Here is a 230,686-nt window from a genome sequence, read left to right on the forward strand (position 1 = left end):
TGGGTGCTTTCGGCCCCCGACGGCGGCGCGGAGCACCTGGTGCCGCTGGGCGTCACACCCGTTCCCATCCCTTAGGCCAAACCGCCAAGAGCGGTACGACGCGTGTTTTCTTCAGCGACACGCAAAAGCCCTGGCGAACCCATAAACGGGGTTCGCCAGGGCTTTCGCGTGTCGAAAAGCGCTAAGCCTTCAGCTTCGGCTTCACATCCCGGTCGTAGATCCCCTGCAGGGTGCTCTTCAGGTCCGTCATGGAGGACTTGACGTCGCCCTGCTGGGTGAGGATCTTCGCGGCAGCCTTGGCCATCTCCTGGTCTGCGCCCGGCAGGAACACCCGGGCGTTGTCCTGGACCTTGGTGACGGCCAGTTGGTCCATGGCCGTCTTGATCTGCGGCGTCTTGGCCAGGACCGCCGTCATGTCGGCAGACTTGCGGGTGGGCATGTAGCCGGTGGCGGCAGAGAACTCCGCGGTGCTCTCCGGCTGCGTGATGAACTTCAGGAACGTACCCGCGGCCAGCTGTTCCTCCTTGGTGATCCCGCTCGGGATGCCCAGGCCGGCGCCGCCGGTGGGGCATACGTTGGACTGCGCCTTCGGGCCGCCCGGCAGGAAGCCTACGCCCACATTGAACTTGGCGGACTTCAGGATTCCCAGCAGCGAGCCGGTGGAGGAAATGGTGGTGGAGGTCAGGCCGGCGGAGAAATCGTCAGCGGCTTCCTTGGAGGAGACGCCAGCCCACTTGTCCTTGTAGATCGAGTCCTGGGCCCACTGCAGCGCCGCCACGGACTCGGTTGAGTCGCACGTGATGTCCCATTCGTTGGACCAGCCGCCGCCCCAGCCCCACAGCATGTTCTGCAGCGTCCACCCCGCATAGCCGGCCAGGGCCGGGTAAATGTAGGCGTACTGGGCGCCGGAGCTCGCCTTCAGCTTGGGTGCCCATTCCCCGAACTCGTCCCAGGTCTTGGGGGCGCGGTCGGGCAGGCCCGCGGCGGCGAAGTGATCCTTGTTGTAGTAGAACAGGGGCGTTGAGCGGCCGTAGGGGAGGGCCCACTGCTTGCCGTCGTATTTGTAGTCGTCCACCAAGGACTTCTGGAAATCGTCCATCTTCATGTCCAGCTGCTTGGTGAGGCTGTCGACGGGGATGATGCTGCCGTTGGTGTAATAGCGGAACCACCAGACGTCGGACAGGACCACGACGCCGGGGAGGCCCGACTTGGCCGCCTGCGCGGTCTGGAATTTCTGGGCGATCTCCTCATAGTTGGCGCCGGCCGTAACCAGGTTGACCGTGATGTCCGGGTTCTGGGCGTGGAATTTGTCAATCAGGCTCTTTTCGACGTCCTGGGACTGGCCAGGGTGGCTGGACCAGAAGTCGATCTTGGCCGCAGGCTTTACCCCGCTGAAGTCGATGTCGGCCGCTTGGGACGTGGCCTGGCCGCCGCCGGTGGTTGAGGGTCCGCCGCATGCTGCCAGGGCGGCCGCGGAGGCGGTAGCCCCTGCCAGGCCCAGGAAATGCCTCCGGTCCAGATGCAATGCCATGAGAGTTCCTTTCGGTTGTTGCCTTGTGGAAGGTGGAAGTTCGACGGCGGCCGGCAGCTTAGCCGGTCACGCTGCCTTGGGTGAGGCCCGCCACGATGTAGCGCTGCAGGGCCGCGAAGATGATCAGGATGGGCACGATGACCAGGACGGCGCCGGCCATGAGCACGCCCCAGCCGGCGGCGTTGCTCTCACTGTTTTGCAACAGCGTCAGGCCCACCGGGAGGGTCATGGTCTCCGGCCGGTCTGTGATGATCAGCGGCCAGATGTAGTCGTTCCATTCGGTCACGATGGTCACCAGTGCCACCGTGGCAATGGAGGGGACCGAGACCGGAACCACGATCTGCCACAGCCGGCGCCAGTGCCCGGCCCCGTCCATTTCCGCCGATTCCAGGATGGAGGCGGGCAGGGTCCGGAAGTGTTGGCGCAGCAGGAAGGTACCGAACGCGGTGCCGAGGCCCGGCAGGATGATGCCCCACAGGGTGTTCTTTCCGCCTATCCCGGCGATCAGGATGAAGTTGGGCAGGATGGAGACCTGCGGCGGCACCATGAGGGCCACCAGGATCAACAGGAAGATGAAGTTCCGGAACGGGAAGCGGACAAAGACCAGCGCGTACGCCGTCAGGATCGCGAGCAGCACCTTGATGGTGGCCCCCGCCAGGGTAACGATGGTGCTGTTCAGGAAGAACTGTCCAAACGGGACGGTGGTCATGGCGGTCCGATAGTTCTCCAGGTTCAGGCTCTCCGGGAGGATCTTCAGGTCCGTGGTGACAATCTCGCCGGAGGACTTGAAGGAGCTGAGGACCATCCAGAGCAGGGGCAGGAACACCACCAGCGTGGCAATGAGCAGCGGCAGGTAGCCGCCAACAATCGTCTGGACAAGGTTTCGGCGCGAAAAGGGACGGTCGGGGCGGAGGGCCGGATCCGGCGTCGACACCGCCGGGGCCGCCGGGTCCGGGTTGACCGGTGATAGGGACGTCACGAGTAGTGCACCTTTCGTTCCACGAAGCGCAGCTGCAGCACGGTGATCACCAGGAGGATGGCAAACAGCACCACGGAAATGGCTGCCGAATAGCCGGCCCGGTTGTACGCCCCGAACGCTTGGAGGTAAGCCTCGTAGATCAGGGTGCTGGTGCCGGTGCCCAGCGGCGTCATGATGCGGATGAGGTCAAAGGCCTGCAACGAGCTGAGCATGGTGGTGATGAGGAGGAAGAACGTGGTGGGGGACAACAGCGGCAGCGAGATGCTCAGGAAACGCCGGAACCCGTTCGCACCGTCGAGGGACGCGGCTTCCATGACGTCTTTCGGCAGGGACTGCAGCCCGGCAAGGTACACCACGGCGCAATAGCCAAGGTTCTTCCAGACGTACACCAGGATCACCATGACCAGCGACAACTGGGGGTCGTTGATCCACTGCGGGCTCTGCTGGCCGATGCCGCGCAGCAGCCAGGCGAGGACGCCGTAGCCGGGGTCAAAGATGAACAGCCACACCAGGCCCACGCCCACGCCGGAGAGCACGTAGGGCGCAAACACGGCGGACCGGGCAAACGTGGTGCCACGGATCTTCCCGTTCAGCGCCACCGCCACCAGCAGGCCCAGCAGCATGGATCCGCCCACCGTCACCACGGTGAACACGGCGGTGGTCCCCAAGACTTTGGGGGCGTCATTGCTGGTGAAGAAGGTGGCGTAGTTGGCGAGGCCCACGACGGTGGCGGTGGGGGAACCCAGCGTCCAGTCCAGCGTGGAGTAATACATGTTGCTGATCAGCGGACGGTAGGTGAAAACGGCGATCAGCACCAGGTTGGGCAGCGCCATGGCAAGGAAAACAAAGAAGTCCCGGCGGTTCCTTGCGGTCCACCGCCGGTGCGGAATCTTCGCTGCGGGTCCTGGCGGCCGCTTGGGCTTGGCGGACGGATGCGGGGCGAGTTGACGGGTCATGCGTGTCTCTCCCGGGTCGGGAGCCTGCTCGTGGCGGGCACTGGCTGAATCTAGGGACTAACTACACCAGACCGTCAGTGGGCTGAAGCCCGCATTTGCCCTTCTCGAAGGACTGTTATCCGAGGCTTCGTCGCCCGTTAACGCTGTGTTGGATGCAGTCTCGCATAAAGTTTGCCCTTGCGGCAGGGGCGCGCCCGCGACGTGCAGAATAGGGGCATGGGAACCATTGCAGACGTCCCGGGCATCCGGGTAGGCCACTACCAGCGGACCGGCGATGGCTGGCTGACCGGAGTCACGGTGGTCCTGCCGCCGCCGGGCACCAAGGGGTCGGTGGACGTCCAGGGCGGCGGCCCCGCCACCCACGAAACGGATGCGCTCGACCCCACCACGCTGGTCAGCACCGTGGATGCGGTGGTCTTGGCCGGTGGCAGCGCCTACGGGCTTGCCGCCGCCGCCGGCGCCCAAGCCTGGTGCGAGGCCAACGGCCGCGGGTTCGCCGTGTCCGGGGGAGTCGTCCCCATCGTTCCGGCAGCCGCGATCTTCGACCTTGGCAGGGGCGGCGACTTCGCTGCACGGCCGACGCCGGACATGGGCTTCGCGGCGGCCGCCGCCGCGTCGGCTCAACCGGAGGGGCACGACGTCGAGCGCGGCAACGTCGGTGCCGGCACCGGAGCCCTCATCGGCAGGGGACAGTTCAAAGGAGGAGTGGGCACAGCCTCCATCACCCTGGATAACGGGGCAGTAGTCGGTGCGCTGGCCATCGTCAACGCACTCGGGCTCCCGTTGGGTGGGCTTGTCGAGAACCGAGCCCTGGATTTTGACAGGCTCAATCACCGGGAGGACCAGCCCGGACGTCCGGCGCCGTTGAACACCACCCTGGTCGTCGTGGCCACCAATGCCGTGCTGGATGCGGCGGAGTGCAAGCGCACGGCATCTGCCTCACACGCCGGGATTGCCCGGGCCCTGAATCCGAGCCACACCCTCGCCGACGGAGATACCGTATTCTGCCTCGCAACCGGCGCCCTGGCGCTGGACCGCACGGACGGAGCCGCCCGGCAAACCAGCCTCATTTCGCTGCAAAGCGCGGCAGCCGACGTCGTCCGCCTGGCCGTCCTGGACGGCGTGGCCAGCGCGGAGGCCGTGACCACTCCTGCGGGTGCGTATGGTGCATACGGCGACCGGATGCGCTAGCATGGCTGGATTTAACTTTCGCCGCCAGATGACGTAGTGTTGTCTCTTGGTTGTCTGGACTGCCGCGCCCTTTTGGGCTTGGAGATGGCAATCGATCCAACAAAAACGTTCGTAGTCATGTCCGGTGCAATCCGGCGGGGCTGCGGCAACAACAGTTAGCGGAGGGTATGGCCAAGAAGGACGGGGTCATTGAGATCGAAGGCGTTGTGACCGAGGCGCTGCCTAACGCGATGTTTCGCGTTGAGCTCACCAACAAGCACATCGTTCTGGCACACATCTCTGGAAAGATGCGTCAGCACTACATCCGGATCCTCCCCGAGGACCGCGTAGTGGTGGAGCTGAGCCCGTACGACCTCACCCGTGGTCGTATCGTCTACCGCTACAAGTAAATTGCTGGGCAGCTGCAGCGCATGCTGACTGCTGCTCCAGCTGACCAACTGTTACACGCAAAGGAACGCCATGAAGGTCAAGCCGAGCGTCAAGCAGATCTGCGAAAAGTGCAAAGTGATCCGCCGTAACGGCCGGGTCATGGTGATCTGCGAGAACCCGCGCCACAAGCAGCGCCAGGGCTAATTTCCTTCCCTGAAGGAAATCCTGGGTTGCTAACCCACGCAAGTAAATAAAGGCAGCACAAGCTGATCTGGAACATTGAGCTCGAAAGAGTCCGGACAGCTAACCCCCGGTCGGAGGCTGGGGCCGTACGGAATGTGCGGGTGTACTGCCTACGACCTCCGGTTTATCAAGGAGTACTGCCACTATGGCTCGTCTCGCTGGCGTAGACATTCCCCGCGAAAAGCGGCTGGAAATTGCGCTTACTTACATCTACGGCGTGGGCAAGACCCGTGCACACGAAACCCTGGCTGCCACGGGCATCAGCGCTGACGTTCGCGTCAAGGACCTGACTGACGCCCAGCTGGTTGAGCTGCGTGACTACATTGAAGGCAACTACAAGGTTGAGGGTGACCTTCGCCGCGAAGTAGCAGCAGATATCCGCCGCAAGGTTGAAATCGGCAGCTACGAAGGCCTGCGCCACCGCAAGGGCCTGCCCGTACGCGGTCAGCGTACGAAGACCAACGCACGTACCCGCAAGGGCCCGAAGCGTACCGTCGCCGGCAAGAAGAAGGCCCGTTAAAATCCCCGCTCGGGATTTACGGACTTTCCCCAATAACTTTCTGTAGGAGAAAAAATGCCCCCGAAGACTCGTGGCGCGGTTCGCAAGCCGCGTAAGAAGGACAAGAAGAATATCGCGCTTGGCCAGGCGCACATCAAGAGCACCTTTAACAACACCATCGTTTCCATCACGGATCCCTCCGGTGCTGTTATTTCCTGGGCTTCCTCTGGCGAGGTTGGCTTCAAGGGCTCGCGCAAGTCCACCCCGTTCGCTGCCCAGATGGCTGCCGAAGCCGCTGCCAAGCGTGCGCAGGAGCACGGCATGCGCAAGGTTGACGTTTTCGTCAAGGGACCGGGTTCCGGGCGCGAAACCGCAATCCGTTCGCTGCAGGCCGCAGGCCTCGAGGTTGGCTCCATCCAGGACGTCACCCCCGCAGCGCACAACGGCTGCCGCCCGCCGAAGCGCCGCCGCGTCTAATTCTTTTCCGCAGCAGGAGCTTGCCCGGACCAGTGATGGCCCGGGCAAGCCCAGCGCGTTAAGTCTTCAGACCGAATTTCCACCACCTGTGTTGCGTCATATAGCGGATGCTCGCCGAAAGGAAACCTAAGTGCTCATTGCACAGCGCCCCACCCTCTCCGAAGAGGTAGTCTCCGAAAACCGTTCGCGGTTCATCATCGAACCGCTGGAACCGGGCTTCGGCTACACCCTCGGAAACTCCCTCCGCCGTACCCTGCTCTCCTCCATCCCCGGTGCTGCCGTAACCAGCATCCGGATCGATGGTGTGCTGCACGAGTTCACCACGGTTCCGGGTGTCAAGGAAGATGTCACCGAGATCATCCTTAACATCAAGAGCCTGTCGGTTTCCTCCGAGCACGACGAGCCTGTCGTGGCTTACCTGCGCAAGCAGGGCCCCGGAGTCGTCACCGCCGCGGACATCGCTCCGCCGGCCGGCGTCGAATTCCACAACCCGGATCTGCACATCGCCACGCTGAACTCGAAGGGCAAGTTCGAACTCGAACTGACCATCGAGCGCGGCCGCGGCTACGTTTCGGCAGCTCAGAACAAGTCCGGCGACGCAGAGATCGGCCGTATCCCGGTCGACTCCATCTACTCGCCGGTCCTGAAGGTTACTTTCCGCGTGGAAGCAACCCGTGTTGAGCAGCGCACCGACTTCGACAAGCTGATTGTCGACGTCGAGACCAAGCAGGCCATCGCCCCGCGCGATGCCGTCGCTTCCGCAGGCACCACCCTGGTGGAACTGTTCGGTCTGGCCCGTGAGCTGAACACCGCAGCTGAAGGTATCGAGATCGGCCCGTCGCCCACCGACGCTGCCCTGGCAGCCGACATGGCACTGCCGATCGAGGATCTGGACCTCACCGTCCGTTCCTACAACTGCCTCAAGCGTGAGGGCATCCACACCGTGGGTGAACTCGTTGCCCGCTCCGAGGCCGACCTGATGGACATCCGCAACTTCGGTGCAAAGTCCATTGACGAGGTCAAGGCAAAGCTGGTTGAACTGGGCCTGTCCCTCAAGGACTCGCCTCCCGGTTTTGACCTCGCAGCACGCGCCGCAGCAATCGAAGAGGACGACGCCGCCTTCGGCGACGACGAACTCTAAACCAGACCTTGGCCGCGGGCAGCACCATGGTGTGCCGCCCACGGCTTCCACATGAGGAGAAACAATTATGCCTACCCCCACTAAGGGTCCGCGCCTCGGAGGCGGCCCGGCTCACGAGCGCCTCATGCTCGCGAACCTGGCAGCATCCCTGTTCGAGCACAAGCGGATCACCACCACGGTGACCAAGGCCAAGCGCCTGAAGCCGTACGCAGAGCGCCTGGTGACCTTCGCCAAGCGTGGCGACCTCGCTTCCCGCCGCCGCGTTCTCGGCCTGATCAGCAACAAGGGCGTCGTCCACGAGCTGTTCACCGACATCGCCCAGGCAGTGGAGAACCGTGACGGCGGCTACACCCGCATCACCAAGATCGGCAACCGCAAGGGCGACAACGCTCCCATGGCTGTCATCGAACTGGTCCTGGAGCCGGTTTCCGCCAAGCAGGGCGTAGTAGCCGAGGCTACCTCTGCCGCCAAGCGCGACGCCGACAAGAAGGAAGCTGCCGCTGCCGCTCCGGCTGCCGAAGAGGCTCCGGCCGCTGAGGAAGCTGCCGCAACCGAAGAAGCACCTGCTGCCGAGGACGCCGCAACCGAAGAGGCTCCGGCCGCTGAGGAAGCTCCGGCTGCCGAGGAGAAGGACGCGAAGTAATTCGCTGACCTGCTTCGCATAGACTTAGGTCTGTGAACCACCAAAAACCCGCGGCCCCCGTCTTAGGGGGCGGCGGGTTTTTGCGTCTCCGGCTCGATCTTTCGTACGACGGCGGTCCCTTCAGCGGGTGGGCGCTGCAGCCGGGCCTGCGGACTGTCCAGGGAGTCCTTGAGGAAGCGATCGAGCTGGTGGTGCGCCGCGCGGTCCGGGTCACCGTGGCCGGCCGCACCGATGCCGGCGTCCACGCCCGCGGCCAGGTGGTCCACCTGGACCTCACTGAAGCTGAATGGCTGGCACTGCCGCGCGGGCACGAACTCGATCCCGCCGTCGCCCTGCTGCGCCGGCTCCGTGGCGCGCTGAACCGTGCCCTGGGCGACCTCCACGGCGCCGTCGAAGTCCATGACATCGCGTTGGCGCCTGTGGGCTTCGACGCCCGCTTCTCGGCCCTCTGGCGGCGCTACAGCTACCGGATCGCGGACGAACCAGCCCTCTGGGACCCGCTGGCACGGTACTTCACGCTGTGGCACAAGAATCCGCTGGATGTTGGCCTGCTCAACCAGGGTGCCTCGCAGCTGCTGGGCCTGCAAAATTTCCTGTCGTTCTGCAAGCCGCGCGAAGGTGCCACCACCATCAGGGAGCTGCAGCGCTTCGAGTTTGCCCGCGGTGACGACGGCGTCATCGTGGCCACCGTGCAGGCCGATGCGTTCTGCCACAACATGGTCCGGGCCTTGGTGGGTTCGGCCCTTTACGTGGGGGAGGGCACCGTGGAACCGGGCTGGCTGCACGAAAGGTTGCTCCTGCAGAAACGGGACGCCAAGTCAGTTTTGGCCGCCCCGCACCCGCTGGTGCTGGAGGAAGTGGCGTACCCGTCCGACGATGATCTGCTGGCCCGCGCGGAACAGACGCGGGCCCTGCGCCAACATTAGAACGACGGCGGTGGGCCCTCGGCCGGCAACGTCACCGTGAAGGTGCTGCCTTGGCCTTCGCCGCTCTGGCACGTGATGGTGCCGCCATGCCGCTCCACGATCATTCGGGTGATGGACAGGCCGAGCCCGGCACCGGGTATGGCTGCCTGACGCGCGGATTCGGCGCGGAAGAATCTGTTGAACACCCTGGCGGCGTCCTCCGCTGACATCCCCATGCCGGTGTCCTTGACGCTGAGTGAGACCCACTGGGCGTCCGCTTCGGCGCTGATGCTCACCGTACCGCCGTCGGGCGAGTATTTGATGGCGTTGGACACCAGGTTGTCCAGTACCTGGCCGATCCGGAGCGGATCAGCGTAGGCCCAGAGCGGCGAGGGGACCTCGGCGGCGAACTCCACGTGGGACCGCTGCGCCGACGCCTGCGCGGAGCCGAGGCTGGTCTCCACCAGGCTGGCGAGGTCGGTCCGTTTCGGGTGGACGTTCATGGTGGTGGACGCCGAGGCCGTCAGGTCAGCCACCAGGTCGATCATCCGCTCCGCGTTGCGCTGCACCACCAGGAGGCGTTTGGCTGCGTGCGGCGGCAGGTCGGCGACGTCGTCGAGCACCAGGTCCACGTTGCCGATGATCGAGTTCAGCGGGTTCTTGAATTCATGCGACACGTTGGACACCAGGTCCTGGTTTGCCGCCAGCGACTCGACCCAGCCCGTAACATCGCTGTACACCACCACGGCGCCGGTGAGCTTGCCGTCTTCGCTTACCAGGGGACGGGCCGCGGTGGAGACTGCCCGCTGTTCCGGGCCCTCGCCCGCCCACACCAGGTAGTCGGCAAATGATTCCCCGGCCATCGCCCGGCTGATGGGCCGCCGGTCCGGTGGAAGCAGGGTCCGCCGGTCCTGGCCGTAGATCAGCTGGTGACCCCGGCCGGGGAATTCGTCGTCGGCGCCTGTGACCCGGCGGAAGTTGCGCTGCCGGCTGTTGGAGACCAGGAAGTGGCCTGAGCGGTCGACGGCGGCTATGCCGACGTCGGTGGCGTCCAGCACCGTTTCCAGCAGCTTCTCCCGTTCCCGGCTTGCGGCCAGCAGCTCACGGAGTTCCCGGTCCTTTTCGGCGAGTTCGCGTTGCTGCAGCCGCAGGTTCACGCTCGCGAAGCGGATGGCCAGGGAAACGGCGAGCATCATGAGGGGGAAGAGGACCACGGTGGTGAGGTCCGAGGCCGTGACGGACGGGAGGTGGGTCACGGTTGGCGGGACCATGATCAGGAAAGGGCCCACAAAGCTAAGCACCAGGCTGGTCCGGGTCAGCATTCCTGAGGCGGACAGCCAGATCACCGGGAAGACCACCAGCACGGCCAGGCCAGGGAGCAGCGGTGCGGCACCGTTGCGAAGGAACCCGATGGCCGCGAAGTCCAGGACCGGGATGAGCAGGTAGGCCCGGTGCGCCAGGCGTTCCCAAGGGACCAGGAAACAGGCAAGGAACAGGATCCCGTGCAACGCAATGCCGGCCAGGTACAGGGTGCTGTGCGTGAGCGAGGGCCAGGCGAAGGGTGTGGCTATGGCAATGATGGCCACAATGACCGTGATGGGGAGTTGGCACAGCGCCACTTGGGCGCGGGTTCCCAGCCTGCGGAAGATGCGGCCGGGTCCCCGGTGGAACAATGGCTCAGCCATGTTTCTGACTCGTACCCCTTTACCTGTGGAAAGCAAAGTGCGAGGGAGGCTTTCTTTACGGCTCCCATACCGGGCAGGTACCCCTTTCCGCCCATATTGCACATGTCTTGTCATAATAATTGACTTTTCAATTTTTAGGGCTGTTGCGGATGTCATCAGCAGGGCTTACTAGTAGCGTATAAATGGTTGGAGCGGGTATGGCATTGGCGCTGGGCCAATGGGGGGCCATCTCCGCCTGGCGCAGGGATAGCAATGGACGATCTTGGTGTAGCTGTGGTCATCGAAGATGACGCCGATGTGCGGAACCTCCTTGAAGGTGTTTTGACCCAGGCGGGCTTTGAAGTGCATACAGCTGATGATGGGCGGTCCGGGGTAGAGGTGGTCCGCAGCAAGCAGGCCAACGTTGTGACTCTCGATATTGGGCTGCCGGACATTGACGGGTTCGAGGTCTTGCGGCGGATCCGGACCTTCAGCAACGCCTACGTGGTGATGCTGACGGGGAGGACTGAGGAACCGGACCTCTTGTCAGCCCTGAACACCGGGGCTGATGACTACATAGCCAAGCCGTTCAGGCCCAGGGAGCTCCGTGCCCGGGTGGCGGCAATGATGCGCAGGCCACGCCAGGAGGTCAACGGGCCGCGCCCGTCACCTGCCGCGTGGGGCCAAGCAGCGGCTCCTGCCGCCGCGCCCGCCGAGTCCGGAATCCTGCAGCACAACGGGCTTCGCCTGAACCACCGGACGCGCACCGTGGAAGTCAGGGGGGAGCCGCTGGGCCTGACGCGCAGCGAATTCGACCTGCTCCATGTGCTGCTGAAAGGTGGCGGCGCCGTGTGTACCAGGGCTGACCTGGTGCGGGCGGTCCGCGGGGAGTTCTACGACCACGACACGTACATCAGCGAAGCGGACGAGCGGGCCGTCGAAGTCCATGTGGGAAACCTGCGGCGCAAGCTCAAGGAGGACCAGCTCGCCCCGCGCTGGCTCCAGACGGTCCGCGGGGTGGGGTACAGGCTTGCGCCGCGCCGGCCCGACGACGCCTGACCGGACCGCTACCCCTGTTCGGGGATGAAGGTTGACTGGAGCTCGGACACCGTCCGCGCGCCGTCGTGGGCAACGCCGGCCATCATGGCCTGACCCTGGACGAAGTCGCCTTGCCGGATCAGGGTCTCGAGGACCTCGGCGAGCTTGGCCAGCCGGATACCGCCCACCATTGCGGAACTGATTTTGAGGCTGATCACCGCGTCCAAGGCTGAGGCCTCGTCCTGGCTGTCCACGGCTGTTCCCAGCCGGGCCAGGCGTGTGTCCCACATGGCGGCGTAATCCCGGGCGAAGCGCCGGGCCAGTCCGGACCCTGCGAGTTCATCGTCGAGTTCATCCAGCACGGATGCATCAATGAGAGGCAAGAGAGCGGCCGCCTCCAGCGAATGGGCCGCACCTGCGGCTGGAATGGGCGGCGGCGCGATCCCGGCCGGCGGCACATCCGCAGCGGGGCTGTTTCCGCTGGAGCCGGGATCGGGATTGTGCATTGTCCAAGGCTACTTCCTGGAAATCCTTCGGTGAGCTGTTTCGGATGATTCTGTGTAAACCTTGAGGCAACCTTGCCGCCATGCTGAGCAACCCTACTGGCCAGTAAACGTGGCGATGGTATTAATGACCGCCGGCCCCAGAATGGCAATAAAGAGCACCGGAAATATAAAGAACAACAAGGGGAAAAGGATCATAACGGGCAGTTTCATGGCCTTTTCCTCGGCCCGCTGGCGCCGTTTGACGCGCATGACCTTGGCCTGGACACGCAGTACCCGGCTGATGGCGATTCCATACGTGTCGGCCTGCACCACGGCCTGCACGAAGCTGCGCAGTTCGGGAATGCTGGTCCGCTCGGCCAGGGCGATGTAGGACTCTCGGCGGCTGCGCCCCACCTGCATGTCCTGAAGGGCGCGCACCAGTTCGTCGGCAAGGGGGCCTTTGCCGTTTTCACCGGCCCGTGCCATGGCGCCTTCGAAGCCCAGCCCGGCTTCCACCGAAATGAGCATCTGGTCCAGGGTGTTGGCAAGTTCCAGCTGGATGGCCTTCTGCCGTTCCGACCCCTTGCTGTACAGCAGGAGGTCCGGGATGAAGTAGCCAAGAACCAGGATGAAGAGGCCGGCAAGCTTCATGATCGGTGAGCTGCCGATCGAGGTCAGGTACAGGCCAACGGCCGCGCCGGCCACGCCAAGTCCGAGCTTGGACCCCAGCACTTTTCCGAGCGGCATGGATGCGGGCCGGCCGGCCAGGGCCAGGAGCCGGTCAAGGAAGGCGACGTAAGCGGGGGGAGTCAGGCGCCTGCCCAACGCCTCGAGGAGTCCCGGCCCTGTTCCGGCGGGGGCGGCGGCCGCGGGCGGTGCGCCGCGCGAGAGCAGTTCGGCGGCGGCGATCCGGCCCTGCTTGTCCACGGTCAGGACGGACCAGGTTAATGCGCCCAGGGGCAGGCAGACCAGCAGGATCGAGAGTACGACGGTCAGGTTCATGGCTTCCTCAGAACTTCAGGTCGATAATCTTGCGCATCCACAGCGCGCCGATGGTCATCAGGACGAACGAGGCACCGATCATCACCCAGCCCAGGGGGTGGGTGAACATTGAATTCATGTAGTTGGGGCTGACGGCCAGCAGCATGGCCACGATGCCGAACGGCATGGCGATGAGGATGTAGGCCGAGAACTTGCCTTCGGCGGCCAGTGCCTTGATGTGGCCCTTGATCTCCGCGCGCTCGCGGATGGTCTCGTTCACCTGGTCCAGCACTTCGGCCAGGTTGCCGCCCACCTCTCGGTTGATCTGGATGGCTTGCGAGATCCACACAAAGTCCTCGTTCTTCATCCGTTCGGCGGTGTCGTTCAGTGCTGCCAAAAGGTCGCGGCCCAGGCTTGTCTCGGTGATCACGCGGCGCATCTCTTCCGAGGTGGGTTTTTGCGATTCCATGGCCGCGGCGTCGATGGCGCGCAGGATGCTGTGTCCGGCGCGGAGGCCGCCGGAAAGCAGTTGCAGGGTATCGCCGAGCTGACCGTCGAACGCAGCCCGGCGCTTTCCGGCCAGGAACCCGAGGACAAGCTTGCCGGCGAACGGTGCCAGGAGCGCAAGGAGCAGCCCTGCCAGGGGGCCGACCGTGACGATGCCCACCAGCATTCCCACGCAGGCTCCGATCCCCACCAGCAGGAAGAACTCCGCCTGGCTCAGCCGCAGCCCCGCGTTCTCCAGTTCCGCCCGGGAGAAGAGTTTCACTTGCCGGCCGGCGAGCAGCCGTTCGAAGGACTTGACCCCCGAGAGGGCCAGGCGGGTCAGGGAGGACGGCGGCTCGGGTTCAAAGGGGCGACGGCGGTCCAGCGGCACCGAGGGGGCGCCCGGCAGGAGGACTGCGACGCCGAGCATGCAGATGGCCGCCAGCAGGATGACGGCTCCAATGCCGATGATCATGAGTGTTGCCCCTGCTTCGCGCCCGGTGACAGCGGACCGGCGAAAACTCCCGGCGAGACATGGATGCCAAGGTCCTCGAACCGGTCGATGAACCGGGGACGGATGCCGGTGGCTACGGGCTTGCCCATGAAGCGGCCCTGGGCGTCCACGCCTGCGGAGTAGTCGAAGACGAACGCGTCCTGGAGGGTGACGATGTCGCCTTCCATCCCCTGGACCTCGGTGACATGGGTAATGCGGCGGGACCCGTCGCGGAGCCTGGAAATCTGCACGATCAGGTTCACCGCGGAGGCGATCTGTTCACGGATGGCGCGCAGCGGAAGGTCCATGCCGGCCATCAGCACCAGGGTTTCGAGGCGGGCAACGGCGTCGCGGGGCGAGTTGGAGTGCACCGTGGACAGGGAACCGTCGTGGCCGGTGTTCATTGCCTGCAGCATGTCCAGCGATTCGCCGCCACGGACCTCGCCCACCACGATCCGGTCCGGACGCATACGGAGCGAGTTGCGGAGGAGCTCACGGATGGTCACCTCGCCCTTGCCTTCGGTATTGGGCGGCCGGCTTTCCAGCCGGACCACGTGGTCCTGCTGGATCTGCAGTTCCACGGCGTCCTCGATGGTGACGATCCGTTCATCGTGCGGCAGGAAGGAGGACAACACGTTCAGGAGGGTGGTTTTGCCCGTACCCGTGCCGCCCGAAACGATGATATTGAGCTTGGCTTTGACGCAAGCGTTGAGCAGCTCGGCCATTTCCGGGGTGAGCGTGCCGAAGTCAATGAGGTTGCGGACCGTCAACGGGGTCTTGGAGAACTTCCGGATGGTCAGCGAGGAGCCGCCCACGGCCAGCGGGGGGATGACGGCGTTGACGCGGGAGCCGTCCTCCAGGCGTGCGTCCACAAGGGGGGAAGACTCGTCGATGCGGCGGCCCACCTTGGATACGATCCGTTCGATGACCTTGCGGAGGTGTTCCTCGGAGCTGAAGCGGGATTCGGTAAGTGTCAGCTTGCCCTTTCGCTCGACGTAGATCTGGTCCATCCGGTTGACCATGATTTCGGTGACGGCGGGGTCGTCCAGCAGTCGCTGAAGGGGGCCGTAGCCCAGCACGTCGTCGGCCACGTCGCGGACCAGGCGGGCGCGTTCCTCCGCGCTGAGCGGAACTTGCTCTGCATCGATGATGCGGGTGAGCTCATCCTTGGCGGTGCTCCGCAGTTCCTGCTCGGTGACGGCGGCGTCGTTGAAGCGCGCTCCCATGCGTTCGAACAGGGCGGTGGCCGCCCTGTCCTTCATGGCTGCGAAGACGTCCACGCCCGGTGCCTTGGGCACAAAGGAAGTGCCGGCGTCGTGCGTTGAATGCACGACGGCGGCATGGGCGGGAAGGCGTTTGTCCGTACCGTCGGCGGCGGCCGGGGCGGGCGCGGGGGCAGGGTGCGGAGGCTCCAGCAGCGCGGTGCCGGCCGGTGCCGGGGGACGGCCCTGGGCCGCGTTGATGCGTTCGGAGAGTTTCATCAGATAACCACCCTTCGGTGAAGCTTCCGCTGGGCCTGCGTGCGCCATGCCGGGTTGAAGCGCTGGACGAGTTGGCGGAGGCTTTTGACGGCCGGGTCCTTCTTGGAGTCCTGGAGGACGGGGATGCCGCGGTTGGTGGACAGTGCCACTGCCCGGGAGCGGGGGACGCTGACGTCCACGGGGGCGCCGATGGTGGATTCGACGTCCCGGACGTTCAGGCCTGCTTTGGCGTCGGCCATGTTCAGGACCACGTGGCGGGATTCGGGCATGATGTCCAGTTGGCGGAGGACTTCCAGGCCGGAACGGAGGCCGCGCAGGCTGGGGATGTCCATGGCGCTGACCCAGACCACGTCAGTGCATTTTTCCATGGCGGCTAGCCCGATTTCCGGCATGCCGGGGGCGGTGTCCAGCACCACGTACTGGAATTCCTGGGCCAGCTGGTCCAGCAGGTGGCTGACTTGGTCCGGGGTGATGTGGTCCGCATCCACCGGGTTGGGCGGGGCGCACAGGGCGTAGATGCCGGCCGGGTGCACGGTGAGGAAGGCCTTGAGGACCAGGGAGTCCTGGGCGGCGGCCGGGGTGACGGCGTCCGTGACGGTGTGTTCGGGGTTGAGGTACAGGCCGGAGGCGACGTCGCCGAACTGCAGGTCAAGGTCCACGATGACCACGCTCATGGGCGCCACCTGGCCCAGGCCGATGGCGATATTGGTGGCCAGGGTGGTTTTGCCGACGCCGCCCTTGGGGGAGAAGACGCCGATGACCAGGCCTTTGCCGCTCCCCGGCTGTTGCGTCTCGGGGCCGCGGTGCCGGGTGGCGAACGACTGGCAGGCGCGTTCCAGCAGCACCCGGATTTCGGCGGCGTCCGCCTGGGGGCTGAGGATGTCACGGATACCCGCCCGCATGGCGTGCAGCAGGCCGGCGGGGTCAACGTCGCTGACCAGGACCAGGCTGAGGCCGGGGAGCTGAACATCGAAAACCTTGGCGAACCGGAGTGCTTCCTCGTACGGGACATCCGGGCCGATGATCAGCACCTCCGGCTGCTCCTGATTGAGGAGCGCGAAGAGTTCCGCCGGGCCGGCCGGAAGGATATCGCTCGCGATGGTCTGGACAGTGCCGCGCAGGCCGTTGACGACGGCGGCGCGCAGCTTCTGGTCGAAGTCGCCGTTGGGGGAGAGGAGGACGAAGCGGCTCACTTGTACACCGTGTCCTTCCTGGCGATGAACCCGCCGTTGTCCTGGGCGTCGAGGGGCTCCTTGGTGAGCCAGAGATCGCCGTTGTTTGAGGAATAGATGATCTTGGTGGCGTCGATGTCGCTGACGGCAACGGTGACCATGAACGACCCCTGCGGGAGGGTGGTGTCCTGCGGGTTGGAGCCGTCCGTGGGCTTTGCGCTTGGTTGCGGGGCACGCTGGACGGCGGTCACCAGGATTTTGCGGAGGGTGAGCTGGGTTGTTGCCTCTCCGGGCTTCGTCTTGTCCGCTCCTGCGCTGAAGCTGAACCCGATCCCGATGTGATCGCCCGCTTCAATCCTGCCGCCCACCACCCGCTTGGCTTCCAGTTCGAAGGTGACTTCCTGCATGCCCGCGGGCACTTTGACGGACCCGCTGGACTTGGCGTCTTGTGGGTCCACGAGCCGCTCGGCGAGGAGTTGCTCGCCCGGGACGAGGTCCACGGCGGCCACCTTGCCGGCTGAATCGTCGAGGTTCTTGAGGGCAGTCTTCGAAACGGCCGTTGCCGGAACCTGCTGCACCGCGACTGACGCCTGCACAATGTCGAAGGAGGAGCCGGCCGGTACCGCCTTGGTCACCACGAGAACCCCGGTGGGATCCATGTCCTTCATGGCGCGGGCATCGGCGCCCTGCGCGTACGTAACGATGAGGACCGCTCCGATGATGGCCAGCACCACTGCTGATACACCGGCCAACATACGTGACTTCACTGACTGCTCCTGTTGCTTCTGGCTAGGGGGTGAGGCGTACGATCGAGGCCCCGTAATTTGGGACGCTTCCCAGCGCGAACGCTTGAGCCAAGGACACGAACTTGACGAAATAGCCGCGGATCGTTTTGTTCTGGATATTGCCGCCGGTGGACCAGTTGTTGCTGGCAAAGTGGTAACCGGTGACGTGGAACGCGGCGAAGCCCTTCACGTAGTACTTGACGGCGGCGCCAGTGCCTGTCGCCAGATCAAAAAGCGGGAGAAGGACGGTCTGATCGTTCATCTGGTTGAAATCGGTAACAGTGCAGGTTGACGGGGCGCTGGCACCCGGGTCACTGTCGAACCAAATCCCTGAGTCGTTCGATTGGCCTGCGGTCATGGTGACCGAACAGCTTGTCCCGGTGGTGGTGATCCAGCCGAATCCGCCCGGAAGTTTGTTATTGCACGCGGGTGTTTGTTGATCCAGTAGCTGAACAATGCCGGTTGATCCGCCGGCAGGGATGTCAAGCTTGCAATAGGCGATTGCCAGAGGCAGGATTGCCGGGCCCTTGGCGGGGGTGCCCCATTGTGCCTTGGAGGTTGCGTTCACTTCGGCCGATGAAATGCCGAGGGCGCGGGCGAAAAACAGCGACACCTGGTTGGGAGTCTTGCCGGCTTCCTGGGCACCCGCCGTGACCGTCACGGACTGGTTAGGCAAATCGACCGATGTTGCCTTCATGTTGGTGAGACCGTCGTTTGCGTTGCCATTGGCAAGGCTCGCGGCCAGGGATGACGTGTTGGAACAATCGGGATCCGATACGTTCTTGGCACATTTCTGGGCGATCGCGAGGGCGGCCGCATCGGCGCCGTTGCGAATCTGGGTTCGTTCTGCGTACATCATGCTGACGTCTACTGCCATGGCCGCGAAGCCGAGGAGCACCACCAGCATGATGGCAACGATTACGCTTACAGCGCCGCGTTCACAGGTGTCTGCTGGTTTTAGCTGAATCAGCCGCCGCACAGCATGGCTCCTTTGGCAGTCATTGTGAACGGGCCTGTAATCCCCGTCAGCGTCGACAGGCTGTAGGTGATGGTTACCGTGGTTTGGGGGCTTGTTCCGGTGGAAATCGTTGACGGACACGGTGTGCCGAATTGAACGGCGCTGTCCTGCAAGCCTGGCTGCAAAGAAACCGCCGTGTTCTTGGCTGTCGTTCGAGCGTTTACTTGAGCAGCAGCCTGGGCAGTAGCCGTTCGATCAGCCATCGCCATAACGCGGGCCGCTTCGCGGGCCGCGGCCGAAAGTTCGGCCTGGGCGTTATAGGCCCGGCTAAATTCCATGACTCCAAGCAGCAAACTGACCAGGACCGGCACCACAATCGCGAACTCGACGGTAGCTGCGCCGCGTTCGGATGCGCAGGACATTGGATGCCTTTCGGTGGACTAAGTATTCTCTGGAAGCTGATGTGGCGGCGCCTCTTGGCAGCCGCCGCCACATCGGCAAAGCGAGAGGCCGGGACCTTGTCTACTTTGAGCAGCTTGCGGCGACGTCGCCCGCACGGGCCGTAAGGGTACCACCCACCATTGAGCACTTGACCTGAGTGAACATGTCCTGAAGCGTGCCACCGAGAAGACCGACGGCGGTGATGATAACGACTGCAATGAGAGCGACCATGATGCCGTACTCAACGGCGGTGGCCCCCTTCTCTTCACTGCGAAGGCGGATCATGAGGTTGGTGTAGAGAGAAAGCATTTTGACTCCTGAGCGAGACGGATTGGCTGGCCCTGCACCAGCACTGAAATGAAGTTAGCCACGGGTTTTGCCGTCTTGACCGGATCTTGCAACATCCTGCGCAAAGACTTTCCCTGTTGCCCGCGTCCTGCGCAAATGCTGGGCTTTTACTCGGATGGCGGTGGGATTTCGGCGGAAACAGGAAAGCAAGAAGGACCCCCTCGGTTCTGGGTGCCGAGGGGGTCCGGACTATGGACGCAGTAGCGCAATGTGGTGCTGTTGAGAAATTAGAAGGCGCTCGCGAAGGTCTTCATGACATTTATGGCCGCCGGGCCGATGATCACGATGAAAAGAACCGGCAGAATGGCGAACATCAACGGGAAGAGCACCTTGACGGGCAGCTTCATGGCTTTTTCTTCTGCCCGCTGCCTGCGCTTTACCCTCATTTGTTTTGCCTGCGTCCTGAGGACCTTTGCGATGGCGATGCCGTAGATGTCAGCCTGAACCACGGAACGGACAAAGGACCTCAAATCGGGTACGTCGGTCCTGGTGGCCAAGGCCTCATAGGCTTCACGCCGGCTTCGGCCAACTTGCATGTCCTGCAGGGTCCGCATGAGTTCAAAGGCCAGGGGCCCTTTTCCGTTTTGCCCTGCCCGCGCCATTGCAGCTTCAAAACCCAAGCCCGCCTCAACCGAAATGAGCATCTGATCCAAGGTGTTGGGCAGTTCCAGCTCGATTGCCTTCTGGCGTTCAGCGCCCCTGCCGTGGACAAGAATGTCAGGCGTGAAATATGCGAGGGCCGCTGCAAGGACTACGAACAGGGCGGCGGACGGTGTCATGTTGTTGCTGATGAACATGATTCCCAAGACCGCTACGAGGAGTGCCAGGGCCGGTTTGGCAATCAGAAGCCGTGGGAGGGGCAGCTGAGCCGGCCGGCCGGCGCGCGCAAGGAGTTTATCCAGCCAAGCAACGTAACCCTTCGGCGTAACCCTCATGCCGAAAGGAACCACCGGTTTGGCATCGGTATGCGCGGAAACGATCGCTCCTGGAACTCCGCTGTCAATAAGGCGGATACCTTTGCCGAGGTTGCTCCGGACCGCCGCGACGCCCCGCCTGTCCACCGCGAGGAAAGACCACGCCAGAAACGAAGTGGGGAACACGATCAGGCCAACAATGAGCCAAGCCATGGTTGTCATTTATTCCTCCTAGAACTTGATCTTGACGACGCGGCTCAGCCAGAACGATCCGACGCCCAGAAGCACAACGGCTACGCCCAGCAGGATCCAACCCAACAGGTTGGTGTACAGCGTTCCGATGTAGGAACTGTTGACCACCGACATGTAAAGGAACATGCCGACCGGCAGTGCGACGAGGATGTAGGCGGACAACTTACCTTCTGCGCTGAGGGCCTTGACCTGGCCTTTGATCTGGCTGCGTTCCCTGATGGTTTCCCCGACCTGGTCAAGGACTTCTGCCAGATCGCCGCCCACTTCGCGGTGGATCTCAATCGCTTGCCCTACCCATTCAAAGTCCTCGCTGCGCAGCCTGTGTGCCGCATCGAGCATTGAGTCCCTTAGGTCCCGGCCGAGCCTGTTTTCGTTCACCAGCCTGGCGAATTCTTCAGAGGTTGGAGCGTCTGCCTCCTTTGCCACGGCATCAACAGATCGGAGCAGGCTGTGTCCGGCCCGCAGGCCACCTGAGAGCATTTGCAGGGTGTCGCCCAGTTGAGACTCAAACTTGGCTCGCCGCCTCGCGGACAACACGTTCAAGGCCACCTTGGCCAGGAGGGGGGTTGCCACAATGAATAGAAGTGCGGGCAGCAAGCCCCCAAGAATGAAGCCAACGAAACCTGCAGTGACGGCGCTGCAGGCTACGAGAAGCAGGAAGTCTGCCTGGCGCATCTTCAGGCCGGCCTGCTCCAACGAAGCCCTGCTGCCGAACCGGGCATTCTTGCTGACGTTCCGTTCCAGGAAGGCCGTAGCTGAATCCGTGGCCCGCGTCAGCAGGGTGGGGCCATTGACCACGCCTGGACGTCGTCGGGAAATGGCTATTTCCCCCCGGGCGCTCTTGAAAGTGACCAGGAAAAGGACGGCCCCCGCAGCGAGGCAGAGGGTAATTCCCAAAGCGAGGAATACCGGGTTCGTAACTGTCACCGGAACCCACCGCCCACCGGAGACGAACCGAAGACAGCGGGGGACAGCGGAATGCCCAGCTCAGCAAAGTGATCCACGAACCGTGGACGCACCCCGGTCGGGACTGGGCGGCCAAGGAACTTTCCGTTTGCGTCCACTCCAGCGCTGTAGTCAAAGACAAAGGCATCCTGAAGAGTGACAATGTCCCCCTCCATACCTTGGACCTCGGTCACGTGGGTGATCCTTCGGGAGCCATCCCGAAGCCTCGAAATGTGAACGATGAGGTTCACTGCCGAAGCAATCTGCTCGCGAATGGCGCGCAGGGGAAGATCCATACCTGCCATGAGGACCAGCGTCTCGAGCCTGGAGATCGCATCCCGGGGTGAGTTCGCGTGGACAGTGGAAATTGAGCCGTCGTGGCCTGTATTCATCGCCTGCAGCATGTCCAGGGATTCCCCGCCACGAACCTCGCCGATCACAATCCTGTCAGGCCGCATGCGCAATGCGTTGCGAACAAGGTCCCTGATGGTGATCTCCCCCTTGCCTTCGATGTTTTGCGGGCGGCTTTCCAGCCGGACTACATGGTCCTGCTGCAGCTGAAGCTCCACCGCATCTTCGATGGTGACAATTCGCTCGTCGGAAGGCAGGAAGGATGACAAGACATTGAGCATCGTCGTCTTACCTGTTCCAGTACCTCCGGACACGATGATGTTCAGTCTGGCGCGGACACAGGCGTGGAGTAGCTCCGCGATTTCCGGAGACATCGACCCCAACGAGATCAAGTTGTTGACGGTCAGTGGCACCTGGCCAAACTTCCGGATCGTCAGGGACGAGCCGCTGACGGCTAAAGGCGGGATGATGGCGTTGACGCGCGAGCCATCGCTAAGGCGGGCATCCACCAGCGGTGAAGATTCGTCAATCCGCCGACCAACCTTTGTCACAATTCGCTCGATGACTTTCCGAAGATGATCCTCATCGTTGAACCGGGAACCGGTGATTCCCAGCTTTCCCTGGCGTTCGACATATATCTTGTCCGGCCCGTTGACCATGATCTCGGTGATCTCGCCGTCCTTGAGGAACTTCTCAAGGGGGCCGAGCCCCAGCACGTCGTCGATGATCTCCTGGACGAGGCGGTTGCGCTCGCTGAGGGTCAGCGGAATGTCTTCCTCTTCGATGATTTTCTTCAGTTCGTCTTTGACGTACTGCTGCAGTTCGGCGTCATCAATGGAAGAGTCCGTGATCCGGCTTCCCATCCGCTCATACAATGCAACGCCGGCGCGTTCCTTGAGAGCGCTGAGGGCTTCATTGGGTTCGTTCGCATAACTGGGCGGAGTGAGTGAGTCGGAAGTCGGTGCGGCGTTTGGGTGCCAAGGACCTGCCGGCGGCGTGCCCGGACCACTGGTTTTAGCTTCATCGATCCCCCGGGCTGCTTCTAACCTTCGTGCCAAAGTCACTGGACTACCGCCCTTCTGTGGAGCTTCTTGTGCTGTTTGTCTTTCCAATCCGGCTTTAGCCGGTCCACTAATTGAGTAAGCCCGCGGGCTGCCCCGTCCCTGCTGCCGTCCTGAAGAAGCGGCACGCCCTTGTTGGTGGAAAAGGGCACAGCGCGGGAACGCGGAAGGACCACGTCCACGGGACAGCCGATAGTGGCCTCAACGTCCTGTACCGTCAGGCCGCTCCTGCGGTCGGCGAAATTGAGGACTACATGGCGGTTTTCCGGGACCAGGCCCAACTCGTCAAGGATCCGAAACCCCGTTCTCAGGCCACGGATGCTCGGGATATCCATGCCGCATACCCACACCGCATCGGTCGCCCGGTCCAAAGTTGCCAAGACGTGCTCTCCCAGGCCTGGAGCGGTATCGACGACAACATACTGGAACTCGCCGGCCAGCTGGGAGATGAGGTGTCCCACCTGGTCTCCACTGATCTGGTCGGCCTGCGCCGGGTTGAGGGGTGCGCAGAGTGCGTAGACTCCTGAGGGATGCAGCGTCAGGTAGGACTTGAGCACCATGCTGTCCTGGACCGCAGCTCCCGTGACGGCATCCGCCAAGGTGCGTTCCGGCTCCAGCATCAGCCCGGAGGCCACGTCACCGAACTGCAGGTCAAGGTCGACAACAACGACGCCGGTTGGAGCGACCTTGCCTAAGCCAACGGCCAAGTTGGTGGTCACCGTCGTTTTCCCTACACCGCCCTTGGGAGACATCACCGCGATGATTCGGGTGCCCGTGGGTGCCTCTGCTACCGACGCACCTAAGCCGCGGCGGCGTCCTGCGGATGCCAGGCTTGCCCTTTCCAGCATGGCCCGGATCTCGTCGACTGCAGCCTCCGGATTGAGCAGGTCACGAATACCGGCGCGCATGGCAGGAAGGGCAACCTCTGATCCACCTTTGGTCACCAGGACAACGCTGATCTCCGGGAACTGCAGATCAAACAGGCTGGCCAGCCGGATAGCGTCGTCGGTGGGAAGCCCCGGTCCAAGAAGAATGACTTCAGCCGGGTCCCCGTTGATCGCCCGAAGAATATCGTCCGGACTCGGCGGGAGGTAGTCGGCCTGAAGCGTTTGCAGCGTGCCGTGAAGCCCGCTGGTGGCTTGCTTGGTTTTCTGGACAAAGGCGTTGTCCGGCGTGATCAAAACGAACCTGCTCATTTGAGCAACTCGGCTTTCTTGATAATGTTCGAAGCACTTTCCGTGGCTGACGCGGGTTCCTTCGTGAGCCACAGCTTTCCGAACTCCGCGGCGAACGCGATCTTCTGGGCATCGACATCATTTCGAGCAAACGTGACCAACAGTTGACCCGTAGGGAGCTGGGTATTTGCTTGCTCGCTGGAGGCGCCCTGGGAGCCGGAGGCCTGCGCCGCAGCCCGTTGAACGCTGGTGACCAGAACCTTGTGGAAGATCTGCTGTGCCGTCCCACCGTCTGCGCTATCACCGGCGAACAAAGCAACGACGCCGACGGTGTCACCGGCTGCGATTCGTCCGCCGACCACCCGCTGGGCATCGAGCTGAACCGAGATTTCCTGCATGCCGGCGGGCACTGGAACAGATCCTGGAGCCGCAAGGCTCGTCGGGTCAACCAGACGGACCCCGAGGAGGGGCTCTCCCGGGACCAGATCGGCAGATGCTACTTTCCCATCCAGCCCATCCAGGCTCTTAAGGGCCCCGTTGGGAACTGACGCAGACGGAAGGGAAGTGAGCTTTACGGCTGACTTGATTTGCTCCAGCGTTGATCCTTGGGGTAACTGCTTTTCAACCACCAGAACATCAATGGGTTGTAGATCGGCTTGGGCTCTGGCTTCAGAACCTTGGACATATGAGACGAGAAGCAACGTGCCTACCACAGCGAGCACGAGCGCAACGATGCCTCCCAGAAGGCGAGTTTTCACTGTTTCCCCTTAGTTGGTTTCTATTTATTGAGCGAGACACTTGTGGTGCCGAAGTTCAATCCGCCTGTTCCACCGACTGAGGTTGAGAATTGAACGAACTGACCGATGATGCAGCGGTCGCTGCCGCCCGAGCAGGCGAGGTTTGCGTTCATGCCGGGATCCGTTGCCTTGTCCAGATATTCGTAAGGTCCCGCGGCGTTCCCGAAATGCCATCCGAAAATCCTGAACGTTGCGTATCCGACGATGTGGAAGGTGCCGGTGTTCCCGCCGCCACTGGCAGTGTCGAAGATCGGAAACTCGACCTTGACCGTTCCGCCTGCGGTGATGGTGTCGATCCAGCCCTGCAAGATGGTCTTACAGGTCTTCGGCGGGTTGTTGCCAGGGTTGCTTGATGCGAAGTTGCCGAGTGATGTCGTGGCAACACATGGGTCGCTGTTTGTATCGTCCAGCCATCCCCAGCCTCCGGGAATTGTGTGGCCGGAGGCATTTGTACAGGATGGCGTTCCCGGCTTCCACGTGATCTTCTGCACGTCGCCACCCGTGGGAGTCGCTGGCCCCAAGTTCCAACAGCTTTGGGAGAAGGCCAAGGGGAATCCGCCGCCACTGCTGGGGAACCCCCAAGTGGCCCTGGCCGAAGCCCTGATGTCAGCGGTTGGAATTCCAATCACGCGGGCGAACTGCAAGGAGAAGTGGTTACTTCCGTCTGGAGTCTGGGACTGAGTCGTGACGTCAACTGTGCCCGCCGTAGCATCGGCAATCGCACTCAAGACGTTGGTGTGGGCATCCAAGGCATTCCCATTGGCGTAGCTCGATGCAGCAGCCACTTGGTCAGAGGCGCATGGTGTTGCAGCCATGGAGCACTGATTGGCGATGGCCAGCGCAGCGGCATCCGCGCCGTTTTGGAGTTGTGCGTGCTCGGAATACATCGTGGCGACATCAACTGCGAACGCCGCCATTCCCATCAGGAAAACCATGATCAGGGCTGTCAATGGTGCGACGACTCCACGCTCGGAGTGTCTTGTCTTCATGCGCCGCACCGCATTACTCCTTTGCCTTGAATGGTAAGGCTGGCCGGCATTCCGGGAATGAGATTGGGAAAGCCGGTCATCCAGGGGGTGGTGTAGCTGACGTTCACGGACACGTCATTTCCGTCGGCGCAACTGCCGGTTCCCGTGTAGACGATCGAGATGTTTGCGTTGGTGAGAGCCACAGACGGAGCCGCTGCCACGCCAGCGGCCTGTGCGTTGGAGGGCGCGTAGCCAGCCTCCGAACAATGAATGGCCGCGTAGCGGGAGGCTTGGCGGGCTGCTTCGCTGAGAGAAACCTGAATATTGAATGCCCGTCCCATCTCTGCGATCCCTAGGACAAGGGTTAGAAAGATTGGTAAAATAAGCGCAAATTCAACTGCCACGGCACCTAAATCGCGTCGTTGGCGGCGCTCGCTTCGTCTGCTGGCACGAGTCTTCGACATAAGACGACCGAATTCTGTGAAGCCGGGAAATATCCCGGGGTTCTTGTTCGAATGAGAGTCATTTCCGCGCGTCCGGCGCCTACTGGCGTCAGCCGGCCTTAACAACCGGGGGCGGATCGGGAGCCCACATCAGGCCCCCGATCCGCCTTGGGCTACGGCAGTTCGTTGCTAACGGTGGTAAACGCCGTGTTGATCTGAGTGCCAAGAGTCGCCACGATGACGATGATGACGGCCGCGATCAGAGCTACGAGCAGACCGTATTCAACGGCAGTGGCGCCTTTTTCGGAGCTGAACCGATCCTTGATGCCAATGATGGACGCCAGGACGTTCACGATAACGGACACTTTTCCCCCTCTGAGTTAGATGTAGCGGTACCGGCTACGGCAGTTCGTTGGAGATTTTGGTAAAGGCGGTGTTGATCTGCGTACCAAGGGTCGCAACGATCACAACAATCACCGCGGCGATAAGCGCCACCAAGAGGCCGTATTCAACTGCCGTGGCACCATTTTCTTCACGGGTGAAGCGATCCTTGACGCCAGCGACGAAAGCCATCATCGAGACCATGAGAGAAGTCATTTTATTTTCCTTAATTCGGTGAAATTGGATTGATTTTTATTTAAACGAATTTCCAGCTGCCCCCATAAATCCTTAGCGGCTGGACTTCGCTAAGAAGAGATTGTCATTTACGCCGATGGGCAACAATGCGTAGTGGTACTCGACTTTTAGGCGGTGCGCTGAAAGGGCGTACTCGAATACTCGGAAAGGTACCTAGGGTGCGATCACCCTGCTCCATCGACTACTTGGATGGGCGCGCTTCAATCCGAGCGCAAGGAGTCGCTCGGCTGCACTTCCTACTACTGGATGAACAGGGCAGTGAGGGCTAGGGCGCCAAGCATGGCGGGGCCGTGTGGCACTTCCTTGGCCATATTCCGGCGTTTTCCAGCGAGGAGGACTGCTGTTGTGATCCCGTTCACGATGAAGCCCAGAAGGCCCCCGTAGAGCAGCTGGCTCCAACCTAAGTACCCCAGGTAAAGGCCGACGGGCGCGGCCAGCTTCACATCGCCCATTCCGATGCCGCCAGGCGAAATCAACGCCAAAATAAGGTAGGCGGCGAACAAAATGACCGCGCCAACGAGAGCTCTGATGAAATCGTCAGCCTGCTGACTAAATATCAGCGGAGCTGCCAACAGGACAATGCCAGCGATTAAAAGAAAAAATACGAGCTGGTTGGGCAATAAATGCAGCGCGATGTCCACCCTTGAAAGTTGAACACCTATCACCGCCAAGAGGATCAGGGCCGGCAGGCCCGGGATATTGCCAAAGCGCAAGACAAAGGCGACGCACGCGGCGCCGGTGACGGCCGCCGTCGTCATCCGAACCCGCGGCGCCGGCAGCGCACCCAGCCGCGGCAGCAGCCGCGCAATCAGGATCTCAGCCGCGGGGGAGAGGAAACACCCCAACAGGCCTATGCCAACGACAAGGAGCCAAGCGGCCGACCCTCCGCCCTCTGCTGATGCCACTGCGCCCCCTGCCTTGATGGGGTTGGCGCATGACGAGCCAACCGTCGCTACCCCATTTTGACCCTGAACCACCTGACGCGCTAATCTAGGTAGTCGTTGTGCGTGTCCTATTCCGATGGTGCGTGCCCGCTTGAGAATCCGGTTGCAGGATAACTACTCAACGTGCACATTCGGAACCTCAGGATGACTGGTTACATGGAGCCCTCACCTCTGTTCCGGTAGCGCGCAGACAGTAGGTGCGCGAGCTAGCGACACCTAAACAAGAACGCCAGAACAAGAACGAGGCAAACACCGTGCGTACGTACACCCCGAAGCCCGGCGATATCAACCGCCAGTGGCACGTCATTGACGCCACCGACGTTGTCCTTGGTCGTCTTGCAAGCCAGACCGCAATCCTGCTGCGCGGCAAGCACAAGGCCACTTTCGCGTCCCACATGGACATGGGCGACTTCGTCATCATCATCAACGCTGAAAAGGTTGCCCTCACCGGCGCCAAGTTGGAGCAGAAGCGCGCATACCGCCACTCCGGCTACCCGGGCGGCCTGACCTCCGTCAACTACGCGGAACTGCTGGAATCCAACCCGGTCCGCGCCGTTGAGAAGGCCATCAAGGGCATGCTCCCCAAGAACTCCCTCGCTGCACAGCAGCTGGGCAAGCTGAAGGTGTACCGCGGTGCTGAGCACCCGCACGCCGCCCAGCAGCCCAAGACTTTCGAAATCACCCAGGTCGCCCAGTAGTCCTGGCCACCAAACAACTTATCTATACAAGGAGAATCGTGGCTCAGAACGAAGAGACCACCGAGGCCGTCGAGGCCGAGGAAAACCTGACCAGCTACACCTCTGAGAGCTCAGCTTCCGAAGCTGCTCCCAAGAAGGAACGCCCGGCCCTAACCGTTGCCGGCGCAGCTGTAGGCCGCCGCAAGGAAGCCGTTGCACGCGTTCGCGTTGTGCCCGGCTCCGGCAAGTGGACCATCAACGGCCGCGAGCTGGCGAACTACTTCCCCAACAAGCTGCACCAGCAGGACGTCAACGAGCCCTTCAAGATCCTTGATCTGGAAGGCGCCTACGACGTCATCGCCCGTATCCACGGTGGCGGGATCTCCGGCCAGGCAGGCGCCCTGCGCCTCGGAATAGCCCGTTCGCTGAACGAGATTGACGTCGAAAACAACCGCCCGACCTTGAAGAAGGCCGGTTACCTGTCCCGCGACGCCCGTGTCATCGAGCGTAAGAAAGCCGGTCTCAAGAAGGCCCGCAAGGCCCAGCAGTACTCCAAGCGCTAAACCCGCTTGTACAGAAGCCCGTCCCGCCCTTTGGCGGGGCGGGCTTTTATGTTTGAGCGCTACTGTTGGGTCAAGTCGTAATAGTCGGCGTTGCCCACCTGATCTTTTGCGAAGTTTGATCTAACCCACTCTACGATGCGTGCGGATTCACCGCGACCTTCCGTAGTTAGTGGCGGCAGGTTTTGAATGACCATTGACGCGACTCTCTTCTCTTCCACGAGACTCTTGAATTGCTCCAATGTCGGATACGGATCGGTTCCATCAAAGCCGCCGAGCGGCATTACGGGGTGGCCCAGGGCGAGCTGGTAGTTGGCCGCCGAAGCTGAGCCGACGATAGCCGTGTACCAAGTCCCGGTTTGCTGGCGGGACGACAGCAGATTGAGCATTTTTGGCTCGGGCATGTCCCCCATAGCAACTGCCACGATGTTCGGTGAAACGTCGGGTCCCAGTCTTGAGCGATTTGGGTCGTCAGACCGTATTCCATTGATTCTCGGGCCCGCTATGACGCCGGCCCCTACATGGGCGCTTAGAATAGTATTTATCGACCAGATGCATGGGCCGGCGAGTAATGTGCAAAATAAAAGGACGTGCTGGAAATTTCTGATTTTCGGAGATTTCGTGGGTACAACTAGCGCTGCTATAGTCGTGGGCCATAAAATGAGAAATGCCTGAGGCGCATTCGGAAAATCGGCGGTGCTTCGTGCCGCGGATACGAAGGCCAGAACCGCTGTTACCGTTAGTGTGGCCGTCAAAATGAAGCGTAATCGCCATTCCTTCCTGCCTATTAGGTAACAAAGGGAGACGGCGGCGAGGACACTCAGCGGTGGCACCGCGGTGAGAGCATAATATGGGTGAACGATTCCCGACATGTACGCCAATACTCCGGTAGAGGTCAGAAACCATAACCCGCAGAAGAGAAGCAGAGCGTTCCGACTCGAATTGCCCCTTTTTGACACGAGCCACACGGCGGCAAGTCCAAGGCCAGCAAAGGCAAGGGGAAGAAACCAGCCAAACTGACCGGAGTATTGTGGTTCCAAGAACCGCTGGTAGCCCGCGGCGAGTTCGTTTACGCGGCCACCTGAGGACAAGGTTCTGCTGGCGTCTTCCCCGGTCAGCCGCTGAAACCCGTTGTATCCTAGAGCCAGTTCGAGTGAACTGTTGATCCTTGAGCCACCGATGAAGGGCCTGGTCGCCGGATCGGCGAGTTGAACCGCCAGAAGCCAAGAGCCCGCGACAACCAACGCTGCTATCCCGGCCAAGGCAAGATGCAAGGTGCGCTTTAGGTAACCTGCGCGGGCGAACGCCAGGTAGGCGGCGATCAGGCCAGGCAGCACAAGTCCGATCTGGAGCTGCTTTGTTAGAAAACCTGCCCCCACCAACATCCCGGCGATGATCAAGTCCAGCACGCGTTGTTCATCGATGGCGCGGAGAGAAAAGAAGCAAACCGAAACCATGATGAGAATGAGTAGTGCATCCGGGTTGTTGTAGCGGAACATCACCGTACTCACCGGCGTCAGTGCCATGAGAATACCCGCCATTAGCCCTGTCTGCGGACTAAAGCGTTTGGAAACCAGCCTGTATAACAGAAATACCGTAAGTACACCCATTAGAGACTGTGGTAGAAGAATGCTCCAGCTACTCAAGCCGAATAATCTTACCGATAGTGCCATCACCCATATACTCATCGGAGGCTTATCAACGGTAATGCTGTTTAGCGGGTCAGAAGACCCATAAAAGAACGCCGTCCAGTCCTGTGCTCCAGACATGACTGCTGCTGAGTAATAAGCATTTCCCCACCCGTTTATATCCAGGCCCCAGCTGTATAGGAGAGCTGCCAGCGCAAGCAGCGACAGCAGTGCGGGCCGTTCCCACGGGGTGCGGCCTGAGGCCAAGATGGTGACGATGCGCGCCCTTGTCAGGAGGGGCTGGAGCCAGGAAGGCGCGAGGCGGTTTCGGATCTGCGTCACAGAGGGCCTCACCTGACAGGGTTCCCAACGGCTAGCAGAGCCCGGCGTGAAAGACTACGCCCGCCCTGGGTGCGGAAAACCCAGAGCCGCAAGAGGACAAACCTCATCAATGTGGCCAGGACATTCGCTGCGGTCAGGACCAAAAGCTCGACGTTCGGCGCCGCATCAGCGTGCAGCGAGTGAAGTACCACCAACGACGAAGACGTAAGGATCCACGCCATGAGAAACACCACGAAGCCTTGGAACTGATGCGTGAACAGTTTCTCCGGCCCGCTGATGCCAAACGTGAAACGCCTATTGGCAGCCGTGTTTCCTACCGCGGTTAGCAGCAGAGCCAGGAAGTTGGCTTCCTGGGACCCGAAGGGCCCCTGCATGATGAGGTATAGCAGCGCGAAGGCCAAGGTGGAAGCCACCCCGACCAAGCCGAACCGGAGGACCTGGCCAAAAAAGCTTGGCCGGCTCAGGGGCACGATGGGCCGGCGTCCAAGCTCCGCGTAAATTGCCTGGACGGGTATGACGCCCCTCACCAGCGATCCAGCGACCCGAACCACGCCCTTCAGGTCGTCCACGGCTGTCTGCCGGATATCCACACTGCTATCCGGATCATCGACCCAGTCGACGGGAATCTCGTGAATGCGAAGCCCCGAACGTTCGGCAATAATCAAAAGCTCCGTATCAAAAAACCAGCAATTGTCCTGAACATGGGGAAGCAGGCGCTTTGCCACGTCGGCTCGAATGGCTTTGAACCCGCACTGGGCGTCGGAAAACCTCACTTGCATGGTGCGGCGCAGCAGGAAATTGTAGGACCTGGAAATGAATTCCCGTTTAGGCCCCCGGCTGACCCGCGAATTTTGTCCTAACCGGGTGCCGATGGAAATATCAGAATGCCCGGACAGCAGCGGAGCCACCAAAGGTGGCAGCGCTGCCAGGTCCGTCGAGAGGTCGACGTCCAGGTAGGCCAAGACTTTAGCGTCGGACGTGGACCAGGCATCCCTTAGCGCGTACCCGCGCCCTTTGACTTCAAGACGCCGATACTCCACGTTTGGAATGTGACCGCTAAGGCGGGCGGCAATCACCGGCGTCCGGTCGGTGCTTGCGTTATCGGCGATGGTGATTTTCCACGTCGACGGCATTTCATTCGTCAGATATTCGGCGAGCCTCGTAATGCTGCGCTCCAGTACCGCTTCTTCGTTGTAGACCGGTACTACAATTTCAAGCGCCAAGCCCCCATAGCTAGGTGTCATGCATGGATCGTAGGGGAGGCCAAATGAGCGTGGCGAGGGTTTTGAGAAAAGACAGGTAGACGGGGATGAAAGCAAGTAGTCCCGGTATCGGGCCCCGTCGGCCGACAGGTACTCAGCAGGTAGAACCGACCGGAAGACGCCATCTACGCAGGTCCCCCACGCCCCATCCTCTACACTTGACCGGTGTCTAGATTATTTGGAACTGATGGTGTCCGGGGGTTGGCCAACGGCTTGCTGACAGCTGAGCTGGCCCTGCAGCTGGCCCAGGCGGCCGCCGTCGTGCTCGGCCATGACCGCAACTCCAACGGCTCCCGCCCGCGCGCGGTGCTGGCACGCGACCCGCGCGCCAGCGGCGAATTCATCGCCGCCGCAGTGGAAGCCGGACTTTCCAGCTCCGGCATCGACGTCTACGACGCCGGTGTGCTGCCCACCCCGGCGGCGGCCTACCTCGTAGCGGACCTCGATGCGGACTTCGGCGTCATGATTTCCGCGTCCCACAACCCGGCGCCGGACAACGGCATCAAATTCTTCGCACGCGGCGGCCAAAAGCTGCCGGACGAAGTCGAAGACGCCATTGAAGCCCAAATGAGCAAGGAGGCCGTCCGGCCCACCGGAGCGGACGTGGGCCGCATCCAGCGCTTCTCCGACGCGGAGGACCGCTACATCGTCCACCTCCTGCGCACGCTGCCGCACCGCCTGGACGGCCTCACGGTGGTCCTGGACTGCGCCAACGGCGCCGCCAGCGGCTGCTCACCCCAGCTTTTCAAGGACGCCGGCGCGCGCCTCATCGTCATCGGCGCCGATCCCGACGGCCTGAACATCAACGACGGCGTCGGCTCCACCCACCTCGGCCCCCTCAAGGATGCCGTGGTCAAGCACGGCGCGGACCTGGGCATCGCCCACGACGGCGACGCCGACCGCTGCCTCGCCGTTGACCACGAAGGCAACGAAGTGGATGGCGACCAGATCATGGCCATCCTCGCGGTGGCGCTCAAGAAGTCCGGGAAACTCAAGGACGACGTCCTGGTGGCCACGGTGATGAGCAACCTGGGACTCAAGCTCGCCCTCCGCGAGGCCGGCATCACCATCATGGAAACGGCAGTGGGGGACCGCTACGTCCTCGAAGGCATGCGCGACGGCGGCTACAACCTCGGCGGCGAACAGTCCGGGCACGTGATCTTCTCCGACTACGCCACCACCGGTGACGGCCTCCTCACCGGCCTGCAGCTCGCCGCACAGGTGGCCCTCACCGGGAAGCCGCTCAAGGAGTTGGCCACCGTGATGACCAAGCTCCCGCAGGTCCTCATCAACGTCAAGGGCGTGGACCGCAGCAAGGTTGGCAGCAACGACGTGCTGGCCCAAGCCGTGGGGGCGGCGGAAGCGGCGCTCGGCGATACCGGCCGTGTCCTCCTCCGGCCTTCCGGCACCGAACCCGTTGTCCGGGTGATGGTCGAGGCCGCCGACGAGGAAACCGCCCAGTCCATCGCCGAGCACCTGGCACAGGTTGTCCGGGCGGAACTCGCCCTGGAACTCGTCGCCGACTAACAGGCAAGACCTACCAAATGTGGCCCGCCTCCCATCAGGGAGGCGGGCCACAAATGCTCTGGCGGCGTTTGGGCGTTACGGGTTCCGGCTCTGGAGGGAATCGCGGATCTCGGTCAGCAGCGCGATCTGCGGATCTTCGGCGGCTTCTTCCTTCACGCCCTGGTTGATGCCCAGCCGGCGGTTGCGGCGCTCGATCATGTGGTTCATGGGCATGACCACCACAAAGTAGATGGCGGCGGCAATCAGAAGGAAGTTGACGATAGCGGTCAGCAGCACCCCGAATTCCATGGCGTTGCCGTTGAAGTCCACCTTGGCGAAGCTGTCAAAGTTCGGGGATCCCACTAGCCCTGCGATAAACGGCATGAGCACCTTGTTCACGAGCGCAGTGACAACCGCGCCGAAGGCAGTACCCATGACAACAGCGACGGCAAGGTCAACGACGTTGCCTTTCATGATGAAATTCTTGAATCCTGTCAGCATAGGCCCCACGCTAGCCCACGGAGGGAGTGCTACGGATAACGCGGCGGTAAATTTTTTGTCGCGAGTCCGGAACTGGAACGAGGAGTTCGACGTTCAGGGATAGCTCGGTGCCGCTTCCAGGCCGAAGTATTCCTCCAGTGTGCCGATGCCGCGCTTGGCCATGTCCGTGGCCGCCTCAACCCCCACGAACCGAAGGTGCCAGGGCTCGTAGTAGTAGCCCGTGATGGGGTGCAGCATCCACGGATACCGAACGACGAAGCCGTGCCGGTAGGCGTTTGCTTTCGCCCAGGTGGCCGCCGGCTGGTCGGCGAAACATGGCTGGAAGCTGCAGGCCCCGCCGCCGTCCCCGATGTCGAAGGCCCATCCGGTCTGGTGCTCCGAGTGGCCGGGCCGCGCACTGGCGGTGTCGGCGTCGGCCTGTCCCCGCGCGGCGACGTACCCGTTGTAGGTGGTCACTTGCGTGCTGTACGAGCGGTAGCCGCTGGCCAGGACCATCGCCACGCCATCCCGCGCCGCAGCCGCGAACATCGCCTCGGCCGCTGCCGCCGTCGTGCTGTTCAGCAGGGCCGCTTCACCCGAGGCGGAAATGGCGACGGCGGGACGCACCAAATCAGCCGGCGCATAGTCCGCGGGCGCCAGCGGCCGGTGCTTGTTGACGATGACCCACTGGCTTGCGGGGTCGTCGAGCGAGAAGTGCCGCGCCAGCGTGGCGGAGGGCGACGGTGTGGGGGACTGTGCTTCCGGAGACTGGCCCACCGTGGCGGCTTCCGCCGTCGGGCCCGCTGATGCCGTGGCGGCGGCAGGGGAGGGGGACGGGGATGGAGCAGCGGACGACGCCGGCTCAGCCGGAGGTGCCGCCGGTGTGCAGGCTGCCAGGACCGTCAGCCCGGCCCCCGCCGCGAGGAAGCGGGCAAAGCTGCGGCGCGTGGCCGGTCCGCATTCGTAGCACACGTGTGCTAGACCTTCCGGAGGAGCATGCGGCGGATGGAATGGTCTGCCTCTTTGGTCAGCACCAGCTGCGCCCGGCCCCTGGTGGGCAGGACGTTTTCCTCCAGGTTGGGCTCATTGATCCGCTTCCAGATGTCCCGCGCGGTGCTCTCGGCTTCCTCATCGGAGAGGGTGGCGTAACGGTGGAAGTAGGACTCCGGCTGCGCGAACGCGGTGCTCCGAAGCTTCCGGAACCGGTCCACGTACCACTCCTCGATGTAGGAGGTCTTGGCGTCGACATAGATGGAGAAGTCGAAGAAGTCACTCAGCGCCAGCCCCTGGCGTCCGTCGTGCCGGGGCCGGGCCGGGGCCAGCACGTTCAGGCCCTCCACGATCAGCACGTCCGGCCGGCGCACCACCACCTCTTTTTCCGGCACGATGTCGTAGGTGACGTGCGAGTACCAGGGGGCCCGCACTTCCTCGGCCCCGCCCTTGATTTCGCTCACGAAGCGCAGGAGCGCCCGGCGGTCGTAGGACTCGGGGAACCCCTTCCGGTCCAGCAGTTGCCGGCGCTTCAGCTCAGCAAGCGGATACAGGAAACCGTCGGTGGTGATCAGTTCAACATTGGGGGTACCGGGCCAGCGGCGCAGCATCTCGCGCAGCACGCGGGCGATGGTGGACTTGCCTACCGCGACGGAACCGGCCACCCCGATCACGAACGGCGTGCGCTGGGTCTGCTCACCCAGGAAGGTGGTGGTGGCTGCATGCAGCTGCCCGGCTGCCTCCACATACAGGTGCAGGAGCCGCGAGAGGGGGAGGTAGACGTCGCGGACTTCGTTCATGTCCAAGGGGTCGCCGAGCCCGCGAAGGCGCAGCACATCCTCTTCATTAAGGGGCTGTTCCATCTGGGCTGCGAGCCGGGACCAGGTATGCCGGTCCAGCTCCACGAACGGCGAGGCACCCTCCCCGTTCGCTTCATTGCGTTGCGAAGTCACGCTAAAGATTCTGCCCCGCGCCCGGCGCATCGCGAAATGGCGCCCCTGCTCAGCGCGGCGGCGCCCGTCACGCAAGCCCTCACGAAAGCCCCGCCGGGCGCTTTCCGGTTTAGAGCAACCGGCACGCTGCCGATAGTCTTGTGCCTATGTGTGGAATCGTGGGTTACGTAGGCCGTTCGACCGACGGTGCAATTAATGGTCACAGCGCGTTGGACGTTGTCCTTGAGGGGCTCCGCCGCCTGGAGTACCGCGGTTATGACTCTGCCGGCGTGGCAGTGGTGTCCGAGGGCGCCATCGAGTCGCGGAAGAAGTCCGGAAAGCTGAGCAACCTGATCGCTGAGCTTGAGGCGCGCCCGCTGCCCGAGACGGTAACCGGGATCGGGCACACCCGCTGGGCGACGCACGGCGGTCCCACGGACCGCAACGCGCACCCGCACCTGGCGGACGGCGGCAAGCTGGCCGTGATCCACAACGGCATCATCGAGAACTTCGCTGAGCTCAAGCTCGAGCTGCTGGAAAAGGGAGTCACCTTCCTCTCCGAAACGGACACCGAGGTGGCCGCTGCACTCCTGGCCGACATTCTCCGGAACAAGCTGGGCGGGGACACCGCGAACGGCGGACTGACCCACGCCATGGAGCTGGCCTGCCAGCGCCTCGAAGGCGCCTTCACCTTGCTGGCCGTGCACGCGGACCAGCCCGACGTCGTCGTGGCCGCCCGCCGCAACTCACCGCTGGTGGTGGGCCTGGGCGACGGCGAGAACTTCCTGGGCTCGGACGTGTCCGGGTTCATCGACTACACCCGCCGAGCCGTGGAGCTGGGCCAGGACCAGATCGTCACCATCACCGCGGACTCGGTGGACATCACCGACTTCTACGGCAACCCGGCCCAGGGCAAGGAATACCACGTTGACTGGGACCCGGCCTCGGCGGAAAAAGGCGGTTTCTCCTCCTTCATGGAGAAAGAGATCAACGACCAGCCCGACGCCGTGGCCCAGACCCTGCTGGGACGCTCGGATATCAAGGGCAAGCTGACCCTGGACGAACTCCGGATCGACCCGGAGCTGCTGAAGCAGGTCAACAAGATCATTGTGCTGGCCTGCGGCACCGCCGCCTATGCGGGGATGGTGGCCAAGTACGCCATCGAGAACTGGTGCCGGATTCCCACCGAGGTGGAACTGGCGCACGAGTTCCGCTACCGCGATCCCATCCTGGACGAGAACACCCTGGTGGTGTCCATCAGCCAGTCCGGCGAGACCATGGACACCCTGATGGCGGTCCGTTACGCCCGCGAACAGGGCGCCAAGACCATCTCCATCTGCAACACCAACGGCTCCACCATCCCGCGTGAATCCGACGCCGTCCTGTACACGCACGCCGGGCCGGAAATCGCCGTCGCCTCCACCAAGGCCTTCCTTGCGCAGATCACTGCCGCCTACCTGCTGGGCTTGTACCTCGCACAGCTGCGCGGCAACATCTTCTCCGGCCAAATCAAGGACGTCCTGGCGGACCTGAACAAGATCCCCGCCAAGATCCAGAAGATCCTGGACAACGCCGGGCCGCTGCGCGAACTGGCCCGCAGCATGGCCAGCGAGAAGTCCGTGCTGTTCCTGGGCCGCCACGTGGGTTACCCGGTGGCCTTGGAAGGCGCGCTGAAGCTCAAGGAGATCGCTTACATCCACGCCGAGGGCTTCGCTGCCGGTGAGCTCAAGCACGGCCCCATCGCCCTGATCGACGAAGGCCAGCCGGTGTTCGTGGTGGTTCCGTCCCCGCGCGGGCGCGACTCGCTGCACGCCAAGGTGGTCTCCAATATCCAGGAAGTCCGTGCCCGCGGCGCCCGCACCCTGGTCATCGCCGAGGAAGGCGACGAAGCCGTCAAGGCCTACGCCGAGTACGTCTTCTACGTACCCGAGACCCCCACCTTGCTCATGCCGCTGCTGACCACGGTTCCGCTGCAGATCTTCGCGGCGGAGCTTGCGGCAGCCAAGGGGTACGACGTAGACCAGCCCCGCAACCTGGCCAAGAGCGTCACTGTCGAGTAGCGGTGACTCCCTAACCGCTGGAAGCCCCGGGCCCACAAGCCAGGGGCTTCCTGCGTTAAGCCACGCAATTGCGCTATCGGCGGACAACGGAAAGAACCCGCGCCAACGGCGCTGCACCCGGGCGTGCGGGGGAGGGTCCCACCGTAGAATGAGCCCATGATCGTTGGCATTGGGGTAGACGTAGTAGACATCGAGCGGTTCGGCCGCCAGCTGGAGCGCACACCCGGGCTGAGGGACCGCTTGTTCGTCCCCGCGGAGCGGGAACTGAACACCCGGTCCCTGGCTGCCCGGTTTGCGGCCAAGGAAGCCGTGGCCAAGGTCCTGGGCGCGCCCGCCGGAATGAACTGGCAGGACTGCTGGATTGGCCTTGACCAGAACGGGCCCACCGTCCAGGTCAAGGGCACCGTCCTGGCGGTCGCCGAGGCCAAGGGCGTCAAGCGCTGGCACCTGTCCATCAGCCACGACGGCGGCATCGCCACCGCAACGGTACTGGCCGAAGGCTGACCCGGCGGCCGCCGCATGATCACCGCCTACACCGGAACCCAGGTCCGCGCAGCCGAAGAACCCCTCCTGGCCGCCGGGCGCGGAGAGGAACTCATGCTCCGCGCAGCGCATGGCCTGGCCACCGGCGTCGTCCATGAGCTTCGTTCACGCGGTGCCCGCCTGTACGGCGCCCGCGTGGTGGTGCTGGCGGGAACGGGCAACAACGGTGGAGACGGGCTCTACGCTGCTGCCTTCCTCGCCGCCCGGGGAATGCGTACGACGGCGGTACTCACCGGGGATGCCGCCCATTCGGGCGGGCTCGACGCGTTCGAACGCTCCGGCGGCCGGGTGAACCGCCTCACCGAAGAGGCATTTCCGGAGCTGGCGGCGGAGGCCGCGCGCGCCGACGTCGTCATAGATGCCGTGCTGGGAACCGGCGCCAAGGGCGGCCTGCGGGGACTCGCTGCAGCCTTCGTCCAGGCCCTTACGGGTGCGCAGACAGCCGGCGGCGCCCACGGCCTGGTGGTGGCCTGCGACCTCCCCAGCGGCGTCGACGCGGACAGCGGAGAGGCCGCCGGCGAGGTTCTCGCGGCCGACCTGACGGTGACGTTCGGGGGAGCGAAGTCCGGGCTGCTGGCCGATCCCGGAGCCGACTATGCCGGCCGCGTCCTGGTGGTACCGATCGGGATTGAAGGGCACTTTCCGCAGCCGTCCCTGCGCAGGCTTGAAGCTGCCGAGATGGCCGGCCTGCTGCCGCACCCGGCCCGACGCGCCCAAAAGTACTCCCGGGGTGTGCTGGGAGTGGTGGCCGGCTCTGATGACTATCCCGGTGCCGCCGTCCTCGCCTGCCGTGGCGCGCTGGCCGCAGGCGCGGGCATGGTCCGGTACCTTGGCCCGCCCTCAGTGGCGCACCTGGTCCGCCAATCCTGCCCCGAGGTTGTGTGCAGCACGGGGAGCGTCGCGGAAAACCGTGTGCAGGCCTGGCTCGTGGGCTCCGGCATGGGCCCGCAGGACCACGACCAACTGGCCCGCGCCCGCGAGGCCGTCACCTCCGGCCTTCCGGTTGTGGCTGACGCCGGTGCTTTGCCGGCCCTTCCTGACACGCTGGCGCCGCACGTGGTGCTGACCCCGCATGCCGGGGAGCTCGCCGCACTGTTCCAGCGGCTCGGTGGCGGCGGAGACCGGGAGACCGTTGAAGCGGGTACCCTCGACGCCGTCCGCCGTGCTGCGGACCGTACCGGTGCCACCGTCCTGCTCAAGGGTGCCACCACGCTGGTGGCCGCACCATCCGGAACGACCTTCAGCCAAGCGGACGGCACCCCCTGGCTGGCCACCGCCGGGAGCGGGGACGTCCTGGCCGGTGTCATCGGCGCGCTGCTCGCCCAGGCGGGGTCCGCCGTCGAACCTTTCCGGCAGCTGGGCCTGGACGACGACGATCGGTGGGCCGCCCTGGCCGCGCTGGGAGCCGCACTCCATGGGCGCGCCGGGACGGCGGCGTCGGAGTCCGCTGCGGGCGGACCCATCACGGCGGCCCGCATCGCGGAGGGTATACCTGAAATTTGGGGTAAAGTCAGCATGCTTAGTAAATATGGAGCCTGGAAACGTAATAGTCACAGCCAACCACTACGGTAGGCATTAGTTCGCACCAGCAGCAGGGGCGTTCCGATGCCCTCTGCTGCTGACCACAAAATGAGGAGCACGATGGAAGTCTGGCCTGGAACTGCCTATCCGCTGGGAGCGACCTTTGATGGCACCGGCACCAATTTCGCCCTGTTCAGCGAGCGGGCCGAGCGGGTCGAACTCTGCCTCCTGGCCGATGACCTGACCGAGACCCGGATCGAACTGACCGAGGTGGACGGCTACGTTTGGCACTGCTACCTGCCGCACATCCAGCCCGGCCAGAAGTACGGCTACCGCGTCCACGGTCCGTACGATCCCGCCAGCGGCAACCGCTTCAACCCGAACAAGCTGCTGATGGATCCCTACGCCAAGGCCATCCAGGGCCAGATCGACTGGGACCCGGCCCTGTTCTCCTACGAGTTCGGCGACCCGGACTCCCGCAACGACGCCGACTCCGCCCCGCACACCATGCACGGCGTGGTCATCAACCCGTTCTTCGAGTGGGACGGCGACCGCCAGCTGCGGATTCCGTACCACCAGTCCGTCATCTACGAAGCCCACGTCAAGGGCCTCACCGAACTCCACCCGGAGATTCCCGAAGAGCAGCGCGGCACCTACGCCGGCGTGGCGCACCCCGCCGTGATTGAGCACCTGAAGAAGCTTGGCGTGACCGCCATCGAGCTCATGCCCGTCCACCAGTTCGTCAATGACGGAACCCTGGTGGAGAAGGGCCTCAACAACTACTGGGGCTACAACACCATCGGGTTCTTCGCCCCGCAGAACACCTACAGCGCCACCGGCGACGTCGGGCACCAGGTCCAGGAGTTCAAGGCCATGGTCCGCGACCTGCACCGGGCCGGCATCGAAGTGATCCTCGACGTCGTCTACAACCACACCGCCGAAGGCAACCACCTGGGCCCCACGCTGTCCTTCAAGGGCATCGACAACCAGGCCTACTACCGCCTGGTGGACAACGACCTCAAGCACTACATGGACTACACCGGCACGGGCAACTCGCTGAACGTCCGCCACCCGCACTCCCTCCAGCTGCTGATGGACTCCCTTCGCTACTGGGTCACCGAAATGCACGTGGACGGCTTCCGCTTTGACCTCGCCTCCACCCTTGCCCGCGAGTTCTACGACGTCGACAAGCTCTCCACATTCTTCGAACTCATCCAGCAGGATCCGATCGTTTCCCAGGTCAAGCTCATCGCCGAGCCGTGGGACGTCGGCCCCGGCGGCTACCAGGTGGGCAACTTCCCGCCGCAATGGACGGAGTGGAACGGCAAGTACCGCGACACGGTCCGTGACTTCTGGCGCGGCGAACCGGCCACCCTGGGCGAATTCGCGTCCCGCCTGACCGGTTCCGCGGACCTCTACGAAAGCTCCGCCCGCCGCCCGGTGGCCTCGATCAACTTCGTCACCGCCCACGACGGCTTCACCATGCGCGACCTCGTCTCCTACAACGAGAAGCACAACGAGGCCAACGGCGAAGGCAACAATGACGGCGAATCGCACAACCGGTCCTGGAACTGCGGCGTCGAAGGCGACACGGACGACGACAAGGTCCTGACCCTGCGCGCCCGCCAGCAGCGGAACTTCATCGCCACCCTGATGCTCTCCCAGGGCGTGCCCATGCTGCTGCATGGCGACGAACTGGGCCGCACGCAGCAGGGCAACAACAACACCTACTGCCAGGACTCCGAGCTCAGCTGGATCCACTGGGAAGCCATGGACCAGCCGCTGGTGGAGTTCACCGCGTTCGTCAACAAGCTCCGGCACGACCACCCCACCTTCCGCCGCAGCCGCTTCTTCGACGGCCGCCCGGTAGTCCGTGGCGAGGGCGAAAAGCTCCCGGACATCGTCTGGCTGAAGACCGACGGCACCGAGATGCGGCCCGAGGACTGGGGCAGCGGCTTCGGCCGGACCATCGGCGTGTTCTACAACGGCGACGGCATCCAGGAGCAGGATTCACGCGGCCGCCGCATCACCGACGACAGCTTCATCATGGCGTTCAACGCCCACGACGACGTCGTGGACTTCTGCCTGCCCTCGGACGAATACTCCCAGTACTGGGAAGTCCTCATCGATACCGCAGCGCAGGCCGAAGCCTACGAACCGCTGAGGGCCGGCGCAACACTGGCACTGGATGCCAAGTCAATGGTGGTACTGCGCGCCTACTCCGGCCCCGAGGCTGAAGTGGATACCTCGGCAGCCGCGTCGCTGGCCTCCATGGCAGAACACGAGGAGGCCCAGGGGGAGATGGTGGAGGCCCAGACCAAGGCAGCGGAGGCGAGCGAGGCCCGGGCAACCGAAGCCACCGAAGCCGCTGACGACAAGGCAACCGAAACGGGTGCCACAAAGGCAACCGGCAAATGAGGACGCCGACTTCCACCTACCGGCTCCAAATCCGGAGCAGCTTCACCCTCTTCGACGCCGCAGCGAAGGTCCCGTACCTGAAGGACCTCGGCGTTGACTGGGTCTACCTGTCTCCCATCCTCACGGCGGAGCAGGGCTCGGACCACGGCTACGACGTAACCGACCCCTCTGCCGTCGATCCCGAGCGGGGCGGCCCCGAAGGCCTCCTGGCCCTCTCCAACGCGGCCCGCGAGCACGGCATGGGCGTCCTGGTGGACATCGTGCCGAACCACGTGGGCGTGGCTTCCCCGCCACAGAACCCGTGGTGGTGGTCGTTGCTGAAGGAAGGCCGCGAGTCCCCGTACGCCGAAGCCTTCGACGTCGACTGGGAACTGGGCGCTGGAAAAGTCCGGCTTCCCATGCTGGGATCGGACGCCGACCTGGACAAGCTTGAGGTCAAGGATGGCGAACTCCGCTACTACGACCATCGGTTTCCGCTGGCCGAGGGCACGTACACCGACGGGGATTCCCCGCAGGACGTCCACGCCCGCCAGCACTACCAACTGATGGACTGGCGCCGCGCCGATGCCGAGCTTAACTACCGGCGCTTCTTCGCGGTGACCACCCTCGCCGGGATCCGGGTCGAGGTACCTTCCGTCTTCGAACAGGCGCATGCCGAGGTTGGCCGCTGGTTCACCGAGGGCCTGGTGGACGGCCTCCGCGTGGACCACCCGGACGGCCTCGCGGATCCCGCCGGCTACCTCCGATGGCTCAAGGACCTCAGCGGCGGAGCGTACGTCCTGGTGGAAAAGATCCTGGAACCGGGTGAAGTCCTGCCCCAGGAGTTCGCCTGCGAGGGCACCACCGGTTACGACGCGCTGGCCGACGTGGACCGGGTCTTCGTGGACCCTGCAGGCCAACAGGCCCTCGACGCCCTGGATTCCAGCCTGCGTGGAACCGCGGAACCGGCGGACTACGCCGCCATGATCCGCGGTACCAAGCGCATGATTGCCGATGGCATCCTGCGATCGGAGGTGCTGCGGCTGGCCCGGCTGGTTCCCGGGTCCCACGGGCTCAGCGTGGACCAGGCAGCCGACGCCATCGCCGAGATCATCGCGTCCTTCCCGGTGTACCGGTCCTACCTGCCGGTAGGCGCCGACGTCCTGAAGGAAGCCTGCGAGTCCGCCGCTGCGCACCGGCCGGACCTGGACGTCGCGGTGGGCACCCTCCTCCCGCTGCTCCTGGACCCTGCCAACCCCATCGCCATCCGGTTCCAGCAGACCTCCGGCATGGTCATGGCCAAGGGCGTGGAGGATACCGCGTTCTACCGCTACACCCGGCTGGGCACCCTGACCGAGGTGGGCGCCGAACCCACCGAATTCGCCGTGGCCCCGGAGGAATTCCACCGGCGGATGCAGCGGCGCCAGCAGGACCTGCCGCTGTCCATGACCACCCTGTCCACCCACGACACCAAACGCAGCGAGGACGCCCGGGCCCGGATCTCGGTCATCGCCGAACTCCCTGAGGAGTGGGCAGAAACGCTGGAGACGCTGCGCGGCCTGGCACCGATCCCGGATGGCCCCTACGAGAACCTGCTGTGGCAGGCAATCGTAGGTGCATGGCCTGCAAGCCGTGAGCGGCTGCAGGGGTACGCGGAAAAGGCGGCCCGGGAGGCGGGCAACTCCACCACGTGGACCGATCCCGACGAGGACTTCGAGTCCAAGGTGAAGGCCGCCGTGGATGCGGTGTTCGACGACGCGAAGGTTGCCAAGGTGGTCGCCGACTTCGTGGCCCGCATCGACGCCTTCTCCGCAGCCAATTCGGTATCGGCCAAACTGGTCCAGCTGACCATGCCGGGTGTGCCGGACGTTTACCAGGGCAGCGAGTTCTGGGAACGGTCACTTACGGACCCGGACAACCGCCGGCCGGTGGACTTTGCCGTCCGGCAGGCGGAGCTGGCAAAGCTCGACGCCGGGCAGTTGCCGGACGCGGGCACGGAAGCCAGCAAGCTCCTTGTCACCTCGCGGGCGTTGCGCCTGCGGCGGGACCAGCCCGAGTTGTTCCAGGGCTACAGCCCCGTGGCCGCCACGGGGGCCGCAGCAGAGCACCTGCTCGCGTTCTCCCGCGGAACCGAGGCCTCCACTGGTGTGCTGGCACTTGCCACCCGGCTCCCCGCCGGGCTGGAAGCCGGCGGCGGCTGGCGGGACACCGCCGTCGACCTTTCCACCGCCATGCGGGACGAACTGACGGGAGCCGGCTACGGACCGGGCCCGGTTGCCGTGGCCGAGCTGCTGGGCACCTACCCGGTGGCCCTGCTGGTCCCCGTGGATGGAGGGAACGAATGACGCTCGTCAACGCTGGCCCCGGGCGGTTTGATGTGTGGGCGCCGGACGCTTCATCGGTGGTCCTGCAGGCCGATGGCCGTGAATACCCCATGCAGAAAATGGAAACGGCTCCCGGCTCCGAGGGATGGTGGACCGCACCTGACGCCCCGGCCGGCGGCGAGGTGGACTACGGCTACCTGCTGGACGGCGACTCCACTCCCGTCCCGGATCCAAGGTCGCGCCGCCTGCCCGCCGGTGTGCACAAACTGTCCCGCACCTACGATCCTGCCGCCTACAAGTGGCAGGACACGGGCTGGCGCGGCAAGGACCTGCAGGGTTCCGTGATCTACGAACTCCACGTGGGCACCTTCACCCCCGAAGGAACCCTGGACGCCGCCGTGGACAAGCTGGACTACCTGGTGGACCTGGGCATCGACTTCGTGGAGCTGCTGCCGGTCAACGGGTTCAACGGAACGCACAACTGGGGCTACGACGGCGTCCAGTGGTACGCGGTGCACGAGGGCTACGGCGGGCCGGCCGCATACCAGCGGTTCGTGGATGCTGCCCATGCCGCCGGGCTCGGCGTCATCCAGGACGTGGTGTACAACCACCTGGGACCCAGCGGCAACTACCTGCCCAAGTTCGGCCCGTACCTGAAGCAGGGCGATGCCAACACGTGGGGCGACGCGGTGAACCTGGACGGGCCCGGCTCGGATGTGGTGCGCGAGTACATCCTGGACAACGCGGCCCTCTGGCTGCGCGACTACCACGTGGACGGCCTCCGCCTCGATGCCGTGCACGCGTTGCGGGATGAGCGGGCAGTCCACATCCTCGAGGAACTGGGCGCTTTGGGCGACGCTGTCTCGGCGGAAACCGGGCTGCCCAAGACCCTCGTAGCCGAATCGGACCTGAACAATCCGCGCCTGATCTACCCCCGGGACGCCAACGGGTACGGCCTCGCCGGCCAGTGGAGCGACGACTTCCACCACGCGGTGCACGTCAATGTCAGCGGCGAAACCACCGGCTACTACTCCGACTTCGAATCCCTGGCCGTGCTGGCCAAGGTGCTCAAAGACGGGTTCCTGCACGACGGCAGCTACTCCAGCTTCCGCGGCCGGCACCACGGACGGCCCATCAACGGCGCGCTGGTGCACCCGGCGGCACTGGTGGTCTGCAACCAGAACCACGACCAGATTGGCAACCGGGCCACGGGGGACAGGCTCTCGCAGTCCCTGTCCTACGGGCAACTGGCCGTGGCTGCGGTGCTCACCCTGACCTCGCCCTTCACGCCCATGCTCTTCATGGGCGAGGAATACGGTGCCACCACGCCGTGGCAGTTCTTCACCTCCCATCCCGAACCGGAGCTTGGAAAAGCCACCGCGGAAGGGCGCATCAGGGAATTCGAGCGCATGGGATGGGATCCCGCCGTCGTGCCCGATCCTCAGGACCCGGAAACCTTCCGCCGGTCCAAGCTGGACTGGGGCGAGGCCACCACGGGCGAGCACGCCCGGTTGCTGGAGCTGTACCGGTCGCTGACGGCGCTTCGCCGCTCCCATCCGGACCTGGCAGGCCTTGGCTTTGACGGCACGCAGGTGGAGTTCGACGACGACGCTGGTTGGCTGCGGTTCCGCCGCGGTTCCGCTGAGGTGCTGGTGAATTTCACGGATGCGAAGGTACGCCTCGACGCTTCGGGGAACGTCCTGCTGGCCACGGATGAAGGAACCGGCCTGGACGGCGGCACCCTGGCCCTGGCTCCGTGGAGCGCGGCCATCCTCGCGTCCTAGGAAGGAGAAGTTACGCCGCGGGCATCCGCGGCGTAACTTTTCTGCTGAGCGCTAACACGCGATGTGCAGCGCGTCACAACTGGCAGGATGGAACCCATGACTTATTCAGCAGCGGACAACCGCTACGAATCCATGCCCTACCGCCGTGTCGGCCGCAGCGGACTCAAACTCCCTGCCATCTCCCTGGGCCTCTGGCACAACTTCGGCGACGACAAGCGCTTTGAAGAGCAGCGCGACATCCTGCGCCGGGCCTTCGACCTCGGCGTGAACCACTTCGACCTCGCCAACAATTACGGGCCCCCGGACGGCTCCGCCGAAACCAACTTCGGCCGCCACCTCAAGGACGACTTCAAGCCCTATCGGGACGAACTGGTGATCTCCACCAAGGCCGGCTATTACATGTGGCCCGGCCCGTATGGCGAGTGGGGATCCCGCAAGTACCTGATCTCCAGCCTCGACCAGTCGCTGCAACGCATGGGCCTTGATTACGTGGACATCTTCTACAGCCACCGGCCCGATCCCGAGACGCCGCTGGAAGAGACCATGGGCGCCCTGGACTACGCCGTCCGGTCCGGCAAGGCACTCTATGCCGGAATCTCCTCCTACACCCCGGAGCAGACGCTGGAGGCGGCCCGGATCCTGAAGGAGATGGGAACGCCGCTGCTCATCCACCAGCCCAGCTACTCCATGCTGAACCGCTGGACCGAGGACGGATCGCCCAACCTGTACGAGGCCCTGGACCAGGTGGGCGCCGGGTCCATCGCATTCTCGCCCCTCGCCCAGGGGATGCTCACCGACCGCTACCTCCATGGCATCCCGGAAGATTCCCGTGCGGCCAAGGCCCGGTTCCTTTCCGAGGACTCCATCACGGAGGAGAAGCTGGACCGGGTCCGCGGGCTGCGGCGCATTGCCGAGGGCCGCGGACAGTCACTGGCCCAAATGGCCATCGCCTGGATCCTGCGGGACCAGCCGAAGGGCTCACCGGTCACCTCTGCCCTGGTGGGCGCCTCCAGCGTCAGCCAACTCGAAGACACGCTCTCCGCCATCAACAACCTCGACTTTTCCGCCGATGAACTCACCGCCATCGACGAGTTCGCAGTGGAGTCCGACATCAACCTCTGGAAGCAGAAGTCGTAACGTCCGTCCTCAACGGACAGCCCTGACGAAGCTTTCTTACGCAGCGGGACCCGGCGCAACAGCGCCGGGTCCCGCTGCGTTGGGTAGTATGAAAGGGCGCCGTGCGGCGCCGTGCCAGCCGGCCTCCGTCGGACTTCCTGCGAAGCTATACCCGGCCGGCTGACGTTTGTTCCCAAAGGAGTTTTGTGTCTTCACATCCGATCCGTGTTGCAATCGTTGGCGTGGGTAACTGCGCCGCTTCGCTGGTACAGGGCGTCCAGTACTACAAGGATGCCGATCCCGCAGAAACCATTCCGGGCCTGATGCACGTTGAGTTTGGCCAGTACCACGTGGGCGACGTTGAATTTGTTGCCGCGTTTGATGTTGACGGCAAGAAGGTCGGCGTTGACCTTTCCGACGCCATCCTGGCCAGCGAGAACAACACCATTAAAATCGCTGACGTTCCGCCCACCGGTGTGACGGTTCAGCGGGGCCACACCCTGGACGGGCTGGGCAAGTACTACCTCGAGACCATCGAGGAATCCACCGAAGAGCCCGTGGACGTGGTCCAGGCGCTCAAGGACGCCAAGGTTGATGTCCTAGTCTGCTACCTGCCCGTGGGTTCGCAGAAGGCGGCAGAGTTCTACGCGCAGGCCGCAATTGACGCCGGCGTGGCCTTCGTCAACGCGCTGCCGGTCTTCATTGCCGGAACCAAGGCGTGGGCCGACAAGTTCACCGCCGCGGGCGTGCCGATCGTGGGGGACGACATCAAGAGCCAGATCGGTGCTACCATCACGCACCGCGTCATGGCCAAGCTGTTCGAGGACCGCGGCGTGACCCTGGACCGGACGTACCAGCTGAACGTCGGCGGGAACATGGACTTCAAGAACATGCTCGAGCGCGATCGGCTCGAGTCGAAGAAGATCTCCAAGACCCAGGCCGTGACCTCGAACGTTGAGGCGGAACTGGCTGCCAAGGACGTGCACATCGGCCCGTCGGACTACGTGCAGTGGCTCGATGACCGCAAGTGGGCGTTCGTGCGCCTGGAGGGCAGGAACTTCGGTGACGCTCCCGTCTCGCTGGAGTACAAGCTCGAGGTCTGGGACTCGCCGAACTCGGCCGGTGTGATCATCGACGCGATCCGTGCGGCGAAGATCGGCCTGGACCGTGGCATCGGCGGCCCGCTGCTGTCGGCGTCGAGCTACTTCATGAAGTCCCCGCCGGAGCAGTTCAACGACGACCTCGCCCGCGAAAAGGTCGAAGCCTTCATCCGCGGCGACCTCGAACGCTAGCCCGCGTTTTTTCGGGTGCCTGCACGCTCCCTCACCCTTACAGGTGGGGGAGCGTTCCTGCTTAACCACGCCCGCTCACCTTCGACAGGTTTCCCCCTAACGCCCGCTCACGTGTGACGTGTTTTCCTGAAACGCCCGCTCACCTTTGACGTGTTTTCCCCTAACGCCCGCTCACTTTTGACAGGTTTTACCCCTAACGCCAGCGCACCTTTGACGTGCTTTCCGCGATTAGCTGAGGGTGCGATCCTCTATCCAGCGGGTTTCACTCGTTGGCGAAGCCCGAGGCGGCCACAGGATTGGCGGCGGAATTCCTTAGGGCATGCCTGATTCTCTTGAGCGCTCCCGCAAAACCGTCCTCCTGATCGGGCTTTACGACGATGATGACGGTCCAGCCGGCTCGTTCGAAGGCCTTGTTCCTGCGGCGATCGATCTGTTGCTGTGGTTCCAAAAGGTGGTGGGCACCGTCGTACTGAATAGCAACTTTGTGCAGACGAAAGCCGAGGTCGGCCGACGGTGAGCGGGGGTCCCCCGGACGAAGTTCAATCTGCAGCTCCGGTTCAGGAAGACCGGCGTCCAGCATGGACAATCGAAGGAATGTCTCAGGCGCAGAGTCCGCCCCTACCCGCATCAGGTCCAATGCTTGCCGGGCGCGGACAACGCCCTGAAGATTTGGATGCCGGCCCACCAAGGCCTGCAATTCCGCGAGTGTTGAGTACGCGCACTCTCTGCCTTCCAGGTCCGGCCGGGGTATCCGGATGAGCTGGTCTCCCGCAGCCACCAAATCGTTCAGTGGGAGTTGCCGGGCCATGTCCAGCCACGTCCTTGCCCTGGTGCTGAGCCAAATCCCTTCAACGCACTCAATCTCGCCCGGCTTCACAATGACCCGATGGCCGTGGATCCCTCTCCTGCGTGCGCAGGGAAGGGCGCTGGGTTTACTGAGGTGCAGCTCGTTGGAGTCCGACAGCCACGGCGGCAGGACGAAACCCCGGAGGCGAGCCGCGGTGACATGGGAAACCCACGCGCCGGGCGTAGCCTCCGAGAGGCTGCGAGCCGCCTCCTCCAGACAGAAATCCCAACCGGCCGGACGGTAGAGCCCGCGGCTTACGTGCTCAACATCTGCGCGCCGTAAGCGGTTGTAGTGCAGCCCCGCTCGTCTGGAACTCTCGATGGTGAACGGCCTGCTGGCCAGATGGGAGGGCAGGGGCGGCTGGGATCGCATACTGCATTCTTATTCAAACAGCCGGGGCCCGTTGGAAGTTATCCACAGGCACTCACTCGGTTTTGGTCAAAAGTGAGCGGGGGTGTGTTGGAGAGGGGTAAGAGGTGAGCGGGGGTTCGTTGGAGAGGGGCAAGAGGTGAGCGGGGGTTTCAGGTGAGGCCCACCGGGTTGCCGTCGGCGTCCACGTCCATGCGGAGCGCAGCGGGGACCGCTGGCAGGCCGGGCATGGTCATCACGGCACCCGTCAACGCAACGATGAAGCCCGCGCCCGTCTTGGGCAGCAAATCCCGGACGTGGATGGTGAAGCCCTTCGGGGCGCCCAGGCGGGAGGCGTCGTCCGTGAAGGAATACTGGGTTTTGGCCATGCACACGGGCAGCCCGCTCCAGCCGTTCCGTTCGATATCGGCCAACCGCTTCAGGGCCGGAACGGAGAAGTCCACCCCGTCTGCCCCGTAGATCTCCTGGGCGATGGTCCGGATTTTGTCCTCCACAGACAATTCCAGCGGGTACAAGTGCCGGAATTTGCCGGGAGCCTCCACCGCCTTCGCCACCAGCGCGGCGAGTTCGTCACCGCCGTCGCCCCCGCCGCCGCGCCCCCACACGTCCGCGACGGCGGCATGCACGCCCTCCGCGTGGCACCAGGCCAGCAGCCAATCCAGTTCGTCCTGCGAATCGGAGGAGAACCTGTTGATGGCCACCACCGGGGTGACGCCGAACTTCTCCACGTTGTGGACGTGCCGTCGCAGGTTCGCCACGCCTGCCTCAAGCGCGGCCAGGTCCGGGCGCGTCAGTGCGTCCTTGGCCACGCCGCCCTGCATTTTGAGCGCCCGCACGGTGGCGACCACTACGACGGCGGACGGGGCCACGCCGCCATACCGGGCTTTAATGTCCATGAACTTCTCTGCCCCCAGGTCGGCACCGAAACCGGCTTCCGTCACCACGAGGTCCGCCAGCCGCCGCGCGGTCTGGGTGGCGATGAGCGAATTGCAGCCATGGGCAATATTGGCGAACGGCCCACCGTGCACCAAAGCGGGAGTCCCCGCGATGGTCTGCACCAGGTTGGGTTTGACCGCCTCCTTCAGGAGCAGGGTCAAGGCACCCTCCACGCCCAGGTCCGCCACCGTCACCGGCGTCCGGTCGTAGGTGTAGCCGAACGTGATCCGGCCCAGCCGCGTCCGCAAATCCGACAGGTCCGTCGCCAGGCAGAAGACGGCCATGATTTCGGACGCCACCGTGATGTCGAACCCGTCCTGCCGCGGCACCCCCTGTGTTGGACCGCCCAGCCCGATGACCACCTCGCGCAGCGACCGGTCGTTCATGTCCAGCACGCGCTTGAAGGTCATCCGGCGCGGATCGATGTTCAAGGCATTGCCCTGGTAGATGTGGTTGTCCACCAACGCCATGAGCGCGTTGTTGGCCGAGGTGATGGCATGGAAGTCGCCGGTGAAGTGCAGGTTGATCTCGTCCATGGGCAGCACCTGCGAGTAACCCCCGCCGGTGGCTCCGCCCTTCATCCCGAGTACGGGTCCCAGGGACGGCTCCCGCAGCGCGATCATCACCTTGTGGCCGGCGCGGGCCAGCGAATCGGCCAGTCCCACCGTGGTGGTGGATTTGCCTTCCCCGGCCGGGGTGGGGGACATGGCGGACACGAGCACCACCTTGCCGTGCGGTGCCGGGGCATCAAGCCTGGCCGGATCGATTTTCGCCTTATACCGCCCGTAGAGTTCCAGGGCGTCGGCGTTGATCCCGGCCGCCGCAGCGATTTCCCCGATGGGCCGGATCCGGGCAGCCCGGGCTATCTCAAGGTCAGAAGGAAGACCAGACATCCTTGTCCTTTCCTGTACCGGCCGGCGCCGGACACCTGCCCCTAAGCTAACAGCACCCGGGCCGGCTCTGAGGGAACAGCCGTCAACGGGAGTGGCCTTCGAAGCAAGGGCGGAGGGTTGTCAGGAGGCTGGCACGGCCGGGGCGAGGCGGTGACCCGAGTAATGGTCGACGGCGGCGTGGTAGCTTTCGAGCGTGATGGCGGCCGTGCGCTGCCAGCCGGAGCTCTGGGCACGGATGGCCGCCGCCCGGCCCAGGTCCTCGCGGGTGGCGGGATCGTCGTACAGGGCTTCGAGGGCATCCGCCCAGTCCGCCGCATGGTGCCCGTCCACCAGGAGCCCGGTCCGGCCGTGGAAGATTGCGCGGGACAGGCCGCCAACCCGGGTGGCCACCACGGGCGTCCCGCAGGCTTGGGCCTCAAGCGCCACCAGCCCGAAGGATTCACTGAAGGAAGGCATCACCACCACGTCCGCCGCGCGGAACCAGGAGGCAAGCTCAGGTGCCTTCACCGGCGGAAGCTGCGTGACGACGTCGTCCATTCCCGCCTCCGCCACCAGGCAGCGGAGGTTGAATTCCTTGTTGCCGCTCAAGGCGCCCAGGATGGTGACCCGAAGGTCGATGTCCGGGCGGCGTTTGCGCAGCAGCGCCGCGGCCTTCACCAGGACCTGGGGACCCTTGAGCCGCTGGATCCGGCCGGCAAACACCAAATGGAAGGTGCCGGGGCCAACACCGTGCTCCGCCCTGGAGCGCGCCCGGAATGCCGGGGTGAACGTGCTCAGGTCCACGCCGGGCGGCGCGATGTCGATCCGGTCGTAGGTGGCACCGTAGTGGGACACGAGTTCGGCGGCCTCGGAACTGGTGTTCGCGATAAGCCTGGCCGCGCCCTCCACGATGCGGTGCTCGCCCAGTTCGCGCCGGCGGGGTTCGGGCTGTTCGCCGGACTCCAGCAGCAGGTTCTTGACCTTGGCCATGGTGTGCATGGTGTGGACCAGCGGCACGTCCCAGAGCCGTGACAGCTCAAGCCCGGCAATCCCGGACACCCAGTAGTGCGAATGGATGACGTCATACCGGCCATGCGGCTGGCGGCGGCGGATCTGCTCGATTTCCGCCACCATGGCGTGCAGCAAGCCCGGCAGCTCCTCCTTGGGGACATTGGTGGGCGGTCCGGCCAGGACGTTGTGGACGCAGACGCCGGGATCCGGGTGTTCGACGGCGGGCTGGTCGGGAGAGGTGGCGCGCGTGAAGATTTCGACCTCAACACCGGCTTCCGCCAGCGCCGAAGCCAGCTCACGGATGTAGACGTTCATTCCGCCGGCATCGCCGGAACCGGGCTGTTCCATGGGGGAGGTGTGGAGGGAGAGCAAAGCGACCCTGCGGATCAGTGCCACGGGACCTCCTTCCGGCCGCCGGCGCGCGTGAGCGGAGCCGGTCGAGTGCACATTCGATAAAACATTACTCCTTCACCCAACGCCCGCCGCCCGCCCAGATCTTCCCCAGCGCCGGAAGCGCCTGCTCGTAACCGTCCAGCAACTGGACGGCCAAGTCGGTCGAAGCCACGAGCGGGTGCCGGGCGAAGGCCTGCACGGCGGCCTCGCGGTTGCCCTCGGCAGCGGCCGTGACGGTGAGCCGTTCGACGTCCTTGACCTGCCGGATCAGTTCGAGCTGCGGTCCGGCGGGCGCTTGCTGGGGCAGGGGGACGGCGCCGGCGGTGGTGACGGTGCAGGGAACCTCGACGACGGCGTCCGCCGGCAGGCCGGGGATGGCGGGTTGGGGAATACCCGGGTCTGCCGGGGCCGGCAGGGGAGCGGGACGTTCCGCGGCCGCTTCGGCGGATTGGCCGGCGGCCGGGAGGACGTTGCGGGTGTTGAGGATCAGCTGCGTGTCCCCGCCGCCGGCGAGGGCGCGCATGGCCGCAAGGGCAACACGCTCATAGCCGCCGCCGGCCAGGTCCTCCTCGTTCCGGCGCTCGCCCGCACCACGGGCTTCGGCCAGGTATCCCTCTTCGCGGGACCGGCGGGCCTCTTCCCACAGCCGGTAGGCGTCCGGGCCGGCCGCGGTAAGCCGGGGATACAGCTCCTGCTGCTGGCTGTGGATGGCCTCGCCGCGGGTCTGCGCCATGGCGTCCATGGCTTGCCGGGCGGCGTCGCGCCGATAGTAGTAGTAAAGGTATTCGTTGGGGAGCATGCCCAGGCTGGCAAGGAATGGCTGCGGGAAGAGCCTGCCTTCTTCGAACGACTGGAGGGCCGGCGCGTTGGCGAGCAGGTCCGGCAGCACGTCCCGGCCGCGGGCTTCAAGCCGGTACAGCCAGCCAAGATGGTTCAGCCCGTAGTAGCCGACGCCGCCCAATCGTCCCTCCGGGAGGGGGACACCGGCGGCCGAAGCAGCCCGCTGCACCAAGCCGGCCGCTGAATCGCAGATTCCGATGACCCGGTGCCCCAGTACCGGGAGCAGCGCCTCCGTGACCATCCCCGCGGGGTTGGTGAAATTGATCAGCCACGCGTCCGGACAATGTTCCCGCATCAGCCGGGCCAGCTCCAGCATGGGGGGAATGGTCCGCAGGGCGTACGAAATCCCGCCGGCTCCTGTAGTTTCCTGGCCGAGCAGGCCCAGGCCCAGCGGCACCTTTTCATCGATGATCCGGCCTGCGGTGCCGCCCGGCCGGATCGCGGCGAACACCATGGAAGTTCCGGCCAGGGCCCCGGCGGGATCGGTGGTGGCGTGCACGGCAGGCCCGGCACCCGCGCCGCCGGGCATGCTGGCCAGGACGGCGGTGACGGCTTTGAGCCGGGCAGGATCGACGTCGTAAAGCACCACCTCGGTGACCAGCCCGGAATAGCGGCCGGATGTCAGTGCCCGGTATATCAGGGGCACGCGAAACCCCCCGCCGCCCGCAATCATAAGCCGCATACCATGCAGTCTAGGACCCGTGCCGGACAGCTTGTCCACAGCGTTCCTTCGCCCCTACCGCAGCATGGCGCCGGGGCGTATTGTGCCGAACATGGACGCGATTCCCGCACGCCCGTTCGATCCCTTGGCCGCCGTCCGTTCACCCGTCGAGCCGGGATTCGATCTGTTGCTGGCCGGGACCGTTTTCCAAGACATTATCTTCACCGGCCTGCCGCACGGACCAGAGCCCGGGACGGAAGTCTGGAGCGATGGCATGGGCAGCTGTCCGGGCGGGGTGGCAAACCAGGCCATCGCCGCCGCCAGGCTGGGCCTGCGGACCGGGCTGGCGGCAGCCTTCGGCGATGACGGGTACGGCGACTTCAACTGGAAGATCCTGTCTAGCCAGGAACACGTGGACCTCAGCCTTTCCCGCCGCGTCCCGGGCTGGCATTCCCCGGTGACGGTATCCCTGTGTGTGGACCAGGACCGCTCAATGGTCACCCACGGGCATTCGGCGCCGGTGACCAACTCCGAGCTGATCGGGGACCCGCCGCGGGCACTGGCCGGCATCGCGGAACTGGGTGTGGAAGTGGAACCGTGGGCGAAAGCGGCCCACGCGGCGGGAGTCCGGCTGTTCGGCGACGTCGGCTGGGATCCCAGCGGGGAGTGGGCGCCGGTGCGCCTCGAGAACCTGCAGCACTTTTACGCCTTCCTGCCCAACCAGCGCGAGGCCATGGCGCTTACCGGCAAGGACAACCCCTGGAGCGCCCTCTACGCGCTGGCGGACCGGGTTCCGGTGGCTGTGGTGACGCTTGGCGCCCAGGGAGCCATGGCGGTTGATTCCCAAACCGGGGAGGAAGAGTGGGTGCCGTCCCTTCCGGTCAAGGCGCATGACCCCACCGGTGCCGGCGACTGCTTCGATGCCGCGTTCATCGTGGGTACCTTGGCTGGCTGGCCGCTGGGGGACCGGCTGCGGTTCGCCAACCTGTGCGCATCGTTGGCGGTGCAGGAGGTGGGCGGATCGCTGGCAGCCCCGGGCTGGGGGGACATCGCGGACTGGTGGAAACGCGCCAACGCCCGCCCCGAACGGCAGACGAGCCAGTGGCTTCGGCGCTTCGGCTTCCTCGCGGAGATCGTCCAGGACGTACCTCTCGCTGCCCAGCGCCGGGCGGCCGCCACCATCGCGCACCTCTCGGACGCCTGAGGCGGCCAGGCCGCCGCCGATTATTCGGCGCGAAGTGCCCGCACTAGAATCACTTAGGTGACTTACCCCGCAACAACCGGTGAATTCAGTGCTGCCTCCGGGCCGGACCCCCGCCACGAACGGTCCGCCGTGATCGACCTGGACGCCATCCGGCACAACGTCCGCCGGCTGGCCGACGCCGCTTCCCCCGCGAAAGTCATGGCCGTGGTCAAGGCCGATGCCTACGGGCACGGCGCCGTTCCCGTGGCCCGTGCGGCCCTGCAGTCGGGCGCGGCCTGGTTGGGGGTGGCCCACATTTCCGAGGCCCTTGCGCTCCGGGCTGCCGGCATCGACGCACCGCTGCTGGCCTGGCTGCACACCACCGACAGCAACTTTGGCGCCGCCGTTGCTGCCGGCGTCGACATTGGCTGCTCGGGGTGGGAACTGGAACGGATCGTTGCCGCGGCCCGCGAACAGGAGCGTCCGGCCCGCGTACACCTCAAGGTGGACACCGGCCTGGGGCGCAACGGTGCCACCCCCGAAGCCTGGGACCGCCTGGTGGGCGAAGCCGTGGAATACCAGGACCAAGGACTGCTGCGCGTGGTGGGAATCTTTTCCCACCTGGCCGTGGCCGATGAGCCGGACCGCCCCGAAACTGATGACCAGTTGGCGGCGTTCCGGGAAGCCCTGGCCATTGCCGAGGACGCAGGCGTTGACCCGGAAGTCCGGCACCTGGCCAACACCCCCGCCACCTTGTCCCGGCCGGATACCCACTTCGATCTGGTGCGGGTGGGCTTGGGAATCTACGGGCTCTCGCCGTTCGAGGGCCAGACGTCCGTGGAACTTGGCCTCCGCCCTGCCATGACGCTGCGCACGCTGGTGTCCCAGTGCAAAGGGGTTCCGGCCGGGCAGGGCGTCTCCTACGGCCTGCACTACCGGACCAGGGAGGCCAGCACCCTGGCGTTGATTCCGCTGGGGTATGCCGACGGTGTCCCGCGCGTCGCCACCGGCGGCCCCGTCCGCGTGGCCGGGAAGACCTACCCGGTGGTGGGTCGGATCGCCATGGACCAGATGGTCATCGACCTTGGGCCGGAGGCCCGGGATTCCAGCCTGCTCGGTGCCGAAGCGGTGCTGTTCGGGGACGGTGCCGACGGCGGTCCCACGGCCGACGACTGGGCACAGGCGGCCGGGACCATCAACTACGAGATCGTCACCCGCATCAGCCCGCGGGTTCCGCGCCGCTTCATCAACGAGGACCAGCCGGCCGTCAGCGGCCCGGGCTTGGCTGGCGTACCCGGCAAAGCGGGGGCGGCATGAGCGGGACAGGACGGCCGGCCGCCAACTGGGAAGTGACGCTGACGGCGACGACGGCGGATCAGACGAAGGCGCTCGGCCGGCGCGTGGCGGAGGTGCTCCAGGCCGGAGACCTGCTGGTCCTCTCCGGTGAGCTTGGCGCCGGAAAGACAACCTTTACCCAGGGCCTGGGGGAGGGGCTGGGTGTCCGCGCAGGCATCATCTCGCCCACCTTCGTCCTGGTCCGCATCCACCCCAACCTGCCGGACGGTCCGCGTCCCGGCGGCCCGGACCTGGTGCACGTGGATGCCTACCGGTTGGGATCCGCGGCGGAGATCGATGACATCGACCTCGAGAACACGATGGACTCGTCGGTGACCGTGGTGGAGTGGGGCCATGACCGGGTGGAGCACCTGAGCGAGAGCCGCCTCGAGATTGACCTGCACCGTGCCATCGGTCTTGGCAGCGCCACGGAAGCCGCCGGTGGCGCGGGCGCCACGGGCGGTGCGTCCGGAACCCTGGACTTTGACGACGACACCGACGAACCGCGAACCATCGTGGTGCGCGGATACGGACCCCGCTGGCGGTCGGCACCGGCGATGGGCGGCTTTGAAGGGGGACTCCCATGCTGATCCTGGCCATTGACACCTCCGCGGTGGCCAGCGCCGCCCTGGTGTCCGACGACGCCCCTGAAAGCGTGCTCGCGAGCTTCGCAACGGCGGACACCCGCAGCCACGCCGAGGTGCTCGCCCCCGGGATCGACGCCATGCTGTCCGAGGCCGGAGTCAACGGCGCGGACATCGATGCCCTGGTGGTGGGCGTCGGCCCCGGACCGTTCACGGGGCTGCGTTCGGGCATTGCCACGGCCCGCACGCTTGCGTTCGTCTGGGGCAAGCCCCTGCATGGAATGATGAGCCTCGACGCCGTGGCCATGGAAGTAGCCGAATCCACCGCTGCCGTTCCGGAATTCCTGGTGGTCACCGATGCCCGGCGCAAGGAGGTCTACTGGGCCCGCTACAGCTTGGCCGATGGCCAGTTGCCCCTGCTCCAGGACGGTCCGCACGTCAGTGCCGCCGCGGCCCTGCCTGACCTGCCTGCGTTTGGTGCCGGCGCCGGGCTGTACGGCGACGTCCTGGACGCCCACCCGGAATTCGCGGCCGAGCAGCCGGACGCGCTGTACCTTGGCCAGTTCGCCCTTGCCAGGCTGGCTTCCGGCGAGGCGCTCTTGGACTCCACCCCCCTGTACCTGCGCGAATCCGACGCCCAGGTCCCCGGACCACGGAAGAGGGCACTGTGAACACCATGCAGGATCCACGGCCGGCGGGAATCACGGTCCGCGACATGACCTTGGAGGATGTTCCCGCCGTCGGACTCCTGGAACACCGGCTCTTCCCGATCGATGCCTGGCCCGTGCAGATGTTCCTGGATGAGCTTTCCCAGCCGGAAACACGCCGCTACCTGGTGGCGGAGGGCAGCGACGGCATCGTGGGCTACGCCGGCCTGATGTGCATCGAGCCGATCGCAGACGTGCAGACTATCGCCGTCGTCCCGGAGTACGAGGGGCGCGGCATCGGCAGCGACCTGCTCACCCGGCTCATCGGGGAGGCCCGGCGGCGGGGCGCCGCCGACGTCCTGCTCGAAGTCCGGGCAGACAACCCGCGGGCCCAGCAGCTGTACCTGCGGTTCGGTTTCGAGCAGATCCATGTCCGTCCCCGCTACTACCGCGACGGCGTGGACGCCCTGATCATGCGGCTCCCCTTGGCCGCTCAAACCGCCGGTGACGACGCAACGGAAGCAGGCAGGCAATGAACCGCACGCAGCCCCTGGTCCTGGGGATCGAATCTTCCTGCGATGAGACGGGGGTGGGGGTGGTCCGCGGCACCACCCTCCTGGCCAATACCGTTTCCTCCTCGATGGACGAGCATGTCCGGTTCGGCGGGGTCATCCCGGAGATTGCCTCCCGTGCACACCTGGACGCCTTCGTTCCCACCCTGGAGCAGGCGCTGGCGGACGCGGGCGTGCACCTGGCCGACGTGGACGCCATCGCCGTGACATCAGGCCCCGGTCTCGCGGGCGCCCTCATGGTGGGAGTCTGCGCCGCCAAGGCGCTCGCCGTCGCCACCGGGAAGCCGCTGTACGCGATCAACCACCTGGTGGCCCACGTTGGGGTCGGCCTCCTGGACGACCGGGCAACCGGCAGGACGCAGGACCTGCCGGCCAACCTGGGCGCCTTGCTGGTGTCCGGCGGCCACACGGAGATCCTCCGCATCAACAGCATCACCAGCGATGTGGAGCTTCTGGGCGCCACCATCGACGACGCCGCCGGTGAGGCGTATGACAAGGTGGCCCGCATCCTGGGCCTGGGCTACCCCGGTGGGCCGGCCATCGACAAGGTGGCCCGCAACGGCAATCCCAAGGCCATCCGCTTCCCCCGCGGACTGAGCCAGCCCAAGTACATGGGCACGGCGGATGAACCGGGCCCGCACCGGTATGACTGGTCCTTCAGCGGCCTGAAGACGGCGGTGGCCCGGTGCGTGGAGCAGTTCGAGGCGCGCGGGGAGGAAATTCCGGTGGCTGACATCGCGGCCGCATTCCAGGAAGCGGTGGTGGATGTGATCTCGTCCAAGGCCGTCCTGGCCTGCCGCGAGCACGGAATCAAGGACGTCCTGCTGGGCGGCGGGGTGGCGGCCAATTCACGCCTGCGGGAGCTGACCGGGCAACGATGCGCCTCCGCCGGTATCCGGCTGCACGTCCCCCCGCTGGACCTCTGCACCGACAACGGCGCCATGGTGGCCGCCCTCGGAGCGCAACTGGTGATGGCCGGCGTGGAACCCAGCGGTATCGGCTTCGGCCCGGATTCGTCGCTGCCCGTCACCTCGGTATCGCTGCCGGCCTGACGGCGGACGGCGCGTCCGTGCCGAAAGTACCCCACTTCGGCAGAAGCAGATCAGGCGGTGGGACCGTTGCGCATCTGCTTGACCAGGTCCAGCACCACGGCCTGCAGGTTCCCGCCGTTTTCGGCTGCCACCCGGCGCTGGCGCTGGTATCCGGCCCCGCGGCGGATGATCTTCTCCACGTCGGCGAGCTCGTCGGAGCAGCGCAGCTTGGCCGCCACGGGCTCCAGCCGGTTCAGCGTCTCCAGCAGGTGGTCCGTGACCAGCTGTTCCTTGCCTGCTGCGTCCAGGATGATGATGGCATCCATGCCGTAGCGGGCGGCGCGCCACTTGTTTTCCTGGACATGCCACGGCGGCATGGTGGGGATGGTGCCGCCGTTGTCCAGGGTGGTGGAGAACTCATCCACCAGGCACTGGGTGAGGGCGGCGATGGCACCCACTTCCTCCAGCGTGGCCAGTCCGTCGCAGATGCGCATTTCGATGGTGCCCAGGGCCGGAACTGGCCGGATGTCCCACCGGATCTCGGAAATGGTGTCGATGACACCGGTGGTGAACATGTCCTGGACGTAGGACTCGTACTCCGCCCAGGATTTGAACTGGAAGGGCAGGCCTGCGGTGGGGAGTTGCTGGAACATCAAGGCCCGCTGGGACGCGTAGCCCGTGTCCTCACCGCCCCAGAAGGGACTGGAGGCAGAGAGCGCCTGGAAATGCGGGAAGTAGTTGACCAGTCCGTCCAGGACGGGCAGCGCCTTGTCCCGGCGGTCCAGCCCTACATGGACGTGGACGCCGTAAATGACCATCTGCCGTCCCCACCACTGGGTCCGGTCGATCAGCTTGGCGTAGCGCGCCTTGTCCGTGACCGGTTGGAGCTGCGGCGGGCTGAACGGGTGGCTGCCCGCGCAAAACAACTCCACGCCCATGGGATCGGTGATTTCGCGGACTGCGGCCACGGACCGGTTGAGGTCCTCCTTGGCTTCGGCGGCCGTCTCGCAGATCCCGGTGACCAGTTCCACGGTATTGAGCAGGAGTTCCTGCTTAATGTGCGGGTGTTCGTCGTCTTCGTTGAGTTCCGGGTGCCGGGAGGACACCCCGCGGAGCACCTGGTTGGCGACGGAAGCGAGCTCGCCCGTCTTGCCGTCCACCAAAGCGAGCTCCCACTCAACACCGAGGGTTGACTGCCTCGATGACGCGAAGTCGATCTTCACACAATTCCTTACTGTCCGGTTTGCCGCTGGCTGGTGCCGCTCACAGGCTGCAGCCGGCAGGCGAACGGATGGTCCAAGTCTAGTCCAGGGGTAGCATCGTACTGATGGCCTCGTTCCCGCTGCGTCACAGTCCCGCCAAATCCTTTCCCCTCATCCTCGCGTTGTCAGCCGTTGCCCTGGGCTCCTGCACCGCCTCGCCCAGCGCCGCGCCGCCGTCGTCCCCGGCACCTGCGCCCAGCGCTTCCGCCGCGGAAAGTACGACGCCGGCGCCCCCTTTGGGGTCCCCATCACCTGATCCGGGTTCCCGGCCCCTGGGGTGGGGCCCCGAGCAGCGGGACCAGGACGCCGCCGCGGCGGCTGTGGCGGCCATGACGCCGGAGGAAAAAGCCGGCCAGGTCCTGCTCCCGTTCTTCAAGGGCAACCAGGTGGAAGCCCACGCGGCGCTCATCCAGCGCCTCCACCTGGCCGGGTCCATCATCATGGGCGACAACGTCCCGCGCGACCCGCAGGGGAACGTGGACGTGGCCGCGATGGGGGCCGTGAACCAGCGGCTGCGTCAGGCCGCCACCGCGGACGGCCGGCCATGGCCCGGGATCATCGGCGTGGACCAGGAAGGCGGCGCAGTGGCCCGCCTGGGCGCCCCGCTCACCGAATGGCCGGTGCCCATGAGCTACGGCGCCGCGGGCAGCGAAGACCTGACCCGCCAGGCCGGCAAGGCGTTGGCCGCCGAGCTGCTGCCGTTGGGGTTCGACCTCGATTTCGCGCCCGACACGGATGTGACCATCGGCCCCAAGGACCCCACCATCGGTGCCCGCTCGATGTCCGCCGATCCGGCAGTGGCGGCAGCGCAGGGCGTGGCGTTCTCCCGGGGCATGCTGGACGCAGGCATCCTCCCCACCGTCAAGCACTTCCCTGGGCACGGCTCGGTGACAACCGATTCCCACCTCAACCTCCCCGTCCAGCCGGCCACCATCGACGAGCTCCGGGGCAGGGACTGGAAACCGTTCCAGGCCGCCGTAGCCGCCGGCTTGCCGGTCGTCATGACCGGGCACATCGCCGTGCCCGCGCTGGAACCCGGCGTGCCGGCGTCGCTCTCCGCGCCAAGCTACGCGGCGCTGCGGAACCTGGGATTCCAGGGCGTAGCGGTGACGGACGCCCTCAACATGGGTGCCGTGGAGAAGCAGTATCCGGCCGGCGCGGCCGCCGTGAAGGCCCTGGCCGCCGGCGCCGACCTGCTGCTGATGCCCGAGGACGTGGAACAGGCGCATGCCGCCATCCTGCAAGCCCTCGCAGCTGGCAGCCTCCCGGCCGCACGGCTCGATGACGCCGCGAGGCGGGTTGCCACCATGATGATGTGGCATGCGCGCACAGCGGCCCCTGCGGGGACCCCCGGTGCGGGTGCTCCGGCCGGCAGCGGCGCAGCCCTGTCAGCCAAGGTCTCGGCATCCGCCGTGACAGTCCTCTCCGGCCCCTGCCACGGACCGCTGGTGCCGGGTTCGGTACGCGTCCAAGGCGGTGGCCCGGGGGACCGCGAACGCTTCGAAGCCGCTGCCGCCCGTGCCGGCCTGGCCGTCGGCTCCGGCCCCGTGGTCAACCTCATCGGCCTCGGCGGCACACCGGGAGCGGGCGACATCGCGGTAGCCCTGGACGCGCCCTGGCCGCTGCAGGACTCCAACGCACCGATCAAGCTGGCGCTCTACGGCCGCAACGACACCGCCTTCGACGCCCTCGCCGCCGTCCTGGCAGGGAAGGCAACGGCGCCCGGAAAGCTGCCTGCCGCCGTCGGGCCCTATCCGGCCGGAACCGGCTGCACTCCGTGACTTGCGAGCGGGAGCGGCGGTGAGCGCGTTTAATGGTCGGGTGCCCATTCTGAATAAAGACATGACCCTCTGCATCTCGCTCTCCGCCCGCCCCAGCAACAACGGGACCCGGTTCCACAACCACCTTTACGGGCAACTGGATCTGAACTGGATCTACAAGGCGTTCGCGCCCACCAACCTTGAACAGGCCATCGCCGGCGTGCGGGGCCTGGGCATCCGGGGCTGCGCCATCTCCATGCCCTACAAGGAAGACGTCATAGCCCTGGTGGACGAGATGGACCCCTCCGCCAAGGCCATCGATTCCGTGAACACGATCGTCAACACGGATGGCCACCTGAAGGCGTACAACACCGACTACACGGCCATTGAGCAGCTCCTGGCCTCCAACGCGGTTCCCACCAGCTACTCCGTGGTGGTGCAGGGATCCGGCGGGATGGCGAAGGCCACGGTGGCGGCCCTGCGGGACGCCGGCTTCGCCAATGTCACGGTCGTGTCCCGGAACGAGGCCTCCGGCCGGGCGCTCGCGGACCAGTACGGCTTCCAGTGGCGGGCAGCGCTCGACGGCGGGACGGCTGACCTCATCATCAACGTCACGCCCATCGGTATGGCAGGCGGGACGGAAGCGGACACCGTGGCGTTCCCGGCGGAGGCAATCGAAGCGGCCCGCCTGGTCTTCGACGTGGTGGCCTTGCCCGCCGAGACGCCGCTGATCCGGGCCGCCCGTGCAGCCGGCAAGCCGGTCATCACCGGTGCCGAGGTGGCCACCATCCAGGCGCTCGAACAGTTTGTCCTGTACACGGGGGTGCGGCCCACGGCGGAGCAGGTGCGGGCCGCCGAGGAGTTCATGCGCGCCCAGTAGCGGACTGGCGGCCCGCCCGGCCGGCCCTAGGGCATGCAGGTCGGGACGGGTTCCACCACGACGGCCACCCGGTCCTCGCCAATCCGGGTCAGGACCAGGGTGGCGGCCTTCTTGCCGGAACCCTTGCCGGCCGCCTTTCCGCCCGGCAGCAGCTGCTTCCGCAGCTCTTCCGGGGTCACGGCGGTGCCCCGCTTCTTGATGTCCAGCACGGTGATGCCCTCCTGCTTCACCCAGGCTTTGAGCGCCTTGACGTTGTAGGGCATGACTTCCAGCACTTTGTAGGCGCGGGCGAACGGCGTGGCCACGAGTTCCGGGGCACAGACGTAGGCGATGTGCTCATCCACCAGGTGGCCGCCGAGTTCCAGCGCGACATCCGCCACCAGGCCGGCCCGGATCACGGCGCCGTCGGGTTCGTACAGGTAGCCCTCCACCGGTCCCACCGGTGCCGTGGGGCCTGCGCCGAAATCGTTGCCGCTGGTCAGCTCGGCCGCACCTTCCTGGCCAAGGACCAGGGCGGCGCGGCGCACCCCCGGCCTGCTGACGGCGTTGAACCACAGGGTTACCTCGGTGACGTCTCCGGCTACCGACACCCACTGGGCTTCGCAGCCGGCGGGCACGGATTCGTGCGGCATGCCGGGCCCCATCTTGACGCCCACCGCCTTTCCTGACGCCGCGAGCGATTCAACGAAGGACAACGGCGGTGAGAACGCCTCCGGGTCCCAGATCCGCTTGGTGCCGGACGTGGACGTGACCCGGCGTGCTGGATCCAGCCACACGCCGTCGACCCCCTCCAACGGCACGGCTGCCGCATCCGCGTGCACCACGGTGGCGTTGGGGAAGGGGATCAGGTTCACCGTGGCGCAGGCCGCCGTGGTCTCGTCCATTTCGACGGCGGTCACATTGAGGTCAAGGGATGCCAGGGCCAGGGAATCGGCGCCCAGGCCACAGCCCAGGTCCGCCACGTGGCTGATCCCGGCGGCGGCGAACCGCTGTGCGTGGCGCGCCGCGACGTTCAGGCGGGTGGCCTGCTCCAGGCCTGCCTGGGTGAAGAGCATCTGGCGGGCGAACTCACCGAACTTCGCCTCGGCCTTGGTGCGCAGGCGTGACTGGGTCAGGACGGCGGAGACCAGCCCGGCAGGATGGCCGGCCTTCCGGAGCGCGGAGTTGAGTTCGAAGGAATCCTCGTCGCGGTAGGGGCCCAGGGAGGCCAGCAGCTCCCAGCCTTCGGGGGTCAGCAGGGGTGCGATCTGGTCCTGGGGAGCGTGAGCCATGGGTTCCAGCCTAGTGGAGGAGCGGATGCCGGGTTGCCGATAGTGTGGACACCATGGATGAAACCGCAGCCCCCGGGGACACCGGCGAACACGAACCCAAGGAACGGGGTCCTGCCCGGTTTGCCCGCCCGGTCCTGATCGCCGCCGCCGTGGTGGCCGTGGTGTGCATCGCGCTCCTGGTGATCATCTTTGTCCTGGACACGTTCAACGCCACCGTCTATTCGGTGGGCGGCAACGACATCTCGGACAACACGCAGGAAGCCCGTGATATCCGCGGACTGTACGACGGCGCGCGGGCAGGGAGCATCTTCTTCCTGGTGGCCGCACTGCTCGCCGCAGCCGCAGCGGCCTGGGTTCTGTTCCGGGGCCGTAAACAGGGTGGCAGCGATGCCGACGGCGGCGAAGACGTGGACTTCGACGATCTGGGCCGCTGAAGCTGCCTGAGGCTCGTTGCGGGTCCCGAAACCGTGCTTAACGGAATACGCCGATGACGAAAAACTGGCACTCGCCTTGACCGAGTGCTAACCCTTACATAGAGTTTCAATTAGCACTCTCCCCCGGAGGGTGCTAACACATGAAGAGCTGCCAGCCAGGCTGCTGCCGGCACCGCGACGACGGTTTGCCAGCCACGGCGGAAAGCTTTCCAGTCCACGAATTTGCTGACGAAAAGGAGAGGTCCGAGTGTCGGTCTCTATTAAGCCTCTTGAGGATCGTATTGTTGTCCGCCCGCTCGAAGCCGAGCAGACCACGGCTTCCGGCCTGGTCATCCCGGACTCCGCACAGGAGAAGCCGCAGGAAGGCGAAGTTGTTGCAGTAGGCCCCGGCCGCTTCGAAGACGGCAACCGCGTTCCTGTCGACGTAGCCGTCGGCGACGTCGTCATCTACTCCAAGTACGGCGGAACCGAAGTCAAGACCGGCGGCACCGAGTACCTCGTGCTGTCCGCCCGCGACGTCCTGGCGATCGTCGTCAAGTAACTCTTTCGGATCCCCGTGCCGCCGGCCACGCTTATGCTGGCCGGCAGTGCGGGGTTTCTGTCTTTGAAAGGACAAAACCATGGCAAAGCAGCTTGCGTTTGACGACGCTGCGCGCCGGGCCCTCGAGGCCGGCATCGATAAGCTCGCCAACACCGTCAAGGTGACGCTCGGCCCCCGCGGCCGCAACGTCGTCCTGGACAAGAAGTGGGGCGCCCCCACCATTACGAACGACGGCGTCACCATCGCCCGCGAAGTCGAACTGGACGACCCCTACGAGAACCTTGGCGCCCAGCTGGCCAAGGAAGTCGCTACCAAGACCAACGACGTTGCCGGTGACGGCACCACCACAGCCACCGTCCTGGCACAGGCCCTGGTCAAGGAAGGCCTGCGCAACGTTGCCGCCGGTGCTGCCCCCGGCCAGATCAAGCGCGGCATCGAGGTCTCGGTTGAAGCCGTCGCCGCCCGCCTGCTGGAGAACGCACGCCCCGTCGAGGGCACCCAGGTTGCCAACGTTGCCGCCATCTCGGCGCAGAGCGACGAAATCGGCGAACTCCTCGCCGAGGCTTTCGGCAAGGTGGGCAAGGATGGCGTCATCACCATCGAAGAGTCCTCCACCACCCAGACCGAACTGGTCCTCACCGAGGGCATGCAGTTCGACAAGGGCTACCTGTCCCCGTACTTCGTCACCGACGCAGAACGCCAGGAAGCTGTCCTCGAGGATGCCCTGATCCTGATCAACCAGGGCAAGATCTCCTCCATCCAGGAATTCCTGCCGCTGCTGGAAAAGGCGCTGCAGAGCTCCAAGCCGCTGTTCATCATCGCCGAGGACGTCGACGGCGAGGCCCTGTCCACGCTGATCGTCAACCGCATCCGCGGCACCCTGAACGTCGTGGCCGTCAAGGCACCGGGCTTCGGTGACCGCCGCAAGGCCATGCTCCAGGACATCGCCACCCTCACCGGCGCACAGGTTGTGTCCCCGGAACTGGGCCTGAGCCTGGACACCGTTGGCCTGGAGGTGCTCGGCACCGCCCGCCGCATCACCGTCACCAAGGACAACACCACCATCGTCGACGGCGCAGGCTCGGCCGAAGACGTTGCGGCCCGCGTCGCGCAGCTGCGCGCCGAGCTCACCCGCACCGACTCCGACTGGGACCGTGAAAAGCTCCAGGAGCGCCTGGCCAAGCTGGCCGGCGGCATCGGCGTCATCAAGGTGGGTGCTGCCACCGAGGTTGAGCTGAAGGAAAAGAAGCACCGCATCGAGGACGCCGTATCCTCCACCCGCGCTGCCCTCGAAGAAGGCATCGTGGCCGGTGGCGGCTCGGCCCTGATCCACGCCCTGAAGGCACTGGATGAGGACCCGTCCGTCAAGGCACTCGAAGGCGACGCTGCCGCTGCCGTGGGCATCGTCCGCCGCGCCCTGGTCCAGCCGCTGCGCTGGATCGCCCAGAACGCCGGCTTCGACGGCTACGTCATCACCTCCAAGGTGGCCGACCTCGAAACCAACAACGGTTTCAACGCCAAGTCCGGCGAGTACGAGGACCTGATCGCTGCCGGTGTCATCGACCCCGTCAAGGTCACCCGTGCTGCCCTCCGCAACGCGGCCTCCATCGCCGCCCTGGTTCTCACCACCGAGACCCTGGTCGTGGAGAAGCCGGCCGAAGAAGACGAGCACGCAGGCCACAGCCACTGACCCTGCCCGTCTTCCCCTGCAGAAAACCGGTCCAGCATCTGCTGGGCCGGTTTTTTGTGCACCCGGGGCCGCGGGTCAGGTTGCGGCCATCTCCGACGTCTCAACCCCGCCCGCCCGTTCGTACACCAGCGAGACCGCCCCTTTCGGGAAGCTGCGTACCGGCTCGGCGAGGCGGTACGACGCCGGGACGGTGCCGGCGTCGAACAGGCGTTTGCCCTGGCCCAGCGTGACCGGGTACAGCCAGAGGTGCAGCCGGTCCAGCACATCAGCAGCCAGCAGCGAGCGGATCAGGACGCCGCTGCCGAACATGTGCACCTGCCCGTACTCGTCCCGGAGGCGTCGTGCAGCCCGTTCATCCGGCAGGACGGTGGTGCCGGCCCAGCCTGGGGTGGACAGGGTGCGCGAGACCACGAACTTTGGTACCCGGTTGAGCGCATCAGCAATGTCCCCTGCCTGGTGCGGCCAGTAGGCCGAAAAGATGTCGTAGGTCCGCCGGCCGAGAAGCAGGGCATCCATGCGGCCAATCTCTGCGGGGATGGCGGCGCCGGCCTCGTCGTCGGACACCGGTGCCTGCCAGCCGCCGAAGGCGAACTCTCCGTGGGTGTCTTCCTCCCGGCCGCCGGGAGCCTGGTAGACGCCGTCGAGTGTGATGAACAGGTTTGCCACGATGAATCCCATGCGTCCAGTGTGGGAGGGGCCTTGGGCGCTGTCCAGAGCAGGGAGCCGGCGCGTGGCAGGATGGTGCCATGCTGCTCCTCGAGCTCGTCAAGACCTCGGACGCCGTGGCGTCCACCCCCTCCCGCCTGGCGAAGGTCGATGCACTGGCGGACCTGCTGCGCCGGCTTGAGCCGGCTGAGATTCCGACGGCGGTGGGCTTGCTGTCGGCGAAGCCCCGGCAGGGCCGTGTTGGCGTCGGGTGGCGCAGCGTGGCGGCTTCGAAGGCCGAACCGGCCCTGGAAGCAAGCCTCACTGTGGCCGACCTCGACGCGGCCCTGGACACGCTGCTCGCCACCGCGGGGGCAGGTTCGGCGGCCAGTCGCGCCGCGACGCTCGGGAACCTGATGCGGGCTGCGACGGCGGGGGAGCAGGCTTTCATCTCCGGCGTCCTGCTCGGTGAGCTGCGCACCGGCGCCCTCGACGGCGTCCTGACCGATGCCGTGGCCCGCGCTGCGGAGAGGCCCGTCGCTGCCGTGCGGCGTGCGGCGATGCTCTCCGGGGATCTTGGCGGGACCGCCCTGCTCGCCATGACCGGGACCGCGGCCGAGCTGGAGGCGGTGGGCCTCCTCGTCGGCCGCCCCGTGCAGCCCATGCTTGCCGCCACGGCCGCCAGCCCCGGCGAAGCCTTGGAGACCACGGGGGAAGCCTCGGTGGAATACAAGCTCGACGGCGCCCGGATCCAGGTCCACCGGTCCGGCGCCGAGGTCAGCATCTACACCCGCAACCTCGCCGATGTCACGCACCGCCTCCCGGAGGTGGTCGAGCTGGTCCGCGGGCTGCCGGTGCAGGATGTGATCCTCGACGGCGAGACCCTGGCCCTCGACGAAGACGGCGGCCCGCGGCCGTTCCAGGAAACCATGGCCCGGTTCGGCGCGGATGCCGTGCGGGAAACGGTGCTGCACCCCTGGTTCTTCGACGTTCTGCACATCGACGGGCGGGACCTGCTGGACGAACCGTTGTCGGTGCGCATCGACGCGTTGGAACGGATTGCCCCGGCCCATCGGATCCCGGGCGAAATCACGGCGGACCCGGAGGTGGCTGAACGGGTGTCCCGCGACGCGTTGGCTGCGGGTCACGAGGGCGTGGTGGTGAAGGCCATCGGGTCCGCCTACGCTGCCGGACGGCGGGGATCCAACTGGGTGAAAGTGAAGCCGGTGCTCACCTACGACCTGGTGGTGCTTGCCTGTGAGTGGGGGTCGGGCCGCAGGACCGGGCTGCTGTCGAACCTGCACCTCGGCGCACTGGACCCGGACGGGGACTTCGGCGAACCAGGCGCGTACGTGATGGTGGGGAAGACCTTCAAGGGGCTCACCGATGAGCTGCTCCGCTGGCAGACGGAGAAATTCCAGGAGCTCGAGGTGCGCCGCACCGCCGGCACCGTGTGGGTTGAACCGGTCACCGTCGTCGAAATCGCCATCGACGGGGTCCAGCAGTCACCGCGCTACCCGGGCGGGATCGCCCTGAGGTTCGCCAGGGTGAAGCGCTACCGGGACGATAAATCCCCGGCCGAAGCCGACACCATCCGGACCCTGCGCGCCTTGCTGCATCCCTAGCGGACCGTATCCCGGGGGCTGCGCAGTTGCCGGGCGATCAGTGGCGGAGGCCGCTCCGTTGGCCCTGCACGCTGTGTGCCGTTGCACCGGGCCGCCGCCGGGCCACCAGCCGGTAGAAGAGAAGGACCGCGACGGCGGCCACGACAATGCCGACGAGGTTCAGCAACAGCTGCAGGGCCGAGCCGGCCGCCTTCGGATATTCACCCAGCACTAAGGCAACGGCAACGTACCCTGCGGCCGGAACCGTGGTCACCGAAATGAACACGCCGATCAGCGCCGCCGAGCGCCGGCCGATGATCGACAGCATGCCCGCGATACCCGCCAGGACGGCAACGATCAGTGAGTAAGGGCCTGGATGGTAGATGAATTCGACGGCCGAACCCGTGTCCAGGGCATCCCGCGGAAAGAGGCCCAAGGGGATGGACAGCCATGCAGTCAATGCCGCCAGCAGCATGGCAACGGGGAACCCGACACCCAGGGCAATGGCAGCACGGCGGCCAAGCTTCCACTGCCGGGTGGCCAGCGAAACGGCGAGGGCCACCAGCGGCCCGAACTCCGGACCCACCGCCATGGCACCCACAATTGCAATGGGCGAATCGGTCACGATGCCGATTCCGGCGAGCTGGGTCGCCAGCACCAGGAAGGCCAGGAAGTTCCACGTGAGTCTGGAGTCCTCGCCGGTTTGGCGCGTGACGTCGTCCCAGATCACCGCGTCCGCGCCGTCCCCGGGCGCGGCATGCTCCGCCCGGTCAGCACTGCTGGAGAGCACGAATTCCGGCGTCGTCATGGCGACGGATCCCACGTCGCGGATCTTCAGGACCTGGAGCTTCTCCAGGAGTTCCTCCACGGATTCCCTGGCGACCTGGACCTCGATGACGTCGCCCGCCGGCACCACGGACGCGCCGGGAACCACCGCCACGCCCGCCGTTCCCACCTGGTCCCGGCAAGTCTTCACCGTCACCGCGGACAATTCTCCGGGCACGCAAATCCGCAATTGGACAATCACGCCGGCTCCCTTCCACACCTCGGCCCAGCTTAGTTCGCGCCGGACCCTGGATTGGCCCTTCCAAACGCCGGTGCGTAGGCTTAATGTTTTGGCTGGCCGGCGGCGTGAGGGGTTTTGGAGTGTCGAAGACAGGAACCCGGACGGCGCCGGAGCCACCGGGACCCGCCCCAGGCCGCGACCGCAAACCGACCTTCCGGCCGGAGGTCCAGGGTTTGCGTGCACTGGCGGTCCTCATGGTTGTGGCCTATCACGTCTGGTTGGGACGCGTGTCCGGCGGGGTGGATGTCTTCCTGCTGATCTCGGCCTTCCTGCTCACGCTCTCCTTCGTCCGCAAAGCAGAGTCCGGCCAGCCCTTCCGGCTGATGGCCCACTGGCTGCACCTCTTCGAGCGCCTGCTGCCGGCCGCCGTCGTGGTGATCCTCGGGGTGCTGGCCGGCACATGGCTGATCCTGCCCCAGGGCCGATGGCCGCAGGTCCTGGACCAAGCCTGGGCCTCGCTGTTGTACAGCCAGAACTGGCTGCTGGCTGACGCCGCGGTGGACTACTACGCCCAGGACCACGCAGGAGCCAGTCCGCTGCAGCACTTCTGGTCGTTGTCCATCCAGGGGCAGGTCTTCATCCTGTGGCCGCTGATCTTCGCCGCAACCGCCGCGCTCCTGCCCGCCGTCCGCCGGATTCCCCTGCTGGGCCGCGCGGCCTACCGGGGCCTGCTGGCCGTGGTTTTTGGCGCGGTGTTCGCCGCGTCGCTGGCCTACTCGATCGACCAGACCGCCACCAACCAGGCCTACGCATACTTCGATACCGGCGCCAGGCTCTGGGAGTTTGCCCTCGGGTCGCTGCTGGCGCTGGCGTTGCCGTACCTTCGGCCCGGCCTCGCACTGAGGGTGGTCCTGGGCTGGATGGGGCTCGCCGGCATGGTCTCCTGCGGATTGCTCCTCACGGTCGACAGGTCCTTTCCGGGCTATGTGGCACTCTGGCCCACGCTGGCTGCCGCTGCCATCATCGTCGCCGGGCAGTCCGGCAGCCGCTTCGGCGTGGACAGGCTCCTGAGCAGCCGCCCGGCCGTCGCCTTGGGCGACAACTCCTACGCCCTCTACCTTTGGCACTGGCCCCTGCTGGTGCTGGCGCTGGCGGCCACGGGGGTGGAGGCGCCGAACCTCAAGCAGGGCCTCGGGATCGTTGCCGCCGCCGTCGTGCTGGCTTTCCTTACCACCCGTTTCGTTGAAAAACCGTTGCGCGACTGGCACTGGCCCAAGCTCCGGGCGTGGCGCACCGCCGTCGTCATAGTTGCCTGCGGTGCGCTGCTGGCCGGTCCCGTCGCCGTCTGGCAGACATCGCTCACCGCGGAGGAAAGCGCGACGGCGGCACAGCCCCGGGAGCTGACGCCGGGTGCGTTGGCGCTCACCCCGGAGAACGAAAACGTGCCGGCTCCCCGGGCAAGGACCATTCCCGGCCCCACTGCCCTGGACAACGACTGGGCCGGAATCGACTCGCCCTGCACAGGTTCGAACGCCACGGACGACCCCATCCTGGAAGGGTGCCGCCAGGAGCTGCCGGAAGAACCGGCCACCAAACGCATCGTGGTGCTGGGGGATTCGCACGCCCAGCAATACCTTGCCGCGCTGGCTCCGGTGGCCGCAGCACGCGGTTGGGAACTGGTGACATTGCTCATGCCGGCATGCCGGTTCGGCGCGGAATCGGAAACCCGCAACGCGGAATGCAATGCCTACAACAGGTCCAGTTCCGCCTACGTCCTGGAACATCGTCCGGATGCTGTCTTCACGGTGGCGTCGCTAACCCATGAGGACGCTCCCTTCGAAACGGAGGTGCCCGGCTACCTTGCAGGAGTCGCTCCGTTCGCCGAGGCGGGAATCGAGATCGTGGGCATCCGGGACAACCCCAGGTTCACCTTCAACATGCCCCAGTGTGCGCAACGCAACGGCGCTGCCGCACCGGCCTGCAACCCGTCACTGGCCGAGTCCCTCGTGGAGCCCTCACCGCTCGAAAACTACCGCGGCAAGGTGCCGGGCCTCCACCTGATGGACATGAGTGACTTCATCTGCGCCCGCGGCGTCTGCCCTGCCGTCGTCGGGAACGTCTACGTCTACAAGGACGACAACCACCTGACCCGGACCTACGTGGAGACCATGATCCCCATGTTCGAGCAACGCCTGCTGGCCGCAACGGGATGGAGCTGAGTGCGGTTGCTCACATTGCGGGCCCGGAATAGGGGGATCGGGCCGGAGGTTCTAATATTTAGTCAACACTTTCTGCCCACGGAACGCCGTATCCCACGGTGGTCCCGCAAGAACGTCTGCACAGGCCAGTTCCGTAATCACGGGCTGGTCATCGGCTGCAACCCCTACCCGTGACCCAGCAACCAAGGTAAGAGGCGCACTCATGACCGAGCCCGAACACAATCCCTTTGGCTTCATTGGCCTGACCTACGACGACGTCCTGCTCCTGCCGGGCCACACCGACGTCATCCCCTCCGAGGCCGATACCTCGTCGCGGATCTCCAAGCGGATCAGCGTGCAGACCCCCCTGCTGTCGGCAGCCATGGACACCGTGACGGAATCCCGGATGGCTATCGCCATGGCCCGCCAGGGTGGCTTGGGCGTGGTGCACCGCAACCTCTCCATCGCCGACCAGGCCGACCAGGTGGACCGGGTCAAGCGGAGTGAATCGGGCATGATCACCAACCCGCTGACCATCCGCCCTGAGGCCACGCTGCGGGAACTGGATGACCTCTGCGCCCACTACCGCGTGTCCGGCCTTCCCGTGGTGGACGAGGACAACCGCCTGCTGGGCATCGTTACCAACCGCGACACCCGCTTCGTGCCGGACTCCGACTTCCCGCTGCGGCTGGTCAGCGACGTCATGACCAAGATGCCCTTGGTCACCGGCCACGTTGGCATCAGCCGCGACGAAGCCTCCCACAAGCTGGCCACCAACAAGATCGAAAAGCTCCCGCTCGTGGACGAGCAGGGCCGGCTCAAGGGCCTGATCACCACCAAGGACTTCACCAAGGCCGAACAGTACCCGCTGGCCACCAAGGACGACGAAGGCCGCCTCCGCGTGGGTGCAGCCATCGGCTTCTTCGGTGACGGCTGGGAGCGCGCCATGACCCTGGTGGACGCCGGGGTGGACGCCCTGTTCGTGGACACCGCCAACGGCCACTCCCAGGGTGTGCTGGACATGATCCGCAGGCTGAAGTCCGATCCTGTTGCCGCGCACGTGGACATCATCGGCGGCCAGGCCGCCACCCGCGAGGGCGCCCAAGCACTGATCGACGCCGGCGCCGACGGCATCAAGGTGGGCGTTGGGCCCGGCTCGATCTGCACCACCCGCGTGGTGGCCGGTGTGGGTGTTCCGCAGATCACCGCCATCTACGAGTCCGCCAAGGCGGCCATCCCGGCCGGCGTTCCGCTGATCGCCGACGGCGGCCTGCAGTACTCCGGCGACATCGGCAAGGCCCTGGTGGCCGGTGCCGACACCGTCATGCTCGGCTCCCTGCTCGCCGGCTGCGACGAGTCTCCGGGCGAGCTGATCTTCGTCAACGGCAAGCAGTTCAAGTCCTACCGCGGCATGGGATCGCTCGGTGCCATGCAGTCGCGCGGCAAGAACACGTCCTACTCCAAGGACCGCTACTTCCAGGCCGACGTGTCCGGCGACGACAAACTGATCCCGGAAGGCATCGAAGGCCGCGTGGCGTACCGGGGCCCGCTGTCCTCGGTGGCCTACCAGCTGGTGGGCGGCCTGCGCCAGACCATGTTCTACACCGGCGCGCCGACCATCCCCGAGCTGAAGGCCCGCGGCAAGTTCGTTCGCATCACCTCCGCCGGGCTCAAGGAATCGCACCCGCACGATATCCAGATGACGGTGGAAGCACCGAACTACGGCTCGCGGTAGGCACACGAGCCAACAAAGGAGGCAGGGTTTCGGCCCTGCCTCCTTCTGTTTTCCGCCGCAGGCCTCGTCGTCCTTGAATGTCAGTGCCTCGTTGGATCATTTGGTTATGGGAATCGGTTCTGATTTGGCGGTGGTGATGGAGGGTGTTTCCGCCTCTGTTGCTGCGCTGTGCGGGCTGGTTCTGGAGGATGCTTCGCTTTGTTCAGACGCCGATGTTGGTGCTGACGTGGACGTGTTGCAGCGGCGGTATGGGCTGCGCCTGGAACGGCTGGAGCTGGTGGCCAGGTTGGAGGCCCAGCTCGCGGCGGTAAAAGCCCAAGACGTGGCGGATACCGTTGACATCCAGCACGCTCTGCTTCCGCCGGACGCCCCGGTGGATGAGCGCACCTATGCGGAGATGTCCGTGGTGGAGGAGATCGCCGGGATCCTCACCATCAGCTCCGCCGCCGCCGGGGCGTTGGTGGAGCAGTCCCGGCGGGTCTGTTCACTGCCACCAGTGTTTGAGGCCCTGGCTGCGGGTGGGGTGTCCTGGCAGCACGCCCGGATCGTCGCCGACGAAACCGAAGGACTGACCCCTGCAGGGGCCGCCGGCCTGGTGGCGCATTTCTTTGACCCCGACGCGCCCAACCCGGCCCGGGGCGCCGCACCCGGTGACCTTGTCCCGTCCCGGTTCCGGGCGAAGGTCCGGGCCTGGCGGGAACGCTACCACCCCGAAACGCTTGAGAAGCGCCACGCCAAGGGGGTGGCGGACCGGCGGATGGACTACGCCCCGGACCGCGACGGCATGGCCTGGCTCTCGTTCTACCTGCCCGGGGACACCGCATGCGCGATCTGGAACCGCAGCACCGCCACCGCCCGCGGCCTCCAAAACCCCGACGAGCCCCGCACCCTCACCCAGCTCCGCGCCGACGTCGCCGCGTCCCTGCTCCTCGGCGCCGGAAACACGACCATCGCGGATGAAGCTGCCAGGGGTACCGGTGCCATCGGCAAGATCCCCACACCCCGGGCCGACGTCCTGGTCACGGTCCCGGTGTTCTCCCTGCTCGGCCTCACCGAGGAACCCGCGGTACTGGACGGGTTCGGGCCGATCCCGGCATCCATGGCGAGGGGACTCGTCGCCGGCGGGGCGGAATCGTTCTACCGGGTCCTGGTCGACCCCCGCGACGGGGCGCCCCTGGAAATCGGCCGCACCCGCTACCGGCTCCCCGAGACCCTCAAGAAATGGATCCGGCTACGGGACGGCAAATGCACCTTCCCCGGCTGCACCAACCACACCCCCGACAACGACACCGACCACCTCACCCCCTGGCACCACGGCGGCACCACCGACGCTCGAAACCTGGCCCAACTCTGCCCGAGGCACCACCGCCTCAAACACGCCCGGCCCTGGACCCCCGACCCGGCCACCCGGAATGAACCACCCGGCTGGACCTCACCCACCGGCAGACACTACACACCCGAACAACACGACCCCCAACCAACCCACTGGCCACCAGGAACCCTGCCGGCCGGAACAATGCCCGTCCAATTCCAGGGTGAACCGGCAGGCATTGAACACATCCCGCCATGGGAACCAGACGACGCCAACCTCATAGACCTCAACGACCTCCCGGAAGGGGACCCCGTCCGGGACGAATTCTTCGCAAGACCGTTCGTGCTGTCGGTCCAGGTCCTGTCTGCCGTCCCTCAGCGGAACGTTCGTCCTGACCGATTAGACCGGTGCCGGCACTAGGCTGATTCCATGTCCCAACCGCGCCATCCGGCGGAACTCACCCCAAAACGCGACCCGCAAAAACGGCTTGCCATCAGGCCTTACGCCCGCGCCGTAGCCCAGGTCCTCAGGGTCAGTTTCCGGGCGTCCCCAGGGGCGGTGATCATGAAGGTGCTCGGCTCGCTGATTTCAGCCGTCCTTCCCCTGGTCACCACTTACTTTGCGTCCCGGACCACCACGGCGTTGGCTGCTGCATATGCGGGTGACGCCGGAGCCGGGCGCCTGGCGATCATCTACGTCGTGGTCACCGCGGCGCTGGGCCTCTTTTGGGGCGCCTTCAGCAGCGTTGACCGCTATATCCAGCAGTTGATGAGCTTCAAGGTGGGCGCCATCGTGGGCGACCAAATGTACGAGCGCTTCCTTGCGCTGGAATTCTGGCGCTACGACGACAAGGAAACGGTAGACCTCTATGACCGTGCCAAGCGGTTCTCGGACTCGTACGCCCGCGTCCTGGACCGGATCGCCGCGATCTTCACGCAGCTGGTCTCGGTCATCCTGGCCATCGGTGCCCTGCTGCTGGTGAGCTGGTGGATCGCCGTTATCGTGCTTGTGGCCATCGTTCCGAGCGTGTACCTGCAGTTCAAGCTCTCCAGGGAGCAGATTGCGCACTGGAACACCCAGGTGGACTCACGCCGCCAGCGCCGAATGATCGAAACCAACCTGCTCCGCCCGCAGCACATCGCAGAGATGCGGCTCTACGGTATCGTCCGCTTCCTCATGGACCTCCGCTCGCGCCTCCGCGACGCGGACGAACGGCGCCGGCTCGATTACCAGCGGCGCTACATCCCCAGGCAACTGGCCGCGGACGCCCTGCAGTACGGCGCCGAGGTGGTCTCGCTGATCTGGGTGGTGGGCCAAGTTATCGCCCGGGCCCAGCCCGTGGGCCAATTCCTCTACGTCCAGCAGATCGTCAGCCGCGCTTTGTCCACCGCCAACAACCTGGTCTCCTCCCTAAGTTCCATTGACGAAGACCTGGCCAACCTGACGGACTACGAGACCTTCATGGGGATGCCCGTTCACGCGGAACACGCACCGCCCCTCTTGGAGGCTCCGCAGGAAGTCGAACTGAAGGACATCCGCTTCACCTACACGGGCAGCGATATCGAGGTGATTCGGGGGGGTCAGCCTCACCATCAGGCGCGGCCAGCACATCGCCATCGTGGGGGAGAACGGCGCCGGAAAGTCGACTCTGATCCGCATCCTCGCCGGCCTCTACCGCCCGGACTCCGGACAGGTGCTGCTCGACGGCGTGGACCTCGCCGCCGTCGACGTCACCTCCTGGCACCGGCACCTTGCAGTCCTCAGCCAGGAGTTCCTGAAGTACGAGTTCGCAACGGCCGCGGAGAACATCTATTTCGGCGACGTCGACAGCCGGCGCGACGACGGCCGCATCCGGCGGGCGGCAGCAGACGCCGAAGCTTTGGAGTTCATCAACAAGCTGCCCAACGGCCTGGACAACCACGTCAGCAACTGGATGGAGGACCCGCGCGGCCGTAAGGGGAGCGGCCTCTCCGGCGGCCAGTGGCAACGGCTGGCCATGGCCAGGAACTTCTACCGGGATGCCTCGTTCATGGTGATGGACGAACCGACGTCCGCCATCGACGCCCTTGCCGAGCACAGGATTTTCACCCGCCTTTTCGCCGACCGCGATAGCACCATCATTGCCATCAGCCACCGGCTGGCCACCATCGAAAAGGCCGACGTCGTCTACATGCTGGAAGACGGCAGGATCGTCGAGCAGGGCACGCACAAAGAACTGGTGGCCCTCCGCGGCAGGTACTTCAGGATGTTCGAATCCCAGTTGACTGTCGATGAACCAACCGGAACCTAGGACTGCACCACGGTGGTGCGGACCCGTGCCACACTCGGCCGGGGCGGGACGCTGCTGAACCCGAACGTCACGGCGGGCCGGATGGGAGCCAGCGTCCCGGCGTCGGAGCCTTCCCAGCTGACGACGGCGGAGGTGACGTGGTGCAGGTCAGTCACCCCGTAGTACTCCGTCCTGCCGCTGCCCGCCGTGCCGTAGGTGCGGGCACCCGGGGCCGCCAAAGCGGCAAGCGGACTGACGGCCGAAAGCCAGCGCGGATCCACCGCAAGGCGCCGCGGCACGGCCCGCAAAGCTGAACCCAGGAAAGTCCTCGCGCCGGTGACGGCCCGGATTGCCAAGGGGCCGGCGTCGACCCGTACTGTCCGATCACCCAGCACGGCGGAGACCTCAACCAAACGCACCTCATCGAACGTGTAGGTGGCCGCAATGAACTCTGCCACATCAGGCCGGGGTGCCAACAGCAGCCGGTGCCCCGAGGGTTGCTGCACCATGACATCGGCGAACGAACCGAAGGGGGAGTCCTGCCAGATGCCCACCACGGCGCGGAGCCCGGATGCAGTGCCAATACCTGAAATATGACCGTCGAAGATCCAGCGCTTATCCATCACAATCCTGCTGACCGGTTGTCAGAGCGGTCCGTAGGCGGCATTGCCATGAGGATCGCGCCAGAGGGCCAAGTCTTCGTCAACTGCCCGGCGTAGCTCGGGGTTGGAATGCACCCGTTCCCGGAACGACTGCCGGGCGCGGCCCATGACTGTTGACGGGACCGCGATGCATGCGACCAGGAGAAACAGGATGAGTACGAAGGCTCCCACGAGTGTTGTTGCCGCACCATTGCCTTTGGCCGTGGCTGAGGGCAGATAGAGGACCATGATCGCGCCCAGCGCTACTGCCAGTACGGACACCATGGCGACGCCACCACGGGCGGATCCGGGGCCACGGCTGATCACTGCCCTGTCGGTGGCGGGCAGCGCGGCCCGGGCGCGCTTCCATCCAAAGAGGCCCGAAAGCATCAGGACGGCTCCCAGCGGGACCAGTACGAGCGCTGCGGCAGGGTTCCCCGACGTGACGGCAAAAAACATGCCCGCGAGAGCCAGGACGGGACCGCCGGCGATTGCGCTGCTCCAGCCGGCGGCCCGGGTACCTTGGCCGTCAGCCAGTTGGCGCAGCCGGGACGGAGCGTTTGGCGGGCTGATCCGAGCCAGTTCCGGAGACAGCCAGTGGTCGAGGGAGTGGACGGGCGCATCTGCGGGAAAGGGATTGTGATGTGTCATGCCGGAAGCAAGCCCAGTCCCTGGCGCAGCTGCTCCTCCAGGCTCAGCGCCGCCGGTGCAGGCTGAGCGTCGTCACCGTTAACGATTACTACGCCGGCCGCACCTTTACGGCCCTGCTCTTGCCGGTCAGCCTGCGGGAGGGATGTCCTTGAATCATCTGGCAGGGACTGCGAGGTCTGCTTCATCATCGGCTGCCAGCGCCGTCAAGACCAGTGGCCATGGTTGGTTCTCCTCGGAAGATGGGCACGGGGAGCGTTCACCGAATCCCCCTGCCCAAGGCTACGCGGTAGTCCGGCAGTTCCTCCATGGGCAGCGCTGCCCCTTTGCATGCAGTCCGGACCCGGCCACCGGAGCTGCTGGGATAACCTAGAGCAGTGACTTATGAGATCGAGATCGGCCGTGGCAAGCGTGGGCGTCGTGCCTACTCCCTGGATGACATAGCAATCGTCCCCAACCGTCGTACCCGCGACCCCAAGGACGTCTCGGTCTCGTGGCAGATCGACGCCTACCAGTTCAGCATGCCCGTGATCGCCGCCCCGATGGACTCGGCCATGTCCCCGCAGACCGCCATCGCCCTCGGCAAGCTCGGCGGCCTGGGCGTCCTCGACCTGGAAGGCCTGTGGACCCGGTACGAGGATCCGCAGTCCGTGCTGGACGAGATCGCTGCCCTTCAGGACGAGGTCAACAGCCCCGCCGTGACGGGCCGGATGCAGGAGCTGTACCTTGCGCCCATCCAGCCGGAACTCATCACGTCCCGCCTCGCCGAGATCCGCGAGGCCGGCGTCACCGTGGCCGGATCGCTCACCCCTCAGCGCACCCAGGAGCACTACAAGACCGTCGTCGCCGCCGGCGTCGACATCTTCGTCATCCGTGGGACCACCGTGTCCGCCGAACATGTCTCCAAGAACCATGAACCGCTGAACCTGAAGCAGTTCATCTACGAACTCGACGTCCCCGTCATCGTGGGCGGGGCGGCCGGCTACACCCCGGCGTTGCACCTGATGCGGACCGGCGCGGCCGGTGTGCTGGTCGGCTTCGGCGGCGGCGCCACCACCACCACGCGGCGCGCCTTGGGCATCCACTCGCCCATGGCGTCAGCCATTTCCGACGTCGCGGCCGCCCGCCGTGACTACATGGACGAGTCCGGCGGCCGGTACGTGCACGTCATCGCCGACGGCGGCATGGGCACCTCGGGTGACATCGTCAAGGCCATTGCCATGGGCGCCGACGCCGTCATGCTGGGCAGCGCCCTGGCGAGGGCAGAGGAGGCGCCGGGCAAGGGCTGGCACTGGGGCCAGGAAGCCCACCACACGGAGCTCCCGCGCGGGGACCGCGCCAACGTGGGCACCGTGGGACCCCTGGAGGAAGTCCTCTTCGGACCCGGCCACCACACCAACGGCACCTCCAACCTCATTGGGGCGCTGCGCCGCTCCATGGCGACCACCGGCTACTCGGACCTGAAGGAATTCCAGCGGGTCGACGTCGTGGTCTCGCCCTACGCGGGGAACTGACCCGATTGGGCGGGGCGGCAGTCACCGCCGCCCTGCCCAAAGCGCGCTCCCAACAAGTAGTGTGGGTTTACTACCGGCACTAGCGGCACTGGAGGCGTTCAATGAAGAGTGTTCCTGCAAACGGCGGAGTTCTCGGCCCGGAAGCCAGGGAAGCATCCATAGCGAGGTTGCGCGCCACCGCGGAACCTGGCCAGGAACTGGACATCCTGATCGTGGGCGGCGGCATCGTCGGCGCTGGAGCCGCTCTGGACGCCGTGACCCGCGGCCTGAGCGTCGGCATCGTCGAGGCAAGCGACTGGGCCGCCGGGACGTCGTCGCGGTCCTCGAAACTCATCCACGGCGGCCTGCGCTACCTGGAAATGCTTGACTTCGCCTTGGTCAAGGAGGCCCTCCAGGAACGCGGACTGCTGCTTTCTGAAATCGCCCCGCACCTGGCCCGGCCGGTGCCCTTCCTCTATCCGCTGACCAAGCCGTTCATCGAACGGCCCTACGTCGGCGCCGGCATTGCGCTGTACGACGTCATGTCGATCTCCAGCGGGCACAGCCGCGGCGTGCCGTTCCACAAGCACCTGAGCAGGCGTGGAACCCTCCGAGCCGCCCCCAGCCTGAAGGATGACGCCTTCGTGGGCTCCATCCGCTACTACGACGGCCAGGTGGACGACGCGAAGTATGTGGCCAACCTCATCCGTACCGCCGCCTACTACGGAGCCCACGCCGTCAACCAGATGGCCGTGGTGGATTTCCTGCGCGAAGGGGAGCGGGTGGTGGGAGCGAAAGTGTCCAACCGCGAGGACGGCACAGAGTTCAAGGTCCGCGCCAGGCAGGTCATCAACGCCACCGGCGTATGGACGGATGAAACCCAGGCCATGGTCACCGACCGGGGCCAGCTCAAGGTCCGCGCCTCCAAGGGCATCCACCTGGTGGTTCCGCGGGACCGGTTCCAGTCAACCGTGGGGCTGATCCTTCGCACGGAGAAGTCTGTCCTGTTCGTGATCCCCTGGGGGCGGCACTGGATCATCGGCACGACCGATACCGACTGGCACCTGGACAAGGCCCACCCGGCCGCGTCCAGCAAGGACATCGACTACATCCTCGAACACGTCAACAAGGTCCTGAAACGGCCATTGACCAGGGAGGACGTTGAAGGGGTCTATGCCGGACTGCGGCCGCTGCTCGCCGGTGAAAACGACTCCACGGCCAAGCTCTCCCGCGAACACGTGGTGGCGCACCCGGTCCCGGGCCTGGTGGTGGTGGCCGGCGGAAAGTGGACCACGTACCGGGTCATGGCCAAGGACGCCGTCGACGAGGCCACCCGCACCATGGACGAAAGGGTTCCGCCCAGCTGCACCGAAACCATCCCGCTTCTCGGTGCCAGCGGCTTCCGGGCCGCCTGGAACCGGAGGAACCGCACCGCAGAGGAATCCGGCGTGCACGTGGCCCGGATTGAGCACCTCCTCAACCGGTACGGATCAATGACGCCCGAGGTCCTGGCCATCATCGAGCAGGACAAGGAGCTGGCCGAACCCATCCCCGGGGCCGATGACTACCTGCAGGCCGAAGCCGTTTACGCCGCCACCCATGAAGGTGCCCGCCACGTGCAGGACGTCCTGACCCGCCGCACGCGGATTTCGATCGAGGCGTGGGACCGGGGCGTGTCTGCTGCCCCCGTTGTCGCTAAACTGATGGGTGACGTTCTTGGCTGGAGTGACGCGCAGCGCGAAAACGAAGTCCGCCACTACATTGCCAGGGTGGAGGCCGAGCGCCTCAGCCAGCAACAGCCGGACGACGAATCCGCGGACGCTGCCCGCCTGGGCGTGGAAGACATCGTGCCCTTGCGCTGAGGGGCCGCTCGCCCCGCACTGCTGACTGAAGGGATACGCCTTGGCGGAACCACTTGACCCGTATGACGCCGAACTCACCACCCCCGAGATGGTGATCCTGGAACTGGAGGCGACGGACAAAACCGACGCCACCAACCAGCTGGCGGCACGGCTCCATGCCGCCGGGCGGATTTCCGACCTTGACGGATTCCTCAAGAACGTCAACGCCCGGGAGCACCAGCTGGCGACCGGCCTGCCGGGCGGGGTTGGGTTGCCGCACGCCCGCAGCGAGTTTGTCTCCCGGACGTCGATCGCCGTCGGAATCACCAAGTATGGCCACGCCCTGGATTTCGGCGCCACGGACGGCCCGGCCACCGTCATCCTGCTGATCGCCACGCCCGCCAGTTCGTTCTCGGACCACCTGGAAGTGCTGGCCACCCTGGCCCGGTCGCTCTCCAAGGAATCCTTCCGCGAATCCCTGCGGCGGGCCTACGACGCAGAAGTCATCGCCGAGCTCATCAATTCCAGCCTGGTGTTCTTCGACCACTAAGCGGCCCGGTCCCTGCTCCGCAACCGAGCGCACAGGCGTTTAGTTGTTCTACAGAAGTACGAAGTACGGTTAAGACGTGTGGAAAACAGCCCTCAAACCCCGATGGATCGCAGGCTTCATCTTCGCGATCGCGCTTTCCGGGGTGTTTGTGCTGCTCAGCCAGTGGCAGTTCGGCCGGTCCACACAGCCCGAAGCGCCGGTTAACCCCGCTACCGAGCAGGTCCAGGCACTCACCAGCACCCTCCAGCCCGGCGAATTCTTCCACGGCAGCGTCTCAGACCAGATGGTCACCGCCCAGGGAACCTACAGTCCCGACAAACAGGTACTGGTCCCCGGCAGGCTCCATGATGGAAGGACCGGCTATTGGGTGGTTTCCGCCTTCGCCGTCAACGGCGCTCCCACCCTGAAAGGTGCGGCAGCATCCGCGCAAACCTGGATTCCGGTGGCGCGCGGCTGGGTGGCGGATCCTGCCGACGCGTCGGCCCCGCCATCGGGCCAAGTGGAACTGACGGGGCGCTTGATTCCTTCTGAAGCGCCGGTTCCCGGGAAGGCCCCCAAAACGGGGGAGGCCTCGGCGGTGTCTGTTGCCGAACTCATCAACTACTGGGGCGTCAGCAGCTACCCGGGATTCGTCTCTGCCACCGCGGAAGTGGTGGGCGGCAAGGATGTCAGCGCCGCGTCCGTGCCTGGCAGCCTGCTTCCGCTGAACATCGGCCCCCAGCCGCCGTCGCAGCAGATCAACTGGCTGAACCTGTTCTACTCCATCGAATGGGTGGTTTTTGCCGGCTTCGCCCTCTTCATCTGGTGGCGGCTGGTCAAGGACGACTACCACCGGGACCTTGAAGAGGCCCTCGATGAAGCCGAGGAATCCGATGAACCGGAACAGCACCAGAACGAACAGCAGCACCCTGATCAGCACCAGCAGAAGGTACAGCCATGATTGATCCGAAACCGGCCACCCCCTCGTCCCAAGCCTCCGGCGCCAAAGCGTCCGGCAAGAAGCGCCGCTTCGGCGGCACCGAAGCGCAGATCCGGTCGGCCCTGAAGTTCTACAAGGTCATGGCCTACCTGACCGGCACCATGCTGCTCCTGCTGTGCGCGGAACTGGTGGCCCGGTACGGCTTCGGGCAGTACCTGTTCGCCGGCGGCACCAGCGCACTCACCGGCCAGCCCTTCGGTTTTGGCTTCGCCGACGCCGAACCGCCGGCGGTGCTGAACGGTGTGAACGTCTCCGTCACCGTCCTGATCGTCCACGGCTGGATGTACGTGGTGTACCTGATCTCCAACTTCCGGCTCTGGTCCCTCATGCGCTGGCCGTTCCTGAAGCTGGTCCTGCTGGCCCTCGGCGGCGTAGTGCCGTTCCTGTCCTTCATCATCGAAAAGAAGTTCCACGCCGAGGTTGAGGCCGAGCTCGCCGCCAACCCGCAGGCGCCCCAGCGCTACTGAGCGTTTCCGCCTTCAAGGACGTCTGCTCCGTCACAGGGAAGCCTCTCAAGGTGCGTCGGTGCAACGGCGCAAAGTAGGCTATTACGGTGACTACTCCCACTGCATCCCAGACTTCCCAGAAGCCGGTGCTGGTTGTTGATTACGGTGCCCAGTACGCGCAGCTCATTGCCCGCCGCGTCCGGGAAGCGAATGTGTATTCGGAAGTGGTTCCGCATACCTACACCACCGAGCAGCTACTGGCCAAGAACCCCGCCGCGATCATCCTCTCCGGCGGCCCCTCCAGCGTCTATGCCGACGGCGCCCCGAGCGTCGGTGCCGACCTCTTCGAAGCGGGCGTCCCCGTCTTCGGCATCTGCTACGGCTTCCAGGCCATGGCCAACGCACTGGGCGGCAAGGTGGACAAGACCGGGCTGCGGGAGTACGGATCCACCGAAACCACCATCCTGGGTGACGGGCGCTCCGTGCTCGAAGGCATGCCGCAGCACCAGAAGACCTGGATGAGCCACGGCGACTCCGTCCACGAGGCGCCCGAAGGCTTCGATGTCCTGGCCACCACCGCCGGCGCGGAAGTCGCGGCCTTCGCCAATGAAGAGAAGTGCCTGTACGGCGTGCAATGGCACCCCGAGGTCAAGCACTCCGCCTACGGCCAGCAGGTCCTGGAGAACTTCCTCTTCAAGGGCGCCAAGCTGGAACCCAACTGGACGACCGGCAACATCCTCGAGGAGCAGGTGGAGCGCATCCGCCAGCAGGTGGGAGACGCCCGGGTCATTTGCGGACTCTCCGGCGGTGTCGATTCTGCCGTGGCCGCCGCCTTGGTGCAGCGGGCAGTGGGCGACCAGCTCACCTGTGTTTTCGTTGACCACGGACTGCTGCGCGAAGGCGAGGCAGAGCAGGTTGAGCGTGACTTTGTCGCCGCTACCGGCGTGAAGCTGTACGTCGCCAACGAACAAGAGCGCTTCCTTTCGGCACTGGCAGGTGTCAGCGATCCGGAAACCAAACGCAAGATCATCGGCCGTGAATTCATCCGCGCTTTCGAAGAAGCGGAACTGGCCATCATCGCCGATGCTGCTGCCCACGGCGAGAAGATCAAATTCCTGGTCCAGGGCACCCTGTACCCGGACGTCGTCGAATCCGGCGGCGGCGAAGGTGCTGCCAACATCAAGAGCCATCACAACGTGGGCGGCCTCCCGGAGGACCTGCAGTTCGAGCTCGTTGAACCGCTGCGTGCCCTGTTCAAGGACGAGGTCCGGGCCGTGGGTGCACAGCTCGGCCTGCCGCAGGAAATCGTCGGCCGCCAGCCCTTCCCCGGCCCCGGCCTGGGTATCCGGATCGTCGGCGATATCACCAAGGAACGGCTGGACCTGCTCCGCAAGGCGGATGCCATCGCACGTGCCGAACTGACCGCCGCCGGCCTGGACGACGAAGTCTGGCAGATGCCCGTTGTGCTGCTCGCCGACGTCCGCAGCGTGGGCGTCATGGGCGACGGACGCACCTACGGCCACCCGATCGTGCTCCGTCCGGTGTCCTCCGAGGATGCCATGACCGCCGACTGGTCGCGCCTGCCCTACGATCTCCTGGCCCGGATCTCCAACCGGATCACCAACGAGGTGGACGGCGTCAACCGGGTGGTGCTTGACGTCACCAGCAAGCCGCCGGGAACCATCGAATGGGAATAGTCCCCTGAGAGGCCGGCCTCCGCCAGCGGAGGCCGGCCTCTGTTTTTCCCGGGAGAATCCCCGCAATTTCCTGTGCTCCAGTGTTGCGGTCGCCAAAGTCCGGCACCGGAGCGGCTACTCTCGAATCTATGCCGGTATGGTCCAGGGCGTCACGTGCAAACGCAGAAAAGAAGGCAGAAGTGTCAGTTGGTCAAGGCCACCCGGAAGGCTCGGAAGAGCTTCGCAAATGGCTGTCCGGGCTTAAACCCTTCACTGGCGCGGACACGATGCTGCGCTTCACCAAGACTCCCGAAGGCTCCATCGACCTCACCTCGGCGCATCCCTCGGGCCTTGCCCAGCTCATGGCAGGGCGCCGCACACGCCTGTCCACGCTGATCCGGGACCGCCAGCAATACGTCGTGGCCGCCAGGGCATCGCGCAACATCAGGTCAAAGATCTTTGAGCTCTCCAACGACCGCGGCATCGACGCCGGGTACCTGTCCGCCGGCACTGTGGTGTGGACGTCCGCCGTCGGGGGCAAACCCCAGCGCGTGTCCGCCCCCGTCATGCTGACCGCCATCTCCCTCACCGTCCGCCCGGGCGAGGACGACTTCGAGCTGCAGCTCACCGAGCAGGCGCACATCAACCCTGCACTGGTACGCCACCTGAAGAACATCCACGGGATCGTCTTCGACGTCAACGCCGTGACCCGCCTCGCCTACAGCACCGCCCGATTCGACCCGCAGCCCGTCCTGGACCGGTTGGCCACGCTGATCCGGCCCATCCATGGCGCGGAAACCCAGCACAACCTGCTCGTTTCGACCTTCGCCGATCTCTCCGGCAACCTGGACGACCCCTGGATCAACGACTCCCACCCCATTGTGTCGGCTCTGGCGACCGCCGCCGGGGGCGAAGTTGTGGACGTCGAAGACCCGGACCCCTCGCGTTTCCCGCACCTGGACAACAGGCATCCCAAGGACGAGCTGTTGCTGCTGGACGCGGACACGGACCAGCAGTATGTGATTGATGCGGCCCGAGCCGGGGACTCCCTCGTTGTCAGCGCCCCGCCGGGTACCGGCCAGACGCAGACCGCGATCAACACCATCGGTGCCCTGGTGGACGCCGGGAAGACGGTGCTGGTGGTTGGTGACCGCCGGGCCAGCCTGAATGAAGTCTCCGGCCAGCTCGAATCCCTGGGACTGGAATCCATCCTGTTCCAGCTTTCCGGGAACGTCACGGCGCAGCAGCTGAAGGGCCAGCTGGTGCGGGCGATCGTCCGCAACGAAAAGTCCTTGGAACCGCAGTTGGGCAATCTGCACACCACCCTGACTGAGCACCGGCACGCGCTCATGGACCACGTGGCGTCGCTGCACAACGTCCGGGACCGGTGGGGCTGCTCGCCCTACCAGGCCATGCAGTCCCTCGCGGAGCTCACCTCGATCCATCCGGCGCCGGCCACCACCGTCCGGTTGAAGCGCAGTGTCCTGGACAGCATCCGCGACCGCGAGGAGCTGGCCGGAAGGCTTCGCCGTGCTGCCGAACTGGGCAGCTTCAGCAAGGCCGCAACCACCAGCCCCTGGCACGGCGCGCGGTTGCTGACCCGGAAGGAAACCGAGGAAGCGCAGGATCTGGTCCGCTCCGTGGCCAAGAGCCTCCCGGTGCTACGCGACCGCATGGACGCCGTCGCCGAGCACGCTGAAATCCGGCTGGGGGAGTCCTTTGCGGAATGGGGCGAGCAGCTCGAGCTGCTGGTTGCCGTCCGCGGCAGCCTGGACAAATTCACGCCGGACATCTTCGATCGGCCCGTGACGGACCTGATTTCCGCCACGGCCCCGTCAGCGTGGCGCCGTGAGCGCGGCATCGAGATGACGTCCATGCAGCGTTCCAGGCTTCGCCGGGTGGCCAAGGAATACGTGCGCCCGGGCGTGCACATCGCCGATCTGCACACATCCCTGGTCCTGGTCCAGGAGCAGCGCGCCCTTTGGGCCGGTTACGCCACCACCCAACGCCACCCAGCGGTGCCGTCCGGCCTGGCCGAAATGATCGCCATGTACCGGTCGCTGGACGGGGAGCTGGAACAGTTGGGCCAGGCGCTCCGGCACACGGAAGCCGGCGGATCCCTCGCCGCTGCGCCCTATGGCCAGCTGATGGAGCGGCTGGAACGCCTCGTGGCGGACACCGACACCCTCAAGACGCTCCCCGAACGCACCCTCCTGATCGAAAACATGCGCGAGCACGGCCTGGGCGAACTCTTGGCAGACCTTGCGGAGCGGGAAGTCCCGGAACGGTCCGTTGCAGCCGAGCTGGAACTGGCTTGGTGGCAGTCCGCCCTTGAGGCCATGATCAGCGGCGATGACTACCTGGCCATGTCCGACGGCGACGCGCTGCGCCAGCTTGAGGCCGAGTACCGGTTGGCGGACAACGCCCACATCGCCAGCGGCGCCGCACGCCTTCGCTGGGACTTGGCGGAACGCTGGCGCGGAGCGATCGCCGAACAGCCGCGCCAGGCGGGCCTGCTGCGCAGCCTGCTCAAGGACGGCCGGGTATCACTGCCGTCCCTGACCGCGCAGGCCCCCGACCTGATCGGCACCCTGGTTCCGGTGTGGTCTGTCAGCCCATACCTGATGACCGGTCTGCTCCCGGCGGAGCAACACTTCGACGCCGTCGTGATCCTGGATGCCGAGGCCACGTCGCTGCAGGCCGTCCTGCCGTCGATCGCCCGTGCGCGCCAGGTGATTGCGTTCGGCGACCCGCGCATCGCTTCGCCCCGGACCTTTACCGTGGGCGTGGAACGCCTCGCCGCCGGTGAGTCCGCCCACCACAGGGTGGAGAGCGCCTTCACGGCTCTCTCTGCGGTGCTTCCGGTCTGGCGGCTGAACGTCGTGTACCGGGCTGTGGACGAGGACCTCGTCCTGCAGCTGAGTAAGAACTTTTACGACGGCGGGCTGCGCCGGCTGCCCGAAGGCCAGTCGGCGACGGGCCTGGACCGGGCGCTGCTGGTGGAGTACCTGCCTGACGGCACCGGCCTGCCCAGCGCCGACCACGAGGGCGTGGAGTCGGTGGTGGCTGAGGTCAACCGGGTGGTCGAGCTCGTGTTCGAGCACGCCCGCCTGCGTCCGCGTACTTCGCTCGCCGTGGTCACCGCGAGCCTGCGGCACGCCGCCAGGATTGGTGAGTCCATCCGCCTTCAGCTGTCCAACCAGCCCGGGATGGCCGGCTTCTTCGGTGCCGGTCCTGAGTCCTTCAGGGTGGTGGACCTGGAGAGGGCCCAGGGACTGGTCCGCGACCACGTTATTTTCTCCCCAGGTTTTGGGCGCACCCCGCACGGCCGGGCGCTGCACAATTTCGGACCATTGTCCGCGGAAGGTGGCAGGGAGAAGTTCGCCCTGGCCATGACGCGGGCGCGCCGGTCCATGCATGTGCTCACCTGCTTCCGGCCCGAGGACCTGGACCATACCAGGCTCACGCACGGCGCGGTGGACCTGTACACACTGCTGAACCGCGAAATTTCGGGTAACACCGACCTCGGAACTCCCGCCTCCCGGGCAGCCGCCAGCGAACAGGCACTCGGCGCGGACCCGCTGGTCGCCGACTTGGGTGACCGGTTGCGCGCCCGCGGCGCCCGGGTTTGGCACCAGTACGACGGCGCCATCGACGTTGTGGCCGCGGCTGACCCGCTGAACACCATGGGCAAGGACGACGCCGACCTGCCACGACCGGTGGCGATCGAGTCCGACGGCACCAGGCAGTACCGCACCATGAGCGTTCGGGAACGCAGCAGGCTCCGCCCGCAGCTGCTGGAACGCCTGGGATGGCGTTATATGCCGTTGTGGACCATCGAGGTCTTTACCGACCCGTCGTCCTGTGCCGACCGCATTGCCGGGTACCTCGGCCTGGAAAACCTGGTGCTGCCGGGCAGGACTGCGCCCTCGGCCGGATTCCTTGACGACGACGTGGACCAGGCGCTCAATGGGATCGATGCGGCGCCGGCCACCGGTGTTGCCTATCTGCCGCGGAACGCCAGTGGCGGGAACCGGAATGACTCCGAAGACCCCGACGTGGGCATCCGCCCCAGCCAGGGCCGGCGCGCCGGTGGCCTGGACACCACGGAGGCCAACGGCATGGCCGCGGAAGACAGCGTCTCCGACGTCAATGTTTCCGGCCTCAGCGCCTCCAACGACAACGTTTCCGACAACAATGGGCCCGCGGAAAATCGGGCCGGAGAAGATATGAGCGAGAACGAGAAGACGGAAGCGGTAACTGACGGCGGAACTCCGGCAGGTGCGCCCCAGTCCGCTCCGGCGCCAGGGCGGGCCACCGCAGGTACCGACGCTGTGCTGCCCAGCAAGGCCGCGGAAGACGACGCCCGCAGCTGGGGCGACCGTGAGGACGACCACGACGCCTGGCTGAAGGAACAGAAACCGCCGCACTGGGGCTGACCCGCAGCAAGGCCTCCAGGCCCGGGCAACCCGGAGGTTGTCCAGGAATCGTATCCGGGGTGTCACGGCGGACCCACCAGGACGAAGAAGAGCCTGCCCTGCGTTGACGCTCCAGCCAGCCGGGATGACTGTTCCGCGTTTGCTCCCACCACTATCAACCCGTCGGTCTCCGTTGTACCCAGCCATTGGCCGCTCTGGCCGCCCTTGTTTGAAGTCCAGAGCACGGGAACCGCAGACGCCAGCACCTCTGATGGGCCTTGCTGGTCAAACCCGTTGGCAGATGTGAGCACCACATTGACCAACTGGCCCGGGGACACCAGCTGAATGGAAGACGGGTCCGCCATGCGGAGCGGAACCGCGGCCGAGCCCGGAGGCGTCCCAATGAGGAGGCCCGGGCCCAGGAGCTGGGCGTCAGTAACGAGCTGGCCTTTTCGCAACGGTCCAGCGAGCTGTTTCCCGGCGGCTGCGGCGGTGTCTTGGAGGAAGCCCTCCGCGACCATTCCGGGCGGCACATGAACGCTGGCCAAATCTGCCGCCGTCACAGCGGTACCTGCCGGAAGATCCCGCGCAGCAGCGAGTGCTGTTACGGTCGGGAGCGGAGCCGGCGTCAGTTGATTGACGGCGGTGGCCGCCGCTGCACACAGGAGAAGGGCGGCGGCCAGGCGGCGGTTGCGGCCCAGCCAGGAGGCAACCTGCGCCGGGATGGGGTGGTTGGCCTTGGCGGGGCGGCTGGCAGTACGGGACGGGGTGGGAATCCGGAGGCTGTTGCGGCCACGGCGTGGATATGCAGGCATGCGCCCACGCTATTGGCGGCCGAAGCGGCACGACAGTGCTGGTGGCGGCTATGTGGACAAAGGCGGCCGGCGCCAGGAGGCGCCGGCCGTCGTCGTCATCAGTGCGTGGGGCTAGTTGGCCGCCGCTGCCGGGGCGGGCGCTGCGGCAGGCGCCGCCGGCGCCGCTGCCGGGGCGGGGGAGACCGAGCTGCCCTTGGAATCGCGTGAGTCGGTACGGTAGAAACCTGAGCCCTTGAAAACCACACCCACGCTGTTGAACTTCTTGCGCAACGTGCCCTCGCATTCGGGGCAGGATGTCAGGCTGCTGTCCGAGAACGACTGGACGATGTCGAAGGCGTGGCCGCAATCCTTGCAGGCGTAAGCATATGTTGGCACTGGTGCTCCTCCTCTTGGGCAAACGAGAGGTCCCGTGCTGCCACCCGGTAATCCGTTAGCAGTCGCAGGGCCTGAGTGCTAATTCTATCACTGCGCCCGGAGGGGACCGGGTTCAGCGGCCACCCGGCAGGCCCCGGTACCCGGACGGCATCAGGACACCCGGGACCGGGCGGTCGAATTCCTCGGCAGGAATCCGCCCCGCGGGAAGCAATTCATCGTCGTAGATAACAGCGGCCAACGGTATTTCCTTCCCGGCGGTGGCCAGATGCCCAAGGAAGGTGTCGTAGTATCCGCCCCCCTGGCCGATCCTGTTGCCTGACAGGTCCACGGCGGTGGCGGGAATGATGAGCGCCGCTGCGGTCCCGGCGACCTCGGGCCCGTGCCGGGGCCCGGCGGGTTCCAGGATGGGCGCGTGCAAGCTGCGTTCGAAGCTGGTATCCGGGGTCCAGAACACCCAGCTCAACTCCCGGCCCGGCTCGCATACCGGAAGCAGGACCTCGTGGCCGCTGCCGCGCAGCGCATGGACCAGCGGCATGGTGGGCGGTTCCTTCCCGACACCCAGGTAGACGCATACGGTTCCCGGGCGCCCCGCGGTGACGGATGCTGCCCAGGCTTCCCCGTGGCGCGCCAGGTCCGACCCGGCGGCGTCCAGCTCCGCCTCCGTCCGGGCGGCCCGCCGGCGCCGGTGGGCCGCCCGGATCTCGTCCTTGGCGGGATTCGTCGTCTCCTGCATGGTGTCCTTCCTCGGTGCCTGGCGTTCCACGGCATCACAGGCGGATGACGGCCTGCCGTGCCGGTGGTTACTGAAATGCTTGACGCTGACGCTAGATTAGTCCGGTGACTACCAGTAACCCCAGAGTCCGCAAAGCCGTCATCCCAGCAGCGGGCCTGGGCACCAGGTTCTTGCCGGCCACCAAGGCAATGCCGAAGGAAATGCTCCCCGTCGTGGACAAACCTGCCATCCAGTATGTGGTGGAGGAAGCCGTCCATGTGGGCCTGAACGACATCCTGATGATTACGGGCCGGAACAAACGTGCCCTGGAAGACCACTTCGACCGCGTGCCCTCCCTCGAATCGACCCTCGCCGACAAGGGCGACACCGAGAAGCTCGCCTCCATCCAGGCAGCCAGCCAGTTGGGCGACATCCACTACGTCCGGCAAGGCGACCCGCACGGCCTGGGCCACGCCGTACTCCGCGCCAAACAACACGTCGGCGACGAAGCCTTCGCTGTCCTGCTGGGTGATGACCTCATCGATGCACGCGACGAACTGCTGAGCACAATGATCGACGTGCAGGCGAAGACCGGTGGCTCCGTCGTCGCCCTCATCGAGGTGGAGCCCGCACAGATCAGTGCCTACGGCTGCGCCGACGTCCAGGAGCTGGACGGCGAAGGGTACGTCCGTGTCAACCGGCTCGTGGAGAAGCCCTCACCCGAGGAAGCACCGTCCAACCTGGCGCTGATCGGCCGCTACGTCCTGCACCCCGCTGTCTTTGATGTCCTTGAGCACACCGCACCCGGCCGCGGCGGCGAGATCCAGCTGACCGATGCCTTGCAGGAACTCGCGTCCGGAGACGGCAAGGGCTACGGGGTCTTCGGCGTGGTGTTCCGCGGCCGCCGCTATGACACCGGGGACAAGCTCAGCTACCTGAAGGCCTGCGTCCAGCTGGCCGTCGACAGCGATGACCTGGGCCCCGGCCTGCGGGAGTGGCTGCCCGGTTTCACCGCCGGCCTTTCCAGCTGACGCCGTGCGTACCGGTCCCATCTGGCCGGTCACCCTCGAATGCGGTGACCTGGTCCTGCGGCCCATCCGCTACCGCGACAAAAGGGAATGGACCGAGGTGCGGTCCAGGAACAGCGAGTGGCTGGCGCCCTGGGAAGCCTCCAACCCTGAACCCGGAGGCGGGCTGCCCGACTACCGGCACATGGTGCGCTCATTGAACGCGCAGGCAGCCCAGGCCACGGCGCTTCCATTCGTCATCACCGAGCGGACCCCGGGACTCCGGAATCCGGCCATCGTCGGCCAGCTGACCGTGTCCTCGATTGTGTGGGGTTCGGCCATGATGGCCACTCTGGGGTATTGGGTGGATCAAGCCCGGGCCGGCCGGGGGATCGCGCCCACCTCCGTGGCCCTGGTGACTGACCACTGCTTCCGGACCCTGGGCCTGCACCGGATGGAAATCAACATCCGGCCGGAGAACGGGCCCAGCCTGAGGGTGGTGGAGAAGCTGGGATTTCGGGATGAGGGGTACCGGCCCCGTTTCCTGCACATTAATGGCCGGTGGGCGGATCACCGTTCGTTTGCCTTGACCTCCGAAGAAGTCCCGGCGGGCCTGCTGGCGCCGTGGCTGGCGTCCCGGCCGTCATAAATCCATCGGTTTGTGGACAGGGGTACGACACACCGGGGCTAATGCGGCCTGAGCAGGCATGATGCTCATACGGTTTTGAGTGTGGACTTCCCCCTTAGCAGCTCAGTGATCCTCGTGGTTGCCGTCGCGCTCTGGATCCTTTGGGTCGCCCCGTACGTCCTCCGGAACCGAAGGCGCCAGGTCCAGGCCGCCGGCGACTTCCTGGCAGACGTCCCCGCCGATGAAAAGCCGGACCAGCCCGCCGGCAAAGTGTTGAACGTCGTCGCCCAGCAGGAGAAAGCCATGGAACCCAGGAAGAGTGCCGCAGCCGCTGCCGGCGCTGCCAGCACCCCGCCCGCGCCCCGGTTCCGCATCCGGTATGGCCGGACGGCATTGGCGTTGGCGGGTCTGCTGTGCTTGGTGACAGCGTTCATTTCAGGCGTCCTCCTTCCCTTCGGTGTGGGATCGGCGGCCCTTCCCCTCACCGCCTTTGCGCTGGCTTTCGGCGCGGTGGCCCTGCTCCGCTGGCTGGCTATCCGGGACCGCAAAGCGAAGGTCAACGCGGCCTTCCGTGCCGCCATGAGTGCGCCTTCCCGGCGCCAGGAGCCGGAACCCGTCACCGTGCCCAAACCCGACGCAGCTCCGGCCCGGCCGGAGAGCCCGTTGTTTGATGCCGAAGCGGGTGAGGCCAAGGCCAAACCGCTCACTGCTGTGGAACTGCGTGAGGCGGCCCTCGCCGTCGCCGTTGCCGCCGGTGACACCAGTGCTGCCGCTGCGTCGGCAGGCGCTCCCGCGGGAACTCCGTGGGAGCCGGTCGAAGTTCCCAGGCCAACCTACGTTGAGGCAGCAAAGGCTGAGCGGCCCGAGCCCCTGCCGCTTGAACTGCCGGAGGCTCCGAAGGCGGTTGGCAAACCGTCGCTGAAGCAGGGGGCTGCCGGTGGCGACGCCCCGGAAGTCGCGTCCCAGCCAGCGGGTTCACCTCAGTTGACCAAGGCGCAGAGTGCCTTGAGCAACCTCGACGACGTCCTCCAGCGCCGCCGCGCGTAGGCGGCCGGCAAGCATTCCTACCGGCTCGGCCCCGCCGGGCGCCCCAATTTGGTGTTGGACACGGATTATTTGTAGCCTAGGGACACCGGTTCCGCACCGGCCTGGAGTACCACGCAGGCTGCGGCCACTCCGGGGGCTATAGCTCAGTTGGTAGAGCGCTTCGTTCGCATCGAAGAGGTCAGGAGTTCGAATCTCCTTAGCTCCACCAGAACCCCCACCCCAGCGCAAAGTTGATGGGCGAAACGCAGTCGAATGCCCCCGCCGTTACTGCAAGGCGGGCCTAGAGTGGGCCCATGGGAATAATCATCGGACTGCTTGTCATTTGGCTCATTCTGTCCATCGTCGGCTTCGTCGTGAAGGGCCTGCTCTGGCTCGCCATCATCGGCCTGGTCCTGTTCGTCGCAACAGGTGTCTGGGGTTGGCTCAAGCGCAGGACCAACGCCTGACCTGATCCTGGCGCAACACACTGAACGCCCAAGGCAGCACCCTCCACAACGGGGTGGCGCCTTGGGCATTCGGGTTAAATCCAGCCCTTTTTCTTGAAGATGCCGTACATGAGTGCCGCAGCGGCCACCATCAGGCCCAGCGCCATGGGGTAGCCCAAGGGCCAGTGCAACTCAGGCATGTTGTCAAAGTTCATGCCGTAGATGCCGGCAACGAACGATGGTGCGAACAGGATGGCCGCCCAGGACGAGATCTTCTTGACCTGCTCGTTCTGCTCGGCGCTGACTTCGTTTTGCCGGTTTGCCGTCAGTGTTCCATCCAGGGTCAGCGCGTTCTGCAAAATGTCGCGGAAGGAGTCTGCGCGGGAGATCACCCGTTCCACGTGGTCCTCGACGTCCCGCAGGTTGTGCCGCAAATCGGTCTCCACCCCGTATTTTTCGAAACCCCGCTTCAGCTGTTCCATCATTTCCGGCAGCGGGTGGATGGCGCGCTGGAACTGGATGACTTCCCGGGCCAGTTCGTAAATCCGGCGGGACACCGAAGAATCTCCGCTGAAGAGTTGGTCCTCGATTTCGTCGATGTCGTTCTCGAGTCCGGCCACCACCGGGGCGTAGTCGTCCACCACCCGGTCCAGGAGGGCATACAGGACGGCTTCGGGCCCGTGCTGGAGGAGGTCGGGCCGGGCCTCGAGGCGCTGCCGTACCCTGGCTACGCCGGCAGTTTCGGCGTGGCGTACCGTGACCACGAAGTTCTTGCCCGTGAAAACGTGGAGCTCGCCGAATTCCACCGTTTCGTCCGAGTCCACATACCGGGCCGGCCGCAGGACGGTAAAGAGATTGTCGTCGTACCGCTCCAGCTTGGGCCGCTGGTGGGCTGAGACGGCATCCTCCACCGCCAGGCCGTGCAGCCCGAATTCCGACGCCACAGCCGCCATTTCCTCCGCCGTGGGCCGGTAGAGCCCGATCCACGCCATGCCACCGTGCCGGGCAAGGGTTTCGAAGGTCTGCTCCAGGCTTTCGGGCTCCGCGTGGCGGACACCGTTGACGTAGACGGCGTTATCGATGATGGTCATTCAGGAAATCCTAGCCGCCGCGGATGCGGCATTGCTGAGGCCGCTGATGAGGGGCTCTGTCCGATAGGGGATATGGGTGTGCAGGGCCAGCACCGTCTCGGTCCGGATGACCCCTTTGATCCTCAGGACCTGGCGCAGCGATGCCTGGAGATTGTGCGTGTCCGTAGCCACCACCCGGCACCAGACATCCCCGCGGCCGGAGATTTCGTGAACCTCCAGGACCTGCGGGATAAGCCGCAGCGCTGCCACCACCCCGTCCAGTTCCCGGTGGGAGACCTCGATGGTCACGAAGGCCACCACGTCGTAGCCCACCGCCTCAAGGTCAACCTCTCGGCCGCCCGGACGCAGGACGCCTGCGCGGAGCATCCGGCGCACCCGGGACTGGGCGGTGTTCCGGGCGATGCCCAAGGACTCGCTGAGTTCCCCGATCTGTATCCGCGGATCCTGGATCAGGGCCAGGAGGATCTTCAGGTCAGTGGGGTCCAACTTGTTCACGATCGTCACTCTCCACCACATTGGGATCCAATATTTGATAATTATGCTCAATTATCCACCCCATATCGGTTTGATCGCGCAACCCTGCCGCACCCTTGAAGCATCACAGTTGTATCCGCGCCGGCGTCCCACAAGGACTCTCCGCTGCGGCGATCCCTAAGGCGGCACGATGACGGTCTTCAGTGAACTTCGCATGCGTCCGGCAACGGCAACCCACGCCGGGTGGAATGCCTCCACCACCGCCCGGCTGGTCATTTCCGGTGCGGTCATTTTCATACTCCTCGTGGGCGCCAACCTGGCCACGCCGCTGTATCCCCTCCTGCAGTCCAGCCTTGGTCTCTCGAGCCTGGACGTTACGGCAGCGTTCGCCAGCTACGTCCTGGCGCTGGTGGGAACCCTGCTGGTGGCCGGCCACTGGTCCGATCACATCGGACGGCGGGCAGCCCTCCTGGTTGCTGTGCTGACGGGTCTGGCCGGCGGCTGGATCTTTGCTGAGGCGCAGTCGCTGGCAGCCCTCTGTGCCGGCCGGGCCCTGCAGGGAACTGCCGTGGCACTTGCCACCGGAGCCAGTGCCGCCGCACTGCGGGAGCTGCTTCCGTCCCGGCCGGAGTGGGCATCGCGCTTTACGCTCCTGGCGTCCTCGGGGGGCGTCGCCGCAGGACCGGTCATCGGCGGCCTGCTGTCGTTGCTTCCCGGCGCCACCACTGCCCCGTACGTCGTTCACTCCCTGCTGCTTGCCGGGCTCCTCGTTCCGCTGTACCTGATCCGCGCACGCCCGGCCATCGTGGCCCCGGCGCCGACCCGGCCGCTCCACGCCCTGGCGCCCCGGCGCCCTTCCGTGTCACGCCTGGCGCGCGGAGCCTTCTGGCTGGCATCCGGCGTCGGCTTCCTCAGCTTCGCCGTCTTTGGCTTCAGCCTTTCGCTGGCTCCCGGCTATTTCGCCCAGGTCCTGGCCACGGATTCCCGGCCGTTGATCGGCATCCTGGCAGGCCTGCCGCTGGGGGCTTCGGCCCTGAGCCAGCTGGTCACAGTTCGAGGCCGGTTCACGGTGCCGGCGGGCCTTGCCGTCCTTGGCGTTTCGGTGGTGATGCTGGGAGCCGCCGGTGCCTGGCACAACCCGGCGCTGCTGGTGGCCGCTGCGGTCGCCGCCGGCGTGGGGCAGGGTCTGGCGTTCCGGACCGTCTTCAATGACGTCGCGGCCAGGGTGGAGCCCGCCCGGCATGCCCAGATCATCAGCACCGTCTATGTCATTACGTATTTGGGGAGCGCGGTTCCGGTCCTTGGCCTGGGGTGGGCCAGCGCTGCGGTGGGGATGGGCGCCGCGGTCCAGGGCTTCGTGCTGGTGTGCGGCGCGGCGGCGCTGGTCCTCTCCGCCGCGACGCTCGTTCAGGCCGTCAGACCCCGCGCCGCCGTCTGACCGCAGTGCCGGGCAACCCCGGTCACGGCCCGGCGCGCCGCTACTCCGGGAGCGGGCCGTGGTTGCCCTGGATGTGTTCGAAGACCAGGGTGGTTTCGGTATGGCCCACGACGGGGTCGGTAGCGAGGTTGTCCAGCACCCAGTCCCGCAGGTCTTCGGTACTGCCGACGGCGATGTGCAGCAGGTAGTCCACCGAGCCGGACGTGTGGAAGGTGGAAAGGACGGCCGGCAGGTGCGGTACGCGGGCCGTGAAGCGGTCGATCTGGTCGCGGTCGTGGGCGCGGAGCCGCACGGCCACCAGTGCCTGCACAGACCTGCCGATCGCCGAGAGGCTCAACTTTGCCTCGTAACCCTGCACAATGCCCCGTTCGGACAAGGCACGGGTGCGCATCAGGGCGGTCGACGGGGCGATTCCCACCATCTCGGCGAGCTGCTTGTTGGAGATCCGGGCATCCGCCACCAGGGCTGCCAAGAGCCGTTCATCAATGGCATCCAAGGGTTCCAGGTGCGCCCCGGGCCTGATGTTCCTGGCATTCGTGCTCACAGCGTTTCCTTCCAAAGGGTCCTCTGTTCATCCTAGACCGCAGAAACGCCGTCATCCGCGGTGCGGGAGCGCGCCCCACCGAACATTCAGGCTGCCAGGCGGTGCCTTGAGCCTCGTTAATTCGAGTTCGGTCCAAAGACCGTCAGGCTGCGGCGGGCTCCGTTCCGGGATGGACGACGGCGACAGTTGCGGCCGTCAGGCACGCCAGGCCGATCACGGCTCCCGCCAGGGCGTTCCAGCCCCAGGCCTGGAAAACCAGGCCGCCGGCCCAGCCAAGCAGGCTGGAGCCGAGGTAGTACGCCAGGTTGTACAGCGACGCCGCCTGCGCCCGGCCGTTGCTGGCTATGGCGCCCGTCCAGCCCGAGCCGATGCTGTGGGCCGCAAAGAAACCCCCGGTAAACACCACCAGGCCGGCCAGGATCAGCACCAGGTTCGAGGCCAGGGTCAGGGCGAGTCCGGCCATGGCAAGGGCAAGCCCTGCCAGGAGGACGTTGCGGCGCCCGAACCGGGTGGTCATGGTGGCTGCCCAGCGGGAGGAGAACGTCCCGGACAGGTACGCCAGGAAGATCAGGCTGATAACGGTGGCCGGGAGTCCAAAGGGGGCGCCCGACAACCGGAAACCCAGATAGTTGTAGACGGCCACGAAACCACCCATCATCAGGAAGGCCTGCGCATAGATGGCCAGCAGGCGGGCATTGCGCAGGTGGCCGCCGAGCATCCGCAGGGCTCCGCGAAGTCCGGACACCCGGGCGGGGACGAAGCCCTGCGCCCTGGGAACGAGGACCAGGAACGCGACGGCGGCGGCTGTCGCGAGCAGGGAAACGGCCAGGGCCGCGGCACGCCATCCCCAGAGCTCGCCAACCGGGCCGGCGACCAGCCGGCCGGACAGGCCGCCCAAGGTGGTCCCGGCTACATAGCTTCCCGCCGCGAGCGCGGCGTGGGCCTTGCTGACCTCCTCGTTGAGATAGGCGATGGCAATTGCGGGGATGCCGCCCAAGGCCATTCCTTCCAGCAGTCGCAGGACCAGGAGCATCGCGAAGCCGGATGACAGCGGCACCAACAGTCCCAGGACTGTGGCCGTGGAGATGCCCCACATCATGGCCTTGACCCGGCCGATCCTGTCCGCCAGGAAAGACCAGGGAATGACGGTGGCGGCCAGGCCAACGGTGGCCAGCGAGATGGTGAGCGCGGCTTCGGCGGCGCTGACCTGGAGGTCGGATGCCAGCAGCGGGAGGACGGCCTGTGTGGAGTAGAGCTGCGCGAAGGTGGCCACGCCCGCGCAGGACAGTCCGGCAAGGATGCGCCCGTAGGCCTTGGATCCCTTGGCGTGGCCGGTCCAGCGTGGGGGAGCGGCAATGCCGGCGCGCTGAGTCTTTGGCATCCTGACAGCGTAGTTCCGACCGAACTAATGCATCCAATGCATGTTTCATGGCAAACTCATAGCAGATATGGATCTGCCGAACCTGGGCCCCACCCCCACTGACCACTCCAAGGCCCGGCGTTACTGGCCAGCGAGGAAGGAAGCCTGCAGTGGAACCGGACCGCAAGCAATTGGCGCAGCTCCTGCCGCTGCTTCCAGTCCTGGCCGAACTGGGCCGGACCGAGCACGTCACGGAAACCGCTGAGCTTCTGGGCGTCCCACAGTCAACGGTGAGCCGGGCGCTGGCCCGGGCAAGTGCCGCCGTCGGCACCGAGCTCCTGGTGAGGGATGGCCGAGGCGTCCGCCTGACCCCGGCCGCGCGCACGCTCCTGCCCTTCATCGAGCACGCGCTCGCGGAGTTCCAGGCCGGATTGGATCTGGTGCGCAACGAGTCCGAGGTGGTCCGCGGGACGGTTTCCGTGTCCTTCCAGCACACGTTCGGCGAGGCGACGCTGCCCCTGCTGATCAGCACCTTCCGGGCCCGGCATCCCGGGACCGGGTTCCGGCTGAGCCAGGGCGCAAGGGACTCCTGCCTTGAGGAACTGGCAGCAGGGGAAGCCGACCTTGCCCTGACGGCTCCGGTTGCCGCCCCCGGACGCACCCTTGATTCGGCGGCGCTGTACCGTGAGCCGCTCCGGCTGGTGGTCCACCATGCCCACCAGCTGGCGCGGCAGCGGACGGCCCGGCTGGATGACATCCGGACTGAGCCGTTCGTAGCGCTCGGCCCAGGCTATGGTCTGCGCTCCCTGACGGACGCCCTGTTCCGGGACGCCGGTTTCCGGCCGCGCATCGCCTTCGAAAGCCAGGACTCGCACACGGTCCGCGGGCTCGTCTCAGCCGGCCTCGGCGTCGGCATCCTGCCGCCCGCGGCAGGGGCACCGGGCCGGACCGGGCGTCCCGGAACAGGAGACCTCGGTTGGGTGGAAGTACCGCTGGATTCCCGGTTGGCCTTCCGGGAGGTCGGCGTCAGCTGGCGGCGCCGGAAACCCGGCGCCGAGCCAGTGCCGGCGCGATTATTCCGCGAACTGGTGGTGGCCGAAGGCCCGGGCCTGGTGGCCGGCCTGGCCACGCGGGCAAGTACCCTTGTGACGTGACGAACACCCAGAACACCTCCACCACCAACGCCGGGCACGCTGACAAGCCCGGCAATCCACTCCACGGCATCACGATCGGGCTGGACATCGGCGGCACCAAGACGCACGGCGTCCGCTTCGAGGACGGAATCCCCGTCGCCGACGAGTCCGCCGGAAGCTCCAACGTTCAGAATGTCACCAGGGACGAAGCAGCCCGCAACCTGGCGGACCTCTTCGCCCGGATCGGAGCCGGCCCGGTGGCACGGGTATACGCCGGATCCGGTGGCATCGACACCGACGAGGACGCCGCCGCCCTTGCCGGCCTGATCCAGCCCCTCGTCCCGGGGGCCACCGTCACCGTGGTGCACGACTCGCGCCTCCTGCTCGCCGCCGGACGGGCCGGGACAGGAGTGGCGGTCATTGCGGGCACGGGCTCGGCCGCCTGGGGACGCAATGCCGACGGCGGCGAGGCCAGGGCCGGCGGCTGGGGTTACCTCCTCGGGGACGAAGGCAGCGGTTATTGGCTGGGCAGGGAAGCGGTGCGGCACAGCCTGCGCCGGATGAACCAAGGACTGCCGATTGATCCGCTCACCTCCGCCCTGCTCAAGAGCTGCGGACTGGACCACCCGAACAAGCTCATTGCGCTGTTCCACTCACCCGAGACCGGGAGGCGGTTCTGGGCGCAGCAGGCCAGGCACGTTGTGGAGGCTGCAGCCGAAGGACACGGGGACAGCACAGCCCTGCTGGAGCAGGCCGGCAAGGACCTTGCCGAGCTGGCCGGCCAAGTGCTGCGACAGGTGGGACTCGACGGGCCTGTGATCCTTGGCGGTGGCCTGGGCATGAACGTGCTGCCCTTGCAGGAGTCCTTCCGCCGGAACCTGGCGGCCGCCGGAGTCACGGACGTCAGGGTCCTGGACCAGGAACCTGTCTTCGGAGTGCTTGAGCTGGTGGCCCGGCCCGCTTAGTCCACGGTGCGCTTCCTGGGCGTCAGCCGGACCCCCGGAAGCGGCGGGGCCGGGATGCGCCCGGCTTCGGCCCCGGCATCCGGCCCGTGTCCGTGCACCAGGCCGTAGCGGGCGCGGGCCGCTGTGGCGTCCGGAAGTGTTGCCTGGGCCTCCCAGTCTCCGCGGGCCTCTTCCACTTCCTCGTGCGTGCGGCCTACGAAGTTCCACCACATCAACAGTTCCTCGCCGAAAGGCTCACCGCCGATCAGCAGGAAGCGGGTCCCCGGCCGTGCCTGGACCTTCAGCGCGCTCCGCCCGGCGCCCAGGTAGCCCAGCGGCCCCGCAGGCAGGTCCTGCCCGTCCACCGCCAGGCCGCCGTCGAGCACCAGAACACCGTGCTCAAAGTCCGGGTTCAGCGGCAGCACCGCGTCCCCTTCACAGGCGACGTCTGCGCCCACGATCGGCGAGTACATCGTGGCGGGGGACACCACGCCGCCAAACTCACCCACCATTACCGTGGCGGAGAACCCGTTGCCGTCGGCCACCGGCAACTCCCGGTGCTGTTCGAAGGCAGGCGCCCGGTGCCGGTGGGCCTCGGGAAGCGCAACCCAAAGCTGCAGGCCCCGCTGCAGCGGCAACCCGCCGCCGTCGGCGGGAAGCACCGCGAACTCGGAGTGCGACACCCCGTGCCCGGCAGTCATGATGTTCAGTTCTCCAGGCCGAACCACCACGTCACTGCCCACGCTGTCCCGGTGGCGGATATGCCCCGCCAGGGGCCACGTCACGGTCTGCAGCCCGATGTGGGGATGGGGAAGGACCGACATCGCCGTCCGGTCCGGACCAAAGCTGTCCAGGAAGCACCATGCTCCGATCGTCGGCAACCCGCGCTGCGGCAACGTGCGTTTGACGTTCATGGCGCGCACCCCGCCCAGTGGCACCTCGCGCTCCGGCCACAACTGCAGGCAGGGCCCCGATCTCCCTTCCGCCGGGGCCGGGGGACAGATTTCCTGCTGGGGTGAAACTTCCAAATTGGTCACGCCTCCACTTTAGGCGGGCCCCGCCCGGCCGGACATGCACTTTCCCGCCCGGATACCCATCCGCCCCCGCCCGGGCGGCGAATGATCACAGTAAGGATTCCTTTGCGGGGTTTGGGGCCAGATCTGGTGAAGCCGGCCCCCGATTGGGTTACCGTAACTATCAGCGTGCTGATGGCAATGTCGCGGTGCTGGGATCAGCCCGTCCGAGAGAACAGGTAAGTCCGGACCATGGACCAGGCGATGATCGAGTTCCAGAGCGTCACCAAGCAGTATCCCGGCGGCCAGCCTGCCGTGGACGGGTTGTCCATGTCCATCGCCAAGGGCACCATCACCGTCTTCGTCGGTCCCTCCGGTTGCGGCAAAACGACGTCGCTCCGGATGATCAACCGCATGGTGGAACCAACCTCGGGAACCATCACGGTGGACGGCAAGGACGTCACGTCCGTTCCGGCCGCGGAACTGCGCCGCTCCATGGGCTACGTCATGCAGTCCGCGGGGCTGCTGCCGCACCGTTCGGTCCTGGACAACATCGCCACCGTCCCCCGGCTTAACGGTGTCTCAAAGGCTGACGCCCGCAAACGCGCCTCGGAACTCCTGGACGTTGTGGGCCTGGCGTCGTCCCTCGGCAAGCGCTACCCCTCCCAGCTCTCCGGCGGCCAGCAGCAGCGCGTCGGCGTTGCCCGCGCCCTCGCAGCAGACCCACCGGTGCTCCTTATGGACGAGCCGTTCAGTGCCGTGGACCCCGTGGTGCGTGACGAACTGCAGCAGGAACTGCTGCGCCTGCAGAAAGACCTCGCCAAGACCATCGTCTTCGTCACCCACGATATTGACGAGGCCACCATCCTCGGGGACAGGGTGGCCGTCTTCGCCACCGGCGGCAAGCTGGCCCAATACGCTACTCCGGAGGAGATCCTGCGGGCGCCCGCCAACAATTTCGTCGCATCCTTCGTGGGGCGCGACCGCGGCTTCCGCCACCTTGGGTTCACCCCGTCCGACGGTGTGGTCCTGCACCCCGTGCCGACGATTATCCGGGGCGCCCAGGGAGACGTGTCGGACCACGGCGCGGCCGGTGGCTGGCAGCTGGTGGTGGATGCGGACAAGCGGCCCCTGGGCTGGTCGGCACCCGGCACCGAAACTGAACTTGTTCCCGGCGGGTCGCTGTTCCGCCCCGGCGAGAGCTTGCGGCGGGCCTTGGACGCGGCTCTGTCATCGCCGTCGGGCTTTGGTGTTGCCGTGGACCCCGACGGCCGGGTGCTGGGGGTAGTCCGCGGCGGCGAGGTCCTGGCACTGATCGAGGAAGCGCGGCAGCTCCGGCAGGCGGCACTCTGATGGAGTGGTTCCTGGCCAACAGCGGCATGGTCTTCGAGCGCGGCGGCCAGCACCTGGTCCTGGCGCTTGTTCCCATGGTCCTGGGCCTGGTGATCTCCGTTCCGCTCGCCCAGCTGGCCAGGCAGAGTGGTGCGCTGCGCTCTGTGGTGCTGACGGCGTCGTCGCTGCTGTACACCATTCCCTCGCTGGCACTGTTCATCATCCTCCCCACCATCCTGGGCACCCGCATCCTGGACCCAGTCAATGTCGTGGTGGCGCTCACCATCTACGCTGTGGCGCTGCTGGTCCGCGCGGCGCTGGACGCCTTCGACTCCGTGGATGCCGAGGTCAGCCAGGCCGCCCAGGCCATGGGATTCAAGCCGCTGGCACGCTTCCTGAAGGTCGACCTGCCGCTCTCACTTCCGGTGATGTTCGCCGGGTTGCGCGTCGTGTCCGTCAGCAACATCTCCCTGGTCAGCGTTGCCGCCCTGCTGGGGGTCGGCAACCTGGGCATGCTCTTCACTGACGGGCTCCAGCGTGACTTCGTCACCGAGGTGGTGGTGGGGATCGTCGCCATCCTGGTCCTGGCGCTGGTCATGGACGCCCTCCTCGTCCTGCTGGAACGTGTCCTCACACCCTGGGAACGGACCGGCAAACGGCGCGAGCGTGGGGACGGCGGCAGTCACGCCGAGGCATCAACCGCCGCAGGTCCCCTCGCCGCAAGCGGGACGGGAGGGGGAGCATGAGCAACGTCATCTCGGACACCGTTGCCTGGCTCGCCGACCCGATGCACTGGTCCGGAAGCATGGGCATCCCCACCCGCGTGGTCGAGCACCTGCAGTACACCGGGCTGGTCATGCTGATCGCCACCGCCATCGCGGTCCCGGTTGGATTGTTCGTTGGCCATACCGGGAGGGGGAGGGTGGCTGTCGTGGCCCTGGCAGGTGCGCTGCGTGCCCTGCCCACCCTGGGCCTGCTGATCCTGTTCGTGCTGCTGGCCGGCATTGGGCTGATGCCACCGATCTGGGCCTTGGTGATCCTCACCGTCCCACCGCTCCTGGCCGGGACGTACGCCGGTATCTCGAGCGTGGACCGCAACGTGGTGGACGCCGCAAGGGCCATGGGCATGACCGAACTGCAGGTCCTGTTCCGGGCCGAATTGCCCAATGCCTTGACGGTCATGTTCGGCGGTTTCCGGACCGGCGTGCTGCAGGTGATCGCCACGGTTTCCGTGGTTGCCTACATCAACCTTGGAGGCCTGGGCCGCTACCTCTTCGACGGCCTGGTTCTGAGCGACTTTCCCCAGATGCTGGGTGGTTCCCTGCTCATCGCGGTCCTGGCCATCGCTGTGGACCTGATCCTGTCCCTATTCCAGAGGCTGTTCCTGGCAACAGGCACCTCGAAGCAGTCCCACCGCAGCCAGGAGGCTGCGGTTGATCTCACAGACCCCGTGGTTGCGGAGACTGTTGTACAAGGAGGTAAGTCATGAAAGATAGCCGTCCCCCACGCCTCGGCAGGCGGGCCTTCGGCGGCCTGGCCGCCGGACTTGGCCTGGCAGTGGCGTTGTCCGCCTGCGGTGGTTCGTCCAATCCGCTGAGCAACGCACCGGCATCCAGCGGCGGCGCCTCCGGTGAGGCCACGTCCCTGGTGGTTGGTTCCGCTGATTTCCCGGAGAGCCAAATCATCGCCGAGCTGTATGCCGGCGCCCTGAACGCCAACGGAATCACCGCTACCACCAAACCGAACATCGGCTCCCGCGAGGTCTACTTCAAGGCCGTCCAGGACGGTTCCGTGGACGTGGTGCCGGACTACAGCGGCAACCTGCTCCTCTACGTGAACAAGGAAGCCACCGAGGTTTCCGCCGGCGACATCGCCAAGGCGCTGCCGGGCAAGCTCCCGGACGGCCTGGCCGTCCTCGACGCGTCCAAGGCAGAGGACAAGGACGCCATGGTGGTCACCAAGGCAACGGCGGAGAAGTATCAGCTGAAGTCCATCGACGACCTCGCCAAGGTCTGCAGCGACATCGTGGTGGGCGCTCCGGCCACGTTCGGTGAGCGCGCCTACGGCCTGCCGGGCCTGAAGAAGAACTACAACTGCGTGCCCAAGAAGCTGGAGCCCTTCAGCGACGGCGGCGGCCCGGTGACGCTCAAGGCGCTCCTTGAGAACCAGGTGCAGGTGGCCGATATCTACACCACTACGCCTTCGATCGCCGACAACGACCTGGTGGTGCTTGATGACCCGAAGAACAACTTCATCGCCCAGCAGGTCCTTCCGCTGTACAACAAGGCGAAGATGACGGACAAGGCCAAGCAGGCCCTGAACTCCGTGTCCAGCATCCTCACCACCGATGACCTCATCAACCTCAACCGCGCTGTCAGCGGCAGCCAGAAGCAGGACGCCAAGACGGCAGCCGCCGCCTGGCTCAAAGACAAGGGCATCGTCAAGTAACAGCCCGCCTTTCCCCGCCCGGGTGCGCAGGAGCAGGTGATCACGACGGCGGCTGCCGGACTTCCAAAGGTCCGGCAGCCGCCGTCGTGCGTGTGGCGGAGGTCTCAACGGTGATGCATCCTTCCTGTGGCATATTTGAGGGATGGCAGAATTCAGGCAGTCCACGAAGCTCAACAACGTCCTCTATGACATCCGTGGACCGATCCTGCAGGCCGCCCAGCAGATGGAAGCGGAGGGCCACAGGATCCTCAAGCTGAACATTGGCAACCCCGCGCCGTTCGGATTCGAGGCCCCGGACGCCATCCTCGTGGACATGATCCGCCACCTGCCCCACGCCCAGGGCTACAGTGACTCCCGCGGCATCTTTTCCGCACGCACCGCCGTCTCGCAGTACTACCAGACCCGCGGCATCCAGAACATCCACGTAGACGACATCTACCTGGGCAACGGCGTCAGCGAGCTCATCACCATGTCCCTGATGGCGTTGCTCGACTCCGGTGACGAGGTCCTCATTCCCACGCCGGACTACCCGCTCTGGACCGCCTCCGTGGCGCTCGCCGGCGGCAAACCGGTCCACTACCTGTGCGACGAGGAGTCCGGCTGGCAGCCGGACCTTGAGGACATGGAAGCGAAGATCACGCCCCGCACCAAGGGAATCGTGGTCATCAACCCCAACAACCCCACCGGCGCCGTCTACCCCGAAGCCACACTGAAGCGCATCGTGGAGCTGGCCGAGAAGCACGGGCTGGTGGTCTTTGCCGATGAGATCTACGAGAAAATCCTGTACGAAGACGCCGTCCATGTGAACCTCGCCAAGCTCACCGGCGACGACGTCCTGTGCCTGACGTTCAGCGGCCTGTCCAAGGCGTACCGGGTGTGCGGCTACCGGGCAGGGTGGATGGCGATCTCCGGGCCCAAGAAGGAAGCCGCCGACTACCTGGAGGGCATCAACCTGTTGGCCAACATGCGGCTCTGCGCCAACGTCCCGGCCCAGCACGCCATCCAGACCGCACTCGGCGGCTACCAGAGCATCAACGACCTCATCCTTCCGGGCGGCCGCCTGCTGGAACAGCGCAACAAGGCCTACGACATGCTGAACGCGATTCCAGGCGTCAGCACGCAGCAGGCACGGGGCGCGCTGTACCTCTTTCCGCGCCTTGACCCGGAGGTCTACCACATCAGGGATGACGAGAAGTTTGTCCTCGACCTCCTGAGGGAACAGAAGATCCTGGTGTCGCACGGCCGTGCATTCAACTGGGTGCGGCCGGACCACTTCCGCATGGTCACGCTGCCGAACGTGAAGGACATCGAGGAAGCCATCGGCCGGATGGGGGACTTCCTAAGCCGGTACCAGGGGAACTAGCCTGTGGTCACGGGCGCACCGCGTCCGTGAACCTCCCAGGGAAGGACCCCCGTGGCCAGCATTGTCGGTTTCCACCAGCACCCCTCTGACACCCTGCGCGTTGGCAAGGGATTTTCCTTGGCCGCGGTGGACCCCGACGCCACTCCGGGCTACAGCGGCAACAAAGCTGACGGCGAAGCGCTGCTGGCTGACCTGGACGGGAAGCTGACGGAGATGCAGGAGAAGCTGTTCGCGGAGTCCCGGTTCGGCGGGAAGAAGCGGATCCTGCTGGTCCTGCAGGCGATGGACACCGCAGGCAAGGGCGGCATCGTCAACCACGTCATGGCCACCATGGACCCCCAAGGCGTCCAGTTCAAGGCATTCAAGGCCCCCTCCGAGCAGGAGAAGTCTTACGATTTCCTTTGGCGCATCGAGAAGGAGGTGCCGGCGGCCGGGATGGTGGGAATCTTCGACCGCTCCCACTACGAGGACGTCCTCATCCACCGGGTCCACAATTGGGCCACACCGGAAGAGATCACCCGGCGCTACCGGGCCATCAATGAATTCGAGGGACGCCAGGCCGACGCGGGCACCAGGATCGTCAAAGTAATGCTCAACATCAGCAGGGATGAGCAGAAGTCCCGGCTCCTGGCCCGCCTGGACAATCCTGCCAAGCACTGGAAATACAGCAGCGGTGACTTGAAGGAGCGGGCCTTCTGGGACGACTACATGGCGGCGTACCAGGCTGCCTTTGACGCAACCAGTACGGCGGCGGCTCCTTGGTATGTGGTTCCGGCCAACAAGAAGTGGTACGCCCGGATCGCCGTGCAGCAGTTGGTGATGTCGGCACTGTCCGATGTTCGCCTGGAGTGGCCCAAAGCAGAGTTCGACGTGGACATCGAACGCGAGCTCGTGGCCCGGTCCTGACAGGCGGCTGCGGCGGCTTAGAGCGGCTGGTCGCGTGCGGCTGCCAACCTCTTCCGCGCGCCCTCCAGCCACTCCTCGCAGCGTGCGGCCAGCGCCTCTCCGCGCTCCCATAATGCCAGGGATTCTTCGAGGCTTGCCCCTCCGGCTTCCAGCCTTCCCACCACCGCGATGAGCTGTTCCCGGGCTTCCTCGTAGCTCAGCCCCGCGACGTCCGGCTCCGGTTTTTGTTCGGTCATGCCTTCTCTTCCAATCCTTGCTGGTGGTCTGGTTTGGCTGGTTGCAGCAGCCCGGTGGAGGTGGCGCCAAAACGGCCCTCCGCCACCCGGATGGACAAAGCGGAGCCCGCCGGCGCCTCAGCAGGGCGGCGGACGACGGCGTGCCCGGACGCTGCGATCCGGGCGCTCTGGTCACCTGCCAGTTCGACGACGGCGTACCCCCGGTCGAGCGTCTTCTGCGGTGACAGTGCGCGCACTTGGGCCTTCAGGTGCTCCAGCTGGTCCGCCGCCCGCACCACCGTGGAATTCACGGCCGCCGAGGAGCGCCGCAGCAGCCGCTCCATTTCCTCGGCGCGGACGGAAACCATGCCCTCGGGTGCTGCCATCACGGGCCGCGAGTGGAGTGCGGCCAGGCGGTCCGACTCCCGGTCCACCAGCCGTTCCATGCAGCGCCGCAGCTGTTCCCGCGCCTGGCGGACGCCTGCCAGTTCTTCGGAGACTTCCGGAACGATCCGCTTGGCAGCGTCCGTAGGCGTGGAGGCCCGAAGATCGGCAACGTAGTCCAGCAGCGGGCGGTCCGCCTCATGCCCGATGGCACTGACCACGGGAGTTGCCGCAGCGGCCACCGCCCGGACCAGGTCCTCGCTGTTGAACGGCAGGAGGTCCTCCAGGGCGCCACCGCCCCGGGCAATGACAATGACGTCAACCTCCGGCAGCCCGTCCAGTTCACGAAGTGCCCTGACAACCTGGGACACGGCGGTGTTGCCCTGCACCGCCACTTCGCGGATCTCGAACTCCACAGCCGGCCACCGCAATGCCGCGTTGCGCAGGATGTCCTTCTTCGCGTCCGAGTCGCGGCCGGTGATCAGGCCGATGCGGTGCGGCAGCAACGGCAGGGGCTTCTTCCGCGAATCGGCGAACAGGCCTTCCGCGGCCAGGGCCTGGCGCAGCCGTTCGATCCTGGCCAGAAGGTCGCCCAGGCCGACTGGACGGATGTCCCGGACCAGCATGTTCAACCGTCCGGTCTTCATCCAGAACTCGGGCTTCAGCAGTGCAACCACCCGTGAGCCCCGCTCGAGCGGAAGGTTCTGCCGCTCCAGCACTTTCGTCCAGACGGACGCCGGCAGCGATACTTCCGCGTCAACGTCGCGAAGGGTGATGTAGGCGTTGGTGCCGCGGCGGTTCAGTTCGATGACCTGGCCTTCCACCCACGCCGACGGGGTCCGGTCGATGTGCGCCTTCAGCTTCTGCGACAACAGCTGCAGAGGCCAGGGATTGTCCGGGCTGGTTTCCGCTGCGGTGGCCGGCAATGTGGTGGGCGCGGCACCCGGAAGGGACGCCTGGTCAGACATGCGGACGCCGGTGCGGGGCTGGTGCTGCGGGCATGGGGTCCTTCAACTGTTGTGGGCGGTCAATCAACCTTATCCAAAAGGTCTAGCACCCGGGGCTGACAGGGACGGCCAGCGGGCCTGCCTAGGATGGAGTGAGGCCCCCAACCCCGAAGGACCTGCCGTGCGCACTTTCATTTCCGCCCTCGCCACCGTGCTGGGCATCCTCCTGGCGTCCGTCGCCGTCCCCGCCATGTGGGTGGACCGGAACATCATCCAGGAAGACGGATTTGTCCGGCTTGCGGCGCCCCTTGGCAAGAACGCGGACTTCCAGAAGAAACTCGCTGCCGCGGCCGTGGGAACGATCGATACCGGTTCGGTTCCCGGCGCCCTGTCCGGGCTGATCGACTCGGTCCTGGAGAAGGCAGCGGAGTCCCTGACCCAGCTTCCCGGCTACCCCGCAGCGTGGGAGGAGACCCTTCGCCGGAGCCACCGCCTGAATTTCGCCAGCCCGGCCGGGGAGACCGGCAACGTTCCGGCGTCGTCGCTCACCCTTGACGTGGCCCCGTTGGTTGCCCTCGGTTCGGAGGAAATCTCCCGCACCACCCGGCTTCCCCTCACCCCGCCGGACCAAACGTTGATCAACGTCGGCCAACCCGCACAACGCGAGTGGGCGGAGCGGCTGGCCACCTACGCTCCCATGGGCTACATCGCCGCCATCGGCGCCGGCATTGCGTTCCTGTTGGCACTCGTCGCAGCCCGCCGCCGCTGGACCGTGCTGTTCGCTGCGGGCCTTGGCGGCCTGGCCCTCGCCGGGCTCTGGTCGCTCGGAACGCAACTGGGATCGGCCCGTGCCGCGGCCACAGACACGGGCAGTTCGGTGGCCAACATGTTCCGCGACGAATTCGTGGGCGTGGCAGCGGCTGACTTCCAGGCCTGGATCGGTGCCACGGCGGTGACCGGCGCGGTCCTGCTGGCAGCGGGGATTGTGACGTTGTTCGCCTCCCGGAAACGGGTGCGGGCCAGCCGGTAGCATGGAGGGATGACCACCTCGGCTGTACCCCTTTCGATGCCAACCGTTCCGCGCCGGCGCCGCTCGCCCCAGGAAGTGGCGGCCGCGGCCCCCGTGAACGGAACCAAGAAGGTGCTGCTGGCCGCCCCGCGCGGCTATTGCGCCGGTGTTGACCGGGCAGTGATCGCCGTCGAGAAGGCGCTGGAGCACTACGGCCCGCCCGTGTATGTCCGCAAGCAGATCGTCCACAACGTCCACGTGGTCAGCTCGCTCGAGGAAAAAGGCGCCATCTTCGTGGACGAGACTGACGAAGTCCCGGAGGGCGCGCTGGTGATCTTCTCGGCGCACGGCGTTTCCCCGGCCGTCGTCGAATCGGCGGAGAGCCGCGGACTGCGCACCATCGATGCCACGTGCCCCCTGGTCACCAAAGTGCACAAGGAAGCCGTCCGCTTCGCCAAGGACGACTTCGACATCCTCCTGATCGGCCACGACGGCCACGAGGAAGTGGAAGGCACCTCCGGTGAAGCGCCGGACCACATCCAGATCATCAATGGACCCCACGAAGTGGACAAAGTGACCGTCCGCGATCCGGAAAAGGTCATCTGGCTGTCCCAGACCACCCTCAGCGTCGACGAGACCATGGAAACCGTCCGGTTGCTCAAGGACAGGTTCCCCACCCTGCAGGACCCGCCCAGCGATGACATCTGCTACGCCACCACAAACCGGCAGGTGGCCATCAAGAAGATCGCACCCAAGGCGGACCTGGTGATCGTGGTCGGTTCCGCCAACTCCTCCAACTCCGTCCGGCTGGTGGAGGTGGCGCTGGAATACGGCGCCAAGGCCTCGTACCGGGTGGACTTCGCGAACGAGGTTGACGAAACCTGGTTCGAAGGCGTCGCTACCGTGGGCGTCACGTCCGGGGCCTCCGTTCCGGAGGTCCTGGTGCAGGACGTTCTGCGGCTGCTGGCCGACTATGGCTACGGTGCGGTGGAAGAAGTGGTCACCGCCGAGGAGGACCTGCTGTTCTCGCTGCCCAAGGAGCTCCGTGCAACCCTCAAGGAAGCCGGCGACGTCAGCCGCGCCCTGGGCGGCCGCCGTACCCGCAGCTGACCACCCCCGCGGGCGAGGACCCATCACAGCAGGCGGACGGCAGCAGGCAACAGCGCGAAGGAAGGGCCGGGCAGTTTCAATGAAACTGCCCGGCCCTTCCAGCATCTCCGACGGTCCTCAGGCCGCTTCGTCATCACCCTGGAGTTCGGGTGCCACCAGCGCGCGCGGGGTTGCCTCCACCAAGGCCGGGGTGACGAGGCCTGAATCTTCCAAGGTGTTGAGCTTCCGGGCCGTGGGCAGGATCCGCGCTTCCAGGGTCCCCACCATGGCGTTGTAGCGATCCACCGACGACTTCAGGGACGACCCGAGCTTCCCAACGTTCTCACCCAGCGTCCCCATTCGGTCGTACAGCTGCCGCGCGAGCTCGAACAGTTCGCGTGCGCTGTCCGTCAGGACGTCCTGGCGCCAGGTGAACGCCACGGACTTCAGTACCGCAAGCAGCGTACTCGGCGAGGCGAGGACAACGTTCCGCGACAACGCGTAGTCCAGGAGTCCGGCATCTGCCGTCAGTGCCGCGGCAAGAATTGATTCCGCGGGAATAAAGCAGACCACCAGCTCCGGCGAATTCCCCGGGATGTCCCAGTACTTCTTGGTGCCCAGAGCGTCCACATGCGCCCTCAACGCCTTGGCGTGCGCCGCCAGCAGCGCCTGGCTGCGGGCATCATTGCCGGACCGCGCCACGGACGGCTGGACCGTGCGGGGATCCACCACACCGAGATCCTGGGCCTCCAGGTAGGACGACAACGGCACCTTGGCGTCAACCACCAGTTGTTTCCCGCCCGGCAACTGCACCACCAGATCGGGGCGGACGGACGAATCGTGGCCCGCACTGTGGGCCTGCTCCACGAAGTCCACGTGGCGGAGCATCCCCGCAGCCTCCACGACCCGCCGAAGCTGTACCTCGCCCCATTGGCCCCTGGCGCTGTTTGACCGCAAAGCCGATTCCAGCGCGTGCGTGGAGCGGATCAGCTGCTCATCGGACAGCCGGGCTTCCTGCAGTTGCTGTGCCAGTTGGCCGTATTGTTCCACCCGGTCCCGTTCCAGGAGCGCCACCTGCTGCTGGACCGCGGACAGCTTTTCCGCCACCGGGGCCAGGGCACGCAGTACGCTGCCGTCCTGCGTCCGTGCCTCACCGAGCTCACGGTTCTGGGCAGCCAAAAGCCGCCGCTCGGCGTCGGCCGCTGCCAGCTGGGCCGTCACCTCCGAAAGCCGGGACGAGACCGCGTCAAAGTCCGCCTCCAGTCCGCGGGAGTTCCTGCGCAGCAGGACATACATGGCCGCGGCACCGGCAAGTGCACCCAGCAGCAACATCAGAAGGGCCAGAATCAAGGCAAAAGCATCCATGGCTTCACTGTTGCACGGGCCTCCGACAATCACGGCCAGTGACATCCCCAGTACTGGCGGCAGGGAGCCGGCGGGTAGAATCAATGCTCGTGGCTCTTACTATTGGCATCGTCGGACTGCCCAACGTCGGCAAATCAACCCTTTTCAACGCACTGACCCGCAACCAGGTGCTCGCGGCGAACTATCCGTTCGCCACGATCGAGCCCAACGTCGGCGTCGTCAACCTGCCGGACCCGCGGCTGGAGAAGCTGGCTGCCATCTTCGGTTCCCAGCGCGTGCTTCCCGCCGCCGTGTCCTTCGTCGACATCGCCGGCATCGTCAAGGGCGCCTCGGAGGGCGAAGGGCTGGGAAACCAGTTCCTGGCCAACATCCGCGAGGCTGAAGCGATCGCCCAGGTGGTCCGCGTGTTCGACGATCCCGACGTCATCCACGTCGACGGCAAGGTGGACCCCCGGTCCGATATGGAAACGATCAACACCGAGCTGATCCTCGCCGACCTGCAGACGATTGAAAAGGCCGTCCCGCGGATCGAAAAAGAAGTCAAGATCAAGAAGCGCGAAGCCGCCGAACTGGCCGCCGTGAAGGCTGCCCAGGCGGTGCTGGAACGTGGCGACACGATCTTCTCCTCGATCAAGAGCGACAAGCTGGAGATGGAGCACCTGAAGGAACTCGGCCTGCTGACTGCCAAGCCCTTCATCTACGTCTTCAACGCTGACGAGGGAATCCTCGGAAGCCCCGGGAAGCAAGCCGAGCTGCGAGCCCTGGTGGCCCCGGCCGACTGCATCTTCCTCGACGCGAAGCTGGAATCGGACCTCGTCGAACTGGATGAGGAAGAAGCCCGCGAGATGCTGGAAATGAACGGCCAGGACGAATCCGGCCTCGACCAGCTCGCCCGTGTTGGCTTCCACACCCTGGGGCTCCAGACATACCTCACCGCAGGGCCTAAGGAAACCCGCGCCTGGACCATCCGGCAGGGTGATACAGCACCCCAGGCTGCCGGTGTCATCCACTCCGATTTCCAGCGCGGATTCATCAAGGCCGAGGTGGTGTCCTTCAACGACCTCGTTGAAGCAGGCTCCATGGCCGAGGCAAAATCCCGCGGCAAGGTCCGGATCGAGGGCAAGGAATACGTCATGGCCGACGGCGACGTGGTGGAGTTCCGCTTCAACGTCTAGTCCCAAGGCGCCGGAGGGCACCTGCGATGGCCGCTAAGAACCACGGTTCTTGGCGGCCATCCCTCTTTAGTCGCCGGTTGCCCGGCATCATGCGGCCACCCTCATGCCCAATGGGCGCGAAGCGGGAGCCAAAGTTCCTCAGAACAGCGGCCAAGGCACCGCCGACATCTCGCCGCTCGGAGCCGGAAACCGTCCCGTCCGGCGCAACTGGGCACAACGCGCGGCGAGCGATGCGATTTCTTCGGCGCTGACCAGGGCCGCCAGGTCCCGACCCAATTCGCCGGCAAGTCCCTCGCTGACACGGTCGACGCCGGCGATTTCCTCGGCGGTCAATTCCTCTCCCAGCCATCCCCACAGCACCGTGCGGAGCTTGTGTTCGCTGTGAAAGGTGAGCCCATGGTCAACACCGTGCCGGTGTCCGCGGGGCATGGCAAGGATGTGGTCGCCCTTGCGGTCGGCGTTATTGACGATGATGTCGAACACTGCCATGCGCCTGAGGGCCGGCGAGTCTTCGTGGACCAGCGCGACCATCCGTCCGCGCTCATCCTGTCCCTCGAGGATTTGTTTCCAGCCGGTCTCCGGCACCTGCTCCGTCGCGACCAGGTCCACGGGGCTTTGGGCGGCGTCCCGCTCCTGCCAGAGCTGAACCATACCCTCGCCCATCGGACCATCGCGCAGCCAGGTGCGGGGCACGATATCCCAGCCCAGGACCTGTGAGACGCGGTACGCGGCCACCTCCCTGCGGGCCAGGGATCCCGCCGGAAAATCCCACAACGGCCTCTCGCCTGCAATCGGCTTGTAAACGACGATCACGTCGCCGATGCTGCCCAGGAACGTAGCATTGGATGCCGTCGTGATGCGGCCTGTGAGAGTCAGCTCTGCGGCCAGCAGGTCCGGCGCCGGCATCAGGCCTCGGGAAGGGTGCAGGTGTGCCCGTCGGCGTCTATGGGATAGCCGCAGATCGGGCAGGCTGGACGTCCGGCGCCCACGATCTCGCGGGTCCGCTTGGCGAAGGCACGGGCGGTGCCGACAGGCATCCGCACCACCAGCATTTCCGACTCGTCGGCGTCCTCGTCGAACGATTCGTCGTTGTCGTCATCGTCATCGGTAATGGGATGTGCCTCAATCACCACCTGGGCCGTGGTGGGGTCCCATCCCAAGCTCATGGCCCCGGTACGGAACTGCTCCTGAACGGCCTCAAGCTGGTCGTTATCGACAAGTTCAGGGGGCGTTCCCGTGGGAATGCTGAAGGGGTTGCCCTCGACGGTGATGAGCTGGTCGAGGATTTCGTCGATCTTTTCCGCGAGCAGGGCAGACTGCTGCTTCTCCATGGCGATACTCACCAGCTGCGCCCCTGCCCGTACCTGAAGATAGAACGTACGCGCCCCCGGCAGGCCAATGGTGCCAACAACCACCCGATCAGGCCAGTCAAACTCGTGAACACGTGTAGGCATGTCAGTATTCTAGGCACATGGGGTTCACGGCGCCTTGTGCCCCGCGCCGCCGCCCACCGGCGCATCGACGGAGTCCATGCCGTTCGACAACCACGACAGGTCACCGGCATCGGTGTTGGTGGCGTACACGCTTGGCCGGTTGGCACCGTAGCGCACGATCGATACGGACGCGGGACCGACGTTGATCCGCTGGAAAAGATCAAGGTGCATGCCGAGCGCGTCAGCGAGGATCGACTTGATGATGTCACCGTGGCTCACCGCTGCCCAGACCGCCCCTGGCCCGTACTCGGCTTCGAAGGCTGCGTCATGGCGTCGGACAGCTGCCACCGACCGGGCCTGCATCGTGGCCATGGATTCACCGCCAGGAAAGACGACGGCGGACGGTTGCGACTGTACGACCGGCCACAGAGCTTCAGCGGCGAGTTCGCTGAGCAAGCGGCCCTGCCACTGGCCGTAATCGCACTCCGTGAGATCCGGATCCGTCGGCGCATGCGGCGCACCAGCTTGGCGATCCAGGATGAACCGGGCAGTCTGCAGGCACCGCTCAAGCGGGCTGGACACCACCCCGACCAACGGCACGGGCGCGAGCCGTTCCGCGGTCAGTGCGGCCTGGTCACGTCCGAGCTGGTCCAGGCCGACGCCGGCTGCCCGGCCGGCAAGCAGCCCGGTGGCATTGGCAGTGGTGCGGCCGTGCCGCACGAGAATAACGGTCGCCATGCACCCAGCCTATCCACCTTGGACATCGTTCACGGGCAGCGGCCGTCCGGGAGTTCGGCCTTAAGGTGTGACGGGGCGTTCGTGCGGGTCCCGTTGGCTAGAGTGGTCGGATGCTGGAGATCCGTCCCAATTGCGAATGTTGCGACCGCGATATTGCGCCGTCCGATCCCGCCTATATCTGCACCTTTGAATGCACGTGGTGCCCGGACTGCGTCGAGCGCTTCCCCAACAGGTCATGTCCCAACTGCGGTGGCGACCTGCAGCGAAGGCCTGTCCGCCCCGCGGCAGCCCTGGTCAACAATCCGGCGAGTACGGTCAGGGTGGTGTCGCCCGGTTGCCTCCACCAAACCAGCCGTACCTGAGGCCCGGCCGGGACCAGAAGGGGCGCCGGCCCCGGCGGAATCCGCGGCACCATAGTGTTTCCCTATGACTGATGGACCACGCCTGCGCCTCGTCCTGCCCCATCAACTCTTCGAGAAGCACTGGGAGGAGACGGGCATGGACACCGTCTTCGTCCTCATCGAACATGACCTCTACTTCCGACAGTACGCCTTCCACTCCCACAAACTGGTGCTGCACCGCGCGTCCATGGCCAGGTTCGCCCGCAGGCTGCGCGGGCTCGGCTACGACGTGGTGGTCCTCCCCAGCGACCGGACCCGGACGTCACGCGTCCAGCTTGCCGAGCTGGTCAGGCGACGGCGTCCGCAGTTCGTTACCTGCTTCGACGTCGTGGATGACTGGCTCGAGCAAGACCTCGCTGCGGGACTGGCCGACGGCGGGTACCGGCTGCGCGCCGAAGACGTGCTCGAGACGCCCAACTTCCTGACCAACCGCACGCAGATCGACGACTGGTTCTCCCACAACCGGCCGCGGATGCAGGACTTCTACATCTGGCAACGACGGCGGCTGGACATCCTGGTCGATAATGGCGAACCGGCCGGCGGAAAATGGTCCTTCGACGCGGAGAACCGAAAGAAACTTCCCCGCGGGCATGTTCCACCCACCGTCAGCCGCTTCAGGGACCACCCCGCTCTCCAGCAGCAAGGCGCGTTCGACCTTGATGCGCTGACCGAGCCCTCCCTCCCGGCTGGAAGCCGGCACAGCGACGAGGCTTCCCGCGAGGTCGGCCTCGCGATTGATTGGGTGGCGCAGGAATTCCCGGATGCCCCGGGCGACCCGCACCTGTTCGCCTGGCCTACGACGACCCGGGAGGCTCGCGAACATCTGCAGGAATTTGTTTCAGAGCGACTGGCCGGCTTCGGACCCTACGAAGACGCGATCTCCGCCGAGCATCCGTTCATCAACCACGGCCTCCTTACCCCGGTCCTGAACATCGGCCTGCTTGATCCGCGCGAAGTCCTGGACGCTGCCTTGGACGGCGCCGACGACAACACTTCACTGGCCTCCCTTGAAGGATTCGTGCGGCAGGTCATCGGCTGGCGCGAGTACATGCGCGCCACCTATCGGGTGCGTGGGCGGCGGATGCGAACCGCCAACCTGCTCAACCACCGGAACCGCCCCGGAGCGGGCTGGTGGGACGCCAAGACCGGGCTGGCCCCCGTGGACCTGGTCATATCGCGCGTGCTGGCCACCGGTTACGCCCACCACATCGAACGGCTGATGGTGCTGGGTAACGCCATGTCCCTGCTGCGGATCCACCCTGACGATGTCTATGCCTGGTTCATGGAGATGTTCATCGACGCCTACGACTGGGTGATGGTCCCCAATGTCTACGCCATGAGCCAATTCGCGGCCGGGGCCGACATCACTACAAAACCCTATGTCTCGGGTAGCAACTACCTGCGGAAGATGTCGGACCTGCCGGCGGGGGAGTGGATGGCTGACTGGGATGGGTTGTACTGGTCGTTCATCGATGACCACCGTCCGGTCTTCGAGCGGAATCCGCGCTCGCGGATGGTCGTGTCCCTGTGGGACCGGATGGATCCGGCGGTCAAGGACAGCCACCGGGCCCGTGCCCGCGCGCTGCTGGATGACTCCGGCCAGGACCGGCTGGTCCGGAAGCCCCCGTTTAAGGGGGAGGGGGACTGGAATCGATGACTGGGCGGCGGCACCGCGTATCCTGATTTCACCGGGCGTGTTCGTGGCGGCCCGTTGCCCTCCGGAGAGGGAAAAACACAAAGGAGGCGGCATGCCGGTCAGGCAGCTGATGCAACTGCTCACTGCTGCGGTGGCGGCCGCCCTGATTCTCTCCGGTTGCTCCGGCGGGGGTGCCCCGTCGGTGGTGGTGGGGGAGGCCAAGCGCGGTGGCAGCGTGACCGTCGCGGAAGTTAACGCCTTCTCCTCCTTCAACCCGTACAGCGCAAACGGCAACACCGACATCAACACGAAGATCGGCGCCATTACGCACTCCGGTTTCTTCTTCCTCGATGACAGCTCCAAGGTGGTCCGCAACGACAAGTTCGGGCACTACGAAAAGGTTTCGGATCAGCCCCTCAAGGTGAAATACACGGTGAACGAGGGAGTCAAGTGGTCCGACGGTGCTCCGGTGGGCGCCGCCGACCTGCTCCTGAGCTGGGCCGCCGGATCCGGCTATTTCGACGACGTCGACCCCGGCACCGGGAAGGGCACCAAATACTTCGCAACAGCCTCCAACGCCACCGGCCTGGCAGGTACGGTCTTTCCGGAACTCGGCTCGGACGGCAGATCCATCACCCTCGAATACGCCGCGCCTTACGCCGACTGGGAAGTGGCATTCGACGTCGGGCTCCCGGCCCATGTGGTCGCGGCCAAGAGCGGGCTCACCGACGAGGGAGACCTGGTAGACCTCCTGAAGAACACACCTCGCGGCAATCCTGAGAAGCCTGTGACCACTGCGGCGCTCAAGAAGGTCAGCGACTTCTGGAACACCGGGTTCGACACGAAGAAGATTCCGGATGATCCGGCGCTTTACCTCTCGAGCGGCCCCTACATCGTCCGGGACATCGTCCCGGAGGTTTCCATGAAACTGGTCCGGAACCGGGATTACACGTGGGGCCAGGAACCCTGGCTGGACGAGATCAACGTCCGGTTCACCGGGGCGGTGCCCGCCGCCGTTGATGCCCTGCGCAACGGCCAAGCGGACATCATCTCGCCGCAGCCGTCCGCTGCCACCGATGCGCTGCTCACGGGCCTGTCCGGGCAGGGCATCACCGTGCAACGCTACAAGCAGGCGGGCTACGACCACCTCGACCTGAACTTCACCGGCCCCTTCAAGGACAAGGACGTCCGCGAGGCCTTCCTCAAGACGGTTCCCCGGCAGGACATCGTGGATGCCGTGAGGGGCGGCCAGGCGGTAGACAACAAACCGCTGGATTCACAGGTCTTCCTGCCCGATCAGCCCAAATACGCGGACACCGTAAAGAAGAACGGGTCGTCGGACTACGCCGAGGTGGACATCGATGCCGCCAAGGGCCTCCTGAGGGGCGCCACGCCCACTGTCCGCATCCTGTACAACCGGGATAACCCCAACCGGGCCAAGGCCTTCGCCCTGATCCGGGACTCGGCGGAACGGGCGGGCTTCCGGGTGGAAGACGGCGGCCAGGCAAGCGCCGACTGGGCCGCATCGCTCAGCCGCGGAGGCTATGACGCGGCATTGTCCGGATGGATCGGCGCGGAAGCCGGAGTCAGCCGGGTACCGCAGATCTTCCGCACCGGAGGCGGCAGCAACTTCACGGGCTATTCCGACGCCGATGCGGACAAGGTGATGGCGCAACTGGCTGTCACCACCGACCTTGGGAAACAGGACGAACTCCTCGCGGACATCGACAGGCACGTCTGGGAGGACGCCTATGGCCTGCCCCTTTACCAGACCCTGGGCACCACCGCATTCAACTCCCGGGTGGCTGGCGTGAAAACCAGCCCCGGTCCTGTGGGCGTCTGGTGGAACGTCTGGGACTGGCGTTTGGCCTAAGCCGGCAGCGCCCTCCGCTGCGGACGGATGCGCCGGAACGTGAACGATCACGGCCCCGATTCGCCGTCTGGCGTACCGACGAGTAGCATGTGACGTGCGTAACTGCCCACCACTTGCGGGGTATTTGACTGCTCCGGTCACGGTTTGGCAACGGAGTACCAGTATCCGGACTTCGTGCGGTTAGGCTAACCCGTATATGTAGGTTTCGTCACAGCACTCAGCTGTGTCCAGCCTGCGGGGAAGCACAAGATTTCCCCAATATCTCTCTCCCACAACTCATAGGAGGCGGAATGCGTTTTACGCGCACTTCCAAAGCACTGGGCATCGTGGCAATCGCCGCGCTTGCCCTGACCGGGTGCGGCGGCGGCGGCAGCACTGGCGGGTCCAGCACTGCTGCCGGCGATCCGAACAAGGTCATCACCGCTTACAGCAATGAGCCACAAAACCCGTTGCTGCCGGCGAACACCAATGAGGTCTACGGCGGCCGCGTCGTAAACCTGCTTTTCGAAGGTCTCCGCAGCTACGACGCCAATGGCAAGGCAGTGAACGCACTGGCCGATTCCATCGAGTCGTCCGACGCGCAGAACTGGACCATCAAGGTCAAGCAGGGCACGAAGTTCACCAACGGGGAAGCCATCACGGCCAAGACCTTCGTTGATTCCTGGAACTTCGCCGCGAACTCCAAGAACCTGCAGAACAACGGCTTCTTCTTCGAGTCCATCGCCGGCTACGACGACGTCTCGGCCGTGAACTCGGTGAAGGGTGCGGACGGCAAGACCACCACCACCCCGGCCCCCAAGGCGGACACGATGTCCGGACTGCAGGCAACCGATGATTCGACCATCACGGTCAAGCTCGCCCAGCCTGAGGCCGACTGGTCCTTGCGCCTTGGCTACTCCGCCTTCTACCCGCTTCCTTCCGCTGCTCTGACCGACCCCAAGACCTTCGGTGAAAACCCGGTTGGCAACGGTCCCTACAAGTTCGAAAAGCAGGGTTCCTGGGTCCACGACCAGTCCATCACCCTGGTGAAGAACGCCGACTACAAGGGCACCCGCGAGGCCAAGAACGGCGGCGTGACCTTCAAGTTCTACACCGATCCGGGCCCCGCATACACGGACCTGCAGTCGGACAACCTGGACATCACTGACGTCCTGCCGTCCAACGCGCTGAAGACCTACGTCAACGACTTCCCGGACCGCAACGCCACCAAGGCTGTTGCCACCGACTCCACCCTTAACATCCCGGGTTACAACCCGAACTTCCAGGGTGAAGCCGGCAAGCTGCGCCGCCAGGCCCTGTCCTACGCCATCAACCGCGAGGAAATCGCCAAGGTTGTCTTCAACGGCACCCGCACCCCGGCCAAGGCCTTCGCCCCGCCGGTCATCGACGGCTTCAAGGAAGGCCTCAAGGGCAGCGAAGTCCTGAACTTCGATCCCGCCAAGGCCAAGGACCTGTGGGCCCAGGCCGACAAGATCCAGCCCTACGACGCTTCCAAGCCGCTCCAGATTGCCTCCAACACTGACGGTGGCAACAAGGAATGGATCGACGCCGTTGCCAACGGCTTCAAGAACAACCTCGGCATCCAGGCTGAAATCCAGCCGTTCGCCAAGTTCGCCGAGGTCCTCAACCTGCGCAAGTCCCAGCAGCTGCCGGGCCTGACCCGCGCCGGCTGGCAGGGTGACTACCCGTCGCTCTACAACTTCCTGGGACCGGTATGGGCCACGGGCGCTTCCTCCAACTACGAGAAGTACTCCAACCCGGAGTTCGACAAGCTGCTGAAGGAAGGCCTGGCAGCCAAGAGCACGGACGAGGCCAACGCCAAGTTCAACCAGGCCCAGGAGATCCTGTTCCAGGACCTGCCCGGCCTGCCGCTCTGGGACCAGGCACGTCCGATCGTGTGGAGCAACAACATTGTGAAGGCCGAGACCGGCTGGAACGGTGAAATCCTCTACTACGGCATCACCGCCAAGTAGGCCCAGATCTAACTTGCCGAAGGCTGATGGGGGTTCCGGTTACGTCCGGGCCCCCATTGGCTTGCAAGCGGCAGGAAGGCATTCATGAACGCGTTTTTCCCCCTACCGGAAGGCAGGTGATCCTGTGATCCGGTTTATCCTGCGCCGACTCCTGCAGGTGATCCCTGTGTTCCTCGGCACGACCCTCCTGGTGTATTACATGGTGTTCGCCCTGCCCGGCGACCCCATCGCTGCGCTCTTCGGCGACCGCCAGCCCCCGCAGGCAGTCATTGACACCCTGCGCAGCCAGTACCACCTGGACCAGCCGTTCTGGGTCCAGTACGGCTTGTTCCTCAAGAACCTCTTCACCTTCAACCTGGGCAACGACTTCACCGGCCAGCCCATCGCGGCCAGCCTTGCCAGGGTCTTCCCCGTGACGGCCATGCTGGCCGTCGAGGCGTTGGCAATCCAGGCAATCTTTGGCGTCGCTTTCGGCGTTTTCGCAGGCCTGCGCCGCGGCGGCTGGTTTGACTCCACGGTCCTGGTGGCTTCGCTGGTGGTCATCGCCGTTCCCACATTTGTGTTGGGCTTCGTCTTCCAGCTCGTCTTTGGCGTAAAGCTCGGCTGGGCAAAACCCACTGTGGGCGCCAACGCCGACTGGGTCACCCTGCTGCTGCCGGCCGTGGTCCTGGGGCTCGTCTCCTTTGCCTACGTCCTCCGCCTGACGCGCGCGTCAGTGAGCGAGAACATGAACGCCGATTATGTGCGGACCGCCACCGCCAAGGGCCTCTCGCGGCCCCGGGTGGTGTTGGCGCACATCCTGCGCAACTCGCTCATCCCGGTGGTCACCTACCTCGGCGCCAACCTTGGCGGCCTGATGGGCGGTGCCATCGTCACCGAGGGCATCTTCAACGTTCCCGGCGTAGGCAACAAGCTCTACCAGGCAGTCCTCCGCAGTGAAGGCCCCACCATCGTCTCCATCGTCAGCGTGCTGGTGCTGGTGTTCGTGGTGGCCAACCTGCTTGTCGATCTCCTGTACGCCTGGCTTGACCCGAGGATCCGCTATGACCAGTAATAACAACCACTTTGTTGCACCCATCGACGAGACCCCGCTGCAGGCAACGGATGCCGTCAAGACTGACCAGGCCCCGCTCAGCCTGTGGGCAGACGCCTGGCGCAAGCTCCGCCGTCGTCCGCTCTTCATCATCTCGGCACTGTTGATCCTTGCCCTGGTGGTGATTGCGCTGTTCCCCGGCCTGTTCACGTCCACGCCCCCCAACGAGGGCTGCGAACTTGCCAATTCCGAAGGCGGCCCCACCGCCGGGCACCCGTTCGGCTTCACCTTCCAGGGCTGCGACGTCTACTCCAGGGTTATCCACGGCACGCAAGCCTCCCTTTCCGTGGGCCTGCTCTCGGTCCTGTGCGTCCTGGTCATCGGCGTAACGCTCGGCGCCCTCGCCGGCTACTACGGCGGCTGGATCGATGCCGTGCTGGCACGCCTGGGCGACATCTTCTTCGCCCTGCCGCTGGTCCTCGGTGCGCTGGTCATCACGCAGCTTCCTTTGTTCCGCGAGAACAAGAGCGTGTGGACCGTAGTCTTCGTCATATCGCTCCTCGCGTGGCCGCAAATGGCCCGTATTACCCGCGGCGCGGTCATTGAAGTACGTAACTCGGACTTCGTTACGGCGGCGCGGGCGTTGGGTGTTTCCAAGTTCGGGGCACTGATCCGCCACGTCCTGCCGAACGCCCTTGCACCGATCATCGTCCTTGCAACGCTTGAACTGGGCGTGTTCATCGTGGCGGAAGCCACCCTGTCCTTCCTGGGCATCGGCCTGCCGCAGAGCATCATGTCCTGGGGCAACGACATTGCCGGTGCGCAGGCATCGATCAGGACCCGGCCGGAAATCATGCTTTACCCGGCCGCGGCGCTGTCCATCACGGTGCTCAGCTTCATCATGCTGGGCGACGCCGTGCGCGACGCCCTCGACCCGAAGAGCCGTCAGCGATGAGAGATAAAGAGATGACAACTCCAGACGTCCGCATTGATGAGGCCGGCAGCACCGGGATCAGGCCGCTGCTCGAAATCCGCGACCTCGCCATCACCTTCAAGACCGGTGGCGGCGACGTCAAGGCCGTACGGGACGCCCACCTGACCATCATGCCCGGCGAAACCGTGGCCATCGTGGGGGAGTCCGGCTCCGGCAAGTCCACCACCGCGTTGGCGGCCATTGGCCTCCTGCCCAACAACGGCAAGGTATCCGGCGGCCAGATCCTGCTCGACGGGGAGGACATCGCCCACGCCAGCGAGCAGCGCATGATCGAACTGCGCGGCAACACCATCGGCATGGTCCCGCAGGACCCTATGTCCAACCTGAACCCGGTCTGGAAGATCGGCTACCAGGTCCGGGAAACACTGCGCGCGAACGGACGGCCCAGCGCGCCGGACGACATCGCCAAGGTGCTTTCCCAGGCCGGGCTGCCGGACGCCAAGCGCCGGGCCAACCAGTACCCGCACGAGTTCTCCGGCGGCATGCGCCAGCGTGCCCTGATCGCCATCGGCCTGTCCTGCCAGCCGCGGCTGCTGATTGCCGATGAGCCGACGTCGGCCCTTGACGTGACGGTCCAGCGGCAGATCCTGGACCACCTGGAAACCATGACCAACGAACTGGGCACCTCCGTCCTGTTGATCACCCACGACCTTGGCCTGGCAGCCGAGCGCGCGGACAAGGTCGTCGTTATGTACCAGGGCCGCGTCGTTGAAGCCGGACCGTCGCTGGAGCTGCTCCGCAACCCGCAGCACCCGTACACCAAGCGGCTCGTGGAGTCGGCCCCGTCCCTGGCCAGCCGCCGTATCCAGGTGGCGAAGGAACAGGGCGTGGAGACGACCGACCTGCTGGCGCCTGCCGCCGAAACGGCGAAGTCCGATACCTTCCTGCAGATCCAGGACCTGCGGAAGGTGTACAAGCTCCGCCAGGGGCTGGGCAAGGCGGCGGATTTCGCGGCGGTCGACGGCGTGAGCTTCGACGTCCGGCGCGGAACCACGACGGCGATCGTGGGGGAGTCGGGGTCCGGAAAGTCCACGGTAGCCAAGATGGTCCTCCAGCTCGAGAAGCCGACGGACGGCAGGATCCTGTTCGACGGCGTCGACACCTCGGCGCTGAAGCCGGCTGAACTGTTCAAGTTCCGCAGGCGGGTCCAGCCGATCTTCCAGGACCCGTATGGCTCGCTCGATCCGATGTACAACATCTACCGCACGATCGAAGAACCGTTGCGGGTCCACAAGATCGGCGACCAGGCCAGCCGGGAAAAGAAAGTCCGGACCCTGCTGGACCAGGTGGCGCTGCCCCAGTCCGCCATGCAGCGGTACCCGAACGAACTCTCCGGCGGTCAGCGTCAACGTGTTGCCATCGCCCGCGCCCTGGCGCTGGATCCCGAGGTGATCATCTGTGATGAGGCCGTGTCCGCCCTCGACGTCCTAGTGCAGGCGCAAGTCCTGAACCTGCTCGCCGACCTTCAGGCCAACCTTGGGCTGACCTACTTGTTCATCACCCACGACCTCGCCGTGGTGCGGCAGATCGCCGACCACGTGTGCGTGATGGAAAAGGGCAGGCTGGTGGAAACGGGCTCGACGGACGATGTCTTCGAGTCGCCCCAGCAGGATTACACCAAGGCGCTGCTCAACGCCATCCCCGGTGCGAAGCTGATGCTTCCGCCTGAGGTGGCGTAGGGCGCAGCCCATACAGGTGGAGCCGGGACCGTGGGTCCCGGCTCCACCTTTTTATGCCTCAGTCCTGCAGTCCGCTGATGCCGCCGGTGACCGCCGCCAGGGAACCCTGGTCAGCGGCCGATGTCCGGTCCAGTTTCAACTCCCTGAGCCGTCGCTCAAGGATCCCGCCCAGGGCAACACGGCCGGCGGCGTTCATGTGGACGGAATCAGCCAGGTCCTTGGCGAGTCCGTAGCGGGTCAGCCAATCCCCGGCGGAAACAAATGGCAGGCCGTGGGCGGCGGCCACGGACCCCACCAAGGCGTCCACTTCGCTGCGTCGGCCGCCGCCGTCGTCCGCCCCGCGTGCCAACGTTCCGATCATTGCCATCCGAGTGCCGGGGTAGCGGGTTTTGAGATCGGCGATAAGCCGCCCGGCGTTGCGGACAATCTGGGTGTTGCTTGCCCCGGTGGCCGCGTCATTGCCGCCACCCTCGATGACGATCAGCGCCGGGCTGCCTGACGGGAGCAGCCAGTCCCCGCGCTCCAGGGCGTCAACGTAGTTGCCGGTGGCACCGTTTGCCGCGACGTACCCCGTGCCGCCCCGGCCGCAAAAATACACGTCGTACCCGGCAGCGGCGAGGCCCAGGCGCGGCCAGCCGTCCAGGGGTTCAGACTGGGAATCCCCGATCAGCAGGACAGTCCTGCTGATGTCCGGTACCACCGCCTCGAGCCGTCCGTTCCCGGCATTGAGCAGCCGGGACGTGGCTGCCACGTTGGTCTTCACGGCGGCGGGGGCCTGTCCACCGGACGCTGCGGCCCGCGACAGGGAACTGACCCCATCGCCGGCAGGCGCCCCGCACCCGGCGAGCCCCAGGACAGCGGAGGCTGCCAGGAGTCCGGACGCCACGACGGTGGCGGCACGGGTGGCGCCGTTGGGCGTGATGGCCGTGGCACGGGGCATCGTGGTCTCCGACTTGCTCTGAAGGTGGGGCTCTGCTTCAGAGCAATCATGCCACGCTCCCGGAAGTACCAGTGAATTTCGTCACACTTTTGCCGCTCCTGCCCTGCCACAGTGCACCCCGCGGACCCGTGGTCCCGCCGGATTTTAGGCCAACAAATGGCTCACCGGCTAGAATAGATGCAGGCGCCCTGTGCCAAGGGCCTTGTCCGTCGTGCGTTCCAGTTGGAAATGTCGCGATACAACAGCTGACTCCACTGAATCGAGCAATTACGCATGTCTGAAACCACCACCAACACCGCGGTGGCCACTGCATCCCGCAGTGACCTCCGCAATGTCGCGATTGTGGCCCACGTTGACCACGGCAAGACCACCCTGGTCGACGCCATGCTCAAGCAGACCAACTCCTTTGCCGAGCACAACCACCTCGAAGACCGCGTGATGGACTCCGGTGACCTTGAGCGTGAAAAGGGCATCACCATCCTGGCCAAGAACACCACGGTGGCCTACAACGGTCCGTCCTCCAACGGCGAGACCATCACCATCAATGTCATCGACACCCCCGGCCACGCCGACTTCGGCGGTGAGGTCGAGCGCGGCCTGTCCATGGTCGACGGCGTCGTGCTGCTCGTGGACGCCTCCGAAGGCCCGCTGCCGCAGACCCGCTTCGTGCTGCGCAAGGCCCTCGCCGCACACCTGCCGGTGATCCTGCTGGTCAACAAGACCGACCGTCCCGACGCCCGCATCGAAGAGGTCGTGCACGAGTCCATGGACCTGCTCCTGGGCCTCGCCTCCGACCTCGCGGACGAAGTTCCGGACCTGGACCTGGATAAGATCCTCGAAGTGCCGGTCGTTTATGCCGCAGCCAAGGTTGGCCGCGCCTCGCTCGAGCAGCCCGCCGACGGTACCGCTCCGGAGAACGAGGACCTGGAGCCGCTCTTCAAGACCATCATCGAGCACATCCCGGCCCCGACCTACAACCCGGAGGGTGTGCTGCAGGCGCACGTCACCAACCTCGATGCCTCCCCGTTCCTCGGCCGCCTCGCACTGCTGCGCATTTACAACGGCACCCTTCGCAAGGGCCAGACCGTTGCTTGGGCCCGCGCCAACGGTGAGCTTAAGAACGTCAAGATCACCGAACTGCTGGCCACCAAGGCCCTGGACCGCGTGCCGGCCGAATCCGCCGGCCCCGGCGAAATTGTCGCCGTCGCCGGTATCGAAGAGATCACCATCGGCGAGACCCTGACCGACGCCGAAAACCCGCAGCCGCTGCCGCTGATCACGGTGGACGATCCCGCGATCTCCATGACGATCGGTATCAACACCTCGCCGCTGGCCGGCAAAGTCAAGGGCGCCAAGGTCACCGCGCGCCAGGTCAAGGACCGCCTGGATAAGGAACTGATCGGCAACGTCTCCATCAAGGTGCTCCCCACCGAGCGTCCCGACGCCTGGGAAGTCCAGGGCCGTGGCGAGCTGGCGCTGGCCATCCTGGTGGAGCAGATGCGCCGCGAAGGCTTCGAGCTGACCGTCGGCAAGCCGCAGGTTGTGACCAAGCTCGTGGACGGCAAGATCCACGAGCCGATGGAGCACATGACCATCGACGTGCCCGAAGAATACCTGGGTGCCGTGACGCAGCTCATGGCCGCCCGCAAGGGCCGGATGACCAACATGGCCAACCACGGCACCGGCTGGTGCCGCATGGAATTCATCGTCCCGGCCCGTGGCCTGATCGGTTTCCGCACCCGGTTCCTGACCGACACCCGCGGTGCAGGCATCGCCGCCTCCATCTCCGAAGGCTACGAGCCCTGGGCCGGTCCCATCGAGTACCGCACCAACGGCTCGATGGTCGCCGACCGCGCCGGTGTTGTGACCCCGTTCGCCATGATCAACCTGCAGGAACGCGGCTCCTTCTTCGTCAAGCCCACCTCCGAGGTGTACGAGGGCATGATCGTGGGCGAGAACTCCCGCGCCGACGACATGGACGTCAACATCACCAAGGAAAAGAAGCTCACCAACATGCGTGCCGCTTCCTCCGACACCTTCGAGAACCTGACGCCGCCGCGCGAGCTGACCCTCGAAGAGTCCCTCGAGTTCGCCCGTGAAGACGAGTGCGTCGAGGTCACCCCGGAGTCCATCCGCATCCGCAAGGTGATCCTGGACACCAACGAGCGTGCCAAGGCCAACCGCGCCCGCGCCAAGGCATAACAACGCCTGAACGCCAAGAATGCCACCGGTACTGCGCCGGTGGCATTCTGCTTTAACAACCGTGCTGCGCGGCAATCCCGCGCTTGTTGCGCAGGGTCGGCGCGTCAGCGTCCTTCAACGGGCCGGGCGCCGCGGGGGAGCGGGTGGAACCTCCTTGGCCGCCACCACGCGTTCCAGGGGGATGACGACGTCGGCCCGGCGGGTGCGGATGGTGCAGGAACCGGCGTCGCATGCCAGCAAATGGCCCAGGGCGTCCGTCAGGCCTCCGTCTATCCGGTAACGTACGACGACGCGGGTACCCGTGGCCGCAGCGGTCAGGAACCGGGCGGGCGCGGCAGCAGGCAGACTCACCAGTTCATACTAGGGTGCCGGCTAGGTTCGCGGGAACGTGCTGGGAGATAATAGGCTCAGATGTCAAGAGTCCGGCCGTGCTGCCGGATGCAAGAACCGGCGGGTCGCCGGAACCCAACGTGGAGAGGCCAGGGACGTGACGTACGTAATCGCGCAGCCGTGTGTGGATGTTAAGGACAAGGCATGCATCGAAGAATGCCCCGTGGACTGCATCTATGAGGGCGAGCGTTCGCTGTACATCCATCCGGACGAGTGTGTCGACTGTGGCGCCTGCGAACCCGTCTGCCCGGTGGAAGCCATCTACTACGAGGACGACACCCCTGATGAGTGGGCCGACTACTACAAGGCGAACGTCGAGTTCTTCGATGACCTCGGGTCCCCGGGCGGCGCGGCCAAGATCGGCAACACGGGCAAGGACCACCCGATGATCGCCGCCCTGCCGCCACAGAACCAAGACCACTGACCCGGACGAGAGCCGTGACAGCAGCAGTAAATTCGTTTGGCCTGGCCCTGCCCGACTACCCCTGGGAGGCCATGGCGCCTTATCTGGCCAAGGCGTCCAGGCACCCCGGCGGGGCTGTCAACCTGTCGATCGGCACGCCGGTGGATCCTACGCCGGCACTGGTCCAAGACGCCCTGAAGGCGGCCTCCGATGCCCCCGGCTATCCCACCGTGCACGGAACCCCGGCGCTCCGTGACGCCGTCGCCGGCTGGTTCGAACGCCGGCGCGGAGTCTCCGGCCTGGATCCCCGCAACATCATGCCCACTGTGGGTTCGAAGGAACTCGTTGCGTGGCTTCCGCTGCTGCTGGGCCTCAAGCCCGGCGACGTCGTCGTCCGTCCCAAGGTGGCGTACCCCACCTACGACATCGGCGCAACCCTTGCCGGCGTCACCTCGGTGGCGACGGACAACCTGGACGAACTCGACGACGCCACGCGCGCCCGGGTACGCCTGATCTGGGTCAATTCCCCCGGCAACCCCACCGGCAGCGTGCGGGATGCGGAGTCCCTCAGGGCGCTGGTGGTCCAGGCCCGGGAACTGGGTGCCGTGGTGGCCTCGGACGAATGCTACGCAGAGCTTGGCTGGGGGGACTGGGACGTCCAGCGCGGCGGCCGTCGCGTACCCAGCATCCTTGATCCCCGGGTGGCGGGCGGTTCGCACCAGGGGCTGCTGGCCGTGTACTCGCTGAGCAAGCAGTCCAACCTGGCCGGCTACCGGGCGGCATTCGTAGCCGGCGACCCGGACCTGATGCCCAACCTGGTCAACAGCCGCAAGCATGCGGGCATGATCGTCCCTTACCCGGTCCAGGAGGCCATGCGGGTGGCACTGGGCGACGACGTGCACGTTGAGGCGCAGAAGGACCTCTACCGCGGCCGGCGTGAACGGCTGGTGCCCGCGCTGCAGGCGTTCGGCCTGGAGATCAAGGATTCCGATGCCGGACTTTACCTCTGGTCCACTGCCGGGGAGGATACCTGGGACACGGTGGACCGCCTCGCGGACCGGGGCATCGTGGTGGGCCCAGGCGTCTTCTACGGTGATGCCGGCAACGGTTTTGTCCGTGTTGCCCTGACCGGTACGGACGAACGCATCGACGCAGCGGTGGCCAGGCTGTCAGGAGCGGGTTCCTAGCAGCACGTAATATTCTTGTGACTCGTCCCACATCCGGGGCATTTTAGGCTGTATCGGCGGGCTCCGGATTAGTGACACCCGCCAAGGAGCGGTAGTTTTTAAGTGACTATCAATGGTGGCTTTCTACAAGAAGGCAGCCCGGGTGTTGGAACCTGTCTTCTCAGGATCAGTGCGCGGCTCACCTGATGTTGGATCAAGCTTTCGACAGAGGCCCAGACGCCTCATGAAGGGGACTCCATGACTGAGACCAACAATGCTGCGACCCTGCTCCATGCAGGTGGCGAGCTGAAGCTCCCGCGCATCCAGGTTGTTGAAGGGAACGAGGGTTACGACGTCTCCAAGCTGCTGAAGCAGACCGGCGCCGTGACGTTTGATCCCGGCTTCATGAACACCGCAGCAACCACCTCGGCAATCACCTACATCGATGGCGATGCGGGCATCCTGCGCTACCGCGGATACCCCATCGAGCAGCTGGCGCAGCACTCCAGCTTCCTTGAGGTGTCCTACCTGCTGATCTACGGCAACCTGCCGACGCCCACCGAGCTGGATGAGTTCGACCAGAAGATCCGGCGCCACACCCTGCTGCACGAGGAGCTCAAGGGCTTTTTCGGCGGCTTCCCGCGTGACGCGCACCCCATGCCGGTGCTTTCTTCCGCAGTTTCCGCGCTGTCCACGTTCTACCAGGACTCGCTGGACCCGTTCAACGCCGAGCAGGTGGAGGTTTCCACCATCCGCCTGATGGCCAAGCTGCCGGTCATCGCCGCCTACGCGCACAAGAAGTCCATCGGCCAGCCCATGCTGTACCCGGACAACTCAATGAACCTCGTGGAGAACTTCCTGCGCCTCAGCTTCGGCCTGCCGGCCGAGCAGTACGAGCTGGACCCGGTCATCGTCAAGGCGCTGGACCTGCTCCTGATCCTGCACGCGGACCACGAGCAGAACTGCTCCACCTCCACGGTGCGCCTGGTGGGCTCTTCCAACGCGAACCTTTTCGCCTCTGTTTCTGCAGGCATCAACGCCCTCTTCGGCCCCGCCCACGGCGGCGCCAACGAGGCCGTCCTGAAGATGCTCCGCCAGATCCAGGCCGAGGGCCTCAAGCCCGAGGACTACATGGAAAAGGTCAAGAACAAGGAAGACGGCGTCCGCCTCATGGGCTTCGGGCACCGGGTGTACAAGAACTACGATCCGCGCGCCAAGATCGTCAAGGCCACGGCCCACGAGATCCTCACCAAGCTCGGCGGCAACGACGAGCTGCTCGAGATCGCACTCCGCCTGGAGGAGAAAGCGCTCAACGACGACTACTTCATCCAGCGCAAGCTCTACCCGAACGTGGACTTCTACACCGGCCTGATCTACAAGGCCATGGGTTTCCCGGAGAAGATGTTCACGGTCCTGTTCGCGATCGGCCGCCTGCCGGGCTGGATCGCGCAGTGGCGTGAAATGATCAGCGACCCCAACACCAAGATCGGCCGCCCGCGCCAGCTGTACATCGGTGAGCCGGAGCGTGACTACCCGGCACGCTGACCTGCTGCCGGCAACGGTTGAAGGACGACGAAACGGCCGCCCACCTTTCACAGGTGGGCGGCCGTTTCGCGTTCTGCCTCGATCGACTGCTCCGTCCTTGTCGTTTTGAGAAGTCAGAACGACAAGTACGGAGCAATCGCCGGGTTCAGCTGGCGTAGCCCTGGGGGTTGTTCTTCTGCCACCGCCAGTGGTCCTCGCACATCTGGTCCACCGTCTTGGTGGTGGACCAGCTCAAATCCGCCAGCGCGGACGTGGCGTCGGCCCAGAACGCCGGCAGGTCTCCTGCACGGCGGCCGGTGATCTCATAGGGGATGGGCTTGCCGACGGCCTTTTCGAAGGAGCGCAGGACCTCCAGGACGGAGGAGCCCTTGCCGGAGCCCAGGTTCCAGCGGAAGACTCCGGTGCGGGCGGCAATGTGGTTCAGCGCAGCCACGTGCCCTTCGGCCAGGTCGACAACGTGGATGTAGTCCCGCAGGCAGGTTCCATCCGGGGTGTCGTAGTCGCCGCCGAACACCATGAGTTTCTCGCGCCGGCCCACGGCCACTTGGGCTATGAACGGAACCAGGTTGTTGGGGATTCCCTGGGGGTCTTCGCCGATCCGGCCGGACGGGTGGGCGCCCACCGGGTTGAAGTAGCGCAGGAGTGCTATGTGCCAGCGGGTGTCCGCTGCGCCAAGGTCCGAGAGGATGTCCTCGATCTGCTCCTTGGTGCGCCCGTAGGGGTTGTTGGCGCCGATCTCCATCTTTTCCACGTACGGAATGGGGTTGTGCTCCCCGTAGACGGTGGCGGAGGAGCTGAACACGATGGACCGGACGTCGTGCCGGTCCATGACGCGGATCAGGTTCAGGGTGCCCACCAGGTTGTTGTAGTAGTAGTTCAGTGGCTCCCGGACCGACTCGCCGACGGCCTTGAGGCCCGCGAAGTGGATCACGGCGTCGATGGCGCGGCCGGCAAAGACCTTTTCGACGGCGGCTTCGTCCACCAGGTCGACGTGGTGGAACTCGGCGGCCTTGCCGCTGAGCTCGGCAACCCGCCGCAGCGACTCTTCGCTCGAGTTGACCAGGTTGTCGATGACAACCACGTCGTGGCCGGCTTCCTGCAGGGAAAGAACAGTGTGGGAACCGATGTAGCCGGTGCCACCTGTAACCAAGATTTTCATGCCTCAACGCTATCCCACGGCGGGCGCCGGCCGCCCCTGCTTTCCGGATGGCGGGCGCGATGTGACACCCGGAAAGAAGCACAAGTGTGCTAATAAGGAGGGTGCCCAAAATTGTTGATGCAGATGCCAGGCGGCAGGACGTGGTCCAGGCGGTTCTCCGGATCATCGCCGTTGACGGGCTGGAACGCGCCTCGCTGCGTGAAGTGGCTGACGAGGCAGGCCTGGCGGTCGGCTCCGTCCGGCACTACTTCGCGGGAAGTGAAGAACTCCTCGCTTTCTCGTTCGGGGCGGTGGTGGACCGCATCGTCGCACGGCTCCAGCGACTGCTGCCCGCCGTGGACGGGGCCGTGCCGGGCAGCCCGGAACACCGCTGGGCCGTTTTAACCCTGCTGGGCGGATTGCTGCCGCTGGACCAGGACAGTGCGGTAGAGGCCTGCGCCTGGCTGGCCTTCAAGAACGCGGCGCGGATCAGGCCGTTCCTGGCCGCAGTTGCGGACCGCAGCCACCGGGAGGTCGCCGCCGTCGTCGGAACCGTGGTTGCGTCGCTGTTGCCGGACGAACCGCAGGACACCCTGGTGCTGGAGGCGGAGCGGTTGTTGGCTACCTTGGACGGCCTGTGCATGCACGCTTTGCTGCAGCCGGGTTGGATGACTGCGCAAATGTGCCGCGATGTCCTTGACCGGCACCTGGACAGTCTTGCCCGGTGACGCGTACCCGGAGCATGTCCGGCACTACCGCGGATGGCCTGCGGGAATAGACTGAAAGCCGGTACGCCGGACGGCACCATGATGTCCGGCGAAGGCGGCCAGGGAAGGACTTTGAATGCACCACGCAAGCGGTTCAGGATGGCAAATCACCACGGACACGTCCGGACCGATGATGATTGCGCTCTACGTCCGGGATGCGGCGGCCCTCAACGGCGTGGGCCGTCCGGTGCTGTCCCACACGGCTCCCAAGATCAGGTCCGCCGACCACACCCACCTGACCGCGGAGGTTGGTGGACTCAGCGCCCTGAAGACCGAATGGGAGGCCTGGTGGGAACAACTGCTCAAGGCACACCCGCAGACGGCGCCCGAACTCTCTCCACCGGATTTTGAGGCCTTCGGCAATTCCCCGGCCCTGCAGCGTGTCCTGCAGGCCCACTTCGGCTCAGCCCTCACCTGGGCCAGGGAACGCAGGAGCGAGTATGCCGAGCTGGAGGGGGAGCGGGTCGCCAGCGGCACCGATCAACTGCTTGCGGAGATGGTGGATGACAGGCTGATGGAAATCGGCCGCGATTCGCGGGACTTCAGCCTGACCATCATTGAACTGCCGCTGGACGAGCAGCGGGCGTGGTACCTGGAACCGGACAAGATCATCATGAGCCGGGAACTGATGGGCCAGCCGGAGCTGTTCCGCAGCTACGTCCAGCCGGTGCTGGAAATCCTGGTCTGACCGCGCAGGCTCACCCGCCGCCGTCGCCCTGCCGCAGAGTGATGCGTACCTGGCCGGCCGGCGTGGTGGAGTCCTGCCAGCCGTCGCCGCCTGAACGCTGCCATGCCCGCCCGGCAACATCTACGCGGGTCACTGCCAGGTCCTTGGCGTTGGCCACTGCCCACTGGGCAATGGACCACGCCATCGGTCCGTCGGCTTCCACCACCAGGGTGGCGCCGTCTGCCTGGGAATCCACACTGCCGTAGGCCTGCTCCAGTTCGGCCGCCACCGCGGCCGCGTCCCCTGCAGCGGTGGCCGAGCGCAGCGTGCACTTGACCCCCTCCGGTGTCTGGCCGGTCAGGCCGGAAGCAAACGCCCGCCCCATGTCCTCGTGCTGGGCGTAGGCCTCGGGATGGGCGGAGCGCTGCACCCGCTGGGCGGCGTCGGTGATGTCGAGCGTCTCGTAGCCTGGAATCTTCACCAATGCGTCATAGAAAGCGTTCACGGCGTAGTACGGGTCCATGATCTGCGCTTCGCTGCCCCAGCCCTGGGAGGGCCGCTGCTGGAAGAGCCCCCGTGAGTCCGGGCCGGCCTGGTCCCCGTGGCCGATGTTGCGCAGCTTGGACTCCTGCATGGCAGTGGCGAGGGCGATGGTGGCAGCGCGGGCCGGCAATCCACGCCGCACCGCCACGGCGGTGATGAGGGCGGCGTTGGCCGCCTGGTCCGGCGCCAGCTCACCGGTGCGGTTGCCCGCAGAGGCGGTGCAGCGTTCCGAAACGAGGGTTTCGGAACGCTGCACGAAGTACACCGCGGTATAAACGCCGCCCACTGCCAATGCGAGGGCAAGCAGCAGCACTGCCAGGCGGCGCAGGCCGCGTCTTCGTCCCACCCGCGGATCAGTTGGCGTGCAGGGCGTCGTTCAACTCAACGGTCTGGCCGGCGCGGGGGAGCGCCTCGACGGCGCCAGTGGTGGAGTTGCGGCGGAACAGCAGGTTGGGCACGCCAGAGAGTTCAGCGGCTTTGACGATCTTGGTGGTGTCTTCGCCGACCTCGTCCTTGGGGCCGGGGATGCGTACCCGGGTGCCTGCCGTGACGTAGAGGCCGGCTTCGACGACCGAGTCATCGCCGATGCTGATACCCACGCCGGAGTTGGCGCCGAGCAGCACACGCTCGCCGATGGTGATCTTTTCCTTGCCGCCTCCGGACAAGGTGCCCATGATGGATGCGCCGCCGCCGACATCGCTGCCGTCGCCGGTCACGACGCCGGCCGAAATACGGCCTTCCACCATGGAGGTCCCCAGGGTTCCGGCGTTGAAATTGACGAAGCCCTCGTGCATGACGGTGGTGCCGGCGGCCAGGTGCGCGCCAAGGCGGACCCTGTCGGCGTCGGCAATCCGCACACCGGTGGGCACCACGTAGTCCACCATCCGCGGGAACTTGTCGATGCCGAAGACGGTGACGGCGCCGCGCCGGCGGAGCCTGGCCCGGGTCAGTTCGAAGCCTTCGACAGCGGCGGGGCCGAAGTTGGTCCACACGACGTTGGGGAGCTTGCCGAAGATGCCGTCGAGGTTGATGGTGTTGGGCTTGACCAGACGGTGCGAGAGGAGGTGCAGGCGCAGGTAGGCGTCGGCGGTGTCCGCGGGGGCTTCATCGAGGTTGATCTGGACGAACACGACCTTCTGCTCGGTACCGCGGTCCTCGTCCGCGCCGTTCTCGGCAATGCGGGTCAGGGTCTCGTCGGCGTGCTCCACCGAGCGGAGGTTGGCGGCGGCGACACCAAGCGCCGGTGCCGGGAACCAGACGTCCAGGACACTTGCATCGCCGGTGGCGATGGTGGCGACGCCAAAGCCGTGGGCGGAACGGTCATCGGTGTCAGGGGTGAGGGTTTCGGGCACGGCAGAGGAAGCGGTCTCAGTCATGTGCTCCAGTCTATCGAGGGGCGGGCAGGGGGTTCGAACTAGACTGGCTTCGTGACTGCTGAAACCGCCCCTGACTCGTCCCTGTCCATCCTTGACCTGCACCAGGACGTGGCGTTGCTGACTGCAGCTGTAATGGACATCAACAGCGTGTCCGGCAATGAGAAGCAACTGGCCGACGCTGTGGAGGCCGCACTGGCTGGGATTCCCCAGTTGAGCGTGGTGCGTGATGGCGACTCCATCATCGCCCGCACCGACCTCGGCCTGGGCGAGCGCGTCATCCTGGCCGGACACCTGGATACCGTCCCGCTGCCCCTGACCGAGGGCTCCCGCGGCACGGTCCCCTCGACGTGGGACTCCGGAGTTCCGGGTGAGGGTGTCCTCTACGGCCGTGGCGCCACCGACATGAAGGGCGGCGTGGCGGTCCAGCTGGCTTTGGCAGCAGGCTTATTCGACGGCGGCCGGCAGCCCCGGCGCGACGTCACCTTCGTCTTCTATGACCATGAAGAAGTTGAAGCGGTGAAGAGCGGCCTGGGGCGCCTGGTCCGGAACCACGGCGACCTGTTGGAGGGTGACTTCGCCATCCTTCTGGAACCGACGGACGGCACGGTGGAAGGCGGCTGCAACGGGACCAGCAGGTTCGAAGCCAGCACTGTGGGGGAGGCTGCCCACTCGGCCCGCGCATGGATGGGCAGCAACGCCATCCATGCCGCAGCGCCAATCCTGGCCCGCCTCGCCGCCTATGAGCCACGCACCGTCAACGTTGACGGCCTGGATTACCGCGAAAGCCTTAACGCTGTGAAGATCAACGGCGGTACGGCCGGCAATGTCATTCCCGACCGCTGCGTGGTGGAGATCAACTACCGGTTCGCCCCGGACAAGACCCCGGACCAGGCGGAAGCCCACGTCCGTGAGCTGCTTGCCGGCTTCGACGTGGTCCGCACCGATGCGGCCGCCGGCGCAAGGCCCGGCCTTCAGCACCCGGCGGCCGCCTCCTTCGTCGCCGCCGTGGGAGCCGAGCCCAAACCCAAATACGGGTGGACCGACGTCGCCCGCTTCAGCGAGCTGGGTATCCCGGCGGTGAACTTCGGCCCTGGCGATCCTCTGCTGGCACACAAGGACAACGAACACGTCCACGCCGACGCAATCCGCGCCTGCCTCAGCACGCTGCAGGATTGGCTCGCCGGCCCGGACGGCGGCCTCCCGTCGTAGAAGCGCCCCTGGGCGGAACGTGAAACGGGGAAGGGCCCGGAACCGCCAGGTTCCGGGCCCTTCCCCGTTGCGTTGCTGCCGTCTGGCTACACCTCGGCGGGAACTGCAGCCGCCGGTGTGACTGCTGCGCCGGGCTTGCGGGAAAGCCTGCGCTCCAGCCATTTGGCGAATGCGGCCAGGATCAGGCACATCCCCACATAGAGCACTGCGGCAACAATGGCCGCAGGGATAATTGGGGATCCATACTGGATCTGGCTGCCGAAGTACTTTGCCTGGAAGAGGATCTCGTTGTAGGTGACGATGAACCCAAGTGCGGTGTCCTTCAGGATGACCACCAGTTGGGAAATGATCACCGGAAGCATGGATCGGACGGCCTGGGGCAGCAGGATGCTGGTCATGACCTTGCTCTTGGGCAGGCCAATCGCGTATCCGGCTTCGCTCTGGCCACGGGGCAGTGACTCTATGCCGGCCCGGAAAACCTCGGCAAGGACGGAGCCGTTGTACAGCACAAGCCCGGCGACTACAGCGGTGAATGGCGTGATCCCCTGGACTCCGATGGTGGGCAGGCCATAGTAGAAGATCATCATGAGGATCAGCAGCGGAACGGCGCGGAACAACTCCGTGAAGCCGTAGCAGGGAGCACTGATCCAGCGGCGGTCGGACAACCGGCCAAAGGCCAGGAGTACGCCGAGGACCAGGCTCAGCACAGCTGCGGTGGCGAAAGCGGAGAGGGTGGCGCCGACCGATTGGGCAATGGTCTGCTGCACCAGCGGGAAGGTGAACAGCTGCCATTTCTTAGCATCGAACTGGCCGCTCTGGGCGAAACGCAAAACGACGAATCCGACGATCAGCAGTATCACCAAGGCCGTGACGACGCCCAGAATCCGGTACCGGGAGCGTGCCTTGGGGCCAGGGGCGTCAAAAAGGATTGAACTCATCGTGAGACCTTCCACTTTTGTTCAAGCTTTCGCTGCAGTGCGGAAAGGATGAAGACAAGGATGATGAACACCAGGGCCACCCAGAGCAGACCGGTCAGCGCGGGTTCACCGCGCTCGGAGAGGTTTGCGCGGATGGCGCCGGCTTCAAAGACCGAGAAGCCGGCGGCCACGGTGGTGTTCTTGAGCAAGGCGATGAACACGCTGAACATCGGCGGGATGACGGCGCGGAAAGCCTGCGGCAGGATCACGAGGGTCAGGGTTTGGGTGAACGGCAAACCGATGGCGCGGGCAGCCTCGGCCTGGCCTACGGGCACCGTGTTGATGCCGGAGCGGACCGCTTCGGCCACATAGGTGGCGGTGTAGAGGCTCAAGCCAATGATGGCGGCAGTCGTGAAGTCGATCGGAACCAGGCCCAGCTTCGGATACCCGAGGGCGAAGAAGAAGAGAACCAGCGTCAGCGGGGTGTTGCGCACCACGTTGACGTAGAGCGTTGCCGTTGCGCGCATGGCGGGAACGGGGGAGACCCGGAGCGCGGCGACGACGGTCCCGAGGACCAACGCGAAAATCGCGGAGAAGAAGAAAAGTATGAGTGTGTTCCGGAAACCCGTAATGAAGAGATCCGAATTGTTCAGCAGCGTATTCACAGAATCGTCGCTTTCGACAGTGGAAGAGGGGGCGGCTGCGTGGCCGCCCCCTCAACTTTGGTTTAGTAGTTCTCTACCTTGGGCTGTTCGACCTTCGTGCCGGACTGGCCCAGAGTCTGGTCGTAGATCTTCTGCCACACAGAGTTACCGTCGGTGAACGTCTTGTTCATGAACTGGCGCAGCGCGGTGTCGCCCTTCTTAAGGCCGACGCCGTACTTTTCAGTGGTGAACGGCTGGCCGACTACCTTCAGGCTGTCCGGTTCCTGGGCGGCGTAGCCGAGCAGGATGGCCTGGTCCGTGGTGACAGCGTCAACCTGGCCGCTCTTGAGCGCCTCGACGCACTGCGAGTAGGTATCGAACTCGGTGGTCTTGGTGTCCGGGAAGTTTGCCTTGATGTTTTGGATCGGGGTGGAACCCGTGGCCGAGCAGACGTTCTTGCCCGAGAGGTCCTTCTCGCTGTTGATGCTGGAGTTGTCCTTCTTCACCAGCAGGCCCTGCCCGGTGACGAAGTACGGTCCGGCGAAGTCGATCAGCTGCTTGCGCTTGTCCGTGATGGAGTAGGTGCCCACGTAGTAGTCGATGTCGCCGTTGGTGATGGCGGACTCACGGTTGGCGGACGGAATCGGCTTGAACTCGATCTTGTCCTTGCTCACGCCCAGGGATGCTGCCATCCACTTCGCGATTTCGATGTCGAATCCGGTGTACTCACCGGTCGCTGCGTCCTTGAAGCCGAGGCCGGGCTGGTCCTGCTTAACGCCGATGCGGACCTTGCCGCTGGACTTGATCGCGTCGTAGGTGGGGCTGCCCGTGAGAGTGACGTTGTCAGCTACCTTGTACGGAGTTTCGTCCGCGCCGGAGGAAGCGGTGCTGCCGCCACCGGAACCACCACAGGCGCTGAGGGAAAGAGCCAGCGCCGCGGTTGCTGCGACAAACAATGGCTTCTTCCGGGTAAAGAAGTTCTTCATCGGGTACCTTTCATTGGCCGGCCGCCGCGGCGGCCGGAGGGGTGCGGGGTGCTTAGTGGGTGAGGAGCTTGGACAGGAAGTCCTTGGCGCGGTCGCTCTTCGGGTTGGTGAAGAATTCCTCCGGCGCCTCGTCTTCGACAATCTGGCCGTCGGCCATGAAGACCACGCGGTCGGCAGCCTTGCGGGCGAAGCCCATCTCGTGGGTGACCACGATCATGGTCATGCCTTCCTTGGCCAGCTGCACCATGACGTCCAGGACCTCGTTGATCATTTCAGGGTCGAGAGCGGAGGTGGGCTCGTCGAACAGCATGACCTTCGGCTTCATTGCCAAGGCACGGGCAATCGCGACGCGCTGCTGCTGGCCGCCGGAAAGCTGGGCGGGAAGCTTCGGCGCCTGCTGGCCGACACCGACGCGCTCCAGCAGGGCCATGGCCTCTTTTTCAGCCTCCGCCTTGGACGCTCCCTTGACCTTGATGGGTCCAAGGGTGACGTTTTCAAGGATGGTCTTGTGGGCAAAAAGGTTGAAGGACTGGAAAACCATTCCGACGTCGGCACGGAGCTTGGCCAGCTCCTTGCCTTCTTCGGGCAGGACCTTCCCGTCGATGCTGATGGTTCCGCCCTCGATGGTCTCCAGGCGGTTGATCGCCCGGCAGAGGGTGGACTTACCGGAGCCCGAAGGTCCGATGACCACAACAACCTCGCCCTTGCGGACCTGGAGGTTGATGTCCTTCAGAACGTGCAGCTGGCCGTAATGCTTATTTACGGCGTTCAGGGAGACGAGGGCATCGCCGGGCACATGAGTAGTCATAGGAAAGAATCTAGCGAACAACGGTGGGTTATGACGCCAATCACCCCAAGTTCATGCCGATCGTGATTCAAGAGATACCTGGAGTTGGAGGTTAGCCTAGGGGAATGAGTACCAACGCTGATCCGGCCAAGACCACCCAGCCACGCCGCAAAGGGCCCCTTGAACTGCGCCGCAAGCAGGCGGCCGTGGAAATGTCCGACCAGCATCTGCTCGATACCAAAGGTCCCGGCCAATTCGTCCACACCGACCCCTGGCGGGTCCTGCGGATCCAGAGCGAATTCGTCGAAGGATTCGGTGCGCTGGCGGACATTGGAAAGGCCGTCAGCGTTTTTGGTTCAGCCCGTACCAAGCCCGGCAGCAAGTACTACGAAATGGGTGTCGAAGTGGGGCGCAAGCTCGCCGAGGCCGGCGTGGCGGTCATCACCGGCGGCGGTCCCGGATCCATGGAGGCGGCAAACCGGGGAACGGTGGAAGGCAACGGCGTCTCCGTTGGCCTGGGCATTGAGCTGCCCTTCGAGCAGGGCCTGAACCAGTGGGTGGACCTGGGCATCAACTTCCGCTATTTCTTCGCCCGCAAGACCATGTTCGTCAAGTACGCGCAGGGCTTTATCGTGCTGCCGGGCGGCCTGGGCACCCTGGATGAGCTGTTCGAAGCCATGGTCCTGGTCCAGACGCGGAAGGTGACGTCCTTCCCGATCGTGCTCCTCGGCGTCGAATTCTGGGGGCCGATGATCGAATGGATCCGGGGCACCCTGGTGGCCGAGGGAATGGTCTCGGAGAAGGACCTTGACCTGATCCAGCTCGTTGACGATCCCGCCGAAGCGGTGGACCGTGTGCTTCACGTCGCCGTGACCCCGTCCCTGAACGGTGAGCAGCGGCCGGAGTAGTACACGGACCACGGCCTGGTCCGGCTCCGAGCCGTGGGCCACGGACCGGCGGGATGGATCTGGCACGATGGGACTGTGAGTTTCTTTCTGGTATTCCTCGCCGTCGTCCTGGTGGCCGCGGTCCTGTGGGCCGGACTGGGCCGGCGCTCCCGCGGTACCGGGTTGCCTGCACTGCTGGGTGCCGGACTCGAGGACCCGCCCGCCAACCTTCCACCGGTGCTGCTGCCCGCACACGCCGGACCCGAAGACGTGGACCAATTGCGGTTCTCGCTCGGGCTGCGCGGCTACCGGATGGACCAGGTGGACCAGGTCCTGGAGGACCTGCGGGACCAACTCGCCGCCAGGGACCGGGAAGTTGCGGAGCTCCGCAGCCGGCTGGCCGCGATGGAAAGCGACGTACCGGAACAGGATTCCGACGCCGGCCCGGCCGCCCCCGCGGACACGGCACCGGCTGACCCAAGCTCCTCCGCGGACGCGGGAGCGGCCGCCCGCGGGACCGCCGTGCCGGGGACGGGCGGCCCGTGAGCACGGTGGACCGCCGCAGCCCCTTGGCGTCTGCCCACAATGCCGCACTCCGGGCTGCCTCCGCCGTCCGCGGCTGGCCGTGGTGGATCCAGACCACTGTCCTGTATGCCGCAGCCCGCCTGGTCTCGGCGTGCATCTTCATGGCCGCCGCGCTCCACCAGGGCGTCAACCCCTGGTTCCCGCCGAAGCCGGACTACTGGAATTTCATCAACATCTGGGATGCCCGCTGGTACGCCCAGGTCATCGCCAACGGCTACCCGTCCGTGCTCCCCACGGATGCCGCCGGAAACGTGCAGGAAAACACGTGGGCCTTCTACCCGCTTTTTCCCGCGCTGGCCGGCGGGCTCAGCCACCTCACCGGCATGAATTCCGCCGCCTCGCTGACCGTGATCGCCATGCTGGCCGGCTGGGGCGCCGCGTTGCTGGCCTACGTCCTGTTCCGGCAGAGGGCGGACCATGGCCAGGCGATGTGGGGCGTCGCGTTCTTTTCGACCTTTCCCGTCTCGGCCGTGCTGCAGGTGCCGTACGCCGAACCACTGTCCCTCCTGCTGCTTGCATGGGCCCTCCTGCTGGTGCTGCGCCGCCAGTACCTGTGGGCCATGCCGGTGGTGTTCGTGCTGTGCCTGTCGCGGCCCGTGGGCGTGCCCTTCGCGGCCATGGTGGGCCTGCTGCTGGTCTGGCGCGCCATGGACCGCCTCCGGGGCGGCACCGTGCCGGGAACGGAAGAAGAACCCCACTCGGTGCGGGACCTTGCCGCGCTGACCGGGCTTACCGCCGTCGCGGGTGTGTCCGCACTGGTCTGGCCTGCTGCCGCGTGGGCCGCCACGGGTGACCCCCAGGCCTACACCAAAACCGAGACGGTATGGCGGGGGCAGGACCTGGTGCCTTTCAAGCCCTGGTTCGATACCGGCGTCGAACTTTTCGGTCCCGTCCTTGGCCTGCTGGCGCCGTTGGTCTTCGTGGCGCTGTTCGGCGTGATGCTGTTCCTCCCCCCGGTAGTGCGGCTCGGAGCCGAACTCCGGCTGTGGTGCGCCTGCTACATGGGCTACCTGCTGATGTTCCTCCACCCGCAGACCAGCACGTTCAGGATGCTGCTGCCCCTGTTTCCGCTGGCCCTGGGCGCCGTCTTCCTGTCCCGGTCCCGGGCCTACCGCGGGACCGTGTTGGCCATGTTCGTACTGTTGCAGATCGTGTGGATCGTGTGGCTGTGGGCCTGGGCCCAGCTGCCTGGCGGCGGCGATTATCCGCCCTAGCAGAAGGGGCTTCCGTGCAGGTCAGGCCGGGAATGCCCGGCGCACGGAAATGTCCATCGATTAGCTACGTGCGGGTAAATCCGCGATAATAGTAAGTAAGCAAGGACACAAGCATCCAGAAAACGCGCAGCCTCGGCGGGGGAAGCACCACCCCGCCACAGCCGCTTGATCGACATGCGGACCCAGCCCGCCCGGGCTGATCAGTCCTGGAACAAAATGGAGGGGAATTCCTCATGGCGGCTATGAAACCACGTACCGGCGACGGCCCAATGGAAGTCACCAAGGAGGGCCGCAGCCTGATCATGCGCGTCCCGCTCGAAGGCGGCGGGCGCCTCGTGGTCGAGCTGAACGCTGCCGAAGCAGCCAACCTCAAGGAATGCCTGGTAGGCGTCACCGAATAGTCGTGCCGGACAGGGTCCGCGGTCTCGCGCCGCGGACCCTGTCCTGTTCCCGGCCTACTTCTTGACGGCGACCAGCAGGCCGTCGCCGGTGGGAAGCATCGCCGACGCCAGCCTTTCGTCGTCGCGGATTGCCCTCCCCACCTGGCGCAGCACCACCGTAGTGGCCTCGCGGCCGGCCGGGTTGGCCACCTTGTCCTTGTCCAGGGCGTCATTGATAATCAACAGGCCCGACCTCTTGAGGAGCCGGATGGCCTGCTCCACGTAGCCGGGCAGGCCGGGCTTGTCGGCGTCGATGAAGACCAGGTCATACGCGCCGTCCGTAAGGCGCGGCAGGACATCGCCGGCACGGCCGGAGATGGTGCGGGTGCGGTTGGCCGGGCTGCCGGACTCGGTGAACGCCTCGCGGGCCGCGCGAAGGTGTTCGACGTCCACGTCAATGGTGGTCAGGACAGCGTGCGGGCCAAGGCCCCGCAGCAGGCAGACGCCGGAGACACCGGCGCCGGTACCGATCTCGACGGCGGTCTGCGCCTTGGACGCGGCAGCAAGAACCGTCAGGACCGCGCCGACACCAGGGCTGATGGCACTCACGCCCAATTCAAATGAACGTTCCCGGGCCCGAAGCATAACCTCATCCTCAGCGGGCAGATCTTCTGCATAGGACCAGCTGCTGGACTTGTCGGCGCTCATGAATTATCGCTTTCTGGGCGTGAAGGGGGAATGTCCCCTTTAGCCTACTGTGTCCGGCCCTGCCGGCCGGGGAAGAGGGTGTTGCGCCGAAGGCTGAAGTTACCCTGCGGTCAGGAAATTCCCAGCGAAGTTTGACATGATTGGAATCCGCTCATCCAAAAGGTGACCGGCGCCGAATCAGAGATGTCAACAGTATCCGGGCGTTAGCATTCCACGAGGGGAGTGGACGATGTCATCTTCAGTTGTGGCACCTGTCCCTGCAGTCAACAATCCCGATGATGAGTGGGTCCGTCCCACCTGGGAAGAAGTGGTCACCAATCACTCCGCGAAGGTCTACCGGCTGGCCTACCGCCTGACCGGGAACAAGTTCGACGCCGAGGACCTCACCCAGGAGGTGTTCGTCCGCGTCTTCCGGTCACTGGAAAACTTCAAGCCGGGCACCCTGGACGGCTGGCTGCACCGCATCACCACCAACCTGTTTCTCGACCAGGCGCGCCGGAAGACGCGCATCCGGTTCGACGCCCTGGCGGAGGACGCGGAGTCCCGCCTGCCCGGCCGCGAACCCGGCCCCGAGCAGAGCTTCGAGTTGAACAACCTGGACCTCGATGTCCAGGCCGCCCTGGAGGAACTCCCGCCGGACTTCCGTGCCGCCGTCGTCCTCTGCGACCTCGAAGGCCTGTCCTACGACGAAGTGGCCGAGGCGCTCGGCGTCAAACTCGGCACCGTCCGTTCCCGTATCCACCGCGGACGGACCATGCTCAGGGAAAAGCTGGCACACCGTGACCCGCGCCCGCAGCAGGGACGCCGCAAGCTCTCCATTCCGCGCATCGCGGGCATCCTCTGATCGGCGCATGAAGTCCCAGTTTCCTTTCGGCGGCAAGCACCAGCGCTCCGGCAGCCACCTCGAGGCATGCCAGGAGTGTGCCGCCACTGTCCGCCGGGAACGGCAATACCTTGAGCGCCTCCGCCAAGCGCCGGTCCCGCCCGCCAGCGAGGACCTGACGGCACGGCTTCTGGCGCGCACCCACGAACTCGCGGCGCAGCCTGAAGCCCCCGTTGGCCACGCCGGAAGCCGGATGGCTGCCCGGGCCTTGGCGTTCACCGCAGGAGGGACCATGGCGGCAGCCGGCGTGCTCGCCGTGGGGGCGTTCACCGCTGCGGGGGATCCGGTGGCGGGGGAACCCTCCGGAACGGAGGCGGCGTTTTCCCACGTTTCCTCGCAGACCCCAACCGATGGCCGCCCGCTGGATACCGCCCAACTGGCCTCGCTGCGGTCCGAAGGCTGGGCGTGCCCGGAACTGCAGGCCATGGGATTCCACCTCGAAACCGCCCGGGCGGTGCTGGTGGAAGGACAACCGGCGGTGGAGCTGCACCTCACCGATGGTGCCCACCACGCCACCGTCACCGAACAGCACCCGTCCAACCCGGGTTCCGGCACCTCGCAGGCGTGGTCCATGTCCCCGGCGTCCGCGACCTACCGCACGGCCGGCCTCACCATCACCTACCGCTCGGACCTTCCCGCGGGGCAGGCCGATGACGCCCTTCCGATCCTCAAGAACGTCGCCGATGCCGCAACGGAGGGTGTTGCGGCCGCCGTTCCAGAACAGTCCGCAGGAAAGTCCGGGGAGCCGTTGGAATCACGGCTGGAGCGCGGCATCAGCAAGATCGCTGCTCTGTTCACCCCGTGACGCGGACTGTTTCCACGTTAGCTGGACGGGAATCGTCACTGGCAGCCCGGAGAGGGTAATCTTCCTAAAGTGTTTGGTATCAACGGCCCGGAATTCATCATTCTGCTGATCATCGGAGTTCTCGTGATCGGCCCCCAACGGCTGCCCGAATATACCCAGAAGCTGGCAAACCTGGTCAAGGAAGTCCGCCGTATGGCGTCCGGTGCCCGGGAGCAAATCAAGGAAGAAGTAGGCATCGACATCGACGATGTCGACTGGAAGAAGTACGATCCCCGCCAGTACGATCCCCGCCGCATCATCAAGGAAGCGCTGTTCGACGACGATACCAAGCCCGTCAGCGCGGGAGCCCCGGCCGCGGTGGCTGCGGTGTCCGGCGCGGCAGCCGTGGCCGACGCCGCCCCTGCCCGACCTGAGCGGGTTGTGGAGCGGCTCGCACCGGGCGAAACCGCTCCCTTCGACACCGAAGCCACCTAGGGCGCTCGTCAGCGGGGCTGGAGTCCCAGCTTCATCCCGGCAAGGCCCCGCGGTGTGGCGGCAAGCTGCGCAGCAATACCTGCCAACGCCACGCCTGCCGCGGATTCGGGCTTGCCGAGCACGATCGGAACGCCGGCGTCGCCGCCCTCGCGAAGTTGGATGTCCAGTGGAATCTGGCCCAACAGCGGCACCGGGACGCCGAGCGTGGAGCTGAGCCGCCCGGTGAGGACCGTCCCGCCACCGCTTCCGAACAGTTCCATCCGGCCGCCGTCGGGCATGTCCAGGTACGACATGTTCTCAATGACCCCGGCGATCTTCTGGCCCGTCTGGGTCGCGATCGCACCGGCGCGTTCGGCTACGTCCGCCGCCGCAGCCTGGGGCGTAGTCACCACCAGGATCTCGGCCTTGGGCAGCAACTGGGCCACCGAAATGGCGATGTCCCCGGTCCCCGGGGGAAGGTCCAGGAAGAGGGCGTCCAGGTCGCCGAAGTAGACGTCGGTGAGGAATTGTTCCAGGGCCCGGTGCAGCATGGGTCCCCGCCAGGCGACCGGTTTGTTGCCGGTGACGAACATGCCGATGGAGATGACCTTCACCCCGTAGGCAACCGGGGGAAGGATCATGTCATCCACCTGGGTGGGAGCCTGGGAGATGCCCATCAGTGCGGGCACGGAGAAACCGTAGACGTCCGCGTCCACGATGCCCACGCGCAGGCCCCGGGCAGCCAAGGCAGTGGCAAGGTTCACGGTCACCGAGGATTTTCCCACCCCGCCCTTGCCGCTGGCCACCGCATACACCTTGGTCAGCGACTCGGGCTGGTTGAACGGGATGGTGCGTGCGCCGCCGGGCCCGCGCAGCTTCTCCTTGAGGGCATCCCGCTGGGCCTGGTCCATGACCTTCAGGTCCACGTCGACGGCGGTGACGCCGGGGACCGCGGACAGGGCCTTGCGGGCATCGGCGGTGATGGTGTCCCGCAGCGGGCAACCCGCAATGGTGAGCAGGACAGCGACGGTGACCCGGCCGTCGTCGGACACCCGGACGGAGTCCACCATCCCCAGTTCGGTGATGGGGCGGCGGAGCTCAGGGTCGATAACGGTTGCCAGGGCTTGGGTGACGGCCTGGAGCAGCGGGGAGTTGCTGGATGGTGCCGGATCCATGGGGGCGCTCACGGGAGGGGCCTCGGCTTTCGTGCTGGTGCGGTGAAGTGCGGCCGGATGATCCGGCCTAGCGTTCGTTGGTGGAATGGCCGGGCTTGACCCGGGGGATCTGCTGGGTGCGCGGGCCACGCTGCCGGTCCCTCTGCTCACGCAGTTTGTCCTTCACCTTGTCCCGTGGTGACTCGTGGGAACCGTGGCCGGAGTCGTCGTGCGTCCGGAGTTCCTCCTGGGCTTCCAGCATGTCCTCCAGGAGCGAGCGCAACTCTGCCCTGACGTAGTCACGGGTTGCTACTTCACGCAGCGCGATCCGCAGGGAGGCCAGCTCCCGGGTGAGGTACTCGGTGTCGGACAGGTTGCGTTCAGCGCGCTGCCGGTCCTGCTGCAGCGAGACGCGGTCGCGGTCATCCTGGCGGTTCTGCGCGAGCAGCAGCAGGGGGGCCGCGTAGGAAGCCTGCAGCGACAGCATCAGGGTCAGCAGGGTGAAGCCGAGGTCCCTCGAGTCAAATTGCCACTCGACGGGCGCCCAGGTGTTCCAGCCCAACCAGAAGATGCAGAACACCGTCATGTAAACCAGGAACTGCGGCGTGCCCATGAACCGGGCGAAACCCTCGGTGGCGTGCCCGAATGCGTCCGGATCCGGCTTGAACTTGGGCAGGATCCGCTGACGGGCGCTTAGGGGTGTGTCGAGGCTGCCTTTTGCTTCAGCGTTGGCCAGGTTCCGCTGGCTGGGGTTCTTCGAGGCGCTGTTATCAGCCAATGCGGCCACCGAGCTTTCTTATCGGGGCTTCGCCATCATGGGCGCGCCAGTCGTCCGGCAACAAGTGATCCAATACGTCATCAACAGTCACCGCCCCCACAAGCCGGCCGGCGTCGTTGACCACCGGAAGCGAATTGAGGTTGTAGGTGGCCAGGGTCCGGGCCACCTCACTGATGTGGGCTTGGTCTGACAATGGCTCGAGGTTCTTGTCCACCAGGTTGCCCAGTGCCTCGAAAGGCGGGAAACGGAGGAGCTGCTGTATGTGCACCACGCCCAGGAAGCGGCCGGTGGGGGTCTCGAGTGGCGGCCGCGCGATAAAGATCGACGACGCCAGGGCGGGGGAGAGCTCCTCCCGCCGCACGTGGGCCAGGGCTTCGGCCACCGTGGCTTCCGGTGGCAGGATGACCGGCACCGGAGTCATGAGGCCGCCGGCCGTGTCCTCGTCGTATTCGAGCAGGCGGCGGACGTCCTCGGCGCCTTCGGGTTCCATCAGCTGGAGGAGTTCCTCGGCCTGGGCGGAGGGGAGTTCGCCCAGGAGGTCGGCGGCGTCGTCGGGGTCCATTTCCTCAAGGACGTCGGCGGCGCGCTGGACATCCAGCGCGGAGAGGATTTCCACCTGGTCGTCCTCGGGAAGCTCCTGGAGGACGTCGGCCAGCCGCTCGTCCTGCAGTTCGCTGGCCACCTCGAACCGGCGCTTGTCGCTCATCTCCTGCAGTGCCTCGGCAAAGTCGGCGGGCTTGAGGTCTTCGTGGTTGGCCACGAACTGCGTGGCGGCCTGCGGCTCGGTGCGTGGTCCCTGCTGGGCGTCCGCCCAGTCAATGATCAATGTTTCATTGCGGCGCAAACGGCTCAGGGGGGACAGCGAGTGGCCGCGCCGGACAAAGAGCTTGCTGACGAACCAGTCGCGGGACCGGTGCTGGTCGATCGCGATGTCCTCGATGGTGGCGTCGCCGCTGCCGTCGCGGAGGGTCACCCGCCGGTCGAACATCTCGGCTACCACCAGTGTTTCGGCACCACGCTGTTCGAACCGGCGCAGGTTGACCAGGCCGGTGCAGATAATCTGCGTCTGGTCGATTGAGGTAATGCGCGTCATGGGCACGAAGACACGCTTCTTGCCCGGCACTTCCACCACGATGCCCACCACATGTGGGGCGCCCTGGGTCCCTCTGGACAGCACAACGACATCGCGCAGCCGGCCCAGGCGGTCGCCCAGGGGGTCGAAGACATCCAGGCCCAGGAGGCGTGCCACGAAGACACGGGTAGGTGTTGTGCTCACCACTACAGGCTACCGAGTCTGCTCTCTTTTAGCTGAATTTACAGGCAGCACCCATCTTGATGGGCAAGAATGGGTGTATGTCCAACATTTTTGGTGCTCCCAAGACCGGCGGTCCCACCGGACCGGATGACGCCCGGGCCGTACCCACCGGTGACACCGTAGGGTCCTACACCTCCTACCTCGACGCCCAAAAGGCGGTTGACTACCTCGCGGACCAGCAGTTCCCGGTCCAGATGGTCTCCATCGTGGGCAACGAACTGAAGATGGTGGAGCGGGTGACGGGGCGCCTGAGCTACCCCCGGGTGGCCCTTTCCGGAGCACTGAGCGGCATGTGGTTCGGCCTCTTCGTCGGCGTCATGCTGTCCTTCTTCGCGCCTTCGCCCGGCTACTTCTCGATCATGACATCGGTGCTGATGGGTGCGGCTTTCTTCATGCTCTTCGGCATCGTCACCTACGCCATGCAGCGCGGCAAGCGGGACTTCACCTCCACCAGCCAGGTGGTGGCCACGAACTATGACGTCATTGTGGCCCCCGAGGCAGCCCATGAGGCCCGGCGCCTGCTGCAGCAGCTGCCGATGTCCCGTTCCGACGCGGCGTCCGGACACGGCCCGTATACCCAGCATGACTACTACAACCAGCCGACCCAGCAGCAGCACCAGCCGGGGCAGGAACAGAACCCGGGCCAGGGCCCGGCCAGGCCCGCAGGGTGGAACGACCCCTACGGCCAGCGGCCCACTGCTTCACCGGCACAGGACGGCCAGGGATACCCGGGCGCCGGGAACCCGCAGCAGGCCGCCGGGCAACAGTACGACGATGGTCAGCCGGCGCAGCCGGTCCGAACCGTGCGGTACCCCGACCTGCCGGACGGCCGGCCGCAGTACGGAGTCCGGCTTCCGCAAGGCCCCGCGACTGACGCCGCGCAGCCCGGCGAAGCCGCCCCGGAACACCCGCATGAGCCGGCCGCCCAATCCGCCGCGGGCCACAACCCGGAGCACAACGCAGGGCAGTACGGCCAGGATGAGGACAGCCACCGAAGCGGCAACGGACAATAGGGCTGCCGCCTCCGCAGGCACTCCGGTCTTCCTGGCGGCACGCGCAGGAAGACGGCGATACAAAAGAGCGTGGCCACCGGACCCAGTCCGGTGGCCACGCTCTTTTGTATGTGTGCCCGTGTCAGGCTTCTTCGGTCCGGTAAATGCCGGCCATCCAGGTCTCGACGTCTTCAACCTTGCGGGGCAGGGCGGCGCTGAGGTTAACGGGGCCGTCGGCGGTCATGAGGATATCGTCCTCGATCCTGACGCCGATGCCACGGTATTCCTCGGGGATCGCCAGGTCTTCCGCCTTGAAGTAGAGGCCCGGTTCAATCGTGAAGACCATGCCTTCGGTGAGGACGCCGTCCAGGTAAAGTTCCCGCTTGGCCTGGGCGCAGTCGTGCACGTCCAGGCCGAGGTGGTGGCTCGTTCCGTGCGGCATCCAGCGGCGGTGCTGTTGGCCCTCGGGGCTGACCGCTTCCTCAACGCTGACGGGCAGCAGGCCCCATTCGGCGAGGCGCTCGGCCAGGACCGTGGTTGCCGCGGTGTGGATGTCGCGGAATTTCGTCCCCGGCTGCGCGGCGGCGAAGCCCGCGTCCGCGGCGTCCAGGACTGCCTCGTACACTTTGCGCTGGACAGCGGTAAAGGTGCCATCGGCCGGAATGGTACGGGTGATGTCCGCCGTGTAGAGCGAGTCAGCCTCCACACCGGCGTCCAGGAGCAGGAGGTCGCCTGCATGGACCCGGCCGGTGTTGCGTGTCCAGTGCAGCACCGTGGCGTTGTTGCCGGAGGCCGCGATGGTGTCGTAGCCCAGTTCGTTGCCCACCTCGCGGGCGCGGGCGAAGAACGCACCCTCCACCACACGTTCGCCCCGGGCATGCGTCAATGCACGGGGGAGGGCCTTCACAACTTCCTCGAATCCCTCAACCGTTGCGGACACGGCGATCTTCATCTGCTCGATTTCCCATTCGTCCTTGAGCAGGCGCAGTTCGGAGAGCGCTTCGCTGAGCTTCTCGTCCAGGGCGTCCAGGGCCTCAAGGTCCAGGTTCTCCGGATCCTTTGCCGTGTTGTACCGGGCCGTATCCACCAGGGCGTCGATGTTTTCGTCCACCTTGCGGACCAGGCGGATGGAGATTCCGCCGATCTCGGGAGCGCCGACATCCTTGGTGATGGCTGTTTCGAGCTGGTCGATGTGCGCGGTGGGCAGCCCCAGGCGGGCCTGGAACTCCTCGAGGGTGGGTCGTGCCCCGATCCAGAACTCGCCGGAGCGGGAATCGGCGTAGAACTGTTCGGTGTCCCTGCCTGCCAACGGCCGGAAGTACAGGGTGGCGCGGTGGTTGCCGCCGTCGTCGCCGTTTCCATCCTCCACCGGGTCCAGGATCAGGACAGCGTCCGGCTCGTGGTCCAGGCCGAGGCCGGTCAGGTGGGCGAAGCCGGAGTGCGGGCGGAAGCGGTAGTCGCAGTCGTTGGAGCGGACCTTGGGCGGTCCGGCGGGAATGACCAGCCGTTCGCCCTTGAAGAGGGCGGAGATTGCCTTGCGCCGGGTTGCGGCGTAGCCGGCGACGGCGTCGCGCTGGGGGAGTTCCTGGCTGGACGGCGCCCAGTTGCTGGCCATGAAGGCCTTGAAAGCGTTGGAACTGGGCCGCTGCGAGCGGTTGTTGACGCGCTCCTCCAGCGGCTGGGAAGCAGAGTTTTGGGTGTTATCGGCATCGTTCACGGCACCATCGTCTCACCAGCGTCGCGGCTAAGCGAACAGGCTCCGGTGCCGGAGGGGCGGGGTCCACTAGTCTGGACAAGTGAGGATTGACCTGCATGCCCACTCCAACGTCTCCGATGGGACAGAGCCGCCCGCCGACGTCATGGCTTCCGCCGCGCGTGCGGGCCTGGACGTGGTGGCCTTGACCGACCATGATTCCACCGCGGGTTGGACCGAGGCGGCCGCTGCCGCCGTCACGCACGGCGTGGCGTTGGTTCCCGGCATGGAAGTCTCCTGCCGGACCGCGGAAGGCATCAGCGTCCACCTGCTGAGCTACCTGCACGACCCCACCCATCCAGGCCTGCTGGAGGAGATCACCAAGGCCAAGGACTCCCGCCTGACCCGGGCCGAACGGATGGTCACCATCCTGGCCGAAGACTATCCCCTGACATGGGACGACGTGATCCACCATGTGGCCCCCGGCGCCACCCTGGGCCGGCCTCACATCGCTGATGCCCTGGTGGCTGCAGGGGTGGTGGAAGACCGTTCCGAGGCGTTCGCTTCCATCCTCACCTCCCGGTCCCGCTACTTCATCCCGCACTACGCACCGGACCCGGCCACCGCCGTCGAACTTGTCCGTGCCGCGGGCGGCGTGCCGGTATTTGCCCACCCGGTGGCGTCTGCACGGGGCCGGATCGTGGGGGAGCGGACCTACCGGGAGATGATCGACGCCGGACTGGCGGGATTGGAGATCGACCACCGGGACAATCCGGAAGAGGGCCGGGCGTTTTTGCGCAAGCTTGCCGCCAAGCACGGCCTGCTGGTCACCGGCTCCTCCGACTACCACGGTACGGGCAAGCCCAATCTGCTCGGCGAGAACGTCACTGCCCCCCGGATGCTCGCGCGGATCGAGGAACTGGGCACGGGGGCCGCGGTCATCCGCCCCTGATCAAGGGGGCGCGTCAGGTGGGCTGGTACACGGCCATGGTGGCGTGCGCACCGAGTCTTTTGGCCATGATGTCGATCGCGGGCTGATTCTGGTCCACGCACACGAACTTCCGGCCGAGCTTGGCCGCCACGGCGCCCAGGGTGCCGGAGCCTGCGAAAAAGTCCAGGCACCAGTCGCCGGGGCGGGACGAGGCGGCCACAATCCGGCGGACCAGCCCTTCCGGCTTCTGGGTGGGGTACCCGGTCTTTTCCTTGCCGGTGGGGGAGACGATGGTGTGCCACCAGACGTCCGTAGGCAGCTTGCCCAGTTCGCGCTTGGCCGGCGTCACCAGCCCGGGGGCCATGTAGGGTTCACGATCCACCTCGGCGTTGTCGAAGTGGTATTTGGCCGGGTTCTTCACGTACACCAGGATGTTGTCGTGCTTGGTGGGCCACCGGTTCCTGGCCCGGGCGCCGTAGTCGTAGGCCCAAATGATCTCGTTGAGGAAGCATGCCCGGCCGAAGATGGCGTCCAGCATCACCTTGGCGTAATGCACTTCCCGGTAGTCCAGGTGCAGGTACAGGGTGCCGTCATCGGCCAGCAGGCGCCACGCCTCCACCAGCCGCGGTTCCAAGAAGGACCAATAGTCGCTGAACGCGTCGTCGTAGCGATGCAGGGCGCCCTTGATGGTGTCGTAGGAACGGCCCTTGAAGCCCACCCGGTCCCCGCTGCCTTCGGCGTTGGCCACCATCCGGGTTTCCTGCCGCTGCTGCGGACGGCCGGTGTTGAAGGGCGGATCCACATAGATCAGCGTGAAGGCGCCGTCCGGCAGTGTTGGGAGGTACTCCGCGTTGTCCGCGTGAACCACCAGGCTGCCGCCGTCCGGCGCCCAAACAGTGTCTGTCATCGACGCAGTTAGCCCTCGGAGCTGCCGGGCTGTCCGCCCTTGTCCGCGGCGGCAACCACTTCGCCGTTGCGGCGGCGGGTGCGCGTCCGGGGACGGCGGGTGCGCGAGGACTGGTCGCCGTCGGCCGCGGGGGCGGCTGCGTCGGCGGCAGGGGCGGCGGAGTCGGAGGTACGACGACGGCGCTCACCGGAGCGGGCGGAGTCCCGGCCGCCGGCCTTTCCGCCGTCGTCCTTTCCACGTCCCCGGCCGTCGCGGTCGCGGGAACGGGAGGCGTCCCGGCCGCCGCGGCTGTTCTTCTTGCCGGTTTCACCCAAGTCCTCAAGCACCTCGGCGTCAACGCCGGCCAAGGTCCGCTTGTCGCGCGGAAGGCGTCCCTTGGTGCCCTCGGGGATGTCGAGGTCGCTGTAGAGGTGCGGTGAGGAGGAGTAGGTTTCCACGGGCTCGGGGACGCTCAGGCCCAAGGCCTTGTTGATCAGCGCCCAGCGCGGCATGTCATCCCAGTCGACGAACGTGACCGCAGTGCCCTTGTTGCCGGCGCGGCCGGTGCGGCCCACCCGGTGCAGGTAGATCTTTTCGTCCTCGACGCACTGGTAGTTGATCACGTGGGTGACATCGTCCACGTCGATGCCGCGGGCAGCGACGTCCGTTGCCACCAGCACGTCCACTTTGTTGTTGCGGAACGCGCGGAGCGCCTGCTCACGTGCGCCCTGGCCCAGGTCGCCGTGGATGGCTGCCGCGGCGAAACCGCGGTCCACCAGTTCCTCGGCCACCTTGGCGGCGGTGCGCTTGGTCTTGGTGAAGATGATGGTCCGGCCACGGCCCCGGGCCTGCAGGATGCGCGCCACCACCTCGGTCTTGTCCATGCTGTGTGCACGGTAGATGAGCTGGCGGATGTCGCGCTTGGTGAGGCCTTCATCATCCGGATCGGCTGCCCTGATGTGGGTGGGCTGGGTCATGTAGCGGCGCGCCATCGCGATGACGGGGCCGGGCATGGTTGCCGAGAACAGGAGCGTCTGGCGGACAGCCGGGGTTCCGGCGATGAGGGTCTCAACGTCCGGCAGGAAGCCAAGGTCCAGCATTTCGTCGGCTTCGTCGAGGACCACGAGCTTGACGTTCTTCAGGCTCAGGTGCTTCTGCTTGTACAGGTCGATCAGGCGGCCCGGGGTGCCCACTACTACTTCGACGCCCTGCTGGAGTGCTTCAACCTGGGGCTCGTAGGCGCGGCCACCGTAGATGGTGGTGATCCTGGCGTTGCGCTTGCGGGAGGCCGTCTGGAGGTCGTTGGCCACCTGCACCGCCAACTCGCGGGTGGGGACGATGACCAAGGCCTGCGGGGCGCCCGGGACGGCCAAATTGGCGTAGCCGGGGTCGTCCTGTCCGATGACCCGCTGCAGCGCCGGGATGCCGAAGCCCAGGGTCTTGCCGGTACCGGTCTTGGCCTGGCCAATGATGTCGTGGCCTGCCAGTGCCACCGGCAGGGTCATGGCCTGGATGGGGAAGGGGTGCGTGATCCCGGCGTCGGCCAGGGATTCGACGATGTCCGCGCGGACGTTGTAGTCGGCAAAGGACTTCTCCGCGATCTCGTGCGGCGTCTCGTCCGAGATGATGGTCTCTTCCGGCTCGATGGTCTCGGTGCCGGACGCATCGGTCAGGAGCTGGTGGGTATGCAATTCACTCACGGGGAGTTTCCTTATTCATTTGGGCAATGGCGCTGCCTGCTCAACGGGCCGGCCAGTCCTGGCCGTTCCGGAGCACGCTCGGGCGCGCAAGCTAATCCAGTGGAAGCCGATCGCGGGCTATCTAATGCTGGCACTGGTGACCAACGGGCAAATCTCAAGATCGCGTAGGGGCGGGCTTGTTGGTTTCAAATCAAGGAAATCAACGACCGGGCATCCAGTTCTACCTTCCCAGTCTAGCCGTACAGGGGCGAAATCCCCGTGTTGCCCCTTCCTGCCGCGTCCGCCGGGCCCTATGGAACCAGCTCGAAGTGGATCTGCCGGGTGGTGATGTCGGAGGACAGCAGCCGGACGCGCACCTTGGTACCGGAGGTCAGCTCGCCGGCGCAGCGTGCCGTGACCGCCGGTTCGGCGATCTGGATGATCCCGGAGCTGCCGTTCCCGTTGCCGTTTTTCGCGGACCCGTTGCCGTTCCCGTTCTTGGCCGATCCGTTGCCGTTCCCGTTCTGGGGTTTGGACCCGGAAATCACGATCGCGTCGAATTCCTGGCCGATGTGGTTCAACAGCAATGCCGCCTCCACCGTGTCCAGCGCCATCCGCTCCATCCGCGACGCCAGCTGGTCGGAACCGGCCATGATTCCCGGCAGCAGCGGCAGCGCCTCCCGTGCCCAGCCCGGAACGCCACCGCCGTTGCTGAGGGCCTCGCAGATTACCAGCACGAAGCGGTCCACCAGCCGGCGCAGCGGGGCAGTGGTGTGGGCGTAGGCGGCGCCAATGGCGGACTGGATGCCGTCGTCCGGGACTGTCCCGTCAAACGCCGTATAGGACGCACCCCGGAACAGCATCCCGGCCGAATGCATGATGGCCAACTGGCGCGGATCGGTGGGGTCCAGCGACCGCAGGTACTCGCCGTAGCTGACTTCCCCGTCCCACGGCCTGCCCAGCACCTCGGTCTGCAGCCGGAAATGCCTCAGCGACCGCTCATCCGGGGCCGGCATGGTGCGCAGGATGCCCACCTTGCCGTCCAGCATGAGCTGGGCGGCCGCCATCCCCGTCATCAGCGAAATCTGCGCGTTCCAGTCCTCCACGGGAAGCTGCGGGGCGGCGTCGATCCGGTAGCCGCCGTCGGGCAGTTGAACGATCTCCTGCTCCGGCATGTTGAGGCTGGCGCCCCCGCGCGCCCGCTCCAGCGCCACCCGTTTCAGCCCCACTTCCCGCAGCAGTTCCAGCACGGGGGGAGCGGCGCCGGCGTCGAGGGCGGCTTGTGCACCCTTGTAGCTGAGCTTGTCGCGGCTGCGGATCCGCGCCCGCCTGACGCCCACGGAGATCACCGCTGCGTCGGCGTCGAGCGTGAACTCCCAGACGAAAGCCGAACACTCCTGGCCCGGCAGCAGGCTCCCGGCCCCTTCGCTGATGACCTCCGGGTGAAGCGGGATCCGGCCGTCGGGAGCGTAGAACGTCTGTCCGCGGCGCCGGGTCTCAGCATCCAGCGGACCACCCGGTGCAACAAAGGCAGGAACGTCGGCGATCGCGTACAGCACCCGGTAGCCGCTCCCGTCCGGCTCGATGAACACCGCTTGGTCCAGGTCGGTGGACGATGCGGGGTCGATGGTCACGAACGCGACCGCGGTCAGGTCATAGGACGGCAGCTTCAGGGCCGCCACGGCGGCGCGGGCGTCCTCCACTGCCGCTGCCGGATAAGGCCCCGGCAGTTCGAGTTCGGTCCGCAACGCGCCCAGTGCCTCTTCCAGGGCGTTCCGATGGTCGCGGACATTGGGAGCCAACCGATGATGTGACACAAAAGTCAGCGTAACTCCAAGTCCTGGGTTTACGCAGGCCCGGGGCCGGCAGCGTCCAGCGCGTCGAGCAGGGAGGCTGCAGCGGCCGCGGGATCCGCCGCCTCGGTGATGGCACGGACCACCACGATCCTCCGTGCACCTGCCTCCGCCACCTGGTGCACGTTCCCGTGGTCGATGCCCCCGATGGCAAACCACGGCACCGGGCTGGGTACCTCCGCGGCGGCCTTGGCGGCGTACTTCACCAGGTCCAGCCCGACGGCGGTCCGGCCGGGTTTGGTGGGCGTGGCCCAGACAGGTCCCACGCAGAAGTAGTCCAGGTGGGAAGGCCCGGCCGCGGCGGAGAGGGCGGCATCCACCTGGTCCGGGCTGTGGCTGGACAGCCCGATGGCCGCATTACCGTTGACCAGCGTCCGGGCCGCAGCCAACGGGAGGTCCTTTTGGCCGATGTGGAACACCGGTGCGCCGGAAAGCACCGCGATGTCAGCCCGGTCGTTGACGGCCCACAGCCGCCCGTGGCGCACCGCCGTCTCCTTCAAGACCGCCAGCAGGTCCAATTCCTCGGCGGCCTCGATGTTCTTGTCGCGCAACTGGATGATGTCCACGCCCCCGGCGAACGCGGCATCCACGAACCGGGCAAAGTCGCCGCGGTCCCGGCGCGCATCCGTGCAGAGGTACAGTCTGGCCGCCCCGAGGGCAGGAAAGGAGGAGGGGGACATATTCATGCCTGCCAGCCTAGTTCCTCTAAACTGGGCTGGTACTGCGGGAGCCCGCGGCAGCTGTCACAAAGCGCCGGGCTGAGAGGGCGTCAGAGCCGACCGCTTGACCTGATCCGGCTAATACCGGCGTAGGGAAGGAACCACACCATGACCAGCACCAGGAACTGCCTGCCCGGGCCTGGCGACGACGCCATCCGGGCCGACGTCGCCGTCATCGGCGCGGGAGTGGTGGGACACGGAATCGCCTGGGAGATCCAGCGCTCCGGCCGTTCCGTCGCGCTCATCGATGACGCGCCCGGCGCCGGCGCCAGCTGGGCCGCTGCCGGCATGCTGGCCCCCGTCAGCGAGCTGCACTACCAGGAAGAGGACCTCCTGGAGCTCATGCTCGACGCATCCTCCCGCTGGCCCGGCTTCGCTGCCGGCGTCGCCGCGGCTGCCGGAGCCGGGACCGGCTACCTGACGACCCCCACCCTCGCTGTCGGTGTCGACGCTGCCGACCGGCGGACGCTGATGGACCTGCGCGCAGTGCAGCAGGCCAGCGGCTTGGAGGTGGCACCGTTGACCGTGCGTGAAGCCCGCAGCCGCGAACCCCTGCTGAGCCCCGGGATTTCATGCGCGCTGGACACCCCGGCCGACCACCAGGTGGACCCGAGGAAGCTGATAGCGTCCGTGCGGCTGGCCCTGGCGGGCGCGGCACGGGAAACCCCGACGTTGGCGGTTGCCGGTGCCACGGAAGGCTTTGCCGTGCCGGAGCGGGCGGCCGGACTGCTGTGGAAGGACGGGACGGTGGCCGGCGTCCGCTTGGGGAGCGGCAGATCAGTCCTGGCCAAGGAAACAGTCGTGGCCAACGGCCTGCACGCGCCGTCCCTTGATGGCTTGCCCCAAGGCCTGGAACTGCCCCTGCGGCCGGTGCATGGGGACATCCTCCGGCTTTCCGTGCCGCAGCACCTCCGCCCGCTGGTGACCGCCACGGTGCGCGGACTGGTTCACGGGATCCCGGTGTACATCGTCCCCCGGGAGGATGGCACGGTAGTCATCGGGGCCTCCCAGCGGGAGGACGCGCTTTCCGACGCCGTGAGCGCCGGCAGCGTGTACCAGCTGCTCCGGGACGCCCAGGCGCTGGTGCCCGCCGTCGCCGAACTTGAACTCCTGGAATGCACCGCCCGGGCGCGCCCCGGAACCCCCGACAATGCACCCTTGCTGGGCCGGGTCGCGGCCTCCTTGGGATCCGGGGGCCCAGCGGACGGGCACGTGCTGGGGCTGATCATCGCGACCGGTTTCTTCCGGCACGGGGTGCTGCTCACGCCCGCCGCCGCCGCCGTCTGCACAGCACTCCTGGACGGGGCCGCCGATCCCCGCTGGGCGCCGTTCAGCCCGGACCGTTTTTCCGGGTCGGCCGTGACCGTCCCCAGCCCCCACATGAAGGAGACAGCGTGAACATCACCCTCAACGGAAACCCGCACACGGTGGCCGACGGCGCCTCCATCACCACGCTCGTCAGCCAGGTCACCGGGCGGCCGCTGGCCCCCAACGGCCAGGCGACGGACGGCAGGAAACTGGGCGTCGCCGTCGCCCACAACGCCCAGGTGGTGCCGCGCAGCCAATGGTTCGGTACCGCGCTCGCCGACGGCGACGACATCGAACTCGTCACCGCAGTACAAGGAGGCTGACACCATGACCGAAACCGGCACCATCAACACTGCAAGCCAAGCCGCAGGGGACACCCTGGTGATCGACGGCGTCGCCCTGGCATCCCGGCTCATCATGGGCACCGGCGGTGCGCCCAGCCTGGACGGACTGGGCGCCGCGCTCCTGGCCTCCGGCACGGCACTGACCACGGTGGCCATGCGGCGCTACTCACCCGCGGAAACCGGCTCGCTGTTCCAGCTGCTGGTGGACCACGGGATCAAAGTCCTGCCCAACACCGCCGGCTGCTTCACCGCCCGGGACGCTGTCCTTACCGCGGAACTGGCCCGGGAAGCCCTCGAAACCGACTGGGTGAAGCTGGAAGTCATCGCCGACGAACAGACCCTGCTGCCGGACGCCGTGGAACTCGTTGAGGCCACCGAGCAACTGGTCAACCGCGGCTTCAAGGTCTTTGCCTACACCAACGACGATCCCGTGCTGGCGCTGCGGCTGGAAAATCTTGGCGCCACCGCCGTGATGCCGCTCGGCGCACCGATCGGCACCGGCCTGGGCATCCTGAACCCGCACAACATCGAACTCATCGTCTCCCGGGCCTCGGTCCCAGTGGTCCTGGATGCGGGCATCGGTACGGCCTCCGACGCCGCCTTGGCCATGGAGCTGGGCTGCGACGCCGTCCTGCTGGCCACAGCCGTGACGCGGGCGCAGAATCCGGCGCTGATGGGCGAAGCGTTCAAGCACGCCGTGATTTCCGGCAGGTTGGCGAGGGCCGCCGGACGGATCCCGCGCCGGGAACACGCCCTGGCATCATCGGCGATGGAGGGCCGGGCCGAGTTCCTCTAGCCGCTAAAAAGCTGTGGCCACCACCCGTGCGGGTGGTGGCCACAGCTTTATCCAGGATTGGTTCAGCTCCGCAGGACCGCGTTCAGCCGCTCCGTGTCATGGCGTGTCCGGGTGCGGCCAAGGTAGACGACGGCGGCAATGGCCGCGGCGGTGCCGAGGACGATGGGCAGCACCCAGGGGAGCCACGTCAAACCCGGAAGATAGCCGAAACCTGCCGTCATGAGGATGATCCACGCCATCGCCGCGACGCCCACGGCGATCCCGGCGGGCACGCCCGCGCCGTAACGGGAATGGCGTTTGTCATTGGCCCAAACGATAAACCCGGCGGCGAGCGTGGCCAGCACGACGATGGTCAGCGAGAGCATGGATCTCCTTGGAAAGTTCTGTCAGCCTAGAACTGGCCGAAACCTACGCGGCGGACCTCTTCAGCGCCGATTTCCACATAGGCCAGCGCGCTGCCGGGAACAATGATCAGGCGTCCCTTGTCATCCTTCAGGCGCAACTGGGTGCCGTCGTTGATGGCTTCACCAACAGTCTTGGCCACCGTCTCAGCATCCTGGTCTGACTCGAGCACGATTTCGCGGCCAACGTTTTGAACGCCGATCTTAATTTCCAAGGGGGCCTCCCAGCCTGGTTCGTCGATGATGTCTTATTTGTAGTCTAGGACTCTTTGGGGAAGCGAGAGATTCCGCGCCAAGCTAAACGGTAGATGAGGTCGCTGGCCACGTTGAGGTCCAGGTTGCCGTCCGTTTCCAGCCAATACCGGGCGCTGACCTGCGCCATCCCGGCGAGGCCGCGGCCCAGGAGTTCCGCCTCTAGGTGGGGGAGCTTGGTGTCCTCGGCAATGACCCGGGCGATGGCGTCTGCGAAGGTCCGATTAAAGGTCTCCAGCCTGGAGCTGACATCGGGATCGTTGATCAGGTCCGATTCGAACACCAGGCGGTGAGCCTGGTCGTCGTTGGCGATGAAGTGGAAGTAGGCGCGCATGACGGCCTGCACGCGCTCGTCGTTATCGGTGGTGGAGTTCAACGCCCCCAGCATCAGCTCTGTCAGCGATGTCAGATGGCTCTCCAGCAGGGCCAGGTACAGCTCACGCTTGGACGGGAAGTGCTGGTACAGGACGGGCTTGCTCACGTGGGCAGTCTCTGCAATTTCGTCCATCGCGGCCCCGTGGTAGCCATTCGCAACGAAGACTTCCTGGGCGGCGGCAAGCAACTGCGCACGGCGTTCGTCCCGGGGCAGCCGGGCGGACCGTTGGCCTGCGGGGCGGGAGGGAGTTTGCGGTTCGGCCGCGGGCGGGCGGTCAGCCCGTGCTTCAGGGACCACAGTTGTCCTTCTTTCCATTGCAGTTACATTCACTTTACTGCGGGGTAATATGACCCGGCGGTATCCCGGGGCATACATTGAAGTATGGCTTCGACGTTCACCGCAAATGTTTCAACCCATTCGCTGGATCCGCTGGTGGAACCGGCGGCCGCCCTGACGTCCGCCGAGGTGGAACGCTACTCCCGGCACCTGATCATTCCCGAGATCGGCGCACTGGGGCAGCGGCGGCTCAAGAACGCGAAAGTGCTGGTCATCGGAGCCGGCGGCCTCGGTTCACCAGCACTGCTCTACCTCGCCGCGGCAGGGGTGGGGACGCTGGGCATCATCGACGACGACGTGGTGGACCTGAGTAACCTGCAGCGCCAGGTCATCCATGGTGTGCAGGATGTGGGAAGGCCCAAGATCGAGTCGGCCCGCGATGCCATCGCCGCCCTAAACCCGCTGGTGGATGTCCGCCTCCACAACGTGCGCCTGGATTCGGGCAACGCGCTTGAACTGTTTGCGGAGTACGACCTGATCCTGGACGGCGCTGACAACTTCGCCACCAGGTATTTGGTGAACGATGCCGCCGCCATCCTGGGCAAACCCTACGTCTGGGGCTCCATCTTCCGTTTCGACGGACAAGTGAGTGTCTTCTGGGAGAAGCACGGCCCCACGTACCGGGACCTCTACCCCGAGGCCCCTCCCGCCGGTTCCGTGCCGTCCTGCGGCGAGGGCGGCGTCTTCGGCATGCTGTGCGCCGCCGTGGGCTCGCTGATGGTCACCGAGGCAGTGAAGCTGATTACCGGCGTCGGCCGCTCCCTGCTGGGCCGCGTGGCGCTGTTCGATGCCCTCGGCGGCAGTTGGCGGGAAATCCGGGTCTCCAAGGACCCCGCGGCGGAATCCATCACCGAACTCACGGACTATGAGGCGTTTTGCGGGATTGCCCCGGAGTCCACTACGGACACGGAACACACCATCACCGCCACCCAGCTGGCCACCATGCTCGCGTCGCGGAAAGCCGGGCTCAAGGACTTCGAACTGGTGGACGTGCGGGAGGCCGGCGAGTATGACATTGTCCGGATCGACGGGGCCAAACTGATTCCGCAGGGACGGATCCTGGCAGGGGAGGCGTGGGGCGAGCTTCCGCAGGACCGGGACATCGTGTTCCACTGCAAGGCCGGGACGCGCTCCGCGAACGTCCTCGCGGCAGCCCGCCAGGCAGGCTACCAGCGTGTCAGCCACCTCGACGGCGGAATCCTGGCCTGGGTGCGCGAGGTGGAACCCGACAAGCCGGTCTACTGACGGAAACGCCCGCTCACCTTTGACATCAATTTCCCCAACGCCCGCTCACTTTTGACAGCTTCCAAACCAACGCCCGCTCACTTTCTTGAAGGAAGTGAGCGGGCGTTGCGTCAATTGAAGTAGGAAGTGAGCGGGCGTTGCCTCAAATGTGGCAGGAAGTGAGCGGGCGTTGCTGACGGGATGTCAGGCGGTTTCGCGGCCTGTGTGGTCTACCGGGCATTCGGGCTCCGCGGCTGCGGCCGCCGGCGCGACACCCGGCTGCTCGACGGTGATGCCGTAGAGGGCTTCCAAAGCGGCCACGTAGTCATCCTGCTGCCCGTTGGCGGCAAGTTCGCGGGCCCGGACGGTGGGAACGTGCAGCAGCTGCTTGACCATCCGGCGGAGCGCGAATTCGACTTCTTCCGCGGCGGCGGTGCAGCCGTGGCGGGCCCGGACCTTTTCCATCTCCGCGTCCAGCACGTTCATGGTGTGCCGGCGCAGGGCGACAATGGCGGAGTCAACCGAGCGGGCTTCCCGTTCCTGTTCGAACGCCTTGGCGGCGCCGTTGACGATGCCGCTTGCCTGGGTCAGCGATTCGGCCTGCTCCTGCGGGGCAGCGAGGCGCACCGATTCCAGGGTGAGCAGCTCCACGCCGTCCAGCTCGCCGACGGCGGGGTCGAAGTCGTGCGTGAGGGCAAGGTCGATGGCGATCAACGGCTGTGCGGAATCCGCGCGGACCTGGGCCAGTTCATCGGCTTCCACCCGGGTGTCCGAACCGCTGCAGCCAATCATGACGTCAGCCGCAGCAACCGCCGGACGGAGGGATTCGACGTCCAGTGCCGTGCCGCCGCGTGTTGCCACGAATCCTTCGGCCCGCCCCGAAGACGAGTAGACGCTGATGTCCGTGCAGCCGCGTTCGCGGAGGAGGGCCATGGTGGCGCCTGCGTAAGCACCGGTTCCGAAGAGCACTACCTTTTTGGCGGACCAGTCGGGACTTTCGGAGAGGTCGGTGGCAAGGTCCAGCGCCACCGAGACAATGGAGAGGCCGCGGGAACCCAAAGCAGTCTGGGCGCCAACGTCCTTGGCGGTCTTGGACGCGGCCTGGAAGAGCCGGACCAGGCCGGCGCTGGCGGTGCCGTCATGCTGGGCGGTAATCAGTGCCCGCCGTACCTGCCCGGCGATTTCGCGTTCACCGACGACGGCGGAGTCGAGCCCGGCGCTCACGGCGAACAGGTGCTGGGTCACCTCGGGCCCGGTGCGGGTATTGAACGAACGCGAAACCAGGGGTTCAGCCAGGCCGCTGGCCTCGCTGATGCGGGCGACGAGGGCGGCGCGGGCAGCCTCGACGTCGGCAGCGTTGGGGGCTTCACCGTAGATTTCGAAGCGGTTGCAGGTGGCCAGGACCACGGCGCCGGCCACGGCGGGGGATTCGATGAGGGTGGACGCGGCAATCCCTGAGGAACCGTTGCTCAGCTGAGCGACGGTTTCAAGATCGATGTCGGCGTGTGTAGCCACCAATGAGAAAAGAACCACAGCAGACCAATCATAGCTTTTTCGTTGCCCGGTAGAACAACCGCCGGAAAGGATAGTCGCCACACCCTGCGGTGATCCCGGACACCTTCCCGTCGCGAGGGCCGCACGGCGACAGGTTGTCGTTATCTTTTGCGGCTCTTTTTGGGCACAATCAAAAGCATGACTCCTAGCCCTGCCGTCTCCGCTGCCGGCGCCCTCGCCGCAGACCATCCACTGATGGACGGCCGCACAGCGGACTCACCGCTGATCACGGCCTACCGCGGAGGCAAACCCTCCCGCCGTCCCGTCTGGTTCATGCGGCAGGCGGGCCGGTCGTTGCCGGAGTACCTCAAGGTCCGCGAGGGCATCGCCATGCTGGATTCCTGCCTCCGTCCCGAGCTGGCCTCGGAGATCACGTTGCAGCCCGTACGCCGTCACGACGTTGACGCCGGCATCTTCTTCTCAGACATCGTGATTCCGCTGAAGCTGGCCGGCGTCGGCGTCGACATCGTGCCGGGGGTGGGGCCCGTCCTGGACAAGCCCGTGCGCACGGCCGCCGACGTTGCCGCCCTCCCGCAGCTGACCTGGGAGGCGCTTGAGCCCATCCGCGAGGCCGTCCGCCTGACGGTGGCTGAACTGGGTAAGACGCCGCTCATCGGTTTCGCCGGCGCCCCCTTCACGCTGGCCGCCTACATGGTGGAAGGAAAGCCGTCGCGCGACCACCTTGGCCCGCGCACCATGATGCATGCCGACCCCGAAACCTGGAACGCCCTGGCAAATTGGGCCGCAGACGCCTCCGGCATGTTCCTCCAGGCGCAGCTGGAAGCGGGTGCCTCGGCGGCCCAGCTCTTCGACTCGTGGGCCGGCTCGCTGGGTCTGGCCGACTACACCCGCTATGTTGCGCCGGCCTCCGCCCGGGCCCTTGACCACGTCCGCCACCTTGGTGCCCCGCTCATCCACTTCGGCACCGGCACCTCCGAACTCCTGGTGGCCATGCGCGATGTTGGCGTCGACGTGGTGGGCGTCGACTACCGGCTGCCCCTGGACGAGGCGAACCGCCGGCTGGGCGGCACGGTTCCGCTGCAGGGGAACATCGACCCCGCGCTGCTCCCAGCCCCCTGGAACATCCTCGAAGCCCATGTCCGGGAGGTCATTGCGGCCGGTTCCGCCGCGCCCGGCCATGTCCTCAACCTCGGACACGGCGTGCCGCCCGAAACGGATCCGGCCGTCCTGACCCGGGTGGTGGAGCTCATCCACTCCATCCCGCCGGCGTAACCCGTGGGCAGTTCTCCGGCCAAACCCGGCACGGTTCTGGTGGTGGGCGGCGGGATTTCCGGGCTCCTGTCCGCCCGGGAACTCGCCGCGGCCGGCCTTGGCGTGACCGTGCTCGAGGCCGGCGACACGTGGGGAGGTTGCGTTGGCAGCCATACCGTGGCCGGCCTCACGCTGGACAGCGGCGCGGAATCCTTCGCCACAAGGTCCGACGCCGTGGCACGCCTTGCCACCGAACTGGGACTGGGCGGAAGGATCGTTTCCCCACGCCCGGGCGGTGCCTGGGTCCAGCTTCCCGACGGGCCCCGCGAATTGCCCAAGACCGGCGTGCTGGGCATCCCGGCCAACGTCTGGGACCCTGAGGTCCGGCGGACCCTGGGCATCATGGGCTCGCTGCGTGCCTCGCTGGACCGGTTCCTGCCGGCGTCGGTGGGTGCCGGCACGGGCGTAACCAGCGTTGCTGCCCTCGTCCGGGCGCGGATGGGCGCGCGGGTGCTGGACCGCCTGGTTTCGCCCGTAGTGGGCGGTGTCCATTCCGCGGATCCCGGGCTGCTCGACGTCGACATGGTGGCGCCGGGCCTTCGAATCGGGCTGCGGAAACACGGTTCCCTCGCTGCCGCGGTGGCGGCGCAGCGGCGGCCCGCAGGCGGTGCGGGAGCAACCGATCCAGGCCGTCCCGCCAAAGCCGGGTCCGCCGTCGCCGGTCTTGACGGTGGCATGCACACGCTGGTGGATGCCCTGGTAGCCGATCTGCGGTCGCGGGGAGTGACCCTGCTGGCGCGCACGGCGGCGACGGCCGTCAGTCGCACCACGGCAGGCTGGCGGGTGGACGCCGCCGGCACGCCGTTCACCGGCGGCCTGCTGGTTATGGCAGTCGACGGTCCGGCCGCCGTCGGGCTCCTGGAAGCCGCAGTCCCTGCGATCGCAGGGAAGCAACCGGCCTCCGGGCCTGACGTCAAGCTTGTCACCCTGGTGCTGGACCAGCCTGAGCTGGACCGGCGGCCACGCGGAACCGGGATCCTGGTGGCCCCGCAAACCCCCGGCGTCGAGGCGAAGGCACTCACCCATGCCACGGGCAAATGGGACTGGCTCGCCGCCGCTGCAGGCCCCGGCCGCCACGTGCTGCGGCTGTCTTACGGCCGGGTGGACGGCGCCTCCGACCAGCCTGGCGGCCCGGACTCCGACGAGGAGCTCTTCGCGGCGTCGCTTCGCGACGCATCAGGACTGCTGGGCGTTCCCGTCGCGGCCGGTGACATCCGGGACTGGGACGTGGTGCGGTGGCGCGGGTCCCTCCCCTTTGCCGCGGTGGGACACCGGGCCCGGGCGGCAGCCATCCGGAAGGCGTGCACGGCTGCCGGCGGCCTGGCCGTCGTCGGCGGCTGGGTGGCCGGGAACGGCCTGGCTGCCGTTGTTGCCGATACCCGGGAACAAATTGGCCGACTGACCGGCGCCTGACTATCGCTGCTGGTCAGCACGCCGGGACGCCTTGACGGCTCCGTTTAGACCCTGCGGCCGGGCCGTTCCCGGTTTTCAATCCGGCCGGCGTTCTGGTTAGGGTCGATGACTATGGTTCAACACAGGTCCGAGCTTCCAATGTCCCGGACCGGTATCCATGGGGGACTCCGGCGAGGCACCGCAGCAGCGGTCGTCGGAGCGGTACTGGTTCTTTCCACCGGCGTCCAGGCGTCCTTGGCCGATGACGCAGTCCCGCCCCAGGATCCCACGGCACAAACCTCGCTGAGTGCAGGAACAACAGCGTCAGCCTCTGTTACGGCGGGAGGCCCGCTGTCCGCACTCCTTCCCGATCTTCCGCTGCCAACCACCTCCGGGACCCCTTTGTCCCCGGCCGCGCGGACCCCCGTGCCGACCACACCTGCTCCGTCGTCGCCGTCGCCGTCTTCTTCGCCGTCATCCGCCCGGACGGCGACCACCACCGCCTCGGCACCTGCCACGGCCCCGGGTGCCGGCACGGCGTCCGGCTCCGCGGCAGCGGCGTCCCCATCGGCCCCGGCGCCTGCCCAGGCGGCGGTCCCTCCCGCTCCCGGAACTGTCGATCCCGGCGCGGGATCCGGCGCCGCAGCAGGGATGTCCGGCACGGCAGCCGGTGACGCTGCAGCAGGCCAGGAAAGTACACCGGCTGCCGCCGGTCCGGACGCCGGCGGGGTTCCGTCAACTGGCCGACCCTCCGGCACTGCCCTGCTGCCGGGCCCCCAGCCGTCTCCGGCAGCCCGCACCGCGCAGGCGGCCGGAGTCCCGGCAAGTCCCGGCCGCCCGGTTTCGTCCATCGAGGCCCTGCCGGGCGTGCCCGATGCCATGGTGTGGCTGGGAGTCGGGCTCGTTGGCGTGGGGACCGCCGCCGGCCTGGTGTTCCTGCGCATGCGCCGGTTGTAAAGTCCGCGCAGCGCGACCCACGGGCTGGATAATGTGACATTCCTCACTTCTACGAGTTGTAGAACTGTTCGGTTTCCACTTGGTGGCGCTGAAGGGGCAAACTGGTAACCATGAGCCACACTTCTGCCGAATCTGTCACTAAAACCGAAGAATCAGCCGAGCAGTTCTTCACCCTCTGGACGGTCTTCAAGCGGTCGGCGTCGGTGGTCCGCAGCGCAGATGCTACCGCCGACTTCGAAGCCCTGCTGGAGCGGCTCGCCGAGGCGGGCGTGACGCACAGGGGCAGCTACGACGTCTCCGCCATGCGTGCCGACGCAGACGTGATGGTGTGGCTCCACGGGCCCAAGCCCGAGGCGCTGCAGCAGGCCATCCGTGACATCCGCCGCAGCACCCTCTTTGCCGGGACCAAGATTGTCTGGTCCGCCATGGGTGTCCACCGCGAGGCCGAGTTCGCCAAGAACCACACGCCCGCCTACTCGCGGGGCGTCGCGCCGGCTGAATGGCTCTGTGTCTACCCGTTCGTCCGCTCCTACGAGTGGTACATCCTGCCGGAAGAGGAGCGCGGCGCGATGCTCCGGGAGCACGGACTCCTGGGCCGTGAGTTCCCGCAGGTGATCTCCAACACCGTTTCCTCGTTCGCGCTCGGGGACTGGGAATGGATCCTTGGACTGGAGGCGCCCGAACTCGTGGACCTGGTGGACTTGATGCGCCACCTGCGCGCCACCGAAGCACGCAACCACGTCCGTGAAGAAGTGCCCTTCTACACCGGCCGCCGGATCACCGCCGATGAGGTTGCCGAGGTCCTCGCATGAGCCCGCTGGATCCGCAGGCAGCGGTCAACCCCGTCACGGAAGCCGGACGCATGGCGCCGAAGAATTACGACGCCGTCCTGCTCGCCTCCTTCGGCGGCCCGGAAGGCCAGGACGATGTCATTCCGTTCCTCCGCAACGTCACCCGCGGCCGAGGAATTCCGGACGAGCGGCTTGAAGAGGTCTCCCACCACTACCGGGCCAACGGCGGCATCAGCCCCATCAACCAGCAAAACCGCGAGCTCAAGGCAGCCTTGGAGGCCGAGCTGGCGTCCCGGGGGATCGACCTTCCCGTCCTGTGGGGCAACCGCAACTGGGCGCCCTACATCCCGCAGACACTGCAGGAAGCGTACGACGCCGGCCACCGCCGGGTGCTGATGCTCACCACGAGTGCCTACTCCTGCTACTCCAGCTGCCGCCAGTACCGCGAGGACATCGGCATGGCCCTGACCGAGACCGGCCTGGACGGCCGGCTGGAAGTGGACAAGGTACGCCAGTACTTCGACCACCCCGGTTTCGTGGAACCGTTCGTGGAGGGTACCTCCGCAGGCCTGGCGGACGTCCTGGCCAAACTGGCGTCCGCAGGCACGCCGGAGGCTCCCGTCCACGTCCTGTTCGCCACCCACTCCATCCCCACCCGCGACGCCGATGCCGCCGGCCGTTCCGAAGGCGAGCCTCGCGAGTTCGAGGAAGGCTCGGCGTACGTGGCCCAGCACCTGGCCAACGCGGCCGCGGTCATGGACCGGGTCAAGGCGGAGTCCGGCCTGGCCGCTCCGTGGTCCCTGGTGTACCAGTCCCGCTCCGGCGCCCCGCACGTTCCGTGGCTGGAACCGGACATCAATGACGCCATCGAGGAACTGGCAGGCCAAGGGGTCAAGGGAATCGTCATCGTTCCGCTGGGCTTCGTCAGCGACCACATGGAAGTCGTCTGGGACCTGGACACCGAAGCCATGGAAACCTGCGCCAACCTCGGACTGGCCGCCACCCGCGTCCCGACTCCCGGCACGCACCGTGCGTTCGTCGACGGCTTGGTGGACCTCATCTGCGAGCGGACCGTGGCGAACAACATCAGCGACCGCCCGGCCGTGACGGATCTTGGCCCCTGGTACGACGTGTGCCGGCCCGGCTGCTGCGCCAACTTCCGCGGCGAAAAGCCCACTATCTCCGGTGCCGACACCACTGTGGGAACCGGGCACGACCCGTATCCTGCAGGGACGGCCGGGGAAACGGCACAGCAGTGACGGTCCGGATCGGAACCCGCGCCAGCAAGCTCGCCCTGACCCAGACCCGGCAGACCGCGGACCAGCTGGCCGCCGTCGGGGGCTTCCCGGTGGAACTGGTGCACATCAGGACCGACGGTGACGTCCTTACCGGATCGTTGTCGCAAATGGGCGGCACCGGCGTCTTCGTCGCAGCATTGCGTGATGCGCTGCTGCGCGATGAGTGCGACGTCGCCGTCCACTCGCTCAAGGACCTTCCCACCGGCGCAGCCGTGGGCCTGAGCCTGGCCGCGACGCCGCGGCGGGTGGATGTGCGGGACGTCCTGTGCGCCCGCGACGGACTCAAGCTGGCCGACCTGCCGGCGGAAGCCAAGGTTGGCACCGGCTCGCCGCGGCGGGCAGCGCAGTTGCGTGCTGCCCGGCCCGACCTGGACATCATCGATATCCGCGGCAACGTGGACACCCGGCTGGGCCGCGTACCCGGACTGCCCGGCAACTCCACCGACCAGGTGGTGCCTGGAAAATCCTGCGACCTGGACGCGGTGGTCCTCGCCGCCGCCGGACTGGAACGCATCGGCAGGTTGGACGCCGTCAGCGAATTCCTCGAAACGGACGTGATGCTCCCCGCTGCCGGGCAGGGCTCCTTGGCCATTGAGTGCCGTACGGCCGATGCCCCGCCGAAACCGGGTGCCACCGAAGGATCCCGCGAAGTGCTGGCCCAGGCGCTTGCAGCCCTTGACGACCCGGACACCCGCCTCGCGGTCACCGCCGAACGTGCCCTGCTGGCCCGGCTCGAAGCGGGGTGCGCCGCACCGGTTGGAGCCTACGCCTACCGGAAAGGCAGCATGCTCCACCTCGAAGCAGTGGTGTGCGCCGTGGACGGCACCGCCACCGTACGGGACAAGCGCGCCACGGACGGGCTGACGGAAGTCGGCGCCACGTTGCTGGGCATTGAGCTGGCTGAGGTCCTCCTCGCCGCCGGAGCCGCCGACATCGCAGACCTGCAGGCGTCCTGACCTGGCGATGACGCAGCCTTCACCGAGCCCCGGACCGGACACGCCGCGCAGCGGTGAACGGTCCGGTGGCGGACCCCTGGCCGGTGCCAGGGTGCTGGTCACCCGGAGTCCGGAACGCGCCGCCGCTTTGGTGGACGCCCTTGAACGGGCAGGCGCCGCGGCGGTCCTGCTGCCGCTGATCGACTTCGAACGGGCACCGGACCAGCACGCGCTGGACGTCGCCTGCGATGCCTTGGCCGCCGGCGCCTTTGACTGGCTGGTGCTCAGCAGCGCGACCACCGTGCACGTCCTGCTGGAAAAGGCCGCAGACCGGGGCTTCGGCCTGGCGGCCCTGGTCCCCGCCGGGACGCGCATTGCGGCCATCGGGCCGGCGACGCGCAAGCTCCTGGAATCCGGTGGGCTCACGGTTTCCCTTGTTCCGGCCGCGGAGCAGTCGGCAGCGGGCCTGCTGGGCGTCTGGCCGGGAGGCGGCAGGATCCTGTTGCCGCAGGCCGACATCGCCGCTGCCACACTGGCCGATGGCCTGCGGGCGGCAGGGGGCGATGTCACGACGGTCACTGCCTACCGTACCGTGGACTACCCGGCGGCAGCAGGGCGGCGGCTCGCCGTCCAAGCGGACGACGGCGGCGCACGCCAACAGCCGTCGTCGTACTCCCTCCTTACGCCGGAAGGCGCCGCGGCGGAGATCGCCGCAGGGCGCATCGATGCGGCCATTGCCGCCTCGCCCAGCGCGGTGCGCCGGCTCGCAGCCCTCGCTGGCCGCCCGTCCTGCCGGCTGGTCGTGATCGGCCGGTCCACGGCGGACCAGGCCGCGGCGCTCGGCCTGGACGTGGCTGCGGTGGCGGACGAACCCACCCCTGACGGGCTGGTTGCCGCCGTCGCGAAGGCCCTCAACCCGCCCTGACCGGGCCGCCCGCCTCCCCGCTCCCCAAATGCCTGACGAACTACGCGAAGGACAGGATCCATGACTTTCCCCAACCAACGCCCCCGCCGCCTGCGCACCACCCCCGCCATGCGCCGGTTGACCGCCGAAACCCGGCTCGCGCCCGCCGAACTCATCCTCCCGGCCTTCATCCGCGAAGGCCTCACCGAACCCAACCCCATCACGTCCATGCCGGGCGTGGTCCAGCACACCACCGACACGCTCAAGCGGGCCGCGGCGGAAGCTGTGGAACTTGGCCTGGGCGGCATTATGCTGTTCGGCATCCCGGAAACCAGGGACGCCGGAGGCTCGGCGTCCCTTGACCCGGACGGTGTGCTGAACAAGGCCATCCGGGACGTCCGCGCCGAAGTGGGCGACGACCTGGTGATCATGAGCGACGTCTGCCTGGACGAATTCACGGACCACGGACACTGCGGAGTGCTCGACGCCGACGGGTACGTAGACAACGACCGCACCGTGGAAATCTACGCCCGGATGGCCGTGGCGCAAGCTGAGGCCGGCGCCCACATGCTGGGCCCCTCCGGCATGATGGACGGCCAGATCGCCGCCATCCGCTCAGCCCTGGACGACGCCGGCCACCTCAACACGTCGGTGATCGCCTACTCCGCCAAATACGCATCGGCGTTCTACGGACCATTCCGGGAAGCCGTGGACTCCCAGCTCAAGGGAGACCGGCGGACCTACCAGATGGATGCAGGCAACCGCACCGAAGCCCTCCGCGAAGTGGAGCTGGACCTGGCTGAAGGCGCGGACATCATCATGGTCAAGCCGGCCATGAGCTACCTCGACATCGTGGCCGACGTCGCCGCGATGAGCCCCGTGCCCGTGTCCGCCTACCAGATCTCCGGCGAGTACGCGATGATCGAGGCCGCAGCCGCCAACGGCTGGATCGACCGCCGCGCCGCCATCACGGAGTCCGTCCTGGGCATCCGCCGGGCCGGCGCCCACATGGTCCTCACGTACTGGGCCGCCGAACTGGCCGGCTGGCTCAAGGAATCCCGGTGACGGCCGCCCAGGCGGCGGGACCCACCGCTCCGGTGGGGGACGACCGCATCCTGTTGGGCCTGAACACCTTCGGCGACGTAGGTGAGGCCCCCGACGGCAGCCCGCAGCCGCACGCCCAGGTCCTGCGCCAACTGCTGGAACAGGCTGAACTGGCGGACGCCGTCGGACTCCACGCCTTCGGTGTGGGGGAGCACCACCGCAAGGACTACGCCGTGTCCGCGCCCGAAGTCTTCCTCGCCGCCGCAGCGGCACGCACCACACGCATCCGCCTGGGCTCTGCCGTGACCGTCCTGAGCTCGGACGATCCCATCAGGGTGTTCCAGCGCTTCTCCACCGTGGACGCTATCTCCAACGGCCGCGCGGAAGTCATGCTGGGTCGCGGATCCTTCATCGAATCCTTCCCGCTGTTCGGCCTGGACCTGGCCGACTACGAGGTCCTGTTCGAAGAGAAACTCGAGCTGTTCGACAAGGTCCGCGCACAGAAACCTGTGCACTGGGAAGGCCGCACCCGCCCCGGCCTCGCCGGCCTGAGCGTCTACCCGCCGCTGGAACACCACCTCCTCCCCACCTGGATCGGCGTGGGCGGCACCCCCGAATCCGTCCTCCGGTGCGCCCAGTACGGCTATCCCATCATCTTCGCCATCATCGGCGGCCAGCCGCGCGGTTTCCGGCCCCTCGCCGACCTCTACCGCGAGGCCATGGCCAAGTACGGCCACCCGATGCAGCAGATGGCTACGCACTCGCCCGGCCATGTGGCCGACACCGATGACCAGGCCCGCGAAGAGCTGTTCCCGCACTGGTTGAAGCTGCGCAACAAGCTCGGTGCCGAGCGCGGCTGGGGACCGGCCGGCCGGGGCGAGTTCGATGCCCTCTGCTCGGCCGAGGGCGCCCTCTACGTCGGCTCGCCGGAGACGGTGGCCCAAAAGATCGTGCGGCTCAAGCGGAACCTGGGCGTGGACCGCTTCGACCTGAAATACAGCAACGGGCCGTTGCCGCATGCGGCCATGATGCGCTCGATCGAATTGATGGGTACGGCGGTGGCGCCCCGGGTGGCCGAGCTGCTCGCCGGCTAACCGAGCCTACGGCTAACTGAGAGAATAGGAACCATGACTTCCAGCAATCCTCGCAACGAGGCACTCTTCGACCGCGCCCGCCAGCTGATGCCGGGCGGCGTCAACTCGCCGGTCCGCGCCTTCGGCTCCGTCGGCGGCACGCCTCGGTTCATGGTCTCAGCCAAGGGCCCCTACCTGACCGACGCCGACGGCAAGGAATACGTGGACCTCGTCTGCTCGTGGGGACCGGCCCTGCTGGGCCACGCCCACCCGGCCGTGCTGGATGCCGTCCACGCCGCCGTCGACCGTGGCCTCTCCTTCGGTGCATCCACGCCTGATGAGGCGAACCTGGCGGCCATCGTCCAGGAGCGCGTGCCCGCCGTCGAACGCCTGCGGATGGTGTCCACAGGCACCGAGGCCACCATGACGGCGGTCCGGCTGGCCCGCGGCTTCACCGGCCGCAACCTGATCATCAAGTTTGCCGGCTGCTACCACGGCCACCTTGACGGACTGCTGGCCGCCGCCGGCTCCGGCGTGGCGACCCTCGCCCTGCCCGGGTCCGCCGGCGTCACGGAAGCGACCGCCGCCGAAACCCTGGTGCTGCCCTATAACGACCTCCAGGCCGTCGAGGAAGCCTTCGCCGCGCACGGACAGAACATCGCAGCTGTCATCACCGAGGCGGCACCGGCCAACATGGGCGTCGTCACCCCCCTCGAGGGCTTCAACCTGGGCCTTTCCCGGATCACCCGGGAGCACGGCGCGCTCCTCATCGTCGATGAGGTCCTGACCGGCTTCCGCACCGGCTACTCCGGCTACTGGGGCCTCACCGGCGGTGCCCCCGACGCCGAACAGCCCTGGACCCCGGACCTGCTCACCTTCGGCAAGGTCATCGGCGGCGGAATGCCGACGGCGGCCCTCGGGGGCCGCGCCGACGTCATGGACTACCTCGCACCCACCGGCCCGGTGTACCAGGCCGGCACCCTGTCCGGAAACCCGGTTGCGATGGCGGCCGGCGTCGCCACCCTGACCCACGCCACGCGGGATGTCTACTCCTTCATCGACGTCCGCTCGCTGGAACTGTCCTCCGCAGTTTCCACCGCCCTTGATGCCGCCGGGGTGGACCACTCCATCCAGTTCGCCGGGAACCTCTTCTCGGTGGCCTTCGGAACCTCCGCCCACGGCGTCCACAACTATGCCGACGCCCAGGCTCAGGAAACGTTCCGCTACGCGCCGTTCTTCCACTCCATGCTGGAATCCGGGGTCTACCTGCCGCCCTCGGTGTTCGAGGCCTGGTTCCTCTCGGCCGCGCACGACGACGACGCCATGAACCGGATCTACGACGCCCTCCCGGCCGCAGCCAAGGCCGCCGCAGCCGCCCAGGCCTAGGACCGCCGTCGACCGTTAAACGGACAATCCCCGCCTCCCGGACTTTTCCGCCCTGCGTACAAGGGGGAACAGTCCGGGAGGCGGGGATTTTTGGTCCGTGCCTGCTTGGCTGCCTACAGGACGTCGGCGAGGAAGCCCTTCAGCCGGTCCGTCCGTGGCTCGGTGAAGACCTGCTCAGGAGGGCCGGACTCCACCACCACGCCGGCGTCCATGAACGTCACCGCGTCCGAGACATTGCGGGAGAAACCCATCTCGTGGGTGACAACCACCATGGTCATGCCGCCCTTGGCCAGGTCCGCCATCAGGGCAAGCACGCCCTTGACCAGCTCGGGGTCCAGCGCGGACGTCGCCTCGTCGAAGAACATCACCTCCGGCTTCATGGCAAGCGCGCGGGCAATGGCGACGCGCTGCTGCTGCCCGCCGGACAGGTTGGCGGGCCGGGAATCAGCCTTGTGCTTCAACCCGACAAGGTCCAGCTGCTCCAAGGCCTCGGCCCGCGCTTCCTCCTTGGAGAGCTTGCGCAGCTTCCGCGGGGCAAGGGAGACGTTCTCCACCACTGTCTTGTGCGGGAACAGGTTGAACTGCTGGAACACCATCCCGATCCGGCGCCGGAGTTCATCCGGGTTGTCCTTCAGCACCGAACGGCCGTCCAGCAGGATGTCCCCCTGGTCCGGTTCAATCAGCCGGTTCATGACCCGCAACAGGGTGGACTTGCCCGACCCCGAAGGGCCAATGACGGAGGCCGTGGTGCCCTGCGGAACATGCAGATCGATGCCCCGCAGCACGTGGTTGCTGCCGAAGGACAGGTGGATGTTCTTTGCGCTCAGTGTTCCGGACGTGAACTCGCTCATGCCTGGGCTCCCTTCCCGACGACAGCTGCAGCTTCGTCCGGCTCTTTCTTTTCCGGCCGTCCGGTGCGGAGGCGCCTGTCGATCCAGTTCACGAAGTGCGTCAGCGGAACGGTGAGCACCAGGTAAAAGACAGCCGCAGCGACGTAAGGCGACAGGTTGCCGCTGGTGGACGCCGCGTCCTTGCCGATCTGGAAGATCTCCCGCTCGCTGGCCAGCAGCCCGAGCATGAAGACCAGGGAGGACTCCTTGATCAAGGCAATGAACTGGTTGACCAGGGCCGGAAGCACCCGCCGGACACCCTGGGGCACGACCACCAGGCGCATGGCCGGGCCGTAACCGAACCCCAGGGCCCGGGTGGCTTCGAGCTGTCCCTTGTCCACGCTCTGGATGCCGGAACGGAAGATCTCGCCGATGTAGGCGGCCGACATCAGGGACAGCGCGGCGATTGCCATCGGGTAGGGGCTGGTGGACCCGGTCCACTGCCGGACGATCGGCCCGAAGCCCAGCCCGATCACCAGGATGGTGAGGATGGGCGGCAGCCCGCGGAGCACGTCCGTGTAGATGCGCGCGACCCAGCGGGCCCCGGCGTTCCGGGAGATCCCCATCAGGGCAAGCAGCATGCCGAGCACTGTTCCGATGACGCCGGAAGAGACGGCCAAAACGAGCGTATTCGGAAGCCCGACGGCGAACATTTTGGGTAGGACGGCGCCGATGGCATTCCAGTCAAGGAAGGTATCGGAGAGTAGTTTGAGGATGTCCATGGAACGCCCGGGTTACTTCGCGGGAACCTGGACGGCTTTGCTGCCCGGCTTCCAGCCTTGCGGGGTCTGCTCGGCAGCCGTGGGACGGTCCGTGTACCACTGGGCCGTGAGCTTGGTCCACGTGCCGTCAGCGATAACGGCGTCGAGTCCCGCGTTGAGGGCGTCAATCAGTGGCTTGTTGTCCTTGTTCACTGCGTACGCGGTGAAGTTCTGGGTGTTGACCACTTTCTCGGCAATCTTGGTGTTGTCGCCGTCCTTGACCTGCCCGGTGGCCTGCTGCGAGGGTGCCACCCAGGCGTCAACCTGGCCGGACTTTACATTGGCGTAGACAGTGTTGTAGTCCGGGAACCGGACCGGCTCGAGACCCAGGGTGTTCGTGACGTAGTCGTCCTGCACGGTGCCCTGGACCACGCCGATGCGCACGCCGTCCTTGAGGTCGGCGAAGCCCTTGACCTTGGAATCATTCTTGGTCACGACGGCCATGTAGCCGAAGTCGTAGCCGTTGGTGAAACCGACCGTCTCACGGCGCTTGTCCGTGGTGGAAATCGAGGAGGATCCGACATCGAACTGCTTGTTGGCCACCTGGGACAGCAGGGCCGAGAAATCGGTGGAGGCGAACTCGACCTTCAGGCCCAGCTTGTCACCGATGGCGCGCAGGAGTTCGTTGTCGTAGCCGGTGAACTTGCCGGAAGGGTCAATGAAGATGTTCGGCGGGGCATCGGAGAGGGTGCCGACGCGCAGGGTGCCCTCGGTGATGAGGCCGAGCTTGGTCTTGTCGATCTTGTCGATCGGCGTGACGTCCGCGGTGGTGTACTTGTCCAGCGTCTGCTGGTCGCTGCCCTTCAGGGCGTCGGTGGGGGTGCCGCTCGGCTGGGAGGAGCCGCCGCACGCCGCGAGCGAAACCGCAAGGGCGAGGGCAACAGGAGCGGTTGTGAGCCACTTCATCGCTTTGATTTTCATCAGGTTGTCACTTTCATTGAGTCCTAAGTCGACCGGGCCGCAGGGCTGCGCTGTGGCGCCTGGCACCTGCTCCCGGCGCTGGTCCAGCCGGGCTGGGCAGGCGGTGACCGCAAAACTTTATTGTCTCACCGGCCCGATAACAGGCCGTGAGTTGAAGAAAGTGCCGTTCAATGACTGCTTGACCAAATAATGAACAGTCATGAAAGGAATTACGGAATGATCAAAGCGCCTGGCGGTCACCCGGACGAAGGATCAGTCGACGTGAGGGATGGCTTTCATTAAGCAACGTGACTGTGACATGCCTCCCAATCCGGCAGGCGGCAGGAGCAGCCTAGAACCCTCCGGCAGTGGCATCCTGCGGCGGCAGGACAGGCCAGTCTCCCTCGATCACGGCCGCAGGCTTGGTCTTGCGGAGGTAGTTCTGGAAGTCGGCGGCCTGGGCCGTGGCCCATTCGATCTGCAGCTGGTGCAGGTTGCCTGCCGGCATCTGCAGTTTGGGGAACTTCCCGGCCATCGCATCGAGGACGCGCAGGGTGGCGAGAGCATCGGCGGCAGAGGTGTGCGCGTTGTCCAAGTTTACGCCGTATTCCTCGCAAAGGGCCGTGAGCGTCCGTTTGCCCTTGCGGTACCGGTCCACCTGCTTGTTCATGATGTACGGGTCCAGGATGGGGAAGCGGTGGAGTTGCGGCACCCCGTACCGCGCCGACTCCGCCGCGAGGACGGTGAAATCGTAGCTGGCATTGAACGCGATGACCGGAATTTTCGAGTCAAAGAGTTCCTGCAGGACGGCGGCGACCTCCCGCGTCACCTCACGGGCCGGCCGGCCGTCCCGCCTTGCCTGATCGGTGGTGATGCCGTGGACATCACTGGCTTCCGTGGGAATTTCCACACCCGGGTCCGCCAGCCACTCGTGCTCCTTGATGACCCCGCCTTCATGGTCCACCACGGTGATCGACGCCGTGACGATCCTGGCCGCACGCGAATTGCGGCCGGTGGTTTCAAGGTCAAATGCTGCGCGGGGGAGGGTGTGCCAGGAGCTCATGGTTCAACGCTAAGGGGACCCGCCGACAATTTAGTGGAACGCCACTGCCGCTACATTGGATCAATGCGGAAAGAGTATGTCCAGGCGGTCCTTGCCGTTGTCAGGCTGGTTTCGCCGGGATCCGCAGTGTCGTACGGGGATGTCGCCGAGCTCCTGGGCTCCGGTGGGCCCCGGCAAGTGGGCTCGGTGATGAGCCACTACGGAAGCAGCGTGCCCTGGTGGCGCGTCCTGAAAGCGAGCGGGCATGCCCCCGAAGGCCATGAAGCCGAGGCCTTACACCGCTACCTCGAGGAGGGTACCCCGCTGAAGGGAGACCATGCCGCGTATCTGCGGACAGGCGAAGGACGTTGGCGGGTGGATTTGGCTGCAGCACGCTGGGCCCCCACCGATGAGGATTTTGAGCGGATCGACGACGCCGCCGGAGAGTTGGAGGGTAGGCTCCGGAGTTTGTCAGTGGCTGATGATGGAATGAGTTTGTGACAGTAGCAATTCCCTTGGACGGCCCCTTGGCCCCGCGGCAGGAGCCGAAGGAAGCCCCGGAGGCCGCATTCCCCGGTGCCCCGGCCCTCCGGCTGCTCCCGCCCCGCCGGGTGCACGCCGAAGCAATCCAGCTCACGCCGGACCAGCAGGCAGCGGTGGATGTTCCGCAGGGTTCCGGGCCGGTCCTGGTACCCGGCGCACCGGGCACGGGAAAGACCACCGTCCTGGTCGAGGCAGCAGTCCAGCGCGTTTTCCGTGACGGGGTGGATCCGGAGCGCATGCTGATCCTGGCGCCCACCCGCCTTGCCGCAGACTTCCTGCGGGACCGCTTCACGGCCCGACTTGACCGGAGCCTCAGCACCACTCCCGCCAGGACCTGGGCGTCCTATGCATTCGACCTCATCCGGCGGGCCAAGGCCGAGGGCGTCATCCAGCTCTCAAGGCCACCCCGGCTGTTGTCCGGTCCGGAGCAGGACCTGATCATCAAGGAGCTCCTGGAGGGACACAGGATTCCCGGCCTCGAGCTGCCGTGGCCGGCCGATCTTGACCGTGCACTGGAAACCCGTGGTTTCCGACAGGAGGTGCGGCAGCTCTTTGACCGTGTGATTGAATCCGGCCGGACTGCCGAGGATCTCTATCGGTTGGCGGACCAGTGCGGACGTCCGGACTGGAAAGCGGCGGCAGCGCTCTACGCTGAGTACCGGGACGTCCTGGACCTGCGGATGCCTGAAGCGTTCGACCCCGCCGGAATCATCACAGCCGCCCGACAGATCTTCCAGGACGCCCCGGATTTCCTGGCGGCCGAGCGCGAGCGCCTGCAAGTGGTCCTGGTGGACGATATCCAGGAAGCCAACCCCGCCATCTTCGAACTGCTGGCCGATATCGCGGCCGGCAGCGACTCCTACGTGACGTCGTCCCCGGACACCGTAGTCCAGGGATTCCGTGGTGCCAGGCCGGACCTCGTGGCAGAATTGCCCCGGCTCCTGGCAGGCCAGGAGCCGGTCCTTGAACGTCCGCTCCGTTACGCGCACCGCCTGGCACCCGCGGTGGCCGAATCATGGCTCAGTGTTGCCGGCCGCATTTCGCAACGCGCCGGCGGCCAGTTGGCGCGGCGGCTGGAGCCGATCGGCCGGCCGGCCCGGGACGATGGTCCGACGCCGGACGGAGAAGATGTCCGGCCCGGCCGTGTCGAGGCCCACCTGGTCCCCACGCCGGTCCATGAACTCCGCTATGTTGCCCAACGGATCCTCGACCAGCACATCAACCACAACCGCGGACTTGGCGACATGGCGGTGATCGTTCGCAATGGCGGCCAGGTCAGCGAGCTGCAGCGGTACCTGTCCGGGCAGGGCATCCCGGTCCGGGTCCCCGTGGCTGAATCCGCGGTCCGGGACGAGGTGGCGGTCCGGCCGCTCCTGGATGCCTTCGCCATTGCCTTGGACCCGGCCCTGCTGACGCCGGAAGCCGCCGTGGCCCTCCTGACATCGCGCATCGGAGGGGCCACATCCATCGAGCTCCGGCGGCTCCGGCAATCGCTGCGCCGGGAGGAACTCCTCGGTGGCGGCGGGCGGGCCAGCGATGTCCTCCTGGTCGAGGCACTGCTCGAGCCCGGGGCGCTCGGCGCCTTGGGCCTTGAAGGCCGGGCAGCGCGGCGAACCGCAAGGATGATCCAGGCCGGCCAGGCGGCAGCCGCCCTGCCCGGCGCCAATGCCGAATCAGTGTTGTGGGCTCTGTGGAACTCCACCGGCCTCGCCCCCGCATGGACCTCAACTGCCTTGTCGGGCGGACCGCACGGAGCCCGGGCCGACCGCGACCTCGACGCGATGATGGCCCTCTTCCACACCGCTGAACGCTATGTGGACCAGATGCCCGGCGCGGGCCCTGAGCAGTTCCTGGAATACCTGCTGAACCAGGAGCTTCCCATGGACACCCTCGCTGCCCGCGCCCAGCTGGATGACGCCGTTGAACTCATGACGCCGGCCAGCGCCGCGGGCCGCGAATGGCCGGTCGTCATCATTGCGGGCCTGCAGGAGGGGGTGTGGCCCAACACCAGGCTCCGCGGCGAACTTCTCGGCAGCACCCTGTACGCCGACGCCGTGGAACACGGACCGGAGTATGCGCTCCAACGCGATCCGTTGAGCCGGTCGAGGGATATCCGCTATGACGAATTGCGCAGTTTCTCCACGGCGGTATCGCGGGCACGCGAACTCCTGGTGTGCACCGCCATCTCATCGGAGGACGACCAACCGTCATCCTTCCTGGACTTCGTGGCACCACTGGAACCGGGTCAGGAGGGGCGGGTTTTCACCCAGGTCGAGCGGCCCATGACCCTGCGTGCCCTGGTCGCCGAACTCCGGCAATATGCCCAATCCGATGCTGCGGATCCCGCGCACAGGGAAGAAGCGGCCCGGGTGCTGGCACGCCTGGCCGCCGCCGAGCCTGCGGTAGCCGGCGCCCACCCGGACACCTGGTGGGGGCTGGCGCCGCTGAGCTCCTCCGAGGCCGTGGTGCCGCCCGGGTCAACAGTGTTCGTGTCCCCGTCCAAGGTGGAGACCGTGCAGAAGTCGCCCCTGGACTGGTTCGTCCAGGCGGCTGGCGGCGAGGCGGCCACCGACTTTGCCCGCAGCCTTGGCACCCTTGTGCACGCGATCGCCCAGGACATGCCCGAGGCGTCCGGCTCCGAGTACGTTGCAGAGCTGGTGCGGCGTTGGCCGGCGCTGGGGATGAAGGACAACTGGGAAGGGCGGCTGGATTTTCAGCGCGCGGAGACCATGGTGCGGAAGTTGGCGCAGTATGTGGTGGCCATGAGGGCTGAAGGCCGCAGCCTGCTGGGCGTGGAAAAAGACTTTGACGTTGCCCTTGGGGACGTGGTGGTGGACGCCGCGGCGCCGCGCGATGCGGTGCTCCGCGGGCAGGTTGACCGGCTGGAGGTCGACGTCGAGGGCCGCCTGGTGGTGGTGGACCTCAAGACCGGCAAGAGGCAGCCCGGCAAGGGGGAGCTCTCCCGCCATCCACAGCTTGGGGCGTACCAGGCAGCGGTGGTCGCCGGCGGGTTCGAGGCCGGCCCGGATGGGAACGGCCTGTCCGGCGGTGCCGTCCTGGCGCAGCTCGGCACCGGGGCCAAGAACCCGTCCATCCAGCAGCAGGAACCCCTGGACCCGCAGGAGAACTGGGCGTTGGACATGGTCAAGGATGCGGCCGCCGTGATGGGTGGCAGCGAATTCGTCGCGCGGCATGATCCGGCCAAGGGCAGCCACGGCGGCCATGGCTGCCGGCTTCCCGAGGTGTGTCCGCTGTGTGCCCGTGGAAGGCAGGTCACCGAATGAGCCACCCGATGGAGGTCCTGACTGCAGGGGAGGCCGTCGCCACACCCCGTTTCAGTCCCGAAGAGCTGTCCGTGCTGCTCGGCGAAAAGAACATCCCGACGCCGGAACAGTCGGCCATCATTTCTTCCCCTCTGGCGCCCCGGCTGGTGATCGCGGGGGCGGGCTCGGGAAAGACCGCCACCATGGCGGACAGGGTGGTCTGGCTGGTGGCCAATGGCTGGGTGACGCCCGAGGAAGTCCTGGGGGTGACGTTCACCCGGAAGGCTGCCGGCGAGCTTGCCAGCCGGATCCGGTCGAAGCTGCTGGCCCTGCAGCGCCTTGCCGCAAAGGACGGCGGCGGCGGGACGTTTCCGGAGGGCCTGCTCAGCAGCGACGCACTGGAACCCAAGGTGTCCACGTACCATTCCTTCGCCAGCGGCATCGTCTCGGACTACGGCCTTCGGCTGGGTGTGGAACGCGATGTGGTCCTGCTGGGCGGCGCGCAGGCATGGCAGTTGGCCAGCGAGGTGGTAGAGGCCTACGACGGCGAATACGCCCACTTCCGTGCGGCGAAGTCCACCCTGGTGAAGGCCGTGATCCAACTGGCGGGGGAGTGCGCCGAACACCTCCAGGAACCCGAGGACGTCGAAGCCTGGTTGATGGCGCGTCTCTCGGAATTCGAGTCCCTGCCGTATCTGGCGGACAAGAAGAAGAACCCGCCGCAGGCAGCGGCGGACCTTGCCGGAATGCTGCGGACCAGGGCGAGCGTCGCCGATATGGTGGGCCGCTACGCTGCGGCGAAACGAGCCCGCGGCGCCCTCGATTTCGGGGACCTCGTGGCCCTCGCCGCGAAAGTGGCGCAGGAGGTTCCCCTGGCGGCCGCGATGGAGCGGCAGCGGTACAAGGTTGTCCTGCTCGACGAGTTCCAGGACACGTCGTACGCGCAACTGGTACTTTTTTCCCGCCTTTTCGGCGGCGGCCATGCGGTCACGGCAGTCGGCGACCCCAACCAGTCGATTTACGGGTTCCGCGGCGCTTCCGCCGGGCAGTTGTTCCACTTTGTCCGTGAATTTCCTGTCCGGACCGCTGAAACCGGCACTGAGTCGGGCTGGGCGCCTGCCCCAACCTCCTACTTGACCACAGCGTGGCGGAACGGCCGCTCCATCCTCGCCGCCGCCAACGTCATGTCCCAATCCCTGGGCCTGTCGGCCGCCAGGCGCGGGCCGGCAGGAGCGTTGGCGGCCGTGGCCGAAGTGCCCCCGCTGCAACCCAGCCCCCACGCTGTCGACGGAGCAGTGGTGCTGGGACGCTTCACCAGCGACGTCGAAGAGGCCGCCGCCTTGGCCGAGGACGTCCTGAGGTACAAGGTCACGGACTTCGAAGCCAAAGCGGACGGAACGGCCGTTGCCCCTGCCCTGGCCGTACTGTGCCGCAGGCGCGCCCAGATGGAGACCATCCGCAGGCAATTCGAAGCCCGTGGCATCGCCTACGAAATCGTGGGCCTGGGCGGGCTCCTGGACACCCCCGAGATCGTCGACCTCGTCGCCACGCTGCGCGTCCTTGCGGACCCGGGCCGTTCAGATGCCCTCATGCGGCTGCTGGCCGGTGCACGGTGGCGCATAGGGCCGGCGGACCTGATGGCGTTGCGTGACTGGTCCAGCCAACTGGCGCGAAACCGGGGCAAGGCTTCCGCCGGGTTTGACCCCGAGGACCCCGACACCGACAGCGATGCCGGTGAGGGGCCGGTCCTGGAAAGTGACCTCACGGACGGCGCCAGCCTGGTGGAAGCCCTGGACTTCCTGCCGCGCGACGGATGGACGTCGTCGAACGGACGTTCCCTTGGTGCGCCGGCCCGCACGCGTCTTGCCCGGTTGTCGGCGGAACTGCGCCAATTGCGCGGTTACCTTGGAGACGACCTCACCACCCTCCTGGGTGAAGTGGAACGGGCCATGCTCCTGGACATCGAGGTGGCGGCACGGCCAGGGGTCAGCATCCATCAGGCGCGACGTAACCTCGACGCCTTCCAGGACGCCGCCGCAGGATTCCTTCGAACCTCCCAACGGGTGGATATCCTCGCCTTCCTGTCATGGCTGGAGGCTGCCTCCGCTGAGGAGAACGGCCTGGAAGCACCTGCCAGCGACGTGAACCGGGAAGCAGTCCAGTTGTTGACCGTCCATGCGTCCAAGGGCCTCGAATGGGACGTTGTCTTCGTCCCCGGGCTGAACGCGGGAGCCTTCCCGAGCGACAGGGATTCGCGCTGGAGCAGCGGGTCGGCAGCCCTTCCCTGGCCTTTGCGCGGAGACCGGGCCGACCTTCCCCAGTGGGATGTGGAACAACCGGACCAGAAGGGGTGGCTGGATGCTGAGAAGGATTTCAAGGCGGCGGTGCAGGCCCACGGGGAAGAAGAAGAACGGCGGCTTGCCTATGTTGCCTACACCAGGGCCAAGCATGTTCTGTGGGTATCGAGCGCCGCCTGGGTGGGTTCACGCGCCGGACGGGCGGAGATGTCCCCCTTCCTGGCGGAGCTTGCACCGCTGACCCAGCCGCCCGGCAACGAGCTTCAGGCTGCCGCCCTGGTCCATCGGTTGTCCTTGGAAGAGGCCGCCCTTCCGGAAGAAAGCCCGCTGACGCTGGAGACAGAAGAAGCGGTGTGGCCCTATGACCCGCTGGAGGGTCCAACGGACGCGCGGACCGGTGAGCGGCTGCGCATGTCACGTGGCCGCAGGGCAGCCATGGAAGCTGCGGCCGAGCGGGTGTTGGGCCTGTTGAAGACCGGCGTGGTCCTGACCGAGGCGACCGGGAAATCCAGCGGAGCGGGCATGCCCCGGAACGGTGGGGGGCCGTTGCTCACGGGAGCTGCCGCCGGCTGGGCGAGGGAAGCTGCGCTGTTGCTGGAACGCAGGGCCAGAAGGTCAGGTGGCCAGGAGGTGCACCTGCCTACCCATATCTCCGCCTCCACCCTCGTGGACCTCGGGGAGGACCCTGAAGCGGTGGTGGGGCGGCTGCGCAGGCCGGTTCCCCGCGAACCGGGCATGTCGGCGCGAAAGGGCACGGCTTTCCATGCCTGGGTGGAGGAGTACTTCGGGACCGCCGGGATGCTTGACCTCGGCGAGGCGCCGGGGTCGGACGACCACATCGATGCTGCCCACGACCTTGACGACATGGTGGCCACGTTCAAGGCGTCCCCATGGGCCGACAGGTCCCCGGCCTTCGTTGAGGTGCCGGTTGAAACGAGGGTGGGTGACGTGGTTGTCCGGGGACGGGTCGACGCCGTCTTCCAGGACGCCGACGGCCGCTGGGACCTGGTGGACTGGAAGACCGGCCGCCGACCGTCAGCCGGGCAGCTCAAGACCCGTTCGATCCAGCTTGCCGTGTACCGGCTTGCCTGGGCACGCCTGAAGGGCGTTCCGCTGGAGGACGTGCGGGCTGCGTTCTTCTATGTGTCGGACAACGCGGTGGTGCGGCCGCACGACCTCGGGTCGGACGCCGAGCTGGAAGGAATAGTGGCCCGCGCCCTCGCTCGGACGTGAGGCAAAGGTTCACTTTGCCCGCTGCCGGCGGGGGCCCGGTGCGGCTCAGCCCTGTTTGACGTTTATGACCGAGATGGCGGCGGTGGAGGTATCATCAGGGCCTTTGGTCGTCGGCGCCCCATCCTCGGCGTCGTGCGCTTCCTCCACGGGGATGGGAGTCACGTGCACGGCGGGCTGTGCGGGCGCTGCCGGTTCTGGTTCTGCCGGGACCGGGACAACCGTGACGGCGGGGGAGGACCCCGAAGGTGCCGGGGTGGGAGAGGTGTTTTCCGCCGGTGCAGCCACTTCCGCATTGTTTCGGCTTGCCGGGTCCGGAAGGGGTTCGATGCTGATGGGCTGGCCACCAAACTCCGCGATGTCGCCGGCCAGGCTCTCCAGCATGGCTTCTGCCTCGCCGACCATGGCCTCATCATCCGCTGCGAGCCCCTTGACCAGGTATTGTGCCAGCGCGAACTCCGCTGACAGTGCAGCCCGGCGAAGGAGGTGCTGGTCCGGGGCGTCACGGCGGCCGGAGGTGTAGGCCTTCAGAACTGCATCAACGAAGTCCTGCTCATTCGAAGCCACCAGCCAGGCGAAGTCGTCCGCGGGGTCACCGATCCTCAGGTCTGTCCAGCCGGTGACCGCCGTAACCCGCCCTGACTCAACAAGCAGGTTGTCTTCGTGCAGGTCGCCGTGGACCACGCAGGGGTTGAAGCGCCACAGGGACACATCCTCCATCGCATGTTCCCAGCGGCGCAGCAACGCAGCCGGGATCTTACCTGTGGTCGCTGCTTGGTCCAGCTCGTTCAGCCTCCGTTGGCGGAACTCGTTGGGGGTGTAGCTGGGGAGATCGGCGTTGCTCACCAAAGACCGGGGCAGGTCGTGGATGGCGGCCAGGGCGGTACCGATTTCGCGGGCGACGCTGCCCGGACCGGAGGTCAATTCCTCAACGCTGCGCGTGGTGCCCGACAGGTGCGAGTACACGAAGGTGCTCAGGGTTCCCAGCCGCACGCTGCCGGCTACCGTGGGCATGAGGAAGGGCAGTTCGGCCCGCACGGCAGGAGCGAAGGCCCGCAGCACCAGAAACTCCGTTTCCAGCCGGGCGCTGGCCTCCGCATGCCGGGGCGACCTGACCCGCCAGCGCTTGCCTTCTGAATCCAGGAGCAGGGCCGAGTCGAAGTCCGCGGGATCATCCGGTGCAGAACTAACGGCCGTCGGCGTCAGCCCGGGGACTGCCGCGGTTGCAATGGCCGCCAGCTCAATCGGTTTTCTTCTCACCGTTCCACGGTAGATTGCCCGCTGTCCCAGACTGGGGTCTGCCGGCGGCGAGTCTTGAGATTGCTTGAATTCAGGGGGCGTTACGGACACGCAAACCGCACTGTGAAATGTGAAATGTCCGGGGCAGTCAGTACGGTGGACTCATGAGCCATACGGAGTCTGTCCTGCCCGTTCACCAGGCTGCGCCGGCAGGGTTGCCCGCGAACCACCTGGCGGACACCCTGCTCCCGGTGCGGCCGGCCCTGGTGGACCGGGGATCTGCTGCCCGCATCAGGACCGGCATGATCGATGACCTGCTGGCTGGCCCGGACGCGGTGGCCGTCGTCCTGTCGGGCCGGCAGGGACTGATACGGGAAAGCACTATGGTCCTCGCTCCCGCCAGGGAACTCCTGGTGGAGCTTGAAAGGGCCGGGTCAGCCCCCCACCTCGTGGTGTACCTCGGCTCCGCACTGCCCGGCTCGGACCTCCCGGAGGGCACGGAACTGCTGCTGTTCGTACTGCCGGAGCCGCCCGAACCCGGCACGGCCGGCATCCCTGCGGATGCGGCCTGGGCGGGGTTCAGGGACGTCGCGGCAGGCCTGACCGCCACCTCTACGGCGTTGTTCGTGGAGTCCAGCGCCATCGCCAACTGGCACGCCGGGCACACGCACTGCCCGCGCTGCGGCACGCCCACAGAGGTGGAAGCCGGCGGCTGGGTCCGCCGTTGCCCTGCGGACAATTCGGAACACTATCCCCGCACCGATCCCGCGATCATCGTCACTGTCGTCGGCACGGACGGGCGGCTGCTGCTCGGCGGCGGGGGTCCCTTGGATGCCATTAATTACTCCACCCTTGCCGGCTTTGTTGAGCCGGGCGAATCGCTGGAACAGGCCGTGGTCCGCGAGATCCAGGAGGAAGTCGGAGTCCGGGTTTCGGCCTGCCAGTATCTGGGCTCCCAGTCGTGGCCATTCCCTGCCTCCCTTATGCTTGGATTTACCGCCGTCACCGAAGACACCCAGGCAACGCCCGACGGCGTCGAGGTCACCAGGGCCCGCTGGTTCAGCCGCGAGGAACTCCAGGAGGCCGTGCTCAGTGGCGAAATCACCATTTCCAGCAGGCTCTCGATTGCCCGGTCACTGATTGAGCACTGGTACGGCGGCAGGATCCGGGACCTGACCGGAGCCTAAGTAATTCCATCCACCAGACTCCAGCACGCGGTAGTCGAGAAACAAAGCAGCAGAAGTGACTACAGAGAATTTTGACGGCGCAGCCTCCCTTGAGGACCGGATCCTCGGTGGGCTGGACGCAGAACAGCGTGAAGTGGCCAGCACCCTCAACGGTCCGCTGTGTGTCCTGGCGGGAGCGGGTACGGGCAAGACCCGCGCCATCACGCACCGCATCGCCTACGGCGTCCATTCGGGGGTCTACACGCCGCAGCGGCTGCTTGCGGTGACCTTCACCGCACGGGCCGCGGCCGAGATGCGCAGCCGCCTGCGGGACCTGGGTGCCGGCAATGTCCAGGCAAGGACCTTCCATGCCGCCGCGCTGCGCCAACTGCAGTTCTTTTGGCCGCAGGCGGTGGGCGGCACCCTGCCGAACCTGCTGGACCACAAAGCCCAGATCCTCGCCGAGGCCGCCCGGCGGCTGAGGCTGAGCACCGACCGTGCGTCCATCCGCGACCTCGCCTCGGAGATTGAATGGGCCAAGGTGTCCATGTTGACGCCTGCCAATTACCTGGAGAACGCACAGGGGCGCGGCGCGCCCGGGGGATTCGACCTCACAGCAGTGGCCCGCGTGTTCCAGTCCTACGAGGACGTCAAGACGGACCGCAACGTGATCGACTTCGAAGATGTCCTGCTGATTACGGTGGGCATCCTGCAGGAGGACGAGAAGGTGGCGGCCACGGTCCGGGAGCAGTACCGGCACTTCGTGGTGGACGAGTACCAGGACGTCTCCCCGCTGCAGCAGCGGCTCCTCGAACTCTGGCTTGGCGGCCGTGACGAACTCTGCGTGGTGGGCGACGCCAGCCAGACCATCTACTCCTTCACCGGAGCATCCCCCCGGCACTTGCTGGACTTCAAAACCCGCTACCCGCAGGCCAACGTGGTCAAGCTCATCCGGGACTACCGTTCCACGCCGCAGGTGGTGAAGCTGGCCAACGACCTGCTGGCCGGACGGCGCAGCGGCGGCCCCGCTGCCGACGCCGCCTGGGCCACGCCCCTGCAACTTGTGGCCCAGCGTCCCGCCGGCCCCGTGCCCCAGTTCACCGAATGCACGGACGACGAAGCCGAAGCCGCCACCGTGGCGCTGAAAATCAAAGCACTGCTCGACGCCGGGACACCGGCCAGCGAGGTCGCTGTCCTTTTCCGCACCAACGGCCAGTCTGAGGCCTACGAACAGGCGCTGGCAGCTGCGGGAATCGGCTACCAGCTGCGGGGCGGCGAACGCTTCTTCGCGCGCAAGGAGGTGCGGGACGCCATTCTCCAGCTTCGCGCCGCCACCAGGGCCGTCAGCGAAGCGGATTCCCCGGAACCACTGGGCCAAGTGGTCCGGGACATTGTTTCCTCCCTCGGCTACACGGATTCCGCCCCGCACAGTGGTGGCGCCCTCCGCGAGCGGTGGGAGTCATTGGCGGCGCTGGTGGCACTGGCCGATGAACTGGCGCAGAACCGCGGTCCGGAATTCGGGCTCGGCGACTTCGTCAACGAACTCCAGGAGCGGTCCCTCGCCCAGCATGCCCCCACCGTGCAAGGCGTGACGCTCGCCTCCCTGCACGCAGCCAAGGGATTGGAATGGGATGCCGTGTTCCTGGTGGGGCTCAGCGAAGGCCTGATGCCCATTTCCTTCGCAGATTCGCCTGAATCGGTCGATGAGGAGCGCCGGTTGCTCTACGTCGGGATCACCCGCGCCCGTGAACACCTCTCGCTGTCGTGGAGCACGGCGCGGACTCCCGGCGGCCGGGCCAACCGCAAGCCGTCCCGTTTCCTCGACGGGCTGCGGCCCGACTCCGTTGCCAGCTCCAGCGCCCGCGGCAAGGGACCGGTTCCGCGCCGCAAGGCGGCCGCTCCGGCAGTCTGCCGGGTTTGTGGCAGCATGCTGTCCACCGGGGCGGAGCGCAAGGTGGGACGCTGCAACGCGTGTCCGCCCAGCTACGAGGAACAGACCTTTGACGCCCTCCGGAACTGGCGGCGCGACGTCGCCCAGTCCGCTGACGTTCCCGCGTTCGTCGTCTTCACCGACGCCACCCTCACTGCGATAGCTGAGGCGCGGCCTGCGTCCCTCGAAGAACTTGCCGGGCTTGCCGGCATCGGTCCATCCAAGCTTGAACGCTATGGGGAGGATGTCCTGAAGGTCCTTGCCGAAAGCAGCGTGCTGTGAGGCGCGGCAGCCCGCCCGGCAGCCACGGGCAGCCCGCCGCCGTCCTGACCACCACCGGTGGATCCCCCGTGGAGGTGCGGCGGTCCGCGCGCCGCACCCGGACCGTCGCGGCATTCTGGGAAGACGGTACCGCCGTGGTCGCCATTCCGGCCCGGTTCACCGCGGCCCAGGAACGTGAGTGGGTCCACCGGATGCTGGCAAAGCTGCACAAGCAGGGGGGGCGGCGCGCCGCTTCCGGCCGGCGGCGTCCCGCCACCGACGAAGCCCTGGCCGCCCATGCCGCCCAGTTGTCTGAAACATACCTTGGCGGCCGGGCAACGCCCACATCGGTACGCTGGGTCGGCAACCAAAACTCGCGGTGGGGTTCCGCGACCCCCGCCGACGGGACCATCCGCTTGTCGGACAAACTGCGCCCGATGCCCCAATGGGTGATCGACTACGTCCTGCTGCACGAATTGGCGCACCTGCTGGTGGCCTCGCACAACGCGGCGTTCTGGCGGTTGCTCGAGGCCTATCCCCACACCGGGCGCGCGAAGGCGTTCCTCGAAGGTGTCTCATACGCCACCGCACGGGGCCTGGACAAAGACGCCGCCGCCCCGGACCGTGTGCCCAACACTGCCGGGAACCCCTGGCCGGGCGACGCCGACTAGGACCACCCACCGCTCAACGTCCGGCGCCAACCGCGCGCAGGCCCATCACCCCGGCTTAACGGACCGGCGCGGCCGGGAAACCCCGGCCGCGCCAACCAATCTCAGCTCTTCGGCTGGTCCGGACCGCCGTCGTCCGTGTCCTGGCCGCCGTCATTTGTGTCCGTGCCGGCGGCGGTGTCACCGTCAGCACCGGGCGCCTCGTCAAAACCGCCGCTGAGCAACTTCTGCAGGGCGTCGTCGACCTCGCTGTCGCTCGCTTCGGCGAGCTTCCGGCGGGAGCTGAAACCCTTCGGGTCATCGAGGTCTTCCGCGGTGGGCAGCAGGTCGGGGTGGTGCCAAATGGCGTCGCGGCCTTCAATGCCGCGCTCATCTTTCAGCGTTGCCCACAGCGTCGCGGCGTCGCGCAGGCGCCGGGGCCGCAGCTCCAGCCCCACAAGGGAGGCAAATGCGTGTTCGGCCGGACCGCCGGTGGCCCTGCGGCGCCGCACCGTTTCCCGGAGGGCGCCGGCGGAGGGCAGCAGGTTCTCGGTGGCGGCAGCGGTGAGTTCGTCCACCCAGCCCTCCACCAGGGCCAACGCTGTCTCGAGCTTCTCCAGTGCCTGCTCCTGGGCGGGGGTCCGCTGCGGCATGAACACGCCCTGGGAGAGGGCCTCCTGGATGCCTTCCGGGTTGCTCGGGTCGATGTCCCGGGCGAGCTCCTCGATGCGGGAGGTGTCGATATGGATGCCACGGGCGTAGGCCTCGATGGCGCCCAGCAGGTGGCCACGCAACCACGGCACCTGCACGAACAGGCGCGCGTGCGCGGCCTCCCGCACGGCAAGGAACAGCCGGATGTCGTTCTCGGGCAGCGACAGGCCTTCGCCGAAGGCCGCGACGTTGGCCGGCAGGAGCGCCATTTCAAGGTCGGCCAGCGGTACACCGATATCTGTGGAGCTGACAACATCCTTGGACAGGGCCCCGATCGCTTGCCCAAGCTGCATGCCAAAGATGGCCCCACCCATGTTCTGCAGCATCGAGGAGGCGCCGCCCATCATGGACTTCATCTCCTCGGGCATCTGCTCCGTCATGGCGGAGGACAGGGCATTGGCGATGCTGTTGGCCACTGGTTCGGTCAGCCGCTTCCAGGTTCCCAGGGTGGCTTCCACCCACTCGGCACGGGACCAGGCTTTGCCGATCAGCCCGGTGGCGGGCAGGTCCGTTACCGGGTCCAGCCACAGTTCGGCCAGGCGGAGTGCTTCGTCGACGTCCCGCGACTGCTGCCCGGTGACCGAGGGATCCGAAGTGCCGGCGGCGACGCGCCGGGCGTTGTCGTGTGCCAGAGTCCAGTTGACGGGGCCTTCGGACGGCGCACTCATCATCGCCTGCACCTGGGAGAACATCTGGGCCAGCAGGTTGGGGTCGTCGGGCAGTCCGGCAGCCTTGGCAAGCTCGGCGGGGTCGAAGTTTTCCATCCCCTTGCCGCCCATCAGGTTCTGCAGCATCTCGGTCAACGGATCCTTGGGATTGTCGTCGCCGTTGGACGGATTGAGTGGGTTGGAGGTCATGGTCCCGCCGATCGATGGTGTGACTGTGGATCAGTCTTCACGGTACCCCGGTGGGGCGCGGCTGTCTGCCGCCCGCCGCCGTCGTTCGCTCTAGGCAAAGCGCCCCGGGACACCTTCACCGCGTACTGTTGGTGGGGTGACTACAACCCGTGGCGGCCATTCCTCCGAGGACCACGTTCCCGAGCTTCGCCCCTTCTCCGGTCCGGAACCAACGGGAGGCAACGGCCCCCTTGACGGCGAGGACGGCAGCGGCTCAGCAGGCGGCACGGTTGCGGACGACGCCGGGCGGCCGGGCAGGCGGCTGTCCACCATGATGGTTGCCGGGCTGGCGGCGCTCGGGCTGGGCATCGCTGTTGCCACCCTTCCGGTGCCGTATGTCATCGAGTCCCCCGGGCCGACCTACAACACGCTGGGGGAGAGCCAGGGGCATCCGGTCATCAATGTCAGCGGCCATGAAACCTACCCCGCCGCCGGAAGCCTGGACCTGACCACGGTGTACGTCGACGGCGGTCCCACCGGCTCCGTCAGCATCCTCAGCGCCTTCTCCGCGTGGCTGGACAGTTCCAAAGCGGTGTACCCGGAAGAACTGATCTACCCCACGGGTACCACCAAGGAAGAGGCCCAGGAGCAAAGCGCCGTGGCCATGACCACGTCCCAGGAAAACGCCGTCGCGTCGGCACTGAACGAACTCAAGATTCCTTTCAGCCAGCAGCTCCAGGCCGCGGACCTGTCAAAGGATTCCGCGTCCGCCGGCAAGATCCAGCAAGGCGACGTCCTGAAGACCATCAACGGCAAGGACATCACGTCCCTCTCAGTCATCCAGGATGAACTGGCGGCAGGCAAGGGTGCACCCGCAACGGTGACGGTGGAGCGCGGAGGCCAGCCGGTCACCTTGGACATTACGCCCAAGGACAACGGCCAAGGCCGGTACATCCTTGGCGTCATGCTCAAGTACCTGTTCAATTTCCCCTTCCAGGTGCAGATTTCCCTGGACAAGGTGGGCGGACCGAGTGCAGGGCTCATGTTTTCGCTGGGCATTATCGATACCGTGACGCCGGGTGACCTCACGGGCGGCAAGCACATCGCCGGCACGGGCACCATCGCCCCGGACGGCACTGTGGGCCCCATCGGCGGGATCGCCCAAAAGATGCGTGGCGCCCGCGCGGCCGGCGCCACGCTGTTCCTCGCGCCCGCCGGCAACTGCGACGAGGTGGCCGGCCATGTCCCGGACGGCCTCCAGGTGGTCCGGGTGGAAAACCTGTCCCAGGCCCGGCGCGCGGTGGAGGCCGCAGGCAGCGGCCAGGACACCTCCGGCCTGCCGACCTGCGCAAACAACTAGACTGGGCGCAACTAGAACCGACAGGAACTAAGCTCCACCGCCACTCGTGGCACAGATGACGGACCAAGCCAGACGTTTTTGGCCGGTAGGGTACGTCGCTCGCACGCTTCGAATATTCTGACGACCAGCTATGAGGTACCCAGTTTGTCCCGTCCCGCCAGCACCATGCCCACAGGCAGACCCCCTTCACGTCGCGGCGCCCTGACGCCCACCCTGATCGTTGTCGCCCTGGTGGTTGTGGGCTTCATTTTCTTCGCCAACGTCTGGACCGACGTCCTCTGGTACCGGCAGCTGGGCTTCGTCGAGGTCTTCATCACGGAGAACCTGGCCAAGATCGCCACGTTCGTGGCCGGCTTCGCCCTGATGTTCGCCGCAGTCTTCTTCGCGATCCGGATCGCCTACAACGCCCGGCCGGTGTACGCGCCGGACTCCGAGGTGCGGGACAACCTCAACAGGTACCAGGCCCAGCTTGAGCCGGTCCGCCGGATTGTCATGGTGGGACTTCCGGTCCTGTTCGGCCTGTTTGCGGGCAGCGCCGCGGCGAGCCAGTGGCAGAAGGTGCTGCTGTTCTTCAACCAGGTGGGTTTCGGGCAAACCGACCCGCAGTTCAACATGGACATCAGCTTCTACCTGATGACCCTGCCGTTCCTGGGGTTCGTGACCGGGTTCCTCATCAGCGTTGTGGTCATTGCCGGCATCGCGGGGATCCTGACCCACTACCTGTACGGCAGCATCCGGCTCATGGAGCGCGGCGTTTTCACCAGCCGTGCGGCGCAAATCCATATCGCCGTCACGGGTGCGGCCTTCCTGGTGCTCCTGGGCGTCAATTTCTGGCTGGACCGCTTCTCGTCCGTGCAGAACAACGGCGGCCGCTGGGCCGGTGCCCTGTACACCGATGTCAACGCCGTCATCCCCACCAAGGCCATCCTCGCCGTCGCGGCCGCCCTGGTGGCAGTCCTGTTCATCGTTGCTGCCGTCATCGGCCGCTGGCGCCTGCCGGTGATCGGCACGGCCATGCTGATTATTACGTCCATCCTGGCCGGCGGCGTCTACCCGTGGGTGATCCAGCAGTTCCAGGTGCGTCCGTCCGAGCAGACGCTTGAAAGCCAGTACATCCAGCGGAATATCGACAACACCCGCAAGGCGTACGGCCTGGACGGCATCCAGGAAACCCGCTACGACGCCACCAACACGGCCAGCACCGGTGCACTGGCACCTGATGCCCAGACCACCGCCAACATCCGTCTCCTGGACCCCAACCTGATCTCGGACGCCTTCTCGCAGCTGGAACAGTACCGCCCGTACTACCAGTTCCCCAAGGCCCTGAACGTGGACCGCTACGAGGTGGACGGCAAGATCCAGGACACCGTGATCGCGGTACGCGAGCTGAACCCCACCAACGTGCAGACCAACCAGCAGGGCTGGCTGAACCAGCACGTGGTGTATACGCACGGCTATGGCGTTGTGGCCGCGAAGGGGAACAAGTTCACGGTGGACGGCAAACCTGAGTTCCTGCAGTCCGGCATCCCTTCAACCGGCGTCCTCGGCAGTGATTCCACGTATGAGCCGCGGATCTACTTCGGCGAGTCCTCCCCGGAATACTCGATCGTGGGCGCACCTGACGGCGCCCAACCGCGCGAACAGGACCGCCCCTCCGGCAAGGAAGGGGAAGGCGAAACCCAGTACACCTTCAAGGGCAACGGCGGCCCGAACGTCGGCTCCTTCTTCAATAAGGTCCTGTACGCCATCAAGTTCCAGTCCTCGGACCTGCTGCTCTCGGACGGCGTGAACTCCGAGTCGCAAATCCTGTATGACCGGAACCCCCGCGAACGTGTCCAGAAGGTGGCCCCGTACCTGACGGTGGACGGCGGATCCTACCCGGCGCTGGTGGATGGCCGGGTCAAGTGGATCGTGGATGCCTACACCACCAGCCAGTACTACCCCTACTCGCAGCAGAAGCAGCTCTCCGATGCGACGGCTGACTCCCAGACCAGTTCCGGCCGCGCCGTGGCGCTGCCCAACAGCACGGTGAACTACATCCGGAACTCGGTCAAGGCCACGGTGGACGCCTATGACGGCTCGGTGACCCTGTATGCCTGGGACGATACAGACCCCGTCCTCAAGGCCTGGCAGAAGGTCTTCCCGTCCTCGCTGAAGCCGTACTCGGAGATGTCCGGTGCGCTCATGAGCCACGTCCGCTACCCGGAGGACCTCTTCAAGGTCCAGCGTGAGCTCCTGGGGCAGTACCACGTGACGGATCCCACCAGCTTCTACAAGAACAACGACGTGTGGAGCACTCCGGCCGACCCCACGGTGAGTACGGATGTCAAGCAGCCCCCGTTCTACATGTCCCTGCAGATGCCCGACCAGCAGAAGCCGGCGTTCCAGCTGACGTCGTCGTTCATTCCCCAGATTGTCAATGGAAACGCGCGGAACGTCCTTTATGGCTTCCTGGCCGCCGACTCGGACGCCGGCAACCAGGCGGGCGTGAAGGCCGACGGCTACGGCAAGCTGCGGCTGCTGCAGATTCCGCCGGAGACCCAGGTCCCCGGTCCCGGGCAGGCGCAGAACAAGTTCAACTCGGACCCCACTGTGTCGCAGGCCCTCAACCTGTTGCGGCAGGGCGCCTCGGATGTACTGAACGGCAACCTGCTCACCCTGCCCGTGGGCGGCGGCATCCTTTACGTCCAGCCGGTCTACCTCAAGTCGACCGGCGAGACCTCCTACCCGACCCTGCAGCGCGTATTGGTGGCCTTCGGTGACAAGGTTGGCTTCGCGCCCACGCTGGACGCAGCCCTGAAGCAGCTCTTCGGAGGCGATTCGGGTGCAGCTGCCGGCGACTCGGCCAACAACGGGCAGACGCCGGCCGGCCCGGCAGCGCCTTCGACGCCGGCGGAAGCTGATGCGAAGGCCCAGTTGAAGGCGGCCCTGGATGATGCCAACTCGGCCATCCAGGCGGGCCAGGCGGCATTGGCGGCCGGCGACTTCGCCGCCTACGGCGACGCGCAGAAGAAGGTGTCCGCCGCCCTGAAGAAGGCAATGGACGCCGAAGCCAAGATTCCGGTCACGGCTCCGGAGGCGACGCCGGCACCGGCAGCCTCCGGCTCACCGTCGGCGACGCCGTCCCCGTCAGCGAGCCGCTAGTCCGACGACGGCGGCCCGGCATCCAAGCCTCCACGGGCGCGGGTGCCGGGCCGGCGTAACGGACGTCACGCCTCCCCGATTTGGCCTCCGGTTCACCTCCCGGTAAAGTAGTTCTTGCGACGCGGGGTGGAGCAGTTCGGTAGCTCGCTGGGCTCATAACCCAGAGGTCACAGGTTCAAATCCTGTCCCCGCAACTGGAAAAAGGCCCGGACATTGGGAACAATGTTCGGGCCTTTTGCTTTGCCCGCGAAGTGGCCGCAAGCCCTTCGGGCGAGGTGTCCCGTTGGTACTCGAGGTGGTCGGGACGGCTGCAAAAGTAGGGTAGTGTTGATCAAGCGACGCGGGGTGGAGCAGTTCGGTAGCTCGCTGGGCTCATAACCCAGAGGTCACAGGTTCAAATCCTGTCCCCGCAACTCATGAAGGCCCCGCCGGCAGTTACGCCGGCGGGGCCTTCTTTTTGCCTGGATGCGCACAGTTCCTAGTATTCTCTTTCGAGGACCCCACGATCCGTGGGCAGCCATACGCCATTCTTGAGAGGTATGTTGTTCGATGGCCACACCCACGAAGAAGCCCGGCACCGCGACGGGTAAGCGGTCCCGGCTCTACTGGGCGGTTCCCGCCGTCCTCGTGGTGCTGGTCCTGGCAGTGCTGGCCGCCAGGCTGCTAATGGGACTGCCGGCCGTTGCATCGTTCGTGGCCGATTACCCGGGCCACTCTGAACTGCCTGCCGCCGCCCCTGTAGGGTTCCCGGCCTGGCTCGCCTGGCAGCATTTCCTGAACGCTTTCTTCCTGCTCCTGATCATCCGCACCGGGTGGCAGGTACGGACCACCACCCGCCCCAGCGGGCATTGGACCCGCAACAACAAGGGCTTGATCCGCACCAGGAACGCGCCCACCAAGATCAGCCTGGAGCTCTGGTTCCACCTGACGCTTGACACCCTGTGGATCCTGAACGGGCTGGTCTTCGCTGTCCTGCTGTTCGCCACCGGCCAGTGGATGCGGATTGTCCCCACGAGCTGGGATGTGGTTCCCAATGCACTCTCGGCCGCGCTGCAATACGCGTCGCTGGACTGGCCCACGGAAGACGGCTGGATCAACTACAACGCGCTGCAACTCCTGGCCTACTTCGTCACCGTCTTCATTGCCGCCCCGCTGGCGTTCATCACCGGCCTGCGGATGTCCTCCGCGTGGCCAAAGAAGGCGGCCGGGCTCAACAAGGCCTACCCGATTGAATGGGCGCGTGCCGTGCACTTCCCCGTGATGATCTACTTCGTCGCCTTCATCGTTGTCCACGTCTTCCTGGTGCTCGCCACCGGCGCCCTGCGGAACCTGAACCACATGTACGGCCTCAGCGACGACGACGGCTGGTTTGGTTTCTGGGTTTTCCTTGCGTCCGTGGCGGTCATGGTGGCTGCCTGGTTCCTGGCGCGTCCGATCTTCCTGCGCCCCATCGCGTCCCTTATGGGCAAGGTCAGCCGCTAGCCTCGGAGTCTTTGAGCTGCTGGTAGGTGTTCAGCGCCCGCTCCCGCGATTCCGGCAAGTCTACGAGCGGTTCCGGGTAGCCTTGGACCCCTGACTTCCAGGGTTCGTGGATGGCTTTGCCGTCCAGCTCCGAAAGTTCCGGGATGAACTCGCGCAGGTACCTCCCCGCGGCGTCGAATTTCTTGCTCTGCGTGACGGGATTGAAGATCCGGTAGTACGGTGAGGCATCGGCGCCGGAACCCGCCACCCACTGCCAATTGGCCGGGTTGTTGGCGGCGTCCGCGTCCACCAGGGTGTCCCAGAACCATTCCTCGCCCACCCGCCAATCGGTCAGGAGGTTCTTGACCAGGAAGGATGCGGCCGCCATCCGGACCCGGTTGTGCATCCAGCCCGTCTGCCACAGCTGCCGCATGCCGGCGTCCACCAGGGGATAGCCCGTCTTGCCTTGCTGCCACGCCGCAAGTTCCCGTTTCCCCGGCGAACCCCACTGAAACCTGTCGAACGCCGGCCGGAAGTTTTGGGTGGCCAGGTCCGGGTTGTGGAACAGCAGATGCCAGTTGAACTCGCGCCAGCCCAGTTCCGAGCGGAATATTCCGACGTCGGCAGGGACTTTGCGGGGGTGGCGGCGGCGGATCTCCCGCCACACGCGGAACGGGCTGACCTCGCCGAAACGCAGGTAGGGTGACAGCCTGCTGGTGCCGTCGGTGCCGGGGAGGTTCCTGCCCGTGCCGTATTCCTCGATGGGGCCGTCCAGGAACTCCTCCAAGCGGTGTGCTGCACCCTTTTCGCCGGGTTCCCAGGCCTCCGCCAGGCCGCCGCTCCAGTCGGGAGACGTGGGCAGGAGCGCCCAGCTGCTGAGCGTGTCGGAGGCGGGCAGTCCGCGGCCGGAGGGAGCAGGTCCGGGCAACGTGTCCTGTGCTTCCAGGGGGTCCCGGATGTCCGCCGCGGCCAGGCAGGCCCGCCAGAAGGGGGAGTAGACCTTGTACGGGCCACCCGCGCCCGTGGTAATGGTCCAGGGCTCGAAGAGGAGGTTGGCCTGGAAGCTGGCGGCTTCGATGCCGTTGCTTCCCGCCCAGTCCTTGAGCCCGGCGTCAATGGTCCGCTCGGGCAGGCCGTACCGCCGGTTCCAAAAGAGGTGCGACGCCTTGGTCCGGGCAGCCAGTTCCTGGATGATGCCGGCCGCGGGACCGCGGCGCAGTACCAGCCTGGAACCTTTCTTTTCCAGGTCCGCTGCCAGCGCCGCCAGGGAATGGTGCAGCCACCAGCGGGCAGCTCCACCGAGCGGGCGTATTCCTTCGGACTCCTCGTCGAGGATATAGACCACCGTCATGGGACCGCCCAGGCCGGCCGCGGCGTCCAGCGCCGGGTTGTCGTCCAGGCGCAGGTCGTCGCGCAGCCATACCAGGGACGTTTCTTCAGTGGATGCCATAGCACCACGCTACACACTGGAGGCACGACAATGGCCGGGACACCGGTCCCGGCCACTGCCTTGTTCCACGCTGCGGATATGCAGCAGGTCAGAGCTTGTCGAAGTCGGCCTCGTCCACAGTGGATCCGGACGTTGCTGCCTGGCTCCCGGCGCCGAGGGCAGGCTTGCCTCCGGACTTCAGCGCCGCCAGCCTGGCTTCGATCTCCGTCTGCTCTCCCAGGTCCTCCAGCTGGTTGAACTGCGCATCGAGGCTGGACGCGGCCAGTTCTTCCTGCCCGCGTACCTTGGCCTCCTCACGGCGGATCTTCTCTTCGAAGCGGCCAACTTCGCTGGTGGGGTCCATGATGTCGATGCTCTTGATGGCGTCGTGCACCTGCGACTGGGCGGCGGCGGTCTTGGACCTGGCGACGAGTTCGTTGCGCTTGCTGGTCAGCTGGTTGAGCTTGTTCTTCATCTGGTCCAGGCCCACCTTGAGCTTGTCCACGATTTCGCGCTGGGAGGCGATGCTCGGCTCAGCGCCTTTGGCTTCACTCTCAGCCGCCATCTGTCGCTGCAGGGCCACCTTGGCCAGGTTGTCGAACTTCTCGGCATCGGCGACATCGCCGGCGGCCCGGAATTCGTCAGCCTTGCGGGAGGCGGCAAGGGCCTTGTTGCCCCAGTCCTGGGCGTTCTTGATGTCCTCGTTGTAGTCGTCCTCGAGCATCCGGAGGTTGCCGATGGTCTGGGCCACAGCGGATTCGGCCTCTGCAATGTTGTTCGTGTAGTCGCGGACCATTTGGTCCAGCATCTTCTGCGGATCTTCGGCGTTGTCCAGCAAAGAGTTGATATTCGCCTTTGCCAACTGCGCGATCCGGCCGAAAATGGACTGCTTAACCATGGTGTTTGCCTTTCGTCCTGCTCTGTGTTGACCCACTGGAACCGGTGCACAGTGGTGTACTGCTGCTGTCCGCCGGCCGGATTGCTCCGGTGTGTGCCGGCGGAGGGTCTAGAAACTGCCGGAGTCGCCGCCGCCAAAATCGCCGCCGCCGAAGCCGCCGGAGTCTCCGCCCCAGCCACCCCCGCCGCCGGAATCTCCGCCCCAGCCGCCACCGCCGCCCCAGCCGCCGTGGCCGCCGTTCAGGATGGAGTTGATCAGGATGCCACCAAGGATGGCACCGCCCAGGCCGCCGCCCCCGCCGCCGCCAAACATGCCGCCCCGGCCGAAGCCCTGGTTGGCGTAGCCGTCGAAGTGGTCGACGTCTGCCTGGGCCAGTTGTGCCGCCTGCGCCGCCAGGGCATGGGCCTGCTGGGCATAGGTCAGGGCCGTCACCGGATCTGTCCGTGCGATGGACAGGGCGTAGTCGAGGTTGCGCTGGGATTCGGCCAGTCGGGTCCGCGCCTCGGTCCCGACCCCGCCGCGCCGCGCGGTGATGTAGTCGGAGGTTGCGCTGATTTGGGCTTGCGCGGACATGATGGTTTGCTGCAGGGACGCCTGGGCGCGCCGGGCCTGTTCCTGCTGGTCCCGGATGCCGGTCAAGGCCTGGTCCAGGGTCTGGTGCGCGCTTTCGACACGTTGCAGGGTGGCGACAGGATCGATCTTCCCGGCCTGGATTTCGTTCTTCACCTGGGCGAGGGCCGCTTCCACCGCAGCCACGGGCCCCGCCAGTTCGGCGTGGGTTCCGGCCTGGATCATGGCCTTCGCCTGCGCCAGGTCCTGCGCCGTGTCCACCACCGCCGTTTCCACGCTGTTGCGGGCCTCATCGAGGCTGGCGGACAGCTTGGAGATGGCGTCCAGGAGGACGTTGGTTTGGTGCAGGCTCTCCTCGGCTGCGCGGACTGCCACGGCAGCGAGGCTTTGCTCGCCCCCGTCCAGCTTCTGCTGCGCGGTTGCCGAGGCGTTCTGCACGAAAGCCAGCCGCTCCTTGGCCTGGACGATGTTGTCCGAAACCTGAGTCAGCGCGCTGTCCGCGTACTTGGACCGCATCGCGGCAAGTGACTGCTCGGCAGTGGCAATCTTGGCGTCCGCTTCCCGGGCTCCGGCGTTGACGGCAGCGAGGGCCTGGGGCGCGTTCTTTTCCAGCTCACGCAGCGAGTCGAAGTCCGCCTTCTGCTCCTGCAGGGAGGCCAGGGCGGCCTCGGACCGGCGGATAATCTCGCCCAGCCAGGTGCGCTGCTGTTCCTCGGTGTCGGGAATGTGGTCGTCGAGCTGCTGCTGCAATTTGAAGGACTCGCCCATGTGGGCTTTGGCTTCCTCCAGCGCTTTGGTGAAGTTTCCCACGGCGGAGTCGCCGTACTGCGCCTGGGCGAAGCCGAGTTCCTGTTCGCTGGACTTGATGGCGTCATCTGCCTCGATCAGGAGGGAGCCGCTCTTGCGGCGGAGTTCCTCCACGCTCAGTGAGGCCAGTGGGTCCAGTTCGGCACCCTGGGGACCGTAGCTGCCAGTGGAGGCCTGGGATGCAGCCTTCTTCCGGCGGTTCCGGTAGTACAGGTAGGCACCGCCTCCTGCCACTACGACGCCGGCGCCAACCAGGACCGCGGCGCCCGCACCGTCACCGGAGGACACATTGCCGTTGCCGCCATTGGCGGCGTCGCCGATCGCTGAGGCCGTGTCGATGGCAGCCTGCGCGTAGTCCTTCTTGCCCCCGGCCAGGTTGGCGGTGACCGCGTTCTGGCTGATGTTGGCCTGCTTGGACCGGATGGGGCTGCTCGAATTCGTGACGAAATCGAACTTGCCGTCGTCAACAGCAATTGCCAGGACGGCGTCGGCCCTGCCCATGGTCCTCAGCTCAGCTACTTTCTGCGTCCACTGGGCCGGATCGGTCGGGTTGGTGAAGGTCTTCACCGTGACCACGTACAGGTTGTACTTGTGGTCTTTCAGCAGCTTCTGGATGGCGTCCTGGACTTCGCCCTTCCGGTTGCCCAGGACGTTGGCATTGTCAACAATGTTGGTCCCGGAGGGAATGGTTACCGGGTCTTCGGCCCAGGCCGCGCCGGCGGGAACCGCGAGCAGCCCGGCAAGGCCGATCACGGCGAGGAAACGTTTGATCTTTGACCGCATGTGCAACCCTTCAGCACGCCTGACACCGACTCGGGACGAATCAGTCGTCGAATCCAGCAGCGCCCCCACGCTTGGTGTGAAGCCGCAGGTCGCTGTGGCAATTCATCTTGATTCTATGGTGCACCCCACAGCCAGTCCATGCGGCCAAATATGCCGCCAGCGAAACGCACGGCGGGGGTTTACGGGAACGCCATGACGTTCAGGAAGCTTTCAGCAAACATCCGAGCTTGTTCCAGCGGGAACGGTCATAGTTAATGGCAGACAAGGATGAAAGGAAGTCCCATGACTGAGAATCACACGCCAGGACCGGTCCCGGAGGGCAACGCGGGCAGCCGGAACCCCTGGCAGCAGCAGGACCCGCAGCAGCCCGGAGCCGGCCCGGCGGCACCTCAGTCCGGGGACGGGGGCAGCGCCGGCCAGGAGCAGGGTCGCTACGGCGCAGCTGACCAGCAGCACAACCCCACGGAACGGCTGGACCAGCCGCAGGACCACACCCAGGAGCTCCCGGGCGCTCCCCGCCCCGTATACCCGCAGCGGCAGCCCTTCTATGGCCAGTCCGGATACTACGGCCAGCAGCAGAACGGCCAGCCCGGCCAAGGCCAGGGGCCCGGTATGCAGCACGGAAGTGTCGGCCTGGCGCCCAATCCGAAGGATGCTCCGCGCCGGAAAGCGACCTTCGGTATCGGCACCCTTATCGCCAGCATCCTCGCCGCAGGCCTTGTGGGCGGCGGCGTGGCAACGGTGGGTGCAGGTGAACTGTTTGGAAACGCCGGCTCCAGCACCTCGTCGGTGGGCGGCAGCAACCAGCCGGGAACTGTCATCGTGAACAACAAGGACGACGTCAACGCCATTACGGCCGCCGCGGTGAAGGCTTCCCCGAGTGTGGTTACCATCAGTGCCACCAGCGGCAGCTCCGGCGGCACCGGTTCGGGCATCGTCCTTGACGACCAGGGACACATCCTGACCAACACCCACGTGGTCACGCTGGACGGCCAGACGGCCAACGCCACCCTTGAAATCCGCACCAGCGACGGGAAGGTCCTTCCCGCGAAGCTGGTTGGCACGGACCCCCTGTCTGACCTCGCGGTGATCAAGGTGGACGACACCTCAAGCCTCACCCCTGCCACCCTGGGGGATTCCTCCAAGCTCAACGTGGGTGACACCGCAATCGCCATCGGTTCACCGCTTGGGCTGACCGGGACGGTGACGGACGGCATTGTGTCCACGCTGAACCGGACCATCAGCGTGGCATCGTCGGCAGCCCCGCAGGGTGGTGACAACAGCCAGGGCGGTGACCAGGGCTTCCAGTTCGCGCCTCCGGGCGGCGGGCAAAGCCAGCAAAGCTCGAACCAGGGATCCATCGCCATCAACGTCATCCAGACCGATGCCGCTATCAACCCCGGCAACTCCGGCGGCGCGCTGGTCAACAGCAAGGGTGAGATCATCGGCGTGAACGTGGCCATCGCCTCCGCGGGCTCCGGCACCTCGACGTCCCAGAGCGGCAACATCGGCGTCGGGTTCAGCATCCCCATCAACAACGCCAAGCGCGTGGCCCAGGAGATCATAGACAACGGCAAGGCCTCCCATGGCCAGCTCGGTGTCAGCGTCAAGGCGAAGACCACTTCCGGTGCAAACTCGGAGTTCTCGGTAGGCGCCGACGTCGCCACGGTTGACGCCAGTTCGCCGGCGGGAAAGGCCGGGATCAAGGTGGGCGACGTGATCACCAAGTTCAACGACCTCAGCATCGGTGAACCGAACCAGCTGACCGCGGCGGTCCGCGAGCAGCCGGCAGGTTCCACGGTCAAGATCACGGTCCAGCGCGGCGGCAAGGAGCAGACGTTCGACGTCACGCTCGGCGCGGCAGCCAGCTGATAGGCCTACGCCATCACGACGGCGGCGTCCCCACCCCGGGGGCGCCGCCGTCGGCTTGTCCGGCGCAAAGGAAAACTTGACACAGGCGTTAACGGAAGAGGGCGCCCGGACGCGTCGATATGGTTAGCTAGGAGCTACCCGCCTGCCGGGCATTCCGCGGCCATGACCTACCCGGCTGGCTGTCCACAAGCATGGAAGGCTGCTGTAACCACAGTGGAAGAGACATTGAAGATCGTAGTCCTGGTCAAACATGTACCGGACGCCCAGTTCGACCGTCACCTGGGTGGCGAGGGCAACACCGCGGACCGCAACGAGAGCATCCTGTCCGAGCTCGACGAATACGCCCTGGAAGCTGCCCTGCAGCTTGCCGAGGCCCGAGGCGGAAGCAAGGCCGGCAACCAGGTCATCGCCCTGAGCATGGGTCCTGCCGGCGCCGTCAACGCCGTGAAGAAGTCGCTGCAGATGGGCGCCACCGAAGGCGTCCACCTCACGGACGACGCGCTCGCGGGCTCGGACGCGGCCGCAACCTCCCTGGCGCTCGCGGCGGCCGTCCGGCACTTGGGCGGCGTGGACCTGGTCCTCACCGGGATGGCGTCCACCGACGGCGAGACCTCGCTGGTCCCGGCCCAGCTGGCAGAGCGGCTCGGGCTGCCGCAGGTGACCTTCGCTTCCTCGCTGGAGGTCGACGGCGGCCGGCTCACCGCCCGGCGCGATGCCGACACGTCGTCGGAAACCGTGGAAGCAGCGCTGCCCGCGGTCGTGTCCGTCACGGACCAGATCAACGAGCCCCGGTACCCCAACTTCAAGGGCATCATCGCGGCCAAGCGCAAGAGCATCACCACGCTCTCCCTGGCCGACATCGGCGTGGACCCGGCCCAGGTCGGCTTTGCCGGGTCCTGGACCACCGTCACCAGCGCCGAAGAGCGGCCGCCGAGGACCGCCGGCACCATCATCACCGACGAGGGCGACGCCGGCATCAAGCTGGTTGACTTCCTGGCCGCCCAGAAGCTGCTTTAAGGGGACAACGACATGGCAAAAGTACTCGTATTCATCGACAACCCCGGAGCTTCGCTCAAGAAGAGCAGCCTGGAGCTGCTGACCCTGGCACGTTCCCTGGGGGAGAGCGCCGTCGCGGTCAACGGAGACCTTTCCGACGACGTCGCGGCCACCTTCGCGGAATACGGTGTGGGCACCGTCCTGCACCCATCGGCCCAGGACCTGGGCGACTTCCTCGTCGCGCCCAAGGCAGCCTACCTGGCCGCAGCGGCAGAGGCAGCCGGCGCCGGGATCGTGCTGCTGGACAACTCTCCGGAAGGCAAGGAGATCGCGGCGCGGCTGGGCATCAGGCTTAACGCCGGCGTCATCACCGACGTCGTCGCCGTAGACCCGGACGGCACCGCGCACAAATCGGTCCTCGCCGGCTCGTACAACACCTCCTGCAGGGCCACGACGGCCGTTTCCGTACTCACGCTCAAGGCCAACAACGTGGTACCGGAACCCGCGCCCGCACCCACCACGCCCGAAACGGCAACCGTGGAGGTGCCCGCCGTCGCCAGCGCTGCCCGCATCACTGCCCGCGAGCAGAAGGTGGCCAGCGGCCGCCCGGACCTCACGGACGCCCGGATCGTCGTTGCCGGCGGCCGCGGGATGGACGGCGACTTCGGTCCCGTCGAGGAGCTGGCCGATGCCCTCGGTGCCGCCGTAGGAGCTTCCCGTGCAGCCACCGACGCCGGATGGATCAGCCACGACGCACAGGTGGGGCAGACCGGCAAGACCGTTTCCCCCCAGCTGTACATCTCGGCAGGCATCTCAGGCGCCATCCAGCAGAAAGCCGGCATGCAGACGTCCAAGGTCATCGTCGCCGTGAATAAGGATGCCGAATCCCCGGTCTTCGAGATTGCCGACTTCGGCATCATCGGGGACGTCTTCGACGTCCTGCCCCAAGCCGCGGCTGAGATCAAGAAACGAAAAGGCTGATCCGTTGACTGCTTCCAGCGAGCAGGCAGGGAGCCCGTTCAACCCGGAAATACACCGGGTTGGGCGGGTGCTCTGTTTTGCGGCGCACCCCGACGACATCGACTTCGGCGCAGCGGGAACCATCGCCGCGTGGACGGCTGCGGGGGTGGAGGTGAGCTACTGCATCATGACCGACGGCGATGCCGGCGGTTTCGATCCTGCCCACCGCGCGGACATCATCGCGATGCGCGACGCCGAACAGCGCCGGGCAGCGGAGCTGGTGGGGGTCACTGACATCCACTACCTCCATCAGCGTGACGGCTACCTTGAGGCCTCCCACGAGGTGATGAAGGGCGTGGTGCGGCTGATCCGCGAAGTCCGCCCCGACGTCGTCCTTGCCATGCATCCTGAACGGAACTGGCAGCGGATCCAGAAGAGCCACCCGGACCACCTGGCAGTGGGGGAGGCGGTGACCCGGGCCGTGTACCCGGCACTGGAGAACCCGTTCGCGTACCCCGAGCTGGCGGAAGCTGGGCTGGAAGCGTACAAGCTGCCGTGGCTCTGGCTTTATGCGGGACCGGAGGAGCGGGAAAACCACTTCGTCGATGTCACCGACCAGGTGGATGCGAAACTCGCCGCCATCCATGTCCACGTGAGCCAGCACCCGGATGTGGAGGCCATGGAAGCCACCGTGCGCCAGGGCATGCGCACCAACGCCGCACGGGCAGGAATGCCGCGCGGGCGCAGTGCCGAGGCTTTCCACGTGGTGGCGGTCAACGGGCCGGGCACCATCGCCGGCTTCTAGGACGCAAGAAGCGCCCCGTTCCCATCATGGGAGCGGGGCGCCTTGGTGTTGGGCGCCGGATGCCGGGTCAGGCGCCGAGTGGGGCCGCCGCAACCGTTGGCAGCGTGGGCGCCTTCGAACCACCGGCCGGTTCAACGGTGATGCCCAGCGAAGCAGCCGAATGGATGCCCTGGACCACGGCAGGCTTGGAGAGTGCCTGTTCGTCCATCAGGCCCTGCGACACCGGGGCGGAGCCGTCCTTGGGAATGAGCCACATCTGGTAGACCTTGCCCGCCGGCGGAGCGGGAACGCCGCTCATTTTCACCACGGCGGCATCCTCGGACGCGGAGATCAGAACCGTCGCCTTGCCGCCGCCTTGAACGTTGACGGAAGCCTCGCGGAGGTCCCCGGCACGCACGACCTGGTTGACGGGGTCATTCTGGTCGGCCAGGTAGGCGCCAACTCCCACGCCGCCCAGGGCAATCGCTGCCGCGGCTGCTACGCCCACCAGCCAGCGCCTGGTGCCGGACGGGCGGCGCTCCGCCCTGCGCTTGCGGGCCTCGGCGAGCTCGTCGGTTGGTTCTGCCGGTTGTGCCGCGCCTCCGGCCGGGGGCGCCACTTCAGAACCGGTGCGCCCGCTGCCCACGGGAAGCTGGGCCACGATGCGTTCGAACAAGTCCGACGGCGGCTCCTCCTCCACGCGGAAGGTGCGGGCCAGCGTCTCCCGGGACTGGCGGACACGCTCCAGGAAGACCAGGCGCTCGGTCTCCGGTGCGGTGGATATGTAGTGGTCAATGGCGTCGCGTTCCTGCTCCGTGACCGCGTCAAGGGCGTAGAGTTCGGCGAGGTCGATGGCACGGCCTGCCGCAAGGTCCATGGCGACGGTGTCGCCAAAGGCACGCGAACGGTCGTTGCGGCTGTTGTCCATTTCGTTCAATTCAACTCACCCCCAAGCAGGTCTTCAAGCGGATCAGTCCATCGCGGATGCGGGACTTGATGGTGGGAACAGCGGCATTCAGCCGTTCGGCGACTTCCCGGTAGGTCAGCCCGCCATAGTAGGCCAGGCGCACGGACTCCTGCTGTGTTTCGGTCAGCGTCTCCAAGCAGCGCACCACAGCCTCGGCCTCGAGCCGGCTTCCGACCTCATCGGAGACGCTGTCGTGGTCGATGTCCTGGGTGCTGGCCCCGTATTTCGCCTCCCGGTCCGTGGAGGACTGCGTGGACCGTACCTTGTCCACCGCCCGCCGATGCGAGATGGTCATGAGCCAGGACAGCGGGCTCCCGGCCTGCGGATCGAACTTGGCCGCGTTCTGCCACACCTGCAGGAAGACTTCCTGCGTAGTGTCTTCACTGAGTTCGGGATCGATCAGGACCCGGCGTGCCATGCCGAAAACCCGGCGGGACGTGAGTTGGTAGAACTCGGCAAAAGCGGCCTGATCCCCGCGGGCAACAGCGGCCAGCAGAGTTGACAGCCGCTGGCTGATGTCGGCTGGGGGATCAGTCACCGCGGCGGAGCCTTCGGGATTCGGCGCGTTGGGAGTTTCCATCACTCCCAAGCATAAGTCTCCGGCGGGAGATTCCCGGGCAGTCCCGCTGCTGTTGCGGTGTTCGCGCCTGGAATGCGCCTCCAGTAATGTCACCTGCCGCTCCTTGCTCCGCTCGAATGTGTTTCAAAAGGCATTCGAAGCCGTGCGGCAGGTGGATGGGACGGACGCAAAAAGAGTCCTGCCCCGGGTGTCCCCGGTGGGCGGGGTGCTAGAGCTTGGCGCCGGCGAAGCCCTGTTGGCGCCACGCTTCGTAGACGGCTATCGAGGCGGCATTGGCGAGGTTGAGGGAGCGCAGCGCCGGGAGCATGGGGAGGCGGACTGTTGCGGTCACGTGCGGGTCGGTCTTCAGCTCCGCCGGCAGGCCCACGGATTCGCGGCCGAACATCAGGATGTCGCCCGGCTGGTACGGGATGTCGGTGTAGCTGGTTGTACCGTCCGCGGTGAAGGCGTAGACCCGCTCCGGCTTGAGGTGTTCCCAGGCGTCGTCGATGCTCCGGTGGACTGTCACGACGGCGAGGTCGTGGTAGTCCAGGCCTGCGCGGCGCAGTTTGGCATCGGAGAAGTCGAAGCCCAGGGGTTCCACGAGGTGCAGTTCGGCCCCGGTAATGGCTGCGAGGCGGATGGCGTTGCCGGTATTGCCGGGAATTTCTGGGGCATGGAAGAGGATGCGGAACACCTCCCCATCCTAGCCAACCGCCGTCAGTGCATGCCGCGCAGCAGCCTGGCCAGGACCGGCACGTTCACAGTGTTGGGTGCCGGTCCTGCGGCAAGGAACTCCTTCAGGCCGCGCACCAGGCCGGCCGCGTTAACGATTTGGACCGTTTCCACGGGCCCTGCCGGGCGGCGGTGGTGGTCGATCACGGGCTCATGGAGGTTGCCGTCCGGGCTGAACACCACGGTCCACCCCGTGACGTTCAGTTCCGGGAAGATGTCCTGCATGGCCCACACCACCTGGGCTAGCTGCGGGGGCGCCACGGCACGCCCCCCGTGATTGAGGGTGCGGCCGTCCCAGGCATAGGCGCCCTTGGGCAGGAGCATCGAGTTGACCAACGCGAGGCGGTAGCCGGACAGCACGGCGTGGTCAATGTGGCTGTTGTCCGCCGGCGATTGCAGGCCGTTGATGAGCCGGGCCGCGGGGATGGCCGTGAGCACCTGGCGGGAGAGAAGCTGCACTGTGCGCATTTCACGCTGTATCCGGGCCTCGGCGCCGAAGATTCCCCTCTTCCGGGGCATCCCATGGACCTGCTGGCGGGCCTGCTCCAACGGAATCAGGGGGACGTCGCCGCTCCCTCCGTACGGCGGAACGTAAATGGGAGGATCCCCGGCGGTGTTCCGCCCGCCGCCCGGCCGGCGGACTGTGGCGGACGCCCGGCTCCCTGCCGCCGGAGCGTCGAAGTGGGCGCCGGCATCGGTCGGAGCGGTGCCCGCCCCGTAGGAGCGGTCGTAGGCCTTACGGCGCTGCGGATCAATCAGCGTCTCGTAGGCAGCGGTGACCCTGCGGAACGTTGCGGCATCACCCCCGTGGTCCGGGTGGGCAGACCTGGCTGCGCGCCGGTACGCCGCCTTGATCTCTTTCTCAGTGGCTGTGACGGCCACACGGAGGACCTGGTAGTGGGAGCTGCTGCTCTCGGTCAAGCAATCGTCCTGTTCTTCAAGCGCCACGGGGAAAGCGAAGTGCCCGCCCAGTCTAGCCAGCGCGGATTGCCGGCCTTCACTGTCAACGAGCGTCCGGGGTGCCCGGGTTCCCTGCGGCCGGAGTTTAGACTCGTGGATGCACGGCCGAACACCGGCTGGAGGGGATGCGGGGTGGAGATGGATTTTGCGACGACGGCCCGGCCGGCGGGCCGGGCATGGCACCTGGGGGCGCCGCTGGCGGTGGCGGGGCTGGGGGCTGTGCTGCTGGCCGGCTGCAGCGTGGATGTCCGTGACCCCGCTGCCCCGGAAACGCCGCCAGGCACGCCGGTCCTGTCCACCCCGACGATCACCCCCGGCCACGACGCTGCGGCAGTGGCAGCCCGGGACCTGCCTTTTGCGGCCGGGGGCACCCTGGCCCCGGGCGTTCCGGTAGGGATCTCTGACGAGCTGAAACGTGCACCGGGGTGGAAGCAGGTCACTGAGGACGTATCCGGTGCGAGCCAATACGCCAAGGCTGACGGCTGCGTGGTTGCGGCCCGGGTCAGTACCGGGCAGGGCCCGCTGGTCCGGGGGGACGACCGGGAGTCCACGGTGGCCCTGTTCCAGTACCTGGACGCCACCATCCAGCCCTCGTATTTGACAACGGAATCGTTGCAGTGGGGCGGAAGCGTCGAAGAGCCCGGCAAGAGTGTCGAGGTCCTCGTGCTGGAACCTGCCGCGCACGGCGGAAAGTCGACTGCGGTTCTTGCCAGGGTCTTCGGCACTGCGGGGTCGTCAGCCTACATCTCCGTCTCCTGCCCGGATCCGGGAACGCTCGCTGCCGCCCGGAAGGATGTGTCGCGCTACCTGCCCTTGGTGCCGCCGTCGGCCTGAGCCTGGCGGTTCCCGGCCGACAGTCGGTTGAGGGCGAGCGCACCCACCAGGAGTCCGAAGTCGCGCAGGGCCACGTCGTAGAAGCTTCCAAGGAGGAGCAGGTTGACGATGATCCCGGCGAGCCAGGCGGCCACCAGGAGTGAGCCGAAGCGGGGGCGGACTGCCACCGCGATCCCCGCAATGATCTCCACCACGCCCACCACGTCCATGAAGGTTCGTGGGGCCAGAGGCACCAGGGCAGTCGCCTGGGGTGCCAGATAGACGGTCCAGTCGGTGAGGATGTTCGTGAACTTGTCCAGGCCGAACAGGACCGGGGCGACCGTGAAGACAGTGCGCAGCAGCAGGAAGGCCTGCCGCGTGGCCGGCTCAGTGGCCGGTGCAGGGTGTGCGCGCACTGCCGATGCTGGTTTCATGACGTGCTCCTTCTAAAAGTAGGTATGCCAATTTTAGAAACCTGATGTTCTATAATCAAGAGATCTTGACTATGGATTGGTGGGACCGTGTATCGACTTCCCTGGGCCGGCAGGATTGCCGCCGTTGCCTCGTTGGCGGACGCCAAGCGGCTGCAGCTTTTCGAGCTGGTCGCGGCCTCCCCGCGGCCGGTGGGCCGGGACGAAGTGGCCGAATCCGTTGGCCTGGCGCGGAGCACGGTCTCGTTCCACCTGGACAGGCTGGTCCAGGACGGCCTGCTGGCTGTCGAGTTCCACAAGGCGCCTGGAAAGGCCGGCCCGGGTTCCGGCCGGCCGGCCAAGATGTACCGGCGGGCGGCAGGGGAAGTGGGAGCGACGGTACCGGACCGCAACTATGACCTGGCCGGCGAGTTGATGGCGGCCGCCATCGAAGCGTCCGAGGCCGGCAGTGGACCGGTGGGTGAGGCGTTGCGCGCAGCTGCCATCCGGAAGGGCTGCGAGCTGGCGGAAGCGGCCGGGAGCATGGGGGATTTCCTGGCCCAGGCCGGCTACCGGCCCCAGGACGACGGCGATGGCGGCTACCTGCTGCCCAACTGCCCCTTCCACCGCCTTTCCAACCAGCACGCGTCCGTCGTGTGCGACATGAACGGCGCATTCCTGCGGGGAGCGGCGGCCGGATGCGGCGAGCCCGGGGACCGCGTGGCGTCGGTGGACCTTCCCGGCCACTGCTGCGCGAGGATCACCCGCGCGTCCTGAGCGGTGCCCGGGCTGGCTCCCCGGGCCGGGGCTGCCGCGGCAGCGGGCGCTAGAATTGGACGGTGCCCGCCTACCTCGACCACGCCGCCACCACGCCGCTCACCGGTGCGGCCCTCACCGCACTGACGCGTGAGCTGGCACGTACCGGAAACCCTTCGTCGTTGCACGGTTCCGGCCGCCGTGCCCGGCGCGCCGTGGAAGACGCGCGCGAGACCATTGCCGCCGCCGTCGGGGCACACCCGTCAGAAGTGATCTTCACCTCCGGCGGCACCGAATCGGACAACCTCGCCGTGAAGGGCTTGTACTGGTCCCGCGTGGCAGAGGACCCCAGGCGGCGCCGCATCCTTTGCTCCGCCGTCGAGCATCACGCGGTGCTGGACACCGTCGAATGGCTTGAGCGCCACGAGGGCGCGGCCGTTACCTGGCTGCCCGTGGACAGCGAGGGCGTGGTGGATCCCGTCATCCTGGAGGCGGAGCTGGCGCGCGACCCCGGCAGCGTGGCCCTGGTGACCGTGATGTGGGCCAACAACGAAGTAGGCACCATCCAGCCCGTCCACCGCATCGTGGAGCTGGCCCACGCGGCCGGCGTGCCCGTCCACTCCGACGCCGTCCAGGCATTCGGTTCCCTTCCCGTGGACTTCAAGGAATCCGGCCTCGACGCAATGTCCATTTCCGGCCACAAGATCGGCGGCCCTGTCGGAGTGGGCGCGCTCCTGCTGGGCCGCTCGGTCACCTTGACGCCGGTGCAGCACGGCGGCGGCCAGGAACGCGACGTGCGCTCCGGGACGCTGGACACGGCGTCCATCGCGGCCTTCGCCGCCGCTGCGGAAGCCACTGCCGACGCGCGCGACGGGGAAGCTGCACGGATCGCTGCCCTGCGTGACCGCCTTGTGGACGGCGTCCGCGAACGGATTCCCGAGGCCGTACTCCGTGGCGCGTCTGGTGACGGCCGGCTGCCCGGCAACGCGCATTTCACCTTCCCTGGCTGCGAGGGAGATTCGCTGCTGTTCCTCCTGGACCTGGCGGGCATCGAATCGTCCACCGGTTCTGCCTGCACCGCGGGTGTCCCGCGGCCCTCCCATGTGCTGCTGGCCATGGGCCTGGACGAGGAAACCGCGCGGGGTGCCCAGCGGTTCAGCCTGGGACACACCTCCACCGAGGCCGATGTCGATGCCCTGCTTGCCGCATTGCCCGAGGCCTATGCGCGTGCACGCCAGGCCGGAATGGCCGGGCACGAGTCCACCATCCAAACCGCAGGTACCGTGGCGCGGCAGGGGCTGCACGGCAGCTGATCCCTCGGGGGCCCTGATGCCTTGGGCGGGTTTGCCGGGTCAGATCCCGGCGGCTCGGGGCGATTTGCGCGGGTCCGTAGAATGGATAGGCGAAGATCGTTTCCGCCGCCCGGCCTTGCCGCCCGGGCCCCGGTAAGCCAGCATCCCCCAACAGAAAGCCAGCATGCGAGTACTAGCAGCCATGAGCGGCGGAGTTGATTCCGCCGTTGCCGCCGCCCGCGCGGTCGAGGCCGGGCACGACGTCGTCGGCGTCCACCTTGCCCTGTCCCGCATGCCCGGAACCCTCCGCACCGGCAGCCGGGGCTGTTGCACCATCGAAGACTCCCGGGACGCCTGGCGTGCCTGCGACGTCCTGGGTATTCCCTACTACGTCTGGGATTTCTCCGAGCGTTTCAAGGAAGACGTCGTCCAGGACTTTATCGACGAATACGCCGCCGGCCGTACCCCCAACCCGTGCATGCGGTGCAACGAACGGATCAAGTTCGCAGCGCTTCTCGAAAAGGCCATCGCCCTGGGCTTCGACGCCGTCTGCACCGGCCACTACGCCAAGGTGATCGAGGACGCTGACGGCAACCGGGAACTCCACCGCGCAGCCGACTGGGCGAAGGACCAGAGCTACGTGCTGGGCGTCCTTACCCACGAGCAGCTCAAGCACTCGATGTTCCCCCTGGCCGACACGCCCTCCAAGGCCGAGGTCCGTGCGGAAGCTGAGCGCCGGGGGTTGTCGGTTGCCAACAAGCCTGACAGCCACGACATCTGCTTCATTCCCGACGGCGACACCGCCGGCTGGCTCGCCGAGAAAATCGAGATGACCACAGGTGACATCGTGGACGAGTCCGGGGCCAAGGTGGGGGAGCACCCTGGAGCCAACGCCTTCACGGTCGGTCAGCGCCGCGGACTCAAACTGGGCACCCCCGCCGCCGACGGCAAGCCGCGCTTCGTCCTGGAAATCCGGCCCAAGGAAAACAAGGTGGTTGTGGGTCCCGAAGCGCTGCTGGCCATCGACGAGATCCGCGGCATCAAGGTCTCCTGGGCGGGCCTTCCCATTTCCGAGGTGGACTCGGGGGCGGAATTCAACTGCCACGCCCAGGTCCGTGCGCACGGGGATCCCGTACCCGCCACTGCCTGGATGGAACCGGCACGGGACGGCGCTGCCGGCAGCCAGCTGATGGTCCGCCTGGAGGCTCCGCTGCGCGGTGTGGCCCCGGGCCAGACCGTGGTGCTGTACCAGGGCAGCCGCGTGCTGGGCCAGGCCACCATCGACGCCGCACGGTCCCTCCAGCGGGCCGCGCTGTAACCCTGCCGTTCCCGGTACCGCCACGATTCCGCCGTGGCGGTACTTTGCCGTGCCCAAGGCCGGTGGCCTGCACGATTCCTCGTCGCACTCCCGGGTAACTATTGAGAAAATATTGTGTTTCAACTCACAGAAATGGCCGTCTCGAGGGCAGACTCTCTGATTGAATCTAGGGATCAGCACTGCACGCCGGCGTCTGGGGCTATCAACCTGTGACCGCGGGCGTGCGCGTACTCATCGGAAAGAAGTTCACAGATGATCAAGAGCACAACGGCCCTGCACCGCGCCATCGCGCTGGCAGGCATCTCCGCCCTGGCCCTGACTGCCTGCACAGGGCCCTCCGGCGGCGGGGGAACGTCCACCGGCAGTGCCGGCGGCGGTGCCATTACCTTCGGAACCACGGACAAGGTCGTCACCCTCGATCCCGCCGGTTCCTACGACGCAGGCTCCTTCCTGGTGATGAACCAGGTCTACCCCTTCCTGATGAACTCCAAGCCCGGTTCGGCCGAGGTCAGCCCGGACATTGCGGAGTCCGCGTCCTTCACGTCACCCACCGAGTTCACCGTGAAGCTCAAGCCCAACCTCAAGTTCGCCAACGGCCACGCGCTGACGGCCTCGGACGTGAAGTTCTCCTACGACCGCGTCCTCAAGATCAATGATCCCAACGGCCCGGCGTCGCTGCTGTCCAACCTCAAGTCGGTTGCCGTCAAAGACGACACCACCGTGGTGTTCACCCTCAACGCCGCCAACGACCAGGTCTTCCCGAGCGTCCTTGGCACCAACACCGGTCCGATCGTGGATGAGGAAGTCTTCCCTGCCGACAAGGTGATGAGCGACGAAGACATCGTGGCGGCCAAGCCCTTCGCCGGCCAGTACACCATCGATTCCTACAAGAAGAACGAACTCGTCAGCCTCAAGAGCAACCCCGACTACAACGGGCTGCTCGGCAAGCCGGCCAACGACAACGCCGTGATCAAGTACTACGCCGACTCCAACAACCTGAAGCTGGACGTCCAGGGCGGCAACATCGACGTTGCGGGCCGAAGCATCACCGCCACGGATGCCGCCGACCTCGGCAAGGACTCCAAGGTCAAGGTCTACAAGGGCCCGGGTGGCGAGCTGCGCTACATCGTCTTCAACTTCGACACCATGCCGTTCGGCGCCAAGACGCCCGAAGCTAACCCCGCCAAGGCCCTGGCCGTACGCCAGGCCATGGCGGACATTGTTGACCGGCAGGCCATCTCGGACCAGGTTTACAAGGGAACCTACGTTCCCGCCTACTCCGTGGTGGCAGATGGACTGCCCGGCGCAATCCAGCCCATGAAGGACCTGTACGGGGACGGCAGCGGCAAGCCGAGCCTCGACAAAGCCAAGAAGGTCCTCAGCGACGCGGGGATCAGTGGCCCGGTAACCGTGAAGCTGCAGTACAACCCGGACCACTACGGCAAGTCTTCGGGCGATGAATACGCCATGGTCAAGGAACAGCTGGAGAAGTCCGGCCTGTTCACCGTGGACCTGCAGTCCACCGAGTGGGTGACGTACTCCAAGGCACGCACCTCTGACGCGTATCCCGTTTACCAGCTCGGCTGGTTCCCGGACTACTCGGATGCGGACAACTACCTCACGCCCTTCTTCATCCCGGGCAACTTCCTCAAGAACCACTACGAGAACCCGACTGTCACGGACCTGATCCAGAAGCAGCTGACCACGCCGGACAAGACCGAACGCCAGAAGCTGATCGGCGATGCCCAGACGGCAGTCGCCAAGGACCTCTCCACCCTGCCGCTCCTGCAGGGCTCGCAGCTCCTGGTGGCGGGAGCTGACGTCAAGGGTGTCGAGAAGACCCTCGACCCCTCGTTCAAGACACGCCTTGGCGTGCTGTCCAAGTAAGCAGTCAACCCCCATCGGGCTCTGACGGGCCGGAGGCGGGACGCCGCAATGGTGTCCCGCCTTTTGCCGGTCATCAGTCAGCAACGAGGGGAATGCTGGCTCCCGGTCACCACGAATCCAGGTACCGATGACATCTTTGATTGACGCGCCGCCAAGTGATGCGGACGCGCTCCTTCCGACCAAGAAAAAAGCGTCAGGGGGAGGGCTGGGCCAATACATCCTGGTCCGCTTCCTGCTGATCTTCCCAACCATCCTCATCCTCGTCACGTTGGTGTTCTTCCTCATGCGGATCACCGGCGACCCCATTACCGCCGCCATGGGCGGCCGGCTCCCGCCGGAACAGTTGCAGGAACGCATCCACACCGCCGGCTACGACCGGCCGCTGCTTCTGCAGTACTTCGAATACCTGGGGCAGCTCGTCACGGGCAATTTCGGCACCACCCTCTCGGACAACCGCAAGGTCACCGAGATGCTGACCACCTACGGCTCCGCCACCCTGGAACTGGCCATCAACGCCATCATCGTCGCCCTGGTGGTGGGCATTCCGCTCGGCATGATCGCCGCCCACCGTCGTGATCACCTGCCGGACGCCGTGCTCCGGATCCTGGCCATCCTGTTCTACGCAACCCCGGTCTTCTTCGCCGGCATGCTGCTCAAGTTGGTGTTCTCCGTGTGGCTTGGCTGGCTGCCCGTCGCCGGCCGCGCCGGGACCAGGACCGAACTGTCCCTCACAGCCCTGCAAGCCCCCACCGGCATCTACTGGCTGGACGCCCTGCGCAGCGGAAACATGGCTGCCCTCAGCGACGTGATGTCCCACGCCGTCCTTCCTGCGCTGGCCCTTGGCCTCCTGACGGCCGGGGTCTTCCTGCGCCTGGTTCGGACCAATGTCATCGGCACACTCGGCAAGGACTACATCGAGGCTGGCCGCTCACGCGGCGTCAGCGAATATCGGCTGGTCACCAAACACGCCTACAAGCCGGCGCTGATCCCCATCATCACGGTCATGGGCCTGCAGATCGCAGTGCTGCTCGGCGGGGCCGTGCTCACCGAAACAACCTTTGAGTGGAAAGGCCTCGGATTCCAGCTGGCCAACTACCTCACGGCGCGCGACTTCGTCGCCGTCCAGGGCATCGTGGTGCTGCTGGCCGTCATCGTCGCCGTCACCAACTTCATCGTGGACATCATCGCCGCGCTGATCGACCCCCGCGTGAGGTACTGACATGACTGCCGAAACCACCCTGGAACCCGTGGCCAACCCGCGGGCATCCTTCTTCCGGCGGCTGCCGGTTGTTTCCCACTTCAACAAGAGCGTCGGACTGCAACGCTTCATGCTCGTGGTGGGGCTCGTCCTCACCGGCATCTTCCTGCTCACAGCCTTGGCAGCGCCGCTGCTGGCGCCCTACGGCTTCGCGCAACTCTCGGATGCCGACGGCAACTTCCCCACCCAGCAAGCCCCCGGCGGCAAGCACCTCCTGGGCACCACCGTTGGCGGTTATGACGTCCTGTCGAGGGTGATCTGGGGCACCCAGACCGCCCTGCTGGTCATCATCGTCGCCGTCATCCTCTCCATCTTCGCCGGCGTCATCCTCGGCCTGGTGAGCGGCTACATCGGCGGCTGGCTGGACCGTATTTTGGTGGTTGTCGCCGATGCGATCTACGCCTTTCCGTCCCTGCTGGTCGCGATCGTCATGGCCATCGTCATCAGCGGGGGCCAGTCGAGCCTCCTGGGCGGAATCCTGGCTGCCGCCATCTCCATCACGGTCGTATTCATCCCGCAGTACTTCAGGGTGATCAGGGCCGAAACGATCAGGCTCAAGGCAGAGCCCTTCGTCGAATCGGCCAAGGTGGTGGGCGCCTCGAACATCCGGATCATGACCCGGCACATCTACCGCAACGCCACCCGCACCCTGCCGCTGATCTTCACCCTCAACGCCTCCGAATCAATCCTGACCCTCGCAGGGTTGGGCTTCCTGGGCTTTGGCATCGAACCCAGCTCAGCAGCGGAATGGGGCTTCGACCTGAACAAGGCGCTCGCCGACACCACGTCCGGTATCTGGTGGACGGGGCTGTTCCCCGGCCTGGCCATCGTCTGGACCGTGTTGGGGCTGACCCTCGTGGGCGAAAGCATCAACGACCTCAACGATCCCCGCCTGCGCGGGCGGAAGCGGATCAGCCGCAAAGCACCTGCTGCGGCCGCGCCCGCCGCATCAGCTGGACCCGGCACCGAAACAGAATTGAGCAACCCGTGAGCGAAAACCTTGGGTCCATTTCGGACCACACGGAACAGGACAGCAAAACGGTGCTGGAGATCGACCACCTGCAGGTCACCTTCGCCACCGACGGCGGCGACGTCCATGCCGTCAAGGACGTGAACCTTGAAGTCAGGGCCGGCGAAGTGCTGGCCATCGTGGGCGAATCCGGCTCCGGCAAGACTGTCACCGCCAAAACCATCCTGGGGCTGCTGCCTGAAACAGCGATGAGTTCCGGCGCGGTGCTGATCAACGGCACCAATGTCATCAGCCTGAGCCCCGGGCGGCTCCGGCAGATCCGCGGACGTGACGTGGCCATGGTGTTCCAGGAGCCCTCCACCGCCCTCAACCCCGTGTTCACGGTGGGATGGCAGATCGCCGAGGGGATCCGGGCCCATGCCGGGGCAGGCGGCAGCGGGCGCGTATCGGCGAAGGAAGCCAAGGAACGGGCCATCGAAGCCCTGCGCAAGGTGGGTATCCCGGACCCCGAACACCGCGTCAACTACTACCCGCACCAATTCTCGGGCGGCCAAAAACAGCGTGTGGTGATCGCGGCAGCACTGGCGCTGAACCCTGGCCTCATCGTCGCCGACGAACCCACCACGGCCCTGGATGTCACGGTACAGGCGGAAATCCTCGAACTCCTCCGGGACCTGAGGGACAAGTACGGCACCTCGATCGTCCTGATCACCCACAACATGGGAGTGGTGGCCGACCTCGCCGACCGGGTAGTGGTGATGTACCGGGGCGACATTGTCGAGGAAGCCACGTCGAAGACGTTGTTTGCCGAACCCCGCCAGGACTACACCCGCAAGCTCCTCGCTGCCGTGCCGCACCTGGGCCGCAACTCGGCGTCGGCCGGCCTCACCGAACGTCCGCACCAGGACGGGGAAGTGCTGGTGTCCGCCGACAACCTGGTGATCGAATATCCGGGACGGCTGGGGACACCTGCCTTCAAGGCCGTGGACGGTGTCAGCTTCACCTTGTCCAGGGGCGAGGTGTTCGGCCTCGTGGGGGAATCGGGGTCCGGCAAGACGACGATCGGACGGGCCATCGCCGGGCTGAACCGGACCACCGGAGGCAGCCTGAAAGTCCTGGGCTACGAAATGCTGAACCTGCGCGAACGCACGTTCAAACCTTTCCGCAAGGACATCGGCTTCGTCTTCCAGGATCCGGCCGCCTCGTTCAACCCGCAACTCACCATCGGTGATTGCATCGCGGAGCCCATGCTGATCCACACCCGGCCAAGCGAGGCGCAGGCGCGCAAGCGCGTCGGCGAGCTGCTGGAATCGGTGCAGCTGCCGGCGTCGTACGCGGGCAGGTACCCGCACGAGCTCTCCGGCGGCCAGCGGCAGCGGGCATCGCTGGCGCGGGCACTGAGCCTGAATCCGCGGCTGCTGATTGCGGATGAGCCGACGTCGGCCCTGGACGTTTCGGTCCAGGCGAAGGTCCTGGAATTGTTCAAGGACATCCAGGAGGAGTTTGGCTTCGGCTGCCTGTTCATCAGCCACGACCTTGCCGTGGTGGACATCCTGTCCTCCTGGGTGGGCGTGTTGTACAAGGGCAAACTGGTGGAGCAGGGGATCGGCAGCCAGGTCATGGGCAACCCGAGCCATGACTACACACGCCGCCTGATCGCCTCGCTGCCGGTGCCGGACCCGGCCGAACAGGCCAAACGCCGGGAGGAACACCGGGCACTCCTGGGCATCTGAGCCTGGCTGTGGCTCCGACAAGCAGGAGCCAGGGGCGCCGGTGCCGGCCGTCAGCCGGCACCGGCGCTTCATAACCCGCGTCGATTCCATCGGCTCCCATAGACTGGAACCATGACGCAGCACAACCCCGGCCCAGACGATTTTGATCCATCCGCCAGCTCCCTGGCAGGCCACGTGGATAATTCGGTGATGGCTGAACTGCTGTCCATCCGTTCCAGCATCGACAACATCGACGCCACGCTGGTGTACCTGCTGGCCGAGCGTTTCAAGGCCACGCAAAAGGTGGGCTTCCTGAAAGCCGCACACCGGTTGCCCGCCGGCGACCCCGGGCGCGAGGCCGCCCAGATCGCACGGCTGCGGCGACTCGCCGAGGACGCCCACCTCGATCCCGCCTTCGCGGAAAAATTCCTCAACTTCATCATCGGCGAGGTTATCCGCCACCATGAGGCCATCGCCGAGGACCATCAGGCGTCAGCGGAAGCCAACCCCCACAGCTCAGCACTGGCGTGAGCCGGGAACAGCACCAACCCGAACCCGGCGCGCTGCCGGCCGTTTTCACTGCGCAGGAAGTGACGGCCACAGGCCTGGGCCCGTGGCCCGGTGACGATCCGCTCGAAGCCGCCCGGATCATCCGCGGTGAACTTGGCAGCCCGCACCTGCCTTTCCTCGCCGAACTGCCGGAGCGCGGCGTTGGATCCGACGCCCTGGGCCGCACCGCATCGTTCCTGGAGGAGCTGGCCGTTGATGTCCAGCCCCACGGGTGGCGGCTTGTTGACCGTCCTGGCAAGGACATGCGGCGCGCAGCTTCGGCCCTGTCCACCGACCTGAACGTCCTCGCGGACGTCGCCGGGGCCGAGGACGTCTCGGCCCGGGAACTAAAGGTCCAACTGGTGGGCCCGCTCACCCTCGCTGCCGGCTTGTACCTGCACAACGGCGAACGCGCCTTGCTGGACCACGGCGCCCGCCGGGACCTCGCAGCCTCCCTGGCCGCCGGTGTGGGCAGCTACCTTGGCCGCGTTGCCGCAGCAGTACCGGGGACCCGCCTGGTGGTCCAGGTGGACGAGCCTGCCATCACGGCAGTGCTGGCAGGCACCATACCTACGGCCAGCGGCTACCGGACACTGCGGGCGATCGCCGCGTCCGAGGCGCGGGAGGCCTGGCGACTGGTCCTGGATGCCCTCCGCGCAGCCGGAGCCGCCGACGTGGTCGTGTCCCTGCCGGACATCGAAGCGCCGATCGAGCTGGCCCTGTCCGCGGGGGCCGACGGTGTTGCGTTGCCGTTGAAGGCCCTGACCAACCGGCAATGGGAACAACTCGCCGGGGCTGTCGAGGCAGGCAAGCATTTCTGGGCCGGTGCAGTGGAAGTCTCCGGGGGAACGCTCCCCCAGGTGGCCGAGAGCGTGGAATCGCTGTGGCGTCCTTGGCGGCAGCTGGGCCTTCCCGCCCAGCTGCTCAGCGCGGTGCGGGTGACGCCCTCCGCGGGACTGGCGGGACTTACCCCAGCACAGGCCACGGCGGTCCTGGGCAGGCTCACCCAAGTGGCGGACGGGCTCAACCAGCGGGTGCTGGGATAGGACTCAGGCCCGGTTTTCCCAGCGGTCCGGCTGCGCGTAACGGGGGAGGAAACTCTGCGCGGAGCTGCCGCCGGAGTAGGGGCGCAGCCGGTAGTCGAAGGCCCCCGCGTACACCAGGACCAAACCGATCTGGGGCTGGATCACTTTCACCTGGATACGGTGCCGCCCGTGGGGGCCTTCGGCCGGGTCCCACCACTGTTCCGCGTAGGCTTTCGCGTCCAAAGCCTGGGGGAGGGGAATCCGGAGCGGCCCGAGGAAGAGCCTCGAAGCCTCGGACACGCCGCGCAGCCGTCCTTCCGGAGTGACGCCCAGGTTCAGGTCCGTCACGAGGCGGCGGTAACGGCCGACATAATCCACCAGCTGCGTGCCGCCGCCGCGCGTGGTGGCGCTGGTGGTGTCCTGGAAGAGCCAGGTGCGCCCGGGGAACCGGATTTCCCGGCGTGCGGTGAGGCTTGATCGCCCAAACGGATCCTGGTGCGCATGGTTCTCGATCCGGAACGGGACGTTCTCACCGTACTCGGGGAAGAAAGCCTCTTCGCCGCTGGTGAGCCGCAGCAGAGGGCGCAGCCACCGCTGGCGGCAGCCCACGACGTCGAACGTTCCCTCACCCACGCCGTACTGCCCTGATCCCGGGGCCAGGGAGAAGTATTCCTGCAGCTCAGGCTGCAAACGTGAAAACTCTGCGCCCAAGGCCTGCTGGTAGATCGGAACGCTCATGGTGACCTCCTGTTGCCGGTGGCGGACAGCTGCCGCCGGTTTTACAATCTACCGGCAGCCTTGAGCCGGATGTACATGTCCGCGAGCCGGGGCGGCAACTCAAGGGGTTCGGCATCCACCACTTCCACACCATGGCGCCGTAACTCGGCGGTCAGGGCTGCCCGTTGCAGCAGGGCGCGTTCCGCGGCTGCCGCCCGGAACACTCCGGTGGCATCGCTGCGATCGCGGAGCATCGTGCCCAGTTGCGGGTCGCGGACGGCGGCCACCACCACGACGTGCTGGCTGGCCAACCGTTCGGCGGCCGGGAGCAAGCCCTCTTCCGGGGCGCCCCCGTCCAGCGATGTCAGCAGGACCACCAGGGAACGATGCGCGGAGAGGGCCCTGACCTGCGCCGGGACCGCCGGCCAGTCCATCTCGATCAGCTCCGGTGCCAACGGGGCCATGGCCTGCACCAGCCTCCCGAGGATGTTTCCCTGCCCGGCGGACGCGGCACGTGCCCTGGTCCGCCGGTCAAAAGCGACGAAGTCCACCCGGTCCCCGCCGCGCTCCGCCAATACGCCCAACAGGAGCGCAGCCTCCATGCCGGTGTCCAGGCGGGTCTCGTCGCCGATCCTTGCGGCGGAGGTCCGGGAGGTATCAAGGACCATCACCACACGCCGGTCCCGCTCCGGGCGCCAGGTGCGGACCACCACTGCGGAGCGGCGGGCGGTGGCGCGCCAGTCGATCGAGCGCACGTCGTCGCCCCTGACGTAATCCCGCAGGGAATCGAATTCTGTGCCGGCACCACGGATCTGTACGGCAGCCTTGCCGTCGAGTTCGCGCAGCTTCCTCAACTTCGAGGGCAAGTGCCGCCGGGAGTGGAAGGGCGGCAGGACCCGAAGCGAACCCGGACACCCGATGGTGCGCTGGCGGGCGGCAAGGCGAAGCGGGCCGAAAGAACGGATGGTCACATGCTGCGTTGTCAGGTCCCCTCGCCGGACCGGTTGAAGCCGGACGGTATAGCGGCGGCTTTCGCCCGCCGGAACGTCGACGTCCTGCACCGGGTTCCGGGCGCCGGCTGAAGGTTGCCAACCGTCCCGGGCCGTGCCCCGCAACGCCCGGCTGCCGTCGTTGCGGACCGTGAACACCGCGTCCGTTTGGCCGTTCAGCGTCACGTTTTCCGGCGCCGGGCGCACCACGCTGATCTGTCGCAGCGACCCGGCGAACACCAGCTCCGCACACGCCAGGGCCGCCAACACTGACACGGTGGCCAGGACGGTCAGCCAGCCAGGGAGGAGAAGCACCGGGACAACGCCAAGCAGCACCAATGCAACGAAGCGACCCGAGATGGCCATCAGCGGGGAACGGGAACGGACGCCAGGATGCTGCCCAGGACGTCGTCCACCCGTACGCCGTCCATCTGCGCTTCAGGTTGCAGCGCCACGCGGTGGCGCAGGCAAGGGAGGGCCAGCGCCTTGACGTCGTCCGGGGTGACGAAGGGGCGGCCGGAGAGCCAGGCCCAGGACCGCGAGGTGTTGAGCAGGGCGGTGGCACCGCGCGGGGAGACCCCGAGTTGGAAGGAGGGGGCGCTCCGCGTGGCCCGGACCAGGTCCACGATATAGCCGATGATTTCCGGTTCGACAGCCACCCGGGTGACTGCCTCACGCGCCCGTTCCAGGTCCTCCGCGCCGGCCACTGCCTGCACTCCCGCAGCGGCCAGGTCGCGGGGATCAAACCCGGCGGCATGGCGCCGGATGACCTCGATTTCGTCCTGGCGCTGCGGCAGCGGCATGCTGAGCTTGAGCAGGAACCGGTCCAGCTGCGCCTCGGGAAGGGGGTAGGTCCCCTCGTACTCCACGGGATTCTGCGTGGCGGCCACGAGGAACGGTGATGGCAGCCTCCGGGCCCGGCCGTCCACGGACACCTGCCGCTCCTCCATTGCTTCCAGGAGCGAGGCCTGCGTCTTGGGCGGGGTCCTGTTGATCTCGTCCGCGA

At 66.1% G+C, this 230,686-nt stretch carries 210 protein-coding genes, 3 tRNA genes, 1 pseudogene and 1 riboswitch (2 of these 215 only partly in view); of the genes and pseudogenes, 123 read left to right on the top strand and 91 right to left on the bottom strand.

Annotated features, from left to right (window positions below):
• On the top strand, positions 1-75 hold the end of the coding sequence (map, locus tag QRM95_RS16825) for a type I methionyl aminopeptidase (RefSeq protein WP_285248640.1). 753 nt of this gene lie to the left of the window's left edge; the window shows 75 of its 828 coding nt (coding positions 754-828); its start codon lies beyond the left edge, outside the window; the stop codon is at positions 73-75.
• Between the two features lie 106 nt (positions 76-181).
• On the opposite strand, the gene QRM95_RS16830 is transcribed toward map, so the two are convergent.
• Genes QRM95_RS16830 through QRM95_RS16840 form a run of 3 tightly spaced genes read right to left on the bottom strand, consistent with a single transcriptional unit; the run spans position 182 to position 3,466 of the window.
• Positions 182-1,531, bottom strand: coding sequence for an ABC transporter substrate-binding protein (locus QRM95_RS16830; protein ID WP_018760440.1), 1,350 nt, complete (start codon positions 1,529-1,531; stop codon positions 182-184).
• A 58-nt stretch (positions 1,532-1,589) separates the two neighbouring features.
• Positions 1,590-2,510 (bottom strand): carbohydrate ABC transporter permease, encoded by a 921-nt coding sequence (locus QRM95_RS16835; protein ID WP_018760439.1) that lies wholly within the window; start codon positions 2,508-2,510, stop codon positions 1,590-1,592.
• Complete coding sequence (locus QRM95_RS16840) at positions 2,507-3,466, bottom strand: carbohydrate ABC transporter permease (protein ID WP_026264298.1); 960 nt, start codon at positions 3,464-3,466, stop codon at positions 2,507-2,509. Before QRM95_RS16840 ends, QRM95_RS16835 begins: the two co-directional genes overlap by 4 nt.
• A 216-nt stretch (positions 3,467-3,682) precedes the next feature.
• Between QRM95_RS16840 and QRM95_RS16845 the strand changes: the two genes are divergently transcribed.
• The 8 genes from QRM95_RS16845 to QRM95_RS16880 all read left to right on the top strand — a co-directional run bounded on the left by QRM95_RS16845 (position 3,683) and on the right by QRM95_RS16880 (position 8,955).
• Complete coding sequence (locus tag QRM95_RS16845; protein WP_285248641.1) at positions 3,683-4,657, top strand: P1 family peptidase; 975 nt, start codon at positions 3,683-3,685, stop codon at positions 4,655-4,657.
• A gap of 167 nt (positions 4,658-4,824) precedes the next feature.
• Positions 4,825-5,046 carry a translation initiation factor IF-1 gene (gene infA, locus QRM95_RS16850; protein WP_009358723.1) on the top strand — a complete coding sequence of 74 codons (222 nt, stop codon included), beginning with the start codon at positions 4,825-4,827 and terminating at the stop codon, positions 5,044-5,046.
• A gap of 70 nt (positions 5,047-5,116) precedes the next feature.
• On the top strand, positions 5,117-5,230 hold the full coding sequence (gene rpmJ / locus QRM95_RS16855; protein WP_009358722.1) for a 50S ribosomal protein L36: 114 nt from the start codon (positions 5,117-5,119) through the stop codon (positions 5,228-5,230).
• A gap of 184 nt (positions 5,231-5,414) precedes the next feature.
• Positions 5,415-5,789: a 30S ribosomal protein S13 gene (rpsM, locus tag QRM95_RS16860; protein ID WP_003803743.1), complete on the top strand. Its 375-nt coding sequence runs from the start codon at positions 5,415-5,417 to the stop codon at positions 5,787-5,789.
• Between the two features lie 54 nt (positions 5,790-5,843).
• A complete protein-coding gene (gene rpsK / locus QRM95_RS16865) occupies positions 5,844-6,245 on the top strand; it encodes a 30S ribosomal protein S11 (RefSeq protein WP_018760435.1) in 402 nt (133 codons plus the stop codon).
• A 130-nt stretch (positions 6,246-6,375) separates the two neighbouring features.
• Entirely contained in the window at positions 6,376-7,386 is a 1,011-nt protein-coding gene (locus QRM95_RS16870) for a DNA-directed RNA polymerase subunit alpha (RefSeq protein WP_013601812.1), read from the top strand.
• A gap of 67 nt (positions 7,387-7,453) precedes the next feature.
• Positions 7,454-8,029 (top strand): 50S ribosomal protein L17, encoded by a 576-nt coding sequence (rplQ, locus tag QRM95_RS16875; protein ID WP_285248642.1) that lies wholly within the window; start codon positions 7,454-7,456, stop codon positions 8,027-8,029.
• A 32-nt stretch (positions 8,030-8,061) separates the two neighbouring features.
• Complete coding sequence (locus tag QRM95_RS16880) at positions 8,062-8,955, top strand: tRNA pseudouridine synthase A (RefSeq protein WP_285248643.1); 894 nt, start codon at positions 8,062-8,064, stop codon at positions 8,953-8,955.
• Here QRM95_RS16880 and QRM95_RS16885 read toward each other — a convergent pair.
• A complete protein-coding gene (locus tag QRM95_RS16885; RefSeq protein ID WP_285248644.1) occupies positions 8,952-10,619 on the bottom strand; it encodes a sensor histidine kinase in 1,668 nt (555 codons plus the stop codon). The genes QRM95_RS16880 and QRM95_RS16885 overlap by 4 nt on opposite strands.
• A 252-nt stretch (positions 10,620-10,871) precedes the next feature.
• Here QRM95_RS16885 and QRM95_RS16890 point away from each other — a divergent pair, with 252 nt between their 5' ends.
• The gene (locus QRM95_RS16890) at positions 10,872-11,657 is read left to right on the top strand and encodes a response regulator transcription factor (RefSeq protein WP_109044361.1); all 786 of its coding nucleotides are present in this window, start codon (positions 10,872-10,874) and stop codon (positions 11,655-11,657) included.
• A gap of 8 nt (positions 11,658-11,665) precedes the next feature.
• Here the strand turns inward: QRM95_RS16890 and QRM95_RS16895 are convergent, their stop codons facing one another.
• From QRM95_RS16895 to QRM95_RS16985, 19 genes are all read right to left on the bottom strand, one after another.
• A complete protein-coding gene (locus QRM95_RS16895) occupies positions 11,666-12,142 on the bottom strand; it encodes an Hpt domain-containing protein (protein WP_285248645.1) in 477 nt (158 codons plus the stop codon).
• 93 nt (positions 12,143-12,235) lie between these two features.
• A complete protein-coding gene (locus QRM95_RS16900) occupies positions 12,236-13,123 on the bottom strand; it encodes a type II secretion system F family protein (protein WP_285248646.1) in 888 nt (295 codons plus the stop codon).
• 7 nt (positions 13,124-13,130) lie between these two features.
• Positions 13,131-14,063, bottom strand: a complete 933-nt coding sequence (locus QRM95_RS16905; RefSeq protein ID WP_285248647.1) for a type II secretion system F family protein — start codon at positions 14,061-14,063, stop codon at positions 13,131-13,133.
• A complete protein-coding gene (locus QRM95_RS16910; RefSeq protein ID WP_133830317.1) occupies positions 14,060-15,562 on the bottom strand; it encodes a TadA family conjugal transfer-associated ATPase in 1,503 nt (500 codons plus the stop codon). The genes QRM95_RS16905 and QRM95_RS16910 overlap by 4 nt, the downstream gene beginning before the upstream one ends.
• Positions 15,562-16,755, bottom strand: a complete 1,194-nt coding sequence (locus QRM95_RS16915; protein ID WP_285248648.1) for a CpaE/TadZ family protein — start codon at positions 16,753-16,755, stop codon at positions 15,562-15,564. The genes QRM95_RS16910 and QRM95_RS16915 overlap by 1 nt, the downstream gene beginning before the upstream one ends.
• Complete coding sequence (gene cpaB, locus QRM95_RS16920; RefSeq protein WP_285248649.1) at positions 16,752-17,501, bottom strand: Flp pilus assembly protein CpaB; 750 nt, start codon at positions 17,499-17,501, stop codon at positions 16,752-16,754. Before cpaB (QRM95_RS16920) ends, QRM95_RS16915 begins: the two co-directional genes overlap by 4 nt.
• A 22-nt stretch (positions 17,502-17,523) precedes the next feature.
• Positions 17,524-18,498 carry a pilus assembly protein TadG-related protein gene (locus QRM95_RS16925; RefSeq protein ID WP_285248650.1) on the bottom strand — a complete coding sequence of 325 codons (975 nt, stop codon included), beginning with the start codon at positions 18,496-18,498 and terminating at the stop codon, positions 17,524-17,526.
• Positions 18,486-18,899: a TadE/TadG family type IV pilus assembly protein gene (locus QRM95_RS16930; RefSeq protein ID WP_285248651.1), complete on the bottom strand. Its 414-nt coding sequence runs from the start codon at positions 18,897-18,899 to the stop codon at positions 18,486-18,488. Before QRM95_RS16930 ends, QRM95_RS16925 begins: the two co-directional genes overlap by 13 nt.
• Before the next feature lie 100 nt (positions 18,900-18,999).
• Positions 19,000-19,227, bottom strand: coding sequence for a Flp family type IVb pilin (locus tag QRM95_RS16935; RefSeq protein WP_285248652.1), 228 nt, complete (start codon positions 19,225-19,227; stop codon positions 19,000-19,002).
• Between the two features lie 266 nt (positions 19,228-19,493).
• Positions 19,494-20,402 carry a type II secretion system F family protein gene (locus tag QRM95_RS16940; protein ID WP_285248653.1) on the bottom strand — a complete coding sequence of 303 codons (909 nt, stop codon included), beginning with the start codon at positions 20,400-20,402 and terminating at the stop codon, positions 19,494-19,496.
• Positions 20,403-20,411: 9 nt separating this feature from the next.
• On the bottom strand, positions 20,412-21,359 hold the full coding sequence (locus tag QRM95_RS16945; protein WP_285248654.1) for a type II secretion system F family protein: 948 nt from the start codon (positions 21,357-21,359) through the stop codon (positions 20,412-20,414).
• On the bottom strand, positions 21,356-22,792 hold the full coding sequence (locus QRM95_RS16950) for a TadA family conjugal transfer-associated ATPase (RefSeq protein WP_285248655.1): 1,437 nt from the start codon (positions 22,790-22,792) through the stop codon (positions 21,356-21,358). The genes QRM95_RS16945 and QRM95_RS16950 overlap by 4 nt, the downstream gene beginning before the upstream one ends.
• The gene (locus QRM95_RS16955; RefSeq protein WP_285248656.1) at positions 22,789-23,985 is read right to left on the bottom strand and encodes a CpaE/TadZ family protein; all 1,197 of its coding nucleotides are present in this window, start codon (positions 23,983-23,985) and stop codon (positions 22,789-22,791) included. Before QRM95_RS16955 ends, QRM95_RS16950 begins: the two co-directional genes overlap by 4 nt.
• On the bottom strand, positions 23,982-24,722 hold the full coding sequence (gene cpaB, locus QRM95_RS16960) for a Flp pilus assembly protein CpaB (RefSeq protein WP_285248657.1): 741 nt from the start codon (positions 24,720-24,722) through the stop codon (positions 23,982-23,984). The genes QRM95_RS16955 and cpaB (QRM95_RS16960) overlap by 4 nt, the downstream gene beginning before the upstream one ends.
• Positions 24,723-24,742: 20 nt before the next feature.
• Positions 24,743-25,750 carry a pilus assembly protein TadG-related protein gene (locus tag QRM95_RS16965; protein WP_285248872.1) on the bottom strand — a complete coding sequence of 336 codons (1,008 nt, stop codon included), beginning with the start codon at positions 25,748-25,750 and terminating at the stop codon, positions 24,743-24,745.
• Positions 25,747-26,133, bottom strand: coding sequence for a TadE/TadG family type IV pilus assembly protein (locus QRM95_RS16970; protein WP_285248658.1), 387 nt, complete (start codon positions 26,131-26,133; stop codon positions 25,747-25,749). The genes QRM95_RS16965 and QRM95_RS16970 overlap by 4 nt, the downstream gene beginning before the upstream one ends.
• 212 nt (positions 26,134-26,345) lie before the next feature.
• Positions 26,346-26,537, bottom strand: coding sequence for a Flp family type IVb pilin (locus QRM95_RS16975; protein ID WP_285248659.1), 192 nt, complete (start codon positions 26,535-26,537; stop codon positions 26,346-26,348).
• Between the two features lie 34 nt (positions 26,538-26,571).
• Positions 26,572-26,769, bottom strand: coding sequence for a Flp family type IVb pilin (locus QRM95_RS16980; RefSeq protein ID WP_285248660.1), 198 nt, complete (start codon positions 26,767-26,769; stop codon positions 26,572-26,574).
• A gap of 278 nt (positions 26,770-27,047) precedes the next feature.
• The gene (locus QRM95_RS16985) at positions 27,048-27,713 is read right to left on the bottom strand and encodes a prepilin peptidase (RefSeq protein WP_285248661.1); all 666 of its coding nucleotides are present in this window, start codon (positions 27,711-27,713) and stop codon (positions 27,048-27,050) included.
• Positions 27,714-28,006: 293 nt separating this feature from the next.
• Between QRM95_RS16985 and rplM the strand changes: the two genes are divergently transcribed.
• Together rplM and rpsI are read left to right on the top strand one after the other, a co-directional pair.
• Entirely contained in the window at positions 28,007-28,450 is a 444-nt protein-coding gene (rplM, locus tag QRM95_RS16990) for a 50S ribosomal protein L13 (protein WP_015937805.1), read from the top strand.
• Between the two features lie 38 nt (positions 28,451-28,488).
• Entirely contained in the window at positions 28,489-28,992 is a 504-nt protein-coding gene (gene rpsI, locus QRM95_RS16995; RefSeq protein ID WP_018760410.1) for a 30S ribosomal protein S9, read from the top strand.
• A gap of 59 nt (positions 28,993-29,051) precedes the next feature.
• Here rpsI and QRM95_RS17000 read toward each other — a convergent pair whose 3' ends face one another.
• Together QRM95_RS17000 and QRM95_RS17005 are read right to left on the bottom strand one after the other, a co-directional pair.
• A complete protein-coding gene (locus QRM95_RS17000) occupies positions 29,052-30,758 on the bottom strand; it encodes an ArnT family glycosyltransferase (RefSeq protein WP_350223891.1) in 1,707 nt (568 codons plus the stop codon).
• A 209-nt stretch (positions 30,759-30,967) separates the two neighbouring features.
• A complete protein-coding gene (locus tag QRM95_RS17005; protein ID WP_285248662.1) occupies positions 30,968-32,203 on the bottom strand; it encodes a bifunctional glycosyltransferase family 2/GtrA family protein in 1,236 nt (411 codons plus the stop codon).
• Positions 32,204-32,386: 183 nt separating this feature from the next.
• Here QRM95_RS17005 and glmM point away from each other — a divergent pair, with 183 nt between their 5' ends.
• Positions 32,387-33,748 (top strand): phosphoglucosamine mutase, encoded by a 1,362-nt coding sequence (glmM, locus tag QRM95_RS17010; RefSeq protein ID WP_285248663.1) that lies wholly within the window; start codon positions 32,387-32,389, stop codon positions 33,746-33,748.
• Between the two features lie 75 nt (positions 33,749-33,823).
• Here the strand turns inward: glmM and mscL are convergent, their stop codons facing one another.
• The 3 genes from mscL to coaA all read right to left on the bottom strand — a co-directional run bounded on the left by mscL (position 33,824) and on the right by coaA (position 36,180).
• Entirely contained in the window at positions 33,824-34,228 is a 405-nt protein-coding gene (mscL, locus tag QRM95_RS17015; RefSeq protein WP_285248664.1) for a large conductance mechanosensitive channel protein MscL, read from the bottom strand.
• Between the two features lie 93 nt (positions 34,229-34,321).
• Positions 34,322-35,179, bottom strand: coding sequence for a M15 family metallopeptidase (locus tag QRM95_RS17020; RefSeq protein ID WP_285248665.1), 858 nt, complete (start codon positions 35,177-35,179; stop codon positions 34,322-34,324).
• 5 nt (positions 35,180-35,184) lie between these two features.
• Positions 35,185-36,180 (bottom strand): type I pantothenate kinase, encoded by a 996-nt coding sequence (gene coaA, locus QRM95_RS17025; RefSeq protein ID WP_285248874.1) that lies wholly within the window; start codon positions 36,178-36,180, stop codon positions 35,185-35,187.
• Positions 36,181-36,296: 116 nt separating this feature from the next.
• On the opposite strand from coaA, the gene glmS reads away from it, so the two are divergent.
• The 8 genes from glmS to QRM95_RS17065 all read left to right on the top strand — a co-directional run bounded on the left by glmS (position 36,297) and on the right by QRM95_RS17065 (position 49,166).
• Complete coding sequence (gene glmS, locus QRM95_RS17030) at positions 36,297-38,189, top strand: glutamine--fructose-6-phosphate transaminase (isomerizing) (RefSeq protein ID WP_285248666.1); 1,893 nt, start codon at positions 36,297-36,299, stop codon at positions 38,187-38,189.
• 156 nt (positions 38,190-38,345) lie between these two features.
• Positions 38,346-38,693: a holo-ACP synthase gene (locus tag QRM95_RS17035; RefSeq protein WP_018760400.1), complete on the top strand. Its 348-nt coding sequence runs from the start codon at positions 38,346-38,348 to the stop codon at positions 38,691-38,693.
• 15 nt (positions 38,694-38,708) lie between these two features.
• Positions 38,709-40,304, top strand: coding sequence for an NAD(P)H-hydrate dehydratase (locus QRM95_RS17040; protein WP_285248667.1), 1,596 nt, complete (start codon positions 38,709-38,711; stop codon positions 40,302-40,304).
• Positions 40,305-40,373: 69 nt separating this feature from the next.
• The gene (gene glgX / locus QRM95_RS17045; RefSeq protein ID WP_285248668.1) at positions 40,374-42,671 is read left to right on the top strand and encodes a glycogen debranching protein GlgX; all 2,298 of its coding nucleotides are present in this window, start codon (positions 40,374-40,376) and stop codon (positions 42,669-42,671) included.
• Complete coding sequence (treY, locus tag QRM95_RS17050) at positions 42,668-44,995, top strand: malto-oligosyltrehalose synthase (RefSeq protein WP_285248669.1); 2,328 nt, start codon at positions 42,668-42,670, stop codon at positions 44,993-44,995. Before glgX ends, treY begins: the two co-directional genes overlap by 4 nt.
• Entirely contained in the window at positions 44,992-46,758 is a 1,767-nt protein-coding gene (gene treZ / locus QRM95_RS17055; protein ID WP_285248670.1) for a malto-oligosyltrehalose trehalohydrolase, read from the top strand. Before treY ends, treZ begins: the two co-directional genes overlap by 4 nt.
• A gap of 96 nt (positions 46,759-46,854) precedes the next feature.
• Positions 46,855-47,895, top strand: a complete 1,041-nt coding sequence (gene mgrA, locus QRM95_RS17060) for an L-glyceraldehyde 3-phosphate reductase (protein ID WP_285248671.1) — start codon at positions 46,855-46,857, stop codon at positions 47,893-47,895.
• A gap of 185 nt (positions 47,896-48,080) precedes the next feature.
• Positions 48,081-49,166: an inositol-3-phosphate synthase gene (locus QRM95_RS17065; protein WP_018760394.1), complete on the top strand. Its 1,086-nt coding sequence runs from the start codon at positions 48,081-48,083 to the stop codon at positions 49,164-49,166.
• A gap of 262 nt (positions 49,167-49,428) precedes the next feature.
• On the opposite strand, the gene QRM95_RS21115 is transcribed toward QRM95_RS17065, so the two are convergent.
• The 4 genes from QRM95_RS21115 to QRM95_RS17085 form a co-directional block, all read right to left on the bottom strand.
• Positions 49,429-49,974, bottom strand: coding sequence for a putative endonuclease domain-containing protein (locus QRM95_RS21115; protein ID WP_350223889.1), 546 nt, complete (start codon positions 49,972-49,974; stop codon positions 49,429-49,431).
• A gap of 560 nt (positions 49,975-50,534) precedes the next feature.
• Complete coding sequence (locus QRM95_RS17075) at positions 50,535-52,211, bottom strand: formate--tetrahydrofolate ligase (protein ID WP_285248673.1); 1,677 nt, start codon at positions 52,209-52,211, stop codon at positions 50,535-50,537.
• A gap of 120 nt (positions 52,212-52,331) precedes the next feature.
• Complete coding sequence (mshA, locus tag QRM95_RS17080; protein WP_285248674.1) at positions 52,332-53,597, bottom strand: D-inositol-3-phosphate glycosyltransferase; 1,266 nt, start codon at positions 53,595-53,597, stop codon at positions 52,332-52,334.
• Between the two features lie 64 nt (positions 53,598-53,661).
• Positions 53,662-55,116, bottom strand: a complete 1,455-nt coding sequence (locus tag QRM95_RS17085; protein ID WP_285248675.1) for a 6-phospho-beta-glucosidase — start codon at positions 55,114-55,116, stop codon at positions 53,662-53,664.
• Positions 55,117-55,207: 91 nt separating this feature from the next.
• Here QRM95_RS17085 and QRM95_RS17090 point away from each other — a divergent pair, with 91 nt between their 5' ends.
• Genes QRM95_RS17090 through tsaD form a run of 6 tightly spaced genes read left to right on the top strand, consistent with a single transcriptional unit; the run spans position 55,208 to position 60,468 of the window.
• Positions 55,208-56,299 (top strand): carbohydrate kinase family protein, encoded by a 1,092-nt coding sequence (locus QRM95_RS17090; protein ID WP_285248676.1) that lies wholly within the window; start codon positions 55,208-55,210, stop codon positions 56,297-56,299.
• A gap of 57 nt (positions 56,300-56,356) precedes the next feature.
• Positions 56,357-57,595 (top strand): alanine racemase, encoded by a 1,239-nt coding sequence (gene alr, locus QRM95_RS17095; RefSeq protein ID WP_285248677.1) that lies wholly within the window; start codon positions 56,357-56,359, stop codon positions 57,593-57,595.
• Positions 57,592-58,203 carry a tRNA (adenosine(37)-N6)-threonylcarbamoyltransferase complex ATPase subunit type 1 TsaE gene (gene tsaE / locus QRM95_RS17100; protein WP_285248678.1) on the top strand — a complete coding sequence of 204 codons (612 nt, stop codon included), beginning with the start codon at positions 57,592-57,594 and terminating at the stop codon, positions 58,201-58,203. Before alr ends, tsaE begins: the two co-directional genes overlap by 4 nt.
• On the top strand, positions 58,197-58,868 hold the full coding sequence (gene tsaB, locus QRM95_RS17105) for a tRNA (adenosine(37)-N6)-threonylcarbamoyltransferase complex dimerization subunit type 1 TsaB (protein ID WP_285248679.1): 672 nt from the start codon (positions 58,197-58,199) through the stop codon (positions 58,866-58,868). The genes tsaE and tsaB overlap by 7 nt, the downstream gene beginning before the upstream one ends.
• 5 nt (positions 58,869-58,873) lie before the next feature.
• Positions 58,874-59,380 carry a ribosomal protein S18-alanine N-acetyltransferase gene (rimI, locus tag QRM95_RS17110; protein ID WP_285248875.1) on the top strand — a complete coding sequence of 169 codons (507 nt, stop codon included), beginning with the start codon at positions 58,874-58,876 and terminating at the stop codon, positions 59,378-59,380.
• Entirely contained in the window at positions 59,377-60,468 is a 1,092-nt protein-coding gene (tsaD, locus tag QRM95_RS17115; protein WP_285248680.1) for a tRNA (adenosine(37)-N6)-threonylcarbamoyltransferase complex transferase subunit TsaD, read from the top strand. The genes rimI and tsaD overlap by 4 nt, the downstream gene beginning before the upstream one ends.
• 50 nt (positions 60,469-60,518) lie before the next feature.
• On the opposite strand, the gene QRM95_RS17120 is transcribed toward tsaD, so the two are convergent.
• Positions 60,519-61,670, bottom strand: a complete 1,152-nt coding sequence (locus QRM95_RS17120; RefSeq protein WP_285248681.1) for a glutamate--cysteine ligase — start codon at positions 61,668-61,670, stop codon at positions 60,519-60,521.
• A gap of 368 nt (positions 61,671-62,038) precedes the next feature.
• Between QRM95_RS17120 and QRM95_RS17125 the strand changes: the two genes are divergently transcribed.
• Positions 62,039-63,490 (top strand): glycoside hydrolase family 3 N-terminal domain-containing protein, encoded by a 1,452-nt coding sequence (locus QRM95_RS17125; protein ID WP_285248876.1) that lies wholly within the window; start codon positions 62,039-62,041, stop codon positions 63,488-63,490.
• Between the two features lie 40 nt (positions 63,491-63,530).
• A complete protein-coding gene (locus QRM95_RS17130; RefSeq protein WP_285248682.1) occupies positions 63,531-64,349 on the top strand; it encodes a shikimate 5-dehydrogenase in 819 nt (272 codons plus the stop codon).
• A 26-nt stretch (positions 64,350-64,375) separates the two neighbouring features.
• Here QRM95_RS17130 and QRM95_RS17135 read toward each other — a convergent pair whose 3' ends face one another.
• Complete coding sequence (locus QRM95_RS17135) at positions 64,376-65,620, bottom strand: THUMP-like domain-containing protein (RefSeq protein WP_285248683.1); 1,245 nt, start codon at positions 65,618-65,620, stop codon at positions 64,376-64,378.
• 53 nt (positions 65,621-65,673) lie between these two features.
• Here QRM95_RS17135 and QRM95_RS17140 point away from each other — a divergent pair, with 53 nt between their 5' ends.
• The 3 genes from QRM95_RS17140 (at position 65,674) to groL (ending at position 68,285) form a co-directional block, all read left to right on the top strand.
• Positions 65,674-66,054 carry a hypothetical protein gene (locus tag QRM95_RS17140; protein ID WP_285248684.1) on the top strand — a complete coding sequence of 127 codons (381 nt, stop codon included), beginning with the start codon at positions 65,674-65,676 and terminating at the stop codon, positions 66,052-66,054.
• A gap of 247 nt (positions 66,055-66,301) precedes the next feature.
• On the top strand, positions 66,302-66,595 hold the full coding sequence (gene groES / locus QRM95_RS17145) for a co-chaperone GroES (RefSeq protein ID WP_003805290.1): 294 nt from the start codon (positions 66,302-66,304) through the stop codon (positions 66,593-66,595).
• A 79-nt stretch (positions 66,596-66,674) separates the two neighbouring features.
• Positions 66,675-68,285 carry a chaperonin GroEL gene (groL, locus tag QRM95_RS17150; protein ID WP_018760377.1) on the top strand — a complete coding sequence of 537 codons (1,611 nt, stop codon included), beginning with the start codon at positions 66,675-66,677 and terminating at the stop codon, positions 68,283-68,285.
• Between the two features lie 75 nt (positions 68,286-68,360).
• Here groL and QRM95_RS17155 read toward each other — a convergent pair whose 3' ends face one another.
• Positions 68,361-68,963, bottom strand: coding sequence for a dihydrofolate reductase family protein (locus tag QRM95_RS17155; RefSeq protein ID WP_285248685.1), 603 nt, complete (start codon positions 68,961-68,963; stop codon positions 68,361-68,363).
• A gap of 68 nt (positions 68,964-69,031) precedes the next feature.
• Here QRM95_RS17155 and QRM95_RS17160 point away from each other — a divergent pair, with 68 nt between their 5' ends.
• Positions 69,032-70,555: an ATP-dependent DNA ligase gene (locus QRM95_RS17160; RefSeq protein WP_285248686.1), complete on the top strand. Its 1,524-nt coding sequence runs from the start codon at positions 69,032-69,034 to the stop codon at positions 70,553-70,555.
• 37 nt (positions 70,556-70,592) lie between these two features.
• Here the strand turns inward: QRM95_RS17160 and QRM95_RS17165 are convergent, their stop codons facing one another.
• Positions 70,593-71,516 carry a DUF389 domain-containing protein gene (locus tag QRM95_RS17165; protein WP_285248687.1) on the bottom strand — a complete coding sequence of 308 codons (924 nt, stop codon included), beginning with the start codon at positions 71,514-71,516 and terminating at the stop codon, positions 70,593-70,595.
• A gap of 128 nt (positions 71,517-71,644) precedes the next feature.
• Between QRM95_RS17165 and QRM95_RS17170 the strand changes: the two genes are divergently transcribed.
• From QRM95_RS17170 to QRM95_RS17185, 4 genes and pseudogenes are all read left to right on the top strand, one after another.
• Positions 71,645-73,759 carry an acyltransferase family protein gene (locus QRM95_RS17170; protein WP_285248688.1) on the top strand — a complete coding sequence of 705 codons (2,115 nt, stop codon included), beginning with the start codon at positions 71,645-71,647 and terminating at the stop codon, positions 73,757-73,759.
• A gap of 202 nt (positions 73,760-73,961) precedes the next feature.
• Positions 73,962-75,473 (top strand): IMP dehydrogenase, encoded by a 1,512-nt coding sequence (guaB, locus tag QRM95_RS17175; RefSeq protein WP_285248689.1) that lies wholly within the window; start codon positions 73,962-73,964, stop codon positions 75,471-75,473.
• Between the two features lie 106 nt (positions 75,474-75,579).
• Positions 75,580-77,205, top strand: coding sequence for an HNH endonuclease signature motif containing protein (locus QRM95_RS17180; RefSeq protein WP_285248690.1), 1,626 nt, complete (start codon positions 75,580-75,582; stop codon positions 77,203-77,205).
• A 9-nt stretch (positions 77,206-77,214) separates the two neighbouring features.
• Positions 77,215-79,075 (top strand): annotated as a pseudogene (locus QRM95_RS17185) (ABC transporter ATP-binding protein).
• Here QRM95_RS17185 and QRM95_RS17190 read toward each other — a convergent pair.
• On the bottom strand, positions 79,072-79,677 hold the full coding sequence (locus QRM95_RS17190; protein WP_285248691.1) for a hypothetical protein: 606 nt from the start codon (positions 79,675-79,677) through the stop codon (positions 79,072-79,074). The pseudogene QRM95_RS17185 and the gene QRM95_RS17190 sit on opposite strands and share 4 nt — an antisense overlap.
• Positions 79,678-79,698: 21 nt before the next feature.
• Complete coding sequence (locus QRM95_RS17195; protein ID WP_285248692.1) at positions 79,699-80,346, bottom strand: hypothetical protein; 648 nt, start codon at positions 80,344-80,346, stop codon at positions 79,699-79,701.
• Between the two features lie 374 nt (positions 80,347-80,720).
• Between QRM95_RS17195 and QRM95_RS17200 the strand changes: the two genes are divergently transcribed.
• From QRM95_RS17200 to QRM95_RS17230, 7 genes are all read left to right on the top strand, one after another.
• Positions 80,721-81,857 (top strand): GuaB3 family IMP dehydrogenase-related protein, encoded by a 1,137-nt coding sequence (locus QRM95_RS17200; protein WP_285248693.1) that lies wholly within the window; start codon positions 80,721-80,723, stop codon positions 81,855-81,857.
• A 101-nt stretch (positions 81,858-81,958) separates the two neighbouring features.
• Entirely contained in the window at positions 81,959-83,698 is a 1,740-nt protein-coding gene (locus tag QRM95_RS17205) for a glycerol-3-phosphate dehydrogenase/oxidase (RefSeq protein WP_285248694.1), read from the top strand.
• Positions 83,699-83,738: 40 nt separating this feature from the next.
• The gene (locus QRM95_RS17210) at positions 83,739-84,227 is read left to right on the top strand and encodes a PTS sugar transporter subunit IIA (protein WP_285248695.1); all 489 of its coding nucleotides are present in this window, start codon (positions 83,739-83,741) and stop codon (positions 84,225-84,227) included.
• Positions 84,228-84,303: 76 nt separating this feature from the next.
• Positions 84,304-85,167, top strand: coding sequence for an SURF1 family protein (locus tag QRM95_RS17215; protein WP_285248696.1), 864 nt, complete (start codon positions 84,304-84,306; stop codon positions 85,165-85,167).
• Complete coding sequence (locus tag QRM95_RS17220) at positions 85,164-85,673, top strand: DUF3817 domain-containing protein (protein ID WP_285248697.1); 510 nt, start codon at positions 85,164-85,166, stop codon at positions 85,671-85,673. The genes QRM95_RS17215 and QRM95_RS17220 overlap by 4 nt, the downstream gene beginning before the upstream one ends.
• 86 nt (positions 85,674-85,759) lie before the next feature.
• Positions 85,760-87,349: a glutamine-hydrolyzing GMP synthase gene (gene guaA, locus QRM95_RS17225; protein ID WP_026264280.1), complete on the top strand. Its 1,590-nt coding sequence runs from the start codon at positions 85,760-85,762 to the stop codon at positions 87,347-87,349.
• Positions 87,350-87,477: 128 nt separating this feature from the next.
• The gene (locus tag QRM95_RS17230) at positions 87,478-91,767 is read left to right on the top strand and encodes an AAA family ATPase (protein WP_285248698.1); all 4,290 of its coding nucleotides are present in this window, start codon (positions 87,478-87,480) and stop codon (positions 91,765-91,767) included.
• 62 nt (positions 91,768-91,829) lie between these two features.
• Here QRM95_RS17230 and QRM95_RS17235 read toward each other — a convergent pair whose 3' ends face one another.
• The 3 genes from QRM95_RS17235 to QRM95_RS17245 form a co-directional block, all read right to left on the bottom strand.
• Positions 91,830-92,561 (bottom strand): RcpC/CpaB family pilus assembly protein, encoded by a 732-nt coding sequence (locus QRM95_RS17235; protein WP_285248699.1) that lies wholly within the window; start codon positions 92,559-92,561, stop codon positions 91,830-91,832.
• A 111-nt stretch (positions 92,562-92,672) separates the two neighbouring features.
• Complete coding sequence (locus tag QRM95_RS17240) at positions 92,673-92,936, bottom strand: FmdB family zinc ribbon protein (RefSeq protein WP_285248700.1); 264 nt, start codon at positions 92,934-92,936, stop codon at positions 92,673-92,675.
• A 112-nt stretch (positions 92,937-93,048) separates the two neighbouring features.
• The gene (locus QRM95_RS17245) at positions 93,049-93,669 is read right to left on the bottom strand and encodes a 5-formyltetrahydrofolate cyclo-ligase (RefSeq protein WP_285248701.1); all 621 of its coding nucleotides are present in this window, start codon (positions 93,667-93,669) and stop codon (positions 93,049-93,051) included.
• Positions 93,670-93,773: 104 nt separating this feature from the next.
• Between QRM95_RS17245 and galU the strand changes: the two genes are divergently transcribed.
• The 5 genes from galU (at position 93,774) to QRM95_RS17270 (ending at position 96,776) form a co-directional block, all read left to right on the top strand.
• Positions 93,774-94,679, top strand: coding sequence for a UTP--glucose-1-phosphate uridylyltransferase GalU (gene galU / locus QRM95_RS17250; RefSeq protein ID WP_285248702.1), 906 nt, complete (start codon positions 93,774-93,776; stop codon positions 94,677-94,679).
• Between the two features lie 4 nt (positions 94,680-94,683).
• Positions 94,684-95,304: a GNAT family N-acetyltransferase gene (locus tag QRM95_RS17255; RefSeq protein WP_285248703.1), complete on the top strand. Its 621-nt coding sequence runs from the start codon at positions 94,684-94,686 to the stop codon at positions 95,302-95,304.
• Positions 95,305-95,409: 105 nt separating this feature from the next.
• Complete coding sequence (locus QRM95_RS17260; RefSeq protein WP_285248877.1) at positions 95,410-96,330, top strand: hypothetical protein; 921 nt, start codon at positions 95,410-95,412, stop codon at positions 96,328-96,330.
• Between the two features lie 132 nt (positions 96,331-96,462).
• A tRNA-Ala gene (locus QRM95_RS17265) sits at positions 96,463-96,538 on the top strand.
• A gap of 85 nt (positions 96,539-96,623) precedes the next feature.
• On the top strand, positions 96,624-96,776 hold the full coding sequence (locus QRM95_RS17270) for a hypothetical protein (RefSeq protein WP_018760353.1): 153 nt from the start codon (positions 96,624-96,626) through the stop codon (positions 96,774-96,776).
• Between the two features lie 74 nt (positions 96,777-96,850).
• On the opposite strand, the gene corA is transcribed toward QRM95_RS17270, so the two are convergent.
• On the bottom strand, positions 96,851-97,846 hold the full coding sequence (gene corA, locus QRM95_RS17275) for a magnesium/cobalt transporter CorA (RefSeq protein WP_285248704.1): 996 nt from the start codon (positions 97,844-97,846) through the stop codon (positions 96,851-96,853).
• Positions 97,847-98,341, bottom strand: a complete 495-nt coding sequence (locus tag QRM95_RS17280; RefSeq protein WP_285248705.1) for an Lrp/AsnC family transcriptional regulator — start codon at positions 98,339-98,341, stop codon at positions 97,847-97,849.
• A gap of 169 nt (positions 98,342-98,510) precedes the next feature.
• On the opposite strand from QRM95_RS17280, the gene QRM95_RS17285 reads away from it, so the two are divergent.
• Positions 98,511-99,758, top strand: coding sequence for an MFS transporter (locus QRM95_RS17285; RefSeq protein ID WP_285248706.1), 1,248 nt, complete (start codon positions 98,511-98,513; stop codon positions 99,756-99,758).
• A 40-nt stretch (positions 99,759-99,798) separates the two neighbouring features.
• On the opposite strand, the gene QRM95_RS17290 is transcribed toward QRM95_RS17285, so the two are convergent.
• Complete coding sequence (locus QRM95_RS17290; protein ID WP_018760349.1) at positions 99,799-100,302, bottom strand: Lrp/AsnC family transcriptional regulator; 504 nt, start codon at positions 100,300-100,302, stop codon at positions 99,799-99,801.
• A gap of 142 nt (positions 100,303-100,444) precedes the next feature.
• Positions 100,445-101,683 carry an MFS transporter gene (locus QRM95_RS17295; protein ID WP_285248707.1) on the bottom strand — a complete coding sequence of 413 codons (1,239 nt, stop codon included), beginning with the start codon at positions 101,681-101,683 and terminating at the stop codon, positions 100,445-100,447.
• A gap of 149 nt (positions 101,684-101,832) precedes the next feature.
• Between QRM95_RS17295 and QRM95_RS17300 the strand changes: the two genes are divergently transcribed.
• Positions 101,833-102,816 carry a LysR family transcriptional regulator gene (locus QRM95_RS17300; protein WP_285248708.1) on the top strand — a complete coding sequence of 328 codons (984 nt, stop codon included), beginning with the start codon at positions 101,833-101,835 and terminating at the stop codon, positions 102,814-102,816.
• On the top strand, positions 102,813-103,760 hold the full coding sequence (locus QRM95_RS17305) for an N-acetylglucosamine kinase (RefSeq protein WP_285248709.1): 948 nt from the start codon (positions 102,813-102,815) through the stop codon (positions 103,758-103,760). Before QRM95_RS17300 ends, QRM95_RS17305 begins: the two co-directional genes overlap by 4 nt.
• Here QRM95_RS17305 and QRM95_RS17310 read toward each other — a convergent pair.
• The gene (locus tag QRM95_RS17310) at positions 103,757-104,776 is read right to left on the bottom strand and encodes a pirin family protein (protein WP_285248710.1); all 1,020 of its coding nucleotides are present in this window, start codon (positions 104,774-104,776) and stop codon (positions 103,757-103,759) included. The two genes, QRM95_RS17305 and QRM95_RS17310, sit on opposite strands and share 4 nt — an antisense overlap.
• 228 nt (positions 104,777-105,004) lie before the next feature.
• Between QRM95_RS17310 and QRM95_RS17315 the strand changes: the two genes are divergently transcribed.
• The 6 genes from QRM95_RS17315 to QRM95_RS17340 all read left to right on the top strand — a co-directional run bounded on the left by QRM95_RS17315 (position 105,005) and on the right by QRM95_RS17340 (position 110,801).
• Complete coding sequence (locus tag QRM95_RS17315; protein ID WP_285248711.1) at positions 105,005-106,105, top strand: ABC transporter ATP-binding protein; 1,101 nt, start codon at positions 105,005-105,007, stop codon at positions 106,103-106,105.
• Positions 106,105-106,830 carry an ABC transporter permease gene (locus tag QRM95_RS17320; RefSeq protein ID WP_285248712.1) on the top strand — a complete coding sequence of 242 codons (726 nt, stop codon included), beginning with the start codon at positions 106,105-106,107 and terminating at the stop codon, positions 106,828-106,830. The genes QRM95_RS17315 and QRM95_RS17320 overlap by 1 nt, the downstream gene beginning before the upstream one ends.
• Complete coding sequence (locus tag QRM95_RS17325) at positions 106,827-107,573, top strand: ABC transporter permease (RefSeq protein WP_285248713.1); 747 nt, start codon at positions 106,827-106,829, stop codon at positions 107,571-107,573. The genes QRM95_RS17320 and QRM95_RS17325 overlap by 4 nt, the downstream gene beginning before the upstream one ends.
• Positions 107,570-108,532, top strand: coding sequence for an ABC transporter substrate-binding protein (locus tag QRM95_RS17330; protein WP_285248714.1), 963 nt, complete (start codon positions 107,570-107,572; stop codon positions 108,530-108,532). Before QRM95_RS17325 ends, QRM95_RS17330 begins: the two co-directional genes overlap by 4 nt.
• 142 nt (positions 108,533-108,674) lie before the next feature.
• Entirely contained in the window at positions 108,675-109,895 is a 1,221-nt protein-coding gene (locus QRM95_RS17335) for a pyridoxal phosphate-dependent aminotransferase (RefSeq protein WP_285248715.1), read from the top strand.
• Positions 109,896-109,946: 51 nt separating this feature from the next.
• Complete coding sequence (locus QRM95_RS17340) at positions 109,947-110,801, top strand: polyphosphate kinase 2 family protein (RefSeq protein ID WP_285248716.1); 855 nt, start codon at positions 109,947-109,949, stop codon at positions 110,799-110,801.
• Positions 110,802-110,818: 17 nt separating this feature from the next.
• On the opposite strand, the gene QRM95_RS17345 is transcribed toward QRM95_RS17340, so the two are convergent.
• Positions 110,819-111,037: an exodeoxyribonuclease VII small subunit gene (locus QRM95_RS17345; RefSeq protein ID WP_285248717.1), complete on the bottom strand. Its 219-nt coding sequence runs from the start codon at positions 111,035-111,037 to the stop codon at positions 110,819-110,821.
• On the bottom strand, positions 111,034-112,368 hold the full coding sequence (gene xseA / locus QRM95_RS17350; protein WP_285248718.1) for an exodeoxyribonuclease VII large subunit: 1,335 nt from the start codon (positions 112,366-112,368) through the stop codon (positions 111,034-111,036). Before xseA ends, QRM95_RS17345 begins: the two co-directional genes overlap by 4 nt.
• A 160-nt stretch (positions 112,369-112,528) precedes the next feature.
• Here xseA and QRM95_RS17355 point away from each other — a divergent pair, with 160 nt between their 5' ends.
• Positions 112,529-113,377 (top strand): hypothetical protein, encoded by an 849-nt coding sequence (locus QRM95_RS17355; protein ID WP_285248719.1) that lies wholly within the window; start codon positions 112,529-112,531, stop codon positions 113,375-113,377.
• A 9-nt stretch (positions 113,378-113,386) separates the two neighbouring features.
• Entirely contained in the window at positions 113,387-114,466 is a 1,080-nt protein-coding gene (locus tag QRM95_RS17360; protein WP_026264275.1) for a 4-hydroxy-3-methylbut-2-enyl diphosphate reductase, read from the top strand.
• 117 nt (positions 114,467-114,583) lie between these two features.
• Here QRM95_RS17360 and QRM95_RS17365 read toward each other — a convergent pair whose 3' ends face one another.
• Entirely contained in the window at positions 114,584-115,810 is a 1,227-nt protein-coding gene (locus QRM95_RS17365) for a DNA recombination protein RmuC (protein WP_285248720.1), read from the bottom strand.
• An 89-nt stretch (positions 115,811-115,899) separates the two neighbouring features.
• Here QRM95_RS17365 and ychF point away from each other — a divergent pair, with 89 nt between their 5' ends.
• Positions 115,900-116,985: a redox-regulated ATPase YchF gene (ychF, locus tag QRM95_RS17370; protein WP_285248721.1), complete on the top strand. Its 1,086-nt coding sequence runs from the start codon at positions 115,900-115,902 to the stop codon at positions 116,983-116,985.
• A gap of 138 nt (positions 116,986-117,123) precedes the next feature.
• On the opposite strand, the gene QRM95_RS17375 is transcribed toward ychF, so the two are convergent.
• The 3 genes from QRM95_RS17375 to QRM95_RS17385 are packed head-to-tail and all read right to left on the bottom strand — an operon-like array spanning position 117,124 to position 119,156.
• Positions 117,124-117,891, bottom strand: coding sequence for an SCO1664 family protein (locus QRM95_RS17375; protein ID WP_285248722.1), 768 nt, complete (start codon positions 117,889-117,891; stop codon positions 117,124-117,126).
• Complete coding sequence (locus QRM95_RS17380) at positions 117,891-118,439, bottom strand: DUF3090 domain-containing protein (RefSeq protein WP_285248723.1); 549 nt, start codon at positions 118,437-118,439, stop codon at positions 117,891-117,893. Before QRM95_RS17380 ends, QRM95_RS17375 begins: the two co-directional genes overlap by 1 nt.
• A 24-nt stretch (positions 118,440-118,463) precedes the next feature.
• Entirely contained in the window at positions 118,464-119,156 is a 693-nt protein-coding gene (locus QRM95_RS17385; protein WP_285248724.1) for a histidine phosphatase family protein, read from the bottom strand.
• A gap of 110 nt (positions 119,157-119,266) precedes the next feature.
• Here QRM95_RS17385 and QRM95_RS17390 point away from each other — a divergent pair, with 110 nt between their 5' ends.
• The 7 genes from QRM95_RS17390 to QRM95_RS17420 all read left to right on the top strand — a co-directional run bounded on the left by QRM95_RS17390 (position 119,267) and on the right by QRM95_RS17420 (position 128,745).
• The gene (locus tag QRM95_RS17390; protein ID WP_285248725.1) at positions 119,267-119,518 is read left to right on the top strand and encodes a DUF1272 domain-containing protein; all 252 of its coding nucleotides are present in this window, start codon (positions 119,267-119,269) and stop codon (positions 119,516-119,518) included.
• 64 nt (positions 119,519-119,582) lie between these two features.
• On the top strand, positions 119,583-121,214 hold the full coding sequence (locus QRM95_RS17395) for a cryptochrome/photolyase family protein (protein WP_285248726.1): 1,632 nt from the start codon (positions 119,583-119,585) through the stop codon (positions 121,212-121,214).
• 91 nt (positions 121,215-121,305) lie between these two features.
• Positions 121,306-123,066, top strand: a complete 1,761-nt coding sequence (locus QRM95_RS17400; protein WP_285248727.1) for an ABC transporter family substrate-binding protein — start codon at positions 121,306-121,308, stop codon at positions 123,064-123,066.
• A 290-nt stretch (positions 123,067-123,356) separates the two neighbouring features.
• On the top strand, positions 123,357-125,039 hold the full coding sequence (locus QRM95_RS17405) for a peptide ABC transporter substrate-binding protein (protein WP_018760326.1): 1,683 nt from the start codon (positions 123,357-123,359) through the stop codon (positions 125,037-125,039).
• A gap of 124 nt (positions 125,040-125,163) precedes the next feature.
• Positions 125,164-126,093 carry an ABC transporter permease gene (locus QRM95_RS17410; protein WP_018760325.1) on the top strand — a complete coding sequence of 310 codons (930 nt, stop codon included), beginning with the start codon at positions 125,164-125,166 and terminating at the stop codon, positions 126,091-126,093.
• Positions 126,083-127,027 (top strand): ABC transporter permease, encoded by a 945-nt coding sequence (locus QRM95_RS17415; protein ID WP_285248728.1) that lies wholly within the window; start codon positions 126,083-126,085, stop codon positions 127,025-127,027. Before QRM95_RS17410 ends, QRM95_RS17415 begins: the two co-directional genes overlap by 11 nt.
• Positions 127,028-127,038: 11 nt before the next feature.
• A complete protein-coding gene (locus QRM95_RS17420) occupies positions 127,039-128,745 on the top strand; it encodes a dipeptide ABC transporter ATP-binding protein (RefSeq protein WP_285248729.1) in 1,707 nt (568 codons plus the stop codon).
• 58 nt (positions 128,746-128,803) lie between these two features.
• Here QRM95_RS17420 and QRM95_RS17425 read toward each other — a convergent pair whose 3' ends face one another.
• Positions 128,804-129,685, bottom strand: coding sequence for an SGNH/GDSL hydrolase family protein (locus tag QRM95_RS17425; RefSeq protein ID WP_285248730.1), 882 nt, complete (start codon positions 129,683-129,685; stop codon positions 128,804-128,806).
• Between the two features lie 273 nt (positions 129,686-129,958).
• Between QRM95_RS17425 and typA the strand changes: the two genes are divergently transcribed.
• On the top strand, positions 129,959-131,887 hold the full coding sequence (typA, locus tag QRM95_RS17430) for a translational GTPase TypA (RefSeq protein ID WP_018760321.1): 1,929 nt from the start codon (positions 129,959-129,961) through the stop codon (positions 131,885-131,887).
• Positions 131,888-132,001: 114 nt separating this feature from the next.
• Here typA and QRM95_RS17435 read toward each other — a convergent pair whose 3' ends face one another.
• Positions 132,002-132,238 (bottom strand): putative acetyltransferase, encoded by a 237-nt coding sequence (locus QRM95_RS17435; RefSeq protein ID WP_285248731.1) that lies wholly within the window; start codon positions 132,236-132,238, stop codon positions 132,002-132,004.
• A gap of 136 nt (positions 132,239-132,374) precedes the next feature.
• Here QRM95_RS17435 and fdxA point away from each other — a divergent pair, with 136 nt between their 5' ends.
• The 3 genes from fdxA (at position 132,375) to QRM95_RS17450 (ending at position 135,391) form a co-directional block, all read left to right on the top strand.
• Positions 132,375-132,701 carry a ferredoxin gene (fdxA, locus tag QRM95_RS17440; RefSeq protein ID WP_009356972.1) on the top strand — a complete coding sequence of 109 codons (327 nt, stop codon included), beginning with the start codon at positions 132,375-132,377 and terminating at the stop codon, positions 132,699-132,701.
• 14 nt (positions 132,702-132,715) lie between these two features.
• Complete coding sequence (gene dapC / locus QRM95_RS17445) at positions 132,716-133,867, top strand: succinyldiaminopimelate transaminase (RefSeq protein ID WP_285248732.1); 1,152 nt, start codon at positions 132,716-132,718, stop codon at positions 133,865-133,867.
• Between the two features lie 237 nt (positions 133,868-134,104).
• A complete protein-coding gene (locus QRM95_RS17450) occupies positions 134,105-135,391 on the top strand; it encodes a citrate synthase (RefSeq protein ID WP_018760317.1) in 1,287 nt (428 codons plus the stop codon).
• 145 nt (positions 135,392-135,536) lie between these two features.
• On the opposite strand, the gene galE is transcribed toward QRM95_RS17450, so the two are convergent.
• A complete protein-coding gene (gene galE / locus QRM95_RS17455; protein ID WP_285248733.1) occupies positions 135,537-136,550 on the bottom strand; it encodes a UDP-glucose 4-epimerase GalE in 1,014 nt (337 codons plus the stop codon).
• A gap of 101 nt (positions 136,551-136,651) precedes the next feature.
• Here galE and QRM95_RS17460 point away from each other — a divergent pair, with 101 nt between their 5' ends.
• Positions 136,652-137,257: a TetR/AcrR family transcriptional regulator gene (locus QRM95_RS17460; protein WP_285248734.1), complete on the top strand. Its 606-nt coding sequence runs from the start codon at positions 136,652-136,654 to the stop codon at positions 137,255-137,257.
• A 115-nt stretch (positions 137,258-137,372) separates the two neighbouring features.
• Entirely contained in the window at positions 137,373-137,984 is a 612-nt protein-coding gene (locus tag QRM95_RS17465; protein ID WP_285248735.1) for a hypothetical protein, read from the top strand.
• Positions 137,985-137,994: 10 nt separating this feature from the next.
• On the opposite strand, the gene QRM95_RS17470 is transcribed toward QRM95_RS17465, so the two are convergent.
• Both QRM95_RS17470 and dapD read right to left on the bottom strand, forming a co-directional pair.
• The gene (locus tag QRM95_RS17470; protein WP_285248736.1) at positions 137,995-138,852 is read right to left on the bottom strand and encodes a transglycosylase SLT domain-containing protein; all 858 of its coding nucleotides are present in this window, start codon (positions 138,850-138,852) and stop codon (positions 137,995-137,997) included.
• A 7-nt stretch (positions 138,853-138,859) separates the two neighbouring features.
• Entirely contained in the window at positions 138,860-139,882 is a 1,023-nt protein-coding gene (gene dapD, locus QRM95_RS17475; protein WP_285248737.1) for a 2,3,4,5-tetrahydropyridine-2,6-dicarboxylate N-succinyltransferase, read from the bottom strand.
• Positions 139,883-139,933: 51 nt separating this feature from the next.
• Here dapD and dapE point away from each other — a divergent pair, with 51 nt between their 5' ends.
• Positions 139,934-141,091, top strand: coding sequence for a succinyl-diaminopimelate desuccinylase (gene dapE, locus QRM95_RS17480; RefSeq protein WP_285248738.1), 1,158 nt, complete (start codon positions 139,934-139,936; stop codon positions 141,089-141,091).
• An 86-nt stretch (positions 141,092-141,177) separates the two neighbouring features.
• Here the strand turns inward: dapE and QRM95_RS17485 are convergent, their stop codons facing one another.
• From QRM95_RS17485 to QRM95_RS17500, 4 genes are all read right to left on the bottom strand, one after another.
• Complete coding sequence (locus QRM95_RS17485; protein ID WP_285248739.1) at positions 141,178-142,029, bottom strand: amino acid ABC transporter permease; 852 nt, start codon at positions 142,027-142,029, stop codon at positions 141,178-141,180.
• Complete coding sequence (locus tag QRM95_RS17490; protein ID WP_285248740.1) at positions 142,026-142,673, bottom strand: amino acid ABC transporter permease; 648 nt, start codon at positions 142,671-142,673, stop codon at positions 142,026-142,028. The genes QRM95_RS17485 and QRM95_RS17490 overlap by 4 nt, the downstream gene beginning before the upstream one ends.
• Positions 142,674-142,735: 62 nt before the next feature.
• Entirely contained in the window at positions 142,736-143,638 is a 903-nt protein-coding gene (locus tag QRM95_RS17495; RefSeq protein WP_285248741.1) for a glutamate ABC transporter substrate-binding protein, read from the bottom strand.
• 52 nt (positions 143,639-143,690) lie between these two features.
• Positions 143,691-144,446 carry an amino acid ABC transporter ATP-binding protein gene (locus tag QRM95_RS17500; protein ID WP_285248742.1) on the bottom strand — a complete coding sequence of 252 codons (756 nt, stop codon included), beginning with the start codon at positions 144,444-144,446 and terminating at the stop codon, positions 143,691-143,693.
• Positions 144,447-144,550: 104 nt separating this feature from the next.
• On the opposite strand from QRM95_RS17500, the gene QRM95_RS17505 reads away from it, so the two are divergent.
• The 4 genes from QRM95_RS17505 to QRM95_RS17520 all read left to right on the top strand — a co-directional run bounded on the left by QRM95_RS17505 (position 144,551) and on the right by QRM95_RS17520 (position 147,512).
• On the top strand, positions 144,551-145,333 hold the full coding sequence (locus QRM95_RS17505; protein WP_133831014.1) for an LOG family protein: 783 nt from the start codon (positions 144,551-144,553) through the stop codon (positions 145,331-145,333).
• A gap of 75 nt (positions 145,334-145,408) precedes the next feature.
• On the top strand, positions 145,409-145,858 hold the full coding sequence (locus QRM95_RS17510; protein ID WP_285248743.1) for a DivIVA domain-containing protein: 450 nt from the start codon (positions 145,409-145,411) through the stop codon (positions 145,856-145,858).
• Positions 145,855-147,111 carry a putative hexosyltransferase gene (locus QRM95_RS17515; protein WP_285248744.1) on the top strand — a complete coding sequence of 419 codons (1,257 nt, stop codon included), beginning with the start codon at positions 145,855-145,857 and terminating at the stop codon, positions 147,109-147,111. The genes QRM95_RS17510 and QRM95_RS17515 overlap by 4 nt, the downstream gene beginning before the upstream one ends.
• Positions 147,112-147,344: 233 nt before the next feature.
• Entirely contained in the window at positions 147,345-147,512 is a 168-nt protein-coding gene (locus QRM95_RS17520) for a DUF3117 domain-containing protein (protein ID WP_009357720.1), read from the top strand.
• Positions 147,513-147,566: 54 nt separating this feature from the next.
• Here the strand turns inward: QRM95_RS17520 and QRM95_RS17525 are convergent, their stop codons facing one another.
• The gene (locus QRM95_RS17525) at positions 147,567-148,199 is read right to left on the bottom strand and encodes an O-methyltransferase (RefSeq protein WP_285248745.1); all 633 of its coding nucleotides are present in this window, start codon (positions 148,197-148,199) and stop codon (positions 147,567-147,569) included.
• A gap of 229 nt (positions 148,200-148,428) precedes the next feature.
• On the opposite strand from QRM95_RS17525, the gene sigE reads away from it, so the two are divergent.
• The 3 genes from sigE (at position 148,429) to QRM95_RS17540 (ending at position 150,361) form a co-directional block, all read left to right on the top strand.
• Positions 148,429-149,043: an RNA polymerase sigma factor SigE gene (gene sigE / locus QRM95_RS17530; protein ID WP_285248746.1), complete on the top strand. Its 615-nt coding sequence runs from the start codon at positions 148,429-148,431 to the stop codon at positions 149,041-149,043.
• Between the two features lie 7 nt (positions 149,044-149,050).
• Positions 149,051-149,887 carry an anti-sigma factor gene (locus tag QRM95_RS17535; RefSeq protein ID WP_285248747.1) on the top strand — a complete coding sequence of 279 codons (837 nt, stop codon included), beginning with the start codon at positions 149,051-149,053 and terminating at the stop codon, positions 149,885-149,887.
• A 69-nt stretch (positions 149,888-149,956) separates the two neighbouring features.
• Entirely contained in the window at positions 149,957-150,361 is a 405-nt protein-coding gene (locus QRM95_RS17540) for a twin-arginine translocase TatA/TatE family subunit (RefSeq protein ID WP_285248748.1), read from the top strand.
• 8 nt (positions 150,362-150,369) lie between these two features.
• On the opposite strand, the gene QRM95_RS17545 is transcribed toward QRM95_RS17540, so the two are convergent.
• The 3 genes from QRM95_RS17545 to QRM95_RS17555 all read right to left on the bottom strand — a co-directional run bounded on the left by QRM95_RS17545 (position 150,370) and on the right by QRM95_RS17555 (position 153,548).
• Positions 150,370-151,515 carry an Mrp/NBP35 family ATP-binding protein gene (locus tag QRM95_RS17545; RefSeq protein ID WP_285248878.1) on the bottom strand — a complete coding sequence of 382 codons (1,146 nt, stop codon included), beginning with the start codon at positions 151,513-151,515 and terminating at the stop codon, positions 150,370-150,372.
• A gap of 67 nt (positions 151,516-151,582) precedes the next feature.
• A complete protein-coding gene (locus QRM95_RS17550) occupies positions 151,583-152,281 on the bottom strand; it encodes a DUF1003 domain-containing protein (RefSeq protein WP_285248749.1) in 699 nt (232 codons plus the stop codon).
• On the bottom strand, positions 152,265-153,548 hold the full coding sequence (locus QRM95_RS17555; protein WP_026265667.1) for a magnesium transporter MgtE N-terminal domain-containing protein: 1,284 nt from the start codon (positions 153,546-153,548) through the stop codon (positions 152,265-152,267). Before QRM95_RS17555 ends, QRM95_RS17550 begins: the two co-directional genes overlap by 17 nt.
• Positions 153,549-153,625: 77 nt before the next feature.
• On the opposite strand from QRM95_RS17555, the gene QRM95_RS17560 reads away from it, so the two are divergent.
• Positions 153,626-154,600, top strand: a complete 975-nt coding sequence (locus tag QRM95_RS17560) for a YflT domain-containing protein (RefSeq protein WP_285248750.1) — start codon at positions 153,626-153,628, stop codon at positions 154,598-154,600.
• A 121-nt stretch (positions 154,601-154,721) separates the two neighbouring features.
• Here the strand turns inward: QRM95_RS17560 and QRM95_RS17565 are convergent, their stop codons facing one another.
• Positions 154,722-156,296 (bottom strand): aminopeptidase P family protein, encoded by a 1,575-nt coding sequence (locus QRM95_RS17565; RefSeq protein ID WP_285248751.1) that lies wholly within the window; start codon positions 156,294-156,296, stop codon positions 154,722-154,724.
• Between the two features lie 79 nt (positions 156,297-156,375).
• Between QRM95_RS17565 and QRM95_RS17570 the strand changes: the two genes are divergently transcribed.
• On the top strand, positions 156,376-157,224 hold the full coding sequence (locus tag QRM95_RS17570) for a PHP domain-containing protein (protein WP_285248752.1): 849 nt from the start codon (positions 156,376-156,378) through the stop codon (positions 157,222-157,224).
• Between the two features lie 13 nt (positions 157,225-157,237).
• On the opposite strand, the gene QRM95_RS17575 is transcribed toward QRM95_RS17570, so the two are convergent.
• From QRM95_RS17575 to thiE, 4 genes are all read right to left on the bottom strand, one after another.
• A complete protein-coding gene (locus tag QRM95_RS17575) occupies positions 157,238-158,110 on the bottom strand; it encodes a DNA-methyltransferase (RefSeq protein ID WP_285248753.1) in 873 nt (290 codons plus the stop codon).
• 8 nt (positions 158,111-158,118) lie between these two features.
• Positions 158,119-159,789: a DEAD/DEAH box helicase gene (locus tag QRM95_RS17580; protein ID WP_285248754.1), complete on the bottom strand. Its 1,671-nt coding sequence runs from the start codon at positions 159,787-159,789 to the stop codon at positions 158,119-158,121.
• 290 nt (positions 159,790-160,079) lie between these two features.
• The gene (locus tag QRM95_RS17585) at positions 160,080-161,585 is read right to left on the bottom strand and encodes an RNB domain-containing ribonuclease (protein ID WP_285248755.1); all 1,506 of its coding nucleotides are present in this window, start codon (positions 161,583-161,585) and stop codon (positions 160,080-160,082) included.
• 29 nt (positions 161,586-161,614) lie between these two features.
• On the bottom strand, positions 161,615-162,307 hold the full coding sequence (gene thiE, locus QRM95_RS17590; protein WP_502934982.1) for a thiamine phosphate synthase: 693 nt from the start codon (positions 162,305-162,307) through the stop codon (positions 161,615-161,617).
• A gap of 27 nt (positions 162,308-162,334) precedes the next feature.
• Positions 162,335-162,453, top strand: a riboswitch (TPP riboswitch).
• Between thiE and thiO the strand changes: the two genes are divergently transcribed.
• The 3 genes from thiO (at position 162,449) to QRM95_RS17605 (ending at position 164,788) form a co-directional block, all read left to right on the top strand.
• Complete coding sequence (gene thiO, locus QRM95_RS17595) at positions 162,449-163,738, top strand: glycine oxidase ThiO (protein ID WP_285248756.1); 1,290 nt, start codon at positions 162,449-162,451, stop codon at positions 163,736-163,738. (Overlaps the previous riboswitch by 5 nt.)
• On the top strand, positions 163,735-163,971 hold the full coding sequence (gene thiS, locus QRM95_RS17600; protein ID WP_018760287.1) for a sulfur carrier protein ThiS: 237 nt from the start codon (positions 163,735-163,737) through the stop codon (positions 163,969-163,971). The genes thiO and thiS overlap by 4 nt, the downstream gene beginning before the upstream one ends.
• 4 nt (positions 163,972-163,975) lie before the next feature.
• Entirely contained in the window at positions 163,976-164,788 is an 813-nt protein-coding gene (locus QRM95_RS17605) for a thiazole synthase (RefSeq protein WP_285248757.1), read from the top strand.
• A gap of 62 nt (positions 164,789-164,850) precedes the next feature.
• On the opposite strand, the gene QRM95_RS17610 is transcribed toward QRM95_RS17605, so the two are convergent.
• The 3 genes from QRM95_RS17610 to QRM95_RS17620 are packed head-to-tail and all read right to left on the bottom strand — an operon-like array spanning position 164,851 to position 166,114.
• Complete coding sequence (locus QRM95_RS17610) at positions 164,851-165,153, bottom strand: hypothetical protein (RefSeq protein ID WP_285244315.1); 303 nt, start codon at positions 165,151-165,153, stop codon at positions 164,851-164,853.
• 26 nt (positions 165,154-165,179) lie between these two features.
• Positions 165,180-165,404 carry a DUF3107 domain-containing protein gene (locus QRM95_RS17615; protein WP_285248758.1) on the bottom strand — a complete coding sequence of 75 codons (225 nt, stop codon included), beginning with the start codon at positions 165,402-165,404 and terminating at the stop codon, positions 165,180-165,182.
• Between the two features lie 44 nt (positions 165,405-165,448).
• The gene (locus QRM95_RS17620) at positions 165,449-166,114 is read right to left on the bottom strand and encodes a TetR/AcrR family transcriptional regulator (protein WP_018760283.1); all 666 of its coding nucleotides are present in this window, start codon (positions 166,112-166,114) and stop codon (positions 165,449-165,451) included.
• An 84-nt stretch (positions 166,115-166,198) separates the two neighbouring features.
• Here QRM95_RS17620 and moeB point away from each other — a divergent pair, with 84 nt between their 5' ends.
• The gene (moeB, locus tag QRM95_RS17625; RefSeq protein ID WP_285248759.1) at positions 166,199-167,398 is read left to right on the top strand and encodes a molybdopterin-synthase adenylyltransferase MoeB; all 1,200 of its coding nucleotides are present in this window, start codon (positions 166,199-166,201) and stop codon (positions 167,396-167,398) included.
• Positions 167,399-167,581: 183 nt separating this feature from the next.
• Here moeB and QRM95_RS17630 read toward each other — a convergent pair whose 3' ends face one another.
• Positions 167,582-168,910 carry a glutamyl-tRNA reductase gene (locus QRM95_RS17630; RefSeq protein ID WP_285248760.1) on the bottom strand — a complete coding sequence of 443 codons (1,329 nt, stop codon included), beginning with the start codon at positions 168,908-168,910 and terminating at the stop codon, positions 167,582-167,584.
• A gap of 159 nt (positions 168,911-169,069) precedes the next feature.
• Between QRM95_RS17630 and hemE the strand changes: the two genes are divergently transcribed.
• The 10 genes from hemE (at position 169,070) to hemL (ending at position 179,983) form a co-directional block, all read left to right on the top strand.
• Positions 169,070-170,164 carry a uroporphyrinogen decarboxylase gene (hemE, locus tag QRM95_RS17635; protein ID WP_285248761.1) on the top strand — a complete coding sequence of 365 codons (1,095 nt, stop codon included), beginning with the start codon at positions 169,070-169,072 and terminating at the stop codon, positions 170,162-170,164.
• A gap of 3 nt (positions 170,165-170,167) precedes the next feature.
• Positions 170,168-171,616 carry a protoporphyrinogen oxidase gene (gene hemG, locus QRM95_RS17640; RefSeq protein WP_285248762.1) on the top strand — a complete coding sequence of 483 codons (1,449 nt, stop codon included), beginning with the start codon at positions 170,168-170,170 and terminating at the stop codon, positions 171,614-171,616.
• 138 nt (positions 171,617-171,754) lie between these two features.
• Positions 171,755-172,552, top strand: a complete 798-nt coding sequence (locus QRM95_RS17645; protein ID WP_285248763.1) for a hypothetical protein — start codon at positions 171,755-171,757, stop codon at positions 172,550-172,552.
• Positions 172,553-172,662: 110 nt separating this feature from the next.
• Entirely contained in the window at positions 172,663-173,364 is a 702-nt protein-coding gene (gene hemQ, locus QRM95_RS17650; protein WP_285248764.1) for a hydrogen peroxide-dependent heme synthase, read from the top strand.
• A complete protein-coding gene (locus tag QRM95_RS17655) occupies positions 173,361-174,602 on the top strand; it encodes a ferrochelatase (protein ID WP_285248765.1) in 1,242 nt (413 codons plus the stop codon). Before hemQ ends, QRM95_RS17655 begins: the two co-directional genes overlap by 4 nt.
• Complete coding sequence (gene hemC, locus QRM95_RS17660; protein WP_285248766.1) at positions 174,599-175,597, top strand: hydroxymethylbilane synthase; 999 nt, start codon at positions 174,599-174,601, stop codon at positions 175,595-175,597. Before QRM95_RS17655 ends, hemC begins: the two co-directional genes overlap by 4 nt.
• A 7-nt stretch (positions 175,598-175,604) precedes the next feature.
• Entirely contained in the window at positions 175,605-176,501 is an 897-nt protein-coding gene (locus QRM95_RS17665; RefSeq protein ID WP_285248767.1) for a uroporphyrinogen-III synthase, read from the top strand.
• A 60-nt stretch (positions 176,502-176,561) separates the two neighbouring features.
• A complete protein-coding gene (gene hemB / locus QRM95_RS17670) occupies positions 176,562-177,545 on the top strand; it encodes a porphobilinogen synthase (RefSeq protein ID WP_285248768.1) in 984 nt (327 codons plus the stop codon).
• Complete coding sequence (locus QRM95_RS17675) at positions 177,542-178,618, top strand: LLM class flavin-dependent oxidoreductase (RefSeq protein WP_285248769.1); 1,077 nt, start codon at positions 177,542-177,544, stop codon at positions 178,616-178,618. Before hemB ends, QRM95_RS17675 begins: the two co-directional genes overlap by 4 nt.
• Positions 178,619-178,651: 33 nt before the next feature.
• Positions 178,652-179,983: a glutamate-1-semialdehyde 2,1-aminomutase gene (gene hemL / locus QRM95_RS17680; protein ID WP_285248770.1), complete on the top strand. Its 1,332-nt coding sequence runs from the start codon at positions 178,652-178,654 to the stop codon at positions 179,981-179,983.
• 113 nt (positions 179,984-180,096) lie between these two features.
• Here hemL and QRM95_RS17685 read toward each other — a convergent pair whose 3' ends face one another.
• The 4 genes from QRM95_RS17685 to QRM95_RS17700 form a co-directional block, all read right to left on the bottom strand.
• Positions 180,097-180,834, bottom strand: coding sequence for an amino acid ABC transporter ATP-binding protein (locus tag QRM95_RS17685; protein WP_285248771.1), 738 nt, complete (start codon positions 180,832-180,834; stop codon positions 180,097-180,099).
• The gene (locus QRM95_RS17690) at positions 180,831-181,595 is read right to left on the bottom strand and encodes an amino acid ABC transporter permease (protein ID WP_018760270.1); all 765 of its coding nucleotides are present in this window, start codon (positions 181,593-181,595) and stop codon (positions 180,831-180,833) included. The genes QRM95_RS17685 and QRM95_RS17690 overlap by 4 nt, the downstream gene beginning before the upstream one ends.
• A gap of 12 nt (positions 181,596-181,607) precedes the next feature.
• Positions 181,608-182,555, bottom strand: coding sequence for an ABC transporter substrate-binding protein (locus tag QRM95_RS17695; protein ID WP_285248772.1), 948 nt, complete (start codon positions 182,553-182,555; stop codon positions 181,608-181,610).
• Positions 182,556-182,886: 331 nt separating this feature from the next.
• The gene (locus QRM95_RS17700) at positions 182,887-183,597 is read right to left on the bottom strand and encodes a 3'-5' exonuclease (protein ID WP_285248773.1); all 711 of its coding nucleotides are present in this window, start codon (positions 183,595-183,597) and stop codon (positions 182,887-182,889) included.
• Positions 183,598-183,660: 63 nt separating this feature from the next.
• Between QRM95_RS17700 and QRM95_RS17705 the strand changes: the two genes are divergently transcribed.
• From QRM95_RS17705 to QRM95_RS17715, 3 genes are read left to right on the top strand one after another with little or no spacing between them, the layout of a single operon-like run.
• Positions 183,661-184,077 (top strand): MGMT family protein, encoded by a 417-nt coding sequence (locus QRM95_RS17705; RefSeq protein WP_285248774.1) that lies wholly within the window; start codon positions 183,661-183,663, stop codon positions 184,075-184,077.
• A 26-nt stretch (positions 184,078-184,103) separates the two neighbouring features.
• The gene (locus QRM95_RS17710) at positions 184,104-187,403 is read left to right on the top strand and encodes an ATP-dependent helicase (protein WP_285248880.1); all 3,300 of its coding nucleotides are present in this window, start codon (positions 184,104-184,106) and stop codon (positions 187,401-187,403) included.
• Entirely contained in the window at positions 187,400-190,912 is a 3,513-nt protein-coding gene (locus QRM95_RS17715) for an ATP-dependent helicase (protein ID WP_285248775.1), read from the top strand. The genes QRM95_RS17710 and QRM95_RS17715 overlap by 4 nt, the downstream gene beginning before the upstream one ends.
• Before the next feature lie 45 nt (positions 190,913-190,957).
• On the opposite strand, the gene QRM95_RS17720 is transcribed toward QRM95_RS17715, so the two are convergent.
• The gene (locus tag QRM95_RS17720; protein WP_285248776.1) at positions 190,958-192,169 is read right to left on the bottom strand and encodes a macrolide 2'-phosphotransferase; all 1,212 of its coding nucleotides are present in this window, start codon (positions 192,167-192,169) and stop codon (positions 190,958-190,960) included.
• 143 nt (positions 192,170-192,312) lie between these two features.
• Between QRM95_RS17720 and nudC the strand changes: the two genes are divergently transcribed.
• The 3 genes from nudC to QRM95_RS17735 are packed head-to-tail and all read left to right on the top strand — an operon-like array spanning position 192,313 to position 196,176.
• On the top strand, positions 192,313-193,335 hold the full coding sequence (gene nudC, locus QRM95_RS17725) for an NAD(+) diphosphatase (protein ID WP_285248777.1): 1,023 nt from the start codon (positions 192,313-192,315) through the stop codon (positions 193,333-193,335).
• Positions 193,336-193,390: 55 nt separating this feature from the next.
• Positions 193,391-195,526 carry an ATP-dependent helicase gene (locus tag QRM95_RS17730; protein WP_018760262.1) on the top strand — a complete coding sequence of 712 codons (2,136 nt, stop codon included), beginning with the start codon at positions 193,391-193,393 and terminating at the stop codon, positions 195,524-195,526.
• Positions 195,523-196,176 (top strand): M48 family metallopeptidase, encoded by a 654-nt coding sequence (locus QRM95_RS17735; protein ID WP_285248778.1) that lies wholly within the window; start codon positions 195,523-195,525, stop codon positions 196,174-196,176. The genes QRM95_RS17730 and QRM95_RS17735 overlap by 4 nt, the downstream gene beginning before the upstream one ends.
• A 101-nt stretch (positions 196,177-196,277) precedes the next feature.
• On the opposite strand, the gene QRM95_RS17740 is transcribed toward QRM95_RS17735, so the two are convergent.
• On the bottom strand, positions 196,278-197,720 hold the full coding sequence (locus QRM95_RS17740; protein WP_285248779.1) for a zinc-dependent metalloprotease: 1,443 nt from the start codon (positions 197,718-197,720) through the stop codon (positions 196,278-196,280).
• Positions 197,721-197,856: 136 nt separating this feature from the next.
• Between QRM95_RS17740 and QRM95_RS17745 the strand changes: the two genes are divergently transcribed.
• From QRM95_RS17745 to QRM95_RS17765, 5 genes are all read left to right on the top strand, one after another.
• Complete coding sequence (locus QRM95_RS17745; protein WP_502934983.1) at positions 197,857-199,059, top strand: YlbL family protein; 1,203 nt, start codon at positions 197,857-197,859, stop codon at positions 199,057-199,059.
• Between the two features lie 165 nt (positions 199,060-199,224).
• Positions 199,225-202,203 carry a UPF0182 family membrane protein gene (locus QRM95_RS17750; RefSeq protein ID WP_285248780.1) on the top strand — a complete coding sequence of 993 codons (2,979 nt, stop codon included), beginning with the start codon at positions 199,225-199,227 and terminating at the stop codon, positions 202,201-202,203.
• A gap of 120 nt (positions 202,204-202,323) precedes the next feature.
• Positions 202,324-202,397 (top strand) — tRNA-Met (locus QRM95_RS17755).
• 145 nt (positions 202,398-202,542) lie between these two features.
• Positions 202,543-202,616: transfer RNA gene (locus QRM95_RS17760), tRNA-Met, on the top strand.
• A gap of 136 nt (positions 202,617-202,752) precedes the next feature.
• Complete coding sequence (locus QRM95_RS17765; protein WP_285248781.1) at positions 202,753-203,685, top strand: cytochrome b/b6 domain-containing protein; 933 nt, start codon at positions 202,753-202,755, stop codon at positions 203,683-203,685.
• On the opposite strand, the gene QRM95_RS17770 is transcribed toward QRM95_RS17765, so the two are convergent.
• From QRM95_RS17770 to QRM95_RS17780, 3 genes are all read right to left on the bottom strand, one after another.
• Complete coding sequence (locus tag QRM95_RS17770; protein ID WP_285248782.1) at positions 203,675-205,114, bottom strand: cryptochrome/photolyase family protein; 1,440 nt, start codon at positions 205,112-205,114, stop codon at positions 203,675-203,677. The genes QRM95_RS17765 and QRM95_RS17770 overlap by 11 nt on opposite strands.
• A gap of 88 nt (positions 205,115-205,202) precedes the next feature.
• Positions 205,203-205,991 carry a PspA/IM30 family protein gene (locus tag QRM95_RS17775; protein WP_285248783.1) on the bottom strand — a complete coding sequence of 263 codons (789 nt, stop codon included), beginning with the start codon at positions 205,989-205,991 and terminating at the stop codon, positions 205,203-205,205.
• Positions 205,992-206,099: 108 nt separating this feature from the next.
• Positions 206,100-208,151 carry a TPM domain-containing protein gene (locus QRM95_RS17780; RefSeq protein ID WP_285248784.1) on the bottom strand — a complete coding sequence of 684 codons (2,052 nt, stop codon included), beginning with the start codon at positions 208,149-208,151 and terminating at the stop codon, positions 206,100-206,102.
• Positions 208,152-208,433: 282 nt separating this feature from the next.
• Between QRM95_RS17780 and QRM95_RS17785 the strand changes: the two genes are divergently transcribed.
• The 4 genes from QRM95_RS17785 (at position 208,434) to QRM95_RS17800 (ending at position 212,784) form a co-directional block, all read left to right on the top strand.
• Entirely contained in the window at positions 208,434-210,023 is a 1,590-nt protein-coding gene (locus QRM95_RS17785; RefSeq protein WP_285248785.1) for a S1C family serine protease, read from the top strand.
• Positions 210,024-210,248: 225 nt separating this feature from the next.
• Positions 210,249-211,040 (top strand): electron transfer flavoprotein subunit beta/FixA family protein, encoded by a 792-nt coding sequence (locus QRM95_RS17790; protein WP_285248786.1) that lies wholly within the window; start codon positions 210,249-210,251, stop codon positions 211,038-211,040.
• Positions 211,041-211,052: 12 nt separating this feature from the next.
• On the top strand, positions 211,053-212,000 hold the full coding sequence (locus QRM95_RS17795) for an electron transfer flavoprotein subunit alpha/FixB family protein (protein ID WP_285248787.1): 948 nt from the start codon (positions 211,053-211,055) through the stop codon (positions 211,998-212,000).
• Between the two features lie 4 nt (positions 212,001-212,004).
• A complete protein-coding gene (locus tag QRM95_RS17800) occupies positions 212,005-212,784 on the top strand; it encodes a PIG-L deacetylase family protein (protein ID WP_285248788.1) in 780 nt (259 codons plus the stop codon).
• 67 nt (positions 212,785-212,851) lie between these two features.
• On the opposite strand, the gene QRM95_RS17805 is transcribed toward QRM95_RS17800, so the two are convergent.
• The 4 genes from QRM95_RS17805 to QRM95_RS17820 form a co-directional block, all read right to left on the bottom strand.
• Positions 212,852-213,691: an anti-sigma factor gene (locus QRM95_RS17805; RefSeq protein WP_285248789.1), complete on the bottom strand. Its 840-nt coding sequence runs from the start codon at positions 213,689-213,691 to the stop codon at positions 212,852-212,854.
• A 10-nt stretch (positions 213,692-213,701) separates the two neighbouring features.
• Entirely contained in the window at positions 213,702-214,310 is a 609-nt protein-coding gene (locus tag QRM95_RS17810; RefSeq protein ID WP_285248790.1) for a sigma-70 family RNA polymerase sigma factor, read from the bottom strand.
• 208 nt (positions 214,311-214,518) lie between these two features.
• Positions 214,519-214,986 carry a tRNA (cytidine(34)-2'-O)-methyltransferase gene (locus QRM95_RS17815; protein WP_285248791.1) on the bottom strand — a complete coding sequence of 156 codons (468 nt, stop codon included), beginning with the start codon at positions 214,984-214,986 and terminating at the stop codon, positions 214,519-214,521.
• A gap of 23 nt (positions 214,987-215,009) precedes the next feature.
• Entirely contained in the window at positions 215,010-215,945 is a 936-nt protein-coding gene (locus QRM95_RS17820; protein ID WP_285248792.1) for a DnaJ domain-containing protein, read from the bottom strand.
• Positions 215,946-216,122: 177 nt separating this feature from the next.
• On the opposite strand from QRM95_RS17820, the gene QRM95_RS17825 reads away from it, so the two are divergent.
• Positions 216,123-216,818 (top strand): hypothetical protein, encoded by a 696-nt coding sequence (locus QRM95_RS17825; protein WP_285248882.1) that lies wholly within the window; start codon positions 216,123-216,125, stop codon positions 216,816-216,818.
• Here the strand turns inward: QRM95_RS17825 and QRM95_RS17830 are convergent.
• Positions 216,788-217,231: a hypothetical protein gene (locus QRM95_RS17830; RefSeq protein WP_285248793.1), complete on the bottom strand. Its 444-nt coding sequence runs from the start codon at positions 217,229-217,231 to the stop codon at positions 216,788-216,790. The two genes, QRM95_RS17825 and QRM95_RS17830, sit on opposite strands and share 31 nt — an antisense overlap.
• An 87-nt stretch (positions 217,232-217,318) precedes the next feature.
• Between QRM95_RS17830 and QRM95_RS17835 the strand changes: the two genes are divergently transcribed.
• The 9 genes from QRM95_RS17835 (at position 217,319) to QRM95_RS17875 (ending at position 227,995) form a co-directional block, all read left to right on the top strand.
• Positions 217,319-217,984 carry a helix-turn-helix transcriptional regulator gene (locus QRM95_RS17835; protein WP_285248794.1) on the top strand — a complete coding sequence of 222 codons (666 nt, stop codon included), beginning with the start codon at positions 217,319-217,321 and terminating at the stop codon, positions 217,982-217,984.
• A gap of 62 nt (positions 217,985-218,046) precedes the next feature.
• On the top strand, positions 218,047-219,276 hold the full coding sequence (locus QRM95_RS17840) for a cysteine desulfurase family protein (protein WP_285248795.1): 1,230 nt from the start codon (positions 218,047-218,049) through the stop codon (positions 219,274-219,276).
• Between the two features lie 163 nt (positions 219,277-219,439).
• Positions 219,440-220,573: a tRNA 2-thiouridine(34) synthase MnmA gene (gene mnmA, locus QRM95_RS17845; RefSeq protein ID WP_133830982.1), complete on the top strand. Its 1,134-nt coding sequence runs from the start codon at positions 219,440-219,442 to the stop codon at positions 220,571-220,573.
• Between the two features lie 252 nt (positions 220,574-220,825).
• On the top strand, positions 220,826-222,460 hold the full coding sequence (locus QRM95_RS17850) for an ABC transporter substrate-binding protein (RefSeq protein WP_285248796.1): 1,635 nt from the start codon (positions 220,826-220,828) through the stop codon (positions 222,458-222,460).
• A 127-nt stretch (positions 222,461-222,587) separates the two neighbouring features.
• Complete coding sequence (locus QRM95_RS17855; protein ID WP_285248797.1) at positions 222,588-223,679, top strand: ABC transporter permease; 1,092 nt, start codon at positions 222,588-222,590, stop codon at positions 223,677-223,679.
• 1 nt (position 223,680) lies between these two features.
• Positions 223,681-224,709, top strand: a complete 1,029-nt coding sequence (locus QRM95_RS17860) for an ABC transporter permease (RefSeq protein ID WP_285248798.1) — start codon at positions 223,681-223,683, stop codon at positions 224,707-224,709.
• Positions 224,706-226,421: an ABC transporter ATP-binding protein gene (locus QRM95_RS17865; protein ID WP_285248799.1), complete on the top strand. Its 1,716-nt coding sequence runs from the start codon at positions 224,706-224,708 to the stop codon at positions 226,419-226,421. Before QRM95_RS17860 ends, QRM95_RS17865 begins: the two co-directional genes overlap by 4 nt.
• A gap of 111 nt (positions 226,422-226,532) precedes the next feature.
• Positions 226,533-226,931 carry a chorismate mutase gene (locus tag QRM95_RS17870; protein ID WP_018760238.1) on the top strand — a complete coding sequence of 133 codons (399 nt, stop codon included), beginning with the start codon at positions 226,533-226,535 and terminating at the stop codon, positions 226,929-226,931.
• 59 nt (positions 226,932-226,990) lie between these two features.
• On the top strand, positions 226,991-227,995 hold the full coding sequence (locus QRM95_RS17875; RefSeq protein ID WP_285248800.1) for a uroporphyrinogen decarboxylase/cobalamine-independent methonine synthase family protein: 1,005 nt from the start codon (positions 226,991-226,993) through the stop codon (positions 227,993-227,995).
• 3 nt (positions 227,996-227,998) lie between these two features.
• On the opposite strand, the gene QRM95_RS17880 is transcribed toward QRM95_RS17875, so the two are convergent.
• The 3 genes in view from QRM95_RS17880 to QRM95_RS17890 are tightly spaced (at most 41 nt apart) and all read right to left on the bottom strand, a layout consistent with a single transcriptional unit that may run on beyond the window.
• Positions 227,999-228,712, bottom strand: coding sequence for a DUF4166 domain-containing protein (locus QRM95_RS17880; RefSeq protein WP_285248801.1), 714 nt, complete (start codon positions 228,710-228,712; stop codon positions 227,999-228,001).
• A gap of 41 nt (positions 228,713-228,753) precedes the next feature.
• Positions 228,754-230,046, bottom strand: a complete 1,293-nt coding sequence (locus QRM95_RS17885; RefSeq protein ID WP_285248802.1) for a DUF58 domain-containing protein — start codon at positions 230,044-230,046, stop codon at positions 228,754-228,756.
• A protein-coding gene (locus QRM95_RS17890; RefSeq protein ID WP_285248803.1) for an AAA family ATPase crosses the window boundary here: on the bottom strand, positions 230,046-230,686 show its 3' portion. It continues 373 nt past the right edge of the window; the window shows 641 of its 1,014 coding nt (coding positions 374-1,014); the start codon falls outside the window, past its right edge — the gene reads right to left on this strand; the stop codon is at positions 230,046-230,048. The genes QRM95_RS17885 and QRM95_RS17890 overlap by 1 nt, the downstream gene beginning before the upstream one ends.

The organism is Pseudarthrobacter sp. efr-133-R2A-89, assembly GCF_030209315.1.
Taxonomy (GTDB): domain Bacteria; phylum Actinomycetota; class Actinomycetes; order Actinomycetales; family Micrococcaceae; genus Arthrobacter.

What these genes read in the sequence shown, in the direction of transcription:
- QRM95_RS16830 (WP_018760440.1), bottom strand. Translation starts at nt 1,531, where the DNA reads ATGGCATTGCATCTGGACCGGAGGCATTTCCTGGGCCTGGCAGGGGCT.
- QRM95_RS16840 (WP_026264298.1), bottom strand. Translation starts at nt 3,466, where the DNA reads ATGACCCGTCAACTCGCCCCGCATCCGTCCGCCAAGCCCAAGCGGCCG.
- QRM95_RS16845 (WP_285248641.1), top strand. Translation starts at nt 3,683, where the DNA reads ATGGGAACCATTGCAGACGTCCCGGGCATCCGGGTAGGCCACTACCAG.
- infA (WP_009358723.1), top strand. Translation starts at nt 4,825, where the DNA reads ATGGCCAAGAAGGACGGGGTCATTGAGATCGAAGGCGTTGTGACCGAG.
- rpmJ (WP_009358722.1), top strand. Translation starts at nt 5,117, where the DNA reads ATGAAGGTCAAGCCGAGCGTCAAGCAGATCTGCGAAAAGTGCAAAGTG.
- rpsM (WP_003803743.1), top strand. Translation starts at nt 5,415, where the DNA reads ATGGCTCGTCTCGCTGGCGTAGACATTCCCCGCGAAAAGCGGCTGGAA.
- rpsK (WP_018760435.1), top strand. Translation starts at nt 5,844, where the DNA reads ATGCCCCCGAAGACTCGTGGCGCGGTTCGCAAGCCGCGTAAGAAGGAC.
- rplQ (WP_285248642.1), top strand. Translation starts at nt 7,454, where the DNA reads ATGCCTACCCCCACTAAGGGTCCGCGCCTCGGAGGCGGCCCGGCTCAC.
- QRM95_RS16885 (WP_285248644.1), bottom strand. Translation starts at nt 10,619, where the DNA reads ATGGCTGAGCCATTGTTCCACCGGGGACCCGGCCGCATCTTCCGCAGG.
- QRM95_RS16890 (WP_109044361.1), top strand. Translation starts at nt 10,872, where the DNA reads ATGGACGATCTTGGTGTAGCTGTGGTCATCGAAGATGACGCCGATGTG.
- QRM95_RS16895 (WP_285248645.1), bottom strand. Translation starts at nt 12,142, where the DNA reads ATGCACAATCCCGATCCCGGCTCCAGCGGAAACAGCCCCGCTGCGGAT.
- QRM95_RS16900 (WP_285248646.1), bottom strand. Translation starts at nt 13,123, where the DNA reads ATGAACCTGACCGTCGTACTCTCGATCCTGCTGGTCTGCCTGCCCCTG.
- QRM95_RS16905 (WP_285248647.1), bottom strand. Translation starts at nt 14,063, where the DNA reads ATGATCATCGGCATTGGAGCCGTCATCCTGCTGGCGGCCATCTGCATG.
- QRM95_RS16910 (WP_133830317.1), bottom strand. Translation starts at nt 15,562, where the DNA reads ATGAAACTCTCCGAACGCATCAACGCGGCCCAGGGCCGTCCCCCGGCA.
- QRM95_RS16930 (WP_285248651.1), bottom strand. Translation starts at nt 18,899, where the DNA reads ATGTCCTGCGCATCCGAACGCGGCGCAGCTACCGTCGAGTTCGCGATT.
- QRM95_RS16935 (WP_285248652.1), bottom strand. Translation starts at nt 19,227, where the DNA reads ATGCTTTCTCTCTACACCAACCTCATGATCCGCCTTCGCAGTGAAGAG.
- QRM95_RS16940 (WP_285248653.1), bottom strand. Translation starts at nt 20,402, where the DNA reads ATGACAACCATGGCTTGGCTCATTGTTGGCCTGATCGTGTTCCCCACT.
- QRM95_RS16955 (WP_285248656.1), bottom strand. Translation starts at nt 23,985, where the DNA reads ATGAGCAGGTTCGTTTTGATCACGCCGGACAACGCCTTTGTCCAGAAA.
- QRM95_RS16965 (WP_285248872.1), bottom strand. Translation starts at nt 25,750, where the DNA reads ATGAAGACAAGACACTCCGAGCGTGGAGTCGTCGCACCATTGACAGCC.
- QRM95_RS16980 (WP_285248660.1), bottom strand. Translation starts at nt 26,769, where the DNA reads ATGACTTCTCTCATGGTCTCGATGATGGCTTTCGTCGCTGGCGTCAAG.
- QRM95_RS17000 (WP_350223891.1), bottom strand. Translation starts at nt 30,758, where the DNA reads ATGTCTGGAGCACAGGACTGGACGGCGTTCTTTTATGGGTCTTCTGAC.
- QRM95_RS17005 (WP_285248662.1), bottom strand. Translation starts at nt 32,203, where the DNA reads ATGACACCTAGCTATGGGGGCTTGGCGCTTGAAATTGTAGTACCGGTC.
- mscL (WP_285248664.1), bottom strand. Translation starts at nt 34,228, where the DNA reads ATGCTGACAGGATTCAAGAATTTCATCATGAAAGGCAACGTCGTTGAC.
- coaA (WP_285248874.1), bottom strand. Translation starts at nt 36,180, where the DNA reads ATGCGCCGGGCGCGGGGCAGAATCTTTAGCGTGACTTCGCAACGCAAT.
- glmS (WP_285248666.1), top strand. Translation starts at nt 36,297, where the DNA reads ATGTGTGGAATCGTGGGTTACGTAGGCCGTTCGACCGACGGTGCAATT.
- QRM95_RS17035 (WP_018760400.1), top strand. Translation starts at nt 38,346, where the DNA reads ATGATCGTTGGCATTGGGGTAGACGTAGTAGACATCGAGCGGTTCGGC.
- QRM95_RS17040 (WP_285248667.1), top strand. Translation starts at nt 38,709, where the DNA reads ATGATCACCGCCTACACCGGAACCCAGGTCCGCGCAGCCGAAGAACCC.
- glgX (WP_285248668.1), top strand. Translation starts at nt 40,374, where the DNA reads ATGGAAGTCTGGCCTGGAACTGCCTATCCGCTGGGAGCGACCTTTGAT.
- treY (WP_285248669.1), top strand. Translation starts at nt 42,668, where the DNA reads ATGAGGACGCCGACTTCCACCTACCGGCTCCAAATCCGGAGCAGCTTC.
- treZ (WP_285248670.1), top strand. Translation starts at nt 44,992, where the DNA reads ATGACGCTCGTCAACGCTGGCCCCGGGCGGTTTGATGTGTGGGCGCCG.
- mgrA (WP_285248671.1), top strand. Translation starts at nt 46,855, where the DNA reads ATGACTTATTCAGCAGCGGACAACCGCTACGAATCCATGCCCTACCGC.
- QRM95_RS21115 (WP_350223889.1), bottom strand. Translation starts at nt 49,974, where the DNA reads ATGGCCCGGCAACTCCCACTGAACGATTTGGTGGCTGCGGGAGACCAG.
- QRM95_RS17075 (WP_285248673.1), bottom strand. Translation starts at nt 52,211, where the DNA reads ATGTCTGGTCTTCCTTCTGACCTTGAGATAGCCCGGGCTGCCCGGATC.
- QRM95_RS17085 (WP_285248675.1), bottom strand. Translation starts at nt 55,116, where the DNA reads ATGCGGCTTATGATTGCGGGCGGCGGGGGGTTTCGCGTGCCCCTGATA.
- QRM95_RS17090 (WP_285248676.1), top strand. Translation starts at nt 55,208, where the DNA reads ATGGACGCGATTCCCGCACGCCCGTTCGATCCCTTGGCCGCCGTCCGT.
- tsaE (WP_285248678.1), top strand. Translation starts at nt 57,592, where the DNA reads ATGAGCGGGACAGGACGGCCGGCCGCCAACTGGGAAGTGACGCTGACG.
- tsaB (WP_285248679.1), top strand. Translation starts at nt 58,197, where the DNA reads ATGCTGATCCTGGCCATTGACACCTCCGCGGTGGCCAGCGCCGCCCTG.
- rimI (WP_285248875.1), top strand. Translation starts at nt 58,874, where the DNA reads ATGCAGGATCCACGGCCGGCGGGAATCACGGTCCGCGACATGACCTTG.
- tsaD (WP_285248680.1), top strand. Translation starts at nt 59,377, where the DNA reads ATGAACCGCACGCAGCCCCTGGTCCTGGGGATCGAATCTTCCTGCGAT.
- QRM95_RS17125 (WP_285248876.1), top strand. Translation starts at nt 62,039, where the DNA reads ATGACGCCGGAGGAAAAAGCCGGCCAGGTCCTGCTCCCGTTCTTCAAG.
- QRM95_RS17135 (WP_285248683.1), bottom strand. Translation starts at nt 65,620, where the DNA reads ATGGCTCACGCTCCCCAGGACCAGATCGCACCCCTGCTGACCCCCGAA.
- QRM95_RS17140 (WP_285248684.1), top strand. Translation starts at nt 65,674, where the DNA reads ATGGATGAAACCGCAGCCCCCGGGGACACCGGCGAACACGAACCCAAG.
- groL (WP_018760377.1), top strand. Translation starts at nt 66,675, where the DNA reads ATGGCAAAGCAGCTTGCGTTTGACGACGCTGCGCGCCGGGCCCTCGAG.
- QRM95_RS17155 (WP_285248685.1), bottom strand. Translation starts at nt 68,963, where the DNA reads ATGGGATTCATCGTGGCAAACCTGTTCATCACACTCGACGGCGTCTAC.
- QRM95_RS17160 (WP_285248686.1), top strand. Translation starts at nt 69,032, where the DNA reads ATGCTGCTCCTCGAGCTCGTCAAGACCTCGGACGCCGTGGCGTCCACC.
- QRM95_RS17170 (WP_285248688.1), top strand. Translation starts at nt 71,645, where the DNA reads ATGTTTTGGCTGGCCGGCGGCGTGAGGGGTTTTGGAGTGTCGAAGACA.
- guaB (WP_285248689.1), top strand. Translation starts at nt 73,962, where the DNA reads ATGACCGAGCCCGAACACAATCCCTTTGGCTTCATTGGCCTGACCTAC.
- QRM95_RS17180 (WP_285248690.1), top strand. Translation starts at nt 75,580, where the DNA reads ATGGGAATCGGTTCTGATTTGGCGGTGGTGATGGAGGGTGTTTCCGCC.
- QRM95_RS17190 (WP_285248691.1), bottom strand. Translation starts at nt 79,677, where the DNA reads ATGGATAAGCGCTGGATCTTCGACGGTCATATTTCAGGTATTGGCACT.
- QRM95_RS17195 (WP_285248692.1), bottom strand. Translation starts at nt 80,346, where the DNA reads ATGACACATCACAATCCCTTTCCCGCAGATGCGCCCGTCCACTCCCTC.
- QRM95_RS17205 (WP_285248694.1), top strand. Translation starts at nt 81,959, where the DNA reads ATGAAGAGTGTTCCTGCAAACGGCGGAGTTCTCGGCCCGGAAGCCAGG.
- QRM95_RS17220 (WP_285248697.1), top strand. Translation starts at nt 85,164, where the DNA reads ATGATTGATCCGAAACCGGCCACCCCCTCGTCCCAAGCCTCCGGCGCC.
- QRM95_RS17230 (WP_285248698.1), top strand. Translation starts at nt 87,478, where the DNA reads ATGCCGGTATGGTCCAGGGCGTCACGTGCAAACGCAGAAAAGAAGGCA.
- QRM95_RS17235 (WP_285248699.1), bottom strand. Translation starts at nt 92,561, where the DNA reads ATGCCTGCATATCCACGCCGTGGCCGCAACAGCCTCCGGATTCCCACC.
- QRM95_RS17245 (WP_285248701.1), bottom strand. Translation starts at nt 93,669, where the DNA reads ATGCAGGAGACGACGAATCCCGCCAAGGACGAGATCCGGGCGGCCCAC.
- QRM95_RS17270 (WP_018760353.1), top strand. Translation starts at nt 96,624, where the DNA reads ATGGGAATAATCATCGGACTGCTTGTCATTTGGCTCATTCTGTCCATC.
- corA (WP_285248704.1), bottom strand. Translation starts at nt 97,846, where the DNA reads ATGACCATCATCGATAACGCCGTCTACGTCAACGGTGTCCGCCACGCG.
- QRM95_RS17285 (WP_285248706.1), top strand. Translation starts at nt 98,511, where the DNA reads ATGACGGTCTTCAGTGAACTTCGCATGCGTCCGGCAACGGCAACCCAC.
- QRM95_RS17295 (WP_285248707.1), bottom strand. Translation starts at nt 101,683, where the DNA reads ATGCCAAAGACTCAGCGCGCCGGCATTGCCGCTCCCCCACGCTGGACC.
- QRM95_RS17315 (WP_285248711.1), top strand. Translation starts at nt 105,005, where the DNA reads ATGGACCAGGCGATGATCGAGTTCCAGAGCGTCACCAAGCAGTATCCC.
- QRM95_RS17320 (WP_285248712.1), top strand. Translation starts at nt 106,105, where the DNA reads ATGGAGTGGTTCCTGGCCAACAGCGGCATGGTCTTCGAGCGCGGCGGC.
- QRM95_RS17325 (WP_285248713.1), top strand. Translation starts at nt 106,827, where the DNA reads ATGAGCAACGTCATCTCGGACACCGTTGCCTGGCTCGCCGACCCGATG.
- QRM95_RS17330 (WP_285248714.1), top strand. Translation starts at nt 107,570, where the DNA reads ATGAAAGATAGCCGTCCCCCACGCCTCGGCAGGCGGGCCTTCGGCGGC.
- QRM95_RS17335 (WP_285248715.1), top strand. Translation starts at nt 108,675, where the DNA reads ATGGCAGAATTCAGGCAGTCCACGAAGCTCAACAACGTCCTCTATGAC.
- QRM95_RS17345 (WP_285248717.1), bottom strand. Translation starts at nt 111,037, where the DNA reads ATGACCGAACAAAAACCGGAGCCGGACGTCGCGGGGCTGAGCTACGAG.
- xseA (WP_285248718.1), bottom strand. Translation starts at nt 112,368, where the DNA reads ATGTCTGACCAGGCGTCCCTTCCGGGTGCCGCGCCCACCACATTGCCG.
- QRM95_RS17360 (WP_026264275.1), top strand. Translation starts at nt 113,387, where the DNA reads ATGACCACCTCGGCTGTACCCCTTTCGATGCCAACCGTTCCGCGCCGG.
- QRM95_RS17365 (WP_285248720.1), bottom strand. Translation starts at nt 115,810, where the DNA reads ATGGATGCTTTTGCCTTGATTCTGGCCCTTCTGATGTTGCTGCTGGGT.
- QRM95_RS17375 (WP_285248722.1), bottom strand. Translation starts at nt 117,891, where the DNA reads ATGCCGGCGCCGGACCTGCTGGCCGCAGAGCTGACTCTCACAGGCCGC.
- QRM95_RS17380 (WP_285248723.1), bottom strand. Translation starts at nt 118,439, where the DNA reads ATGCCTACACGTGTTCACGAGTTTGACTGGCCTGATCGGGTGGTTGTT.
- QRM95_RS17385 (WP_285248724.1), bottom strand. Translation starts at nt 119,156, where the DNA reads ATGGCGACCGTTATTCTCGTGCGGCACGGCCGCACCACTGCCAATGCC.
- QRM95_RS17390 (WP_285248725.1), top strand. Translation starts at nt 119,267, where the DNA reads ATGCTGGAGATCCGTCCCAATTGCGAATGTTGCGACCGCGATATTGCG.
- QRM95_RS17395 (WP_285248726.1), top strand. Translation starts at nt 119,583, where the DNA reads ATGACTGATGGACCACGCCTGCGCCTCGTCCTGCCCCATCAACTCTTC.
- QRM95_RS17400 (WP_285248727.1), top strand. Translation starts at nt 121,306, where the DNA reads ATGCCGGTCAGGCAGCTGATGCAACTGCTCACTGCTGCGGTGGCGGCC.
- QRM95_RS17405 (WP_018760326.1), top strand. Translation starts at nt 123,357, where the DNA reads ATGCGTTTTACGCGCACTTCCAAAGCACTGGGCATCGTGGCAATCGCC.
- QRM95_RS17415 (WP_285248728.1), top strand. Translation starts at nt 126,083, where the DNA reads ATGACCAGTAATAACAACCACTTTGTTGCACCCATCGACGAGACCCCG.
- QRM95_RS17420 (WP_285248729.1), top strand. Translation starts at nt 127,039, where the DNA reads ATGACAACTCCAGACGTCCGCATTGATGAGGCCGGCAGCACCGGGATC.
- QRM95_RS17425 (WP_285248730.1), bottom strand. Translation starts at nt 129,685, where the DNA reads ATGCCCCGTGCCACGGCCATCACGCCCAACGGCGCCACCCGTGCCGCC.
- typA (WP_018760321.1), top strand. Translation starts at nt 129,959, where the DNA reads ATGTCTGAAACCACCACCAACACCGCGGTGGCCACTGCATCCCGCAGT.
- QRM95_RS17450 (WP_018760317.1), top strand. Translation starts at nt 134,105, where the DNA reads ATGACTGAGACCAACAATGCTGCGACCCTGCTCCATGCAGGTGGCGAG.
- galE (WP_285248733.1), bottom strand. Translation starts at nt 136,550, where the DNA reads ATGAAAATCTTGGTTACAGGTGGCACCGGCTACATCGGTTCCCACACT.
- QRM95_RS17465 (WP_285248735.1), top strand. Translation starts at nt 137,373, where the DNA reads ATGCACCACGCAAGCGGTTCAGGATGGCAAATCACCACGGACACGTCC.
- dapD (WP_285248737.1), bottom strand. Translation starts at nt 139,882, where the DNA reads ATGACTGAGACCGCTTCCTCTGCCGTGCCCGAAACCCTCACCCCTGAC.
- QRM95_RS17485 (WP_285248739.1), bottom strand. Translation starts at nt 142,029, where the DNA reads ATGAGTTCAATCCTTTTTGACGCCCCTGGCCCCAAGGCACGCTCCCGG.
- QRM95_RS17495 (WP_285248741.1), bottom strand. Translation starts at nt 143,638, where the DNA reads ATGAAGAACTTCTTTACCCGGAAGAAGCCATTGTTTGTCGCAGCAACC.
- QRM95_RS17500 (WP_285248742.1), bottom strand. Translation starts at nt 144,446, where the DNA reads ATGACTACTCATGTGCCCGGCGATGCCCTCGTCTCCCTGAACGCCGTA.
- QRM95_RS17505 (WP_133831014.1), top strand. Translation starts at nt 144,551, where the DNA reads ATGAGTACCAACGCTGATCCGGCCAAGACCACCCAGCCACGCCGCAAA.
- QRM95_RS17520 (WP_009357720.1), top strand. Translation starts at nt 147,345, where the DNA reads ATGGCGGCTATGAAACCACGTACCGGCGACGGCCCAATGGAAGTCACC.
- QRM95_RS17525 (WP_285248745.1), bottom strand. Translation starts at nt 148,199, where the DNA reads ATGAGCGCCGACAAGTCCAGCAGCTGGTCCTATGCAGAAGATCTGCCC.
- sigE (WP_285248746.1), top strand. Translation starts at nt 148,429, where the DNA reads ATGTCATCTTCAGTTGTGGCACCTGTCCCTGCAGTCAACAATCCCGAT.
- QRM95_RS17535 (WP_285248747.1), top strand. Translation starts at nt 149,051, where the DNA reads ATGAAGTCCCAGTTTCCTTTCGGCGGCAAGCACCAGCGCTCCGGCAGC.
- QRM95_RS17545 (WP_285248878.1), bottom strand. Translation starts at nt 151,515, where the DNA reads ATGGATCCGGCACCATCCAGCAACTCCCCGCTGCTCCAGGCCGTCACC.
- QRM95_RS17560 (WP_285248750.1), top strand. Translation starts at nt 153,626, where the DNA reads ATGTCCAACATTTTTGGTGCTCCCAAGACCGGCGGTCCCACCGGACCG.
- QRM95_RS17575 (WP_285248753.1), bottom strand. Translation starts at nt 158,110, where the DNA reads ATGACAGACACTGTTTGGGCGCCGGACGGCGGCAGCCTGGTGGTTCAC.
- thiE (WP_502934982.1), bottom strand. Translation starts at nt 162,307, where the DNA reads ATGAATATGTCCCCCTCCTCCTTTCCTGCCCTCGGGGCGGCCAGACTG.
- thiO (WP_285248756.1), top strand. Translation starts at nt 162,449, where the DNA reads ATGACCAGCACCAGGAACTGCCTGCCCGGGCCTGGCGACGACGCCATC.
- QRM95_RS17605 (WP_285248757.1), top strand. Translation starts at nt 163,976, where the DNA reads ATGACCGAAACCGGCACCATCAACACTGCAAGCCAAGCCGCAGGGGAC.
- QRM95_RS17610 (WP_285244315.1), bottom strand. Translation starts at nt 165,153, where the DNA reads ATGCTCTCGCTGACCATCGTCGTGCTGGCCACGCTCGCCGCCGGGTTT.
- moeB (WP_285248759.1), top strand. Translation starts at nt 166,199, where the DNA reads ATGGCTTCGACGTTCACCGCAAATGTTTCAACCCATTCGCTGGATCCG.
- hemE (WP_285248761.1), top strand. Translation starts at nt 169,070, where the DNA reads ATGACTCCTAGCCCTGCCGTCTCCGCTGCCGGCGCCCTCGCCGCAGAC.
- QRM95_RS17645 (WP_285248763.1), top strand. Translation starts at nt 171,755, where the DNA reads ATGTCCCGGACCGGTATCCATGGGGGACTCCGGCGAGGCACCGCAGCA.
- hemQ (WP_285248764.1), top strand. Translation starts at nt 172,663, where the DNA reads ATGAGCCACACTTCTGCCGAATCTGTCACTAAAACCGAAGAATCAGCC.
- QRM95_RS17655 (WP_285248765.1), top strand. Translation starts at nt 173,361, where the DNA reads ATGAGCCCGCTGGATCCGCAGGCAGCGGTCAACCCCGTCACGGAAGCC.
- QRM95_RS17665 (WP_285248767.1), top strand. Translation starts at nt 175,605, where the DNA reads ATGACGCAGCCTTCACCGAGCCCCGGACCGGACACGCCGCGCAGCGGT.
- hemB (WP_285248768.1), top strand. Translation starts at nt 176,562, where the DNA reads ATGACTTTCCCCAACCAACGCCCCCGCCGCCTGCGCACCACCCCCGCC.
- hemL (WP_285248770.1), top strand. Translation starts at nt 178,652, where the DNA reads ATGACTTCCAGCAATCCTCGCAACGAGGCACTCTTCGACCGCGCCCGC.
- QRM95_RS17685 (WP_285248771.1), bottom strand. Translation starts at nt 180,834, where the DNA reads ATGAGCGAGTTCACGTCCGGAACACTGAGCGCAAAGAACATCCACCTG.
- QRM95_RS17690 (WP_018760270.1), bottom strand. Translation starts at nt 181,595, where the DNA reads ATGGACATCCTCAAACTACTCTCCGATACCTTCCTTGACTGGAATGCC.
- QRM95_RS17695 (WP_285248772.1), bottom strand. Translation starts at nt 182,555, where the DNA reads ATGAAAATCAAAGCGATGAAGTGGCTCACAACCGCTCCTGTTGCCCTC.
- QRM95_RS17700 (WP_285248773.1), bottom strand. Translation starts at nt 183,597, where the DNA reads ATGAGCTCCTGGCACACCCTCCCCCGCGCAGCATTTGACCTTGAAACC.
- QRM95_RS17705 (WP_285248774.1), top strand. Translation starts at nt 183,661, where the DNA reads ATGCGGAAAGAGTATGTCCAGGCGGTCCTTGCCGTTGTCAGGCTGGTT.
- QRM95_RS17715 (WP_285248775.1), top strand. Translation starts at nt 187,400, where the DNA reads ATGAGCCACCCGATGGAGGTCCTGACTGCAGGGGAGGCCGTCGCCACA.
- nudC (WP_285248777.1), top strand. Translation starts at nt 192,313, where the DNA reads ATGAGCCATACGGAGTCTGTCCTGCCCGTTCACCAGGCTGCGCCGGCA.
- QRM95_RS17740 (WP_285248779.1), bottom strand. Translation starts at nt 197,720, where the DNA reads ATGACCTCCAACCCACTCAATCCGTCCAACGGCGACGACAATCCCAAG.
- QRM95_RS17750 (WP_285248780.1), top strand. Translation starts at nt 199,225, where the DNA reads ATGCCCACAGGCAGACCCCCTTCACGTCGCGGCGCCCTGACGCCCACC.
- QRM95_RS17765 (WP_285248781.1), top strand. Translation starts at nt 202,753, where the DNA reads ATGGCCACACCCACGAAGAAGCCCGGCACCGCGACGGGTAAGCGGTCC.
- QRM95_RS17770 (WP_285248782.1), bottom strand. Translation starts at nt 205,114, where the DNA reads ATGGCATCCACTGAAGAAACGTCCCTGGTATGGCTGCGCGACGACCTG.
- QRM95_RS17775 (WP_285248783.1), bottom strand. Translation starts at nt 205,991, where the DNA reads ATGGTTAAGCAGTCCATTTTCGGCCGGATCGCGCAGTTGGCAAAGGCG.
- QRM95_RS17780 (WP_285248784.1), bottom strand. Translation starts at nt 208,151, where the DNA reads ATGCGGTCAAAGATCAAACGTTTCCTCGCCGTGATCGGCCTTGCCGGG.
- QRM95_RS17785 (WP_285248785.1), top strand. Translation starts at nt 208,434, where the DNA reads ATGACTGAGAATCACACGCCAGGACCGGTCCCGGAGGGCAACGCGGGC.
- QRM95_RS17795 (WP_285248787.1), top strand. Translation starts at nt 211,053, where the DNA reads ATGGCAAAAGTACTCGTATTCATCGACAACCCCGGAGCTTCGCTCAAG.
- QRM95_RS17805 (WP_285248789.1), bottom strand. Translation starts at nt 213,691, where the DNA reads ATGGACAACAGCCGCAACGACCGTTCGCGTGCCTTTGGCGACACCGTC.
- QRM95_RS17810 (WP_285248790.1), bottom strand. Translation starts at nt 214,310, where the DNA reads ATGGAAACTCCCAACGCGCCGAATCCCGAAGGCTCCGCCGCGGTGACT.
- QRM95_RS17825 (WP_285248882.1), top strand. Translation starts at nt 216,123, where the DNA reads ATGGATTTTGCGACGACGGCCCGGCCGGCGGGCCGGGCATGGCACCTG.
- QRM95_RS17830 (WP_285248793.1), bottom strand. Translation starts at nt 217,231, where the DNA reads ATGAAACCAGCATCGGCAGTGCGCGCACACCCTGCACCGGCCACTGAG.
- mnmA (WP_133830982.1), top strand. Translation starts at nt 219,440, where the DNA reads ATGCGAGTACTAGCAGCCATGAGCGGCGGAGTTGATTCCGCCGTTGCC.
- QRM95_RS17850 (WP_285248796.1), top strand. Translation starts at nt 220,826, where the DNA reads ATGATCAAGAGCACAACGGCCCTGCACCGCGCCATCGCGCTGGCAGGC.
- QRM95_RS17855 (WP_285248797.1), top strand. Translation starts at nt 222,588, where the DNA reads ATGACATCTTTGATTGACGCGCCGCCAAGTGATGCGGACGCGCTCCTT.
- QRM95_RS17860 (WP_285248798.1), top strand. Translation starts at nt 223,681, where the DNA reads ATGACTGCCGAAACCACCCTGGAACCCGTGGCCAACCCGCGGGCATCC.
- QRM95_RS17870 (WP_018760238.1), top strand. Translation starts at nt 226,533, where the DNA reads ATGACGCAGCACAACCCCGGCCCAGACGATTTTGATCCATCCGCCAGC.
- QRM95_RS17880 (WP_285248801.1), bottom strand. Translation starts at nt 228,712, where the DNA reads ATGAGCGTTCCGATCTACCAGCAGGCCTTGGGCGCAGAGTTTTCACGT.
- QRM95_RS17885 (WP_285248802.1), bottom strand. Translation starts at nt 230,046, where the DNA reads ATGGCCATCTCGGGTCGCTTCGTTGCATTGGTGCTGCTTGGCGTTGTC.